We start from the raw sequence: 226,620 nt of genomic DNA on the forward strand, positions 1-226,620 counted from the left end.
GAGGGGCCACTCCTGCTACTAAGGCAATCCTAAGGGATCCCTTTGCAGGGCTCCACTCAGCGGATCCCTGTCAGCACCGCCGGATCCTTAGCCCGAATACAATTCACCATCCGCCCTTCCGACACCATCGGAGGTGGCAAGGGTTGCTTGCAGACTTCTGTGGCAAAGCTACAACGGGGGGCAAAAGCACATTCTCGAATTGGGCGATACAGCCTGGGCGGGGATCCGGGAATGGCCAGCAACCGTTCCTGCCGATCCATGCCTGGATAGACCGTGGCCGAGAGTAACCCTTGCGTATAGGGATGCCAGGGATCCGCCAATACTTCATCAATCGGGCCTTGTTCGATAATACGCCCGCTGTACATCACCGCCGTTTTATTGGCCACTTCAATGGCTACTCCTACATCGTGAGTGACGAAGACGATGCTCATGCCCAATTCTTTTTGCAATTCCTTCAGCAGCAGCAACACTTGAATTTGCACCGTGGCATCCAAAGCTGTGGTCGGTTCATCCGCCAGCAACACCTTGGGTCGGCAGGAGAGGGCTAGCGCGATCATGGCCCGTTGCCGCATACCCCCACTCATTTCGTGGGAATAGGCATCCAACCGTTTGCGAGCCGAAGGGATTCGAACCCGTTCCATCATTTCCAAAGCCTGTTGCCGAGCCGCCCCGTAGCTACACCCCTCATGGCGGATCACCGCTTCGGCAATCTGATCCCCGATCGTAAACACCGGATCAAAAGCCAGCATCGGCTCCTGAAACACCATCGACACCAGCTTGCCCCGCATCTGTGCCAAGGCCGCCCCATCCATGGACAGCACCTCCTGCCCCGCCACCCATACCTGCCCGGTAAGGGTAGTTTTGTGAGCCGGATGCAGACGCATCAAGGATTTGAGGGTGACGCTTTTGCCACTGCCGGACTCCCCCAACAAAGCCAGGGTTTCCCCTTCCGCCAGATCAAAACTCACCCCGGTCACGGCGTAGATCGAGCCTTCCTCCCCCTTGAAGGTGACGTTTAGATCCCACACCTCTATAACATTCTTAGCAACACGGGTCATACCGTCACCTCCAGAGGCTGCACATTGGAATAGCCGGATCCCGGGATCCGCATATGACACGCCACAAATCGCCCGGATCCCACATCCGAGAGGGGGGGGTCCACCTGAGCACACACCGCTTCTGCCACCGGACAACGGGGGTGAAACCGGCAACCTGAGGGAGGCGAGATCGGGTTGGGGGGATCCCCTTGCAGAACGATATGGGTTTTCCGTTCGCTTGGGCGTTGGGCGGGCAAAGCCGACAACAAAGCACGGGTGTAGGGGTGAGCGGGGTAGGCGTAGAGCTTCTCCACTGGGCCAGATTCCACCACCTGTCCCAAGTACATGACCAGCACCTCATCGCTGACGTACTGCACCACATTTAGGTCATGGGAGATGAACAGGTAGGTGAGGTGAAATTCCGCCTTCAAATCCGCCAACAAATTCAACACCTGAGCCTGCACCGATTTGTCCAACGCCGAGACCGCCTCATCCAAAATCACGATCTCCGGCTCAATTGCTAAGGCGCGGGCAATGTTTACCCGTTGCCGTTGTCCACCCGACAGTTCGTGGGGGTAGCGGCGAATGAAGTTATCCGGATCCAACCCGACACGAGCCAAAAGATCGCGGGCTTTGCGACGGGACTGATCTTCGCTGGCCCTATTGATACGCGGGCCAAAGGCAATGCTGTCTTCAATGGTTAAGCGCGGGTTCAAGGAGGCGTAGGAGTCTTGAAAGACCATCTGCATCCGCCGCCGCAACTCGTTCACAGGCCGCTGCCCCTCGCCAAATTCTTGACCGTCAATAGCAATCCGTCCAGAATCCGGTTGGATCAGGTGCATCAACAACCGGGCCGTGGTGGATTTGCCGCAACCCGACTCCCCTACAATGCCCAGGGTTTTGCCACGCTCCACTGCAAAGCTGACATTTTCTACCGCCTTGACCACCTGGGTTGGCTTGCCCCGCAGGGTTTTACCCACCGGATAATATTTTTTTAAGCCTTCAATTTCCAACAGAGCTGTCATCGCTTTACTCCTTACCGCTTCAGATCCATTGCGCCGCGCAAGCCATCGGAGAGCAAATTAAAACAGAGAGAGGTGGTGAAGATCATCACCCCCGGTAAGACCGTCACCCAGGGCTGGATGTAAATGGACTGGCGCAAGGTGTTGAGCATTAAGCCCCATTCGGCGGTGGGAGGTCGTACCCCCATGCCCAAGAAGCTCAAGCCGGCTGAGAGAATCATGCACACTGACACCAAGCTAGTGGCATAGATAAACACCACCCCCAAGACATTGCCCAGTACATGAACCCGAATGATGGTCAGGGCATCGGCCCCAGAAGCTCGCGCCGCATCGACAAAATCCAGATGGCGCACACGGGTCGTGGCACTTTCTGCCACCCGGGTAATCGGCGGGATAAACACCAACGTCAGAGCGATCAGGGCATTCACCGGGCCAGTGCCCAATGCCCCAGAGATGGCGATGGCCAGCAACACCGCCGGAAAAGCAAAAAACACATCGGTGGTGCGCATAATCAAGCTGTTGATGAAGCCCCCAAAAAAGCCAGCCACCATACCCAAGCTAGTGCCGATGATAAAAGCCAGCAGCACCGGCGTCAGGCCCATGACCAAGCTGACCCGCCCCCCATACATGAGGCGGCTGAGAATATCCCGCCCCAGCTCATCGGTGCCCAGCAGGTGCCCATCTGCGCCAATTGGGGCAAGGCGAATCGTCATGGATCCCTGGGCGGGGTCGTAGGGGGCGAGCAGGGGGGCAAATACCGCCATCAAGATCAAAAAAGCCAGGGTGAGTGCACAAACCACCGAGAGGGGATCCCGCCGCAGGCGCATCCAGACGGTGGCCCAGTAGCCGCGGGACTTAGCGGAAAGGGATCCCGCCTCGGCTGCCGCGGTAGATACCGCAGAGGTTGTTGCTTCGCTCATGGGTTAACCTCGCTTAATGCGTGGATCCAACAGGGTTTGCAGCACATCCACCGCTAGGTTGAGCACCACAAAAAACATCGCCAGGGTGAGAATAATGCCCTGCAACAAAGGAATATCCCGCTGAAAGATGGCGGTATTCAGGAGATAACCCGTTCCTGGCCAGGAAAAGACCGTTTCCACCAAAATTGAGCCCCCTAGCAAATAGCCAAACTGTAGGCCCATCACCGCCAACACCGTCGGAGCAGCATTTTTGGCCACATGCTTGGCAATTAAGAGGCCCCGTAGCCCGCGTGCCTGTAGAGCCGTGACGAACTCGGATCCTAAAATCTCACCCACGGTGGATCGCACCGTGCGGGTGATGATCCCCATCGGGATGAAGCTCATGGTGATGGCAGGCAAAACCAGGTGGCGCAGCCTGGTGCCGAGATCGCCGGATCCAGCCCCCAGCGAGGGCAGCCAATCCATCTGCACCGAGAAAATCACCACCAGCAGCAGCCCCAGCCAGTAGTGGGGCACCGATACCCCGATCACCGCCAAGGCGGTGGAGAGCTTATCCATCCAACGCCCCTGAAAAAAAGCCGCCAAGGTACCAAACAGCGTGCCGAAGAAGAAACCGAGAAAGGCCCCCGCCAACGCCAGCACAAAGGTATTACCCAAGGCCAGGCCAATCTCGGAGGTGACAGAACGACCATTGGAGACAGAAATGCCTAGATCCCCGCGAATCGCCCGCCCAATCCAGCTCAGAAACTGCAGAATTAAGGGCCGATCCATGCCATAGGCGCGGGTGATCGCCTCCACCACCTCCGCCGGGGCATCGGCAGGGATAATCGCCGACAAGGGATCCCCGGGAGCCAAATGCACCAACGAGAAACAAACTGCCGCCACCGCCAGGGCAATCGGAATGGTATAGACCACTCGTCTGAGAATAAAAGAAACCACCGGGATCCCTCCTGATGAGTTGGCCTAACCCTCTAGCACAGAGAATCCATACCAAAGAGTTGGGATTGAACATTTTTGAGATATCTTGAGCCTCTAGTTACTCAGAGAAACGGGGGTGAGATCCTGGAACCAGCTCTTGGCCTGAGCAAAGCCCTGCACCTCCTTGCGCATGGCCCGTGGCCCAACATCATGACCGACAAACAGGAAAGGAGCATCCTCCACCAAGGTTTCGTGCAGTTGTCGGTAGACTGCTAGGTTCTCTTGCGCATCGAAAGTGGTTTGCAGCTTTTCGATTAGGGCATCCACTTCTGGATTGCTGTAGTGGCCCCAGTTCAAAGAAGCGGGAGGCTTGCTGCTGGTGGCCACAAACCGCACCATCGCCGCAAAGGGGTCATGGGTGGCAAAGGTAATATTGGTGGCATGGGCTCCCAACGAGGCCGGATCCGCCGCCCCTTGTCGCCAGTTGTTGAACAGGGTTTCCCAGATCAGCACCTCGTACTCCACCTGGATCCCGACTGCCGCCAACTGCTGCTGGATTAACTCATTCATGGTCAGGGGCTGCATCTGCCCAGAGCCCGAAGCAGAGATCAACACCTTGGCCTTCACGGGGTTGTCAGGGCCAAAGCCCGCTTCGGCCAGCAGGGCTTTGGCGGCTTCTGGGTCGTAACGCACCTCAAAAGCCGGGGATCCAAAGGCAGGGTCATCGGGCAGGAGAATGCCACGGGCAGGCACCATGTTGCCTCCCAACAGGGCCTGGATGGCTTCGCGGTCGATCGCCAAGTTGGCCGCCTGCCGCACCCGCACATCCAACCACGGGGATCCCTCTAAAAAGCTGAATTGCCAGGGCCAGAGATGCGGATAGCCATTGCTGGTAACCGTAAAGCCCCGGTTTTGCAACATGGGCAGCGTATCGGCGGGGGGAGCCTCGATCCAGTCCACCTGACCCGAAAGCAAGGCATTGGAGCGGGTGGTGCCCTCCGGAATGGGGATCAACACAATGCGTTCCGCCTGGGCACGACGATTTTCGTCCCAGTAGTTGGGGTTGGGGATCAATTCTGCCCGTTCACGAGGCACCAATTTGTCCAGCATAAAGGGGCCAGTCCCCGAGGGATCCGCCTCAAAAGCAGCCCAATCTTTCCCCAGGGCTTCCCAGTGGGCGGGGCTGGAGAAGAACATGAAGGGCAACTGGTAGATCAGTAGCGAGTTGGGGGTTTTGGTGGTGATTTCAACGGTGTAATCGTCGATTTTGCGAATGCTTTCGAAAGCTGGGATCCGAGCCACCACTTGTGCCGCCTGACGAGCATCGTAATGGGGGGCAGATTCGTCAAAAATCTTCTCGAAATTAAACACCACTGCATCGGCATTGAAATCAGAGCCGTCGTGAAACTTCACCCCCTGCCGCAGATTAAAGATCCAAACCCGGGGATTTTCCGGATCCACCGACCAAGAGGTGGCCAAGTGGGGTACCAACGGCGCGGGCTTGTCCGTTACCGACAGATCCCAGGTCACCAAAGCATCGTAGAGGGTCATGCCTGTAAAGCGCACCCCTTCAAACCCAGAGTTGGGAGCACCAGAAGTGATGGGAATATCCGAGGCCGTCATACCAATGCGAATCGTGCCACCGGAGGGGTTGGCATAGGAAAAGGGAGTTGCCATCACCGCCAACACAGCTCCCATCCCAGTGGCCATTTGCAACAAGGGACGACGACCCAACTTCAGTCGAGAGTTTTTCAAAGCTTTCATGGAACACTCCAGTAGATGAGCAAAAGGTAAACTGGGGCAAAATGCTGAACCGAAACGCCCGAGCAGGATGCGCTTCCAAAAACTTATTGTATGCAGCATACAATTCTGTCATCAGACTTCTGTAGTGAGAGATACGGTTTTCAAAATTGCGGGTCAGATCTGATCCCACCCATGCTGAGGAGGCTGCCCCTAGGGCTTTCAAATCCGGTAGATCACAGCTTCTGAAGAACCAACAGGGATCCCTAAACCCGATCAGAACCGACAACCTCAGGATGGGATCCCAGCTTTTCTCGCATCCATTGAAAGCCCACCCAATTAAGACCCAATCCGAACAGGAACAACATCAGCATCAGGGCAATTTGGGACCAAACCACCGGAACGACCATCAGATCCGCCAGCAGATGGAAAAAATTGAGCACAGAATACAGCACAGTCATCGCAAAATGGGTTCTGCGGAATGGGAGTGAATCATTAAAGGCTGTGAACACCATCAGCCACAATGGCAAGGCGAAGAAGGCCAACATCAGCCAAAAGATTAACCCCACATCAGCCGTTGCCTGATGGGGATCCGAATGGGCCACATTCAACCCATGAAAAAGCGGCATCAAGCCCAAGTCGGTGTGAAAAAGTAACCCCAGCAAAAAGACATTCCACAAAACCAGGATTTTGATCTGAAAATGGCTCATAACCCATGCCCTCCTGTGCCTCAGCACTCCAGCGGAACTCAAGGTAGTCAAAGCCGAAAAAGGAGGTCGTTACTTCTAGTGTACTCAGAGGGATCCCTGCCCAGTGATCTTCCGCCAGTGGTGGGCAATATCCACTCGCCGACAGAGCCAAACCTGCTTATGGGCTTGGACATAATCCAAAAACTTAGCCAAGGCCAAAGCCCGACCGGGACGCCCCACCAACCGACAGTGCAAGCCCACACTCATCATTTTCGGTGCAGTTTCCCCCTCCTGGTAGAGCATGTCAAACGTATCCCGCAAATGGGCATAGAACTGATCCCCAGCATTGAATCCTTGTGCTGTAGCAAAACGCATATCGTTGACATCGAGAGTGTATGGGATCACCAAATGGGGTTGTCCGGATTCGGTGACCCAATAAGGCAAATCATCGGCATAGCTGTCGGCATCGTAGAGAAATCCTCCCGCTTCCACCACAAGGCGGCGGGTGTTGGGGCTAGTACGCCCCTGATAAAACCCCAACGGCCGGGAGCCTGTGGCTTGAGTGTGTAGTTCAATTGCCCTGTGAATGTGTTCTCGCTCCACCTCAATGGCTACATATTGATAGTCAATCCACCGATAACCATGGCTGGCTATTTCCCAATCAGCCTCTTGCATAGCGGCCACTGCTTCGGGGTTACGCGCCAACGCCATGGCCACCCCAAACACCGTTACCGGGATCCCACGCTGAGTAAACAACCGATGCAGCCGCCAAAACCCGGCCCGACTACCGTACTCATACAGCGATTCCATATTCATGTGGCGCACCCCCGACAACGGCACCGCCCCGACAATCTCCGATAAAAACGCCTCAGAAGCCGGATCCCCGTGCAGAATACAGTTCTCACCGCCCTCTTCGTAGTTGACCACAAATTGCACAGCGACCCGCGCCTGATGGGGCCAATGGGGGTGAGGCGGAGTACGGCCATAGCCAACCAGATCGCGCGGATAAGGCTCAGACATGGAGAGATCAACTCAGTGGGCGGGATTCAGAAAACCACCACATCATAAACCTGAACCGAGCTGATGCAGTCCGTGGACGGGCGGATCCCTGGTTATTCCCTGTCTTGTCAGGGATCCCATCCCAAAAACAGCTCTTACCAAACCCTTAACAACTCCTCAAGATGACCAGATTTTTTGAATCGGCAAGATGAATCCGGGCAATACCTCCTCTCCCGAGAGCGTCTGCGGATCCTCGAGCAGCTTTGGCGCTTGGCCAGCACAGTAGATCATGGCTCGCTTCGCCTTCGGATCCAACAACCACCCCAACCGACAGCCATTGTCCATATACTCCTGCATCTTGGCCTGAGTTTGGATCCAAGAATCCGTCGGTGACAAAATTTCCAAAACAAAATCGGGACATAGGGGTAAAAATCCCTGCCGCACATTTGGGTTCAAAGCCTCCCACTTTTCAATCGGGATCCAGGCCAAATCGGGAGAGCGGTCGCTGCCAAGAGGTAGGGAAAACCCTGTGGATGAATCAAAACTCTTGCCAAGGCCAGTCTGCCGGTTCCAAACATAGAGTTCCCCGCTGATTTCAAAATTTAGGTTGCCAGTTTCACCTCCAGTTGGGGCCATGATGATCAACTCTCCTTGGGCAGTGCGTTCTAGCTTCAGCTCAGGATTGGCTCCACAGAGCCGGATGAAATCCTCCCGCGTCAGGGTCATCAATGGGGTTAAATCAAGCGTTAAGGCTGTCATGGCAAGCGGATTGGACGGGTTCATAAGGCCAGTCTACTCAGGCCCCAGGATTCACCCGCAAGGTATCTTCACCAAGAAGTCCATATTCTAAAGTTTTGGTACTCACTAAGCCGGGATCCCAGCCGACTCACACCAAAGGGCAGACTGCAACAGAGACTCATTCATCCTCCCCCAACCGACCCAAAAGCTGAGTTCCCAAGGGTAAGCCAGCTTCAGGCTTAAAAATTCTGGCTGGCGCAGCTTTAACTGTGAGGGCTGTAGAGTTAGCAAAGGAAAATCCACCATTAATTTCACAACGGAGATGTTGCTTAAATTAAGCAAATTTTGTATTCTAGCCTCGGGATAAATTCTCCCGCACTACTGCCAGACATTAGCAGGATTGAGACAAGCCCAATAGATTGCCCAAACTGGATTTCAGAATTTTTCTTCTGAATCAAATATCTTAAGATTAGCAATCATATCTTCACAAGAGTTTATGTTCTCGATCTTTGAAACTAGTCTTAAGAGAATCCTTAGAATCTAGCAAAGTCTGATGATGTCTACTCTTCAGAAATAGTGTTCATGGTGACCCATTTAATCAGGGACACAGTTTCTGGAAGTCAAGCTAGATTGGATTTTAGTGAACACTTAGTGAACACTTTAGAGATTGAGCTAGATCTAAACTCCAATCCAACCTCAGAACAGCCCAGGAGTCTTTAAGAGCTTTTTAGGACTAGGTCTTAGATTCTAGTGCAGATCTCACTACAGCTTGTCACAGGAGATTTTCCCATGATTCGTTTGCTAGTGGCCATCCTTGCCTTCGTGATTAACGTTCTCTATCGTAATCGTCCCTATCCCAGGTTTTATGTGCTAGAGACGGTAGCTCGGGTTCCTTATTTTTCCTATCTTTCGGTCTTACACCTCTACGAAACTTTGGGCTGGTGGCGCAAAGCAGACTGGCTCAAGGTACATTTTGCCGAGTCTTGGAATGAACTGCATCACCTGTTGATCATGGAAGAGTTGGGAGGTAACAACGTTTGGTTCGACCGGTTTCTCTCCCGTCATGCGGCCTTGGTCTATTACTGGATCATCACCCTCATTTACTTAGTTCATCCTCGCGCTGCCTATCACTTTATGGAATTGGTGGAACAACACGCCTACAAGAGCTACGATGCTTTTCTCAATAGCCACGAAGCTGAGCTAAAAGCCCAACCGGCAACCGACGTGGCCATTCGCTATTACCAGGATGGCGATCTGTATATGTTCGACGAGTTTCAAACAGCTCAGGTACCGGCAGAGCGTCGCCCCCAGATGAATACTCTGTATGATGTTTTTGTGGCCATCCGGGATGATGAAATGGAGCATGTAAAAACCATGCAAGCCTGCCAAAAACCCGAAGCCAGAGAAACTTTCAAAAGCCCCCACACCGTTGCTCAGACCAGTTGATCAGAAGAATCCTATCCTCTCTCTTCTCATCTTCATCTGTTGATTGCTAAGCGTCAGCTTCTGGCGCTTTTCTCGTGTCAGGCAATCTCAGGAAGCCCGCCCCATTCCGGGGTGGTCATGCCAGTTGGTATGTGGCATGTGCTGGATCAACGGATGGATCAATGGATCGATCCTTTCAATATCCTGAGCATTATCCTGAATTTCTCCTACTCACTCGCTCAGCTCATCCACCAGAGCGGCCAATAGCTGCCAACCCAAGGCAAAATCCGCTATATCCATCGCCTCATCGGCATTGTGACTGCCATTTTCATTGCGCACAAACACCATTGCCGTCGGGATCCCTTGGTTGGCAAACACGGCACAATCATGTCCCGCCCCACTGGCCATGGCCAAGGTCGGGATCCCTTGCTGTTGGGCCAAGGTTTTCAATCTCTGGCGCAGGTTGACATCCATCAATCCTGGCAGAGCATGGGTACATTCCCCCAAGTCGATCGTGCCCCCCCGGCGCTGGCCAATGTCGGCGGCAATCTCTCTCAAGTAAACGTCTGTTGCCAACAAAGCTGGGTGATCTTCGCTGCGAATATCCATCGTGAACTGGACTTCACCGGGTACTTTTGTCAGAGTATGGTGCTCTGGATTGGTGCTAAATTCTCCCACCGTGGCCACAAAATCGATCCCATCTGCTTCCCGCTGTAGCCAGTGTTGCTCTAGTGCCTGGACAAACTCTACCCCCGCCAACACCGCATCCTGACGCAGATGACGAGGCACTGCCCCCGCGTGGGCGTAGCGGCCCTGAATCCGACAGTGACGGTAGCGCAAGCTGCCTCGGATCCCGGTCACGATCCCCACCGGGATCCCGGCATCCACCAGTGCTGGCCCTTGCTCGATGTGCAATTCCAGATAGCAGTGGATGTGCTCAGGACGCAGATAGACTTCCCCCTGCCGCAGGCGCTCCGGCTGAAAACCGGACGTCGCCATGTGTTCGGCCAAGCTCAGGCCCGTATCCGCACGCTTCAAGCCATCTAGCAAAGCTGGAGGAAGCAAGCCAAAAGCAGCTCGACTGCCGATGTAAGGAGCCGGGAACCAGCACAATTCTTCCGCCCGACACCCCATCACCGTGACACTGCGCTGTGGGATCCGACCCAACCGTTTTAGGCGCGCTAACACCATCAAACCCGCCACCACACCGGCAGCCCCATCGTAATTGCCTCCATGGGGTACCGAGTCCAAATGGGATCCCATTATAATCTGGGGGGCTGAGGGATCCCGTCCAGGCAAGGTCATGTAGAGGTTTCCAGCCGCATCGGCTGTCACCTCGAGGCCCAAGTCGCGGGCGGTTGCAGCCATCAGATCATGGGCCACGTTTTCCCCCGCGCCATAGGTATCGCGGGTAATGCCGGGAACATCTGTAGTGTGGTGGCGAAGGCTAGCAAACAACTGCTCTGCCTGCTCCATTTCCAGAACAGCAAGGGACGTTAGGGTGGGCATCATGGAAAAACCCGTTCAGAATAGGCCAAGGCGAAGGATCCCATCGGCTGTTCTTAGTGTATACCGTATGCTGATTGGTGATAAGCTAATAACTACCGCCCGTTTTAATTGATGAGAGGTTCCCTTGAGTGCTGCCTTGCGTTCTCTGCCCCGCAAAGAGTCTCTCTACGAGCAAACCTATCAAGCATTACGGGAAGCAGTTCTTTCCGGTCGTTTAGCGCCAGGAGAACGGCTGGTGGAGACCGTTTTGGCGGAGCAACTGCAGGTGAGCCGCACCCCGATTCGGGAAGCCCTACGCCAACTGCAACGGGAGGAGCTGCTCATCCTCGGCCCCAGTGGGGGCTTGCATGTGCCCATCTTTTCCGAGCAAGATGCTGCTCAGCTATACGACTGCCGTTTGGCCCTAGAGCACCTTTCGGTGATGGGATCCTGCCAACAGGCCAGTTCCAGCCAACTGAAAAAAATGCAGGAGCTGGTGCAGCAGGCGGAGCAGCTTACGAGCATCCCCCTAGCAGAGCAGGATCCGCAGGCGCTCTTGGATGTGGACTACCGCTTTCATCACCTATTGGCGGAGAGTTCCGGCAACCGCTGGTTGGTCTCTCTGCTGGATCAGGTGTTCGACAAGATGGTGCTCCTACGTCTACAAACCACCTACCACAATCCGGGCGTGCTGGAGGTGCGGGTGGAGCATCGGCGCATCTATGAGGCGATTGCGCAACGGGATCCGATTCTGGCCACCCAGTCCATGAGCGAACATCTCGTCGCCAGCAAAGCCAGGGTGATTCGGGAAGTTCAGCATATGCGGGGCACACGGGTCTAACCTGCCTAGAGGAGGAAAGGTTGATTTGATGATTTAATCTGAACATCCTTGCCCAATCTGAGCCGTTTCAGCGTCTACCCAGTTTTTGTTTTTTGATTTTGAGGAGTGCACTATGCAGCGCATCTTTATCTGTGGCTCTGCCCTCACCGGCCAGCCGGATCATGCCAATGTGGAAAGTGCCCGTTTCGTCGGCCCAGTGCGTACCCAACCCCGCTACCGTATGCATGCGGTGGAATCCGGTTGGCATCCTGGCGTATATGAGGTGGAATCAGGGGGTGTAGCTCTGGCGGGAGAACTCTACGAAATGACCTCCGAGCAGTACGAAGCGCTGTTGGCCTCTGAACCTCCCCATCTTTATCCGGGCCAAGTTCACTTAGAAGACGGTAGCTTGGCTATCGCCATGATTTACCCCAAATCTTTGGTGGAAAAGCACCAGTGGCCGGATATTTCTCACTTCGGCGGTTGGGCAGCCTACAAAGCTGGTCAACTGTCTCTGGCCTCGGCTTAGTCTAATGCGCCTGCTGATTATCAACTCCAACACCTCGGACAACGTCACGCGTGCTGTTGAGACGGCAGCTCGTCACTATGACCACCCAGAGACGATCCGCTGCCGCTTGGATCCCGATGTCCCTACTCTTGGCGCAGACGGGCCATCATCGACACATCCACATACTCCCCTTGCCGAAAAGCCAAGCCTTGCAAACGTCCTTCGCTCACAAAGCCAAACTTCTCGTAAAGGGCAATGGCTGCCGAATTATCGGAATAAACCATCAATTCCAAACGGCGTCCATTCAACCACTGATCTGCCAATTCTAGAGCTGCTCGCATCCGGGCAGAACCGGCCCCTTTACCTTGTTCAGCAGGATGAACCGCAATGGATCCCAATTTGGCCACATGCCGCATGCGAGGCAGTGTTTATGCCGTCAAGGACAAAGTGCCAATCAGCCTCGGGCCATCACACGCCACAAGGAGATAGTTGGAATCACAAGATTGGGCAATGCGCTGCTGAACAGAGGCCAAACTAGCAAAGGGCATTTCACAGGCTCAGTAAAGAGAGCTTGTAGTGCCTCAACATCTCCCAATTCCGCACGGCGAATGGTCAGAGTAGGCCGACTTAGGGGCGAAGGGGCGCTGTGCAGAGTGACTAGGGAAAGGGTTGTAATCCGAAATTAATAAGTCGCTTGCAGGCGGCCCAGCACATAGTCTTGGGTGAGAATCGGCGGATAAAGGGGATCCCGGTGATGACGACCGACACAGGTAATTTCGGCATCAAAATTGGGGTAGACCACAAAGGCTGTGGAGTAGCGGGAATACTGAGCTTGTGGCCCCGTCGGCAGGACAACACGGTGGGGGGTAGAACAAAATTCATGGTTGGTCCAGCGCTGCATCAAATCGCCGGTATTCACCAAAATTGCCCCTGGGATCCAAGGAGCCGGGATCCATTCTCCCTGTTGGTTGCAGACTTCTAAACCACCAACCGAGTCTTGAAACAGCAGGGTAATACTGCCGTAATCAGTGTGGGCTGCGGCACGGGTTTGCCCCGTTTGTAGGTGTTCTGGCAAGGGTGGGTAGTGCAACAGGCGCAGAATAAAATGCTGTCGATCATGACGACGGGCAAAGTAATCTATCGGCAACTGCAAAGCTAAGGCAAAAGCCCGCAAAATATGCTGGGCTGCTGTACTGGCAGCTTCAAAGAAAGATAATACCCTCTCCCGGAAGAGCTCCGCTTCTGGGGGCCAGAGGTTAGGGTGGTCGTAGGCGGTAGCAGGGTGTACAATCGGGCCTTCTTTGCCAACATTGAAGCCCTCTTTAAGATCGCCGGGCAAGCTCGGATCCAACCGCTCACTTTCCAAAGGAGAGTAACCTCGATTGCTGCCATGATCTTTCCAGGAAAGGCTATTTTTTACGTCTAGGGGTAGAGCAAAAAACCAGCGCGCCTGTTCAAAGAATCTATCGATTTCACTTTGTTCAATACCAAATTTGGTGAGATACAAAAAACCAATTTTATGACAGGCTTGATAAATCTGTTGGGCCACTTGTTCCTGTTGGCTGAGATCCCCGTGAATAAAAGGATGCATATCCACCATCGGGATCTTTTCGGTAACGGTAACAACTTGATTTTGCACAGTGGCGGAACTCATGACGGGGATCTCCAGACTAGAAAAGATTAGAAAAGGGGTCATTAGGAGCCAGAAAACAATTGAGCCAGTTGTCGACGCATCAGGATCCCGGGTTTATCGGAGGCCATGTGTTGCTCTTGGGCCAAATCCAGCGGTGTGTCGTAGTCGGTGGTTTCTAAAATGCCGCGATCCTCGGCAGCGATGGCCCGTTCCCAGGCGGTGATATCGGCTTCTGGCACCTCTGCTTCTGTGTCGTTGCTGAGGCAGAACTGGATCACCTGTGAGGTGGCATCGTCGATGGGAGTGGCAAAGGTGCAGATGATACGGACAACGCCATTGCAATAGGTGAGGGTGAGCTTACGACCAAAGGGTATATACCACACCATGTCGTTGTTTTGGATCGTCTTAGGGTCGGCCATTTGCAAATTTTGCTGCTGCTCGGGCGGGTTGACGACGGGCACCCAAGTACGCACCTGCAAGCCATACTCGAATACTTCCGTTTCCAGACGGGGAGGAATGGGTTGCTCGGCATCCCCAAAGCTGCTGCTGTGCACAAAGGCCAAGTGGGCCATATCAAAGGAGTTTTCCATCAGGCGCAAGCCGCTACAGCGCCACGGCTCACACAGTTGGTGCATCAGACGAAACGCTGGATCAAAGGCTTCGGCAATGGTTGGGATCCCGATCAGAGGCTCCTCTAAGGCTACCCACACGTAGCCATAAGCTACCTGAGCAGCATAGGCAGGTACCCGATAGGATTCCGGGATCCCTCCTCCGATCTGGGGTACCCTCACACAACGGCCCCTACCATCAAATCGCCAACCGTGATAGGGGCACCGAAGGGATCCCTCGATAACCCGTCCCTGGGACAAACGAGCCGTGCGATGACAGCAGCGATCCGCCAGGGCAAACACACCCCCCAAGCCATCCGACCAGAGCACCAGCGGGGATCCCAGCAAAACAAAGCGCAATGGCCCTGCCTCCAGCTCCCCAATCCGACAGATGGGATACCAAAAGTGCTGCAGTTGAGGCTGTTGAGTGACCAGCATCAGTTAATCATGCAATGGATCTCTTCTCACGCTAATTGGGACGGGATCCGAAAATCGGTAGCCTAGAGTACGGGATCCCGAAGCAGGAGTTCCCCAGCACCTCCTGAAAGAACCAGAGAACCAATGCCCTAACCGGCGTGAGGGGTTGGGTTCGTCAAACCAATCACTTGGGTATGAGCACCACGAGCCTGGGTCACGCCAATGGTGCGCTCTGCCTTTTCGATCATGGGGCGACGCAAACTTACCACCAAAAACTGCGCCTGACGGGATTGCTGCCAAATCATGCTGGCCAACTTTTCCACATTGGCCCCATCCAAAAACATATCCACCTCATCAAAGGCATAAAAACTGGAGGGCCGGAACCGCTGCAGAGCAAAAATGAAGCTGAGAGCCGTCAGGGATTTTTCCCCTCCCGACATGGAGCTAAGACGACGCACCGGCTTGCCTTTCGGGTGGGCCACTAGGGTCAGACCACCCGCCAAGGGATCCTCTGGATTTTCCAATTCCAAATGGCCATCACCATCCGAAAGCTGGGCAAAAATGGTCTGAAAATGACCATCAACAGCGTTAAAGGCATCCAGAAAGGCTTGGCGACGTAGAGTGGCAAAATTTTCGATGCGCAACAACAATTCTGTGCGTTCTTGGTTTAGGGTCTCCAACTTAGCACTCAAATCCGTGAGGCGTACCTGGGTTTCTTCATACTCAGTGATCGCCAGCATATTGACAGGTTCAAGGGAGCGCAGTTTGTCTTCGGTTTTGCGTTTTTGCCGTTGTAGCTCATCCAAAGTCCAGTTAGTAGGTAAATCAGGAAGCGAGTCGGGCAGATCTTGGGCAGCCGCTTGCAATTGTGTTTGCAGTTGAGCCAGCAGGGCTTCTTTTTCCTGTTGTTGGGTGAGGGCGTTGTAGCGTTCCCAATCGAGGCGTTGGATCTGCTGTTGTTGGGCCCGCACTTGAAATTCCTGTTGATCCCGTTCTTGGCGCAGGTGGGCAAGGCGGGCTTCGATCTCACTCATGTGTTGCCGTTGGTTGGCGATGTGCTCTTGGGTTTGGCGAATACTTTCTTGCTGTTGAGCCATCTGCGCCTGGAGGTGGGCTTGACGCTGCTCGCTCTCCTGTAGGCGCTCCTGTTGCTGCTGCACCTTGGCCCGATTCAGTTGTTGCTGGGTGGAGTTTTCCTGCCGTTGCCGCTCCAGTTGGGTCAGCTGCTGCTGAAGTTCTGCTAGGTGACTTTCCTGCTGTTGAACCTTCTGCTGAGTTTGCTGCCAATGCTGGTTCACCGGGGATCCCTCCAGTTGGCTGAGTTTGAGGGTGAGATCCGCCAGGCGCTGTTCGAGAGGAACAAGGTAAAGCTGAATCTGGTCGAGCCGCTGCTGAACCTGCTGGCTTTCGGTGTGCAATTGCGCCAGGGATCCCTGCAGTTGCTTAAGGCGGGCCTGCTGGTTTTGGCAATCGGATTGGTGGCGTTCTAAGTATTGCTGGGCTTGCAGGGTGTCTTGGCGGGCAGACAGCAGGGCTTGGGTCAGTTGTTTCTCGCGGGCTTGGCCAGCTTGCAAACGTGGGATAAGGGCTTTGAGTAATTCTTCAATATCTTCTAGGCGGACGCGCAATTCGTCCACTTCCGAGTGTTCGCTGGCCGAAAAGTGGATCCCTTGTCGGTGCTGGCTGGTGCCACCGGTGATCGCCCCGGAGGTTTCTAGAAGCTCTCCTTCTAGGGTGACGATGCGGTGCTTGCCGATGTGGGGCTGAGCCAGTTCTAGGCTCTCAAACACCAGGGTAGAGCCGAGCACAAATCCAAACACATCTCGGTAACGATCTTCAAAACGCACTAGGCGAATGGCATAATCAATCAGGCCATTCAATTTCAAGGGGTTGGGAGGGCGGGTAGTTTGTAGTTTATTCAAGGGTAAAAAGGTAGCCCGCCCTGCTTTTTCTCGTTTCAAAAAGTTCACAGCACTGACGGCAACGGTATCATCTTCTACCACCACAAACTGCAACCGACTGCCGGCAGCGATCTCCAGAGCCAGTTGATACTGCGGATCCACCTGCCCCAACTGGGCCACCAACCCCAATACCCCCGGCAGGCGAGCACCCAACACTGCTTGGGTGGCACGGGATCCCTGGGATTCTTGCAGCACTTGACGGCGGGTTTCCAATTTGTCCAGTTGCCGCTGTTTGCTGTGTAGCTCGGCGGTGAGGCGTTCGTGGGTGGCTCGATCCAATTCCAAACTGGCCTGCAGCTGCGATAACTCTTGCGCCAGGGTTTGCACCTGAGCTTCCGACTGGCGGCAAGACTGTTCCAAGCCAGCGGTGAGAGCGAGATGGGATCCCAGCCAGTTCTCAATCTGGGCGATCTCTGTTTGGGTGTCTTGGCCCTGCCGTTCCAGTTGTCGTTGCCGTTCTTGCAAGCGAATTTGCTCCTGCTGTAGAGGTTCCTGTTCGGCGCGGATCTCCTCCACATGGCGGGTGAGATAGCGCTGTTGTTTCACCCAAGCATCCGAGGATTGGGCCAAGGCTCGCAGTTGTTCTCGGCTTTGCTCGAGGTTGGCTTGGGCTTTCTGATGCTGGGTTTGCAGGGATCCCTGGGCTTGGGTGAGTTGCTCCTGTTCGGTTTGTAGGTGTTCCAGTTCCGCATCCAAACGGAGCAGATGCTCTTGGCAGTGCTGTCGCAGGCGCTGCTCCTGCTCGATCTCCTGCTGCCAAGTTTCAATCTGTTGGCTGGCCTGCTGCAGTTGTGCCTCAGCAGTGGCGATCTGGGCTTGCAGGTGCAGGTATTCTTCTTCCCCTAGGGCGTGGATGCGGCTTTGCAACTTCGTCAGGGTGGCTTCTGCTTGTTGCAAATGCTCGTTCAAAGTCTCTAGCTCAGTAGTGGCCCGCGCCTGGGCGCTGAGAAGCTGCTGAATGGAGTCCTGAGTTTGCTCCACTTGGGTTTGCAAATGCCGCCAAAGCAGCACCTGTTGTTGCTGTTCCAGGGTTTCTAGGTGCAGCCGCAGTTGCTGGTATTGTTGGGCCTTTTCACTTTCTTTGAGCAACCGCTCTCCTTGAGCTTGCAGTTCCTGCTCGATCAACCGGAACCGCTCAATTTGCTCTCGTACCGCCTCCAACTTGTTGTTGGCCTGGGCAATTTTGCGATCAAAGGTGGCTACCCCCGCCAATTCGTCGATGATCTGCCGCCGCTCTTTGGCGTTCATAGAAATAATGCTGGTGACATCCCCCTGCAAAACGACGTTGTAGCCGTTCGGGTAAATGTGCATCGCCTCCAGTTGTTCGTGCAGCTCGCTCAGGGTACAGGGCACATCGTTGATATAAAAGGTGCTGGTGTAGGCAGGGGAATCGGGATCCTCTCCCCGGCCAGGGCTGACCCGCAGGCGACGGCTCACTTTCCATTCCGTGGGATGGGCTGCTCCATTTCCAGCTCCATGGGTATCTCCATACCCAATAGGAGGGGATCCCTGACCCAGATCAAAGGTCACCGAAACATGGGTCTCTACTCGGCGATGACTGTTGAGACTGCCCGAATGTACCAGATCCAGCAGCTTTTCCGCCCGCATCCCCCGCGAGGAAGACAGCCCCAGCGCAAACAAGATCGCATCAAGAATATTGGATTTGCCAGAGCCATTAGGGCCAGAAATGACGGTAAACCCTGGCAACAACGGCATCGAGGTCGTGCTACCAAAAGACTTGAATCGGGTCAACTCGATCTGCTTGACGTACATGACACCGCACATCTAGTGTGGCCACCACCAGATGATGGCAACAGGCTAGCATGGGTAGCAAAACTTGCGTAGCTAACCTGCAAACCCAATTCCACGCAGCCTCACTCGGGATCCCTGGGCTGCACCTCCAGTAAATCCGCCTTTTGCAACAGCCGCTGGACTTCTGCCCGCAACTGCTTCCAACTACAGCTCAACAAACTGGCTTTGGGAATCAACAGCAGCCGGTATCCGGGTTTCAGGTTTGGGCACAGAGACCGTAAGATTTCCCGCAACTGGCGACGCAACCGATTTCGACGTACTGCCGATTGGCTCACTTTTTTGCTGATCACCAACCCCACCTGGCTGGGGAGCCCTGACTCTACTGGGCGAAACAGTACCGTTAGACCCCCACTGGAGCGGCGCTGCCCCTCCTGATACAAAGCTTGAAAGGCTCGACGATCGCGCAATCGATGACGAGCAGGCAACATCAACAGGCAAAGACTAGGAAAAACAGTTCAGCAGAATGGGATCGCTGCTTAGGATTTAAACTTGGCAAACTTGACCCACACACTAAGAAGCAGCCAGACGATGCCGCCCTTTGGCTCGCCGCCGCCGCAAAACTTGCCGCCCAGTTGCGGTTTGCATTCTGGCGCGGAACCCAGAGACTCGGATGCGTCTGCGATTGGTGCCGCGAAGGGTACGCTTGGTCATGGTGAGGAATCCGTGAGGTCAATATGAGGTCAATATGAGGTCAATATGAGGTCAAAACAATGTTGGTTGAATCTGTTGCATCCGTGTTGACGATGCTGACGAGACTAAAGCTCACCAACGCAAGCCAAAGTCCAGTCCACTTGCAGCTAGTCACGGATTTAGGATCGTAGCAGACTCACTTAGAAATTGCTAGATTGGCCACCCTGCGCGAAGCAGCTAAATTGGGATATCCTGAGTCCCTGCCGAGGGATCCCAGTAGCGGATCCGCTGGGTCATTGACTTATCGCGTTGGGTGTGTTGCGTGGATATCTCCCTGGATCAACTCTGGGATGAGGCTTTGGGGCACTTGCAGGTGCAACTGAGCCGTCCAACCTTCGAGGCCTGGATCAAAACGGCTCGGGCCGAATCTTTGGTGGATAACCGCCTCACCATCTGTACCCCCAGCGAATGGGCACGGGGCTGGCTGCAGAAACACTATGCCCCCACCATCACCGAAGTGGTGCAACGGGTAGCAGGGATCCCGTTGCAGGTGGAGTTTTCCGTTTCTCCCCATGCCCTAGCCGCAGAAGAACCCCACTCAGCTGCCCTTTATGGGCCAGGTTCTGGCTCACTTTCCCCAACATCCCGCGATGGCAGCAGTTTGCCTGCTTCCGCCACCCTCGGACTGGAAGTGAATGGCGGCCTGCCAATGCGCGCGCCGGATCTCAACCCCAAGTACTCCTTTTCCCGCTTTGTGGTCGGCTCCAACAATCGCATGGCCCATGCCGCGGCCCTGGCGGTGGCGGATAAGCCCGGGCGCGCCTACAACCCTCTTTTTCTCTGTGGTGGGGTCGGGCTGGGCAAAACCCACCTGATGCAGGCGATTGGCCACTACCAACTGGAGGCGGATCGGCGGGCCAAAATTTTTTACGTGTCTACCGAGCGCTTCACCAACGATTTGATTGATGCGATCCGGCGGGACGGTATGCAATCATTTCGGGAGCATTACCGGGATGTGGATGTCTTATTGGTAGATGATATCCAGTTCATCGAAGGTAAAGAATACACCCAGGAAGAGTTTTTTCATACTTTCAATACCCTGCATGAATCCGGCAAACAAATCATCCTGGCCGCCGATCGCTCCCCCCATCTGATCCCCCGTCTTCAGGAACGGTTGTGTTCCCGCTTTTCCATGGGCTTGATCGCCGAGATTCAATCACCGGATATCGAAACCCGCATGGCTATTCTCAAGAAAAAAGCCGAGTACGAGGGGATGAACCTACCCGCCGGGGTGATCGAGTACATCGCCACCACCTACACCAACAACATTCGGGAGTTAGAAGGAGCTTTGATTCGAGCTGTGGCCTATGTCTCCATCTCCGGCCTGCCGATGAGTGTGGACACCATTCAGCCGATCCTCAACCCCCCCACCGAACCGAAAGAGATCACCGCCGACATTGTCATTGGCGTGGTTTGTGAAGAATTCGGCATCGACCGCGACAGTCTTCTCGGCTCCTCCCGCAAACGGGATATCAGCCAAGCACGGCAAGTAGCAATGTTTTTGATGCGCCACCACACCAACCTCAGTCTGCCCAAAATCGGGGATTATTTTGGAGGAAAAGATCACACCACGGTTATCTATAGCTGCGAAAAGGTCACTCAGTTACAGCGGGAAAATCTGCAATTTGAGCGACAACTGCAAAACCTGGCGGAGCGACTACGGGTCACCGCCAACAACCGAGACACCTAAAGGGAAGCCAATCCCTATTTCAGTCAGCAAAGCTCTTTACAGCCTTTTCCCACTTCACACAGGCCCTTGAGCGCGGTAGCTAGTTTCCACAAACAAGTCGGAAATGTAGGCAGAGTCTCCACGGGGATCATTGGGAACAGGTCATCCACTGCCATCACTTGTCCCGATAACAGATGGGGATCGAACGCCCGTTCGTGATCCTGGAGTTGAGCAATGGCTTCTAGGAGCGCTCCACGATGAAGACTCTCCTCGTACTCAACCACCCGAATGGCTATCTCTTTGACCAAGGGATCCCTTCAACCCAGCAATGGAAAAAAGGGCAGCGAAAGCTTCCTTTCACAGCCTGTGGAAAAACTGTGGAAAACCGCCATGGCCCGCCCAAGCCACGATGGAATGCCCAACCACATCTAGAGGGAGGATTCACCACATTAAGGGATCTCACACTGACTGTGTGTTAAGTTTTGTAACTTTGTCAGGAAATAGCAACATTTCTGCCCCATCAGCCTGTGGAAAACCTGTGGAAAACTCTAAAAACCTGTGGAAAACCTGTGGAAAAACCCCCCAAGTTATTAACAGGTATAAATACTCTGTGGAAAACTTGGCTAGTTTTCCACATTTTTTCCACAGGTGGGGAATAGGGTCAAAAGGTTGTGGTACAAGGTGTTGGGGATCACTTTCCACAGTTTCCACAGCCCCTACTACTACTAGATCAAAATATTAGATAAAGCAGGGATCGAGATCTTAAACTTCTCGCACGCAAGATCTGCGTTTTGGCAAAGTTGCTGCAAGGGGCAGGGATCCAACTCGGGCAGTCAGTGTAGGATGTGCGTGTTCAGCCCTCAAGTGCCCCTCATGGTGCAAGCCCAAAGTCCCACCGACAACGCGGAGCGTCAACGTGTCAACGAGACGGAGTCCTGGTCTCAGAGCCGCTTTGGCAGAGGTTCAGAAGGGGATCCCTCCCCCTCCATGGCCCTGAACCTGACCTGCGAGCAAGCGGATCTCAGTCATCACCTCGCGTCAGTCGGTCGAGCCGTAGCCAGTCGTCCCACCCTGCCGATTTTGGCCAATGTGTTGCTGGAGGCAGACGCGGAAACTCAACGGGTTGCCCTCACCGCCTTTGACCTGAACCTGGGTATTCGCAGCGAGTTTGACGCCCAGGTGGAGCATTCTGCCCGGACAACCTTGCCCGCCAAGCTCTTCAGCGATATTGTCAGTCGCCTACCCAGTGGCAAGATCACCTTGAGCCAGCCGCAAGAAGGTGCTCCCGTGACCCTGACTTCTGCTGCGGGTCAGTACCAGGTGCGAGGCTTATCGGCTGAGGACTACCCCACCTTGCCGGAAGTGGGCGCCGGTGATGGAGGTGAAGCGGCACAAGCTTTGGAACTGCACATTGAGAGCCTGCTGCAGGGGATCGGTCACACCCTCTTTGCTGCTTCTGGAGATGAAACCAAACAGGTGTTGACGGGGGTGCATGTCAAGCTGCTGGCTGGGGAGGGGGATCCGCCGTTGTTAGAGTTTGCCGCCACCGATGGGCATCGTCTGGCGACCGTGCAGACTGAGCTGATAACCTTCCCGGTTGTGCGCGGCACGAGCAGTGCCGGGATCCCGAGTGAATTGGCGGGGCAGGATCTGGGGGGAGTTAGGCTGGATTTCACCATTCCTGCCCGCACCCTGCGGGAGTTGGAGCGGATTCTGAGTAACCAAGCTGCCGATACGGTGCAGTTGCGTTTTGATCGGGCACAGGTGCAATTCGGCCTCGAGCGCCATTTGATCACCAGCCGCCTTTTGGATGGCCAATACCCCGACTACAACCGTCTGATTCCCACCCAATTTGAGCGGCAAGTGACCCTAGAGCGGCGGCCTTTAATCGAATCCCTGGAGCGGGTTGGGGTGTTTGCCGCTCAAAAGAACGACATCATCAAGTTCAATCTTTCCTCAGCAACCCAAACCCTACAGATCAGCACCGAAGCTCCCGATGTGGGCAGCGGCCAAGAATCTCTGCCGGTACAGATGTCTGGGCCGGATTTGGAGTTGGCCTTTAATGTGCGCTACTTGCTCGATGCCCTCAAGGTGTTTCATACCCAGCAGGTGAGCCTAGACCTTAACGGTGCCACACAACCCGCCATCTGGAAGCCCATCGGGGCAATGCGCTTGTGCTATCTGGTCATGCCGGTGCAATTGCGAGCCACCTAGAGCTTGAGATAAGTGGCCAAGCTGGCGCGGCGAGTGGGGGCAAATCGGGCGCAGGTGTATAAAATCGGCTCCAAGGCTTGGGCATGACTTTTCTGAAACTGCCGCAACAGGGTTTCGGGATCCAAGTGATGGGCAAACATTCGGTGAACGGTTCTATGCCAGGTTCGGGTTGCTTCGGTGCCTAGGTGATGGTAAAGGAAAGCCGCTAGAGGAGAGCGGGTTAAGTCGTGGCTGGTGGTGCTGGGTCGGCCCTTGTGCAGCAGTTCCAAAACCACGGGGTCGTGGGGTAGTCTTGGGCAGATTGTTTCCGTCATCTGCTGCTCCCAAAAGGTTTGATGGGGATCCTCACCGCTTTCGCTGGAGGTGCGGTAGCCCAAAAATAAAGAGATGGGGCCATCTCCACCACTGCTGAGGGCCACCGCCTCTAATAAGCCAATCGCCACCAGTTTCACCCCGATGTACTCTTTCCCAATGCGGATATTCTGGGTAGCCTGCTCGGTCATAGCCTGCCAGGTTTCTGAGTTAGGGTAGCCGCGGTGATAACGGAACACCAGCTGCGGATCCAAATTGAGAAAAAACTGCTCCATCCGCTGCAACACCCGGCGATACTCCACCACCGAGTAGAGATTAAACTCCAGCAGGCGTGGGTTCATTTCCGGCAGCAGCGCCCAGGTGTGATCCAAAAAGGCCCCGGCATCGGCAAAGGCGAAATTTTCTACATCGCGGTTGGCTAGCTCCACTGCATCCCGCAACATTTGCCCAATTTGTTCAGGGCTCAGCCCCAACTGCAGCTCGTGGTTGAGTTGTTCAATCCGACGTTCCAACTGCTCCAGGCTGGAACAGCCCTCGGCATCGCGGGGACGAAAGGGAATGGTGGATTCGATGCTGGCCACGATCGCCACTTGATCTTGAAGGGAGAGCCACGGCCCCACTTGGTCCAAGGCCATACAAGCGCTTAAAAATTCATTGATGCCATCGGCATGGCTGTAGTGCTGCCCTGGCTGAAAGTTAAACAGACGCAAACAGATTTGCAACGGCAGAGAAGGCTGAATTGCGGCAATGCGGATCCCGCTGGGGGTGGGAATGATGGCACCCTCCAGATGCTGTACCAGCCTTTTAGGAAACCCGTAGGGGCCGGAATCGGGGGCGTGTTGATCCAGTTGTAGGTAGATAATGTCGTGAAACAGGCCCGCCAAAATCTGAATCGGAGAGTGAGCTCTGCTAACTTTTAGGGTGTGGTGGGTGGTGTGAAAACGGCGGGATCCCCGTTCCATGCGGGTAAAGATGAGCACCGCCATCCGCTCTATTTCCAGAGGAGGAACCTTTATCCTGAGTTGTCTAAAGGCTTGCTCCAGCAGGTCGATAACTTGGATCAGCGGCGATTCCTGCATCTCAATCTCGAATTCTGCTCCGGGGTTCTAGCGGATGGCCGGATGCACAGACGACAGCTTTTTCCGACTTCATAGAGGATGACGACTGGGAATCGTTGTCAGACAAGGCATGAGCCCTGTAGTGGGTACCCTTGGGAAAAGCTGTAATTTCAGCTTTTCCCATGCCCAGGGAGCAGGTCGTTAAAAACAGTTGCAAGGGGTTGTGAATTGGGAGTTGTCTCTAGGCTAGAAAAATCAGCCTTGTAGACTTGTGATTGAAATCACAGCCTAAACGTAGCAATGGGTGAATTCCTGTATCAAATCTACCCGTCCTTTGCGCAACACCGCTGGATCTAGGCGTTCGGTGGTATTGCAGGTCATCAACACTACTAGCTTCTGTTCGTAGTGGGGGTGTTCTTCATCCAGCACACTCTGATGCAGCGTGCCATCTAAGAGGCTGAGGATGCGCTCAGTTTTGCTGTTCTGTTGGGCCACTTCGCTGGCGCGGTCTTGGGCGAGGTTGTCGGCTTCATTGACGATCAGACAGACCCGTTCCAGATAGGGAGGGGGAATAAATTCTTGTATCGCTTCGTGGTCCAAAATAAACACCACATAACCCAGCGGCATCAGCAGTTCCTGGGCCACTGCTTGCGTCCAAGCGGTTTTGCCAGTACCCGGGATCCCGTGCACCAAGACCGCCAATCGCTCCTGCTGCAAAATCCGCTGTTGCACCTGATCCGTGAAGGTTTGAATCTCAGCCGGAAAAGAACTGATCGGATAGGGGCTTTGGATTTGCCCGATCCGACTTTGGTAACCACTCAGCATTACCGCCAGATTGTAGGTGACCTTACGAATCAAGGGTTTGAGGTCGATACCCATTAAAGTGTAACGGCGGCGAGATTGATAGGTGGTTTCTATTTGCAGCCAGATTTGATGCTCTGGCCAAAAGGCATAGACAGTGCCCAGACTGCGGATCTGCTCCCAACTGCTAAAGCGTTCGATTGGGTAGTAGAAGTAGCGATCCATGAACACTTGTACGATCTGGGCTGGCCGTTCCAGATGTGCCAAGATTTTCAAAACGGTGACCTCTTGGAGGCGGGTCAGAACATAATCGATAGGAATTTGATCTCGGCTCACCTGTTGCTGAATTGGGGTTTCGGTGGAAAGCGAGTTTTGAAAGGTGTAGTCGGGGGTGGGGTGACGCTGTTCCAGAATTCGTCGATTTCGTAACGGGTGTTTTCCGAGAAAAGATTGAGCAAATTGGCCAGCGGGCTAAATTCATTGCATCCGACAGCATTGGCGATATCGCTGCACACATCCAGGGCTTTTTGGGCCAGAGCCCAGGGATCCTGCATCGCCAGTTGCCAGAAATACTGCGCGTCAAAATGCCGATGCAGCGGTCTCCACCCATATCCCAAAAGGTTCTGGCGGTCAGGCTGTTGGTAGCTGGAGTAATAGTTGTCGTAATCCATGTAAGAGCGGGGGCTGAGCTGAAAGAGGGAAATAAAAGATGGTGAAAGTGTATGTTAGCTCGAACTAACCCAGCCGTGGCACGGACAGAACAGCAACAGGCATGGGTCGGGTGGGGATCCCAAGGGTTATATGGTCTGCACCCAGCCTGAAGCAGTGCTTCTAATTGCTTCTAGGTGATGTTTTTATCAAAGTCTTTTTGAGTTAATTTGAATTAAAATTAAAACTTTTCTGATCTTTGTTTGAAATAAATTAATCTTGAGATTTCCCACTAAAATATCTTACCACAGCACATTAGCATTTACCTGATAACTATTCAAGATCTGATTGATACTGGGCTTCAGTTCTTGAAATTGGTCGCTGGGCACCACGATGTAGATTAAAGACAGATAGCCGTCATTCTGCTGAATGAAGCTGTTCCCCTGCATAACGACTGTGCCCTCATCGTACTGAAAGCTAACTCTGACACTATTATCATTTTGTAAAGTCGGCTCTAGATCCATGATAAAGTTAGGGCGATCTCTGAAAACATTTTTTAAATCTTTTTGTAACCGAAAGCCCAGCTCCTGAGCCGATAAGGGGGCTTCGTCGCTCTTGAAAATGGCGATCCCTATCCAACTCGGCCCATCCGGATCAACAAAGAACGCCCGCGAAACCTGGTCATCTCCCAAATTTTCCTGTTCCCAAGTGCGCGGAACTTCTACAGTAAAAAGACCGCCAGCGTGGCTGTAGGTAACCCGTTCTCCGAGATCGGGAGCGGTTGCTTCTCTCTGAGCGATCCAGATACGATCCGGAGTTTGGGCAATGGCCTGCGGACTCAGCCACACCTGAGCAGTTATCAAGAGGGCAACCAAAGCGATCCCATCGCTCTTCATAACCCACCTACTTTGGGGAATACCGAAGGCAACTGCTGGCAAAGATCGAGCCATCCAACTGGAGTAATCGGATCATAACGCAAATTCAAAAATCTTCCTCCGTGTTTTGATCTCAGGGCTTTTCAGAACATTCTAAACCCTGTGCTCCAGAATTTGAAACACTCTGTAGAGCTGCCTGGGCATTGCGTCGCAGCCGTTTGGCTTTCAGTCTGCGTAGGGTTGAGGCGGGAAATTTTTGGTGGAATTCCCTATCGCTAATCTGGGCCAAATCCTGGAGGTTGGGGGCTACATTCCAGGCATAAGGTTGAAAATCCGGGATCCCGCTCGGTTGGGCAAAGCGTTGGTTCCAGGGGCAAACATCTTGGCAAATGTCGCATCCGGCAACCCAATTGTTGAGGTTCTGGGCGATTTCAGATGGGATCCCTTCCGCGTGGCTTTCTAGGGTGTGGTAAGCAATACAAAGACGGGAATCGACAACGCCCGGGCTGACAATTGCTTGGGTGGGACAGGCTACTAAGCAACGGGTACAGGTGCCGCAGTGGAAAGGATGCGGGCGATCCGGCATTAACTTCAAGGTGGTGAGTAGCACCCCCAAGAAGATCCAGGAGCCATACTCGCGGGTGAGCAAGAGGCCATTTTTGCCAATCCATCCCAAGCCCGCCTGCATAGCCCACGGTTTTTCCGCGATCGGGCCGGTATCCACGTAGAAGCGGTTTTGGCAGTCGGGGAATGCTGTCTGCATCCACAGGTGCAGCTGCTTCAGCCGTCGCCCCAGCACCCGGTGATAGTCGCGGCCCCAAGCATACCGAGAGATTTTGCCCTGGCTCGGATCGCAGCTGTGCTGAATAGGGGTGTAATAATTAAGGGCCACACACACCACCGATTGGGTTCCTGGCAGAACCAACCCCACATCCCCTCGACGGGGATCCCTCATCCAGTCCATATCCGCAGCCATGCCCTGCGCCAGCCAAGTGCGCCAGCCCTGTAAATCTGGGGGATCCGCCACGCTAGCAATGCCGACTTTATCGAAGCCAAGGGCCAGCGCCTGTTGCTTAATCTGCTCTGTGGCTCTGGCGCGATCTGCTTCCTCCAACACGGGATCCCAACGGCAACGCTGCTAAGGCTATTCTGGCAACCCCATGACACGGCGGTAGCGGGCCTCCAGTTGTTCCGCCTGCGCCGACTTACGGAAGGGATCCCAGTTGCTGTGGGCAAACAGATCCTGTCGTAGCTTCTCTACATTCAGGGTGGTTACGGTTCCCGCTGACACCACCTGCTTCCCTTTCACCCAGACACTATCCACCACTTGCGTGGGGCGGCCCAAAATCAAAAGTCCAATCGGGTCGGTGCGGGGCAGAATTGACAGTTGGGTTAGGTCGTAGAGCACCAAATCCGCTTGCATCCCCACCGCCAGGGATCCGAACTGATCCGCCATGCCTAGGCCAGTAGCCCCACCCCGTGCTGCTATTTCCACACTTTCGCGGGGGGTAATCCAGTGGCGGTAGTCGAAATCGGTGACATTGTGCAGGATGCTGCCGATCTTGATGGCTTCCAACAGATCCTGGGAATCGTTGCTGGCAGATCCATCGCAGCCAAAAGAAACATTCACCCCTGCCTGCCGATATTTCAGCATGGGGGCAATACCGCTGCCCAGGCGCAGGTTGCTCAAGGGGTTGTGGACGACTGTGGATCCTGTCTGAGCCAGGATCTCGATATCCGCATCTGTCAGCCAAACGCAGTGGGCCAAAGAAGTTTTCTGGTCCAGATAACCAATCCGTTGCAAATGTTCGACGGCGCTGCAGCCATATTTTTCTTGGGCCAACATTTGCTGGGCGCGGGTTTCCAGCAGATGGGCATGACGGGGCAGGTTGTACTTTTGGCTCAGCTCCACGCAGCCCTTAAAGAGATCATCCGAACACAGTTGGATCCCGGTCGGGGCCACCATCAAAGTTACCCCTTCTTCCGGTCGATGGAATTGCCGCACGGCTTCTTCCACAATCCCTAGCACTTCGGCGGTGGTGAGGGGGTAAGCCTCGTGCTCCAAATCGGTGAATTCCCCGGTTGGTAACCCTGTTGACAGGGCTTGATCCTGGATCAGGGGGCCAATAAAGGCGCGGATCCCGCTTTGTCGGTAGGCTTGTACGGCTGCTTCAATGGTGGCTAGCTCTTGCCCGGGGATCAGTACCAAGTGATCCACCACCGAGGTACCCCCCGTGAGCAGGGTTTCCACGGCAGTGCCCAAAGCACTCAGATAGATTTTCTCGGAATCCAGTGGCGCATACTCGTGCAGTTGCGCAATCCACAGCTCCAGCGGGTAGGGAGGAATGATCCCCCGTTGCCACATTTCAGAAGAATGGGTGTGGGCATTAACAAAACCTGGCAAAAGCAATTTATCGCGGGCATCTAGTTCTGTGCCGGTTACCGATAAGCCTGAGCCAATCGCCGCAATTTTCCCCCCTTCGATATGTACATCTGTGGTTTCGTAGCCCGTGTGGGTGGGAATCAATGCATTGCGTAGGACGTAGCTCATGCCAGGGATCCAAAAAGGCCGCCTGTTACCTTAGCGTGTTCGAGTTAACACTGCCAAGGCAGACACTAGGAAAGTCCCTCAAGCGGACAGACGGGCGTGGGCTACTTTCAGGGCATCCAGCAGATCCAGGCTCAGGCCCATCATGTTTAGATGAAACCCCGCTTGATTCGGCCCGTGATAATCGCTTCCTCCGGTCACTACCAGATTGTGTTTCTGGGCCAGTTTCAACAGTTGCCGCTTCTCCCGCACGCTGTGATCCGGGTGGTAAACCTCCAGGCCTGTCAAGCCTGCCTCCAACAGTGCCGTAAAGGTATTTTCTAAAGTATCTCCCCGAAACAGGGCTGGATGGGCCCATACCGGCACCGCCCCACAGGATCGCAACAGTTGGATCCCTTCCAGGGCGCTGAACTTTTCGTAAGGAACAAAGGCTGGTCTATCATCTCCTAGAAAGCGTTCAAAGGCTTCGCGGGCATTGCGCACATGGCCTGCTCTCACCAAAGCTTGCGCTAGATGGGGCCGACCGGGGGCAATAGGGGTATCGGGCATGGGGATCGGGTAACCCAGTGCTGCTAAGCGTCTCACCATGGCCTCGGCGCGTCGGATCCGCCCTTGGCGACGTTCTTCTAAGGGAGGGGTGAGTTGCTCTGGCCGGGGATAAAAACCCAACAGGTGCAAAGACCGCCCCTGCCAAACGGTACTCAACTCCACTGCCGGGACAATCTCAATTCCCCAAAGGGATCCGGCCTCTAACGCTTCATCCCAACCCGCTAGGGTGTCGTGATCGGAAATAGCTAAGGCTTTCACACCAGCACGAGCAGCAGCCTCCACCAATTGCGATGGACTCAGGGATCCATCAGAGCAGGTGGTATGGCAGTGCAGCTCTAGCATCGGTTTATTTTATTTTTTCTTTTTGGTGGATCCCTTTTTGGCCGGTTTGCTCTCGGCAGTGGGAGCAGGGGTAGGTGCTTCTGCAAGGGGCGGAGGAGGTGCTTCTTCCACTTTCGGGGGCTCTGCTGGTTTGAGACCGGCCTGGGCAGCCACCTCAGCGGCAAAATCCACCTCTTCTTTTTCGATCCCTTCTCCTAGCACAAAGCGGACGAAGCGCCGCACCTGGATGTTTTCCCCCAGTTTGGCGATGTGCTGCTTCACCAATTCCTCTACGGTGATCGAGGAATCTTTAATGAAGGGTTGATCCAACAGTGACAACTCTTTCAGCCGCTTTTCGATACGACCCTGCACAATCTTTTCCCGCACATTTTCAGGCTTACTGGCCAGGTCGTCTTTGCCCATTTCGATGATTTTTTCTCGTTCCACCACTTCGGGGGGGATCTGGGCAACGCTGACGTATTCCACGTTTTGACAGGCAGCAATTTGCTTGGCGATATCCTGCACCAACTTCTTGAAATCTTCGCTACGCCCAACGAAATCGGTTTCGCAGTTCACCTCCACCAGCACGCCAATCCGGTTGCCAAAGTGGATATAGCTATCTACAGCCCCCTCTGCCGCGACGCGGCTGGCTTTTTTAGCAGCCCCTGCCAACCCCTTCTGCCGCAGCCAAGTGATGGCTTTTTCCATATCGCCATCCGATTCTACGAGGGCTTTTTTGCAGTCCATCATGCCTGCGCCCGTCTTCTCGCGCAGTTCTTTGACCAATTTGGCATCAATACTCATGAGGGTTCCTCGAGTCTCACATCGTACAAATAAGGGGTGACAAAAAAGTGTGGCCGGATCAGAGGATGGGCAGGCTCAGGGGTAAATTGTGAACCTATATGTCAAGGATACAAGTTTCTGGGTCGGGAGCAGGCAGGGAAATCCACAGCTGGGTAGGGGGGGATCCCTGCCTTTGACCTAGGGGTTACTCGCCTTCGTCAGCGTCTCCTTCTTCTTCGTCCTCCAGGTCCTCTAGACCTTCATCATCTAGATCCATGGCCCCCTCGTAGTCGAACTCATCCTCTTCGCTGCTGTCGAGCTGTCCGTGCCGCCCTTCGTAAATGGCATCTGCCAGCTTGCCTACGATCAGCTTGATGGCTCGAATCGCGTCGTCATTGGAAGGAATGAACACATCGCTCAGATCCGGATCACAGTTGGTATCCAACAGAGAGATGATCGGGATGTTGAGTTTGACACATTCTTGGATGGCGTTGGCTTCCCGCCGTTGATCCACGATGATCACGGCATCCGGGGGCTTGCGCATGGTTTTGATGCCGCCCAAGTATTTCTCCAGCTTGGCCAGTTCCCGCTTCAGCCGAGCGGATTCTTGTTTGGGCAAGCGATCCATTATGCCGCTGCTCTGCATTTCCTCGATTTCTTTGAGGCGGTCGATGCGGGTTTTGATGGTGATCCAGTTGGTCAGCATACCCCCCAACCAGCGCTGGTTGACAAAGTGGCTGCCACAGCGACGGGCTTCTTGGGCGATGATCCCGGCGGCTTGCCGTTTGGTACCGATGAACAGAAACCGCCGCCCTTTGTCGGCAGCATCCCGCACATACTCGTAGGCTTCGTTGAGGTAACGGGCCGTCTGCACCAAATCGATGATGTGGATGCCGTTCCGCTCTGTAAAGATGTAGGGCCGCATTTTCGGGTTCCAACGGCTGGCTTTGTGGCCAAAGTGAACCCCTGCCTCCAGCAATTGAGGCAAACTGACTACGCTCATGAATGTGTGATCTCCTGCGGGTTAGCCTCCGCCCGAACGGATCCCATAAGGACACCCGATGGTTCAGGCGTGTGATTTTTTAACAGCTTAACTAAGCTAGCATGTCTCTTACGGGATCCCGCAATCTGGGGTTAACGCCTGTTGGGATCTGGTGCTAGACTAGCGAAGCACTTCTAGAGTTTTTTCTCCTGTAGGTGCATCGGGGCGTAGCGCAGCTTGGTAGCGCACCACTTTGGGGTAGTGGGGGTCGAAGGTTCAAATCCTTTCGCTCCGATAGTAAAAAAATCCCCTAAAACCTGCTCAGTGAGCGGGTTTTTGCTTTTCTGGATCCCTACCCCAGAGAATGTAGTTGACTTGCTTGACTAGCACCGCCACCGTAGAAAGGTCAGGACGGGATAAGCAACACGCTCGAAGGTTGGATAAGTTGGCTGAGCAACCAGAGGAAGGGATCCATTCTCCAAGGCCATCGAGTGGTGTTTCGAAAGGTGCGGCTAGAAGACTTGGTGTTTACTGCAAGGCAAGGCTGACCAGCCTATGGAGAACAGCCCCAGCGGGGGAAAAACGTGTCTGTGGTGGTGGGGTTAAGCTTGGCCGGGGTGGTGCTTCGGCGGTGATTTTAGGTTCTGTTCGACCGGAGCCTCAGATTCGACGCAGCCGCTGAAGCAGCTCTTCCCCCAAACGCATAAAATTTTCAATAGCTTCCGGTTGTACCCGCTGGTTACTGCGCCAGAGAATCAAATAGGATCCGGATCCCGCGACAGCATAGTTGAGATGATCCTCCAGAAAACTCAAGACACCAGGGTGAAAACGCATCCGAATTTGATCTTCATCCTGTCCTCGTAAGAGGTAGCTCCGAGAAAACTTGGGGTGACTCTCGAAGTTGATGTCTTTCATGCCGAAGGCTTTGGCGATGCCATGGAAAAAAGCATTTTCGGGGTGCAGGCGAAAGCTGGGCAAGCGTAGGTCTTTTTGGTAGGCTGAAAAGACCGTCATCCGGTAGGTACCGCGATCTCTGGTGTGGCCAATGGTGTATTCGTAATCAAACAGCGTGATTTCGGTGTCATCGATCAACCGCTTACTCAGAAGATTGAAGGAACAGCGACTGTGGCCCCGCTGAAACAGCTCAAAACCGGATTGATCCAAACCGGATGGGATCCCCTCAACTGACCAGGCAGCAAACCGCATTCCCAAACGAGCAGCCACCTGCTCTAGGGCTTCCCGACGTTTCTTTTTCTGGTAAAAGTTGAGGACAATCAGCCCAACAACCCCAACAAACAGAGCGGCAAACAGGATCAAAATCAGCCAAAACGGATCCATCATCCTTCTCCTCCTGGACTCAGCCCTACCCCCAGAATACCCAGAAGCAGGCCTAAAAAAGGATCCCCTCACAGCCAAGAGAAGGGATCCAGATCCAGTGCGATAGCTGAGATAGTTGCGATTCTCCAGGCCTAATGCCGAAGATCAAGCATCCGATCACGCATCGTAATAGAGGGCGAACTCATAGGGATGAGGCCGCAGGTTGATCGGGTTGATCTCGTTGTCGATCTTGTACTCGATGTAGGTCTCGATCAGGTCTTCGGTAAAGACACCCCCTTCCAGCAAAAAGGCATGATCCTTTTGCAGGTTTTCCAAAGCATCCAACAGGGATCCGGGGGTGGAGGGAATCTTGGCCAGCTCTTCCGGCTCCAGATCGTAGATATCTTTGTCGAGGGGCTCGCCGGGGTGGATCTTGTTCTTGATCCCATCCAAACCGGCCATCAACATGGCGGAGAAGGCAATGTAAGGGTTGCAGGTGGCATCGGGACAGCGGAATTCCAGACGCTTGGCTTTTGGGCTGGTGCCGGTCACCGGAATGCGAATGGAAGCGGAGCGGTTGCCTTGGGAGTAAGCCAAGTTTACCGGAGCCTCAAACCCGGGTACCAGGCGCTTGTAGGAGTTGGTGGTCGGGTTGGTGAAGGCCAGGATGGCGGGGGCATGCTTGAGGAGGCCACCAATGTAATAGAGGGCGGTTTCGCTCAGGTTGGCATAGGTGCCCTCCCCATAGAAGAGGGGCTGGCCATCTTTCCAGAGGGACTGGTGGGTGTGCATGCCGGTGCCGTTGTCGTTGAACAGAGGCTTGGGCATGAAGGTGACGGTTTTGCCGTGCTTGCGGGCCACATTGCGAATCACATACTTATAAATCAGCATGTAGTCGGCAGCCGAGATCAGATCGGCGAAGCGGTAGCCCAGCTCCCCTTGTCCGCCGGTGGCCACCTCATGGTGATGCTTCTCGATCGGCACCCCTAATTTGGCCATGGTTAGCAACATCTCGGTGCGGATGTCTTGGTGCGAGTCGGTGGGAGGAACGGGGAAATAGCCCTCTTTGTAGCGGGGTTTGTAGGCCAGGTTGCCGCCCATTTCTTCGCGGCCAGAGTTCCAACGGCCTTCGATGGAATCGACAAAGTAGTAGCCAGAATTTTGGGTTTGGTCAAAGCGGACATCTTCAAAGATGAAAAATTCCGCTTCTGGGCCGAAGTAGGCGGTATCGGCAATACCAGTGGATTGCAAATAGGCCACGGCGCGGGTAGCCAAACTGCGGGGGCAACGGGAGTAAAGCTGCCCCGTGCGGGGCTCAACAATGCTACAGGTGAGGCTAAGGGTGGGAACTTCCAGGAAGGGATCGATCCAGGCGGTCTTGGGATCCGGCACCATGAACATGTCGGACTCGTTGATTGCTTTCCAGCCCCGGATACTGGATCCATCGAAGGCTAACCCCTCGCTGAAGGTTTCTTCTCCAATCATCGAGGTGTGAAAGGAGACGTGCTGCCAGGTGCCGAAGATATCCACAAACTTGAGATCCACCATCTGGACGTTGTTGTCCTGGATCATCTGAAGCACTTCTTGGGGCGTGGATGCCATTACTCTCTCCTTATTGGATTTGCGGTTAGGACTGGGGTGAACTACGGTGGGTTCGGGTGAGTTTATACGGGATCCCAGCGATCGATCCCCGCGTTTTGACCCAAGTACGGCCAGAAACGCTCACTCATCCTAAAAAGGCCGACACCGGCATTTTGTTGTTTCTGATACAAAATTTGCCAGAACTGCTCTTTGCTGACAACTTCGTGGCTTTTCTTTCAGGGAAGTCTATGCCCTTCTAGGGATTCCCGTCTGCATCGGCATCTCACATCGTGGGGGTGAGTCCTTTAGGTTTAGGATCGAGGTTTGTTTGGGATCCCTGACATGCTGCTTCTGGAAACTGAAATGGGATCCCTAGTGTTGCAGGTGGGGTTTGAACAGTTGGGGTTAGCAGAGATCGGCTGCTGGACTTTAGCCCAGAACTGCGCCTCCCAACGGGTGATGGAAAAGTTGGGGTTTGTCTTTCAGCGCCCCATCACCCATGCCGGGTTGCCCCATCTGTATTACCAACTTTCTGTGGCGGATTTTGCCCGCACCCGCAGCTAAAACCCTACAGCCTCAGCTCTCTAAGAATTCTCCAAGAGAAAAATGTGGGCGGGCATCGTCCAGGGATCCAATTTGATGTAGTTGCTGGATCCCTGCCACGAGTAGTGGCGACCATCCAACAGATCCGTCAGCTTAAAGGTTTGCCAATGCTCCAAGTCCAAAGCCGCCAGGTTTAGGTTGACCCAACCGGATTGAATGTGAAAGGGATCCAAATTGACGGCCACCAAAATGCGATTGGAACCATCAAAGGTGCGTTTGGAGTAGCAAATGAGGGCATCATTGTTGGTGGGGTGAAACACCAGGCTCCAGTCACTTTGTAGAGCTAGATTTTGCCGGCGAATGTGGTTAACTGTGGTGATTAAGGGCCGCAAGTTATCCGGCGCATCCAGATCCCAGTGACGGATTTGGTATTTCTCGGAATCCAGGTATTCTTCGCTGCCTTGGCGAACCGGACGCCCTTCACACAGCTCAAAAGCCGGGCCGTAAATACCGTAGTTGGATCCCAGTGTGGCGGCCAAAATAAAGCGCAACATAAAGGCCGGGCGACCCCCCGTTTGCAGAAACTCGTGCAGAATATCGGGGGTATTGGGCCAGGGATTGGGACGGTAATACTCCCGCATCGGAGTTTGGGTCAGTTCGGTGAAATACTCCGTCAGGCCCCACTTGTCGTTGCGCCAAGTGAAGTAAGTATAAGACTGGGTAAAGCCTAACTTGGCCAAAGATTTCATCAATTTTGGACGGGTAAAAGCCTCTGCTAAAAAGATTGCCTCGGGGTGTTTGGCTTTGATCTCACCAATGCACCATTCCCAGAAGCCAAAAGCCTTGGTATGAGGATTATCCACCCGAAAGATGGTCACCCCCTGGTCGATCCAGTATTGGATCACACTTTTCAACTCTTCCCAGAGGGTCTGCCAATTTTCGGTTTCAAAGTTAATGGGATAGATATCCTGATACTTTTTGGGCGGATTCTCCGCATACTGAATGGTGCCATCGGGGCGCTTTTTGAACCACTCGGGATGCTCTTTGACATAGGGGTGATCCGGAGAGCATTGAAAGGCAATATCCAGGGCAATATCGATGTTGAAGGTTTTGGCTTGGGCCACCAACTCATGAAAGTCTGACAGGGATCCCAGTTGGGGGTGAATGGCTTTGTGTCCCCCTTCCGGCCCGCCAATCGCCCAGGGGGATCCCGTATCGCCCGGTTCTGGAGTCATGGAGTTGTTTTTGCCCTTGCGGAAGGCCAACCCAATCGGGTGGATTGGCGGCAGATAGAGAATATCGAAGCCCATCTCCGCGATCAGGGGCAGGCGGGCGATCACATCTCGGAAGGTGCCGTGGGTGTGTTCGTCGGGGCCGCAGGAGCGGGGAAACAGCTCATACCAGGCGCTAAATTGGGCTTTCACCGGATCCACCCAGATCCGCCGTTCCGGATAGGTACTGGTAAAAGGGCGCTCACCGTACACCTGCATCAGATCTCCCAAGTTGTCGGATAGGGCCGTTTCGATGGCGGGATCCCTGTGGGCCGGATCCGGGGCTGCTCCCCCTTGGCGGAGGCTTTGGGCATAGTTGCGCAGCTTGTCCTGGATATCGCCGCTGTGCAGTTGGGCGGCCCTCTCGATCAACTCCGCCCCGATCAGCAGCTCCACCGAGACATCCTGTCCGGCCTCAACCCGCTTGTGCAGATCCTGCTGCCAAGTTTTGAAGTGATCCACCCAGGCCCGAATCGTATAGTAGGCCTGCCCCAGTTGGTTCAGTTGAAATTGCCCCCGCCAGCGATCGTTGCCGACCGGTTCCATAAACAGCTCTTGCCAGATCTCTGAGCCCGCCTCCCGAAAACAAAGTACCGCCGACAGTTGGTCGTGGCCATCCCCGAAAATATCCGCTTCCACCACCACGTATTCGCCGACGGTGCGTTTAATGGCATAGCGTCCGCCGTCTATTTCCGGTGCAACCGACTCGATGATGGCGCGTTGCCGCCCTTCCGCTGGCCACATGGTCGCGTAAGCGTTGCTGAGCAACATGGATCCCTCTACTGTCAAGTACATGTTCACGGACTGTCTGCCCTAGGGTTGCAGCCTCCTCCGTCGCCCCCATGATATCCAGGCGAAACCCCTCAGCCCCTTGGCCTAGGGATCGTGGCCGGTCGAGATGGGCTACTTTGTTACAGTTTTGGGCGAAAAGAATTAGGGACTAAACGAGGGTTGAAACGGGCTTTAGCCCGCAGTCACCGAAACATCTTCTATGCGCAAAGCCGGAAAAGCAGTGCTGCCATTAAAAATGGTCACTTCTTGTGAAATTGCCGAGATATTCCGCAAACAGTCATAGAGGTTGCCGGCGATCGTGGTTTCCAAAATCGGACGTTTTTCCCCGCCTTTCACCAAAAACCCCCCTTTCACCACCCCAGAAAAATCGCCGGTGATCGGGTTGCTGCTGCCGGAGAGGCGCGTGACGATGATGCCCCGCTCCACAGCATACAGCTCAGATAAGGGGGTTTTGCCCGCAGCCACACTCAAACAGGCCGGCCCTACCCCTGGTAAGCTCCCTGCCCCTCCCGTGGCATGACCATTGGAGGGGATCCCAGCGGCGCGAGATTCGTAGCTGTTGTAGAGGAAGTTACAGAGGATGCCCTCATTCACCAGGGGGGTAATTTGGCGCGGGATACCTTCCCGGTCAAACGGCTCGATCCGGTAACCGGGTAGCCCCAAGCCCTCCGAGACCACTGTCAGCAACGGGCTGGCGATCAGGGATCCCATTTTTTGGGCCAGGGGGCTTTTGCCTTTGCGCACCGCATCTGCCCCCAACACTGCGATCAAATCCCCCAGCAGCTCATCCACCGAATCGGGCGGGAGCAAAATGGTGCCGCGAAAACTCTCCCCCTGAGTGGCCCCCAGCGCCCCGATACACTTGTTGACAAACCGATCGAAGGCCCGCTCCAGAGCCGGGATCAGATCCGCCCGTGTCTGCACGCTGTCGCCATCGTAGGCAAAGCTTCCCACCTCCTCCCCATCAATGGCCATACCAAACAGGGATCCCCCCCCTTCGACGCTGTGGTAGTTGGCGCGGATCCCGGTGGAGGAGGCAATGGCCAGAGTATCTTCTTCAACGCTGATAGAGCCACTGTCGATGTTGATGCGGCTATCTTGGGCGCGGACTCGCTCTAGGAGTTCGGATCCCAGTTGAGTAAGGGTGGCAGCATCCAGATCCAGCAAACCGGCATCAAGCGGAAAAGGAACCGATGGCAGAGGCTGGGGATCCGGCAACCCATTCAGGGGATCCGCCGGGGAGGCTTTGGCCAGAGCCACCGCTTCTGCGGCGATATCCGCCAATTCCTCCGGGCGATTGGAGGTGGCAAAGCCCAGCCTACCTCCGCAAAAAACCCGCACACCGAATAGGGTTTCGCTGCTGGTACGGGCTAGGTTCAGGTCATTTTTCTCGAAGGTGACTTCTGTTTCCCGGCCTGAGTTGGCAAACACTTCCGCTTGGTCGGCCCCAGCAGCCAAGGCCTTTTGTACACCCTGCTCACAGAGATCCAGCAGGTTTTCGGGGGAGACGAGAGCACTGGCCATAGGAGCACCGCATCCAGAAGAGCATCTCCTATTATCGGCTATGCCTTCGCTGAAGCCGGGATCCTCACAGTTGGACATGTATGAGCTATGCCACTATTCTCTTAGCTTTAAAAAAGCGCTTACAGCCTTTTCTGACTTCATGAACGACACAAGGTCAAGAAGAAATTCTTGTCGGACAAAGGGTGGGCCTGTATCGGCTGTAGGATGTATCGCTGGAAAAGGCTGTACCTAGATTCAGTCCCCCAACACCAACTGAGTACGCACCGTTCCAGCTCGCTCCGCTCGGGCAACAATTTCTAGGCAACTGCCCTCAGGCGCTTGGATCACCCATTCCACCTTGCGGCGATAGTCAATGCCCGTACTAGCAGACATAATCTCCCCGTAGGCTTTGTTGGAGCGGCCCTCCAGATGCCCGATCTCCTGTTGCTGGGATCCCATCACTAATCTGGATCCCTCGGGCAACTCAAGACTGACTTGAATCGGGCGAACGGCTTTGCGTTCCAGCGCTTTTTGGCTGGTATAGGTGGGCAAGAATCCTTGATTTTCGCATTGCACCACCACCCGAAATAAAGACTGGGATGCGTCGGCAGTTTTTCCGAGGGGGTGAACTTCGCTGCGAGCTAGTGCTAACCGCGGCGACATGAGCGCATGGGCAATGGCAAAACGACAGTGCTTATCACATAGCTCCGGCAACAATTCTGGGGGCACATTTTGCCAAACCGCTTTGTAATCCCAACCGCCAATTTCCACCAAGCCCAACTGTGGGTGTTCAAACGGCTGCCAATCGATGAAGCCTCGTCCCCCCAAAACCTGATCATTCCACTTCAACATCTTCAAATCATCTGCTTCCGGGTGCCAGCGAAACCACTGGATGAAATCTTTCTTCTCCACCCCCGCTTCGGTGGGCAGATCCCACAGTTCTGTGGTGAAGCCATACCAACCAAAGGCATCGTAGGCATAGCTATTGAAGTTACCGTGGCTAACTTTTTTCGGATGATAGCGGAAGTGATGGTAACCGGAAATGGTGGGGTAGCCGGTGATCTCGGTGGCTTTTTCGCCAATCAGCTTGTGAATATCCAGATCTTCGGGCGGGTAATGCTCATCTGGATGGGTGGCGTAGGCGCGAATGTGAACGGCAGAAGAAGTGTGATAGGTAACAAAGCCGTTGATATTGCGGTGGGTACGTAGAAATTCCCCGATGGCCCGGGTTTCCGGCTCGGAATAGGGAAAGTCCCCCGCTCCCACCTGCTCATTTTCCGGGGCCCATTCGTGCGGGTAATTGCGGTTGAAATCCAACCCTTCAAGGGTCGGAGCCATCGGTAGATCGTAGCCATCAAACTCCCGAATCAGCCCTTCGGTCATCAAATGGTAGTAGGTGCCGCCGAATTCCTCCGGATCCCGCCGTACCAAAATCCTGGGATCCAACGACGAAACCTTCCAGGCCCCGCAGGGATCCACTTTGCGCATTTGCAAAATCTTGCCATCCCCATTCACATCCTCCGGGTAAAGACCGGGTTGCGGATCCGGCTGTGGATAGGCACGGGTGCCCGAACGCAACCGATAGGGGGTAGTTAGATATTTTTCCGAGCCATCGACGGCGATACGAGGCAGCACATAGATGGTATAGCCATCCAAGAGGCGGGTTGCCCGTTCATCTTGACCGTAGTGGGTGAGTAGATAGTAGATGTCGTAAAGGGCAACCGCGGATCCCGTCACTTCTCCGGCATGAGTGTTGGCATCGAGCCAATAGGCGGGTTTTTCCAGGGCTGATCCCGTATTCTGTTGGGTCAGGGTAGCCAAAACGATATCCCGCCCCTCGTAGCTCCGCCCGATCACCTCCCATTGCATCAAATCGGGATAGGCTGCCACCATTTGCTGAAGAAAGTCAAGGATCTCAGCATGGGTGAAAAAATGGCTGAAGTCAAAAGGGGCAACAGACATGCGAGGGATCCCGTATCCACAAGGGACATTCTGCACCACTTTACAGCCTTTTCCAGCGTTATCTGATACAGCAGATTAGGTCAATCCCTTGCTCCATAGGGTTTTTTGCCTAGCTCAAGGGCCTGTGTAAAGTCGGAAAAGGCTGTATCGCCAGACTCCCAACCAACTGAGTAGGCAGAAGCACATTCCAGAGTTCTGTCCCCCCTTGAAGTAGATGTTGATGCGAAGTCCTCAAGGGGTCGGGCTGGGGAACCCATTGGGAGAAGGGCTGGGGAAGGGACTGGGGCTGGGGGATCCTGTCGGAGAGGGGCTGGGACTGGGCGTTGGCAGAGGCGTGGCCACAATGCGGATCACCCGTTCTCCGGCAGAATGAGGAAACTGAGTCGGGTTCACCAACAGCAGGGATCCAAACCCAGAAATTTGGTTATCTTCCTGGCGGGTACCCCCCGGATCAATGCGGATGCGATCCCCAATTTGGAAACCGACAATGCTGGAAGTGGGCAGACGATTGACTCCAGCGGGGATGGACTGATTAATAAACGTTTCGCCAGGGGAAGAAGGAGGAACCGTGACGGAGCGGCTGCTACTACCACACCCCACCGTAATCGCAGGTAGCAACATCAGAAGTGCTCCCAGCACAAAGCTCACTGTCCAGGTCAACCAAGACCGACGATGTTGACGATTCATAACCACCCCACCAAAACAACACACGCGAAATCAAATACAAAAAGCACCTCGAGGAGAGGAGCCCAAGGCCCTACCTACCTATTTTGTTCAGACTAACTGCCATCTCCTTCCTGGACAATGCCCAGAAGCCTGCCGAGGGTTGAGTGAGATGGTACTCGTTTTCTCGGGTGCAGGCTGTTAAGGTTGCGGGGATCCCTAATTTTCCCCCTCAGTTAGAGGATTTGCACAGAGGATCCCCAACCAAAGACAATCTGATGGGATCCCTGAGTATGGATGGGATGAAGGGGGGGTCAACTAGACCCCATAATCTCCTGAGCAGCCCGGAGTCCGGACAGGTAAGCCCCGTGAGCCGTACCAAAGGCGTGACGTTCTGTTGCCTCTCCAGCAAAAAAGACCTTTCCACTGAGATTTTCGGCTAAGTGCTCCCGCATTTGGGGTGTGCTACCCACAGCATTAAATGAATAAGAGCCGCGAGCAAAAGGATCCGCAAGCCAACGGGTAATTTGATATCCCACAGGATCCATGACATCCTCCCCGAAAAGGCGAGTCAAGCTTTGTAGGGCGCTATCTACAATCTCTCTATCGGTTTGAGATTCCAGGGCGCGACCATAAGCGGCAGCATTAAACCCCAGCAGGATCGGCAACCCCAAAGATGGCACCAAACTGACCCAACTTGTCCAGGCTCCCCGTTGTGGCGACACTTGTTCTATCCAATCCACGCTTTCAGGCCAAAACACCTTTGGAAACCGCAGGTAACATTTGTTCAACACCCCCATCCCCAATCCTTGAATGGCTCTCCGCTTAGATTCGGGTAATTCAGGTTCAAAGGTTACTGAATGGGCCTTAAGCACACCTAGGGGCAAAGTCACAATCAACTTGTCGGCTTGGTAGCTGGTTTGAGGGGTACTTACCACCACCTCGGAGCCAGCCCAACGAATGGCTTTAGCCTCCTCCCCCAACCGGATGGTCAAGCCTGCCGCTAAGTGCTCCACAATCGTTCGATATCCCTGCACAAACAGGGCATCATTCCCATCGTAAGCTTCGGCATCGTCATACCAATGGGTGGAAAGCTCCTCGGCGCTACCTGCATATTGGTGTTCAATCGTACTGGTGAGGACGAAGTTTAACCACTGTTGCTCTTGGGAAGATAGGGCTGAGCCATTGAGGGCGGCTAGCACCGTCGCATGGACGGACTGATCGGGATCCCGACTTTGACCTCGACGCAGCGCATTCTCCACTTGCTCGATCCAATCTTCAAGCTCGGATTCTTCCGCTTCATCCAATGCATTGCCCGCTGGGCCATAGACCCAAGCATTTTCATAATCGGTGGTCACCAAGTCTGCCGAGATAGACTGCGCCAGGGTTGTCAAGGGATTGCCGTCCATGCCATGAATCCAGGACGCACCCATATCCACCGGAGCATCTGCCCAGGTTTGACTGGTCCAAGTGCGGCCACCGAGACGATCCCTCGCTTCTAGCACCTGTACGCCGTATCCCGCTTGGGTCAGGCTTTTCGCGGCAGCTAACCCAGCTAGCCCAGCTCCAATGATCAAAACCGTCGGCTTTTGGGTGGCATGACTGTTCCGAGTGCCCAGGTTGGATCCCAGGCTCAAAAGGGATCCCGCCAGCACCATCTGACTGAGCTTAAGAAGCTTACGACGCTTGATCGTCTTCCCCACAACCCAAGAGGGCATTGTCATGCAGCAGCCCTAATCCATCAGCTCATTCTAGTCATTCTAGTCAGAAGACTCAAAAGAATTGGAGTGCAACAGGGATACCCCACCCCACGGCTGCCTTCAATCTGTTGAGATCAACTGCTTGACCTAATCGCTGCAGGGACAAACCCTCTAGGATAGATATAGTGAATACCGCTGACCCGACGTGAAGGAGGATCTTCAGCATGAACCCAAACGAAACTCCGGATCCCAACATCTCCAGCGAGGATAAAGAGACTTTCCCAGCCCCAATCGAGTACGACGTGGAGGAGTTTAAGATCAGCGGAGATGATTTGCTAGCCAAAATTCGAGAGCTAATCGAAGAAGCCAACGTTCGCCGCATTCTCATCAAAAATGCCGAAGGGCACACCCTGATCGAAATTCCCCTAGGGGTTGGTGTGGCGGCGGGTGTTTTGGGGGCAACTTTGTTCCCTGTTTTGGCGGCTGTCGGGGCGATCGGGGCTCTGGTTGCCAAATTAACAATTGTGGTGGAGCGCACCATTCGAGATGAGGATCCCTAGAGGGGCTGGGGAGGCAAAAGCTTGTCTGTCTGGCCAAGGGATCCGGTTAAAACGGGCCGAATCCATTCCGAACCCAAGAAAGGATTGAGCGATTGCGGCGCTTCTGGGCAGCCCTAACTTTTTACACCACCTTGCCCTTGGGAAGGTCGGAAAACTTGGAGTTCACGGGCATTGCCGCCTGGTTACCAGCGGTGGGCTTGGTCATTGGCGGGATCCTCTGCCTGATCGGGATCCCGTTGCGGGTCTTTCCGGATCCGGTACGGGCGGCTTTGCTGTTGGCGGTATGGGTACTGCTGACAGGCGGGCTGCATTTGGATGGGGTGGCAGATACTGCCGATGGCCTTGCGATCAATATCCATCAAGAAACTCTCCCAAGCGAGGCAGAACCCGGAGTACAAGGATCCCGTCGTCGCTTAGAGGTGATGCAGGATAGCCACACGGGGGCCTACGGGGTGATGGCCCTGATTCTGCTCCTACTGCTGAAATTTGCTGCCCTCACCCATTTGCGAGTTGGGCCATGGTTGCTGTTGGTACCTGCTTGGGGCCGTTGGGGTCAGTTGCTAGCCGTTGCCCTCTACCCTTATCTACGCCAACAGGGATCCGGGCGCTTCTTAAAAGAGTCCACCCCTTTTCCCGCTGCTCTCTGGCCGGGTACAGCCCTGCTGCTAGGTTTGACGGCTGGATTGGCTTGGGCGGGGATCCTGAACGGGCAACTTGTATGGCTCTGGACGATGGGGGCCGCTACCGGGGCCGTTGGAGTTGGGTACTGGATCAACCGTCAGTTAGGGGGACACACGGGCGATACCTACGGAGCCACCTTGGAATGGTCGGAAGCGATAGCATTGCTGTGGGGATCCCTCTTCTGGTCTGGGTCATGACTGCCTTGCCAATGACTGCTCTGCAAACCTCCTTTCAGATTACGCTGGCTCCACTGTCTATCGAGCAAGTGCACGAAAAAGCAGCTCATCCTGGCAATGGTGCTGTGGTGGTCATGAGTGGGACGGTGCGGGACACCACCGACGGTCGCCCTGTGGATCACCTGGAGTATCAAGCCTATGAGCCGATGGCCCTTAAGGTTTTTGCCGATATTGCCCAACACATTCAGTCCCGCTGGCCGGAAAGTAACAGTGTGGTCATTCATCATCGGGTGGGCAAGCTGCACATTGGCGAGATCAGTGTGTTGGTGGCAGTGGGAATGCCCCATCGAGCCGAAGCCTTCGCCGCCTGTCAATTGGCTATCGATACCCTCAAGCATAAGGCCCCAATTTGGAAAAAAGAGCATTGGCGGGATGGATCGAGCGGATGGGTGAGCATTGGCGCTTGTGATGTTGAGCACTAGAGGTTAGGGATCCCCAATGGCCCGACTGATTCAGAGACTGATTCAGAAGCTCAGGAATGCTCCAAAAGCTGCCGTTGCCGTTCCCCCAACCTTTCGGAAGGGAACCTGACAGAGCCAGTTTCAATGCGGATCTGGGGTAAACATTCGGGGTAATGGGTTTGCACGAACTTCAGCATCTGTTCTCGCACATCACAGCGGAGATCCCAGGCCTTGGGCGAATCAACCGCACTGAGCAAGACTCGCAACTCTACGGTTCGCTCCTTCAGTTCCGTCACCTGGAGGCAATAGACTCGCCCATCCCAGAGTGGATGACGCCGCACGATTTCTTCAAACTTTTCCCGCAACACCTCGACCGGGATGGTGTAATCGACGTCCATAAAAATGGTGCCGATGATTGAAGCGGAGGTACGTGTCCAGTTTTGAAAAGGTCGTTCGATAAAATAGCTAATCGGCAGTACCAAGCGCCGCCAATCCCAAATTTTGACCACCACATAGGTGAGGGTAATTTCTTCAATCCAACCCCATTCGTTTTCTACAATCACCACATCATCCAGTCGAATGGGTTGGGTAAAGGCAATTTGGATCCCGGCAAACAGATTCCCCAGGGCCTTCTGCATAGCAAAACCGATGATAATCCCGGCTACACCGGCTGAAGCGATGATCGCCTGTCCGAACTGCCGAACGGCGGGAAAAAACAACAGCACAGCGGCGATGGTGAATAACCCCAGCAAAAATAGACCGATGCGCTGAATCACATGCACCTGGGTGTAGATGGTGCGTGCCCTCAGGTTGTCGGCGGCGGAAATGTCGAACTTGCGCAGGATAATGTCGTCCAAGTTGAGGAAAAACTGGGCGGCCACCCAACCCAGGCTGAGAATGCTCATCACCCAGGACAAAGCTGTGATGTTCTCTTGAAAGGCGGCAGGGACGGGCACCAACTGAAAAAACACCAACACCGCCAACAACGGGGTGATCACCTCTAGGGAACGGGCAGCCGTCGGGATCCAAATGGCGTGCAAAAAGGAGGCTGGTTTGGCCTTGCGAGCCGCGGCTTTGGCCCGATTGCGCACCTGCTCTAGTACCAGCAACATGAACCATACCCCGCCTGCCACCGAAGACCCGACGATCAGGTAGTGCAGCATCCTAAACATTTGCCGCCCTGAGATGCGGTCGTAGCCCTCTAGGTAGCTGAGTAGAGGAGCCATGGCTAGAAAGCCCCCATAAACCCAAATTTGGAAGCTGAGGGGGCGAATCAGACTGATTAACAGGGTGCGGGTGAGAAAGTGGCGGATCCGTCGTCGCCGTTGCGGATGCAGTTCATGTCGAATGCGGCGGCGTACCCCTACCACCAAGCTGCCGATCAGCGCTATTAACACCCCTGTGGCCACCAAGCTCTGCAGTTCCAACGGGATCCCGCTCGGATCGATCCCCATCAGCTGGAGTAGCCCCCGCAGCCCCTGCAAACTGAAGCGGGTGGTGAAATCGGCCACTTGGTTGAGAAATTCCCCTGTGAAGCGGGCGGGCAAAGATTCGGTGGCCTCCTCAGGGGTCAGGATCCCATCCAACAGGGTTTCGCCAGTCTCTTGAACCAGCAGCATCCCTAACGGCCCACGGAGAAGCAACTCCAGCATCAGCAATAGAACCTGTCAAAATCGACCCTACCCTAGCAAGGGATCCGGTTCTCTCCAAAGGGAGGATGCTCTACCCCGGCAGGGCGGGACCAGTTTCAGCCAAAAAGCTCAAAGCCACTGACAAAAACGCCGACGGCGCTTCGATATGGGGGAAAGCGGCTCCTGGCAGTCGATAGATCGGCACTTCAGGTCGCAGGGCCCGATACTGATCTGCTTGTTCTGGGGTTGTGAGACGGTTGCGCTCCCCCCACACTAGGGCCATGGATTTGGACACCACCTGAAAATCTTCTCGAATGGGCAGATTCAGCTTACCCGTCAAAAAGGAACGGGGGGCGAAGTTGGCACCTGCCTGGTGAGCGGCTTGGTAGTAGTAATCCACCACCGCCGCATCCAGAGCATAGTCCGGCGAGAACAGACTTTGTTCTGTGAATAGGCGTACACTCCAGGGAGCGGTGATGCCGTTGTAAAGAGCTAAACCCAGTACCGGCAGGCTCAACAATCCGTAGGCAACTTGAGCCAAAGGGATCCCGACACTGTCTGGCACCAAGCTGTTGTCGCCTAGAGGAGCGATCAGCAGCAACTTGCGCCAGTGCTGAGGGCGCAGCCGGGCCGAGCGCAGGACAAACCCTGCTGAGAGAGAGTTGGCGATGGCGTGGGTGGGTCGCCCGATCACCTGCTCAACAAAATCCTGGATTATCTGGACGTAGAGGTCGCCGGTATATTCCAAATCCGGGCGCTCGGAGTTGCCCCAACCTAGTAAATCTGGGGCATAAACCTGGTGGTGCTGACCCAGCTCTGCCATAATGGCATGAAATTCATAGCTGGAGGATCCGGCCCCGATCCCATGCAATAACAACAGTGGCTGGCCGGATCCCGTGACTTTGTAAAATAGGCGATGACCGCGCCAAAAGTAAACCTTTTCCTCTCCTGGCAACAGACTTTGCAGAGGCTGGGTCTGAGCTGAGATCCAGGCATTGAGGATGGCCAAGATACTGACACCGGCAGCAGTGACCCAGAAGCCAGTTTTGAGAACTTGACTCAGCTCCTTCATACTTCCTTCATACTCAGTGGCCCCAGAACAAAGAGGGGAGATTCATTTTTTCTTGAGGCGGTAGGTGATGCGCCCCTTGTTTAGATCGTAGGGGCTCAGCTCCACCTTGACCCGATCGCCGGGCAGGATCTTGATGTAGTTGCGGCGAATTTTGCCAGAGATGTGGGCGAGTACGTTAAAGCCGTTGTCCAGATCCACCCGGAACATGGCGTTGGGCAGAGATTCCGTCACCACCCCTTCCATTTCAATGGCATCTTCTTTAGACAATGAGCCCTCCTAAAAACGACACAACAGTGGCCCTCAGCCACAGCGACACATTCTGAGCGATACACTCTGCCAGAATGCTTGACCTCTCCATCCTAACTTTTACGGGGGATCCCTCAGGATTGGAAGGGAGTGCGATCCGTCAGGATTTCCGCCCCAGATTCGGTGATTAAAACGGTGTGCTCAAACTGGGCCGACCAAGCGCCATCTACTGTCACCACCGTCCACTGATCCCCCAAGACTCGGGTTGCCTCTCCCCCGGCATTCACCATCGGTTCAATGGCAACGGTCATACCGGAGCGCAGCTTGGGGTTGGGCAAATCGCGGGTGCGGTAGTTGGGAAATTGCGGCTCTTCATGCAGGTTGCGCCCCACCCCATGGCCGACATATTGCTTGACCACCGAGTAGCCCCGCCCCTCGATGTAGTCCTCGATAGCCGCCGAGACATCCTGGAGTAAAATGCCGTGACGTACATGGTCGATGCCTGTTTGCAAGGCTTGGGCGGCGGTATCAATCAAATCCCGGGAAGCCTCACTCAAAGGCTCTAGCCCAATGGTCAGGCAGGAGTCAGCATGCCACCCCTCGACAATGGCGCCAAAATCAACCTTCACCACATCTCCCCCCTGGATCAGCTTGCGTCGGCTCGGGATCCCGTGTACCACTTCATGATTGACACTGACGCACACACAGGCAGGAAAGCCGTAGTAGCCCTTAAAGCTGGGCAAAGCATTCAGTTGGGCCACCCGTTTTTCGGCGTAGGCATCGATATCAGCCGTTGTCCAGCCAGGTTGCAAGCGCTCCGAGATCTCCTGCAGCACTTGAGCCACCACTCGACCGGCCCGCCGCATTTTTTCCACTTCCCGCCGAGATTTGATCTCGATCAGTTGCATACCCCGCCGCTGGGATCCCATTTGGGAGGGGTTTCCGGTTCCTGTCTTAATCATGCTGTCCTCCCGGATCCTGGCTTGCTCGCCTCTGACAAGCCCCGCACTAGCGCCTGAAGATGTTCCTGCACCGATTCCATGGACTGATCGCCGTTCACCCGTTGCAAACGTCCCTTAGCCTCGTAAAAAGCGATCAGAGGGGCGGTTTGTTGCCGATACACCTCTAGGCGCTTCAGGATCACCGCTTCATCTGCATCGTCGCTGCGCCCCTGTTCCTGTCCACGCGCCAGCAGCCGCGCCACCAACACCTGATCCGGCACATCCAGGTTGAGGACGTGATCGTAGTCTTGCCCAAGTTCCTTCAGAAGAGCCTCCAGGGCTTCTGCTTGAGGCAAGGTGCGGGGAAATCCGTCCAAGATCCAACCCTGCTCTGGAGACTGCTGCAACTGCCCTTTCACCATCCCCACCAGCACCGCATCCGGCACCAGTTCTCCCGCATCCATATACACTTTGGCCTGGGATCCCAGGGGAGTTTGGGCTTTCACTTCCGCCCGCAACAGATCCCCCGTGGAGATTTTGGGCATATGGTAAGCAGCCGCTAACCGCTCAGCCTGCGTCCCCTTACCCGCTCCCGGCGGCCCCAAAAAAATTAACCGTGGCACTATTGCTTCACCATCCCTTCGTAGCGTTGCGAGATCACATAGGTTTGGATCTGCTTGGAGGTTTCAATCGCCACCCCCACCAAAATCAGCAGCGAAGTGGCTCCCAACCCTTGAAAGGTGGTAATCCCAGTCGCCCGTTCTACTGCGGTTGGAATGATGGCCACGGCACACAAGAACAGCGCCCCCAACAGGGTGAGTCGATTCAGGATCCCTTCGATGTACTCTGCTGTGGCTTTGCCAGGTCGCACCCCCGGAATGCTGGATCCCATCTTTTTCAGGTTTTGAGAGAGATCCACCGGGTTGATGATCAAAGAGGCGTAGAAATAGCTGAAGAAGAGGATGAGAACAAAGTAGACGGGAATATAAAACCAAGAGGTGGGGGCCAAAAGATTCGCCACCTGCACCAAGGTCAGGTTCTGGGTGTATTGGGCCAGAGCCAAGGGCAGAGACATCACTGAGTAGGCGAAGATGATCGGCATCACGCCCCCTTGATTCAGGCGCAACGGCAGGTAGCTTTTCTGTTCACGGAATAGTTTGTTCCCCACTTGACGTTTGGCGTAGACAATCGGGATCTTGCGGCTGCCCTCCTGGACAAAGACAATGCCGACGATGGTGACAAGAAAAATGACCGTCAGCAAAAGGATGCCCCCAATGCTGCTGCTATCGGCACGGGCCAGGCTAATGGTTTGCCCTAGGGCACGGGGCAAGCTGGCGACGATGTTCACAAAAATCAACAGCGAAGGGCCACTTCCTACCCCTCTTTCGGTAATCAGTTCCCCCAGCCAAACCACGAACATAGATCCCGCTGCCAGGGCCAAGGTGGTGGAGGCGATGAACGCCAATTCGTTGGTGGTGCTAGCAAACTCCCTCACCCAGAAGGAGATACCGATGCCCTGAATGATGGCCCAGCCCAAGGTAACGTAACGGGTGTACTGAGAAATTTGTCGTCGTCCCTGCTCCCCTTCATTTTTCTGCAGGTTCTCCAGAGCCGGAATGGCTGAGGTGAGTAACTGCATGATGATCGAGGCGTTGATAAAGGGCAGGATCCCCAAGGCAAAGATGCCCAGTGCGGAAATCCCCCCACCCGAGAACACGTCCAGCAGCCCAAATACAGGACTGTTGGCGGCTTCTGCCGCAAATCGGGCTCGGTCAATACTGGGGATCGGAATATAAATACCGAGTCGTACCAGCAGTAACAAACCCAGTGTCAGAAATAGACGACCACGCAGCCCAGATGCTTGAGCCATCTGCATAAAAGTCTCTTGGGCAGAGGGGGTAGAGCCTCGTGTATCAACCATAGGAAGGAGAACCTCGCGGGAGCAAAAAAGCAAGGTGAGCTATTTACCACTCTACGCCTCGGGTGGGGCAGTCGGCAAAAACCAGCCGTTTGGGATGAACGTCATCGGGCATTGAGGATCTGTACTTGACCTCCCGCCGCCTCGATCTTGGCTTGGGCGGAGGGGGTGATGGCTGCGGCACTAACCGTCAGAGGGACGCTCACCTCTCCGTGACCGAGAATTTTCAGGGGGCCATCGTTGGTAGTGACGATCCCCAGCTCGATCAAGCTTTCAAGGGTGACTTGGCTACCAGAGGGCAGCTCTGCCAGAGAGCGCAAGTTAATCAGAGTATAAGCCGGGCGCGGCGCGTAGCGAGAGAAATGCTTGAGTTTGGGCACACGCCGATAGAGGGGGGTTTGGCCGCCTTCAAAACCGGGTCGCGTACTGCCCCCCTTGCGAGCCTTTTGTCCACGCATGCCTTTGCCACAGGAGGCGCCCTGCCCGGCGGAGATGCCACGACCCAACCGCCGCCGCCGCCGCGTGGATCCCGCTTGGGGTTGAATGTCTTCCAGTCGCATGGTCACCTCTGCTTCACTGATACACTTTATTGGTTCTTCACTGACTTTCACTTGCTAAACAGACGGCGCACATCGATGTCTCGATCTTGGGCCACCTGCTCAAAGGTTCGCATCCGCCGCAAAGCATCGACGGTGGCACGGGCATTGTTGAGGGGGTTACTGGATCCCAGTTGCTTGGCCAAGCTGTTGCGCACTCCCGCCAGTTCCAGAACGGTGCGTACCGCTCCCCCCGCGATCACGCCAGTACCGGGGGCAGCAGGCATGACCAGTACAGTAGCACCGCCCCCACCCCCGCGCATGGGATGTGGGACAGACAGGCCGTTGGTGAGGGGCACATCGATCAGGTGTTTCTTGCCATCCACAACTCCTTTACGCACCGCCCCGATCACGTCATTGGCTTTGCCCACGCCAACTCCGACTTGGCCGCGCTCATTGCCGACCACCACCACAGCCCGGAAGCTCAGCTTTTTGCCGCCTTTGACCACTTTGGTGACTCGGCGGATCTGGATGACCCGCTCTTGCCACTCGCTTGGTTGCTCTTCGCGGCTTTTCTTGTTTCTACGACGCTCTCTCTGCTCAGCCATGTGCGATTATCCTCAGTGACGCTTGGGATCCCTTGGGTTGTGTATCTGCAATCTGTACCCTGCTCTGTCAACGGAATCTGGATTGCTCCGATCCCTATTGCTGAAGTGTTGAAGCTGCCTTTAAAACTGTAACCCTGCCTCTCGAGCGGCTTCGGCCAAGGCTTGAATGCGCCCGTGATAGAGCTTGCCCCCCCGGTCGAAGACCACCTGGGAAATGCCCGCCTGCAAGGCCCGTTTGGCGACCGATCGGCCGATTAGGGTGGCAGCCTCTTGCGTGGCGGCCCCGATTTCCCCCAACTCCTCCCGCAGCTCGGTGTCGAGGGTGGAAGCAGAGGCCAAGGTATGCTGGGCTACATCGTCGATCACCTGGGCATAGATGTGCTGATGGGAACGAAACACAGCCAAGCGGGGTCGCTCGGGGGTGCCAAAGACTTTGCGGCGAATGCGCCGATGGCGATGTTGGGTGGTGGTTTTGCGGTTGGTTTTCATGGCTATTTCTTCGCTTTTCCAGATTTACCTGCCTTGCGGCGAACTTGCTCCCCTTGATAGCGGATCCCTTTGCCCTTGTAGGGCTCCGGTGGGCGGGTGGCCCGAATGCGTGCGGCGGTATTCCCCACTAGCTCTTTATCAATGCCGGAAACCACAATGGTGGTATTGCCCTCAACGGCGATTTGGATCCCTGGGGGAAAAGGGATCTCCACCGGGTTGCTGTAACCGACGTTCAAAATTAACTGGGTGCCCTGGATAGAGGCCCGGTAGCCCACACCCACCAGCTCCAGCTTACGCTCAAACCCCTTGGATACCCCATCCACCATATTGGCGACCAAAGTGCGGCAGAGGCCGTGCAGTTGGCGGGCCGGACGAGACTCATTCACCCGGCTGACCGTGAGCACCTGTGCCTCCTGATCCACGGAAATCAAGGGAGGCAAGCTACGGGACAGTTGTCCTTTCGGACCTTTCACTGAGATCTGCCGACCTTCAATTTGGATCTCAACCTTGGCAGGAAGGGTGATGGGACGTCTACCGATACGGGACATGGGAATACTCCTGACCAGACAATGATTCAATACACAAAGCAGAGCACTTCACCACCAATGCCGTTCTTACGGGCTTCCCGGTCGGTCATGATGCCGCTGGAGGTGGAAATAATGGCGATGCCAATGCCCCCCAACACACGGGGCAATTCTTTGTGGTTGCGATACACCCGCAGCCCTGGGCGGCTCACCCGCTTCAGACCATTGATGATCGGTTTACGACCTTTGCCCTTATACTTCAACTGCAGCACCAGCTGAGCCTGGATCCCTTCTCCCTCTTCCTTCCATTCGCTCACAAAGCCCTCCTCATGAAGGACGCGAGCGATGTTGCGAGTCATGCGAGTTGCCGGGATCGCCACCGACTCGTGCCGAGCCATTGTGGCGTTGCGAATGCGGGTGAGCATATCGGCGATCGTGTCGTTGGTGTGGGCCATGGGTGGGTCGGTGCTCCTCGGGAGATCGATCAATCAATGCGGGTGTAAACAGTTAAACAATGAGACTAGGAGGTAAAGGGCATGCCAAACTCTTTAAGCAGGGCGCGACCTTCCTCATCGGTTTTGGCGGTGGTCACAATCGAAATATCCATACCCCGCAGCTGGTCAACAGAGTCGTAGCTAATCTCGGGGAAAATGAGCTGCTCTCGAATGCCCAGAGTGTAGTTGCCACGTCCATCGAACGCTTTGGGGCTGATGCCGCGAAAATCCCGGATCCGGGGTAGAGCAACATTGATCAAGCGGTCGAGAAAAGCGTACATGCGTTCCCGCCGCAGGGTCACCATCAACCCCACTGGCATCCCCTGACGAATCTTGAAGCTGGCGATTGCCTTTTTAGCCCGGGTGATCACGGGCCGCTGACCTGTAATGGTACTGAGCTCTGCGATTGAGGATTCCAGGGCTTTGGCGTTCTGAGAGGCATCTCCCAACCCACGATTAACCACGATCTTCTCGATACGCGGCACCTGATGGATGTTGGCGTACCCCAGATCCTTCTGCAGCTTGGGGAGGATAACTTTTGTGTAGTGGGTCTGAAGACGTTGTGGCATGGGGGTTTCTCCTTGCGGCTCTGGGCTGGGTCAGAGCCAAACCAATTTTGAGAAGGAATCGGGTTAGTCGAGGATCTCGCCGGTTTTCTTGAGAACACGGACTTTGCGACCGTCAGCGGTGACTTGATAGCCAATACGGCTGGCTACTTCCTGTTTTTTGGAGTAAGCCATCACCTTACAAACGGGAATGGGGGCTTCTTTGGTTTCAATCGTGCCGCTTTCCCCTTCCCGTTGTGGCTTGCGGTGGTAGGTGACGATATTTACACCTTCTACCAAAACCATATTGCGCTCGGGAAAGGCACGTAGCACCTCGCCAATTTTGCCTTTGTCATCCCCGGAGATGACTTGGACAGTATCCCCTTGCTTGATGCGCATCTTGTATCGCAGCCCATTGCGGTGCTTGCGAATGCCAGGGCGCTCGGTCAATCGCCGAATTTGGCTGGGTTTAAGGGGACGAGCCATTACAGTACCTCCGGAGCGAGTGAGACGATCTTGGTATAGTTTTTCTCGCGCAGTTCACGAGCCACGGGGCCAAAGACCCGTGTGCCACGTGGGTTGCCTTCGTTGTTGATGATCACGACGGCGTTGTCATCGAAGCGGATGCTCATGCCATCAGGGCGACGGATTGTATCAACGGTACGAATGACGACGGCTTTGACAACATCAGATTTTTTGACAGGCATGTTGGGCAGGGCATCTTTGACGACCCCGATGATCACATCTCCCAGGCTGGCGTAGCGGTGGCCACTGCTGCCCAAGACGCGGATGCACATCATCTTGCGTGCCCCGGTGTTATCGGCTACCGTCAACATCGTTTGCTGCTGAATCATAGTTTCTTCACCTCCCGCAGGACTTCGGCTACTTGCCAACGCTTGGTTCGGCTGAGGGGACGAGTTTCGGTAATGCGCACCAAATCCCCCTCTTGACAGCGGCCTTCCTCGTCGTGGGCTTTGAACCGCTTGGTTTTGACGACGATTTTGCCGTACTTGCTGTGGGCAACCCGATCTTCAACGGCAACGACCACAGTCTTTTGCATCTTGTTGCTGACGACGACGCCAACCTTTTCCCGAACAGCCATTATTCCTCCTTGCCTGGGCGCTCGCCCCGCTTGCGTTCCCCTTCAACTGTCAACAGCTGTGCCAATTTGTGTTTGCGTAAACGAATCAAATGGGGTTGGTTCAATTGTCGTGTGGCCAACTGTAGGCGCAGCTCAAACAGTTCTTTCTTAACCGTGTAGATCTCGTTGCTCAACTCTTCGTCAGAGAGGGCACGGGCATCGGCAATTTTGGGCATCGGCATAACGTTACTCTCCTTGGGCAGTGGCGGCGAGTTCTGTAGCAGCGCCTTTGCTGGATTCTTCTTCCGCAAAATCAGCCTTGGTGACAAACTTGACTTTGATCGGCATCTTTTGGGCGGCGAGGCGCATCGCTTCTCGAGCAATGGGTTCTGTGACTCCCCCCATCTCGAAGAGGATACGACCCGGCTTGACGACACAGACCCAAAATTCGGGGTTACCTTTACCGGATCCCATCCGGGTTTCGGCGGCACGCTGGGTGACGGGCTTGTCGGGAAAGATGCGAATCCAGATTTGGCCGCCCCGGCGGATGTAGCGGTTCATGGCACGACGGCTGGCCTCGATTTGTCGAGCGGTGATCCAACAGGGTTCGGTGGCCACCAAGGCGTATTCCCCGAAGTTGATGCGATTGCCTCGGGTGGCTTTGCCTTTCATGCGCCCGCGCTGTTGTTTGCGGTATTTGGTACGTTTGGGGCTTAACATGGCCGTTCCTCAACTGTGAACCGATAGGGATCCCTGGCAAACCCTCAGGCATCTGCTGCTGAGCGGTCTTCAAAGGTGGGCTTGCGCCGTTGCTGCCGACGTTTGGGCTGCTGTAGGGGCGCCTTTTGTTCGGGGCGCTCCTGTCCAGGTAGAACTTCGCCTTTGAAGATCCAAACCTTGACCCCGATGATGCCAAAGGTGGTGCGGGCGACGTGCTCGGCATAGTCGATATCCGCTCGTAAGGTATGTAGAGGGATCCGTCCTTCCCGAGTCCATTCGCTGCGAGCGATCTCGGCTCCATTCAATCGACCGGCAATTTGGATCTTGATCCCTTGCACGCTCGCCCGCTGGGCCCGCTGAATCACTTGACGTACGATGCGACGAAAGGCAATCCGCCGTTCCAACTGCTGGGCAATGTTTTCTGCTAGTAAGGCCGCTTCTGCATCGGCGCGGGTCACCTCCACCACATTGATGCGAATCGCTCGCTCGGTGCCATTCTGGAGGCTGAGTTCTTTCTGCAAGCCCTGGCGTAGAGCTTCCAAGCCGGATCCACCCCGACCGACTATCACCCCAGGACGGGAGGCACGAACCTCCAGATCAATTTGATCGGCTTTGCGCTCGATTTGAATATCCGCCAGGCCGGCACTACTTAGTTGTTTACTCAAGTAGGTGCGAATGCGCTCGTCCTCCTGCAACAGGGCCGGATAGCGAACTGGATCGGCAAACCAGCGGCTGCGATGTTCTTTAATCACGCCGAGGCGGAAACCGTTGGGGTGGATCTTTTGTCCCATGGTGGTGTTGGTTGAAAAGGTAGAGGGCTAGAAGTAGAAAAGTTTAGGATGCTGTTGCCGCTTCGGTTTCCATGGGCCGGACAGCAATGGTGATGTGACAGGTTCGCTTGCGAATTTGGTAAGCACGACCTTGGGCACGGGGACGGAATCGTTTTAGTACCGGCCCTTGATCGGCATAGGCTTGGCTCACCACCAAATCACGGGGATCGAGGCCGTTGTTGTGTTCTGCATTAGCCACCGCTGAGCGCAGCACCTTGCGGATGGGTTCACAGGCGGCATAGGGCATAAACTCCAACAGGATCAGGGCATCGGCATAGGTGCGCCCACGGATTTGATCTAACACCCGACGCACTTTGAAGGGCGATATACGAATGTAGCGAGCTACCGCTTTGATGTCAGATGAAGAATCAGCCATGATGCTCTCCTGTTGGATCACTCTCCGATAGACCGCCTAGTTCAGCGGCGAGACGCTTTTTTATCGCTGCCTGCATGACCTCGGAAGGTACGAGTCGGGACAAACTCCCCCAGCTTGTGGCCAACCATTTGATCGGTGATAAAGAGGGGTACATGTTGCTTGCCGTTGTGAACGGCGATGGTATGGCCGATCATCAGGGGCAGGATGGTGCTGGCCCGCGACCAGGTTTTCAGCATTTGCTTCTCATTGCGCTCATTCATCCGCTCCACTTTGAGAAGCAGTTTGGCATCGACAAAAGGGCCTTTTTTTAGTGAACGTCCCATGAGAACCTCGATAGTCTGGCAAGCGAAAAAGATCGAAAAAGCTCAAAGAGTAGACAGATAGGCTTCTCAAATGGGCTTCTATTGAGCCGCCCGTCCGCCCTTGTTACGACGGCCACCGCGACGACGCCCTCGCACCACCAGCTTGTTGCTGGCTTTGTTGCGTTTGCGCGTTTTGTATCCCAGGGTGGGTTTACCCCAAGGAGTGACAGGGCCACTGCGGCCAATCGGGGCCCGCCCTTCCCCGCCTCCATGGGGGTGATCCACGGGGTTCATCACCGAACCACGTACTTTCGGGCGGCGACCCAACCAACGGCTGCGACCGGCTTTTCCAAGACTGAGGTTGCTGTGGTCAACGTTGCCCACCTGTCCAATGGTGGCGTAGCACTCAGCCCGGATCATGCGCACCTCGCCGGAGGGTAGCTTCAGAGAAACATACTTGCCCTCTTTGGCCACCACTTGAGCCCCAGCCCCGGCAGCACGGACAATTTGTCCACCACGACCGGGATATAGCTCAACGTTGTGTACCACGGTTCCCAATGGGATCCGCTCTAAGGCCATGGCGTTGCCGATCTCAAAGGGGGCCTCGGGCCCAGCCACGATGGTGGATCCCACTTCTAAGTAGCGAGGGGCGAGAATGTAGCGCTTCTCACCATCTTCGTACTGCACTAAAGAAATGCGAGCGTTGCGGTTGGGATCGTATTCGACGGTTTTGACGAGGGCGGGGATCCCTCGCTTATCGCGGCGAAAATCAATCAGTCGATACAGTTGCTTGTGGCCGCCGCCCCGCCGCCGACTGGTGATGATACCGCGGTTATTGCGTCCCTTCTTGCGATGGATAAATTGCAACAGCGATTTTTCCGGTCTGTGGCGCTTACCGTTCTCGTCCCGAGACAGCTCCTCAAAACTGGAAACCGTCATTTGACGGGTACTGGGGGTGTAAGGTCGGAAGGTACGAATGCCCATGGTTGCAGCGGGGGTGGAGGACTGAGTGCAGTTAGCTCAAGGAGGGGAAGGATTCTTGCAAGGATTTTTTAGGTATCTGGGAAGAGGGTAATGGAATCTCCTTCGGCCAAGGTCACCACGGCCCGCTTAGGACGGGTGCGATAGCCGACGAAACGACCGACTCGCCGCTGCTTGCGTGCAGGTTGCAGGGTGTTCACAGCAGTGACCCGCACCCCGAACATTTCTTCGACGGCAGCCCGGATTAAGGGCTTGGTGGCGGTGGGCATGACCTCAAAGGTGTATTTCCTCTGCTCCATCAGTACCGTTGCTTTTTCCGTGATGATCGGGCGTAACAATACATCCGCCAGAATCCGCTTGCTCTCAGTCATCGCTTTGCTCCTCTGCTTCCGCTTCTGCTGCTGCCATTTCCACCGCTTCTGCAGGTGGTGGGTCTAATTTGGCTGCTACGGGAGTAGAAAGGGAATCCACAACTCCGGCTGCGCTAGATTCGGCTCCCCAACGGGCCTTGAATTGTTCCAAGGCAGAGGTGGTGATCAGCACCCAATCCACGTTGAGCAGATCAAACACATTGATCTGATCTAGACCCACCAATTTGACTCGAGCAATGTTGCGGACGACTCGTTCTAAGGTTTCTGTCCGCTCCGCCACGATCAATAAAGCCGACTGATCTTCCATGACCCCCCACCGCAGCAGAGCTTGAGCCACCTCGCGGGTTTTGGGCGGATCCAGCTGCGCTAGGAAATCTTGCACCACGATTAGATCTTCTACCCGGCTTTGCAAAGCAGTACGCAGGGCTAGTTGCCGTTCCTTGCGATTCATAGCCAGGTTGTACTCCCGCTTGCGGGGGCCGAAAATGACCCCCCCCTTCCGCCACAGAGGAGAACGAATCGAACCAGCACGCGCCCGTCCCGTCCCTTTCTGCTTCCAGGGTTTGCGACCGCCACCGCGCACCTCAGAACGGGTTTTGGTGTGGGCGTTGCCTTGGCGGGCGTTGGTCATCTGCCGACGTACGGCGAGGTGGAGGATGTGGGCAGCTGTTTCGGGGCGAGCCACTTTCAGGCTCAGCTCCGCATTGCCCACTGTTCCCCCTTGCCAATCTTTAACCACACAACTTGCCATTGTTCCCTCGTCTTTGCGGATGCTTAGCGGCTTCAGTCTCTACAGGGATCGGGATCCCTTCTACCTAGCGCTTGTTACCTACTTGCTTGGCGGGAGTGATTTCTAACAATCCACCCTCAACACCGGGCACGCAGCCTTTGATCAACAGCAGATCCCGCTCCACATCCACCTGCACCAACTGCAACTTGCGGGTGGTAACCCGGGTGGCTCCCAGTCGCCCTGCCATCCGTAACCCCGGAAAGACGCGACCAGGGGTCGTACCGGCACCGATAGAACCTGGTTCGCGGTGGTTTTTGGAACCATGAGACATGGGGCCACGACCGAAGTGGTGACGCTTTTGGTTGCCGGCAAATCCTCGCCCAATAGAGGTGCCCGCCACATCCAGCAACTGGCCAGGGGTAAACATCTCTACCGTCAGGGACTGACCTAGCTGGTAGCTTTCCGGTTGCTCGATGCGAAACTCGCGCAAATGACGCAACGGCTGCGACACACCCGCCTTGCTAAGGTGACCCCGCTGGGGTTGGGTGAGGTGCTTTTCGGTGGTAGGCAGGTAGCCCACCTGCAGAGCGTTGTAGCCATCTGTGGCTTGGGTTTTGATCTGCGTGACGGTACAAGGCCCCGCCTGCACCACCGTGACAGGAATGGCCAAACCTTCCGGAGAGAAGATCTGGGTCATGCCGACTTTTCTTCCAAGGATGCCAAGCACCACGAGAGCCTCCCATCGAGCCACAGGACTCGCCTTGATCAATTTGCAATTGGCTCAACGAGCCGGAGTTGTGTAGAGATAGTCACAGCAGCACCATCAGGTCAAACCCAACGCTGCTCGAAAGCTTCAAGGTAAGCAAATCACACTGGATGCTTATTGAGAGAAGACAAACAAGCACAACCGCCGCTGAGCTTTTTGCTTCACCTACCCCTGAATCACACGCTAAACTGCTCTCTCAGACTGCTCGGACTTGCCTGCTCAAGGAGGCAGTATCCGGGATAGCAGTATTCCACAGGTCGCCATAGACTCTTCGCCGAAAGGGGGCGGATTCAATTGGCAACAGTAGTACATCATAGTGAAGCGAAGACCTCTTTGTCCAGATCTTGAGGGGAAAAATCTGCTCGTGTTGGGAGGCCAGTAACGGTGATGATAGCTCCAGCCCAGGGAGAGCAACACCCTGAGGGGAAATCCTCTCGGTTTCAGAGTGTGATCGGATGGGCAGGCAGTGGCTTGACTCAGGCGTGCATTGAGCGCTATCGGCATTTACTGAAAACAGGATCCGATCCGGGGCGGATTTTGTTTTTGGTGCGTAGCCAACGACAAGCCCGTGAGATTCTGGAACGCCTACAACAGGACAATTCGGGTTTGGTGGGGCCGTGGCGGGTGGAGACCTTTTTACAACGGGTCGGGCGATCCTTGGCAGACCATTGGCCGCAGGTGCGAGCCGGGATCCCGCAGTTGCCCGCCCAGTTTGAGCCGGTACCTTTGGCCAAAGATTTGACCCAATTTCTCTGTGCACGGGTTTGTGCCCTCTGCCCTCGCCATGGAGAAGCCTTTGCCAATATCGGCCTGAAGGACTTTCAGGTTTGGGATCAAATCAGTAGTGCTGCCTATATTGCCGGGGCCTCGGGGTTGCTTGCCGAAGCGGTGGGATCCCGTTTGGCACAGGCCTGGCCGGAAGATAACGATCCCGCTCGGGCAGAGGCTTTACGGGCTATGGGCTGTTGTGTGGGTCGGCTGTGGGAGGCGGCACTGGAGTTGGGATCCCTGGACTTTGGTCTGCAAATTCGTCTATTTCGGGAACACGTCTTACCTTTGGCGGACTTTTGGGCGGAGTGGGATCACCTGATTGTGGATCAGGCGGAGGACAGTTGTGGGGTGGCACTGGAGTTTTATCGACAGGGACAATCTCATCTGCAAAGCCAATGGTTTAGCTACACAATTGGCGGTGGAGCCTCGTTCACGGGAGTCCCAGAAGGGGTGGCCCGTTTTTTGATGGAACAGACCCAATTCCAGTTTCTTGAGGATAGCCATCGAGCCTCGACCGGAATGATTCGGCTGGGGCTACAAATTGCGCAGGTGCTGGATCCACGGTTTTCTCATCCTCTGTCTGCACCGGACGCTAAAGATTTGCCTTCTATACAGGTTTTGGAAGGAGAAACCCAGTTTGCGGCGGTGGAAGTGATGGTGGCCCAGATCAAACGCCTGCTGGCGGCTGGCATTCAGGCCTCTCGCATCGCCATTCTGTTGCCCCGTATGGATGCGGGTGTCAGCCTCAGCCTACAGGAACAGTTGCCTGAGGTATGGCCGATTGCTCCGTTTCCGGCCTTGATTCGCTATCCTCTGGTGCGGGCGGTGTTGACGGTGGCGGAATTAGCCCATCCAGAGTGGGGTGCTTTTCCCACTTTGTCGGAGTGGCGGCTGATGCTCGGTTTGGTGCTGGGGCTGGATCCGATCCGGGCGGCTTTGCTAGCAGAAGATACGTTGGATCCGGTGGGACGTTCTTGGCGTCCACAAACGGCGGTACGGCAACCGGAACGGGTCGGGTTTTCCAACCTAGAGCGCTACCAAAAGCTGTTGACCTGGTTGCAAGGGTATCGCTCCGGCTCCCCGCTGGCCCACTTCTTCCAACAGTTTTTTGCTGATCATTTGGTTAATGGAGTGACTTCTGCGCAGGAGCAGGAATTGCTGCGATTGTTGATCGAGGCAGCCCAGCGATTTCGGCAAGCATTTCCCACAGAGACGGATCCCTCTTTTGTGGCCATGATTCGCTCGGGACAGACCCCCAGCAGCAGTCGCTATGAGCCTCACTATGCCCAGCATTTGGTTGTAGCTACCCCTGTGGCCTATATCAATCGGGGCTTGGAGGCGGATTACCAGTTTTGGTTTGATATCACTAATCCCAGCTGGTCTCGCTCCCTCTGGCACACCCTCTACAATGACCGGGTACTCACCCCAGATTGGGACGGGGCGGTTTTTGATCCGGTGCAAGATCTACAAGCTCGGCAGCAGATTCTAGCCCGTACCCTACTCAATCTCTGCTGTCGGAATCGTCACGGTTTATGGCTGGTACGCTCGACCTTTAATTATCGGGGCGAGGAGAATACTGGCATTTTGGATCATCTGATTTTGAAAGGATTTCGGGCGATGGAGCCTATCTAGACACCTAAGTGCTTCCTAGTTTCTGTTACAGAAATTTTCCTAAATCTATTTGTCAGTTCTTTAATTAGAACTGACAAATCAACCGTTGATAAATCAACTGGTAAATTCATGGTTATTCCTCCCCAAATATTTGAGTCATCTGTTCCTTAAATTTTTGCAATATTCTTAGTTCTTGCTCATCGGTTGACTCGCGGCAAATCATTGCTTTAAGCAACCCTTCAGCATGGAACCTATCCCTTCTTGCCAAAACCTTTTGCCATAGTTTCTCTATCCGCTCTGGCTCTGACGGTAAAATTATCATCAAATCTAATCCAATGGCATCTCTTAAAAAGAGTCACTTGAAACTGTCCTCAGGAGAACCATTCTCTTTCAAAAGATTCAGAATCGATAATATCTCCTCTGCAACTTTTATACACCCTTGGCATAAACCAAGGATAATTTTCTCTATTTTCATTTTTTTTACCCCATCCCCTAAAATAAATTTGACAACCTCCAATTATTTACTGAATAAGTAAATAATTGAAACTTAGGGATCCCTGTCAAAAGGGATCCCATCCAAAAATTAGAGATCAGACGCAGGATCCTTGATCTGAATGATTAAATAACAGCCGACCTACCACCCGTAGAGATAGGGATCCCCTGTAGAAGGATAGCGCTGGGGATCCCGTCTTTCAATTGCTGTTGCCATTCAAAATCACATTCACAGTCAATGGAATCCGCTATTTCCCCTGCTGCTCAGTAGCTTGGCGCAGTTCACTGGCCATTTCCATGAACTCTCGAGGATTGCCCGCAGTGCCATAGGAAGCGCGGTCTTGCACCTTCTTGCCGCTGCCTTGACGAGTGCGGATATTCAACAGGGAACTGGCCATTTCCATGAACTTAGCAGGATTTCCCTCACTGCTGGCCCGCATTGAGGAGCCCCGTCCGCCACGAGTGATTGCCATAAATACCCCAATTCTCAGAAATGAAATGCTTGTTCATATCTTCCCACAAGGGATCCGGGATCAACCAGGCCCAATGCTGCATCTTGTGAAGCGGCTTCGAGGTGGGGTTAGCGAGTTGTGGTCTTCTCTTGGGCGAAGCGATGGGTTAGCCAGATGGGCAGCACGGTCAAGCTGATGACCCCCAAAGCCACCACATTGATCACCGGGCGCTGTCGGGGCTTGGTCAGTTGACTCAACACCCAGATCGGCAAGGTTTGTTGCTGTCCGGCGGTGAAGGTGGTGACGATGATCTCATCAAAAGATAGGGCGAAGGCCAGCAAGGATCCCGCCAGTAGTGCCGTGGCCAGTTCAGGTAAAAGGATATGTCGAAAGGTTTGCAGAGGATTGGCCCCTAGATCGGCAGAGGCTTCCAGTTGCGAGCGCCCCATGCGGCGAAACCGGGCCAGCACGTTGTTGTACACCACCACCAAACAAAAGGTGGCATGACCGATGACAATCGTCCAAAAGCTAAAGGGAATGTGCAGTAAATTGATTGCTGAGCGCAGAGCAATTCCAGAGACAATGCCCGGCAAAGCAATTGGCAGCAGCACCAAAAAAGAAATGGTCTCACGGCCAAAAAATCGGCTGCGATAGACTGCCGCTGCCGCCAGGGATCCCAGCACCACTGCTACCCCTGTAGCCACTAGCGCCACCCGCAAAGATAAAAATAGAGCCCGCCAAATATCCGCCCGCCCCCACGCCACCGCAAACCAATGCCACGTCAGCCCCGGCAACGGAAAGCGCAAGGTGGCCTCATCAGGGGTAAACGCATAAAGAACGATCACCAGCAGGGGTAGATGGAGAAAGAGCAACACTGCCACTGACAGAATCAGCCAAGGCCATTGGGAGAGGGACAAACCAGTGCGATTAAGGGATGTCATGTTAAGGTTTCGTCTTCCTCCCTTTGGTCTTAAGGTTCTCTCCAGGAGCGGTAGACCCACTTTCTCAGTCCAAGTGAGCCAGACCCTAGCTCACCAATATCCGCAAGTCTTTATCTCTGACGTTGATTCTGACATTGATGGCTGCATACATAACCCTGTTGTGCTGTTGTCTGCCGTGAGGACAACCCAAAGAATCGACACCACCGTTTATCGTGGTAGAGGGATCTTTCCAAGGTTGAGCTGTCAGCAGGCGAGAGGAGCGATTGTGGTCTATCGGGTTGGGCTACTGGGGCTAGGCACCGTGGGCACGGGCGTGGTGCAAATTTTGCAGCGTCCAGGCCATTTTCTCTTGCAGGCAGTGGATATCGGCGCGGTGGGGGTGCGCTCGCTGAATAAACCTCGGGAAGTGCAAATCCCCCCTGAGCGCTTGACCACCGATCTGGAGCGCATCGTGTCCGATCCGGAGATCGATGTGGTGATCGAGCTGATGGGGGGCCTTGAACCGGCTCGCAGCCTCATCCTGAAGGCCATCGACCATGGCAAACAGGTGATTACTGCCAACAAGGCTGTGATCGCTCGTCATGGGGCAGAGATCTTTCAGGCAGCCGCCCAAGCCAAAGTCTCTGTGCTCCTAGAAGCTGCCGTCGCGGGTGGGATCCCGATTCTACAACCCTTACAACAATCTTTGCGGGCCAACCAAATCCGGGCAGTTTGGGGCATCATCAATGGCACCACCAATTTCATCCTCAGCCAGATGACCCAGGAGGACAGCTCGTTTGAGGAAGCCCTAGCGGTTGCCCAAGCCCGCGGCTACGCAGAAGCGGATCCCAGTGCGGATGTGGAAGGTTGGGATGCCGCCGATAAGATCGCCATTTTGGCTAGCCTCGCTTTTGGGGTGCCGGTACAGCGGGAAGCCATCCCCTGCGAAGGGATCCGCGACATTAGTGCCACCGATATTCGCTACGCGCGGGAGTGGGGCTTTACCTTTAAACTCCTGGCCATTGCCCAACGCTCGCCGCTCGCGGCAAGTTCTGCCAGCCCCTCCCAGTTGGATATTCGGGTTCACCCCACCCTTTTGCCCTTGACCCATCCTTTGGCCAGTATCAACGGTGTGGAGAATGCTGTCTTGGTGCAAGGGGATCCCCTCGGGCAGGTGGTGTTGTCGGGGCCAGGGGCAGGGCGGGGGCCAACGGCCAGTGCGGTGGTTGGGGATCTGCTCACCCTAATCGCCCATCTGCAAACCGGTGCCCAGGCTCCCAATCCTTTGCTGGGGTTCTCCCCCTTGCTGACCTTTCCCGTAGGCGATGCGGAGCAACCGGGGCTGAAAGCCGGGATCCCGTTGGCAGAATTGGAGGCAGAGTTTTACGTGCGGGTATTGGCTCAGGATCAGCCAGGGGTGATCGGGGCGATTGGCACCTGCTTTGGTAACCACCGGGTCAGTCTGGAGAGCATCACCCAAAAAGAATGCCATCGGGAGCAAGCGGAGATCGTCATTCTCACCCATACCGTCCGCGAGGCCGACTGCCAACAGGCGATTGCTGAGATCCGTCAACTGCCCCAGGTGGCCGGGATCCCTGGTCTGTTCCGGGTTCTGCGCTGAGTAGAGAGGAAGTTAAGAATGAGTGTTTCTGCGCCTGAACAAGGGTATGAAGGGGATCTCACCCTCATCCCCAAAAAGGTGGTGGTGATCGGGGCGGGTATTACGGGCCTGACCCTGGCGCTGCGACTGCAGCAGGGGTTACAAAGCTCTGCTGGCCAAGGATCCCAGCCGGTGCTTTTGGCCGAGTCCAGCGACCGGGTGGGCGGGTGTATTTCCAGCCAAAGCAAAGATGGTTATCGCTGGGAGGAAGGCCCCAACAGCTTTACCCCCGTTCCGGCTTTGCTGAACCTGATTGCAGAGGTGGGGTTGACAGATCAACTGCTGCTGGCGGATGGCAAACTGCCTCGCTATGTCTACTGGGAGAAAGAACTGCTGCCGGTGCCCATGAGTCCTGCTGCGGCGATCGGATCGCGGTTGTTGAGCGTTGGTGGTAAACTGCGGGCTCTGGGAGGGTTGTTGGGGTTTGTCGCCCCGCCCCCGGGTCGAGAGGAAACGGTACGGCAGTTTTTCCAGCGACAACTGGGCTCGGAGGTGGTGGAGCGGCTGGTTGTACCTTTCACCTCTGGAGTTTTTGCTGGGGATGCGGATCAGCTGAGTGCCCTAGCCGCCTTTTATCGGGTTGCCAGCTTAGAGGAACGCTATGGTAGCCTTTTTGCCGGTGCTTTTCTTCGTGCTCCCCGTAGCCAACCCGACCCTCTCTCGCCCCAAATTCAACCGGTGCCCAAGCGGGGTCAGTTGGGCAACCTGCGGCAAGGGCTCAAACAACTCCCGGAAGCCATCGCCGAAAAACTGGGAGATACCCTGCACCTGGGCTGGCAGGCTACGCATCTCAAGCAGAATGAAGCCGGTTATTGGGTGGGGTTTAAGACTCCAGAGGGATCCCGTTGGGTTGTCGCTCAGCGCGTGGTGCTCACTCTGCCCGCTTATGCAGCTGCTGCCCTCCTGCGAGAGCTCAACCCCCAGGCCAGCCAGTTGCTCTCGGGCATTCTCTACCCGCCAGTGGCCGTGGTCACTTTGGCTTACCCAGAAGAGGCCTTGCCACAACCGCTAAGGGGTTTTGGTCATTTGATCCCACGCTCACAGGGCTTCCGCACGCTCGGCACCATCTGGGCTTCCTGCCTGTTCCCGGAGCGAGCCCCGCAAGGCTACCACTGCTTCCTCAACTTCGTGGGGGGGGCTACCGATGTTGCCTATGCCCGCCAGAAAGGGATCCCGCCAATTTCGGCCCTCTCTCCCGAAGAACGCGCCCAAGTTGTGCACGAAGAGCTGAGCCAAATCCTTCTGACCCGCCCCGTAGAACCCATCCGATTGGGAGAACGACTGTGGCCACAAGCGATCCCACAGTATACCCTCGGTCACCGGCAGCGGATTGCCCAGCTACAGGAGAGTCTCGCCAACCAAACCCCAGGACTATCGGTCTGTGCTAATTATTTGGATGGGGTGGCCCTAGGAGATTGTGTGCGACGTGCTGAAGCGATGGCACAGGAGATCCTGAACGGCTGGGATAGCTAACGAGTAGGTTCGGCCTTGCCCACTTGCGTGTGGAGAACCCTGCCCTGAATCGGTTTCCCCAGCCAGGGGGTGGCCAGGGATCCTGACTTCAAGGTGGAAGCGGAGACGATCCAGGTGGGGTTGGGATCAAAAAGCACCCAGTCGGCTGCGGAGCCTGGTTCGAGAGGAAGGAGCTCCCGATCTAAACAACGGGCTGGATCCAGGCTGAGGGCTGACCACAGTTGCAAGGCAGTCAGGGATCCGCTGTCTACCAGATTGTGCCAGAGCAGGGGCAGGGCCAGTTCCAGGCCAATCGCACCAACAGGAGCATCGGCAAAAGGTACGGTTTTTTCTTCGTAGGTGTAGGGGCGGTGGTCAGTTGCAATGACGAGGCTGCCAGAGCGGATCCCGTCGATCAAGGCTTGGCGATCAGACGCCGTAGGTAAAGGGGGCAGCAGGTGCAGGTTGGGGTTGTAATCCTGCTCCAGTACCGCTTGTTCGTCTAGGAGCAGGTGCATCCAGGTGGTACTGGCGGTGACCGGCAATCCTTGCTGTTGAGCTTGCTGGATCAACCTGAGGCTGCGGGTCTGGCTAATGCGCATGAAATGAACCGGGGTTGTAGTGGGTTCACTCCTGATCACCTCCAAAATCCGGGCCAAAGCAGAGGTTTCGGCACTGGGAGGGATCCCTTTTAACCCCAGTCTCAAGGCCCAAACCCCTTCATACAAGCTGCCCGACCCGGCCAAATTGGGATCCCAAGGCCAAAGCATCAGGGGCTTATTCCACATCCGCAAATACTCGAAAGCCCGCCGCAGCAGTACCAAAGAACGCAACGGCTGATCTTCCGTCAAACCGATTGCCCCAGTCTGGAGCAGTTCTGCCCATTCACTGGGTTGTTCTCCTTTTGCCCCTATCGTGAGGGCTGCCCAAGGTAACCAATGGGGATCCCCAGCTTGGCGGGTGTAGCGCCCTAGTTGCTCGGCACTGTCCAAAACCGGAGTGGTGGTGGGCAGAATCCCCACTTGAGTAAAGCCCCCGGCTAAGGCTGCTGCAGCCAAAGAGGCTAGGGTTTCACGGCTTTCATGCCCGGGCTCGCCACTGTAGGCATACAGATCCACCAGCCCCGGCCCCAGAACCCAACCTGAGCCATCCCATACCGGTACATCCTCAGGGATCCCTGGGCCAACAGCACGGATGCAGCCCTCCTGTAGCCACACGTCGGTCACCTGATCCCGGTTGTGCAGCGGATCCAGTAGGCGCACCCCTTGCAATCGCACCCGCGAGGGGAATGACAGCGTCATCTGTTTTATAGTGCCCCTGCCGCTGTACAGTCCAAAATTTGGCCGGATAGGTGGGTGGTGAGGTTCAACACCTTCAAGACTGGAGCTCCATCCTTGCCTTCTGGGTAATCGATCACCGTAACCGCGCCATTCCCCTGCTTGAACGTCCAAAAAGCCTGGGGCGACAGATCGAACAACTGACAGATGGCTGCTTTATTAATGGCATCGTGAGCGACAACAACCGCCGTCCCCTGCGGAAACTGAGCTTCAGTGGTGGCCAGAATATCTTGCCAAGCCATCCGAGTCCGTTCCCATACTTGGTTTAGGTTTTCCCCATTCGGCATTTGCACACTGGCGGGATCCCGTTGCCATTGTTCCAGTTCCCCCGGATATTCCGCTTCGATTTCACTTTGCAGTTTGCCCTCCCAATCTCCGTGGCTGATCTCCTGGAGGGCGGGAATGGGGCGCAAAATCAGGTTGCTATGGTTATTACAAATGGCATCGGCAGTGGCCCAAGGGCGTTTGAGAGGGCTAGAGAAGGCCAGTTGCAGAGGTTGAGTTGCCAAAAAATCTGCGACCTTGGTGGCTTGTTCTTCTCCCGTGGCATTGAGGGGAATATCCCGCTGCCCCTGAAAGCGTTGTTCCCGATTCCACTGGGTTTCACCGTGTCGCACCAGCAAAATACGCATCCCCTGCTTGCGTTTCGGCATTGCTTGGCCGAGGTGGGCAGTGATGTTAAGGGATTCTAGTTGCGGCGAAAAGGGGATCCCCTGGGGAAAATTGAGAACGCTGATGGCGCAGTTGTCTTGCCCGAGGCGATGGTAGTAGTGAGGTTCTAGACCAATGGCGGTGCTAATCAGGGCGCGATTGATGCCGCTGTGCCCCACCAAAAGGATATTGATCAGTTCTTCTGGGTCAGGGATCCCTTGCGCTAAGGTTTGCCAAAAGTCTTGCGCCTGCTGCCAAAGATCCCGCACCGGAAAGCACCCCTCCAGTTCCAGATTCTCGGGGTGGTGCCGCCAGAGGTGATGGTCATCGGGGTATTTCTCTTTCACCTCCGCAAAGGTCAGCCCTTCCCAAGCAGTGAGGTCGATTTCCCGCAGTTGCTCCGTCACCGTTAGAGGGATCCCTTCCCGATCTTTGAGAATGATGCGGGCCGTATCGTAAGCACGGGTCAGGGGGCTGCAAAAGGCTTGGTTAAAGGGGATCCCGGCTAGAGACTTGGCCACACACTGCGCCTGTGATTCTCCTGTTGGGGTAAGACGAGATAGATCCGAGCGGCCTTGAATGCGACTTTCCAAGTTGAAAGTGCTCTCACCATGACGCACGAGCACAACACGCAGGGCAGGCTGAGCCATCGCTTGCACTAACTCACTCAAGAACACCTTCTAGGGTACAGCCCTTTACGCCAAAGGCACGTTAGCGCGCAGGCTTGTTACCTCGCGCCACAGAACTTGTCCAGCTCTTGAAGGGGATCTCGGGTTGGATTCGACCGGATGGGATGTGTAACGGGAGGGGCAGTCCGATCCCGGAGTCCGATGCTCAACCCAAGCGGCTTTTGACCACCGCCCAAATGCGCCGGGCCACCTCTTCAGGGGATCCCTGGGCATCAATGCGTACTATCCGCTGCGGTTCTGTGGCTGCTAGCTCTTGAAAACCCTGGTACAGCCGTTGGTGGAAAGGCCATTGGGCTTGCTCCATGCGGTCAACAGGGCTGAACTTCTTCGCCCCGCTGAGATGAGCGGTCTGTCGGGAACGGGCCCGCTCTAAACCCACCTGCAGGGGTAAATCCAGCCAGAGAGTGAGGTGAGGCTGCAAGTTGCCGGTAGCCAGTTGGTTCAACTGCCGAATCAGATCCAAATCGAGGCCGCGCCCATAGCCCTGATAGGCCAGTGTCGAGTCGGTGAAGCGGTCACAAATCACCACCTGCCCTGCCGCCAAAGCCGGACGAATACGGGTTTGCACATGCTCCGCTCGATCTGCCGCATACAGGAGCAACTCCGCCAACGGTGAGATCGGATCCCCATGCAGCAGTAGAGCCCGCAGTTCTTGACCTAGAGCAGTACCTCCCGGCTCACGGGTACACAAACAGGCATATCCCTCCTGCTGCAGCCGCTCTGCCAAGAGAGCTTGTTGCGTGGTTTTGCCTGCTCCTTCTCCCCCCTCTAGGGTGATGAACACACCAGACCGCATCTGTGCATCAAGGTGGTTCAACGCAGGTTGAGCTGAGGCTGCAAGTTAAAAGAGTGTCCCGGCACCATGACGTACACATCCGGGATGTTGGTGACCTCCAGGCTTTGCAGAGCCAACCCTTCCACATTGGAGCGGAGAGCGTTGTTGATCGTCGTTTCCAGTTGCGACAACACCTGCGCTTCGTTTCCTTGGTTGGCTAAGCCAGGGAACTGGTTGTAGACGGCTCGTGCCAAACTGCTGGCCAGCGGGATCTGAATCAAAGTCAGGTTCGAACCGCCCAATTGGGGGCCAAGGGTACTTGCTCGTCCCTGAATGCCGAGGGCTTGCAGCGCATTAGCGGTTTGGCTGACAGGAATCGTACAGGTGTCCATTTTATAGATCGGCACCGAAGCCATGGTTAGGGCCGAAACACTGGTCAGCTCCACCACGGTAAAAGAAGCTGTGCCGTTGTAGGCAAAACAAAACTCTCGAAATGCTTCCGGCACATTGGCGGCCCGGATCGGGCGTTCATCGTCAAAGCCCCCACTCTCGGAAAAGATGTTGCGAATCACAAAGCCGCCAAAAAAGGCCAGCAGCGCCACCAAGGCGACCACCGTCAGGCTGGAGGGAGAGAGCCCTCCCCGGGAGCCACCAGTGCCTGCCCCTATGCCAGCTCCGCCCCCGCCGACATAGCTGGAGGTATATCCCGAAGCGGCAGAACGGTTGTAGTCGCTGCGGTAGGGGCTGGTGTAGGCCGAACGATCGGATCCGGATCCCTCATAGCCACGGCTGCTAGGAGCAGGGCGGCGAGGTACCAGGGCTTGCCCGGAACGCCTGGGGCTAGAGCGTTCGGTGGATCGAGGGGATCCGGATCCCATTGCAGCTTCTCGGGGCTCGCGGCTAGGGCGGGCAGAGCGGGGGGGAAAGGACTCCGTCCCGCTGACGCGACCAGAATCAAGCCAATCGTCAGAACGATTGCTGGCGGATCCAGTCCGGCGACCTTCAGAGAGTGGATCTTGATCCGGTAAAGGGGGCGGGGTGCGACGGCCCTCTCCGGGAGTCAAGCCACCAGCACTGGGATAGGAAGGGGGACGCATCGCTCCCTCTCGTGTGGAATCGGAATTTTGTCCCTCTTCACGATTGCCTGGCGGCATGTTCGGATCCCGAGTGGAATCTTGATCCCCAGCAAAGGTCATCCTCTAAGCTCCCAACGCAAAACTGGCATCTATACAAACCCTGCCTACAACCTAGCCCAGACTGGTGCCTAAAATAAGCAACTGCTCCTTCAAAGCCCGTAAGGCTTGTCCGCGGTGGCCAAGCTCCTCTTTTTGGGCCGGGCTCATTTCCGCGAAGGTCAACCCCAACTCAGGCACCCAAAACAGTGGGTCGTAGCCAAACCCCCCCCGGCCCTGCGGCTGGGTCAAGATCTGTCCCTGGCACACTCCCTCCGCCAAAGCCCGCACCTGCCCCTGCGGATCCACTAGCGCCAGTGCACAGTGGAAGGTGGCCTCTCGAGGGTGCTCCGCACCTCGCGTAGCAAGATTAGGGATCCCGTCCATTTCCCTGAGCAATCGCTCGATCCGGGCAGCATCGGTAGGGGCATAACGAGCCGAATGGATCCCGGGGGCACCGTTAAGAGCCCGTACCGATAACCCTGAGTCATCAGCAAGTGTCCACTCTCCCAAGGCTTTCGCCACTGTTGTCGCTTTCAGCAGGGCATTTTCTGCAAAGGTGGCCCCAGTCTCTTCCACCTCCAACTCTGCAGGCTTTAAACGCAGCCTCCAGCCAGGGATATGATCCCGAAAAAAGGACTCGAACTCCCGCAATTTCCCGGGGCTGCTGCTGGCCAGAATCAGAGGACGAGGCATGGGGTTAGGATCCAAACCAAGAGCTGCACCTGGGGTATCTTAGCGAAGTTTGTCAATGGATCTCGAGCACCATATTGTGCAAGGCGGCATTGACCACAAGGGTAGAGCCACAACGCTCAACTTTACCGCCATCCCAATGCATGTGTCCGCACAGATAATAACGAGGTTGGAGCTGATCCAAGAGTGGGCGCAGAGTTGGCATACGGCGGTGATACCACTTACCTGCTTCATCCAAAAGACCCCGTGGTGGAGCATGGGTAATCAGCAGGTCAATCGGGTGGGGAGGTTGTTCAAAAAGGGTCAGCAGTTCTTGTAAATGGCTGGAGGTGAGTTGCCAGCCCCAACCGCAGGGAGGGGTCCAGGGTACAGCCAGAACCCGTAACCCCATCCATTCAAAACAGCAGGACTCCGTGATGGCCCGCCCACAAATTCCAGCCAGAGGCGCCAGAACGGGAGCTGTCGGATCATGGTTGCCCGGCAGAAAAAGCCAGGGCTTCTTAAATCGATCCACAGTCTTTAGAAAGGATTGCAGATGCTCAACTTCCGCTCCGGCTGCTGGATGAAACCCCTGAGTTGCTTTGCGAGAGGGTTTTCCAGCCTTCGAACAAAAATCGCCACAATTAATGTAAGCATCTACCTGGGGCAAATGAGCCAGTGCCTGCTGGATCAGCTTGGGGCTGCCGTGGTAGTCGGATCCCAGAAGAAGTTTGATCCCCATGTTACTAAACTGAGTGCAACCAACTTGTGATATGAGCACTGGGAAATAGCCCACGCACACCGCAGTGTAACCTACAGCTCTTTTGCGAGTTTGCTACAACAGCGCTTGTGCCCCTAACTGAGTGCAACAGAGCTCTCGGAATTAACAGGTTTGGGTTTGGCTGTTTTGGTGACTCTTGCGGGCGGCTGGTTCTGGGAAGTCATGAGATTGTGCTCATCACCAGACTGGATGTACAGGCAACCGATTCCGACAGGGATCCCCTATAAAATCCATCAACCAGCCCTACGACGGCAAACTCCCTTCCCGCTCAGCCAACACTGGAGGACGATCCTGTCCGGTCGCAAACCAGTTCTGTAACCTATCCCATTCGATCTGGTTATAGCCATCCACCACCCAGTTGGCCCGCCGCTGCAACATATGCAAAGGAAGGAGGGTGGCCACGGCCAGCGTCGGGATCCCTGCCGAACGGGCCGCTCGGATGCCAGGATAGGTGGCTTCAATGCTCAAGCACTCACCAGCCTGCAACCCCATTCGCTCCAAAAGCAGCCGATGTAAATACCCAGGAGACTCCAGCGGATCCCCTTCATCCCCTGTGACCACAGAGGAGAAATAGTGCTCTAAGGGGCAGCGTCCCAGCACATAGTTGACCTCTGCCGCAGATTGCCCACATATCAACCCAACAGGCAACTGCAGCCGTCCCAGTTTCTCCAGGGTCTCCACCAACCGTGGGATCAGGGGCAATTGCGTTTGCGTCTCCAAGGCCTGCTGATAGTAAAGGACCTTGCGCTCCACCAGATCTTTCAGTTGCTTGGGGTTGAGCACCCGTCCTTGATCACCCCAAAGGCTGCGCAGGCGTTCTCGATCCGGTTGACCCAGATATTGCAGCCGGTAGAGCTCTTTCTGATTCAGATCCCAGGGGCGCAGGTTCTCTTCCACCAACAATCGGTTGATCGCCTCTAGGTGTAGCCCCTCATCGTCGGCCACAACCCCACTCCAGCTCAGTATCACCCCTTGCAGTGCCATATTGGCGACGACTACTCCAATGCCTCCCCGATTGCCAGCGCTCCCTCAGTCTCGCTAAGCGAGGTGCGTAGCACCATCAAAACAGATCCTAGCGGTATCAGCAGGGGCTTGAGGGGCAAGAGGTTAGGCGGCGCGTATAGGTGGGGCCATGAAACTGGGGGGGATCGACTCGGGAATGCAGGTTTGCAGAATCCTGTCGATGGTTGCCATCGCCGCGGCATCCAACGACCAGCCCCACAGCCCGGACACCGCATCCAGATGATAGGGTTTGCGCGCCCCCCACAAGGCCACACTCACCCCTGGACGATCCAACATCCAGCGCACCGCCAGCTGAGGTAGGGTCTTGCCGTAGTGGTTCTGAGCAAACTGAGTTAGCTCTGCTGCTGCCTTCAGGTACTGAGAATAACGGGGTTCAGTGAATTTTGGATCGATCCCGGAGCGCATATCCTCCGCAGCAAAGGTGGTCTCTTTACTCATCCGCCCACTCAGCAGACCCCGACACAGGGAGCTATACATCAGCGTGTGAATGCCATTTTGCTGACAGTAGGGCAAGACATCCGCCTCGATATCCCGTTCAAACAGGTTGTAGGGCGGTTGAGCGGTGTGCAGGGGGGCCACCTGACGGAAGCGAGCCATTTGTGCAGGCGAAAAATTGCTCACCCCAATAGCGCGGATTTTCCCCTGCTTGAGCAACTGCTCCAGAAAAGCGGCGGTTTCCTCAATCGGCTCCACCGGATCCGGCCAGTGAATTTGGTAGAGATCGATGACATCGGTTTGCAAGCGACGTAGAGAGTCTTCCAGCTCCTGGGCAAGGCGAGGCAGGCTGGAGTTGCGCACCACTTTGTTATTGAACCAATCCAACCCAGCTTTGGTGGCGATGATCACCTGATCGCGGCGACCGGAGTCTTTGATCGCTTGCCCAACCACTTCTTCCGAAAGGCCAAGTCCGTAAATAGGGGCAGTGTCAAGGGTGGTAATGTCCAGGTCAATCGCTTTGCGAACCGTGGTGTAAGAATCCTGTCGGTCGGAAGGCCCCCACCAACCGCCGCCAATCGCCCAAGTACCCAACCCGACGCGGCTCAACCGGAGCCCCGTATCCGCAAGCGTCACAAACTCCATCCCTGCACCTCTCCAAATACCTGATCGAACCTACCTCCCGAGACTCTCCCAGCGTTAGGACACGAAAAGCTTGCAATTATTTGCCCCTTACTGTGGCAGGGGATCCCCTGGAAAAATTGTAGCATATGCTACTTTTTCTTGGTTACGGCAAAGAGGGTTGCGCAAATACTCCAGACAGTTGGCCTTGGCTGGAAGGAGATGACAGGCTTTTTACTCTGCTTCTGAGGGGAACTGGGTCGATAGGATCAGATTCAAGATGTATAACTGACCACTTCAAGGAATTGCCCGATGAAGTCCTCTTCTATCTGTGTTCTTTTCGGTTGCGTGGGTGTGCTGTTGCTCACGGGATCTGTTGCTCAGGCGCAGGTGATCACCCCTATTTTCCCTGAAACTTCACCAGCACCTATACCTGCTGAACCCTTGCTCCCCAGCCAGGATATTCCCACTTTGCCAATTGTGCCGGATGCTCAACCCTTGCCCGTCACGCCGGGCAGCACCCGTCCTTTACCTAGAGGTAGCTTTGAAGAGATCAGCCGATACTTTCGGGATCTGAACCGGGCCAAAAACCTGGCTCGCCAGACTGCCGAGATCGCTAATGGGGGCTTGCAAAATTATCGTGCCGAAGCCTCGATGCACGGGGCAGCCATAGATTCCCCTTTTGAAGAGTTTGAGGACTATTGGATCTTCACCTTTCGAGGTGGGGAACCCGGCTTTGTGCAGCCCAGCATTGAAAGTCAGGTGCGGGTAGAGAGAGGTAGCTTCCAAACCACCCTGCTCTACAACGGCCCTTTGCGCTAGGCCCTTCGTGGTGGGGATCCCTGTCATAATCGAGGGGGCGAGAGGGAGGGGATCCAGGCTATGACCAAGTTTGTCTTCGTCACGGGTGGAGTGGTGTCCAGCATTGGCAAAGGCATTGTGGCCGCCAGTTTGGGCCGCTTGCTCAAATCCCGGGATTACACGGTGTCGATTTTGAAGCTGGATCCTTATATCAACGTGGATCCCGGCACCATGAGCCCCTACCAACATGGAGAAGTGTTTGTTACCGACGATGGCGCCGAGACGGATCTGGACTTGGGCCACTACGAGCGCTTCACCGACACCAACATGTCGAAGCTGAACAACGTCACCACCGGCTCCATCTATCAGGCAGTCATTCACAAAGAACGCCGCGGTGATTACCAGGGGGGTACGGTGCAGGTGATCCCGCATGTGACGCAGGAGATTAAGGAGCGGATCCGGCGAGTGGCCCGCGAGACCAACCCCGATGTGGTGCTGGTGGAAGTGGGCGGTACGGTGGGGGATATCGAGTCTCTCCCTTTTCTGGAGGCGATCCGCCAATTTCGTAAAGATGTCGGTCGTGGCAATGCTGTTTACATTCACGTCACCTTGGTACCCCTGATCAAGGCGGCAGGGGAAATGAAGACTAAGCCTACCCAACATTCGGTCAAGGAACTGCGCTCGATCGGGATCCAGCCGGATGTATTGGTGTGTCGCTGTGAGCAGGCTTTGCCCCGCGGCCTCAAGGAAAAAATTTCCGAGTTTTGTGATGTGCCTGTGGAGTGTGTCATTCAGGCGCAGGATGCTCCCAGCATTTACGATGTGCCCCTAGTTCTGGAACAGGAGGGCTTGGCCCAACAGGTGCTGGAAATTTTGAACTTGGATCCGCGACGGCCAGATCTGCGGGGGTGGGAGGTGCTGGTGGAGCGACTGCATCATCCCCAAGAGCGGGTGGAAATTGCCATTGTCGGCAAGTATGTGCGCCTGACGGATGCCTATCTTTCGGTGGCAGAAGCCCTGCGCCATGCCGGATTGGCCTTGAATGCGGGGGTGAGCCTGCACTGGATTTCTTCGGAAGAGATCGAGGAACGAGGGCCGGAGGCGCTGCTCTGCCGAGTGGATGGGGTGGTGGTGCCGGGGGGGTTCGGCAACCGCGGTATTGAAGGCAAGATTAACACCGTTCAATATGTGCGGGAACGGCGCATCCCTTTCTTGGGGTTGTGCTTGGGCATGCAGTGTGCGGTGATCGACTGGGGATCCCATATTGCCCATTTGGAGCGGGCCAATAGTTCCGAGTTTGAGCCGGATACGCCCAATCCGGTGATCAGCCTCTTGCCGGAACAAAAAGATGTGGAAGATTTGGGGGGAACTCTGCGGTTGGGTCTTTACCCCTGTCGCATTGTGCCCGATACCTTAGCAGCCAAACTCTACGGCGACCCGATCATTTATGAGCGCCATCGCCATCGGTATGAGTTTAACAATGCCTACCGCAATCTGTTACTGGATTCGGGCTACGTGGTCAGTGGTGTTTCGCCGGATAACCGCTTGGTGGAAATCATTGAGCTGCCCAGCCATCCTTTTTTCATCGCCACCCAGTTTCACCCCGAGTTTCGCTCTCGTCCGAACCGGCCTCATCCCCTGTTTCTGGGCTTGATCGAAGCAGCCCTACGTAGCCGTTCCCAAGCTCAGCCGTTGCAATTGCAAAACATTAGCTAAACCATCAGCTAAGCAACTACTAGACGAACATAGGGATCCTTATGCCGGCCAGAGCTTCCATCAGGGCCCGCACCTGAGCCACCATGGCCACTTCGTCCTGAAGTTGGTTGATCGCCTTACCCACACCCACACCAGAGGCACCTGCCCCAATCGCCATCGGCACAGTTACCGTCGAGAGGCCGGAAGCACAAATCACAGGGATGGAAACCACACGGCTAATTTCGTAGGCGGCAGCCAGAGTGGGGGCAGCTTTTTCGATCAAGCCCAGGGAGCCACCGTGCAGTGGTTCAGCACTGGTTCCCCCCTCGGTTTGGATCAGGTCTGCCCCTAGGTCTTCCAATTTCTCGGCCAACTCTGCCTGCTGATCGAGGGGCAGCGTATGGGGAACCGTGACTGACAGGAGGGTACGAGGCAGGAGAGCACGGGTTTGTCGGGTCAACTCCAGCACCTCTTCAGGGGAGAAGACGCGTCCGGAGTCATAAAAACTGTCGTAGTTGCCGATCTCTGCCGCTGTCGCTCCGGCGTGAACGGCTGCGGCCAACTGTTGCGGATCCACTGCTGAAACACAAATGGGTAGCTCAACCTGAGCTCGTACCTGCTGAACCAATTCAGGACTGGCGGCAATATCCACCCAAGTGGCCCTTCCCTCTTGGGCAGCACGAGTAATTTTCAAGACTGAAGGCAGGTGAAAATTTTGCAGGCCACTGATCACCTTGAGTGCCCGTCGTTGGGCCAGGGCATCGAAGAGGGCAGAGTTTGGGGCGGTGGTCATGGGTCGTCAGCTCTTTATGAGTATTCTTTGTAGGTATTGCCTAGGGGCACACAGCACTCTGCTCAGTCTAAAAGTTTTGCCAGAATCCCACAAGGGATCCTTATTAAAATAGGGATCCCATCTGGAATGCCACCATGTATCGTTCCCCCGTCCCGTTTCTGGGCTTGCCTGAACTGGATCCTGAGGCTGCCCAAGCGATTCTGCTGCCTGTCCCCTACGAGGCCACCACCTCCTATGGCAAGGGTACGGCCAAAGGCCCACAAGCGCTCTTGGAGGCTTCTGCTTATGTGGAAATCTACGACGAGGTGCGGGATCGAGAGCCGGCTCTGCATCCTGACTCGCCGACGGAGATCTCCCGCTACTGGACTGCCCCTGCTGTAGAGTTTACGGATCCCCATGAACCGGCAATGGCGGAAATTCAGCGGCGGGCAGCTGAGTGGGTCAAGCCGGGTCAATTCTTGCTGTCTATAGGGGGGGAACACTCTATCACCGGCCCCCTGATTGCTGCGCATGTGCCCCATTACCCGGAGCTGCACGTGTTGCAAATCGATGCCCACTGCGACCTGAGAAACAGCTATGAGGGATCCCGCTATTCCCATGCTTCCGCCATGGCCCGTGTGGTGGAGCAGGTGGATAACCGCCTTACCCAGGTGGGGATCCGCTCCATTTGTGCCGAAGATCGCCAAGCGATACGCGAGCGCCGTCTCCACACCTTTTTTGCCCACAGTTTGCAGAGCAAGCCCCCGCACCAATGGATTCAGGAGGTAATCGCTACCCTCGGCCCGCAGGTGTACCTGACGGTGGATGTGGATGGGTTGGATCCCGCGGTGGTTCCAGCTACCGGTACGCCGGAACCCGGTGGCTTGGGTTGGTGGGAAACCCTAGAGCTGATCCGCGCTTTGGGTCAACAACGGCAGATTGTCGGGGCGGATGTGGTGGAGCTATCGGTAACCGGGGAGCAAGAAACCGATCGGCGCAGTGCCTTCACCGTAGCCAAGCTCACCTATCAGATCCTGGCAGCAGCGCTGGGATGAACCCTCTGCCTGGGTTAAGCTCAAAAAGGTTTCGGCGAGGGATCCAACCTTGGATCCCAATTCCTGACCCTTCTGTTCCGTGTGTTGTCTTGGTGGCACTCCTGTGAAATCGGCTCATCCCCGTCGTCCCAATTTTGATCCTTCCACCCTGTCCTGGATCCCGTTGGTGGGCGGGGCACTGGTGTTAATCCTTTTGGCTACTGTGCTGCAGTGCCTGCTGGTGGTACCTGCTGGTGCGCGGGCTGTGGTGTTCAACTCGCTGACGGGCCTCAAACTACAACCTTTGGGGGAAGGGCTGCACCTGTTGCTGCCGGTGATAGAAACGCCGATCCTTTACGATGTGCGTACCCAAACCTACACCATGGCCTCTCAACGCTCTGAGAGCCAATCTTTGGGAGATGATGCCCTGAAGGTGCTGAGTGCCGACGGCCAGCAGATTACTCTCGATGTGTCGGTGCGCTTCCGGCTGGATCCGGCCAAGGTTTCCCACCTGCACCAAACCATCGGCCCCTCCTATGTGGACAAAGTGATCCGTCCGGAGGTGCGTACCGTGATGCGCAACGAACTGGCCCTGCACCGAGCCATCGCCGTCTTTTCAGAAGAGCGAGAAGAGATCCAAGAGAATGTCGAGCAGCAACTCTCCAGCATCTTTGCCGAGAACGACCTGATCCTACAAAACGTGCTCCTGCGCAATGTCCGTTTTTCTGACCAGTTCCAAACCGCCATTGAACAAAAGCAAATCGCTGAGCAAGAAAAAGAGCGGGAACGCTTCTTGGTGGAAAAAGCTGAGCTAGAAAAGCAACGGGTAGTGGTGCTCGCGGAAGGAGAAGCCCAGTCCATTCAATTGCAAGGGGAAGCCCTGAAGCAAAACCCAGAGGTGGTGCAATTGGACTACGTGCGCAAATTGGCTCCTGGTACCCGCGCCATCATTTCCCGGCCGGAAGTGCTCACGGATCCGTTGAAGCGGTAACCCCAGTTTTTCTCTCCCCCTTTTTGGCGGGAATCCCTATGGTTTCGATGCCACTGCCCACCTCCTCGGTCAATGAGCCCCTGATTCACAGCCGCATCCAGACGGTACGGGAGCGGATCCCTGCTCATGTGGAGATCATGGCGGTGAGCAAAGGCTACAGTGCCGACCACATTCGCGCTGCCTATCAAGCCGGGATCCGACACTTTGGGGAAAGCCGTGTCCAGGAGGCCAGGCAAAAACAAGCGGAACTCCAAGACCTGTCGGATATCATCTGGCACTTGATCGGGCATTTGCAAACCAACAAGGTCAAACCCGCTCTCAAACAATTTGCCTGGATTGACAGCGTCGATAGCCTGCGCCTAGCCAAGTTGCTCAACCAAAAAGCCTGGGAACTGCAGCTCTCCCCCAAGCTGTGCCTACAGGTGAAGCTGGCCCCCGATCCTAACAAATCCGGCTGGTCGATTGCGGAGCTGCTGCAAAGCCTGCCCCAACTGGATCAGCTGCTGCAGGTGCAAATATCCGGCCTAATGACCATTCTGCCCCTAGGGCTCGACTCAGAAGCCGCCCTAGAGCTGTTTCGCAAACTAGTGGAGCTGGCGGATCACATTCAGCGTAGTGGCTACGAGCACCTTAACCTGCAAACCCTCTCCATGGGCATGTCGGATGATTACCCTCTGGCGGTGGAGGCAGGATCTAACTTGATTCGGCTAGGGCGCTCTTTGTTTGCAGATGCTGACCTAAAATAGACAAGCTTCCATAAAGACGTTAAACTGCTGTTAAATTTATGTTAAGCTTCGTCACCCTGGAACGGCCTTTTCGGGGTATTTTCAGGGCTAGCCTGGGGCTTGACCCGGCCCAAGGCTAGCAAAAATGGGGGGATCCCGCCTGAATTTCGATCTCTTGGGAGAATTTCAGGGGAATTTGCAATCATTTGCGGCACTTCCGTTAATATGTGTTCAACCTGGGTAAAGTTAGGAGACTGCTTCTTAAGAGCACCTTGTTGGCCGATAGGATGACATTTTCGTTTCTCCTGGGTACACTCTATTCGTTAAAGCCAATGGGATGCCGTTAACAGACGTTAGCCCCCAGCTGCGGCGATTTTTTAAACAAACCCTGTCTCAAACTCTTGAAATACTTTATTTAGGATCTGCCTGCGGGCCAAGAGATCTGTTGCTCAAGAGCTTGAACCATGTGCCTGGCGTGAACCATAACCTGTAGTGAGGATGTGTGTGATGACTGTGAATGGAATCTGGAGCAGGGTAAGAGATTTTGTGGGTCTGACGGATCCCGTGGATGGCTTGGAAGAGTACTCTGATATGGAAGGTCGGGATGATTTCCGGCAGCTCTATGAGGGGCATCATTCCGCGCCAGTTACTCCAGTCGAAGAAGAGGAAGCAGATTCTTTCCCCCGCGGACGGCGGCAACGGGCAGTAGAAACGTCAGACAGTTCTCTCAGTCGGGAAGAGTCTCGTGGGCATCGGCGCAGTCAACATCGGGAGCGGGGATTAGGGGGCAGTATGGGCAGCAATGTGATCGGATTGCCGAGTGTAAGCCAACCCACCAGTGAGGTGGTGGTGATCGAGCCGCGCAGCTTTGACGAAATGGCCCAGGTGGTGCAACACCTGCGGGATCGCAAGACGGTGATCATGAATCTGACCCTGATGGATCCCGCCGATGCTCAGCGTTCTGTGGATTTTGTAGCCGGTGGCACTTATGCTATCGATGGCCATCAGGAGCGTATTGGCGAAAACATTTTTTTGTTCACCCCTAGCACCGTGACGGTTTCGACCCCCGGTAGCCAGATGGGACAACCCCTACAGCGGCCCCTGCAAAGCCCCGCTCCCCTCTGGTCCAGCAGCTATGACAATTTGCAGGCGGTCGGCCAACACTAAGTCGGGTTGAGAACCGGATCGGTGAAGTTTATATAGTCCCCTTTCTACTCCGGTTCAGGCATGGAGCAACCTTTCCTTAGTGTCATCGGCGGTGGTGCCATGGGATCTGCTCTGTTGCGCCGCTGGGTGGGTTCAGGCGTTTGCCCTCCAGACCAGATTGGCTTGCGAGAGCCGGATTCGGTGCGGGCCTCCGCGTTGCAAAAGGAATTGGGCATCCGTCTTCTCTCGGATCTTGCCCAAGCGGGGGAGGCCAAGATTTTATTTTTGGCGGTTAAACCGCAGGTTTTTGCCACGGTTGTGGCGGAGATGGGCCAACTGACCACCCCGGAGCTGGTGATCTCGATCATGGCCGGGATCCCTTTGGAGCAGTTGCAGCAGGCTTTCCCCAAGCAGATGGTGGTGCGCACGATGCCCAACACTCCCGCTTTGGTGGGGGCTGGCATGACGGCGATCAGCTATGGAACGGGCATTACGCCTACCCAAGTGGAGCAGGTGGAGAAGCTGTTTCGGGCTGTGGGAGAGGTGGTTACGGTTTCTGAGAACCACATGGATGCGGTGACTGCCCTTTCCGGTTCCGGGCCAGGGTATGTGGCGGTGATCTTGGAAGCCTTGATCGACGGCGGAGTACGCGTCGGCTTGCCCCGCCCGATTGCCACCCAACTGGCTCTGCAGACGTTGTCCGGTACGGCGGCTCTATTGCAGCAGGAACAACTCCACCCCGCCCTTTTGAAAGATCGCGTCACCAGCCCGGGTGGCACCACCATTGCCGGGATCGATGCCCTTGAACAGGCGGGTGTGCGTGGGGCGTTGATGCAAGCGGTTCAGGCTGCCTATGAGCGCTCCTGCCAGTTGCGGGGATCCTAACGGGGCAACAGCCCTTCCCACAGGGGGCGGCTGATCCAGTTCCATCCCACCTTGAGTTGATGCTCCAGGGTAGGCATACGCACCAGATAAGCGGCTCGCCGGGCCAGGTAGCCGAGCGGGCCCGTCAAGGTAAAGCCCCCCAATGCAGACAGCACCGCCGTATCCACCCCCAAACTGAGCATCTCCCCCAGCGACCAGTAGCGAAAGGGCAAAAGAGGCCGCTCCTGGGTGAGCGCAGCCCAGAGGTTCCAGGCGCAGTAGCTGGCCTGTTGAAAAGCCGCTTGAGCTGTGGCTGGCACACTTTGCCCGTCGGCATCCACCACCGCGGCCACATCCCCCAGGGCAAACACCGTCGGGAACGAGGGAATCTGGAGAGTGGGAAACACCTGCAGTCGTCCCTGCTCCGTTTTGGGTAAGTCTAGGGCACGGATCACCCCGGACATTTGCGTGCCCACTGTCCACAGCACTGCATCGACGGGATCCGAAGCCATTGCTTCGCTATCGATTCGCCGCACGTGCAGGGCTAGGTCATTCTTCCTCTTCTCGTCAACGGCCTCTATCCGCAACACTTGGGTACGCAGCTCCACCTGGATCCCGCGCTCCTGCAGAGCCTGTTGGGCGGCTCCTCGGCTGGACTCGGCAAAGCCAGACAAAATATGGGATCCCAACTCGATCAGCCGGATCTGGCCACGGGATCCCAGCCGATCCGCCAATTTGCAGGCCAACTCCACACCACTGGCTCCGGCCCCGGCGATGGCCAGCCGAATGGGTTGGGCCGGCTCTCGAGCCTCTAGGTGCTTCAAGTGAGTGCGCAGCCGTTGGGCATCTGCCAAAGTGCGAAAGGGAAAAGCATACTCCGCTGCTCCCGGCACCCGGTCCAAGGGGGTTTCTCCACCCAAAGCCAGCACCAGGCCGTCGTAGTCTAGGCTCTGTCCCTCTCCCAATGTGACTCGGCGTGCCTTTGGATCGATGGCTGTGACGGATCCCTGCACAAACTGTACCGACTCAGGTGACAACAAATTCTGAAAGCGGGGGGCCACTTCCCAATCCTCCATTTCCCCCGTTAGCAGTTCGTAAAGAAGCGGGGCGAAGACAAATCGTTCCTGCCGATCGACCAGAGTAATCTGCGGCGGTTCTGGCCAGGGTTGTCGGCTGAGTTCGAGGGCGGTGTACAGCCCGCCAAACCCACCCCCAAGAATGCAAATGCGGCTCATGCTCAAATGGTTGAGAGTGCTCCTACCCTAACAAACGGTAACAAACGGTGGGCGCGGAAACGGGAGCCCGTGGGTTGAGTGCATGGGTTACGTGCTCACTTGTGCTCGGCACTGCCTAGGGAAACTGGTTCTTTCTGGTGTAGAGACTGGCGTGGAGAGGTAGCCGCATTCACTTTGCCAGGCAAAATTTGGTTTAGCCAGCTCAAAATCCCCCACACCACGGCCACCGTGGCTACCCACAAAACCCACAGGCCTCCGACCCAAGGTTGCGGCAGATCCAAGGCCACCCCGCCAATCATCGGGCCAGCGGCGAACCCCACCGCCCAACAGAGGGAATTGATGGACAGATACACCCCCCGCAGATGCTCCGGGGCCAAATCCGCCACTAAAGCAGATGCAGAAGGGTTGTAGCTCACCAAGGCCAGAGACAACACCATTAGGGCCACCGTAGCCAAAGCCAAAGCTGGTACAGCCCCCAACTCCGCTGAAAGACCGGTCAGCAACACGAGGGCAAAGCCAATTCCCCAAATCAAGGCGGATCCCTGTAGCCCTTGAATGCGGGTAAAGCGATTCAGCCAACGGGCTACCGGCATCTGTAGCAGGCCAATGAAGGCTCCATGTAGAGCAAACAAAGCGCCAATTTGCACCTCAGGGATCCCGACAAAATTGCGGAAGTAAAGGGGCATGCTGCTGCTCAACTGAGCCACATAAGTGGTGAAGAGGATGTTGGATAATCCAAACACCAACAACGAGTGATCCGTCAGGGCTGTTTTCCAACCTGCCAGCATCGGCCCTGCTGCCAAATTGGATTCACGGGCTTCCCGAATGAAGAACCAGAGCACTGCCAAAAAGATCAAAAAGGTGAGGCCATCGATCACAAACAAGAGCCGATAGGCCCCAGTCAGCGCCACCAACGTGCTGGCCATCGCTACCCCAATGCTGTGGCCCAAATTATCCCCAAGGCGGTTCAGGGCATAGGCTTCGTTGCGCTGTTCGCGGGTGGTGAGATCGGCCACAATCGCTTCGGCGGGTGGCCAGTACAACCCTTGGCCTAAACCCGCCGCCACATTGGCCAAGGCAAAAGCCCAAAAGTTGTAGGAGAGGGCCAACCCAAAGGAGCCAAGGGTGGAAATAACCAAAGACAAAATCAAGGTGGCTTTGCGCCCCCAAGCCCCATCCGCCATCGAGCCGCCGAAAATGCGGCCAAACACCCCGGCAAAGGCCATGATGCCCAGACCCAACCCCACCTGGGTTGCCGTCAACCCCACTTGATTGACGAAAAAAATGGTGGCGTAAAAGAGTGTAAAGCCTGTCCCGGTTTGGGACAGCAGCCGACCGATAAAGATCAGCCAAACCTGCAAGCTCAACTTCGGCCACCAGGAAGGAATGCCCATAGTCTGTGCCAGGGGGATAGCCTACTTAGCCTAGGGGATCCCTGTCGCTTGCGCTCGGGAAAGTTCTCGGAAACCCACTAAGATTCAGCGGATTCGGCAGATTAAGCCGAAATGCTCCAGATCAAGGCGGGTTCGGTTGGGGCAGCAGCCTCTGTTGCCTCGGTTTCGTTGAGGGATCCCGCGGAAACAGACACCAGCCCACTCAGCTCCAGATGCTCACTCAGCAGCCGCGCCAGCCGATAGACTCGATAATCCAACCGCACCAAAGAATTTTCCATGGGTCGGAAGTACCCTAACCGTCTCTATTGAGATTATAAACAAATATTAAGTAAACGGAAAGCCTTTCTCCGCCTGGGAACCTGTCCGCCATAGGGACAGAAGACTGTACCCATCGGATCCCTCTGCCCACAGCTTGACCCGGTATCGCAGCATTCCTCGAAAGCAGTACTCCCAAACAGGCGAATCGGTTGCACTATTGCACTCAAGAAGCCCCACTCAAGCTGGCTCCCACCAAGTTGGCATAGCTGAGAAAAGCCTGAGCCAGGCAAATGCCCTCCAGATCTTCAGCTCTTGATGGCTCAGAGCCTCCCCGACCAGCACGGCATCGGGAAAGTCTCCTTCTCCTCAGGCATATCGACGCAGTAAGCTAGCAACGGTGAGATCCCGCTGCTCCAGAACCTATGCTGGGCTCTACTGATAAAGTTTCTCAGGTGAGTTCCAAAGTAGTTTAGCTGACAGACTGTAACCCAAACATTGAAACCGCGTCCATTTCCGCCTAGCTGACAGCCACTTGCGGCGCAGCAGTGGAGGATACTGAATTTTTCTCTTCCTCAGGGGGAACTACCGCAAACTCGATGTGGTTGAGCAAGGTGGTGACAAACGCAAAAAGCAGAAAAGGCAAAGAAACCACCAAAATCAGCCCAATGGTGAGGAAAGCGTAGAGGGGGCTATTCATCAGGGAAAGGGCCGCCGCCAAACTAGCAAAGATCACGATCAACCAAATGATGATCTGCCCATAGATATCCCCAAAGGAGAGCGTGCAGGTGAAGCGATAACGGTCGTGGGTGTTCATAGGGTTCCTCCTGAATGTGGTTTTCTTCTGAAATTCACTAAAATCAACAAAATGAGATTGACAAAACGTGCTTTCTTTAGGGTTTTGTTAGGGTTTTGCAGATGTGCTGAAAGACAAGCAGTAGTCCCAGAAGCCACTCAACCGTGGGATCCCCGTCCCCAGCTCACTAAAAAAGGTTAGCCTGATCCTAGTCGAGATCAAGCTGCCAGTAGAAGAAGTATGTCGAGATTTTAGACAAGTCCCAACGGGATGCCCATCTTTGCAAAGAAATGTCTCAAGTAAGGTTTACAAGGTTTACAGAGTTAGGGATCCCCAACCTCCCAGAAATGTTATCGTCAAAGTCTTGCACTGTATCATGAAGACGGCAGCCATGTGTATTTGTATTCACTGCCACTACGTGGATCGTTGCACCACTTATCACGCGGTTGAAGCTCAGCACCAACAGGCTCACCTAACCTTAGCCCCCGATTTTGAGCCTCAAGGGCCGCAGATCAATGTGAATATTCGCAACGGCGGCACGGAGATGGAATGGGATGTGGTGGGCTGCCAAAGCTTTTGGGAAGAACGTAACAAATGGGCACGGCTGCGTCCTTATGAGGCGGTTCCCACCTAGAATGGCTCTGGTTACCGCAATACTCTGTCGAGGCACCTTGCCGATGGAAGCGGGTGACGGAGTCCTTTTTCCAATCAACTTTCCCATCACCGATCTGTAATTCTGTAATGACAATGCTGACCTCAAGCCCCGTAGGTCTGCCGGTGGATGCCCGCCAACAGGTGGGTCAATGGATGCGGCAGCTCCAGGATGACATCTGTGCCCGTTTGGAAGCTGTGGATGGTGAAGCCCAGTTCCGCGAGGATAGTTGGGAACGTCCGGGGGGCGGGGGCGGGCGCTCACGGGTGATTCAGCAGGGGCGGGTGTTTGAACAGGGAGGCGTTAACTTTTCCGAGGTGTTTGGATCCCATTTGCCGCCCTCGATCTTGAAACAACGCCCGGAAGCAGAAGGGCATTCCTTCTATGCCACGGGTACCTCGATGGTGTTGCATCCACGCAACCCTTATGTGCCGACGGTGCACCTGAACTATCGCTATTTTGAAGCGGGGCCAGTGTGGTGGTTTGGCGGAGGTATGGATCTCACTCCCTACTACCTGTTCGAGGAGGATGCCGTTCACTTTCACCGGACGATTCAGGCTGCCTGTGATGCGTTGGATCCCGTCTACTATCCTGTTTTCAAAACATGGTGTGATCAGTACTTTTTCTTGCCCCATCGGGGTGAGGCCCGTGGCATTGGGGGTATTTTCTTCGATTATCAGGACGAACGTCCCGGTTTGTTGTACCGACCTGATGGTCAGGTGGACGGGGCTCCCCAACCCCAATCTTTACAAGTCCGGGTGGGATCCCGCAGTTGGGAGCATCTTTTTCAGTTGGTTCAGGCTTGTGGGAAGTCCTTTTTACCCGCCTATGTGCCGATTGTGGAGCGGCGGCAGGAGATGGACTGGGGGGAGCGAGAGCGGCAGTTTCAGCTGTATCGTCGCGGGCGCTATGTGGAATTCAACTTGGTGTACGACCGGGGGACGATCTTTGGCTTGCAAACCCAGGGGCGGACGGAATCGATTTTGATGTCCTTGCCCCCCTTGGTGCGCTGGGAATACGGCTATGAACCGGAACCCGAAACTTGGGAAGCAAAGCTCTACGATGTGCTGCGCCATCCCCGCAATTGGGGCGTGTAGTCGCGAAGAATAGGCTAAATAGGCTACTTACTTGCTTGTACCTATCTACTTGTACCTATTGAGGGGGCTACTGCCGCTGTTAGGGGGATTTCACCTCAAAGTCTAGATCCGGCATTGGCAGATTTGCCTGGGGGTTGCTCTGCCCCGTCAGCATGGCCAAACGGCGCGATACTTCATCATCCATTGCCATGTTGTCTAGTTGAGCGGCGATCTGTTCGCTGCGATCCTCCGAGAGTTCGCTCATGGCACGAGTTTTGAACTGGCGGGCCTGGACTGCGTTTTTGGCCGCTTCGAATTGGGACTTGGCGGAGTCGATACTGTAGGCATTGTTCACTCGGGTCATCTGCTCGAGGGCTTGGTTCACCTCGTTGATGTCCTTCATGTTGCTCAGTTCATTTTTGTAGGTGGTGAGCCTTTCTTTTTCGCGGGCCAGTTTTTGCTTGGCGGCGGTAACGTAGCGATCGGCAGTTTCGACGTTTTCTTTGAGGGGGCCGAGGATCGCCTCAATTTGAAGGGCTTGTGCCATAGCCATGCGGGCGGCCTCTTGATCTCCCCGTTGAGCGGCTAGGCGGGCTTTGTTCTCGAGAGACTGGTATTCGCGCACCTTTTGCATGTATTTCTGCTCGGCCCGCTGGTAGGAGGCCACCTGGGTGGCCACAGCTTCGGTGAGGCGCTGGACAGATTCTTGCATGGTGCGTAGGGATTCTTCCGCCACCATCACCGCCCCGGTGCCGCCCTTATCCACAGGGATCCCCCACAACCAGTTCCAGGTGCCGACGATAACGCTGCCCGCCCGTTGCCCAAAAATGCCGTAGATGACTTTGCGTGCGCCCATGGCCTTGCTCCCATGCCTGTGCCTGACTTTACTGTATTCAATTTCTCGCGCAACCGGAATAGTTCTCAGGGATCCGAGAGGCGAACAAATTGAAAGCCCCGTTCCCGCAACCTTGGGATCAACTGCTGCGTGATGGTTGCAACCTGGGATCCCCCATGGACTCCATCATGAAGCACGATCAGAGATCCAGACCGCGCTTGGGTGAGGATGCGCTCCAGCACCACCGAGACAGGCGGGGTGAGCCAGTCTTCTGGAACCACGCTCCACATGACCACTCGCAGTCCCCAATCGCGTAGATCCGCAAGGGTGTGCGGCCAAAATAGACCATTGGGTGGGCGCACATCCCGATAATCACGAGGGATCCCACCACAGGCCTCGGCCAAAGCGGCTTGGTTGCGGCTTAGGCTGTGGTGTATTTCCTCTCGCGTCAGTTGGGTGAACGAGCGATGTTGCCAACCGTGGAGGCCGATGTGATGACCTTGCCGGACGATCTCTTGGGCCAGCTGAGGCCAGCGCTGCACCCGTTCGCCGAGGACAAAAAAGTTGCCCGGCACCTGAAAGTGGGCCAAAACCTCCAGTAGAGCCGGGGTGTGATCCGGATGCGGGCCATCGTCGAAGGTGAGGGCAATGGGTTGAGTGTTCGGGTTGGCCTGTAATTCCCACAAACAGTCTGGGAAAAGGGTTTTCAACCCCCAGTGCAGAGGGGAGTAAAGGAATGGGGGCAGAATTTGAGGAGAAGCAACCACGATGCTTGATTCTTGATGCTTTACTCTTCAAGATTCACTAGATTCACTGCTGAGGATCCACTAGAGATCTTCCTATATCCTCTGTTGCGCCTGGCAAATCCACTCCACAACTTGGGCAAAACTCAGTTGATGCCCCCGTTATCCTAGGGATCTCACTTGGAGACGGCAAAGGTTGCGATGCAGCACTTGCGGGGATCCCTTTGCCAACTGCTCTACCGACAAAATGCCTGCATGTAACAACAGCCCACACCCTTCTGGCCCCACTGCGGGTATCTGGGCCAAGGCCACGAGTGCCACCCATTTGTGGATAAAGCGCAAAGGGATTTTCAGTTGGGTGGAAAGGGCCTGCTGCTGCGCCGCAGTGGAACAATAATCCAGCAAGTGTTGGGTCGATTCAATGCCCAACTTCTTCAGGGCAGATCGATCGGCAGCGCTCATCCCTGGGATCCGACTCAGGGGCCAATTTGGTGAGGCCGGAACAGATTCTACAGAGTTGCTCGGAAGGGGCACAGCTTTATCCTAGGCATTTGTTTGATTCTAGCCAGGCCTTTTCTTCCCCCCGCTTGGCCCACAAAGTCAACAAAATAAACAAAATAAGTCAACAAAATAAAAGGTCGAGGCCAGCCCCGACCTAGGAATCCATGTTGTTACTGTTTATCCTCCACAACAGCGACGGATCCCGTCAAAAGACAGCCTGTCGTGCTGGTTAGGGTTCTGGCCACAGGGATCTGGAGGGAATCAGGTACATGCATGAGTATGATGAGACTGCCTCAACTCCTGTAACGTCTGCTGTGCTGACCACCCCTTCTTCTGCTAATGTCCTGACCCTGTCTCCTGTCACGGGTCTACGTGGCCAAGTGAGCATTCCCGGCGATAAGTCCATTTCCCATCGGGCTTTGATGCTGGGATCCCTGGCGGAGGGAGAAACCACGATTCAGGGGCTACTGCTAGGGGAAGATCCCCGCAGTACAGCTGCATGCTTTCGGGCGATGGGAGCGGAGATCTCTGAGCTGAATACCACATGGGTGCGCATCAAGGGAATCGGCTTGGGCCAGTTGCAAGAACCGGCGGATGTATTGGATGCGGGCAATTCTGGGACGACAATGCGGCTGATGTTGGGGATCCTGGCCAGCCATGCTGGGCGCTTTTTTGCCGTGACGGGGGATGGATCCCTGCGTTCCCGACCGATGCGACGAGTGGTGGATCCCTTGCGACAGATGGGGGCACAAATTTGGGGTCGGGCCGGGGGCAATCTTGCCCCTTTGGCTATACAAGGGGGATCCCTAAAAGGCATTCACTATCACTCTCCGGTCGCCTCAGCCCAAGTGAAATCTTGCCTTTTGCTGGCGGGTCTGTTGGCGGAAGGCACCACGCAGGTGACGGAACCGGCTCTTTCGCGGGATCATTCCGAGCGGATGTTGCGGGCCTTTGGGGCCGAGATCAACGCGGATCCGGAGGAGAAAACGGTGGCAGTTGTGGGGGGATCCCGGTTGCGGGGACAGGCGGTGACTGTTCCGGGGGATATCAGTTCGGCAGCCTTTTGGTTGGTGGCAGGCTCAATTGTGCTCGAGAGCGAATTGCTCCTGGAAAACGTCGGCTTGAACCCCACCCGCACCGGGGTATTGGAGGTGCTAAGGGAAATGGGAGCAGATATTCAAATCGAGAATCCGCGGGAGATTGCGGGCGAGCCCCTAGGAGATTTGCGGGTGCGTTCTGCTCCGTTGCGGGGCTGCACCATCGCTGGAGACCGGATCCCGACCTTGATCGATGAGATCCCGGTGTTGGCGGTAGCGGCGGCTTTTGCAGATGGGGTAACGGTGATTCGAGATGCGGCAGAACTGCGGGTGAAAGAAAGTGATCGGTTGGCCGCCATGGCACAGGAGCTGGGCCGTATGGGGGCTCAGGTGTGTGAACATCCAGATGGCTTGGAGATCCAAGGAGGGATCCCGCTTCAGGGGACGGAGGTAGACAGCCATGAAGATCACCGCATTGCCATGAGCCTGATGGTGGCAGCTTTGGGCGCCCAGGGATCCACAACTTTGGTCGGAGCAGATTGTGCCCGCATTTCTTACCCAGATTTCATTCCCACTTTGCAGCGATTAACGGATCTGTGAAGTACCCGACGCTGTAGCTTGCTTCCCGCAGGGTTGCTCTGCATACAGGATGGGCTTCTCTAATCAACCGCGACAGCCTCGGAGAGGGTAGACTTACGCCTTGGGTCTTACATCGCGTCCTAGAGCAGCAGCCCCACTTCCTGAGGCCAAAATCCGCAAGCCTTCATTTCTGATATTAATCGCTGCGTTGATGTCTGGGTCGTGGCGTTTCTGGCAGTGAGGACTTACAAACGAGCGAACCGAGAGATCCATCTTCTCTAGCGGGAGAAAGGTGTTGGAACAAAGGTGAGAAGACGGAAAGAGAAGATTCAGGTTTCTCCATACCGTCCTCTACCAGCAACGATGTAAAGTACTTTCCATCTGGCATCTTGGACACAGTGACCGTCTTCAGTTGTCCCTCAATTGGTCTGTGAATTTTGGCTGCAACCGTTCCCAACAAACCAGGAAACTTAATTGCAGATTCAGAAATCACTTTGACGTTTTGGGGAAACTGGACGGACTGACGATGATGCTTCGACTTGAACCTGGGATACTTTGCCCTGCCCTCAAAGAAGTTCTGGAACGCTTGAGACAGATTCAACACCGATTGCTGTAAGCATTGCGAATAGCACTCTTTCAACCATTCATGCTCCGCCTTCAGTCTAGGAATCTATTTCTTCATGTTGAATGCAGAAATTCCCTTGCCATTGGAGACAGCCCCTTCAGCGGATCTGGACAGCAGTTCCGGTGGCAGTGATCAAAAGGAGCACGCCGGTTTGGTCAACGTTTATGGTGCTGGTGTTGAGGTTGATGCCGATCACCCCATCCGCTCCTAGACGTTTGGCCCGCCGTTCTAACTCGGCAACTGCTTCTTTCTGACCCTGTTCAAAAACCCGCTCGTAAGCTCCTGTGCGCCCGCCGATAATATCGCGGATCCCTGCAAAAAAGTCCCGTAAGGCGTTGCTCCCATAAACCACCTCGGCAGTGACAATGCCCAGATAGCTTTCAATTTCTACACCCTGCAACACATCTGTGGTAGACAGCAACATTCTTCAACCTCTGGGTTGGCACCCCTCCAGGCTAGCTGAGATGCTCTATAGACAACCTCTATAGACACCCAAAGTGTTGCAACCCCTCTAGGATCCCGCCTGCACAGGCGGCGGAAGCCAAAATACAGTGGGGAGTAGGGTTCTTGCGGTACCAATCCAGCAATTCTGGTTGGGCATTGCCCACCACAATGCCGTAGCCCCCTGACTCGATCGCCGCCTGGAGCAGCAGTTGATCGTTGCCAGAATCTCCACAAGCCAGGATCTGTTCCCCAGGGATCCCCCATTCTTGTTGTAAGTAGCGCAGCGCGGATCCCTTATTTCCCGCTAGAGGGAGCAAGTCCAGATCTCGACCGCTGCTATACACCAGGTTCACCGCCAGTCCCCGTTGCGCCAATTCCCGGCTCAGTTGTGCGCTCACCCATTCAGCTCGTCCGGCATCCAGCCAATAGCTGAGCTTGAAGGCTCCCTGTTCAGAGACAGGTTGGGGGCGCAGTTCGGGAAATTGAGCCGCCACCTCGGCAACTGCCTCCCGATTCCATCCCTGGGCAAGATGACTTGTCCAACCCGGATCCGGCTCAGGGAGTCCTTGATGATGGACAGCAGTGCCCACCGAGAGGATCAAAGCATCAGGGGGCAAGAGCGGGTATTCCCGGAGCAGTTCTTGGTACAGATACCAGGATCGACCGGTGGCATAGACGAGCTTTAGGCCTGTTTGGGCACGTAACTGTTCCAGTCTGGGATTCAAATCCTGCAACGCTGAGGGATCCCCCACCAAGGTGTAATCCAAATCGGTGATCAACAATTGCAAGTTCACAGGCACCTTCACTCACCTCTTTGGGATCGGGTTGAGAGATCCTTGTCTCCACAGAGTATCAGCTTCAGTGCTCTTGCCGTGGCATGATGAAACTTCATCCTGCTGAGGACAATTTCTCCTCCCATTGAATCTTGTCAAGGATCCTGATGCCGAAGCCAATCCGCGTGGTAGGTAGCTTGAATATGGATTTGGTGGTGCAGGTGCCCCATCAGCCCATCTCTGGCGAAACAGTGCTGGGATCCGACTACGCCACCTACCCCGGCGGCAAAGGAGCCAATCAAGCGGTGGCGGCGGCCCGGGCGGGCGCGGAGGTGCAGATGTGGGGAGCGGTGGGATCCGATGCCTTCGGAGCTATTCTCAAAGAAAACCTCGAGCAAAACGGAATTGATACCCGCCAACTGACAGAACTGCCAGGCCCAAGTGGTATCGCCCTGATCACGGTGGATCCCAGCGGACAGAACCGGATCGTGGTCAGCCCAGGAGCCAATGGACGCTATACGCCAGAGGGCTTGCCCCTCTTCACCCCTGCTGCCTTACTCCTGCTGCAACTGGAAATTCCGATGCCGACGGTATTGGCGGTGGCTGAGCAAGCCTTTGCCCAAGGGATCCCGATTTTGCTCAATCCCGCCCCGATTCAACCTTTGCCTGGATCTTTGTTGCCGCAAATTCGCTACCTGGTGCTCAACGAAACCGAAGCCACCAGCCTTACCCAATCCCCTATTGAAACCCCTGAGCAGGCCCAAACGGTGGCTCAACGGCTACAAAAGCAAGGGATCCCGACGGTGATCCTCACGTTGGGAGGGGCGGGTTTGGTCTGGGTGGATGGAGAAGAAAGGGGCTACCTGCCGGCTCATTCGGTGAAAGTGGTGGATACCACTGCCGCTGGAGATGGGTTTTGTGGGGCTTTGGCTGCTTGCTTGGCCGCCGGGGGATCTCTGAAGGAAGCCTTGCGGTTTGCCAATGCGGCGGCAGCACTCGCGGTCACTCGGGCGGGAGCCCAGCCCAGCCTAGCTTATCGAGCTGAGATCGAGGCTTTTGGGGCAGGCCAGAGGGATCCCAGCGTCTAGTTTTGGGTGAGAGCCAAAAATGGAAATCGAGGTGCCCTAGGAGAGTCATTCAGGACTACTCGGTAGTGCTCTCTAGGGTTTGAGTGGCCGATGAGAGGGTTTTGTGTCGCCAAGTGTCTTGTTCTAGCATCTGCTGCCGCAAAGTTTCTACCCTCGGGGAAAGGGATCCCGGCTGACAATCAGAGCGGAAAGAGATCTTCAATGATCTTCAATGGTCTGTAGCAGTTGTTGTCGTTGTTCTGGGCTTAGGACTTGGCGCATTTCCAAAATGGCCTCGAAGCGGCTGGCATTCACCTCTTGAGCTAGCCGTTGTACCCGCTGAAATTGGGCTGCCACTTCCGAGTCGGGGGCATCGCTGACCAATAGCTCCCGCAGTTGACGACGGGCGGCTCTTAACTCCAGGGTGCGATTCAGGAGCTCCTCCTGTTTGCGGTGGCGAATTTGTTGCAGTTGGCGCAATTGCTCGGCAGAGAGATTCAGATCCCGCAGGTTGCGACCCCGGCGCAGTTCTGTGGCCCGCGGGCGCCCAGGCTGGGCTACTGTGGGTTCACTCACAGATCCTAGGCAGAGCAGGCTTAAGCCCAGAATGGGGATCCACAACAAAGTTCTTTTCATCGTTCTCCTGGCAGGGTCTCAACAGTCTGATGGGTTAAGGGTGCAAGTATAAGTAGCATCTGTCGGGCCACAACCCGGTCGATTAGGATCCCTCGAGGCCTAGTTCTATCCACCAGGTTTCGGCCTCTACCCCGTCTTGGCCAAGCAATCCTCCCCAGGTGTTGATCAAGAAGCTTTCTAGGGCTTCGGTTTCCTGCACCACCACCTGGGCCTGCCAACGTTGATACCCGGCCCAACCCAGCAATGTCCCCACCAAAATCGGGATCCCAACCCAGCCCCAACCCAGCCGTGAACGCTGTCGCAGTGGATGGGCAGTGACACTACGCAAGATCCGATCTTCCAAATCAGAGGAAGGGGGAGGAGTGCGGAATTGGCGTAAAAACTGCCGTAGCTGCTCCTCTTCAAAGGGGTTTTGGTTCACGGGGTAATTCCCTCCTGAAGTAGATATTTGCGGATGGTGGCGCGGGCATGAAACAGTCGGGATTTCACGGTTCCCACCGGGATCCCCAGAATGTGGGCAATTTCTTTCTGGGGCAGATCCTCTAGGTCATGCAAGACCAACACCAGGCGCTGCTCGGGATTCAGCTGGGCCATGCCCCGTTGTAGAGCCTGCTGATGGTGCAACTGCATCACATCTGGGCCAGAATGGGCCGCCTCTCCAGACAACACCAGCTCTTGGGTTTCGGATCGCTGACGGGCATAGCGCCGCCGTTGATCCAAGGCCACATTCCAGCAGATGCGATAGAGCCAGGTGGAAAATTGGGCTGACCCCCGGAAGCGGGGTAATCCCTTCCAAGCCCGCAGAAACACCTCCTGCACCAGATCGTCTAAAGAATCCGCCCCACACAAGGGATAGAGAATGTTGCGCACCGACTGCTGGTATTTGCGGTAAAGTTGGCGAAAGCTTTGGCTATCCCCGCTCAGGCAACGTTGGATCAGCTCTGCATCATCTGCATTGGATGTATCCTTTGCTGTCTGCACAGCTTTGCTCCCTCTCGACCCTGCCTAACTCGCTTAATCTGACTGTTCATGGCCCCAAAAGGTTTAACCGGATCCCCGCTTGCGATCACAGGCACTTTCCTGGATGAAATCAGCCATGATATTCCTTCTGCCAACTGGGGAGCGACAGATTGGGCCAAGGACTTCGCCGCCATGCGCCAAGACGGCATCGATACGGTGATCTTGATTCGGGCTGGCTACCGGGATCGGGCCACCTTCTCTTCAAAGGTGCTGGCCAAACTCCACCCAAATTTAATCGTGGATGAGGATTTGGTGGCGCTCTTTTTGAACTTGGCGGAACAGGAGGGCATGACCTTTTTCCTGGGCACTTATGATTCCGGTGATTATTGGTTACAGGGAAACTATCAAGCGGAGATCGACCTGAATCTGGCGTTTGCCGATGAAGTTTGGGGGCGTTATGGTTCTAGCCCGGCTTTTGGGGGTTGGTACATCAGCCATGAAATCAACACCTTCAATCCAGGCATGATGCAAGTGTATGAGCAGCTTTCTCAACATCTTCGCCACCTCAAGCCATTGCCGATTTTAATCTCTCCCTATATTCGGGGCTGCAAACAATTTGCACAGGCTATTTCCTTAGAAGAACATGAACGAGAATGGGATCAAGTCTTTGCCCGCTTACAAGGCAAAGTGGATTATGTCGCCTTTCAAGATGGGCAGGTGAATTTTGCAGAGTTGCCGGATTACTTGGCAGTTAATGCTGCTCTGGCCAGACGATATGGCATCACCTGCTGGTCAAATATCGAGAGTTTTGATCGGGATGTGCACATCAAGTTTCCACCGATTGCTTGGCCGAAGTTGCGGTTTAAGCTGGAAGCCGCTCAAGCAGCCGGTGTAGACAAGTTGATCACCTTCGAATATTCTCACTTTCTCAGCCCTAATTCTATTTATCCAGCGGCTCAAAACCTCAATCGATGCTACCGAAATTGGCTACATAATTTATCTGTAAAAGGATCCAAAGATGTCAAAAATGACCCATAAAATTGATGTATTTGGTCTTCTTTATCGCCGCACTATTCTCACCCTCATCATCCTGTTAGGGCCACCTTTAATTTGGCTGTTAGTCCTGTATTTAGGGCCGCTGTTCACCCTGCTGCTACAGAGTTTTTATCACTTGGATCCCTTTACGGGCCTGGTGCTGCGTCAACTAACCTTTGCCACCTATCAAGACTTACTCACGCCTGCCAATCTGGATATTTTTGCCCGCAGTTTTGTCATGGCTTTGGGGGTTACTGTGGCGGCGATTGTGCTGGCTTTGCCTCTGGCCTATACGATGGTACGGCTAGCTTCTCCCCGTTGGAAAGGTTTTTTGTACCTATTGGTGCTGTTGCCTCTCTGGTCTAGCTATTTGATTCGGGTCTACGCCTGGAAGTTGATCCTGGCCAAAGAAGGGATCCTCACCTATCTGTTTACTCATTTAGGGCTACAAGGTTGGGTGGAGAAGATTTTACATCTGCCTGGGATTGGTGGGCCATCGCTGGCAGTATCCAATTTGGGCATTTTTTTGGTGTTTCTCTACGTTTGGTTGCCCTATATGATCCTTCCGATTCAGGCGGCTCTGGAGCGGGTGCCCGATAGCTTGATTGAGGCTTCTGGAGATTTGGGGGCTAGGGGATGGCAAACCTTTCGTCATGTGATTTTTCCCCTCATCTTGCCGGGTATTCTAGCAGGATCTGTCTTTACTTTTTCTCTAACTCTAGGGGATTTTGTGGTGCCCTATTCCCTTGGTAATTCCAGCTACTTTATTGGACAAGCGGTTTTGGCCTTTCAAGGCACCTCTGGCAATATTCCCTTGGCGGCGGCCTTCACGGTGGTGCCGATGGGGATCATGATTGTCTATTTGTTGGTGGCTAAGCGATTGGGGGCATTTGAACAAGTCTCCTGAACAATTACCTGAACAATTAGCAGATGCGAGCCTAGCTGGTTAAGAGGGCTGTGCGGGAGTTGACCCATCCCACAGCAAATCAGCCCAACTTTTGCAACCGAGACTCCAGCAAGGTGATCTGTGCCTCCAGCTCCGCCAACTGATCCCGATGGGTTTGTACCACCTCTGGGTTAGCCCGACTGAGGAAATTGGGGTTCTCGAGGCGGGAGCGGATCCCTTGAGCTTCTTTTTCAAGTTTGGCGATGTCTTTTTGCAGCTTGGCTCGCAGTGCCTCCACATCCACCAGACCCGCCAGTGGCATCAAGACCTGAATAGTACCCACCACCCCAGCCGCTACTTGTTTGGGTTCGCAAGCTAGGGATCCCGTGATCTCCAGCGACTCGGCCTTGGTCAGCTCCTGGATATAGGGTCGTGCCTCGGCGAGAATCCTCTGCTCTGTGGGATCCGTGGTCAGCAAAAGGGCCGCGATGCTCTGGTTGGGCTTGAGACCAGCTTCTGCTCGCAGGTTGCGCAGGCTGCTGATGACCTGAATCACCAGGGTAAAGTCCTGCTCCAGACCGGGATCCACCCAGGTGGGATCCGACTCGGGATAGGGCTGCACCGCAATAGAGGTAGTCTGCTCTGTCTGGGTCAAGATCTGCCAGATCTCTTCGGTGATGTGAGGCATCCAGGGGTGGAGCAACTTGAGGATGCTTTCTAGCACCGTGGCCAGCACCTGCTGGGCTGTCCGTTTGGAAGTGACATCCTCTCCCCGCAGACGAGGCTTGACCAGCTCGATATACCAATCGCAAAAGTCATCCCAAATCAACGAGTAGAGCAGACGTGCTCCTTCCCCGAGGCCATAGGTTTCCAGCTCCTGGATCACTTGGGCGGTGGTGGAATGCAGTCGGGAGAGGATCCAGCGATCCGCCAATTCCAGGTGCTCTGGGGATGAGGTTCCCAGTTGGGCAGGGGGTTGCCCGTCCAAGTTCATCAACACAAAGCGCGAGGCATTCCAGATCTTGTTGGCAAAATTGCGGGCTGCTTCGACGCTGGCACTTTCTCTGGTTTTGCGGTCGTAGGCCAGGCGCACATCCTGCCCTGCCCCTACCACTTCTTTGACCAGGGCATAGCGCAGGGCATCGGTGCCATATTTATCCAGCAGCTCCAGCGGGTCGATACCGTTCCCCTTGGATTTGGACATTTTTGCCCCATGCTCATCCCGCACTAGGCCGTTGATATACACGTCCTTGAAGGGGATCTGGCCCGTAAATTGGGATCCCATCATGGTCATGCGGGCCACCCAGAAAAAGATGATGTCGAAGCCGGTAGACATCAACGAGTTGGGGTAATAGCGCTTCAGATCCTCGGTTTCATCCGGCCAGCCTAGGGTGGAGAAAGGCCACAACCCGGAGCTAAACCAAGTATCCAACACATCCGGATCCTGCTGCACCGCCTCCACCTGGGATCCGAACCGCTCCCGGGCCTTGGCCAGGGCCTCCTCAGGGTTACGGGCCACCACAAATGCCTGCGGATCTTCGGGAATCTGGCCTTCGATCACCGGATACCAAGCCGGGATCTGATGGCCCCACCACAGTTGCCGCGAGATGCACCAGGGGCGCAGCTTTTCCAACCAGCCGGTATAAACTTTTGTCCAGCGCTCCGGCACAAAGTGGGGGCTGGTGTTGAGGTGAGCTTCCTCCAGACAACGGGCCGCCATCTCCGATACATCACAAAACCACTGAATCGACAGCAACGGCTCAATCGGCACGCCCCCCCGGTCGCTGTGGGGCACCGTGTGAGTATAGTCCTCCACTTTGTCTAGCAGGCCGTGCTCCTCAAACCACTGCACCACTTTCTGGCGGGCCACGAAGCGATCTAAGCCGGTAAAGGGATCCCCGTTCTCGTTGAGGGTACCGTCTTTGTTGAGAATGTTGATGAAAGGCAGGTGGTGACGCTGGCCGATCTCAAAATCGTTGGGGTCGTGAGCCGGGGTGATCTTGACGGAGCCGGAGCCAAAGCTGGCGTCCACATACTCGTCGCCGATGATTGGGATGAGGCGATTTTTAATGGGCAGTTTGATCTGCTGGCCGATCAGGTGCTTGTAGCGCTCGTCGGTCGGGTTCACCGCCACGGCGGTATCCCCCAGCATGGTCTCGGGTCGGGTGGTGGCCACCACCAAATAGCGTTCTGGATCTGCCGCCAAGGGGTAGCGAAAATGCCACAGGTGCCCCTTCACTTCTTTGTCATCCAGTTCGATATCCGACACCGCTGACTGGGTGGCCGGGCACCAGTTGACCAGGTATTCCCCCCGGTAGATCAGCCCTGCCTCATGTAGCCGCACAAATGCCTCGATCACCGCCCGGTTCAGGCCCTCATCCATGGTGAAGCGATCCCGGCTCCAGTCCAGGGAGAGGCCCAACCGCCGCAGTTGACCCTTGATGGTGCCCTGAGACTGCTCCTTCCAGGCCCAGGCCCGTTCTAAAAAGGCATCTCGGCCCAGATCAAAGCGGCTCTTACCCTCCTGGCGCAGTTGATTTTCCAGGATGGTGTGCACCGCGATGCTGGCATGATCCGTACCCGGCACCCAGAGGACGTTGTAGCCCCGCATCCGCTTGTAGCGGGTCACCACATCCGGCAGCGTAAAGGCGAAGGCATGCCCCATGTGCAAATTGCCCGTCACATTGGGGGGTGGCAGCACCATGCTAAAGGGATCCCCTGGTGCCTTTGGATCCGCCACATAGAAGCCCTGCTCCTCCCAAAAGGTCTGCCACTTCGGCTCGGTTTCAAAGGGGTTGTATTGGCTGGGCAGGTGAGTGGCCTGGGGGATCGCGGCGGTCATGAGCAGAGGAGGTAAAGGGTTGTAAAGCGTGCAGAATCACCCTATAGGGTAACAGGCCAGACCCTTCCCGGCGGCTGTCTACAAGCCCAGAAGCAAACTTACAGCCTTTTCCAGCGTTATCTGATACAGCAGATTCAGGTCACTTCCCTGTCCAATAAGGGTTTTTGCCTAGTTCAAGGGCCTGCGTAAAGTCAGAAAAGGCTGTAATCACGGATAAGGTTCACCCAGTTGGAGGTTGATGAGGCAGCCGAGCTGAACCTGGAGAGATTGGTAACCTTGTTGGGGCCTTCTGCTCTGGGGTCAACCCCGACAATGGCAATATAGAAAGGCTGCCCCAACTCAGGGGTGCCGATTATTCTATCCCAATCTACTGAAGGAGAAATCCAAGATGTCTGCCAAGGATGAGGGTTCCTCAAAACGGTTTCTGGGCGGGCGCAAGATCGACCCTCAGCCGATTCAAGCTGGGATCCCTCTCACCGACCTGATCGACCAAACCTTTCTCTCCTACAACTCTGGGCGCCTGCGAGAAGCCTGTCAACTCTTGGTGGAGCGGATGTTGCAGCCGGGGGTAACGGTGGGGCTGAGCTTGACGGGGGCACTCACTCCGGCAGGGTTAGGCATTGCAGCCGTGATCCCCTTGATGCAGGCAGGCTTTGTCGATTGGATTGTCTCGACAGGGGCAAATCTCTACCACGATACCCACTTTGGCCTGGGCCTGGATTTGCACCGGGGCCGCCCCGATATTGGCGATGTGGTGCTGCGGGAAGAGGGGGTGGTGCGTATTTACGATATTTTCTTTGACTATGATGTGCTCCTTTCCACCGATGCCTTCTTTCGCCAGATAATGCAGGCACCAGAGTTTGACAGACGTATGGGATCCGCCGAATTTCATTATCTTTGTGGCAAGTACATCGCCGCCCGGGAAGAGGCCCTGGGATTGAAGGATGGTGCTGCGAACCAAGAACGATCTCTCTTGGCTGCCGCCTACCGCTATGGGGTACCTGTCTATACCTCCAGTCCGGGGGATAGCTCCATTGGCATGAATGTGGCGGCTCTGGCGTTGCAGGGAAGGGGGCCGGTGATCGATGTCTCGCTGGATGTGAACGAGACAGCGGCGATTGTATTGGAGGCAAAGCGCAGCGGCGGGGCCAGTGCCGTGTGGATCTTGGGGGGGGGATCCCCGAAGAACTTCATGTTGCAAACGGAACCACAAATTCAAGAGGTACTGGGCATTGAAGAAAAGGGACATGACTTTTTCTTACAGGTGACCGATGCACGACCGGATACCGGCGGATTGTCGGGGGCTACTCCTTCTGAGGCAGTGTCTTGGGGCAAAGTCGATCCGGATAAATTACCCGGCACAATTGTGATCTACAGCGATTCCACCATTGCGATGCCGCTGCTGACGGCTTATGCCCTCTCCAAACGGGATCCCCGCCCTTTGAAGCGCTTGTACGACCGACGCTCGGAGTTGGTGGAGCGCTTGCGGCAGGCCCACCTGGAGGCTCAGGCGAAAAAAGAAACGGTGGCTGCAGTGTAATTTTTCTCTCCTTCTCAGAGAATTCTCATCCGCTCTTCAGGCAGGGATCCCGTTGCCCTTGATAGCCTGAATACACAGCGCTCCCTGTCATCTGTTTTGGTTATGAGCCATCTGGTTCTTCGTCATCTCAGCAAACGTTTCGGCAACCAGAGGCTCTCTGCCCTCAAGGATTTGTCGCTAACGGTGGCGGCAGGGGAGATCTTTGCATTGCTGGGGCCGTCGGGCTGTGGCAAGTCTACGACGCTCAACTTAATCGCCGGGCTGCTGCAACCGGATCCGGTTCCTTATCCTGGGGAAATTTGGCTAGAAGGGATCCGGCTCAATCCCTTACCCCCGGAACGGCGCGGTGTGACATTGCTTTCCCAGCACAGCCGGCTGTTTCCGCATTTGAGTGTAGGGGAGAATGTTGCCTTTGGCCTAAAGATGCGCCGCATCCCCAGAGCAGAACGAGAAGCCCAGGCATTACGCATGTTGGAGCGGGTGCAACTGGCCGGATTGGCCCACCGTCGTCCGGCCCAACTTTCTGGAGGACAAGCCCAGCGGGTGGCTCTGGCACGAGCCTTGGTGATTCAGCCCAAGCTGTTGCTTTTGGATGAGCCGTTGTCGGCTTTGGATGCCAACCTGCGCCAGGAGATGCAAGAGCTTATTTTAAGTTTGCAGGCCGAATCGGGTGTGACGACGGTGTGGGTGACCCACGACCAAGCCGAAGCCACCACCGTGGCCCAGCGCATTGGGTTGATGTTTGAGGGGCAACTGCACCAGTTGGGATCCCCAGCGGAATTTTACCAGCAACCCCAATCCGAACGGATTGCCCGCTTTTTTGGCGGGGTAAATTTTTGGGATGCCCAAGCAGATCAGCATCAGCTATGGGTGGGGGAAGGGATCCATCTTTACGGTGCTGTGCCCCAGCAGGGAAAGGTGCGGCTGATGATACGACCGGAACAGATCCAGGTATTTGCTCACCCTCCTACGAGTCTCCACAATGTCTGGAGGGCGGAAGTGATCTCAGAACGCTTTACGGGTACCCAGCGGCGACTGAAGGTGCAAACGGTCTTGGGATTGCTGCAGGCTTGGGTAGCTCCCCATCAGAGGTTCAGGGTAGGACAAGCAGTGTGGGTTTACCTGCCTCCGGAGGCTTTGTGGTGTGTGGAGGGATCCCCTTCTGTGGCTGCACTCCCCTTACTGGTTTGAAAATAACGTTTTAATTTGGAGTTTTTGGAGATCCCTTCATGTGGCAAAACAACTTCTTTGTGACCCGGATCCTGGGTCACTTTTGGAAACGGCGACAGGTGCTGGCCTCCCTGGGGCTTGGCTCGGTGGGGACTTGGCTCTTGGGGCAAAGCTCTCTTTTTGCACAAAGCCCTGCCGACTTGGGATCCCTGACTTGGGCTGACATTCTGGAGCAAGCACGGGGTACCCAGGTGAATTGGGCGATGTGGAGCGGTAGCGAAGCGATCAACGGCTTTGTAGATGGCTGGGTAAAAACGCAGCTGCAAGAGCGCTACGGCATTCGTCTGAATCGGATCCCACTGACCGACACTGTAGAGGCCGTCAACAAAATCATTGGGGAAGTACAGGCCGGATTGCGCAGTGGCGGCAGCATCGATTTAATTTGGATCAACGGCAACAACTTCCGCACCCTCAAGCAGGGAAATTTGCTCTATGGCCCCTTTACCCAAAAATTACCTAGCCTTCAATTTTACAATCCTGCCGATATTGAAACGGATTTTGGTCTACCCATCGAAGGCTACTCTGCACCCTATACGGGCAACTATTTCCTGATAGCCTATCATGCTGAGCGCGTCCCCAATCCGCCGCGTAGCTATGCCGAATTGTTGAGCTGGGCAGAAGCCAATCCAGGCCGTTTTACCTACGTGGCCCCACCGGATTTTCATGGCAGCCGCTTCTTGTTAGGAACACTGTATGGGGTGACCGGCGGCTATGCCCAGTACAGTGGGCCTGAGTTTAATGCGGATCTGTGGGCCAAGCAATCGCCTGCGGTGGTGGACTACCTGAAAAAATTGGATCCCTTTTTGTGGCGGCAAGGGCAAACCTATCCTCCCACCTTTGCCCGCTTGGCAGAGCTATTTGCCAATGGTGAAATTTGGCTCATGCCCACTTTCATCGATCAGGTGATTCTGCGCAAAAGCAATGGACAATTTCCGGACAGTACCACTCCCTACGGGATCCCGGGTACCAGTTTGATTGATCCCTCCTTTACTGCTATTCCTGTAAATGCAGCGAATCCCTTTGGAGCGATGATTTTGGCAGAAGTGTTGGCTAGCCCTGAAGGTCAACTGGAAAAGTTTAAGCCAGATGTCTGGGGAGATTTGCCCCTGATCGATGTTAGCCGTTTGTCTGCCGAGTTCCAGGCCAACTTTACTCAGTTGGAAGTTGCCTCCGGGATCCCAATTCAAGAGGCAATTGCAGGAGCGGTGCCGATTGTGAATGCGGAATATACTGTGCAACTGGAAGAGCTTTGGCAGCGACAGGTGTTACCAGGCTGAGGTTGAAAGTTGGGCTCAAGATGCAGGATGGGCTGTAGCTGCGGCTAAATTTTGGGGCAGCCAAACTTGAAAATGGGTCCATCCTTCTGAACTTTTGACGGAGATATCACCCCCCATTCGCATCACCAATTGCTTCACCAAAGCTAAGCCTAAACCTGTTCCCCCATGTTTCCAGCGATCCGACTGTGGGATGCGGTAAAACTTGTCAAAAATCCGTGCCAACTCTGATTGTGAAATCTCTGCACTGTTGCTAATCATGAAAAGAAACCCATCTTGATCCGAAGTAAGCCGGATGTGAATGGCTCCTTCCGGAGCAGTATATTTGATGGCATTGTGAACCAATTCACGCAAAACGCGGCTGAGACAAGCCGAGTCTGTCTCTAGGATTGGGATCCCTTGGCTGAGATGCAGTTGTAACAACTGTTGTTTAGATTGGGCGAGCGGTTGGAGCCCACTGAGAAGTTCTTGCAGGTAGTAAACCAAATTGATCTCTTCTGCCTTGAGTGAATACCCTTCCGCTTCTAGCCGCTGTATATCCAGCAAATCATTGATTAGGGCAATCTGCCGCTCACACTCTTGAAGGGCAGTCATAAAATAGTTCTGTCGTTTTTGTGGGTCAGTGGTAATCTGCATCATGCGTAGAGCCATGCGCACATTGGTCATCGGAGTCCGTAGCTCGTGCGAAACGGTGCTAACAAAGTCATCTTTCAGCAAATTGAGCTGTTCCAATTCAGTGACTTGAGCCTGTGCGGCTTCGTACAAGCGAGCCTGACGAATGGCCAAAGCACACAAATTAGCCACCTGTTGCACCATCTGAATCTCTGGTTCTACAAAGAATTGTTCTGGCAGGCGCTCCAAATTTAATAAACCCATTAACCGCTGATCTTCATCCAAAATGGGACAGTTGAGAAGGGTCGCCCAAAGTCTATTTGTGGGGTTATAAAAACAGTGATGGATTACTTTTCCCTGTTGTAAAGAGCTCAAAAAAGAAGCATCAACTATTTCTTGAAGATCATAGCTCTGACCAACCAGATTTGGGGAGTAAGCATAGTACAGTTTAAGGGTAGAACAGTCTTTTGAGAAGAAACCAAAACTACAGTCTAACAAGCCCAGAATTTTTACCAGCTCTTGCACAACAGTATTCAGAATCTCTGCCTCATCTAAGCTGGCCACAACTTTGCTGCTAATGGAGTGCAATACCGCCTCAAAATCCAATGCCTGCTGTAGCCTAGCTGTGCGCAACTCTGCGAGTGCTTCCAAATGATTGTTCAGGTTTTGCACCTGCTGGTACAGCTCGGCTTGTTGTAGAGCAACAGACAGTTGTTCTGATAACTGCACTAGAATAGATTTTTCCCAATCTTGCCACTGATACACTCCCCGGCATTGATGAGCAATTAAAATTCCCTGTATATCGCTTTTAGAAGGAGATTCCAATTGTGGGTGATTATCTCCACAAATCGCCACTACTAAGCTGGCATGCACTTGTAAGCTTCTTAGGAGGTCAACATGATAAGGTTGAATAGGGGCATCTTCAATATCTGAGATGGAGTGCACTTGGTTACAGGGAAAATAGTCTTTTCTCAAACTGAAAAAATAGGAATCCAAAATGGTTTGATTCACTATAGAAAACTCTGCCTGACTGACAGACTCTGCCTGAATAGAGCTGCTCCCATCGGGCTGTAGGAGGTAGATCACCACGCGATCGGTTTGTAGCAGTTGCCGGACTTCTGTAGCTGCGATTTGCAGAATCTCCATCAAATCTAGAGAGCGGCGAATACGCTCGGTGATCCGCCCCAACAACCGTTCTCGCTCTGCCTGAAGATGTAGGGTCTGTTGGGTTTGTTTTAGAGCTTCTTCTGCTTGTATGCGCAGAGTGATATCGGTAAAGGTACAAATAACCTGATAGACTTGCCCCTGTTCATCTAGCCTTGGCTTCGCATTCACCAGCAACCAAACCCGATCCTGCAAACGGGGTCGATACACCCCCATCACCACATTTCGTACAGGCTGACCCGTCACAATGGCTTTGGGCACAGGATGCTCTGTCCCTGGAAAACTGGATCCATCCTCATGAATGACATTCCAGGCCGGATCAAAAGAAGTTCGTCCCAACAATTGATCTTCCGTTAAGTCCAACAATTCCAGGGCTTTGGGGTTACACAACAACATTTCCGCCTGTCTGCCCTGCAGGAGAACCCCGACATTGAGGTCTTCAACTAGGGTGCGGAAGCGCTCTTCGCTTTCTTCTAAGGCCCGTTCCATCAATTTTTGCTGGGTGATCTCCCGCCCAACCGAGAGAATTTCTACCAACTGGCCCTGGTCGTCGAAAAGGCCTTGATCCACCCAATGCACATATCGTGTCTTCCCTTCTGGGTCGGAGTAGATGCGTTCGCTGGTGCGGGTGGGCTGGGTGGGGTTAAGGGCAATCAATTCTGCCAGGAGGGGATCCCGTTCGGTTTCCGGTATGGTGTCGCTCCAGCGGGTACCCAAACACTCTTCTCGGGTTTGCCCAAAAAAACGCAGATAGGCTTCATTCACAAGTCTCAAGCGAGTATCGAGGCTATAGCGACAGATCAGCTCCGATTGTTGCTCCACCACTTCTCGGTAGTCTTGCTCCTGTTGCCGCAACTGGTTCAGCATTGCCTGTTGGGCTGCCACCATCCGTTCCCAGGCAGAATTCAGCGTTTGCACTTCCTGAATTGGGCCGGGATCCAACTTGGGCCAGGGATGGGATCCATCGGGGATAAACCCCTTGACAGTTTGCGTGAGACGGCGAATCGGGCGGGCGAAACATTCGGTTAGACCCATTCCTATCCCCAACAAACCCAATAAGATCCCACCCCCAAGCAGCCCAGCCTGTTGGGCAGAGCGGTTGACTGCTCCCAAAATCTCTGATTCCGGGATCCCGCGCACAAGGTAAAAATCCAGCCCCCACTCATCTTGAATAGAATCTATCTCAATTAGATGCGGCTCTCCCCCGACGGGTAAGCGGAAGAAAACCTCGGAAGTCACTGCCGACAACGACCCAAATTGCTCCGCAAGGGCTGGAACAACCGCCCGTAGAATCGGGTGGCTGCTTTCTGGATCCTCATGTTCAGAAATCAAGCGGGCTCCATAGCCCGCCACCACCTGCCCTTGGGAGTCCAGCAGAAAACTTATGCCGGGATTGGTTTGATCCAGAGTATCCAGAAGAGCTTGCACATTGTGAATGGAAATGGCGGCCGCCAAGCTCCCGTATGAGGTTCCGTTTTTGCTGGTTAAGGGTAACCCCGTTAGAACCAAAAGCTGTGGCTCAGAAAAAATACTACTGATGGTCTGGCTGCGACTGATCCCCTCTGTCTGGACAGTCTCTGCAAACCAAGGCTGCTCTCTTACATCCATAAAACCCAACTGGCGAGTTTCACCCGTGGGATCCCCGGTTTTGGGATCCAATTCCCGTCCGCGCACCTCTCCAGGCAAAGGGCCACCGGTGTTGTAAACCCATATCGACCCCTCCATGCGCTGCGCCATGACAAAGCCACCGTCAGCCGAAACAAAACCGATATAATCAGCTTCAGGGAAGCGCTGCAATTGTCGGGCAAAATAGCCTTCCAAAAAGACCAGATCAGTGGGCTTCAGGGTTACGAGATCGGGTAAAAATCCCCAATCCACCGCATCTTGATTGACATCGTTGATTTGAATAGGTACCTGCAGATAGCTTTTCAGGGTGTCTTCAATATGGTCATTGACCTTGCGGTTGATCTTTTGGGCTAACCGTAGCGCTGTTTCTCGTCCAGACTGCTGGAGGAGATATCCTACACTGCCTACACCCACCCCCACCGCCAGCAGCATCAGCAGGAGCAGAGCAATTTGCAAGGGAATGCGTCTAGATGAGGAAGCAGAGGACTGGGGTGAGGACTTCATCGTCACATCGTCAGCAGGTGCAGAAAAACTAGGCTTGTGGGGGCTGTAAAGCGCGTTGCAAAGAGCTAAGGCTAACCTCTGCCAAAATTGCCAACAGGGCTACCGGAATTGCCCCCACCAGTAAGATAGCGTTGTCGTAGAGGGCAAACCCTAGTGTGATAAAAGTTCCTAACCCTCCGGCCCCAATAAAAGCCGCTAACGTAGCACTGGCGATGACCTCAATGGTGGCGGTTTTAATGCCAGCCAAGACCACGGGCAATGCAAGGGGAATTTCGATTTGCCGCAAGACTTGACTGGATGTCATTCCCATGCCAAAAGCAGCTTCTCGAATGGCTGGCTCAATACTCCGAAACGCGACATCGGTGCTGATCAAAATGGGAGGCATGACCAAAGCAGTTAGGGCGATCACAGCGGAACGAAAACTGAGGCCGAAATAGGGGATCGCTAAAAATAAAATCGCCAAGCTAGGGATCACTCTAAGGCCATTAAAGCCATTGATAACCACTAGCGAAAATGCCTGTGACCGAGAACTCAAAAAGCCCAAAGGCAACCCAAAAATCAGGCCAATTCCCAAAGGTACAGTCACCAGTTGTAGGTGTTGAAGGAGAGCTTGAAACAGCATATCGCTGTTGTTTTGCGCATAGCTTAGGGAACGGGTCAGGATGGTCATTGAGCGTTACAGCCTTTTCCAGCGATACATACTACAGCCGATGCAGGCCAACCCTTTGTCCGACGAGAATTTCTTCTTTACCTTGTGTCGTACATGAAGTCGGAAAAAGCTGTATCGACCCAACAAGGGCAAGATAGCCCCAGTGTAGCGTTTGCAGTTGAACTGGGCAGCGCCCAAAACCTGCTTAGAATGGAAACGCTTTCTTGTCATAGGCATGGCACCACGCGGTTTCAAACCTAGGGATCCCTCCTGTAGTGGAGGAGCGGAGCGCCCAAAATTGGAGGCCATCAGCTTGGCCCCCTATGTGCGAACCCTGCCTTTGGTGATCGATGCCATGTTGGATCTGGCTCGGGTGGGCGCTGAAGACACCCTCTACGATCTGGGCTGTGGGGATGGCCGGGTTCTGATCCGGGCGGCCCAGCGGTTCGGTACGCGGGGGGTGGGAGTGGATATCGACCCTGAGCGGATTCTCGAGGCCCAGCAACGGGCTCAAGAAGCCCAAGTTCAAGATCGCGTGCAGTTTCTTGAACAGGATCTGCTTACGGTAGACCTGTCCCCCGCGACGGTGGTGAGTTGTTATCTGTTGCCCCGCTCCCACCTATTGATTCGAGACAAGCTGCGCTCAGAAGTACAGGCCGGTGCGCGTCTGATTACCCATTCGTTTGACATGGGGGATTGGATCCCGACCACCACCACCACTGTATCGGATGTGATCAACACCTACACGATCTATCTCTGGCAACTTTAATTCGAGACAAGCTTTTCTTAAGAGGCTTCTCAGTTAGGATACAGCCTTTTCCAGCGTTACCTGATACAGCAGATTTAGGTCAATTCCTTGCTCCATAAGGTTTTTTGCCTAGCTCAAGGGCCTGCGTAAAGTCGGAAAAGGCTGTGAGTAACCTCAAGGTTAGAGGGTACCGGAACCCATCCGATTGTTAAGACTCTTCCGTATATCTGCTGGGGAGCGACAGGATCAGTTTAGAATCAAAGCCATTTTCCCTACTGCCTCAACCCCTATTGAAGAGGAATCCCATGCTGAATCAGCTCAGAATAGGTGCAAAGTTTAACCTGCTCCTTGTGGCTGTGTTTCTACTAGGTAGCATTGCCGGTGGTTTCGCCCTCTCCAAGGTTCTTCAAGAAAAATCTGAAGCCAAGGTGGTCTCTGAGGCTTTGGTCATGCTCAACACGATCAATGCCCAAAGAATTTATACGGATCAACAGGTTCGTCCCCTTTTGGAAAATGCTTTTGGAACCGAGCAATTTATCGCAGAAACTGTTCCCTCCTATGGGGCACGTCGGGTTTTTGAGAACTTGCAGCGATTAGGGTTTGAGTTTAAGCAGAAAATTTATAAAGAAGCCGTTCTGGATCCCACTAATCCGGACGACAGAGCTGATGAATTTGAAACAGAGCTGACCGCTCGATTTGCCGCCGATGAATCCTTAGAGGAAATCTCGGGGTTTCGTCAAGTGCGCAATGTTGGCCCTATTTTTTATATCGCCCATCCCATTCGCATCCGCAGAGAAAGCTGCCTGGCTTGTCACAGCACCCCCGATGTTGCACCCCGAGGGATGGTGGAGGTTTACGGGCCCAACAACGGGTTTAATTGGGAACTGGGATCCACTATTGGCGCTCAGATGGTTTATGTACCAGCTCAGCAAATTTTCTCGCAAGCACGGCAATCCTTCTTGGTGATCATGAGCATTTTCTTGCTTGTGTTTGCGGCGGCAATGTTGGTGCTTAACCGTGTCTTGAACTCTACTGTGCTGAGACCAGTTCAGATCCTCGCTCAAGCCTCACAACTGATGGGTGCTGGGAAAATCAAGTCTGAAGAAGATGTTGAGAACATGGAGTTCCGCAGACTGTCCAACGTGATGAAGCAAGAAGATGAGATAGGGCAGCTTAGCCGTATCTTTCAAACCATGATCAATAAAATCGTTGAGCGTGAGCAAAAACTACGTCAACAAATCCGTCAACTCACGATTGAGATTGACCAAAGCCGCAAGGCCAAAGAAGTATCGGAAATCGTAGAAAGTGATTTCTTTAAGAATCTACAGCATAAAGCCAAGTCCATTCGCCAGCGGGATCCCAACTTAGAAACCCCTGAAGATGAAGAGATCTAGTGTGTTGTGACCGCAAACTTACTGAATCTTTTGAATCTTTACTGAATTGAAAGGGGCATCGAAAGAGATCGCTTGCCCGGGGTGATTTGACCCAAAACAACAGCCCGACAGGCTCCGGTTGCCTCTGGCAAATTGTTCACCTGGCCCTGCCAAGTCTGATAGGCCAAGATAGCAAAGGCTAGGGCTTCTTTGGCTGCCGCCGGGATCCCCATTTGTGCGCTGGTGAGTAGGGTTACTTCTGGTAGCTGGATCTGCAACATCTTCATCAAAGTCGGGTTTTGAGTGCCACCACCACTGATAATGACTTGATCAGGCAGATGGGGCAAAAAGGTTCTGTAGGCATGGGCGATGGAACAAGCCGTCAATGCGGTTAGGGTGGCGATGCAATCTGCGGCTGAAGTAAAGTGTGGCCAAATCTGTTGTAAGTAGGGCGCTCCAAAATAGTCTCTTCCAGTGGTTTTGGGTGGGGGCGCATGGAAATAGGGATCCCGCATCCATTCTGTGACCTTTTCCCAGTGGATCTGGCCTCGAGCTGCCCATTCTCCATCTCGATCAAAAGTGTGTTGTCCTTGAGTGGCTCGCATCACTGCCAAATCAATCAAAATGTTGCCAGGGCCAGTATCGAAAGCCAAAGGGGATCGCTGGCTGGAGGTGTTGGGCAAATAGGTCAGATTGGCAATGCCGCCGATGTTTTGGGCCACCCGATTCAGGTGAGAGTCGCTGAACAACAGCCTATCTACAAAGGCTACCAAAGGTGCCCCCTGACCACCAGCCGCTATATCTCGGGCCCGAAAATGGTTGATGACCGGGATCCCGGTTAATTCTGCGATTACAGCCGCTTCACCGATTTGCAAGGTAGAGGCCTTGGGGCCGGTGGGGGTATGCCAGAGGGTTTGACCATGGCTCCCGATCAAGTCAATCTGTTCCGGGGTTAGGTTGGCAGATTGGATCCCTTGTAGAGCTGCCTCGGCAAAAGCCTTGCCCAACCGAAAATTCAACGCACAGATCTGATCAACCCCGCTGGTTTGAGGATCCGAAGCCCGCAGGATCTCTTCTCTGAGCTGATGGGCATAGGGGATTATTTCATGATGGAGAAGATCCCAGGTCAAGGGATCCCTGCCCTCAATTTGCACAATCGCCACATCGATCCCATCCACAGAAGTCCCTGACATTAAGCCAATGACAATCATCTTGTTGAAGATAGTGAACTACTTTCGCCGAAAGACCCCAGACAGATTATTGGCTGGCATAGGGATGACCTCTTGAAGAATGAGCCCCCTTGGATCAGCCACCTCAGCAACTTTTTCTAAATCCCTGACTCCCCATTCCGGGTTCTCCGCTCTTAGGCTGGCATCAAACTGAGCATTACTGGGGGCCGTGTGTTCTCCTTGGCGACGGAAAGGGCCATACAAATAGAGGATCCCATCGGGTGGCAAAATTCGACCGGCTCCGGCCATCAACCCCAAACAACTGGCCCAAGGGCTGATGTGAATCATATTGATGCTGACAATAGCCGTAATGGGCGGATCCAGGCTTGGCGTCTCGACAGGCCAGATTGGATCCCGAACATCGAGTGCGATAGGGGGGCGTAGGTTTGCTGCCGGAAATTCCTTTTGCCAGGCTTGGATGCTACGACGCAGCTCTGGATCCGGCTCACTGGGTTGCCAAATCCAATTGGGCAGACGCGGGGCAAAGTAAATGGCGTGTTCTCCCGTACCACTGCCAATCTCCAATACCCTGCCGCTGCTGGGTAGAACCTGCTCAAGCACCCTCAGAATCGGATCCCGGTTGCGCAGCGTTGCTGGAGCATAGCGACGATGATCTTGTTCCACCCCCATCTCTTGTGCCATCGACTTTACACCTGATCCCAACCCAAACGTTTCTCAATCCCAACATCACTGGCCAGAGAGGCTCCCAAGAGGCTTTAGAAGGTATGAAGGTTCTGCCCTTTCTGCAACAGCCCTCATTAGCATACAAGCATCGCACCCAAAGCTTTCGAGTGGGAATTTTGTCTGATGAGTGAAGCCATCTGCTACAACCTTTTGCTGGTGGGAGGGAGTTCCTCCAACCTGATCCTGGCCCATCGCCTTTTGGATCTGGCCAAACTATCCGGCCTGGAGATCTCCATCGCCATTCTGGAAAAAGCACGGCAATTCGGTGGGCATATCGTCAGCGGCGCCATCTGCAATCCACAGGTCATCTGCAAACTCTTTCCCGACTTCGAGAGCCAAGGGTTCCCAACCGAGGGGCGGGTGGAAGTCAATCATCTGAGTGTGCTGGGATCCGAACAGCGCTGGGATTTGCCTGAAGCAGTTATTCCACAGGGGTTTCGCAAACAGGGGCAAGTTATCCTCACCTTGAGCCACGTCATTCGTTGGTTGGCAGAACAGCTGCAGGAGAAAGCCAAAGGGATCCCCAATGTCACCCTCGATCTATTCCCGGGTTTTGCCGCCCATGAAATTCTCTACGACGGGGAACGGGTGATAGGGGTGCGGGCCAGCGATTCCGGCCAAATTTATGAAGACTGTATCTTCGCTGATCTCACCTGCTTTGGTGATAAAGGTTTTATCTCCAAAGATCTGATCGAGAAGTTCCAGTTGCGGCCCAATCCGCAACTGTGGTCTGTCGGGGTAAAAGAAATCTGGCAAATTCCCGGATCCCTGCAAGGGCAAGTGTGGCACACCCTGGGCTACCCAATTTTGGACGGCAGCTTCAGTGGTGGCTTCGTCTATGGCCTCAAAGAAAATCGCCTGGCTCTGGGCTTGATCATTGGCCTGGATAGCAAAAACCCCAATCTCAACCCACAACAGCGTCTGCAGGAGTTCAAAGGCCATCCTTGGATTCAATCTCTACTGGAAGGGGGCAAGTTGCTCAAGTACGGGGCTGCTGTGATTCCTGAGGGAGGCTACTACAGCTTGCCCACCCGGTTTGGTGTGGAGGGATCCCTGCTGTTGGGGGATGCGCTCGGGGTACTGGATGTGGGCAGCTTGGCCGGTGTGGATAAAGCCATGGAAACCGGCTACGTGGCGGCGGGCTTAGTTCACGATGGCTTTTTGAAAGGGAATCTGCACATTCAAGCGGACTACCAAAAAGAAGTGATGCAAAGCTCAGTCGGGCAAGATCTATACCGCAGCCGCTACTTCCGCGAGGCCTTCCTAGAAAACTCCCGCCTATTGGAAGAGTATTTGCCCAAAGTGTGCAGCAGTGTGGATGCTGGTCATCCCTGGTTGGGATCCCTGCAATTGGGCCTGCAAGACCCGGTTCGCCGGGGGCGAGAAACCCTACGCGCCTACACCCTCCTCACCGGACGTGTTAGCACTAGCGCCCCTGCGCCTCAGGGATATGTTGCGCCCCATGCAGCCATTCAAGCGGATTTTGTCTCCCCCACACCCGTTTCTGTACCTCAACCAGAGTCTTTGCGGGGCTATTTCTCTCGACCCGATGCGGTCTTTTTTGCCGAACCCCGTTACCACGAAGGCAACCATCATATTCTCGAGTTCAGCGCCGAAACCTGTCGCCAGTGCATCGCGACCTACGACAAACTGAATCGCCCTACCCCCTGCATTTCCGACTGCACCGCAGAAGTTCACCACACCCAAGAGCATCAGGGGCTCCGTTCCCACGCCATGTCCTTAGAAAATTGCATTCAGTGCCGCACCTGCGAGATCATCTGTCCCCAACTCAATTTGCGGGTCAACCCCAGCTATGAGGGATCCGGCCCCGATTTCTTTGGGTTGTAGATGGGTTGTAGATCTGAGCATAGAACTCCACAAATAGGAGCAGGGATCCCGTGAAGGTATTCCGTGAATGGTGTACTGAATAACAATCCAGGAGGCGTTGGTTTGCTTAAATAGCAGAGCCATGGATTTTTTGCCGCCTAAATGTTACCTGCTAGGCGTTACTTGTCCCTCAGTTTGGAACCTCTGTCATGACCAGCATCATCCCCGAACGGACTGCGGATCCCCGTGAGGCTTGGGATCTGGTGCAGCAAGATGGAGCAGCGATTCTCCGTTGGGAAGACCTGACCGAAGCGGGTACCACAGCGGCTGGCTATGCCTTTATGGGAGAGCACCTACGCGGCATCGGGCAAGTACACCGGGTTACCAGCGAGCCTCCCAAAAAAATTAAAGCCGTTCCTCCCACCGAAACCCTACTCGCTCACACCGATGGCTTTGCCTACGGCCCCCGCAACCCCGACTACCTGACGTTGCATTGCGTTGTGCAAGCCCAAGAGGGGGGAGAGTCGTTCTTGATCGATGGCTATGGGTTGTTGCAGCGAATGGCAGCCGATCCCCACAACGAGTTCACCATTGCCGGTCAGCGGGCCAACGCCGTCCATTGGTTACACACAGAAGTGATAGAACAAACGGAGATCTCAGAAAAAGGCTTTGCCATGGAGGAGCGCTACTTTGCCTCGATCGTGCAAACTTGCCCGAATGGCCGTCGCTGGATCCGCAATCACCCCTACCATCGGCCTCACCCCCAGTCGCCGGATCCCGCTGGACAACAGGCCCTTATCGACTATTGGATGCGCACTCTACGGGCGGAAGCTGCTTCAGTCCAACGATTCAAACTCTATCCTGGCGATGCGTTGTTTGTGGATAACTACCGCGTTTTGCACGGACGGGATCCCTACTTGGCCAAGTCGATTGGGGAGCGGATCTTGCACCGCTTGTGGATGTGGTCTCCCGATGCAGCAGGGATCCCTGAGGGCATTCAATACTCGGATCCCGATGATGTGCTCGTGGCAGCTTCGTAAATTCAGGAAGCTTCAAAATGTGTGAACAGGCCGGAGCAGATGAACTGACAAGAGCATCTTTAGGATAGCCTAATGGACAGACTAGGGTATCTAAAAATACTGTGTCTTAATTCTGAAACTGAAACAGTGGCTCTTATTGGCTTTAGAAGTAACGGCAGCTGAGGGTCAGCACATCGGTTTATCCCGGAATCAGCACTTTTAACGAGCGAGTTACGATAATTGACGAATGGGATAGCCGTAAGTATCAGGTAAGAATAGATATAGATACATAAATAGATAATAAGTTAGATACATAAGTCTAGTTAGGTGCTGAATTTCAGTCTTCTTGATAGACTAACTGAGGTTGTTGCGTTGGCTAGAGCGGCTTTGGGGCTCTGAGAGCTGAGACTTTTCTCGGATTCAAAGCACTTCCCTTCGCCAGGTTCAATCTCATTGACTGCTCACTGCAGACATGAACTGAAGACATAAGACGTATGAAGATACAAAGCAACGATCGCTTCGATCAGATTGACTTCCGACTGGATCGCCTAGTGGGTGCCGTGCTGACCTTAACGGAGACCATCAGCTTGGTCAAAGATGATCTGACCAACCTGAAAGAAACTGTTCAACAACAGCTGATGGTTGCCCAAGAGCACAGCAATTGGTTGAGCGAGTTGAAACAAGTTTGTTATCAGCAGGCCGAGACAGCTCGCCAGCAGGCCGAGACAGCTCGCCAGCAGGCCGAGACAGCTCGCCAGCAGGCCGAGACAGCTCGCCAGCAGGCCGAGACAGTTGATCGCATTGTGTTACCTATCTCCTCAATGTCTCAACTCTCAGCTAGAGCAGCAGAAGCCTCCTGCTCTCCCGTAGAGGAGCGGTGGGAGGAATACAAGCTCGACTCTGATGACTATTTCTTACTTTAGGGCATCTGAAACCACGGGTGAACCGGATCCCGACTCCGGCTTTCCGAAACCGCTTTAAGATCGTTCCTAGCCCCGCCGCCCATCGTCTCAAGAAACGGGGGCTTAGCGTTGTGCAGTAAGGAAAACCTGGATGAGTCAGTACAAGCCGGAAAACCCTGCTACAGAAGAAGAGGAGCCCGACACATTGTTAATGCAGCTGCGCCGCAAAGAGGGCAGTTGGCTGGATTGGGCACAAGCCTGCCAAACCTTGTTGCAACGACAGAAAATGACCCCACAGGTGATCTTTGAAGCAACGGGGTTTGAGCCCATTCACCAAAACCAAATCGTCGTCGGATCCCAGGTTTATGAGGGGATGGCTAAAGCCGGAGCCAGCCCCGCAGTCTTGGAGTACTTTGGCCGCAAAGGCAGCGATATTCTCTACGAACTGCGCATTCTTTCCCCCAAAGACCGGGTACAAGTGGCGGAACTAATCCTCAATCGCAACTTAAATGCCGACGATGCTCACGAGATCGCCCGCGCCGTGAAAAATTATGCCCAACTGCGGGAGCGACCGGAAGGGTTTGGGGATCACCCCGGCGATGCGGTGGCCTATCAAGCTTGGAAAACCGCCCAACAAACCAGCGACCTGCAAGAGCGTACCCGCGCCATTGGTCGAGCCTTTCAGTACGTGCATAGCGACGGAGCCCGGCAACAGATTGAGCGGCTCTTGTCCACGGTTGCCGCCAGTTCCTCCGGTGGCTCCCAACGAAAGATCTTGCCCAAGCTATCTGTGTTTCGGCTGGAAGAAGATCTGCCCCGCCTGCTGCCGGTGGTGGGATCCCTCCCCCTGTCCACTGCGGCATGGGAACAACAGATCACCCCTGAACCCGAGGGGCCTTATCACTTGATCCACAGTCAGGGCCAGCAGACTTGGGTGGCATTGCCAGCGTGGTCGGTGATCCAATCGGCCAGGGATCCGGTGGCTATTCCCATTGAGAATCGGCTCCTGGGCACACTTCTCAATCAGCAGATACCCCCAGAAGAAGCACAGGATCCGGTGCTGTTGGTGGTTGATCGGGCGGTGCGTCAGTGGCAGTCAGAAGGCTTTTTCTTGATTGATCGAGCAGGATCTCTGGAGGTGGAGTGGCGGGAAGACTCAGGGTCAGTTTCCCTCTTCGGTCGGGTGCTGATGGCGGTGCGACCTCCCCGAATTTTGGATGAAGTCGTGGCTCAGGATCCCTGGCAGTTGGATGAATAGGAGCCTTCAACGGGTCAGCTGTGGCGGCAACTCCCCCGGAGCAACTTGTATCCACTCTTGGGTGTCTGGGTGGCGAACATACACCGGATGATTCCTGATCTGCTGCTGGAGAAAGTATTGTGCCTGTTTGAGGAGTGGCTTGAGGCCGGAGGGAGGCTTTTGGGCCATAACTCCACTCCGGTCAGAACCAGATCCGGGACGGCTTGTGAGGGAAGGACTGGGGCTAGGGTTCAATACCTGGCGGGCCAAGATCCAGTGCAAGCTGTAGGGGCTCGTGGTCTGTTTCGACATCGGGATCCCTCCAAATCATGATCCCAGCTTAAGGTCTGAATAGGGCATAATCAGCCCTAATTAGAATTCTAATTAGAAAGCCAATTAGCTTTGCTTTGCTCTCATCGAGATCATCCTGTTTCTGCCCGAGACTTGAGGGCTTGGTTCATCGCTTCAAACCCTTGGCGAACCGTTGTATCCAAACTCTTAGACAGTAGCGGTAAGAGCAACCCCGAGAAGCGCTCACTGTGGGTTAGCCGCACCCGGTGCTCTCCTAGGGTTTCCAATTGGAAGCGATGTTCTCCATCAAATAATCCCGGCAGAATGAAATGGCCCAGCCAGCCAAACTCACGTTCAGGTAGAACTGCCACAACTGTGGGTTTGAATGCCATCCTCTGCCCCCCTGGTGGTTGAATTTGCACTTGCAACTGGGATCCCTCCCTTGCCTGGCCCTCAATCGAGCGAATAAACGGGTTCCACTGCTCGTAGGCAGAAAAGTCCATCAAAATCTGCCACACCTTTTGCACAGAGGCATTGATGTCAATGCTGGTGGAGATCTCTTTCATGACACCTTGCTGAACAGGAACACTGCTCTGTACAGTCTAGAGACTGCCTGTGGGTGAGATGTGGCGATTCTCTACCTTTCCTGATCCGGTTGGCAGGACTAGCCACAGTGTGAAAATGAAGGCCATGCTGGGGAGAAATAGCCGATCCTGAAGCTGGGCAAGATTTAAGTTCAAAGAACTCCCTAGCCATTCTCTGCGGCCAAAAACATCTGGGCTCGCCAAAAACAGGTAATGGATTTACTATCCAGATCTATGCCAAAACGGGCGATCTCTGTTAGCTCGGCAGGGGAAAATTCTACTACTGTAATATCTTCATCCTCATCTTTGTCGGGGGGGGAGTCCAGCACTTCCAGGTCTCGCGCCAAATAGGCGTACATGATCTCATCGGAGTAGCCAGGACACAGATAAAACTGCCCCAAAGAATCCCAGCGATGGGCACGCAACCCTGTTTCTTCTTCGAGCTCCCGCCGAATCGTTGCATCGGGATGTTCGCCCGGTTCGAGGGTGCCTGCCGGAAACTCATAAATGTAGGAGGCAACCGCAAAGCGATATTGACGGATACAGACAAATTTCCCCGCCGCCGTCATCGGTACCACCACTGCCCCACCGGGATGGATGAGGTATTCTCGCTCCCCCTCTTTGCCATTGGGAAAGCGCATCCTCTGGCTGACAAAGGTGTATTTGTAGCCTTGGAAGCGCAGACGCTCACGAATAACCTGCGAGGGATTTGACATGGCAAGAGTCCAGGAGAGTGGGGCCGCACCCAGCTTAATCGCTTCTGGTGTGGGGGAGAGCTCCGACCGCAGCCGCTAGCTCTGTTGTTGTGGGATCCCTGGATTGGGATAGAGTCAGGAGACGGTGTTGCACAAGATGCTGAGGGTTATGATTCATCCGCCCCTGAAGGACTTTCTGGCCCTGACAGAACAAGGCAATTTCATCCCGGTATACCAGGAATGGGTGGCGGATCTGGAAACCCCTGTTTCCGCCTGGTATCGGGTCTGTGCTGGTCAGCCCTACAATTTTTTGCTGGAATCGGTGGAGGGAGGGGATCAAATTGCCCGCTACAGCTTTTTGGGGTGTGACCCCCTCTGGACCCTAGAAGTGCGTGGGGATCAAGCGCTACAAGTTCATCGGAATGGCCAGCAAGAACAGCACCAAGGGGATCCCTTCGATATTTTGGCCCAGTGCTTGCAGCCCTATCAGCCGGTGCATTTGCCCGAGTTGCCCAGTAGCATTGGGGGTTTGTTCGGCTACTGGGGCTATGAACTGATCCATTGGATCGAGCCAAAAGTGCCGATCTACCCGGCCCAAACAGGGGATCCGCCGGATGCCATTTTCATGCAGGTGGATAGCATTCTCCTGTTTGACCAGGTGAAGCGCAAAATTTGGGTGGTGGCCTTTGCCGATACCCGCCAACACTCTGCCGAGCAAGCCTACGAACAAGCCTGCCAACGGGTGGAACGGCTGGTACAACAATTAAGCGCCCCGGTTTCCACCGCCAACCTCAGCCTCAATTGGAAACCGCAACTTCCCACTGGTATCCCCCCCAGTAACATGAGCTCGCAGGCCTATCAACAGGCCGTCCAACAAGCGAAAGACCATATCCGGGCTGGGGATATTTTTCAGGTGGTGCTCTCGCAGCGGTTTACCACTTCTTTCTACGGGGATCCCTTTCATCTCTATCGCTCTCTGCGCCTGATCAACCCTTCCCCCTACATGGCCTTTATGCAGTTCGGGGATCTGTACCTGATCGGCTCTAGCCCGGAGGTGATGGTGAAGCTGAGTCAGGTTGGCGGGGAACCCATAGCCACCGTGCGACCGATTGCCGGCACCCGCCCACGGGGGGGCACGCCAGCGGAGGATCGGGAGCTGGAGCAAGATCTGCTGGCGGATCCCAAAGAACGGGCCGAACATGTGATGCTGGTGGATCTGGGCCGTAATGATCTGGGACGCGTGTGCAAGCTGGGATCCGTACAGGTGGATGACCTGATGCAGATCGAACGCTACAGCCATGTCATGCACATCGTTAGCAACGTCGTCGGGCAACTGGATCCCAAACACAGTGCCTGGGATCTCTTGCGAGCCACGTTTCCTGCCGGAACGGTTACGGGTGCTCCGAAAATCCGCGCCATGCAGATTATCCATGAGCTGGAGGGATCCCGACGGGGGCCCTATTCTGGTGCCTATGGGTACTATGATTTTTCTGGCCAACTGAACACGGCGATTACGATCCGTACCCTAATGATGCAAAACGGCCAGGTAACACTCCAAGTTGGGGCAGGCATTGTCGCTGATTCGGATCCCGAGCAAGAATATCAGGAATGCTTAAACAAAGCCCGGGGCATGTTAATGGCGTTGGCCAGCCTACAGGAGTGACGAGGGAAATGCTAGCCCAGTTGCAGTTCAGCCCTGAGGAAAAAGCGGCCCAGACTCCACAACCGACAACTGTGGAGCAGGCTTTTCAATTGTTTGCCTCTGAGGGATATCTTCTGTTGCAAGAGGTATTTGAGCCGGAAGCTATTGATATCCTGCACGGGGCGTTTCTGGAAACCTACAGCCAGTACTGCGCCAGTGCCACCCACGCCGATGCTTTGTTGGTAGGTAATAGACGGGTGATGGTGACCGTCCGCTTAGAGCCACCTTTTAACGATCCCCTCTTTTACGCCCACCCCTTGCTCTTGCCCATCCTGAAGCGAATTTTGGGGCCGGAGCTGCTCTTAAGTGGGTTCGGGGCAGTGGTTTCTTTGCCGGGATCCGCCGATCAACAGGTGCACCGGGATTTGTCTCATCTGTTTGGGGATGAGATGTTGGATGCGCTTATCCCCTGCTATGCCCTCAATTTACTCATTCCTTTGGTGGATGTGAACGAAGAAAATGGCATGACCCGCCTTTGGCCAGGTAGCCATGCGGTCTATGATGCTCATTACACAGAACTGGCCAAGCAGATGCTCTATGTGGATCCGCCGATAGCCAAGGGATCCTGTCTCATTTTCGATTACCGCCTCATTCACCTGGGTCGAGCCAATCGTTCTGCCGCCCCACGCCCTCTGCTCTATAACACCTACAGCCGCGCTTGGTTTCGGGATCCCGTCAATTACAACCAACAATCTCCTCTCGTGATCCCCACTGCCGAACGAGAACGGATCCCTGCTGAGCACCAACGCCTGTTTCTCGCTGCTGAGATTCTGTAAACTACCCGACGCTGACCCTAGCGGGTACAGATCGGGCTTTTCAGTAGCCCTCCACTGAAGATACTCTTGAACAGGCCAACATCTGCCCAAGGCGATGGTGCAACTGTTCCACCTCCCGCCACAGTTCTTGGGGATGCACAACCTGCCAGGGAAAACCCATCTCCAACATCACACAGGTAAACCAACGCAGGCAGTGTACCGAACCTCGCAGACGGATCCCGGCCTCTTCTGTTTCTTGCAAATCTCCCAAGGTGTAGGGCAAGCGCTGCCTGATCTCTTCCAGGGATCCCTGAATGAGCACTTCCACCTCGTACTGGCCCGTCACCTGGGCCAAGCTCTGTTCTAAAAACCGCAGTGCATTGAAGTTTTGGGGTTGGGTAAAGGTACTACTCAGAAGTTGACAAGACTGCACCCGATCCAAACGAAAACTGCGTAAATCCTGCCGCAGATGACAATAGCCCACCGCATACCAACGGCGACTGTGCAGCACCAACCCATAGGGATCCAATACCCGCTCCGTCAGCCTAGGGCTAGCGATGGGATCCCGAGCGGGGGTTTTGTACCTGAGCTGCACCTGCTGTCCGCGGTGAATGGCAAGACTAAGCTGAGCGATCACCCTTTGATCCACCGCCCCCACTTGCGGGGTTGAGCCGGAGATCATCAGGGCCATCTGCAGGGCTTCCGCTCGTTCCCGTAGATCGGGAGGCATGACCCGCAGCAGCTTGGCCAGGGATCCCTCGACCATTCGTTCCGCGCTATCCACCCCCGCCTGCTTGGCCAGGAGCAGGCCCAACATCAGCACGATCGCCTCATCGTTGGAAAACATTAGCGGTGGCAGTTTATACCCTGGGCGCAGGCGGTAGGCCCCATAACGGCCTCTTTCCCCTTCCACCGGGATCCCGAGCTCCTGGAGTTGCTCGATGTAGCGGCGGATGGTGCGTCGATCCACTTCTAGGCGTTCTGCCAATTCCGGCCCGCCGATCTGGGCTTGCGATTGCAGCAGTTCCAATAGGGTTAAGACGCGACTGGTGGGGTGATACATGACCTCAAGCCACGGGGCGGTTTTCTGATGCTTGGTGACAGACTCCCGCGCTATGCCTACGGCAGGCTACGCCAACATTGCTGACGCATAGAGTACGGGCTTCTCAGTGACTCCTGCTATCACATTCTCCTTTAGAGACGCTTTGTGAACGAACGTTACCTGAGCTTGACTGACGGAATGCCCTACCGCCAGATACTCGATATTAATTGCTGCATTAGGGTCGCGGTCAATCGTTAGCTTTGATGGAATCCCATCGACACTCTTGGGGAGTCCATGTATCCCGACGCTGACTCTACCCTTTGGGAAGCAAGCTACAGGTACAGTGCGGGGCTTATAGCTCCCTCAACCCCCCATTAGCTAAGCCCCACAGGGATCCCTATTCCCCCTTCTCGTTAGCGATCCCCAGCGATCCCAGCCCTTGACCCAGGGGTTGAAATGCTGGACGATAGGTAGCAATCACAGTCTTAACCTTCTCTACAGATTTACTGAGAGTGACTGGATGGGGAGGTTGAGGTTTATCCGTTCGTCTGAGGATCCCTGGCTGATATGGGTTATCTCGCGTTGGTACTCCATGCTCACCTGCCGTTTGTGCGCCACCCCGAGCAAGATTTTGTGCTGGAAGAGGAGTGGCTCTACGAAGCCATCACGGAGACCTACGTCCCCCTGCTGCATATGTTTGAGGGGCTACAGCGAGATGGGATCGATTTTCGCTTCACCATGTCCTTGACGCCGCCTTTGGTGTCGATGCTGCGGGATCCCTTGCTGCAGGAGCGCTACGACGAATACTTGACCAAGCTGGAAGAATTGGCCCAACTGGAATACGACAAAAACGTTACCAATGGTCACATTCGCTATCTGGCGGAGAACTACGTCAAGGAGTTTTCTAGAGTCCGGGATTTGTGGGAACGCTACGATCGGGACTTGGTCAAGGCGTTTAAGGGCTTTCAAGACAGCGGCAACCTGGAGATCATCACCTGTGGGGCTACCCACGGCTACCTGCCTTTGATGCAAATGTATCCCCAGGCGGTATGGTCGCAGTTGCTCACCGCTTGTGAACACTACAACGAACATTTTGGTCAGTGGCCGCGAGGCATTTGGCTGCCGGAATGTGCCTACTACCAGGGCCTAGAGCGGATGATCGCTGATGTGGGCCTGCGCTACATGATCACCGATGGCCACGGCATTCTCTATGCCAAACCCCGGCCCCGTCATGGCATTTACGCCCCCATTTTTACCGAGACAGGAGTTGCGGTTTTCGGGCGCGATCACGAATCCTCTCAGCAGGTATGGTCGGCGGAAGTGGGCTACCCCGGGGATCCCGTCTACCGCGAGTTTTACAAAGATCTGGGCTATGAGGCCGACTATGAGTACATCAAGCCCTACATCATGCCCAATGGCCAACGGAAAAATACGGGCATCAAGTACCACCGCATCACCGGACGCAACCTCGATTTAGGCCAAAAGCAACTGTACGACCCCTACTGGGCGCGGGAAAAAGCGGCAGAGCATGCAGGCAACTTCATGTTCAATCGCCAACGACAGATTGAGCACCTCTACGGGGTGATGGGCCGTCCGCCGCTGGTGGTTGCCCCCTACGATGCCGAACTGTTCGGCCATTGGTGGTACGAAGGGCCTTGGTTCATCGACTACCTGATTCGCAAGAGCTATTTCGACCAATCCACCTACCGCATGACCCATCTGGCGGAATATCTGCGGGAAAACCCAACCCAACAGGTGTGTAAACCGGCTCAATCCAGTTGGGGGGCGCGCGGGTTTCACGAGTATTGGCTCAACCCAACCAATGCCTGGATCTACCCCCATTTGCATAAGGCAACGGAGCGGATGATCGAGTTAAGCTACCGCGAACCTGCTGATGATCTGGAGTGGCGGGCGTTGAATCAGGCAGCCCGAGAACTGCTTTTGGCACAGTCTTCCGATTGGGCTTTCATTATGCGCACGGGTACGATGGTGCCTTACGCGGTACGCCGTACCAAATCTCATCTGCTGCGCTTTAACCACCTCTACGAAAAAATTAAAGAAGGCCAGTTTCGGCGGGAGAAGGCCAGGCCAGAAGAGGAAGAATGGCTTTCTAAGGTGGAGTACATGGACAATATTTTCCCGAATATTAACTACCGCACCTACCGACCGTTGTAGGAGTAGAAGCGGGATCCCTATCAGGCGGAAACTAGGGATCCCAATATCCGTTGGTGGCGAGTTGGACAGCGCGGGACTGATAGCTCCCCGAACCCCTTAAAAGTTAGCTGGGTTGATGGATCCCGGCCCATAGACTCTACAGTTTTGTGCCACATTCGGTGCAGAACTTGTGCAGGGTAGGATTTTTGGTGCCACAGTTGGGGCAGTAGATCAACTCCGCCGCCTGCTCCAATTGCCGTTTATCCGGGATCCCAATCATCTGATGGTTGGCTTTGCCGGAGGGCACCATTGGATAGCAGTTTTCATCCCGCTTGACAACAAAATCCGCCAGCACCGGCCCCTCATGCTTGAGGATCTCCTGAACGGCATCCTCCAGTTGATCGGGGTGATCGACGCGGATCCCTTTTACCCCAAAAGCCTCCGCCAACTTGACAAAATCCGGCATACCGGGGGCCATATCGGAGTGGGAATAGCGCTCCCCATGAAAGGCTTGCTGCCACTGGCGCACCATCCCCTGCCAGCCGTTGTTGATGATGGCAACTTTGGTGGCAATCCCATACTGGGCAACCGTGCCTAGCTCCTGCAGATTCATCTGGAAGCTGGCATCGCCGCTAATGCAGATCACCTCATGCTCCGGCAGCGCCACTTTGGCCCCCATCGCTGCCGGGAACCCATAGCCCATGGTGCCTAGCCCGGAACTGGAAATCCACTGGCGCGGCCCGTTGCGCAGGAACTGGGCCGCCCACATTTGGTGCTGACCGACATCGGTGGTGTAGTAGGCGTGAGGTGCATGACGACGGAAGGCATCGATCACCTGTTGGGGGGCAATCACCCCTTCGTAACTGGGCACTTGCAGGGGGTAATCCCGTTTCCATCGCTCCACCCGATCCAACCAAGCTTGGGTAAGGCCAGGGGTAGAGGGCATTTTGCTCAGTTGGGCCAGCATCTCCACCAAAACGGTGCGTACATCCCCCACAATCGGCACATCTGGTCCACGATTTTTGCCCACCTCGGCTGGGTCAATATCGATGTGGATCACCTTGGCGTGCTTGGCAAACTCGTCTAGCTTACCCGTCACCCGGTCATCGAAACGGGCCCCCACGGCAATCAGCAGGTCACACTCGGTCACGGCAAAGTTGGCATAGGCGGTGCCGTGCATGCCCAACATCCCCACCGACAGAGGATCGTTCTCGTCAAAGGCCCCTTTGCCCATCAGGGTGGTGGTGACCGGGATCCGATAGGTCTGGGCCAACTCGGCAATTTCCGCGTGAGCACCGGAGATGATCGCCCCGCCCCCCACGTAGAGCAGGGGCTGTTTAGCCTGCAGAATCAGCTTGGCGGCAGCATGAATTTGCCGGGGGTTGCCCCGCACGGTGGGCTTGTAGCCGGGGATATTGATCTCGCTGACGGGTTGATAGTCAAACTCTTCAAGGCCCACATCCTTGGGAATATCCACCAACACTGGCCCCGGTCGCCCCGTACCGGCGATGTGAAAGGCTTCCGCCACAACCCGGGACATCTCGCGCGGATCCCGTACCACGTAGGAGTGCTTGACAATGGGCAGGGTAATGCCAAAAATATCGGTCTCTTGAAAGCCATCAGTGCCGATTAAATGGCGGGGCACCTGACCCGTGATCACCACCATGCCCACCGAATCCATCATGGCGTTGGCAATACCCGTGACCAGGTTGGTAGCCCCCGGCCCAGAGGTTGCAAAACACACCCCAACTTTGCCGGTGGCACGGGCATACCCATCGGCAGCGTGGACAGCCCCTTGTTCGTGGCGTACTAGATAGTGCTTGAGGAGCCCTTGCGACTCAGCTTTGTACAGCTCGTCGTAGATGGGCAGGATCGCCCCACCGGGATAGCCAAAAATGTGCTGCACCCCATGCCGATGCAGGCTATCCACCAACGCATATCCACCAGTCGCCACGATGTCTTCTCCCCGCTGAGATGACCGAATGCCAAAAACGCTCCCCCAGGGGAGCCAGCACGGACAAGGTACTGGCCGAAAATGGGCCAACTTTGTATTTGATTCTACAGTCTAGCAGCGGTTTGCTCCGAAGTTGAGACTTTCACGGTCGGGATCCCAGCTATCCATTCTCCGTAGTGTTGCACACAATTTTCTGGGGTTTAACCGGCTTAGATAAGGCTGCGGGCTTAGGCTCGTCCTCCACGGAGGCTTGCAAATTTTTTGCCAGAGAGGTCTTGCTTATGGGTTATCTGCAGTTTGGGGTCTTTATTCCCATCGCCAACAACGGCTGGATCATCTCTGTCAATTCACCCCAGTATATGCCCACCTTTGAGCTAAACAAGCAGATCACCCTGCTGGCGGAGCAGTACGGTTTCGAGTTTGTCCTCTCCATGATCAAGTGGCGGGGCTTTAAGGGGGAAACCCAGTTTTGGGATCATGCCCTGGAGTCTTTTACCTTGATGGCGGGCTTGGCGGCGGTGACAGAAAAGATCCATCTCTACGCGTCGGTGGCCCTGCCCACTCTTCACCCTGCCGTGGCCGCTCGCATGTGCGTAACCTTGGACGATATCAGTCATGGGCGGTTTGGCCTGAATATCGTGACTGGCTGGAACAAGTTGGAATATGCGCAAATGGGCCTGTGGCCAGGGGATGAATACTACAGCTATCGCTACGACTACGCCACCGAGTATGTGCGGGTGATGAAGCTGCTCTGGGAGCAGGGGCGCGTCACCTATCAGGGTAAGTATTTTCAGTTGGAAGATTGCCTTTGTCAGCCTCGGCCCTCCCGAGAGATTCCGATTGTTTGTGCGGGACACTCAGAGCGGGGCATGCGCTTTACGGCGGAAATGGGTAACCACAATTTCATCTTGGCTCCCTTTGAAGAAGCAGCTCGCATCAGTGATCGGTTGAAGGAGTTTGGCCAACAGGTGGGGCGCCAGGTGGGTACCTATGCTTTGTTTACGGTGGTGATGGGAGAAACCGATGCAGAAGCCCAAGCCACTGCCGAGCACTACATGGAAGGGGGAGACATCGAAGCCTTGCTGGGTTGGAAAGGGGCGGCCAATACCGATCCGGTGGGGGTGAATGTGAAACGCTATCAGGCGGAAGCGTTTATGGGGATCCCTACTATCATTGGCTCCTATGAAACCGTGGCCCAAGAGCTGGATCGCATTGCCAGCCAAACCAGCATCGACGGGATCCTCTTCACCTTCCCGGATTTCATCGCCGATGTGCAGCGGTTTGGGGAACGGGTGATACCTTTGGTCAATTGCCGCCAAGTATTGCAACCGGCTTATATCTAAAGATTAGTTGGATCAGAAGATTAGATCGTAATCGGGGCATCCACATAAATGGTGGGATCCTGAATTTCAAAGACAATCCCGTATTCCTTCAGCTTTTGGGTGATGGTTTCGTTGGCTAAATCCAGCAGTTGTCGGCGTAAATCCATCGAAACTTCTCCGGATCCCAGAATGAAAAAGGTCAGTTGAGCCTGACTACGAGCGGGCTGGGATCCCTGGGCTGCCAGCTCCCGGAAGGTAAGGTCGGTATTGCGAGAATCAATGCCAAAAATATCGCGGGTGCTTTCTAAAATCACCTGCCGAATCAGGGCTTTTTCTTCCTCGGGCAAGAGGCGCTGAAAGGTCAGATAAATCAGCGACATCACCTTCTTTGCCCCGGTGAAGTTCTCGATACTCACCTGTGTGAGGGCGCTATTGGGCACAATCACCAATGTGCCTTTTCCCGAGGTGCGAATGCGGGTCGAGCGCAAGCCAATCGACTCCACACGACCAAAGGTGCCATCCGGCAGACCAATGTAGTCATCCACCACAAAAGGCCGATCCACATAGATAACAATGCCCCCCAGCAGTTGCTCCAGGGTTTTTTGGGCCGCAAAAGCCACCGCCAACCCCCCAATGCCCAAGCTGGCAAACAGGCCTACCACATTGATCTGATGGCTTTGGGCAAAGAGCAATAGCGCCAAAAAGCCGATCGCCAGATTGGCACTGATCCGCCCGACGATCAGCAATTCACTATTGACCTTGCGCCCCCCCTTGAGGGCCGTATCCCGCAGATAAACATCGGCAAAGCCTTTCACCAACCGGGTCAACAGCCAAGCCAGAGCTATTGTCAGGGCCAGGCTCACCCCCAGCTCCGTCAGGTGCAACCACAAGCCCCGCGGCAACACCAGCAAGGCCACTTCTGCCAGCAGCAGCGTCACCACCAACCCGATCAATCCCGCGTAGGGATCCACCGTGCGCTCGTACACTTCCGCCACATCCGGGCTGGCCCATCGCTTCACCGTCGGCTTCAGCCATTTCGGGATCCAACGGCCCAATCCGAAGGCCAGCATCCCCACCAGGGTGATCACCCCCACCTGGGCCCACCCTCGGCTCATCTCCAGCCCTTGCAACCACTCCATAGGCAAACTCCGTCCAGGTGGCTTACCGCCTCAACCTGCCAGTTCCTAGCGGATTCAACGGATTCAATTCAATTGTTCATCTCCCGTTCCAACTTGGCCATCGAGATTTGGCTTTCAACGCGGGAAATGCCCTCCCGAAGGGTTACCACTTGCGCTTCCACTTCATCCAGAGATTTGCGTACCGCTTCAGCCGCACTCATGTGTTGATTCCGCTGTACCAAAGCATCTCGGGCCAGGCTGTCGTTGTGGTGTTGGGTGGCCTGCTCCGCCCGGACATACCAATCCTCTGCCTTTTGCAAAATCTCGTCGTACTGCCGTTCCAGTTGTTTGCGGCTGGCCAGGGTCGTGGTCAAGCTGCGCTGTAACTGTTTGAGATCCCGCTCCATTTGCCGGATGCTCACTTTCTTCTGGCTGGGCTTTTTCCAGAGCAACTTGCTCAGACCCACCATCACCACCACTGTGGCGATGCCCACACCCGCAGCCGCCGTCGGGTTTTCGCGGATGAAGGAGCCATTCAAAACATTCGCCCCGGCAAAGGCAGAGGTTTGCATCCCCGCCTCCCGAAACTCCCAGGGCATTACCGGGTTGCGTTGCTGCCAAAATCCCAGCCGAGCTGTCTGTGCCCCCTCTTGGGCTTCCAAATAGCGCTGACGATTGGCCCCGTGCAAAAAGCGCTCATAAACCACCGCATGTCCCTGGCGCAACATCTCCAAATTCACCAGGCCGTCGGAGTTGTAGACCTGGGCGATGTGCAGTCCCTCGGGGGTGACATAGAGGGTATCCACCTGCACCAGGGATCCCGTCGGGATAATGTTTTGTAAAGCCTCCTGAGACAGCCGCCCCCACCGCCCCTGGGTCAGCTCCGGCGCATCCACGTAGGAGAGTCGAAACCGGGTAGGCCTGCCGTTCAGATCCGCCCAAAAGGTATCTCCATCCACCACTGAGCGTACTCGCGCTGTACCCGAAGATTGCGCCTGTGCCGCCACCGGAAGGGCAAACCCAGCGCCTGCAAGGGCAGCCACAGTCACCAGGGAAGAAGTTCTTGAGGTCATGGGGGTCACTCCTATCGTGCAGATCAAGAACAAAAATTAAGAAATAAAAAGTCCGGGAACTTCGGGAACCCAAGGCAAACCCAGAGCGTCACAGAAGCTTGCAGTAGAGCCTAACCACAAGCCCCTCTCACAAAGGTATTGGGACTAACATTTTTCTGTGTCAAAAAAGTAAACTTTCTTGACAAAAAGGGTACGGCTCTTAACGAGTCGGCTCATGGGCTTAGCATGATTTGGGTTAGAGCTTAGCTCACATCGTTTGCCAACGTCACAACCCTAAGGCGCAATTTTCACCAATGCACTGTAGATGCATTTATTAAGCACAAACTTATAGGCGCAAAAGGTAAGGCTCCTCGTCCGGGAACTCTGGCAGGGGTGGGGCCAAGATCTCAATCTCGCCAGTAGGCAAGATCTGCAGGACGGTACCCAACTGGGCCAGTTGTTCTAGGACAAAAATGCGAGTATCCCGGTCGGTGGTGGAGTTGAACACGCTCATCCAAGCATCAAACCGGGCTCGACGACTGAGGGGGCTACGGGCGATGTTGTCCCCCAATTGGCGAAAATCATCCCCTGGCAAGCCCACCTGTTCCCGCCAAGCGGCAGCTTGGTAGTAGTCGTCTCGGCCTGCTTCCGCATCGCCCAAGAAGAGAAAGTTCAGCAAGGCTCGATCCACGTAAAGTCGCCATGCGTCAGGGTTGGTCTCGGGCGTAAATTGCTGAATGCCGCGATCTAGAATTTCAATCGCTTGCTGCGGTTGTCCGGCCCGGTAGGCCAAGACCAGGCTGGACAGCCGATAGCCCAAGAAAAAATTGGGATCCAGCCGGGTCATATGGTCGAAGTAGTCGTAGGCCAAGCCATAGCCGGTCAGGGTGCGCCCGGGGCCATCCCCGTAGTACTGGATCAGCTCCAGCCATAGCCAAGAGGCTCCCAAGTTGCGGTAGCCCAGCCATCCCAAAGCATTGGCCAGGGCGATGTTGCGATCTTTGCGGGCTTCGGCATTTTCCAATTCCCCCAGGTTGATCCGCTCCAACATGGGCAACTGCATCTGTACCAGGATGCCACCACAGATCAGCAGCCCCAAAACGGCGGGCAAGGTGCTCTTCAGGGAGAAGCGGAGGTGGCGACGGGACAGTGAAGCGGTGGTCATAGGTGGCTATCAGGGGATCCGAACAATTTCTTGAGGCAGTTTCACCCTGTAGGACAATCAGGGATCCTGAATAAGACCGCGGCGGCTACACTCATCTTAAATTCTGCTCTACCCCCCCTTCATGGCCAGTAGCACCCTTTCTGCCTCGGAACGGGCTCTCACCCTTTACGAAGCACTGCCCTACCCCAATGTTCCCCTCTCGCAAACGGCCCGCAATGCCCTGCCAGAGATGTTCAAAATGAGCTACACCACGGCTCAGTACGTGCGTACCCATGCAGTGATCGAGCCAGAAGGCAAGGTTTTGTTGAATGCGGGCTGTGGCTCCGGTTGGGAGACTTTGATGATGGCGGAGGCCAATCCTGGGGCCAAAATTGTTGCTTTTGATCTGTCACCAGCCTCCGTCAAGCTCACCGAAGAACGGCTGCGCTATCACGGCTTCACAGATATCGAGTTTTATGTGCTCAATCTGCTGGAACTGGATCGCCTCGGGATCCAGTTCGATTTCATTAGTTTGAATGATGTGTTGTATTTGCTCGAGGATCCCACCGATGGTCTGCGGGCGATGAAAAGTGTCTTAAAGCCGGAGGGCATCATCCGCGCCAATCTCCACCATCGCTACCAACGGCAGGTGTACTTCCGCATGCAAGAAGCCTTTCAAATGGTAGGACAATTTGATGTTGCTCCAGCCACAGGGGCGAAACATGTACGGGAGTTCATGGGATCCCTGCACGAGGAGATTGCCAAAGGAGTGCTCTGGAATCCCGCCAACTACACCGAGGATCCCGCCATAATGAACAACTACCTGCTATCCAACGACAAAGGCTTTACGATCCCTGACTTGTTTCACATGTTGCGGCAGGCCGAGCTAGGCTTTTTGGGCTTAGTGGATATGCCCGATTGGTCGGTGGAGTCTTTGTTTAAAGAAGTGCCGGAGTTTGTGCGGCGCAAACTGGAAGACCTAAGCCCCATGGAGCGCCTACACCTGTACGAGCTGATCTGCCCTGCCCATCGCCTCATCGACTTTTGGGTGGATCACGCCGGATCCTCTTTGGTGTTTCCCTGGAGCGAGGCCGATTGGTTGGAGGGATCCGTACAATTCAACCCCATTTTGCTAGACAGCTCTCGCTTTCATCAGGAATACAACAAAGCCTTGAAAGACAACCAGCCCTATGAAATGCAATGGACAGGTGCTACCCACGGCAAGTTGAGCATTCCGCCTGACAAACTGAAGTGGCTAGCTCCATTGCTGCAAGGGCTAACCCCAGTTCGGGAATTGATTCAAGGGGGCATTGGGTTGGGATCCCTGGATGAGGAAAAAGCAACCGATCAGGTGCTGGCCTACCTGACGGCTTTGGAAGACTTTCTTTTTGTGATGTTGCAACCTAGCCTGTAAGGGAACCAAACTGCTCACAGTCTCGGGTTGGTTTGGCTCTAATGGCGCTTAGCAGGGATCCTATGGGTCAGTGTGGAGATCCGCCTGGGATCCGACCCCAATGTTGGGCGATGATGGAGAAGGAGGGGGATAATTTTCCCTACAGGCGATATCGGGGGCTAGGGCTATGGGTCGTTCCTACCAACAATCGGAAGTGGAAGAGATTTTGACCCGGGCGATGGCTCTGCATGCTCAACGCTCAGAAACCTTTTCCCACCAGCAAATCTTGGAAATGGCAACAGAATTGGGGATCCCTGCGGCAGATCTGGAAGCCGCCATGCAAGATTGGGAAAAAGACCGCCCGGCTAACACCTCTTCAGCTCCTGGAAAAACAGAATCCTCCGACAAAGCCAAGCCTGTGGGGGATCCCTTCTGGCGCAAAGCTGCTCCTCCCGCCGTGATTGTGGGTGGACTGCTAGTGATGGGCCCAATCAGCCTGTTAGCCACAATTCCCATTGCCCATCATCTGAACAAACGCAACAAAGCCCAGCAACATCCGCAACCTTCCAGTTAATCGACCTGTTGAGCTGCAGATGGGCCGGATCATCGAGTGTAGAAGGTTTCAAGACTGTTACGATCCCCCACAAAACGCCAGTGCCAAGGCTCGTAGCTCACCCCCTGCGGGTTTCCACGCGGGAAAGACAGCTCAAAGCCAAAACGGGCAGCATTGCTCTCTAACCATCGGAAGGCGGGAGTGGTTTCAAATCCTTCTTCCGTATCGAATTGTGGAAACCCTGCATCACCAATATCGATGGCATAGCCAGTGTGGTGCTCACTGTAGCCGGGGGGAGCGCTGACAGCAGCCCGTTCTTCCGGTCGCAAGGCGCGGGACTGGGCCAGTTGAAAAAACAAGAATTCTTGATCCGCAATCGAGCGAAACCCCGAAATCGGGACAAGACGGATCCCGGCGGCTTGAGCGGCTTCATTCATACGCCGATAACTTTCAGCCGCCGCCTGGCGCAAGCGGATCTCGCGGCCATGGTAACTCCCCACCGCCTGCAGACTGTCCAGTGGGGCTTCCGAAAAGGCAAAATGCCCCAATACAGACACTCGACCATCCTGAAGGGTTGGCGGTGGCAAAGAAAAAGACGACTGGCTGGATTCTTCCACCGCTACAGGAGCTGCTACCTCGGGGGAATCTGATAAACCCAACAGCCCCCAATCGACCCAGAACAGGAGCCCAAGCAAGATTAAACCTAGTCCTAGGCTCAGCCATAACCGCGATGAAATCACCAGACCTTGTTTTCTCCCCACCCGAGTGGGTTGGCGACGCGCGACCGGAATGTCGTCGTTCATGTGCAAAGGCAGAGAATCCAGCTAGGAGAACTCAAGGGATGCAGCCCTATTTACAATCCCAAATCCGCCAAAATATCGCGGGCATGGGTTTCGGTATTGATGTTTTGGTAAACCTTAGCAATTTTGCCTTCGCCATCGATCACATAGGTAACCCGCTTGGAATAGCCGCCCCCATCCACATCGTAGGCACGGGTGATTACCCCACTGCTATCCACCAATAGCGGAAAAGGCAGGTTGTACTTCTCGGTGAACTTTTGGTGCGAGGCTTGATCATCCATGCTCACTCCCAAAACCACTACATCTTTGCCCTGATAATCGGCATAGGCATCGCGGAATCCACAGGCTTCTTTGGTACAACCGGGGGTATCGTCTTTGGGGTAGAAATAAAGGATGACGGTTTTACCCGCCAAACTGGCCAGAGAAACCTGATTGCCTTGGGTATCGGTGGTGTTGAACCCAGGTGCAGCAGTGCCAACGGTGAGAGCCATAGAGGAAGTTACCTTGAAAGGCGCAATGGATAGACAGTACCCCTAGGGGCCTGCCCTCAGCATTCTCTTCAGCCATACTTGCCTCTGTCAAGCCATTGCCAAGCTAGCCAGGGATCCCACTCTTGTCAAAACCATGTATCGGTTCATTCCACCCGCGGCAGCAGCAGTGTGAACGTCGAGCCCAAGCCGACCTCCGACACAAAAGTAATCTGCCCCCCGTGCAGGCGTGCACAGGTTTGTGCCACCGTCAGCCCCAATCCTGTACCCACCCTCTCCCCGACATTGCTACCTCGATAAAACGTATCGAACAGATGGGCTTGAGCTGGGATAGGGATCCCGATGCCCCAATCCCGAACTTCGATCTGAAAGACAGAGCCACAGCAGACGCGGATGCGAACCAGCTGATGATGGGGGGAGTATTTGAGGGCGTTGTGGGCAAAGGTAATCCAGGTTCCAGAAAGAAGAGGTCGATTGATCTGGATTGACACACACGGTTTGGGTGCTGGAGTCGTAGAAGCCCAAAAAATGCTCCGATGCCGGCACTGTGTGATCGTAAAGATCAAAATCAATGTCTGAGTTGAGATCGTTAAAGGCCTCCTCTACCACATCAGAAATCCGAAATATCCCCAATAAATAATCCGGTGCTTTATCTCGTTGTATTAAAGGTAAAAATACCAAAAAACCAAATTGCTCTTCCCTTCCGGTTCTTGCACCAGTCGTATTCGCGCAGTGGCAACCAAAGACTGGGCTTTTCGAGCAGTTTCAATCACCAGTTTGCGCGTCTGATCAGAAGCCAAATCAAATCCAACAGCCACTTCATTGCTGACCAACGGCTGTACATAAGTAACAGGTACATAATAGGCTCTCGAGGCGGCTGGAACCAATTTCCCCTGTTCGGTGTGATCGGTAATGCGGAACTCAGGGATCCCGAGAGCCTTCATCCTCAGCTCAAAGGCTTCCCGTTCTGTGTGCAGGACAAAGGGGGCCCATTCCAAGGCCCCACAAAGGTTTTGATGCCTTGAAGCCGATTTTGGGCAGCCTACCGGATTTGTGTTCGGCCCTGCTGCCTCCCTGTCGATTTAGCCAACGCTGTGAATTCTTTAGCTCCGCTTGCAATCAGACCCCGTTACCGCGCACCCAAATTGAGCCGGAGCATAGGGTGGCCTGCTGGCACCCCCTTAATTCAGCCCATTCCGAACCTCCCACTTCAGCAGTCAGGATCCCTGGTTAACTGTTTTGTTTTTGCCCATGAGAATACTAGAGGATACTATGAATGCTTTGATTGGATCCCCTGTTGTCGCTCTAAGTTGGTCGGGTTCTGCTCCGGCGGGATTGCTAAGTGTATCGGGATTACGCAAACAGCTTCCGGTCGGTGGTGGCAACCACCTTTATGCGGTGGATCACCTCAATTTTGCGATGGATGCCGGGGAAAGTGTGGGATTGGTAGGGCGGCAAATCCACATTGATCCGGCTGATCAGCCGTCTCCTGGATCCGAGTGAGGGAGACATTTGGTTCAATGGCCAGCGGATTAGTGATATCCCCTTACAACATTTCGTTCAGCATCCAGCGCGGGCACAACTGCAAATGGTGTTTCAGGATCCCACCGATAGCTTGAATCCTCGCTTTTCTGCCTTTGATACGATTACCGATCTCATTGAACGCCTGGGGCGAATGCTACCGGGAAGCTTCTACAGGGATCCCCAACAATTGCAACGGCGGGCGGAAGAACTAGTGGATTGGGTAGGCTTGCCAACGGCTTTGTTGAGGCGCTATCCTCACCAACTGTCGGGTGGACAAAAGGCACGGGTAGGTATTGCGCGGGTGATTGCCTTGGATCCTAAGTTATTGATTTTGGATGAGCCGACCTCGGCGCTGGATGTCTCGGTTCAGGCGATTATTTTGCATTTGTTGGCAGATCTGAAAAATCGTTTGGGCATGAGCTATCTGTTCGTTTCCCATGATCTGAATGTGGTGCACCTGTTGTGCGACCGGATTATGGTCATGTACTTGGGCAAAATTGTCGAGACTGGCCCTGCTGAGGAGATCTTTAACCGCCCACAACACCCCTATACTCAAGCTTTGATCACCGCTATTCCTAGCTTTGAAAGCAAACCAAAAGTAATCCCTCTTGCTGGAGAACCCTGTAGCCCCATCAATCCGAACCCTAAAATTTGCCGATTATACGGATATACGGACGCTGTGAATACTCTACAGAGTGGTGCAGCTAAGAAATGCCCCCATTACAGGTGACCCGTCCTGATCATGCCGTAATCATGCCGTAGCTTGCCATTATCCGCTCACTCCATCTTGAAGCCATTTTTTGGTTCGTCGTTGCCATTTCTCAACTGCTCCGGCCCAAGCCAAAAAAAGGGATCCACAGCTGCGGATCCCTTGGCAATTGACTTAAACGGTTGACTGAACGGGTTGACCTCGTCAGCACCCGTGCCTGTTTCTCACGCCATCAGCTCATGCTGACATGGCTACGGTCGTAGTTGAGCCGAAACGTGGGGTGAACCTTGCCCTGAATGCGATTCCAAAATCCCCGCACATTTGCGTGAAGGCCAATATGTTCCACACCGCGAACCAGCATGGCTTGCTGACGGATCCGAATCGCCCGTTGATGGCTCATCATCAAGCTGCGGGACAGTTCATCCAACGCATGGGTATGGCTGGGAACCGCCACTGAAGCGGGTTCTGCCACCGGTTGAGCGGGTTGAGCCGCCCCTTCAGGAGCTTCTGTGTGATAGGCCACACCCCGATAGAGCATATCCAAATTGGTGGGCAACACCACCGGCTTGGTCAGATGACGGAACCGCCAGTCTAAACCCCGATAGCGGCCCCCCACTTTGCCCGGAGAGACCTCCACTGTAGCGGGAGTGTAATTGTAGTCAACGCCACGGTAAGAGAGTTCCATGATTCTCGCCTCCAAATGTTGAATTGTGACTGGTAAACATCCTGTGAACGGTCACAAGGGTTGAGGCGCGTTCCTTCGGGATAGCTCCCTACTTCCGTCCTCCGCCGGTGATGTCGCTTCTCAATCAGCCGCCCAAAACCAGAGAGGATGAACGATTTCTATCTACATTCTGTATTATAAGCTACGATTTTGTGGTATTGTCAGCAACCTTTAACAAAAATTTCCAGTTGGATCCTTTTGGGGCTTGTGCTGAGTGAGCTGGGATCCCTGAACGCTGCATCCTCTTGCCGCGCCAGGCCCCGTCGTGAACTCTGTCCGGGATGTCAAGGAAGAGATTATGGTGGAAGGAATCCTCAGGATTGACTACAAAAGTTCACATTCCCGTGTGGGTGGCCTCGGTGCAGGAAGACTTTCGCCTGATTTTAGACATCGTGACGGTACTGGCGGCAGCTTCGGCTGGGGGGTTTTTGGCCTCGGTGTTACGGCAGCCGGTGCTGCTGGGCTATTTGCTGGCCGGGATCCTGGTGGGACCGGCGGGGTTGGGCTGGATTAAAGAAATTGTGCAGGTGGAAACCCTGGCCCAATTTGGGGTGACCTTCTTGCTGTTTACCCTAGGGGTGGAGTTTTCTCTCAAAGAACTGCGCAAGGTGCGGGGGATCGCTATTGGCGGCGGCATCTTACAAATTAGCCTAACGATTTTGATCACGGCGGTTCTGGCGGTCGCCAGCGGCTGGTTAACGCCAGTGCAGGGGATTTTCCTGGGAGCGGTGCTCTCCTTATCCTCCACTGCAGTGGTGCTGAAAAGTCTGACCGAGACCAACCAGATGGGCACTCCCCAGGCACAGGCCATGTTGGGGATCCTGATCGTGCAGGATTTGGCGGTGGGGTTGATGCTGGCGGTCTTGCCCGCGCTGGATTATCCCTTGCCGGAACTGGCGGGATCCGTGGGCAAAGCCTTGCTGGAAATTGGGTTGGTGGGGCTGGGGGCAGTGGTGGCCGGCATTTGGTTGGTGCCCGGTTTTTTGCGCCTCCTGGCCCAACGGGAAAACAAAGAGGTGTTCTTGCTGGGGGTAATCAGCCTCTGTGTAGGCATTGCCCTGCTGACGGATCGGATTGGCATTTCCAGCGAGATTGGGGCTTTCATCGCTGGGCTGATGATCTCGGAGGTGGAATACGCCGATCAAACCCTGGACTATGTAGAGCCGTTGCGGGATGTTTTCGCCGCCCTGTTTTTTGCCGCCATCGGCATGTTAATTGACCCCAGCTTTATTGCCAGTCACCTGTTGCTGATCCTGACGCTGGTGGGGTTGGTGATGGTGGGCAAGCTTTTGATCATTGCCCCCTTGGTGCGGCTGTTTCGTTACTCTCTGTCGGCGGCGGTGTTGGTGGGGTTGGGCCTGTCCCAAATTGGTGAGTTCTCGTTTGTGCTGGCTAGTGAGGGGCAATCTTTGGGGTTGGTGTCGCGGCAAACCTATTTGCTCATCGTCAGCACCACGGCGGTTACCCTGCTCATCACCCCTTTTCTGTTGAAGTTGGCGCCCCGCCTTTTTGCCTGGCTGGAGGGGATCCCTGCTTTTGCCCGTTGGCTGGAATCGGGCGAGCGGCCCCGAGCTGTTGCCCCCGACACCCCCGCACGTGGGCATGTGGTGGTATGTGGGTATGGACAGGTGGGGCAAGATATTGTGCGGCTATTGGAGGCCCGTCACCATGAGCTGTTGGTGATCGACCAATCGGAGCGGGTTATTCAGCAATTGCGCTCCCGGGGGATCCCTTACGTGTATGGCAATGCCGCCAGTGCGCTGGTGCTGGAAAAAGCCAACCTCCCCCAAGCGCGTACCCTGGTGATCGCCCTGCCGGATCGTATGAGCATACGCCTTTGCTTGAAACGAGCCCTGGAATTGGCTCCTCAGTTGGATGTGGTGGTGCGAGCCACTCACAAAGAAGACATCGAGCAACTCTATCAGTTGGGAGCCCGCGAGGTTGTACACCCCGAGTTCGAGGCCAGCCTGGGGCTGTGCAGCCATGTGCTGCTGGAGTTGGGAGAACCTCTAGCCATCATTCAGCAGGAGATCCTGACGATTCGCAACAGCCATTACCGCGATCTTCGTCCTTTGCATCCCAGTTGTTTGATCCCCACCCCCCTCAGTTGGTTGACAGAGCAAACCGCCCTCTCGACAGCCCTGGATCCTACCCATAACGGCACGGGCAACCTCAGCAACGGTAAGTCGGGATCCCATTTGGCTTGGTGGGAACATTGGCAACGCCCGGTCCAGTACCACTAAGGGAACCTCCGCTTTCTGGGGATCGGATCCCTGGTAGGATACGGAAGAAAAAGTGAAGACTCTCCTCAGTTCAAGGACGGGACAATTATGGCCAAACAAACACTGGGATCCCTGCTGTCATCCGGCTTCGATTTGACAGGCAAACGAGTGCTAGTGCGGGCCGATTTTAATGTCCCTTTGGATCCCGAACGCAACATCACCGATGACACCCGCATTCGCGCTGCCCTACCCACCATCCAAGCCCTGACCGGAGCCGGAGCGAGAGTGATCCTCACCAGCCATTTGGGCCGCCCCATCAAGAAAGACAAAGAGACAGGAGCCATCAAAATTACCCGTGAGGGCAATAGCCTCACCCCCGTGGCCGGTCGCCTCTCCGAACTGCTGGGCCAACCTGTGGCGTTTGCCCCCGATTGCGTTGGCCCCGATGCCGAAGCGGTGGTGAAGGGCCTGGAAAACGGGCAAGTGGCCTTGCTAGAAAACGTCCGGTTTTATCCCGAAGAAGAAGAAAACAACCCCGAATTTGCCAAGAAATTGGCCTCTCTGGCAGACTTGTTCGTCAACGATGCCTTCGGTACAGCCCACCGTGCCCACGCCTCCACCGCAGGGGTAACCGCCCATCTGCAACCTTCTGTAGCGGGCTATTTGGTGGAAAAAGAATTGCAATTTCTCTCGGGGGCCATCGACAACCCCCAGCGGCCCCTGGCGGCGATCATCGGCGGCTCCAAAGTCTCGAGCAAAATTGGCGTCATCGAAGCCCTATTGGAAAAGGTGGATAAACTCCTCCTCGGCGGTGGCATGATCTTCACCTTTTACCAAGCCCAAGGGCTCAAAACCGGGAAATCTTTGGTAGAAACCGACAAGTTGGATTTGGCCAAAGCCCTGATGCAGAAAGCCAAAGAGCACGGCGTAGAGCTGTTGCTGCCGGTGGACGTGGTGGTGGCCGACAAGTTCGACAAAGATGCTGAGGCCCAAACCGTTGCCATTGATGGCATCCCCGATGAGTGGATGGGGTTGGACATTGGCCCAGAATCGGTGAGTGCCTTTCAATCTGCCCTGCAGGGATGCAAAACTGTGATCTGGAACGGGCCAATGGGTGTGTTTGAATTTGACCGCTTTGCCGTGGGTACAGAAGCGATTGCCCGCAGCTTGGCTACCCTCACCCAAACCGGGGCGATCACCATTATCGGCGGCGGGGATTCTGTAGCTGCTGTCGAGAAAGTTGGCCTTGCAGAAAAAATGACCCACATCTCGACTGGCGGTGGGGCCAGCCTGGAACTGCTAGAGGGCAAGGTACTACCCGGGATTGCTGCCCTAACGGAATCCTAAAAAAATAGGGGCTGATTCAGCCCCTTTTGGAAACCCTCGCCGTAGCGACACTAAGACGGGATCCGGCTTAGTGCATCACCACTTTGACGTTGGCATTGTTCAGACCAGGACGCTTCACTTCCGCCAAGGTTTTGTTGACGGCGTACTTCTGGTTGATGGAGTTGATTAACTCGGTTTGGTTGTGCTTCTTGGCCACACCCCAGAGATCGGCGATCAGGTCAAAGGAACCGTCGGGGTTCTTGGACCAGCCCAGATCGTAGTCGCCTTCCAATTGAGCCACGATGTCGGCACGAACGCGCTGGCCGTTGTAGCCACGCACATCGGCGCCGAGCTTGACGCTGTAGCCGAGATCGCGCAGGGAGCTTTGCAGGATTTGGGCATCCGTGATCTTGGTGCGCAAGGTGCTAAAATGAGACATGGTGTTTCTCTCCTGTGTTTAGGGTTTGGAACATCGACATACAACAACGAGCAACGCTCTGGCAGGGATAAGGTAACCTGTGCCTTTTTGCCTGTGGCTAGGCAATTTTGGCCGTATTCACCTCCCTGCTAGAACTCCAGTCGCTGGTACTCGGCCACAGAGGCTGCTGCTGGCCGAGCCCGCTGCTGGGCCCATTCCCTCAACGCTACCACCTGCTCCATCATGGTGCGGGATAGCGGCTGAGTTGCTTTCGTTGCTGCCAAAATGTCCAGCTGCGTAAACTCGCGGTTCTGGGCAAATGATTCGTACATGGCAGCAATCAAAACTTGTTCGATCTCGGCGCCAGAGAAGCCCTCACAGGCCATTGCCAGTTGGCGCAGATCAAAGCGGCTAATGTCGCGTCGCCGCTTCTTCAGATGAATCTCTAGGATCTCCATCCGCTCAGTGGTGTTGGGTAGATCCACGAAGAAGATTTCATCAAAGCGGCCCTTACGCAGGAATTCGCCCGGCAGACGATCCACACGGTTGGCGGTGGCCATCACAAACACCGGGGAGCGTTTTTCCTGCATCCAGGTCAAGAAAGAGCCGAAAATGCGGCTGGAGGTGCCCCCATCGGAATCGCTCGAGCCTGCGGATCCGGCAAAGGCTTTGTCCAGTTCATCGATGAATAGAATAGCTGGGGCTAACGATTCAGCAGTTCGCAGGGCGCTGCGCAGGTTGGCTTCCGATTTGCCCACCGTGGAGCCATCGTAGACACGGCCCATATCCAACCGCAGTAGAGGCAAGCCCCAAAGGCGGGAGGTGGTCTTGGCAATCAGGGACTTACCACAGCCGGGTACGCCCAAAATCAACATCCCTTTCGGCTGGGGCAGTCCGTAGGCCCGAGCCCGCTCGGTAAAGGCTCCAGACCGTTGGGAGAGCCAGCGCTTCAGCTCTTCTAGGCCGCCGACAGCATCAATGGTTTCGTCCTCTTCGATAAATTCGAGAATACCATTGCGCCGGATCAGCTGTTTTTTCTCGGAGAGGACGATCTCGACTTCTGCTTCGCTGAGGCGACCGTGCATTACTACGGCCTTGCGATACACTTTTTCGGCTTCGTCTTGGGTGAGGCCGAGGGCGGCTTTGACCAGCTTTTCGCGGGTGTCAGGGGTCAGGGATCCCGAGCGAGGTGTTTGTTCCAGCTGCCGATTCAGGGTGCGCTCTAGGGCGGGCATATCCGGCAGAGGGAAGTCCACCACAGAGATATCTTTCTCCAGCTCCACCGGCACCACTTGCACCGGCGACATGAGAAGAATGGTTTTGTGGGATCCCTTAAGGCTAGAAATGGCATCTCGGATCCAGCGCTTCACCTCGGTGTTATCCAGGAAGTCGTGCAGATCCTTAAAGACACAGATGGCGGGATCCTTTTGCTCCATCACCCACTGAATGGCAGGCTGGGGGGACTGGGTATTGTGCTGGGTGAGGCTGCGGGGGTTACCGTATTCGACAATGCCGTGGGTGACCGTCCAGATGAACAAGCGCCGCTGAGGTTTGAGGGTGCGAGCAATCGCCGCCAGAGCCGCTTCCGCCCGTTCCTCCTCGGGGGTGAGCAGGTAAAGCAGTGGGTATTGAGCTTGAATAAGGATGTCTAGCTCTTGCATGGGAGGCACCAACTGCACAGGGAGAGAATCTGGACTTAAACCGGGTAGAGGGAGGCGATGAGAGTGGGTTTTAGTTTGGCTGACTCCTGAGATCGCTTCTGTGTCCTGGACTGCTCTTGTTCACCTAAAGTTTGCAAAAAGGTTATTCCTTGAGGGACTTGAGGTATTCGAGAAGAGCCTTAACAGGGCACCAGAGCATCCTGACGCTGCTCTTCCGAGCTTGAAGCAGCTCCCCAGTATTCCGGCTCCACCTCCTCAAGGATGGCTTCAGCAGCAGATGGCTTGTGGAGGGAAGTCACTTCTCCATCGCGGATAACAAAAGGGTGGCTACACTCCGGGCACTGATGAACGCGGTAAGCACTGCCCTGAACCCCCTCGATGACCTCAGGGTAAAGCAAATAAAAGCTGAGGGCTTTCTCCGCCACTGCTGACATCGGTTCCCGCTCAACGGCTGCTCGAATCTTCAGATCCCGATGCAGATCCGGTGAAAGATACAAAGTCACCTTCTGCTTGGCATCTACGCTTTCCACAACCTCTGGCCGATGATTCATGGCTAACCGCTTTTTCTTGTCATGTGCCGGACTTGCGCCCCATCATAGCCAGCCTGCCAGCTTGACGGCAAGCTTGTAACAATCGTTAATAATTGACGATTGCTTGCTTGCCCCTCTTGACGACAGCAGCGGCAGGGTAGGCTGATAGAGGATAGGGGGTGGCTGATTTGTTGTGAGCGGTGCCACCTCTTCTCATGGGATCCGGTTGGATCGGTTGGCCGCCAATGGCTCTGTGCTTACCCTTGATGAGTGTGCAATCCTATGGAACGTGTAATCAACACCCTCAGCAAAAATCTCTCCGTCTGGGGCCGTCGTGCCCTTGTACAAACATCGGATGGCTTGGCCAGCTTGAAAGATGTGGTGCTGGACAATGGCAATGTGTTGCTCAGTAGGGCTCGGATTGCCTTTTCGGATGCCAGCTCTACAACCCTGCGGGCGATTCAGTCTCGCTTTGGCTCTCGTCGATAACGCCAGAGTTCAGACTAAGGGTAGGGATCCCTTCCCACCACTCCAAAAACTACCCGCCTAGGTCTTGCAGGCGATAGAGGTTGGCATAGATGCCGTTGAGGGCCATTAGCTCAGCGTGGGATCCCTGTTCTTTGAGTTCCCCTCGTTGCAGAACCAAAATCCGATCCACATCGCGGATGGTGGAGAGGCGGTGGGCGATAATGATGGCAGTGCGATCCTGGAGCAGGGTTTCTAGAGCCGACTGGATCAGGGCTTCTGTGCCCACGTCCAAACTGGCGGTGGCTTCATCCAAGACCAAAATTTTGGGATCCCGCCACATAGCCCGCACAAAGCTGATCAACTGTTTTTGGCCGCTAGACAAGTTACTGCCCCGCTCGCGCACTGGGGTGGCATAGCCCTGCGGTAAATCGCGGATGAACTCGTGCAGGTTGAGCTGGCGGGCTGCCCGTTCTATGTCGGCCAGCTCTCCCCCTTCCCCGAGGGTGATGTTTTGTTGGATATCCCCGGAGAAAAGAAACCCATCCTGCAGGATCACCCCAAGCCGTCGGTGCAGTTCTGCCTGGGTAATCTCCCGGATATCGACACCGTCGATGCGAATGGATCCCTGACTAACATCGTAAAGACGACACAGCAGGCGGATAATTGAGCTTTTCCCGGCTCCGGTCGGCCCCACCAGGGCTACTTTTTCCCCAGGGCGAATCGTAAAGTTGAGGTTTTTGAGCACCCACTCATCGGCGGTGTATCCAAAAGATACATTCTCGAATCGCACCTCCCCCCCTGCAGAAGTGGGCAGATGGCGGGGCTGAGCGGGATCCCGAATGGCAATTGGCAGGCTGAGAATGTTATCGATCCGTTCGACGGCGGTAAACCCCGACTGTAGGGCAGTGAATTTTTCCGACAACTGACGCAGAGGGTTGAAAAACCGCTGAGAAAAGAGAATAAAGGCATACAAACTGCCAAAGGTCAGCGGTTCACTCGGTACCGGCAGAAATCCCCCTAATCCTTCTCGGACTGCCCCTGTACCGGCAGAGATCACCTGCTGTCCCCCCACCCAGAGCAGGGCTGCCACCGCCAGCCAGGATACCCACTCCAAAATGGCGGACAGGGCGGAATCGTACAGAATAGTTTGATTGACTTCGTGAATGTAGCGCTGGTTGATGGTCTGAAAAATTTGACCGTTCAGCCGTTCGCGCCGAAACAGTTGCACAACTGTGATGCCCAGAATATTCTCCTGAATCCAGGAGTTGAGCTTGGAGAGTTCCTCCCGTACCCGAAAGTTGGCATCTCGGAAGCGGCGCTGCAGCCAAACCACAACGGCACCGACAGGAATGACGATCAGAATCAGCAGCAGGCCCAAATCCCAACGCTGACTGAGCATCACCACCGCGATCACCCCTAGGGTAAAAAGGTCGCTGACAATCCCCACCGCCCCGGTGGAAAAGACATCTCCCAAGGCCTCCACATCGCTGGTGATGCGGGTGATCAACTTGCCCACTGGGGTGCGATCAAAAAACTGGGCCGGCAAAGCGAGGATATGGGCGAACAGATCATTGCGAATATCCCGTGTCATCAACTGGCCCAACTTCTGGCTGCTATAGCCCTCCAAAGATTGAAACCCCCAGCGCACCAATACTGTCAGAATCAACAATGCCACATAAGGCCAAAGGCCGGAGAGGATCCCGTCCCCTCGTTCCACTGCTTGGGCAATCGGGCCATCCAAGGCACGCTGCAAGATCAAGGGCTGCACCGCATCCGCCAAAGCCAGAGGAGGTAGAAAGGCCAAAGCGGTCAGCAACAGCTTCAGGTGCCGCCGGGCATAGGGCCAGAGAATCCGTAGCAGTCGCCAATCACTCTCCTGTTGGGGTTGGGGAGCTGAACCCAAGGCAGCATCTGGAGGAGTCGCAGCAGTCACAGGGCACATCCAAAACAAAAGGACTGGCACACTGATCCACTCTACGCTCCTGCCCTTCAGGAATCACTGCCAACTCAAGCAGAGGACAAAACTCCTGCTGGGATGGGAGTCCTTTTGCTATCTGACTTAGTTTGCTAGCTGACTTAGATAGAAAGAAGAGAGAAGTCTTTTAGGGAGTGGGGTGGCCGTGGCCATGACTGTGCCCATGGGACTCGGATCCGCTTGTTAACTTCAGCAAAGGAGCGGGCTCGGGCAAATCATGGGGATCCTCACCGGGTTGAGCCACCTGGATCCAGCGAGAGATACCCTTTTCACACTCTTGCACCACTGGGATTGGGATCGTCTCACCGGGTCGATCCGGCAATTTCAGGCTAATGCTGAACTCGTCCATAAACTCGTCTGGCAGTACTCCCCCTGACCAAATCACTTCGGCGACGGTTTCGGTAATCATCCGCCCATGAGACTCATAGGGGGTTGCGAGGGGTTTTTTCACCGTCTCAATTTCCCAGAGAGGATGCACCATCGGCTTCACAGAAGTTGCGCCCTCCGGGATCTGCACCCGCAGGCGGATGGTTGGGGATCCCTCACAACCATGCGGAACGCGCAAGGTTAATTTGGCATAGCTGCCTGCGGGCGCTTCCTTGGGGTTGACCGTGACGTGGGCAGAAGCAGGCGAAAGGGCCAGCAGAGCCGAACCCAACGTTAAGGTGACCTTCGCCCCCCAAGCACCAAAAGGCAAACTGTTGTGCAACTTCAACATATCAATACCTCTCAAGGGCTGTATTTGGTTCAAATCTTGATTTGCCGGATCTATCTATTCGGGCTATTCGGGCTGTTCGGGAGCTCGGGGTGATGGTGATGACCGGATCCCTCTGACTCGATCACGCTCATACTGTGCTGACCCCAACTGGACAGGCCCATAGACACCAAGCCCGCGCTCACCAAACCCATGGACACCAACCCAAAGGACAAGGCCCCCATAGCTACTAAGCCAATTGAGACAATGCCGTGGGTGACTACTCCAATGGCCACCACTCCATGGGCGGAAATGCCAACTGCCACCAAACCATGGGCTCCCACGCCGACCGATAAAATTTTTCTGGAATGACCGCAATCTGGGGCCTCAGATGGTTTTGGAGAGGAAGTTCCCGGCTGCGCATCCGTCAACATCAGGCTTTACCCCAGTTGCGCTCAGCTTGTTGCAACACATAGGCCGCCACCGACTCGATCTCTTCTGGTTTCAGTTGCTTGCCAAAGGCGGGCATGGCTCCTTTCCCCTGAGCCACCTGGTTTTGAATCAACTCCGGGGTATCCACGTGGTATTCCTGTAAGGCGGCCAAGGTTAGGGTTTTTGCCGCCACCAACGAGTTTCGTCCCCCCAGATGGCAACCGATGCATTTACCCTGGAAAACTTTTGCCCCCAGACTCAAATCAGGCTCGGCTGTGGCTGGATGGGCAATCCCCAATCCAAGTAGGCCGACCAGGAGGGCCATTCCCAAGGCTTTGAAAATCCATTCGTTGAACATACTGCCAGCACTCACGTGAAGCTTCGACCCTGACATCTTTTCAGCCCTTGCTTTCCCCGTCAAAAGACAGCCTGTCAACTCCACCCCGGATACCATGGGGGCAGGATCTCGATCGAGTCCATGAGCGGTCTGCCCCCCGACACGATCCATCTGGTGCGTCAAAAGGCCGATCTCGTCGAGGTGGTGGCCGAGAAGGTGGTGCTGCGCAAGCAGGGCAAGAATTTCGTCGGGCTTTGTCCCTTCCACAACGACCGTAAGCCCAGTTTTCAGGTTAGCCCCAGCAAACAGATCTATAAGTGTTTCTCCTGCGGTGCCGGGGGGGATGTGCTGCGCTTTGTCAGCCAGATGGAGCATCTCTCCTTTGCTGAGTCGGTGCGTAAGCTAGCTCAGCGTTATCATGTGCCCCTTCCTGAAGGATCCCTGCAGGAGCGGCAAGCCTATGAACGCAAGCTCTCTCACCAAGAAAAGCTGCTGGAGATCCTGGCCTTAGCCGCCGACTTTTATCAGCACGCCCTCAGATCTCATGTTGGCTCTGCTGCCCGCCAATACCTGTATAGTCGCCACTTGAGCGAAGAAACCCTGCAGAAATTTCAGCTTGGCTTTGCTCCGCCCGGCTGGCAATCTCTGCATGAATACTTAGCTAACCAAAAGCGCCAACCCGTCAAGTTGCTCGAAGAAGCCGGCTTGTTGGTAGCCCGTCAACAGGGATCCGGTTATTACGACCGCTTTCGGCACCGGATCATGCTGCCCATTTTTGATGTGCAGGGGCGGGTCATCGGCTTTGCTGGCCGTGCCCTTGGCGATGAGCAACCCAAGTATCTCAACTCCCCCGAGACGGAGCTGTTTAGCAAAAGCCAGGTGGTGTATGGCCTTAATTTCGCTCGTGATGCCATTATCAAGGCAGACCAAGTATTGATTGTCGAGGGCTATTTTGATGTGATGGCCCTGCATCAGGCCGGGATCCCACAGGCGGTGGCGGCTATGGGTACGGCCCTGACGCCACAACAGGTGAAAACCCTCCTGCGCTATACCGAGTCGAAGCGACTCATTTTTAATTTTGATGCGGATCGAGCGGGATTGAACGCAGCAACTCGGGCAATCGAGTCGATTGAAGACCAGGCGCGGCGCGGCGAAGTGGAACTGCGGATTCTCACCATTCCCGAGGGCAAAGATGCCGACGAATTTCTGCGGGATCATCCGGTTGGTGAGTTTCAAGCTCTGCTAAATCAAGCTCCCCTTTGGCTGGATTGGCAAATTGAACAGGTGCTATCGGGTCGAGATCTGAGCCGAGCCAGCGACTTTCAGCAGGCCCATCAAGCCTTTGTCCAATTGCTCGCTGGGTTGGGGGGGCAGTGGCGCTCCTTGTATTTGCATAAAGTGGCGGAATTGCTCAGCCGGGGCAATGGTCGCCTCAGTCGAGATTTGGAAGAAGAACTGCGCCGGGGGGTACGGCAATATCGTTGGGCCAAACCGGAGCAACTTTCTCCGGCTAAAGGATCCAAGTTATTGCAATCGGAATCCCACTTACTCCAAATTTTTCTCCATTTTTGCGAGTACCGCTGCGAAATTCGTGAGGCTTTGTTGGAGCGGGAATTGCAGTTTAGCTTTCGTCCCCATCGGGATCTGTGGCAGCGGATTTTGGAGCTGGTGTATGGTCAGCCGCAGCTAGAAACCCAGGAAGAACCTTTGCTCACGGCCCTGCGCACCATCTGTGCCCATGATGAACAGCTCAACGAGCGCCTCAGCCACCTGCTCTGGTTGGATGAGAATACCCGCGTGGCTCTGATGCGTCCCCGGATCGTGGTGCGGGCGGCCATCGCCAATATGGAGCTGGAAATTCGCCAGAAACGCTACCGCTACTGGACACAACTGTGGGATCAGGCCTTTTCCGAAGGCAACACGGCTCTAGCCGCCCAGTATCAAGCTAGCATTCAGCAGGAATACCAGGCGATTCAGTCTTTGCAACGGGATGTGCAACTGAGCATGGAAGATCTGTTGGAAACCCCGCTGGCTGAAGATTTGATTTGAACACTACCGCGTCAGTCCACCACCTCTAGCAGGTGTGGGAAGTAGATCGAGTGGTGTTTGAGCTTCACCTTTTGCGGGTGAGCGATAACACTACTCATCAGCTTGACTGCGAAAATTGAGCTATACCGCAAAGCAGACACGGTGATCCTGAAATGATGAGCTGACGATGGGCTGGTACAGGGGATCCCTCCTGTGTGATGCTACAGACAGAGCTCCACAGACTGACTCGTTCTAGCCACTCATGGGAGGAAACAGACATTGCGGGTGGGGATCATAGGCACGGGCTACGCGGCTCGCTCACGAGCTGAAGCGGTGCGAAAAGATGGGCAAGCGCAAATTGTGGCCATCGTCGGTCGCAATCCCGATCGAACAAGCCCCTTTGCCACAGAATTTGGGGCAACTGCCTGTCCAGATTGGTCAACCCTGCTGCACGATCATCAGCCAGACTTGGTGTTTGTCAGCACTGTCAACCGGGATCATGCTGCCATTGCCCGCGCTGCCCTGGGGTTAGGGATCCACACCGTTGTGGAGTATCCCCTTGCTCTTAATGTTGCCGAAGCCCGTTCCCTGGTGAAATTGGCAGCGGAGCGAAAGTTACTGTTGCACGTCGAGCATATCGAGCTGATCAGCGGCGTGCACCTGTTGCTGAAACGGGAACTGGAAGGATTGGGCAAGCTATTTGCTGTCCGCTACATTACCCTCACCGCCACCCACCCCGCCCCCGATCGCTGGACCTACCGGCCCGAGTTGTTTGGCTTTCCCCTCATGGGGGCTGTTTCCCGCATTCACCGCCTGGTGGATTTGCTGGGCAATGTAGAACAGGTGAGCTGTCAATTGCGCTACGATGGCCCGGATTTGCCCCACCGCTACAACAGTTGCTACTGCACCGCTCAACTCAGTTTTGCCGATGGCTTGGTGGCGGTGCTGGCCTATGGCAAAGGGGACTCTCTGTGGTGTTCGCAGCGGCTGCTGGAACTGCACGGCCAACGAGGGGGCTTACTGATCAATGGGGAAGAGGCGATGTTGTTACGCCCCGGCAGTGCCCATCCGCTAGAGACGGGATCCCGGCATGGGCTGTTTGAGCAGGATACCCATATGGTGCTCGAACATCTGCGCTACGGTAGCCCCCTCTATGTGAATACTGAGAAGATGCTGCACGCTCTGGCGGTTGCCGAGGCCGCTGAGCGGTCTGCCCAAACCCAACAGGTGATTCGTATCCACGAGTGATATGCCCGGACGAAGAACGACCTCCGCTCTAGGAGCTAACGAAGTCTGCTCACAGGTTTGGCCTTGAGGTTGTAAATAAAGCTGGTGCGGTATTGCGAAAGCAGATTGCGCAGGTAAAGGGGCAAATTGCGCCGGTAGAGCAAGTGAGTTTTGTGGTGGATAGGCTTGCTGCGTCGGTTAATCGCTTGGCTGCGCTGCTGCAACGAGGTTTGGAGTGCGCGTTGGGGTGCCAGGGATCCCAGCATATGAACAGGTTTTGGCTGTGGCATACTACACCTCTAGAGTAATATCGAAAATTATTAGAAATTATTGGATCTACTCTAGGGGATCTTTAGAGAAACAACTGCCAACGGGTCAAAAGGTTTTGCAAGTGATCTGCCCAGCTTGCCGGGATCCCGCCATGCGTTTCCCCCTTTTCTAAATCTTGCAACAATTGCCGACCCAGGGGTGCCAGACGATAGCTATCGGTAATACCCTGCCCATCTACTTCTCGGCGCAACAGCCCCACCTGAATCAACCACATCAGCTCTTGATCCGCCCGCATCTCCGGCAGAGGACGCTGCGTATACCCCACCTGCACACCCGACAGCCCCGAGATTTTTCCCAGAGGGATCCCTTGTGCGCTCATCGCCCGTAACAGAGGCAGCCGAAAAGGACTGCAAGCCCAAGCGCGCCGCGCCCGTCGATACACCGAGTCGTTGAGCATAAGCCATTAAGCGTAAGCAACAAGAAGATTCCGGTAATTCTTTGGATAGATGATCCTGATGATTCTTTAGATTCAGATCCGCCTCTGGCCGTGGCAGTTGGACAATAGGCTTGTTACAATAATTTAAGATATGTTGATGACATGTTATTTATCCTTACCATTGTCATTCTACTGGGTTTCTGGGCTCTGCGTCTGATGGAGCAGGCTTTCCAGAGTCAGGAGTTCTCGCGCATGTTGGCGGGAACGCTGGTGGCCGTGGCTGCGGGTGGCGTTTTAACCTGCTACTTTCTCATGAGCGACACCCTACAGATGTTGTTTCATCTGCAAGCCCAGGCACCTCCTCCCGATGCGTACCATGTTCGGGATTTAATTTCTGACCTCAGTTGGATCGATTAGGCTGGGCTTTTTGAGCTTGGCTAGCTCTGCCATAAGCCAAGCCTGAATATGGCGGATCATCCTCTGGTTAGGTGTCAGTAGGGTTTGATAAACTAACTGTCCCAAAGCATCGATAGGGCTAAACTCAGCTCCGGGTCGGAAGGGATAGCTGAAGCCCAGTGGGGTGAGATGATCCCCCTCTAGATGTTGCCATTCCGTATGACCAGGAAACCTGCGGCATAACTGTTGATAGAGCAGCGGAATATCGTCAATATCATCCTGCCGGAACTCCAGCAGCAGGTTGTTTCTGACAGGATACTGCTCCTCAATCAGACGGTTGGTTTCCGTCGGGGAAGGCTCAAACTCCACCCACAAATTCATCGGCGGCGAGGAGGATCCCATCCACATCCGCCACAAGTCCGTCATCTGTTGTTGGGGCCAGGTTTGAAACAGTAGCCGCAGTAAGGGTAGGGCTTGATCGAGTCCGGCATTGCTGTAGGCCAGAAGGATATTGCCCTGCCGCTGTGCTCCCACAGAGGGATCCGTCAAGCAAGAAAGAATTTGCAACTTACATCCTAGGCTATGGCTCAGGCCAAACACGGGCAGATGCTCGAGTGCCTTACGGTGGAGGCTGCTTCGCAACGATTGAACAGCCGTGAGGGCCAGTTGGGCATGGTCAATATCCGTACTGTAGGGAGTGGCAATGATCGCCATACCCATGCGGGCCAGTTCCTCCAAAAGGCGGTTGTAAAACAGCTGTGGTGCCACCCCCACAAAGGCTCCACCTAAAAAATGAACGACAGCACGAGGTTGAGAAGGCAGGAGAAACCAGGTTTGTCCGTCGGTTTGCCAAGTGGGTGACATAGCCTTGCAACCTCGCCTGCGATTTCATCCGGGATCCACATACAACTTGTTACCCAGCAGATCCCACCCCATCCTAAGTCAGAGACAAACTGGGGATCCCTAAATCCAAGAGCTCAGGAGGTACAGTTTTTCCCGAATTTAGGAAATAGAGGATCTGAGGCAGCCTGGAATCTTGCCTAGATAAGGAACTAGCCCATATGGACTGGAGAGGATAAAGGATCTAGAGAGGATCTAGAGCCCTTGCCCTGACCGGGTTTCCCTCATTTTATAGTTTCCCTAAGGGCGGACGATGGGAATCGAACCCACGAATGGAGGAACCACAATCCTCTGCCTTAACCGCTTGGCTACGCCCGCCATTATTTCGGTTATCTAGCTTAGCATGGGATAAACAGTACAGACTCAAAATGCTACCCAGAGCTGATTTATTGCAAGGTGCAGAGTACCGAGAAACCCTGGCGCGAATCTTGGATTTGGGAGAACAAGCCCTCAAAACCTGGCAAGTGGTCTGTAGCGATTTTCTCTCCCCACCGGAAATGGCTGAAGTGCAGGCCCGCCTGCAAAAGTTGACCGAGCTACAGATAGCAGCATCAGGAGGCTATCCACAAGCAGAACGGCAACGCCTAGCCCTATCCCGCTCGGAAGTCAGTATTGAGCCAGCAGGGATCCCGCTGGCCGCCATTCAGATTCAAGGGAACTTTCTGTTCGACCCAGCCACCCACCGTGATTTTTTGGGGGCACTATTGGGATCCGGCATTACCCGCGATAAAGTGGGCGATGTCATTGTGTTGGAAGACTCAGGTGCTCAGGCGATCGTTGTGCCAGAAATGGAGGAGTACCTCAAGGCAAACCTCACTCAAGTCCGTACAGTGCCTGTTAAGGTGAGCGGAATCCCTTTTGAACAGCTCAAAATTCAACCTCCCCGCACCAAATCCATCACCAGTGTGGAAGCTTCCCTACGGTTGGATGCTGTGGCATCAGCAGGATTTAGCATGTCCCGCAGCAAGATGGTAGAGGAAATTCAACGGGGGGAAGTGCGTGTGAATTGGAAGCCGATCACCCAAGCTAGCTATACTGTTGGCCCTCAAGATCTAATTGCCATTCGCGGGCGTGGTCGCCTACACATTGAGGAGGTTGTCAAGACTCAAAAGGGCCGCTTCCGGGTGCAAATGACTCGCTATCTCTAGAGCCTGAAATACGCTCCCGATGGCCGATTAGAGGCGGGTTGAGCGTTATTCACCGCAAGGGATCCCCAGGCTCATCTTGATCTCGGAGAGTACGCACAAAGTGATAGGGGGGTAAAGGGGTGCTCCAGTCTAGTTGCCAATTGGGGTGCTGGGCTAGCCAAGTTTGACTAATGGAGTCGGCCTGCTGCTTTTCGGCGGGTGTGAGTAAAAAATAAAGCCGTAGGGCTTCTTCAGACTGGGGATCCACCGCTTGGATCGGCCAAGTGGGGGGCCAAAGCTGTTGCAATTCTGCCAACTCTTGTTCTTGGCGTACTTGTACCTGTTGTTGCTGAAGGTAGGCTTGTTTGCGGGCCAAAAGATAGGCCGTTCCGCTCAGGGAAGACTGTGGATCGGGTTGCGGCTGAGGTTGAACCATGCCCTTGAGGCAATACTCAGCGCGTCCCCCAATGGCAGTGAGGGTTTGTTCATACTCCACTTGCCGGGCCAACAGATGGGATCCGAGTTTTTCGGCCGAGAGGAAACAGGTGCCGAAACGCAGCGGCAGCACCGGGATCTGGGCAAAGAGCCGACAGATCACCTGATCATGGCGCAGGGCGGATCGCACCAATACTTCATCGGAGGCTTGCAGGGACTCGGGATTCTGCATCGGCTCCACAGCCGCGGCAATGCGACTGCCCACAGGAGAAACCACCTGTATAGACTGCTGGATTCCTTCTGTTTGCTGAATGAACTGCAATAGCTTGGGATCCGGCTGCGGCAGAAAAGCATAGGTGTAGAGGGGGCTAGCTTCCTTTTGAGGGATCCGATCCGGCTGAGTGGGAACTGTCATTGCGGCAGATTCAAGGGGTTGCATACTCTCCCTCCTCAGTCTACGAAACCTGGCTCGGCCCTTTCGAGGAGTTCCACAGGCAGCTTGGGGATAAGGTAAACTAACTTCGCACAGGTTTGGCCCCAAAATAACTAAAGGCTGGAAATCCTGTTTTCTGAGATCCCCCTCTGAATCTTCTATTCTGAATCTCCCCAGCAGGTGAGGCTATGACCAGCCGCTCAGACTTCAAGCCCTTTGAACAAGCAGAAACCGAACGGTTACGGGATCTACTGCCGGCTTCTCTCCGACCGCTGATTAGCATTGTTCCCAACTTTGCTGGGGATGCATTGCTACTCTCCCGCCGCAAAGCCCCTTGGCAGCCTCAGGGCACGATTGCTATTGATTTTCGCCGCTGGCAAGGGATCCCTCAACCACAACGAGATCTGCTGTTTTTGCGGGAGGTGGGCTGGTTTGACAATCGCAACTGGTTACAGCCAGGGTTTTACCAATCTCTGGCTCTGATTGGCGGCATCACCACCTTGGCGGAACTCTCGTTGCAGCATCCCTTTTCTGCTCTTTTGGCAGGGGGGATTACCGCGCTTTCCGCTCGCCAGATTTGGCAGAATCTGAACCGCGAAAGTGCTCATTTTGATGCGGATGAATTTGCTTTGCGTCGTGCCCAATACCGTGGATACTCCCGCCAAGAGGCTGCTCAACATCTAGTGGATGGTCTAGAACACACCCTCAAGCTGGATCCCACTGATATCCTCACGGCACTGCGTTTGCAGCGACTGAAAGCAATTGCTCTGAATCTTCATCAATCCTGAGAAATTCCAGGCAGGGACTTTATCCTCATAACCCCACTTGATCTGAAACTATCTGGCAGGAGTTTTCCGGGATCCGCACCTCTACAGGGATCCCGTCAGGAGAACCCAAATCATTGGGATCCAGCTTCTTACAGGGATCAGCCTGGATCCCTGGAAATTGGGAAGCTCTAGCAAAGTCGAGTCAATCAGGATCCCTGTGAGGCTTCGTTCTTTTCCGACTTTGCGAAGGCCCTTGAGTTAAGCAAAAAACCTTATGAAGTAAGAGATTAACCTGAATCTACTGTATCAGATAACGTTAGAAAAGGCTCTACTTAGATAAGCTATGGGTTTCGGATCACCCCAGAGCCGCTAATGGGAACTGCAGTAATAATTCCCTCACCGTCCGACTCTATAACTACTCCAGTTGTCACTCCATCAACAACAGGTAGGGATCCGTCTGAGTTCATGACAAGATACCTTACTGGAGCTTCTGCATTAGTAAATCTTGGGCCGGAAGGTGATGTGTGAATAGTGCCTTGTCCTGGTTCATTCTGTTGTAACCAGCCTAATCCTGACCTTGTAGCAAGGTCTGCTGCTGTTTCTGGGATCTTTTGAGGTGTCCAACTGGGGGGAAACTCCGTCTTTCCAGGATTACCAACTCCAGATAGGTGTCTCCCACCACTAGCATCACTGTAGAGAATATGTTTTTCTCTTTGGGGGCTAATAATCCCCTCGTAGAAAGGGGATCCCATGGTCACACTCAGATGAGGGTCGGACTGCCGGATTGTCCAAATCTCGGCAACCCGGGATGGCTCTGCTGGAAAGGATTCCGTTTCTGAGATGCCTACTTCCTCAGGATCAAGGATTGTCGTCTCCGGCAAGGTGGGAGGTGCTTCTGGCAGAGGGAAGCTAGGTAGAGGGAGGGCCACAGGGATCCTGTTTTGGAACGCATCGGTGAGTTCATATTCTGGTAAGGGCAAAAACAACGGCTCATCCGGCGGAACCGCCAAGCGGGTGGTGACCAGCCCAACATTCAACTCCACTCCCTGCCGAGCGGCCTGCACATTCAATTCCCGAATCGAATCCGTGTAGATGTACACCACCGTCACCCCAGCTGTCGCCAGCGCTACCACCCCTACCCCTGGCAATAAGGACAGCAAGAGCGGCACAAACTTAGCTGAAATAGCAACAACTGCTCCAGAAGCCAGCAAAAGGTCAATTTCACTTGCCGGTAGAGCTGGAATGTCAACACCTGCAACCACCACCACAGAAGTTCGAACCTCTATAGGAGGCGGAGCCATCTCATTCAAATTGGGCTCTGGGGGTTCTGGAACGGGAATAGAAGGGGGAGGGGTGAACCAAGCTGGGAGCCAAAGACTCAGAAGCGCTGCCACAGCTTGCCAAAACAACCCCCAAAGCGGGGACAAACAGCTTCCATTGCCGCCAGGGATGATTTTCACGTCGGCATCTTCATAGGATCTGGACAATATGAAATTCAAATCAAGTTGGAAGAGAGCTTAATAGCTCGGGATGAAGATTGGGTTAAGGTCGACAAAATATTTCATTAAATTTTGAGAGCCTCCGTTGATATCCGGAAGCTGTCGGAAGGTGCGGAGCCAATTTTCAATGCAGGCTTTCAAAAAGGGAGGTAGGGTTATCTTGGGCGCTGTACTGGACGGGCTGCTAGGGTAGTGGGATGACTGCTCTGCCGCTGACTTATCGCTTTCAGTCTCCCCGCCAAGCTAGCCTGGGATCCACGCCGCTGCTGCTGATGTTGCATGGGATCGGTAGCCACGAAGGGGATCTGATCCAACTGGCTCCCTACTTGGATCCGCGCTTTGCTGTGCTCAGTTTGAGGGCACCGATTCCCCTCAGTATGGGAGGATTTGCCTGGTTTGAGATGACCTGGACAGAAGAGGGGCCGGTGGGGAATATCCCTCAAGCTCGCACCAGCCTGCGGCTGCTAAGTTCCTTCCTAGATCAGGTTCTGCAGGAAGGGATCCCGGATACAGCTCTCGATTCCGCTCGAATATATTTGATGGGGTTTAGCCAGGGGGCAATCATGAGCCTCTATTTAGCCCTTATCCAGCCAGAAAAACTAGCTGGGATCGTCGCCATGAGTGGGCGTTTGCCCGAAGAAGTTGTGGCCGAAGCGGTGGAGCCTGAGCGGATGAAAAACCTGGCCATCTTGGCGGTGCATGGAACTGAAGATGCCGTTCTGCCCATACCCTTTGGCCGCGAGATCCGCGACTATTTTACCCGACTGCCTCTGGACTTTACCTACCGAGAGTACGACATGGGCCATGAGGTTTCCCCCCAGAGCCTTTTGGATATTCAGGACTGGCTACGGGGACGATTGAATTGAGTGGAGGAGAAGGGTCCTAGGTCAGGGATCCCTGCCCTGCCCCCCCTTGCTAGACCGACACCGCGCCCACTTTGGCCATCAAGTCATCCAGCTCGCTATAGTCGGGCAAAGTGGTATCGATCGCCTTCCCCTGGCGCAGCACCACGCGGTCATGCTGAGGGCGAGAGAGCAACTCGTCAAAGCCTCGCCCCTTGAACAACACCAAATCGGCCATCAAACCCACCCCAATTTGTCCCCGATCCGACAGGCCCATGACACGGGCTGGGGTTGTGGTAATCGCCTGGGGCCAGTCTCCGTAGGGAGTATCCAGGTGCAGAATGCGAGTTGCCTCCCGGAACACCTCTAGGCCATCGTGATCCCCGAAGCCATAAAAGGGATCCCGGCAGTTGTCACTGGCCACCATCACCGGCACCCCTAGGGCCTTGAGTTCGTGCAGCAGGGTCACCCCCCGCCAATAGGGGGTATGACCAGGGTTGCGATCTTGCAAATACAAGTTGCACATGGGCAAGCTGACCACGGCAATTCCAGCTTCTCGCACCATATCCATGGTTTTGTGAGCCACTTCCGGCGGTTGCACCGCCAAACTACAACAATGGCCACAGACCACTGAGTTGGGAAAATTGCTGCGCAAGGCTGCTGCCGCCACATGTTGCAGGGTGATCGCCTCCGGATCATGGGTTTCGTCAGTGTGAAAGTCCAGATCCAAGCCTCGCTCCTTGGCCAAGGCAAACACCCGATCCAACTGCCGATCCAAGTCTGGACCCATCGCTGTGACGCCACCAAGGATCCCGCCTACGTCCGCCACTTTGTCCGCCAGCTTTTCCCCCTCTGGGGTGAGGAAATACTCCAGGGCCAAGATCGTGACTGCCTGGAGCTCTAGCTTGCCGGCCCATTCCTGACGTAACTGAGCAAATACATCCAGGTTAGCAATGGTTTGGGGACTGGTACAGGAGATGTGGGTGCGTACCGCCTGGGATCCATGAGCATAGCTGCAGCGCAGGCCAAAATTGAAACGGCAGTAGACATCCTCCCGGAATTGCTCCGGATCACTGGCATAGACCTGTCCCATCTTTTCCCAATCGTCACGGGCGGCCTGGGCAGCACTGGCAAAGGTGCCATCGGGGTTGCGGGTGCGGGTCCACACATGCCCTTTATCGAGATGGGTGTGAATATCCAAAAAGCAAGGCCACACCTGTCCCCGTTTGAGATCCAGGCTCAGGATCCCTTCTGGAGCAGTGCTGTTGGCCGGTTGGATCTGAGTGATCACCCCCGCCTGAATCTCCAGATCCAGCAAGACCAGATTGTCTGGGTTGAGGGTGGCCCCAGGTACCAGATCTCTGAGAACCGAGAGGGGCACTTGGGCATTGAGCAACCGGTAGTGGTCAACGCTGGGGATCTGCATGGTGGGCATCAAAAAAGTGACTCCCAATTTTAAGGGGATCCCAGCCCGTCAGGATGGAGCAAATGCTACGGCACAAACAGTTCCGAAGGCTCCCCCTTCAGAGGGATCCCTGTCTCTGATCAACCCAGAAGGAGCTCTCTACTAACTCGTTCTAGGCAAACTGGCCCACCACCTGCATGGCAAAACTGAGCAAAATAAATGCCAACCACGGGGAGAAATCGAGGCCGCCAATCGGGGGGATAATGCCGCGAAACAGGTTCAGATAGGGATCCGTCAGTTGGCTGAGCACCGACAGAATCGGGTTCGACCAGTTCAGTTGTGGGAACCAGCTCAGCAAAATGCGCACGATGAGCAGCACGTTGTAAATGACGATGAACTGGTAAATCGAGCGAAACAGCAACGACCCGGCGGTGGTGTAGACCAACCCAAAAGAGAGGCTATCCATCGAGATCAGAGGGGACAAAAGGTGGCTGAGCATCATGGTTGGGAAAAGCGGGAGGACAGTAAATACAATCGGTTGATAAAAGCAAGCATCCGGTCAGGCTTGGAACCAGATGCACCAGACCGACACCGCTTCTAGTTTGGCATGGACGGAGAAAAAACTGGGCCATACAGGGATTCCTTCTGGCTTATCCTCCCATCTTCTCCTGGGGAGCTGAGGCCACATCCTTGACGATTAACTGGGCGCGGGTGGCCTGAATAGCCTCATTTAACTCCGCGATCTTGGCTTCTAGAGTACGTCGGGCCTGGGTAATGCGCTCTGCTTCGGTCTCCCAGGCGTTCCAGTCGTTGGGGTTAACAATAGCCGAGGTTGAAGAAGCGCTGATGCGCGGCCGTCCCGTGGTCATGGGCATAGATTGGGTACCATTCAGCCGCTCCGGATCCCGGCGTTGGCCCTCAGGGGATCCCTTAGCGATCTTGGGGGCGAGCACAAACCCGATCACCCCACCCAGGATCCCTCCCAACACAGCTCCCGTTACCACACCCGCAATGAAATCACCCTGTTGATCTGCCACGTTTTCGTCCAGGTAAGGAACTCAGTTTATCTTCTTCCGTTCTACCTTTCCTGACCCATTCCCGCCAGCAAGTCCGGCCAAGCTTGCGGCAGTCGCCAGCGGCTAAGCTGTTTCAGATGAGCCTGCACCTGTTCCCCCAGTTCGGCAAAGGTGTCTTGCAAAACAAAGGGATTGGGCAGGGATCCCATTGTGGCTTGCCAGAGGTGGGTTGGGGAAATTTCGGGGCTGAGCAAATGCCACAGGCGCTGCAACTCTTCAAAGTGAATGCGGTCATCTTCCGTAAGGGAAAGCACCAACTGGCGGCGCAGGGTACGAGCCTCCTCCGACATCAAGTAGCGCAGGCCCATCCGGGCGGTGGGCACCAGATCCAGCCCCCCATCGCTACGAGCAATTTGGATCAGGTTCTCCAGACGGTTCCAGCGGAATTTGCCCTCCTTAATCAGCACCTGCAGCAGGCGCTCCCGAATGCGCGGGGATTCATCCGTCAACAGGCGCTTGGCTACATAAGGGTAGGCCACCCCGACAATGCGAAACTGCGGATAGAGGCTGAGAGCTACCCCTTCTTGGGTCACCAAAGAGCGGATCACCAAGGCAAAATGCGGCGGCACCTGAAAGGGATAGCGATACATCAAATCCGAAAACTGATCGGTGGCGGTTTTGAAGTTAAAATTACCCACCTCCTGAGTCAGTACATCCGCCAACACCGTTTCCAAGGCTGGGATCAGCTCTTGACGGTTGACATTGGGCTGCAAAAAACCAAGATGAATAAAATCATCGATGAGGGTGTTGTAATCTCGATCCACCAAATGTACCAGCGCATCCACCAGGTATTCCTTCATCTCCTGGGTGAGCTGATCCATCATGCCGAAATCGATATAGGCCATGCGGCCATCGGCGAGGGCAAACAGGTTGCCAGGATGGGGATCCGCGTGGAAAAACCCGTATTCCAGCAGTTGCTTGAGGGCCGAGACCACGCCAATGCGTACCAGTTGCTTCACCTCCAGATTGGCCGCTTGAATGCGCTCGATATCCGTTAGCTTGATGCCGTCGATCCACTCCAGCGTCAGCACCCGGCGGGTGCTGTAGGCCCAGAAGATGCGGGGCACGTACACGTCCGGATCCCCGCGAAAGTAGCCAGCAAAGCGTTCGCAGTTGCGCCCTTCGTTCAGGTAATCGATCTCTTCGTAGAGCTTGCGGCCAAACTCATCTACCACCGCCGTCAGGGTATTGCCCAGGTTCAAGGGCAGCCAAGGGGCCAACCACGTCGAAGCCCAGCGAATCAGGTACAGATCCAAACTCAGCCGTTCTCGCAAATGGGGCCGCTGCACCTTCACCGCCACCCACTCGCCACTGTGCAATTGGGCTTTGTACACTTGGCCCAAACTGGCAGCAGCCACTGGCTCAGGAGAAATCTGAGCGTAGATCTCGGCAATCGGACGGCCCAACTCCGACTCAATCCGGGCGTAAGCTTGTAAGGACGGGAACCCGGGCAACTGATCCTGCAATTGGGTCAGTTCTTCTAGAAAATCTTTGCGAACCAGATCCGGTCGGGTGGAAAGGGCCTGTCCCACTTTGATAAAAGTTGGCCCCAAATGGGTGAGCAGCTTACGTAACTGCACTGAGCGCTGACCGACATTGCGATCCGTATGGCCCCAGAGCTGATCCCAACGCAAGCAAAGCACAAACCAAAAGAGGGGCCAGAGGATTGCTAGAGAACGCCCGATCACCTGAGGCAGTCGCCAACGGTAATAACGGGAGATGTATTGAGGATCGTAGGCTTCTAGCGAGGCGATGGACTGGGGCTGGGCAGGCACGCTTGGATCAGCTCACAACACTAAAAGTCACTTTATCTATCGTAATCCCAGTCGAAACCAATGGGATCCGCCCAATACCGTTAAATCACCTAAATAACCGTATTGTCGGGGATAACCGAGTCTTTGATGATCGTGACAATGCCATTGCTGATCCAGATCCCTTCGTCTTCTCGTTCGGCTTCCGTGATGTGATCTTTGTTGAGAATGCGCACGTTACGCCCGATACGAGCGTTTTTATCCACAATCGCGTTGACGACATGGGAGTTGGCCCCAATGCCCACCGGTGGGATCCCTTCGTTTAGCTTGGCCTGCCGCTCCTCCGCTGACTCGTAATAATCTGCCCCCATCACCAGCGTATTTTCCACAATGGTGTTTGCCTCTAGGCGGCTGCGAATGCCGATGATCGAGTTGCGAATTTGCGCGTTTTTGATGATGCAACCATCGGCAATAATGGAATCCGCAATGTGGGCGTCAAGGATCTTATTGGGGGGCAAGAAACGCGGGCGGGTGTAGATGGGCATCTCGCTGTTAAAGAAGCTGAAGGGAGGGTTGGGCTGCTTTACCAGTGAGAGATTGGCTCGGTAGAACGCTTCGATGGTACCGATATCTTCCCAGTAGCCGTTGAAGAGATAGGCTTGTACATGGTACTTACCGATAGCGGCAGGCAACACCTCTTTGCCGAAATCGGTGTGTTCCTTCACCTTCAGCATCTCGATCAGGGCTTCCCGCTTGAACACGTAAATGCCCATGGAGGCGATGTAGGGCTTGGCTTGTGCTTCTTCGGGGCTGAGGCCGAGGGCTTGGGTATCCACTTGGCAGGTTTTTAGTAGCTCCCCTTTCGGTTTTTCTTTGAAATCAATAATGCGCCCGTTCTCGCCAATCTTAAGTAGGCCGAAGCTAGAGGCGACATTCTCTGCACAGGGCAACACCGCCAACGTTACATCTGCCCCCGTCTGCCGGTGATGTTCGATGAAGGGGCGATAGTCCATGCAGTAGAGGTGATCGCCGGAGAGGATCAGATACTCCTTTGGTTTCCAAGACTCCATCAGCCAGAGATATTGCCGCACCGCATCGGCTGTGCCCTGGAACCACTCCGGGTTCTCTGGGGTTTGCTGGGCTGCCAACACATCCACAAAGCCACCGCTAAAGGGGGAAAAGCGGTAGGTATTGACGATGTGACGGTTCAAGGAGGCGGAGTTGAACTGCGTCAGGACGTAGATCTTTTCAATGTGAGAATTGATACAGTTGCTGACCGGAATATCGATCAGGCGATATTTCCCTGCCAAGGGTACAGCGGGTTTGGCACGGCGTTTGGTGAGGGGGTAAAGACGGGTGCCACGCCCGCCTCCTAAGATGATCGCCAATACCTCGCGCATGGTTTTCCTCCAGCTTACGGCCAGGCTACAACCACTAGCATAGACCGCCGTGGGGCCACCTGAACCGCCTGCCTGGATGGATCCCAAAAGAGGGAATGGGGGAAGATCCTGAAGAGGCACAGCCAGCACAGGGAGAGTTCATGGCACGGATCTTGGCGTTTACCAACAATAAAGGGGGCACTGGCAAGTCCACCCTCTGCGTACATGCGGCACAATTGATGGCGCAACGAGGGGAACGGGTGTTGCTCATCGATCTCACTTCCCAAGCCACCGCCAGCAGCCTTTACCTAGAAGAGGCTGGATCCCTGCTGGAGTCGGAAACGGTTTGGGCCAGTCTACACCCGCAGCAACAACGCCCCTTGCAGGAGGTTGTGTATAGCACTGACAAGGGGGTGGATGTGGTGCCCTCCCACAGCACCATGGCGGAGGTTGCCGCACAACTGGCGGCGGCTGGATCTTTGGGGCAGGATCTGTTGCAGCAGCAGCTTGGCCCCCTCGTAGGCGACTACGACTTTATCTTTCTGGATACGCCGGGGGAGCTGAATGCCCTCACGGCCAATGCCCTTTGGGTGGCTCAGCGGGTGGTGATTCCCACGCGGCTCAACCGAGCCGATTTTTCGTGTACGGAGGTGACGTTGCGCTACATCGGCGCTCTCAAAGGTGAGCTTACCCAGGCCCGCACTGTGTTAACCATGTTGGATGATCGCTATTTGCCAGGAGGCATTTGGTCGGGATCCCATACGGGCCAGTTGTATGTGCAAGCGCAACAGATTTTTGCGGATGTGCTTTCACCCGTTACTATTCCAGATAGCAGTGATTTGCGTACAGCCTTCGACTATGGCCTGACGGTGATGGAATATCGGCCTGGGGCAGTGGTGTGTCAGCGGTTGCTGCAGTTTGTTGAGCATGAGGTGCTCTTGTGACTGGATCTGACCGTAGCCTATTTTCTTCTTCGGGGGGCTCTTCCCACCGCTCCAGCGGAGCTCGACGCAAGGCGAGCGCAAGCGCTAAGTTCGGGTCAGAACCCACTTCTGAATCCAGCTCTTCTCAGGAGGAACCCTCAATGTCTTCAGCAGAAGTGGAAGCCCTCAAAAGCCAACTGGCGGAAAGTCAGCAGCACCTGCAGGACTACCAAAACAAAGTCTCCAGTTTGCAAGCCCAGTTGCAGCAGGTGAGTGCCCATCGGGATGAGCTGCAGAAGGCACTGGCACAGTTGCAAATTGTTGCGGACGAGCGGGCCAAAACCATCCAAGAGTTGCAGAATCGCAAAGGACAAACCCCAGTTCAGCCAAAATCTCAGCCCCAAGCTTCTCCACTTCCTCCCCTGCACACGCAAAAGAAGATTATGAATCGGCCCATTTTCGACAATGTATCGGCTACAGACGAGAAGATGCCCCCTTATTTGTTGGATTGAGGACAGGTCGGGTTTTCTGCACTGATCTAGGGGATTGCTCTACACCAGGGATCCCTGGGAGCGTTAATCTGGATCGGGTTCGGAATTGAACGGATTCTCAGTGCGTTGGGGTTCCGTTCCTATTTTGTGTCGGATCCCTGTCTGCTGATCAGCCTTGTCGTTATTCCCACTATCCTTACTCATGAGCCAATCTCAGCCCACTCCCTCCCCTCGTGATGCCATTCCTCCCCACGGCGGCACCCTGATCAACCGCATTGCCCCCGCCGAGCAGGTGGAGGAGCTGCGCTCGAAAGCCGAACATTGTCCTACGATTGACCTCAGCGAACGGGCCCAATCGGATTTGGAGATGATTGCCATCGGGGGCTTCAGCCCGCTGATAGGGTTCATGGGTCGGGCAGATTACCAAGCGGTGGTGGAAACCATGCACTTGGCCAACGGCTTGGCTTGGTCTTTGCCGGTGACTTTGCCGGTTGCACCCGCAGTAGCGGCAGATCTGAAAGAGGGGCAACTGCTCGCTTTGGCTTCTGGGTCAGGAAGGGTGATCGGCCTCATGGAACTGGCGGAGAAATTCACCTACGACAAAACCCGCGAAGCCCAACAAGTTTACCGCACCACTGACGACAAGCATCCGGGGGTGAAGGTGCTCTACGAGCAGGGATCCGTCTACTTGGCTGGCCCGGTCACCCTCTTGCAGCGGGATCCCCACCCCCTGTTTCCGGCTTATCAAATTGATCCTGCCCAATCTCGTCAGCTCTTCCGGGAAAAAGGCTGGAAAACCATTGTTGGCTTTCAAACCCGCAACCCAATCCACCGTGCCCATGAGTACATTCAAAAGTGTGCTTTGGAAATTGTGGATGGCTTGTTTTTGCATCCTTTGGTGGGGGCAACCAAAAGTGACGATATCCCTGCTGATGTGCGGATGCGCTGCTACGAGGTATTGATCGAGAAATACTATCCTCAAGATCGGGTAATCCTAGCAATCAATCCTTCTGCTATGCGCTACGCTGGCCCGCGTGAGGCGATCTTCCATGCGCTGATCCGCAAGAACTACGGCTGCACCCACTTCATTGTTGGGCGTGACCATGCAGGAGTCGGGGATTACTACGGTACCTACGATGCCCAGCACATTTTTGATGAGTTTCAGCCACAGGAACTGGGTATTGTCCCCCTGAAGTTTGAACACGCTTTCTACTGCACCGTCACAGGTACAATGGCCACGGCCAAGAGCAGCCCCAGCCAACCCCATGAGCGCATTCACCTTTCCGGTACCAAAGTGCGGGAGATGTTACGGCGGGGCGAAGTACCTCCACCGGAGTTTTCTCGACCAGAAGTGGCTCAACTGTTGGCACAGGCCATGCAAGAGCGCGGGTAACCCCAGTCGGGATCCCCAATTAAACACAATTAAACAAATTATAAAGAATAAAAAAGGGCCTGGAAACCTCCAGGCCCCCTTATTTCAAGCTCTTGCTCTCCAACTTCAGGCAGGTTCTGCCAAGTTAATGGTCGGGTTACGGTCGAAGAAGCCCCAGGGCATAAGCTTAAAGCCCGTCCGATGCACCGGCATCACCGGCCAGTCTTCTGGGCGCGGCACATGGGAAACCCCCAAGGAGTACCAGATTACGAGATCTTCCCCTTCTAGAGGTTGGTCATTGCTCACCCATTCGGGTAACCCTTCGCCCGGCTTGCTGTGGTTGGGGTAAAGACCGGCAGCATACAGTTCACCGGGTTGGTAGTGGGTGGCCCAGAAGTGGTGGGTGGCAAATCCAGCCCGATCCCGCACGTTGGATCCCTCTACCGGCAAGAACATAGCATTGTGGCCGGGCATGAGGACATAGCCCGTATGGGCACCGATGGCATTGGTTTTGCTGGTGGAGACGATGGCCCACTTGCGGTTGCTCATCATGTTCATATCCCGCATCGCCTCTTTTTCGCTCATCAAATGGACATCTTCCATGATGAAGGCGTTGCCCGCTGGGTTATCGGGGCCTTGGGGCAGGGGCTTGAGGTTCATCTCTACCACGCCATTGTCGGTGCCATCCACATCCATATCCAGCCGGAAGCTGAAGTAATGCTGGTGATTGGTACCGCCCACATGGGGAGCCATCAAGGGCGAGAAGGGATCCGCCTCGGCAGCAGTAACCGCATCGATTCCCTTGGCCAAGACGATCCCGGTCAAATCCGCCTGCACTTCAAAGGTGCCATCTTGGTGAAACACCCAGCTAATGCCGTAGTCGTAGTTGCCGATGGCAGCGGTCATGGTCATGACCAGTTCGCGGCTGCGGCGTACATCGTTGCGTTCGGTGTTGTAGTCGTAGTGCTTCCAGAGCATGCCGTTATCCCGCTCGTAGAGGCCGATGACCCCAGGCATCACATAGGGCTCGCCATCGTTATCAGCAAAAACGGCATCTAACAGCAGGCCATTTTCTGGCACTTCCTTGCCCAGCTCCATGGTGTTGGCCAGCAGGCCAAAGTTGTATTCCCCAACATCAAAGGCGTTGCGGAAATACCAGGTTTCGTCGGGATCCCCGTAGGGTACCACCATTTCCGAGAGGCTGACCCGGTAGAGCACCGGTCGTTCTTCATCGCCCTCTTGGTAGCGGATGGTGTAGAGCACCAGTCCCTCGCGCGGGTGCATCAGGTAGCGGAATTTCCAGCCCTGCCAGGTAATCTCGTTGCCGTTGATCTCGTAGCTGGCTCCGTCAGGGTGGGTGAGTCTCAGGGGTTTGGGGGCGGGGCGAACCGTGCCCAGCGAGGCGAGGTCATAATCAAAGCTCTCCTTGGAGAAGGCCACGATGGTGTCGTCATCAATGAGTTTTGAGACTTTGCCAGTGTTGAGGTTGACGGTGGCCAGCACCCCTTCAATAGGCGCGCTGTAGTAGTTCCAGTTGTCGCCCTTGTAGTAGGAAATGCCGCGACAGAAGCGATCTCCAGAGGCTTCCTCCTCTGGGCTTAGGTTGCCCGGTGCCCAGCAATCCACGGCCACGCGGTCAAAATCGGTGATCCCCCGTTTGCGCATCGCCTCCTGCCAGCCGGGATCCGCCTTTACTACCTCGGCGGCCAGACCAAATTCGCTGCCCACCATCGCCGGCTGCACATCGGGCACTTCCGTCCAAGCGATCAGCTTGTTTTCCATCAAATCCACAATCGCTTCGTAGGTGCGGTTGGCCTTCGGTTCGTAGACGATGGTAAAGGCTTCGCGGCGGAAGGGATCCCCTGGCTGAAAGCTGAGCACCTCGGCTTTGTCCGGCTCCTGCAGGTCGATGATCACAAAGGTGGCATCTTCCGCCAAACTTTCGGCTGCGCGGATCACACTGGCGGTGGTTTCGATTTCCTCAGCTGTGAGGGGATCCAGAGGGTGAGATACCTTAGGGGATCCCAGCGAACTGGTGATCGTCAGCGCCACAATGCTGAGGCCAAAGGCAATTGTAATACCCAATGCTTGCAACCAACGCGGCCACTGCCGCCCCATGCGCAACATAGACAAGCTCCCATTTGTAATGTATGAACGAGGCGAGGATCCCTGACCAAACCCTCCCGTCTGAAGTGGCCCTATTCAATCATGCCCGTGGCCGTACAAGTGCATCTGACGCTACGAGTTCAAGGTTTCTTTGGGGTCGATGGCAGGGATGATAGATAACCATGCCAAGGGCAGGGATCCATGCAAGCAATGAGTGGCGGGAGTATGTCGCTTGACCAACAGAGGGAATGGTTCGGTCAATAAAAAAATCAATAAAAAAATAATAAAAAAGGGATCCTACGCAAGTGTGGGATCCCCAAATATCCTTCCTCCAGTGTTTCGATCCTCAACACACCTGTGTGAGTTGAGCTGATTGTAGAAGCCCAGTTGTGAAAAAGCCGTGAAATCGGGGGGTTAGGGTGGGCATATCAGGTTACAGCCTTTTCCAGCGATACATACTACAGCCGATGCAGGCCAACCTTTTGTCCGACAAAAATTTCTTCTTGACCTTGTGTCGTCTGTGAAGTCGGAAAAGGCTGTAAGCCTTTCTTAAGTCGTTGGGAAAGCCGGCTGAGCGATGAGCGCCAATTCCACTTGGTTCTCTTGGGGTTGCGCCAATTGCACCTCCACATCCCGGCCAAAGAAACCCTGCATTTTTTTCTGGTGGCTTTCCTGCCATTGCTCAAAAGGAACCGCAGGGGAGTCGAACAGAAGCACGAGCGCATAACGCCCATTCCGCAGTTCTTCCTGGTAGCCTTTCACCTTGGGCAGATCTGCTTCCAGGGGGCCGCGCAGGCCGAGAAATTCCAGGGCATCTTCTAGGTGCGCATTGGCTCCGTAGCTGTATTTGGTAATGTCGGCGCGGACTTGCTTTTGAATCTCTGTGGCTTGTTGGGCGCGAGCTTGCATGACCTCAGCAGAGGCAACAGCTAGGGCTGGCACCGGCTTGAGCTCCACCACCTTCATGGTCACCCCTCCTAGCAACAAAGGGATCCCGGCGAAGATGCCGATCAAGTTCAGGGTGGGATCGTTGTAGTAGATAAAGCCCCAAACGGTGGTGGCGACTCCGGCAAACAAAACGAGGGTGCTGATCGGTAGGGGCAATTTTTCAAACATAACAAGCAAGGCCGTAGAAAGGGATGAAAGGTAACCTGAAAACCCAGGCTAGCAGGAAAAACGCTCCTTTCTGCGACAGCGCCTCCAACGGTAGACTTCACCCCACTTGGGATGGATAATGGCTTCACATTGCCTTTTTGTGTGTAGGGGTGGCCTGTGGTTCTGTCAAAAGCATTTCGTCGCTTACGCTCGCTCGACCGTAAGACCCAAGAACGTGCGCCGCTCTTTGAGGCCATCCGTCACTATTGCAGCCTGGATAAAGCCCCTTTTCACACACCTGGTCATAAACAGGGGCGCGGGATCCCGTCGGATTTGCTGACGTTGCTAGGGGAAAACGTCTTCCGGGCCGATTTAACCGAATTGCCGGAGGTAGACAACCTGCACGACCCGGATGGGGTGATCCTGGAAGCCCAAATCTTGGCCGCGGAAGCCTATGGGGCAGACCGCAGTTGGTTTTTGGTGAATGGCTCCACCTGCGGTGTGGAAACGCTGGTGATGTCGGTGTGCGATCCGGGGGACAAAATCCTGTTGCCGCGCAATTGCCACAAATCTGCCATCGCGGGGGTGATCCTTTCGGGCGCGGTGCCTGCTTATATCGAGCCCGATTTCGACCTAGAATTGGGCATTGCCCACGGCATTACCCCCATCGGGCTAGAACAAGCACTCCAGGAACACCCCGATGCTAAGGGGGTTTTGGTGGTTAGCCCCACCTACTACGGGGTGTGCTGTGATCTAGAATCCTTGGTTGCGATTGCTCATGCCCATGGCTTGCCCCTGTTGGTGGATGAGGCCCATGGCCCCCATTTTGCCTTTCACCCGCAGTTGCCCCTTTCGGCCTTAGAAGCGGGGGCAGATTTGGTGGTGCAGTCTACCCACAAGGTGATCTCTGGCATGACCCAAGCCTCGCTGCTGCACCTCAAGGGATCCCGTATCGACCCCAACCGGGTGCGCAACATTCTGCAACTGTTGCAATCCACAAGCCCCAACTATGTGTTGATGATGTCGTTGGATGTGGCACGGCGGCAGATGGCTCTAGAGGGAGAAACTCTGCTCAGCCAAACCCTGGCTTTGGCGGATCAAGCCCGCACTCGCCTGAATCAGATTCCCGGCATTCGCTGTTTTGGCCCAGAACGGATTGGCTCTACGCCGGGGTTCTGCGAGTTTGACCGTACCCGCCTCACGGTGACTGTGTCGGAGCTGGGGCAGTTTGGGTTTGATGCCCACGACTGGGTGAATGACCACTTCCATGTGCAGCCGGAGATGTCGACTCTGCACAATGTTGTCTTTATCTTCAGCATTGGCAATACCCAACGGGATATCGACCGTCTGGTGGAGAGCTTCACGGCTCTGTCCGAGCATTCTCAGGGATCCCCTCAATCCCAAGTGATGGCGGACAAAATGCAGCGATTGGCTCTGTTGCAGCGCCCCCCCCTTGCTCCCCGACGACTTTCCCCCCGCGAAGCCTTTTTTGCGCCGATTCACCGCATTCCGTTCCAACAAGCGGTTGGGCACATTTGTGCGGAGATCATTTCCCCCTATCCGCCTGGGATCCCGATTTTGGTGCCAGGAGAGGAAGTTACCCAAGAGGCGGTGGACTATCTGTTGTTGGTCCACGAGGCGGGTGGCTTTATCAATGGCCCGGAGGATGTGCGCTTGCAAACCCTGAAGGTGGTGAAGGCTAGCTAACTACTGACTTTTCATGTCATGAGCGGGCTCTCGCCGTTTGCGGTTGGGGTAGGGCAGGCAAGGAGCCTTCCATGGGGCTAGGGTGACGGACTACCTTCACCCGATCCACCCGTGGTCCTTCCATACGCACCACCTGAAACTCCAGGTCTTGGTAGGTGAACTTTTCGCCGGTACGCGGGATCTTCTGCAGGTGATAGATCAAAAACCCCCCAAGGGTCTGGTAATCCTCGTGGAGGGGCAGGTTGAGACCCCGGCGCTCGTTGATTTCTTCTACATCCAACTGGGCTTGAATCAAAAGGGTGAATTCGTCAATGTCTTGAATATCTGGTTCTTTCTCGTCTGGATCCGGGCCATCCGAGAGTTTGCCGACGATCTCTTCCACCAAGTCCTGGATCGTGATCAGCCCAGCTGTCCCGCCAAATTCGTCCACTACCACCACCATCGCCCAGTGCTGCTGCTTCATCTGGGGCAACAACTCCGCGATCAGTTTGTTCTCGGGCTCAAAGTGGGCTTCGCGAACGAAGCTGGTGATCGGACTTTGTAGTTCCAGGGATCCCTTGGCTAGGTGGCTCACCACTTCTTTGACGTGGATCAACCCCCGGATATCGTCTAAGGATTCGCCAAAGACAGGGTAACGGGAATGCCCTGATTCCGCCACCTCCGCCAATACCTCTTGAACGGTTGCGGTTTCAGGTACAGCATCGATGCTGGTACGGGGGATCATCACCTCACTGGCAACGGTCTCGCCGAACTCGAAGATGTTGCTCAGGAGTTCCCGTTCTTCGGCTTCAATGTTGCCCGACTCCACCGACGAGGCGATCAACAGTTGTAGCTCCTCCACCGTCATGGTGCTGTAGAAAGAGCTGTCCTCTGGGATCCGTGCCCCTAAGAATCGCAACACGCAACGGGAGGAAAACCGTGGCAGTTCCACAAAGGGTTGCAACAGACGACTCACCAAGCGATTCAGCCAGGCCAAGCGCAGGGCGATCGGCTCAGAATAGAGAATGGCCAGAGTTTTGGGGATCAGCTCCCCCATCACGATCTGAAAATAGGTGAGCAGCGAAAACACCACCACCACCGACAGCCCCTGCATGACGACTGCATCCACACTCTGAAACCAAGCCAATTGGCTCAAAGCCAGGAACAGCGTCGGTGCAACCTTGGTGGCTCCAATCCAGCCCAGCAACACACTGGCCAGGGTAATGCCCAGCTGAGTAGTGGAGAGCGAATATTCCAGCTGCTCCTGCGCTTTTTGTACCAGAGCTGCCTGACGGTTCCCTTCACTGGCCAACTGCACCATGCGCGAGCGCCGCGCCGACACCAGTGAGAACTCGACCGCAACAAAAAAGGCATTGATGGCTAAAAGACCGATGACCCAGAGGAGGCTAAGGGACGCATCTCCCCACGAAAGTTCAGAGTTGGGGAAGGCAGCCGCAGCCGCCAAGGCTAAAGGAGGGTCGTCCATCAGGGGGGCAGCGAGACGGATAGAGAGCATTCTAGCTTAGGGTGACTGCGCTACTTGCTTCCAGCCGGGAACGTCTGCCCCATCCGAGTTTCAATTGGTCATCTCAACAATTGGTCATCTCAAGTAGTCATCATTAGTCATCAATATCGAGGATCTCGCCAGTAGTGGCATCAATTTTGACCTCAATATCGTTGGTAAATTCCACTTCCCAAACCAAGCGTCCCCCTTCGCGGTCTAACTCCACTTCTTTGATCACGGCGTTGGGGACAGCGGATCGGGCGATTTGAACAGCTTCTTCGATGCGGATAGTGGGTGCTGAAGATTGGGCCAGGGCTGGTTCTTGAGCACCTCCCACCAGCAGCATTGGGCCGCTGACCCCTACAACACCGAGCAACAACAAAGAAGCGATAGAAAGTTTCATTCTTAAGTATCCGAATAGCTAAACAATGTTCATCTTAGGATCGGGGAAAGCTTGTCACAAGGGGCGTTGCCGTCTTACTACGGGGGTCAAAGGGAACTCAATCGGTGATCAAACTCCTCATTGGATTGCTGCTAATGAGCATGGTCGGGGTGTTCCTGTTCTGGCCCCAACGAGTGATCCTGCGGTACCGTAAGCCCTGGCAAGGCCACCTAGCTTGGATCTGGCAGTGGCATCTGCTGGGGGGGCTGGTTTTGCAGGGCACTCATCGTGGCTGGCAATGGCGCTGGGGATCCCTTTGTTGGCGCGGAGGTTGGCCCAAAGCTAGGAAATGGAGTCTCGCTTGGGCAGACTTGCCCCGTTTCGGCCCCGAGCTCCTCCGCCTCGGTAGACAGCTTCACCTGCAAGCTTGGCAAGGGGGCCTAGAAATTGGCTTCGCGGATCCCGCTCTCACCGGGCCAGGGATTGGCTTGATCGCAGCATTGCCTCCCCAGTTGGCACAGCACCTTCGCCTCACCTTTACGCAGGTGGGTTGGCAGGGCCAGGGATCCCTGTTGATACAGTTCCGGGGTTGGCGGGTGCTAGGGCCGAGCCTAAGGCTAGGGTGGCAACTTTTGCAAGCCAGCCATCCGCCCAGAAAGAGACTTTAGCAATAGTTCAACATCTCAACATCAAGGCTAACCAAAATAGGTGGGTTCGTTGCCAGGCTTCCACTTGATGTTGCAGCCCAGACTGGGCTTTTGCTCGGGATCGATGGGTTTGCCCGCCAAAAGATTATCTAAGGCGGCGCGTAGGTCTTTGCCAGTCACCGGAATATCCGTCAGGCTAGGGCGGCTGTCATCCAGTTGGCCCCGGTACACCAACTTGCGATCGGAATTGAACAGGAAGAAATCTGGGGTACAGGCAGCGGTGTAAGCTTTGGCCACCTCTTGGGTTTCGTCGTAGCAAAACGGAAAGGTAAAGCCCAAAGTTTCAGCCATTTTCTTTAGGTTTTCTGGGCGATCATCCGGGTATTTCTCGGCGTCATTGGCGCTGATGGCAACAATACCCACGCCACGATTTCCATAGTCTTTGCCGAGACGGGCCAATTCTTCCTGGACATGCTTCACATAAGGACAATGCTCGCAGATGAACATCACCAAGAGAGCAGGTTTATCGTCAAAGCTAGCCAGAGAAATGGTTTTACCAGTTACGACATCCGGCAGGCTGAAGTCAGGAGCTTGGGTCTGCAAGGCCAGCATGGTAGAGGGAGTGCGAGCCATACGGGGTCTCCAACTGTAAGATTTCTTTTCATCATGCTCCCAGATGAAGACAAAAATTGGCAAACCGGATCCCTGTGGCTGCTCTTACCCCAGCTTGAAGGGATCCAGGCTGGCTGGCTAAGGTAGGGATGGATTCACAATTCGTAATCCCCTTTTTGTTTTGTCAGCCTTGTCATGCCCTTTGCCCGGAGCTGTGCTTTGAGCCCCATCCTGTTCGATACGCCCTCTGCCGGACTGCCTGCTGGGTTGGTGGATACCCACGTTCACCTGAATTACCCCAATTTTGCCGAGGATCTACCCGAGGTTGCCCAACGCTGGCGAGAAGCCGGGATCCGGCAGTTGGTACACTCCTGTGTCACGCCGGATGAATTTCCGCAGTTACAGGCAATCGCCGACCAGTACCCGGAAGTGTCTTTATCGGTGGGTTTACACCCCCTAGAGGCACGCCAGTGGCAGCCGGAGATGGCGGCTCAGATTGCCCAGTTGGCGGCTAGCGATGAACGAGTGGTGGCGATCGGGGAGACAGGGCTGGACTTTTACAAGTCGGATCCGGCAGATATTGAGCTGCAAAAGCAAGCCTTTCAAGCCCAGATTGCCATTGCTCAAAGCCAAGATTTGGCCCTGATCATCCATTGCCGGGATGCCGCAGAGGCCACCCACCAGATTCTGTCCCAGGCGATCGCCGAAGGGGGGCCGGTGCGGACAGTGATGCATTGCTGGAGTGGATCCCCAGCGGAAACCCGCGAATTTGTTGCCCTCGGCTGCTTTGTCAGCTTTAGCGGCATTATCACCTTTAAGAATGCAAAGGCGGTGCGGGATTCTGCTTTGGAAGTGCCCCTGACCCAACTGCTGGTGGAAACCGACTGCCCCTTTCTGGCCCCTACCCCTTTTCGCGGCAAACGCAACGAGCCTGCCTATGTGGAGCAGGTCGCCCATACCTTAGCGGATTTGTTACATATTTCCTCCGAGAAACTGGCGGAACAGACCAGCCACAATGCCGCTCACTTGTTTCGCTTGCCCATATTGGCCTAGTTAATTTCCATCAATATCCGTATTCATACGTAAAGCATCTCTCCATTCGATATAATTTTTAACCCCGCTGGAGGGGTTGACATTCTATGCTAGAAAAAAGGGAAAAAATTTGGATCCCTCTCGACAGCCTTTCTCCCTTTACACAGGCTTGCGATTATGAGCGTTGAAATCCTAGCTTCTGATGTCCGGCCCAATCGAGATGCCCTGATCAATCGCATTACCAATCAAATCCGGCAATCTCTAGAGCTCAGCCAAATTTTGACCGCCACGGTGGCAGAATTAAGTTCCTTTCTAGGCACCGATCGGGTCAAGTTATACCGCTTTGATCCCGAGGGCCACGGCCAGGTGATCGCAGAGTCCATTCGCGAGGGCCGCCTCCCTTCGCTGTTGGGCTTGACGTTTCCGGCCAGCGATATTCCCCCTGAGGCCCGCCAACTGTTTCGCCACTCTCAGGTGCAGGTGATTGTGGATGTTGAGGCCCAGAGTCGCTCCATCAGCCAGCCTGAATATTTGACTTTATCCGCCAAGGTTCAGCCCTTACCGGATCACGAGGTACCTCAGCGACCTGTGGATCCCTGTCATGTTCATTACTTGAAATGTATGGGGGTAGCCTCCTCTTTGGCGATTCCCCTGATGCATCATCAGAACCTCTGGGGGTTATTGGTCTCCCATCATGCCGAACCGCGAGCTTACTCGAATGAGGAACTGCAGATTGTGCAGTTGGTGGCGGATCAGGTTTCCATTGCCATTGCTCAGGCAGAATTGCTGAAGCAAGCCCAACAAAAGGCCCAACAGGAGAGTTTGATCAATCAGATCGCGGCTCTTTTGCATTCTCCGGTTCACCCCAGTTCTACCTTGACGACCGTGCTAGAGCAGCTGACCGCGGGGTTACACGGGATTGGGGCTCGGTTACACCTATTCACCCCAGAGGGATCCACCCATAGTCACGGCCTACAGCCCCCAACAGGCTATGACGATTGGCTGCGAGAACAGCTTCAGAAACAGAGCTTTCTGCCTGTACAGCAGGATCAGTCAGGACTGGCCAAAGTTTGGACCTTGTCGAACCTGAAGTCATGGCCCCACTTTTTGGAGTCAATCAATCAAACACCTATTCGTGGCTTGATCGTACTGCAGCTCAGTTGGAATGGCCGACAGATGGGTTGTCTGAGCGTATTTCGTGGGGCCGTGTATGTGGAAACCCAGTGGGCTGGGTATCGGGGCTCGGAGAGCTTTCAGTCAGGGGATCCCCGACAACGATTGCCCTGCATTTCTTTTGAGGCTTGGCGGGAGTTGAAAATTAATGAGTCTCTCTCTTGGTCGCCAGCGGATGTGGAATTGCTGAGTCGGGTTGGGGTTCATTTGGCCATGTCCATTGCCCAAAACCACCTCTATCAACAGATTCAAACCCTGAACATTCACCTCGAACAACAGGTGCAAGAACGGACGGCAGCCCTACAGCGCTCTTTGGAAATGGAAGCTCTCATTAAGCGGGTGACCGACCAAGTGCGGGATAGCTTGGATGAAGCACAGATTTTGCGGGCAGTGGTTCGGGAACTGGCCTTGGGATTGCCGATTGAGGGTTGTGATCTTTGCCTGTATGACCCAGTTGTAAGAGAAGCCACAGTTCGCTACGAGTACACCGCCTCGTTGCCTGCCGCAGGGGGGCTGACAATCTCAATGGCTGAGCATCCAGCCCTTTACCAGCAACTGCAAGCGGGACAGATGACCCAGTTTTGTGATCTGCCAGGACAAGGCTTGATCCCTTCTCGGCAGGGGCTGGCGCTGTTGTTGTGTCCGTTGCGGGATGATCAGGGGGTGTTGGGGGATCTGTGGTTGGTGAAGGGTGCGCAGGGATCCGAACACAGCTTCGATGAGTTAGAAATGCAGTTGGTGCAGCAGGTGGCCAACCATTGCGCAATCGCCATTCGTCAGGCCCGCCTCTACCAAACCTCTCTAGAACAGGTGGAGGAGCTGGAGCGTCTTAACCAGCTTAAGGATGATTTCTTGAGCACCGTCTCGCATGAGCTGCGCACCCCGATCACCAACATGAAGATGGCCATTCACCTGCTCAAAAACACCAAAAATCCTCAGAAGCGCTCCAATTATTTAATCGTTTTGGAAACCGAATGTGAGCGGGAAGCCGCGCTGGTGAACGATTTGTTAGATTTGCAGCGGCTGGAGCTAGGATCCAAGGCCTTAACTTTGGAAGAGCTGTCTTTGGCGGGGTGGTTACCCTCTTTGCTCTATCCCTTTTTGGAGCGGGCAGAGGCGGATCAGCAAGACCTACAGTGGCAAATCGATCCGGAGGTGGGCAAGGTGATCACGGATCAGGCCAGTCTGGCACGGGTGGTGCAAGAGCTGGTGAACAATGCCTGCAAATATACCCCTCCCGGACATCGCATTCAGGTGAAGGCGAAGCGTCTTGCCTCCAACCAAGTGCAAATTCAGGTGATCAACGAGGGGATCGAGATTCCCCTCAAGGAACAGGAGCACATTTTCGATAAGTTTTACCGGGTACCGAATGGGGATCCCTGGAAACGGGGGGGCACCGGGCTGGGCCTAGCTTTGGTGAAACAGTTGATGGAACGACTTAAGGGCAGTGTATCGGTGGAAAGTGGTCGTGGCAAAACCTGCTTTACGTTGGTGCTGCCCCAGGGATCCCTACCTGGGCAGACCCCACTTCCACCCCTGACCCGCAGTTATGTCCTGCCTGTGCGAGCCCGCCCATGATGGAGCCCAGCCCAGATCAACAAGATCGAGAGGATGTAGCGTTGCGATTGGCTGCCGAGCAGTTTAATCGGGGCGAATTTTACGCCTGCCACGACAGCCTAGAAGCCCTGTGGATGGAGGCTATTGAACCGGAGCGGCGCTTTTATCAAGGGCTATTGCAGACGGCTGTGGCTTACTATCACTTCAACAAGGGCAACCGGCGCGGCTGCATGATCCTGCTGGGAGAAGCCAATGGCAAACTGGCGGATTATTTGCCCACCTACGCCGGATGGGATGTGCTCTCTCTCTGGCGAGCCAACCAAAATAGTCTACGGCACCTGTCGCAACTGCCTGAGGGGGCTCCCTTGCCTTGTCTGGCTATCCCTACTCTGGGTTTACTCGAAAACAAGACTGGGAACCCTTAACGCTTAGGACGCCGGGTTTTACGCTCCACCTCATTGCGCCGCCGCCGATCCCGCCAATCGATAAAAGTGATATAGCCAACACCCAAGGTCACCGCGGCCAACAGCAAAAAGACGCTGCCGTAGGCGATTTGGGTGACGAGGGGAAGCTCGGTTTCCATGTCACTCTCAAGGGGTATCCCTACTGATTACCAGATCGATTACATGATCGATTACATGCCGTTGCGGCCCCAGACTACGAGGGCAATCGAGAGAACGAAGAAGGAGGGAATCGCAATCCAGCCGAGGGTGATGATGTCCATGGGTTAGCTGAGCACAAGTACAAAGTGGTCTTAAGGTGATCTCATTGTACGGGATGGGATCCCTTGCCGATCACGTCAGAGGGATGGAGTCCTTTGTGCATCGACGAGCACCTTTCAGCGGCTCCGGCTGGCTAAAGTGGGGGTAGGCCAAAAACTCCAGAGCTGAACGAGGTGGGCTCCCGATGGTACTGGAAATGTTGCCGCTGATCGCCGCTGTCATTATTGCTGCCTTTCTGCTGTTTTTTTGGGTCCGGGTGATTCGAGATGCCATCTGGACGACGGTAGGGATCGTGATCATCCTGGCGGTGCTGTTTGTGGTCTTCAATATCGGCCCACGGCAGGTGCTCCAGGAGTTACGGGATCCCTTTGCTTTTCTAGAACGGGTGTGGGATGTGATCATCGGCTGGTTTAAAGCCCTCTTCCGGACGGTATCATAAGGCCAGCTTTCACGACCTTGCCCATGCCCTCTGACCCCGAATGGCTCGCCCCTAGTCCGCCAATGGATCCCGAAGGAGAAGACCCTGGGCCGGAAGAGGGGATCCCGATTCCTGAAGATATTCAGATTCAGGTGGTGGATTTGGGGGAGCGTCGCCGCCAGCTTCAGGGCAGCGTCCACATTCCTGTCGAGCGAGAACGCATTTGGCAGGTTCTGACCGATTACAACCGTCTGGCAGAATTTATTCCCAATTTGGTGGAAAGTCGGGTCATTGGCAATGACAATGGCCGCAAGTTGGTACGCCAAGTGGGATCCCAAAAGGTCTTATTTGCGCAGTTTTCCGCCACAGTGGTACTGGCCATTGAGGAGGTTTTTCCCCACCAGGTACGCTTTCAAAAAACACAGGGAGACTTTCTCATTTTCGAGGGATTCTGGGATCTCGCCGATTTGATGACCCAACAAACGTTGCTTACCTATCACTTGCAGGTCAAACCTCCACGTAGGATGCCCATTGGCATGGTGGAACGGCGTATCCGTCAAGATTTGGCCGTTAACCTGCAAGCCATTCGAGAGCGATCCCTGAGTTTGTGAATCCCGTTGTGGCTGTAGCCCTTTTCCCACACAACTTCTGATAGAGGGTTTGGCGGGGCTACCCCAGAGGTGCCTAGCAATAGGGATCCCTTGGGCTCAAATCCACAAATCTTTCCATTCCAAATTGGGGTGAAGTGCCAGAGTGGAGAAAGAGGCGGTTAGGGAGAGGGATGATGGGGCAAGGTAGTCAGTCGGGACAACTGGTCAGCCTTAACCCCGCGACAGGGGAGGTCTTGGGCCGTTACCCAGTTTTGAACTCCCAGCAGATTCAAACCTGCATCGCGAAAGCTCATGAGCAGTTTCAGAGTTATCGCCGGATCCCGTTTGCCCAGCGGGCTGCCTGGATGGGGCGAGTGGCGGAGATCTTGCTGGAGCGCAAAGCCGAGTTTGGCCGCCTGATCACCCTAGAAATGGGCAAAACCCTAGCCTCGGCCATCGCTGAAGTGGAGAAGTCTGCCTGGGTTTGCCGGTACTATGCCGAAACAGCAGAAGGATTTCTGGCGGAGCAACCGATCCCCAGTGATGCCAGCCGCAGCGGGATCCGCTACCAACCCTTGGGGGTGATCTTGGCGGTGATGCCCTGGAACTTCCCCTTTTGGCAGGTGTTTCGCTGTGCGGCTCCAGCACTGATGGCGGGTAATACGCTCTTGCTCAAACATGCTTCCAATGTGCCCCAATCGGCTTTGAGCCTGGAGGCGATCTTCCAGGAAGCAGGATTTCCGCAAGGGGCCTTCCAAACTCTGTTGATTGGGGCGGCCCAGGTGGCGGAAGTGGTGGCGGATGAACGGGTGCGGGGGGCCGCCCTCACGGGTAGCGAAGCCGCCGGATCCAGTTTGGCCCGTTTGGCTGGTCAACACTTGAAAAAGACTGTGCTGGAATTGGGGGGGAGCGATCCCTTCATTGTTTTGCCCAGTGCCGATCTACAAGCGGCAGTCTCCACAGCCGTGGCCGCTCGTTTGATTAGCAATGGCCAATCCTGCATCGCCGCCAAACGATTTATTTTGCACAGCGCCATCGCGGAATCCTTTGCCTCCGCCATGACCGAGCGATTTCGCCAGCTTAAGGTGGGGGATCCCCTCGATCCTGCAACCGAAGTAGGGCCTTTGGCCACCCCGAGCATTGTGCAGGAAGTGGAGGAGCAGGTGCAGGCTTTGGTGCAGGCGGGGGCTCAAGTACGGGTTGGCGGATCCCCGCTGGGGGGCAATTTCTATCCACCGACCGTCTTGAGCGAGATCCCTGTAGAGCATCCGGTGGCCCAGCAGGAGGTGTTTGGCCCGGTGGCGCTGCTGTTTGAAGTGCCGGATGTGGAGGCGGCGATACGCTTAGCCAATAGCACCCCGTTTGGGCTGGGAGCTAGCGCTTGGACCACCGACCCAGCCGAGCAGGAGCGCTTGCTGGCGGAGATCGAGGCGGGATCCGTCTTTATTAACGGCCTGGTCAAGTCCGACCCGCGCTTGCCCTTTGGGGGCATCAAACGCTCCGGCTATGGACGGGAACTCAGCCGAGAAGGGATCCTGGAATTTGTTAATATCAAAACTTTTTGGATGCAGTAATGGCAGAGCGGACGGAACCTGCGGACTCCACCCCGGCGGGTCCCTCTGGTGCACCCTTTATCAAGCTGGATCAGTTCCTGAAGCTAGCGGGAGTCGTCTCCACAGGCGGGCAGGCGAAACAGTTGATCCTGGCGGGGCAGGTACGGGTGAACGGCCAAGTGGAAACCCGAAGAGGGCGCAAGTTGCGCTTTGGGGACGAAGTGGTAGTGCTGGGGCAACTTTGGCAGGTGCGCCGGGATCAGGAGGGGGATCCGGTGAACTAGAGGCATCAAGAAGGCAACCCACTCAATCTCAATGCAATCTCACTCAATGCAATCTCAATGGAACGGGATCAACAACAGCATGGCCAAGGCCCCGACTCCTCCCGCGGCCAAAAATTGCCACTCCAACCCCCACACCAGGCAAACGATACCGGCCAAAATCTGGATCCCAGCGGTGATCCAATAGGGGCGGCGGGGCGGATCCACTGTGCCATTGAGCCAATGGCCCAGGCCCATTTGAAACAGCCAAAACACCCCCAAATACTGGCCGAGGGACACCAGAGCAGTACGACCAACAAACGGCAACACCGAGAAAACCATGCCCAGGGCGATCACCAGCGTCCAGACCAAGCCGACAAAATAAAGATGGGCCAATCCGGCGGCCCGAAACTCCGGCAAACTCGTCTGCCGCACCATGTAGCCCAACCCCAGCAAGGAAATGACCAACCACAGCCAGTTGATGCTGGCCTCCTGGTGAAACTGGGTGGCCGCGAACCCAATCAACAACAAAACTGCCCAAACCAGGTACACCCGCCGACAGATGTTCCAAAAGGGGGCAGGGGATGCCAGTGTTTCCGTTTGCATGGCTAATACCTCATTCCACAACGACAATACGACCCACCATGCTGGGGTGGATATCGCAGAAGTACTCCTGGATCCCAGCCACCTCGAACATCACCTCTTTACTCTCGTTCCGCCGCAACCGCCCTGTCCCCTGAAATTGCGCCCCTTCTAAGGGGGTGGCGGTATGGGGGGTAGAGTCCTCATTGGTAAAGGTGACGGTGCCGCCTCGCTTCAGGGTGACCTCCGGGGGCAGGTATTGAAACCCGCGAATGATCACCTCTGCCTCCGAGACTGCCGCTGTTGCTTCAACAGGATCCCCCCCTGCCAGCGAACTTATCTGTCGCCAGCGATCCACTGCCAAGATTGCCCCCACATTGAGCAGGGATCCCACTCCGGTCAGCAGCAGCAAACGCCGCGTCATGGGCATAGTGTCTTCTCCGCACAAGTAAAGAAGAGAACAATTGGGTCAATGGCCCAAGTCAACAACGACGGTGACCCTCCGGGTTGTCCGGTTCTCGCAGGGTGACCATAGGACAATCCCCAAGATCCAAAGCTCAACGGAAGACTTGGGGATCCTCGCCGATACCAACCTTAAACCTTCAAAATCCAGCGTTCCCGGGTGTCGGCACTGACGAAGGGAGAGGGCACCACCAAAATGCTGGAGTCGAGGCTGTTAAAGACGGCCCGGATTGCTGTAGCATGGGCAACTTCATTGGGGCCAATGGTGCTGGCGGCAGCCACCAAGTCTTTGTTGGACAGTTGGCTGAAGGCATCGTTGTAGGCCAGAGCCGCATCAAATTCTAGAGCTAGGGCCAGCTTGGCGATATTGGCATCGGAATCGAGATTGCCTTCTTGGTCATCAATATAGGTGGAGAGGTCGTAGCTATCGCGGGCTGGGGCCGGGGTTCCGCCCAACTGCCGAACAGCGCCCACTAGGAGATCGCGGTGTTGCTCGTGATCTTTGAGGCTCTTGGTGGCCACATCCAACACCACCTTACCGACATCGGTGCTGCTCAACTTGCCGGCGGCAGTTTTGTAGGCCCAGATGGCCTGTTGTTCCAGGTCAATGGCAGCGTTGAGAATAGCAATATCGGCATTGGATTGGGCAGCGCTGGGCAGGCTACGCAACCCAATTGCTCCCCCCACGCCTGCAAGCAATCCGGTTAGCAAGAGGTTGCGGCGGGAGGTGCTGGGATGATCCCAAAAGGATCCCATCCCGCTGACGCGATCGGCAACAAGGCGGGGCAAGGCCAATGAGGGTTTTGAAGGCTTCATCATCGAAAGTCTCCTGTCTTGAAGAATGGCATTGGAACAACCGTGGGGGCCTGTGCAATCCCCCCTCTGAGCCCGGTCTGATGAGAATACGCCGTTCTTGCTACTTCGGATGCCTAGGGATCCCTTTGAATCTCAACTTGCCACGCTTGCTGCGCTATTTTGAGAGCGATGCTGGTTTGAGATCTATGCTCGGTAAGGGGTGAGGGGTGGTGCCGTTAGCAACCTATGAGATTTTGGGGGTGAACCTACACCTTGTCCTGCCAGAGGCCAACCTAGAGGGATACAGAACCTGGATTGAGGCGCGGCTGGCAGCGGGGCAGGGGGCGCAGGTGGTGACCTGCAATCCGGAAATGATCATGCTGGCTCATCAGAATCCAACCTTTGCCCAAGTGCTACAAATGGCGGAATTGGTGATCCCAGATGGAACCGGGGTGGTGTGGGCTTTGCGGCGGCAACGGATCCCGGTGCGACGGGTGCCTGGCATTGAGTTGGCGGAATCCTTGATTCAAACCTCGGCACAGCGGGGGTGGCGCTTGGCCTTGGTGGGGGGAAAGCCTGATGTCAATCAAGCAGCACTTCAACGCTGGCAGGCGCAGTGCCCGCAGTTATCCCTCTGGGGTTACCACGGCTACTTCTCGCCACAACAAGAGGTAGAGCTTTTACAAGCCCTGCAGGAATTTCAGCCGCAGGTGGTGTTGGTGGGTTTGGGATCCCCGCGTCAGGAGCTTTGGATTCAGGCTCGGCGGGGCCTTTCGCCTGGGGCGATCTGGATTGGCGTAGGGGGCAGCTTCGATATTTGGGCGGGCAAAAAAGAGCGTGCCCCCCGCTGGTGGCGTGACCATCACTTGGAATGGTTGTATCGTCTCTATCAGGAACCCTGGCGCTGGCGACGGATGTTAGCTTTGCCCAGGTTTGTCTGGCGGGTGCTGCGGGATCCCTCTTCCCGGAAGGGTTTGGGTTCTTAGTCTCGGCACCGAGTCTTCTCCTTCTCTAGGCTCTTTTCACCATGATCGGTCAACACGTCGGCTATAACCCTCGTTCCCGCAGTTCCTGGGCCAGCACCGCCCCCACACCCACCTGTCCCACCCAAGCCGACCCAGAGGCCACCTTGGGGTTTTACGGCAGCCCTCAGCCCTCAGCCCTGCGAGCCATGAATAGCATGGTGTCGTTGCGGGGGGTGAGTAAAGTATTTCCCAACGGCAATCTGGTGTTGCGGGATGTGGATTTGGAAGTGCGCCCCGGCGAGTTTGTGTTTGTGACAGGGGTATCGGGTGCAGGCAAGTCTACTCTGTTACGGCTGCTCTACGGCGCCGACCAAGCCACTCAAGGTACGGTCATGGTGGATCAAGTATGTCTGTTTTCTTCCGAGGGCCATCGCCCCTATCGGATCCCCACCCGTCCTCTGGCAATGTTGCGGCGGCGGCTGGGGGTAGTGTTTCAAGACTATCGCCTCCTGGCCAACCGCACGTTGGGAGAAAATGTTGCTTTTGTGCTGCGAGCGCAGGGGCTGTCTCCTGCCGAAATTCGCCGCCGCATCGGGCCGACCCTGAAGATGGTGGGACTGACGGAAAAACGAGATCGCTTTCCCCACGAGCTTTCCGGGGGTGAGCAACAGCGCCTCAGCTTGGCCCGCGCTATTGTCAATATGCCTGTATTGTTGCTAGCGGATGAGCCGACGGGAAACCTGGATCCGGAAAACTCCCTGCTGGTTTTACAGATTTTGGAACGGCTCAATTCCTTTGGGGTGACGATCATGATGACCAGCCATGACCCTTATTTGGTGGAGCGGGCTGGGCATCGGGTGGTGCGAGTGGAGGGAGGACGTCTGTATGATATGCGCTGAAGGGCCGCTGGGATCCGGCAGTCGGAATCGCCATTTTGCTCTACGGGATCCCTGGGGTTGGATGAGTGTTGGGCGCATAGTGGGGCGGTGAATGATGATGCAATCTCTCTCCCGATTTCTGAATAAGACCCGATATCTGCTGCAGGAGACCTTTTTGGGGTTACGGCGGGGTGGCTGGCTAAACTGGGCTGCTGTGAGTACCCTGTTGGTGCTGCTGTTCCTGGTGGGGATTAGCGTCGAGCTGTCGTGGGGGGTCGATGCGACGGTGCAGTCCCTGGGAGGACAGTTGGAGATCTCCGCCTATCTGGAGCCGGAACGGCGAGCGGTGGATTTGCAGCCCCAAGTCACCCAATTGCCTCATGTGGCGGAAGTGAACGTGATCACCAAAGATCAAGCATGGCGTACCCTGCTGCTGGAGATGGGCATTCAGGATGAGGCGGCTATCGAGACGCAATTGGGGGATAACCCCCTCGTGGATGCGATGCGGGTGAAGGCGGATTCTGCCGAGGCCCTTGGGGAGGTGGCCGCTCAGATTCGCCAACTGGAGGGGGTGGATGAAGTCTATTACGGCGACCGGGTGGTGGAGCAACTGGGACAGATCCAGGAAATGCTGCGCCTGGGATCCCTGGGGATAACCGGGGTGTTGGCCCTGACGGCGGTGGCGGTGATCACCACGACGATTCGCCTGATCGTCATGGCCCGTCGGCGCGAGATCGAGGTGATGCAACTGGTGGGGGCGACGGCGGCGTGGATTTATCTGCCCTTTATTTTACAGGGCTGCCTGTTTGGGGTGGTCAGTGCGGTGGGGGCCTGGGGATTGGTGTTGGGATCCCAGCAATTGCTGCAGGAGCTGTTGGAGAAGTTGATCGCCTTCCCATTCTTGAAAGTGGTGCAGGCGGATGCGAATCGGTTGGAGTTTTGGTTTTTGCCCCTGATGCTTTTGGGAATGGGGGTTTTTCTGGGCACCACCAGCAGTTTGATCGCGGTGCGCAAGTCCGCAGGCCGCTGATTTGGGTTACTCAGCCCCATGTCTGATATAACATTTTCTGCCGAAGCCCCAACCCTCTGTAGAACTGTAAAGCCATCAGAATAGGAAAGTGTGCTTGCGGTTGGCATCAAGAAGATGTCAGTCTAGGGAATCGAAGGGATCCCTTATAACCGTACTCTGCCAGGGCTCATGAATTTTTTTGGTGTTGGACTGCCGGAAATGTTGGTCATCTTTACGGTGGCTCTGCTGGTCTTTGGGCCACGAAAACTGCCCGAGATCGGTCGTACCTTGGCCAAAACCCTGCGCAGCTTGCAGGATGCCTCCAAGGAGTTTGAGACCCAACTGAACAAAGAGGCTCGGGAGCTGGAAAAAGCCACCCGCACTGCAACAACCGCTGCTGCTCCCCCTAAGGTTGCCACAACGGCAGCTAAGGCTCAGCCCAAAACCGAATCGGTAGCTACAGCAGATACGCCTGCAGGGCCTCTGGCCGAGATGGAACCCACCCCCGAACCCGAACCGGTGGCCGCCGCCACCCCTGAAGCCGACCACCCTCAAACAGCAGACGCTGCCTAATTTTCTCCCATGGATCGCTTCAACCCGCTTTGCTTTGGCATGGAAATTACGCGCATGTTCGAGCAGGGGCAGTCCTACTTTGCTCCTGCGAAGGTGGAAACTTGGCTGCGGCAGCACAATCAAAACCCCTCCGACTACGAGATCTCCTTTCATCAGGAGTTGCCCCCGGTCGGCTCCTCGGCAGTGATGTGGATTCGTATTGACCTGAAGCGCCTGGATGGACAGCCAGTGGATCCCTGGTTGTTGGAGGAGATCAACCGCGTCGACTGAGCGCCAGTGGATAGAGTTCCTCTAGTTTTTTCCTGCTATCTACAGCCCTATCCACAGCCCATTAACCTAGCAAGCCCCACTCCATGCCCTATGACAACCTCTGCAAAGCCCTAGTGGAGTTGAACCCTTTGCCCTTTGTCCATTGGTTGATTGGGCAAGACCCCCGTACTCATTCAGATTCTCAAAACCGAATTGTCCGTCGGGCCGATTTGGTCAGTTTCTTACAAGTTGGAACACAAGTTCTGCATTTGGAATTTCAGACGGATCCCGACCCTGAGATGCCCTTGCGGATGTTGGACTACTTTGTGCGCCTACGCCGGCAATATCGCTGTGAAGTGCTGCAGATAGTGTGCTGTTTTTACGTTAGAGCGGCTCCAGACTGGTGCAGATTGACCGCTTAGACGGTTGTTCTTCAAAACAGGCCTCGATACCGCAGGTTGGCAGAGACAAATCTAAAGATTGGCAGATTAGCTCAGTGTGTTGCAGTGCACTTGCAGTCAGAGTACTATTCCTGTGCCCTTTGCCGGGTGGATCCCTCGGATGGGTAGGGGTAAGTGGGCCTAGAGCCTAACCCACAAAGACCCGCATGCGGGATCCCGATTCGCCAGATTATATCCTAGGAATGCTTGCTCCAGACCAAATCCAGGCCGTAGGGTGAAAAGGTTGAGCGTTTTTGCCCCTGCCTATGCCCAGTGCCACCCTGTTGGTGTCTTGCCCCGATCAAAAAGGGTTGGTAGCCAAGCTCTCCGCTTTCATCCACAGCTACGACGGCAACATCATCCACGCCGATCACCATACGGATCCTGAAGCGGGGTTGTTCTTGAGCCGCATCGAGTGGGATCTACAGGGCTTCCAACTGGAACGGGCGGAAATGATTCCGGCTTTTTCGGGCATTGCCCGTGGCATCCAGGCCAACTGGGAACTGCACTTTTCCGATGCCTGCCCCCGCATTGCCCTCTGGGCTAGCAAACAAACCCACTGCCTGCTGGATCTGATCTGGCGGCAACGGGCCGGGGAGTTACCCGCCGAGATCCCCCTGATCATCAGCAATCACCCGGATTTGGAGTCGGTGGCCCGTTCCTTTGGCATCGACTACCACTACATCCCCGTCTCGGCTCCCCAGAAAGCAGAAGCCGAGGCACGACAACTGGCCCTCTTAAAGGAGTATCACATTGACTTGGTGGTGCTGGCCAAATACATGCAGGTTTTGAGCGGATCCCTGCTCCGCCACTCCCCGCCAGTGATCAACATTCACCACTCGACGCTACCCGCCTTTGCCGGGGCCAACCCTTACCACCGCGCCCATCAACGGGGGGTGAAAATCATCGGTGCGACGGCCCACTACGCCACGGAAGATCTGGATGAAGGGCCGATCATCGAGCAGGATGTGGTACGGGTGAGCCACCGCGACACTGTGGCCGATCTCATCCGCAAGGGTCGAGATATGGAGCGGGTGGTACTGGCACGGGCCGTGCGCTATCACCTGGAAAATCGGGTGCTGGTCTACCAGAATAAAACGGTGGTCTTTGCTTGAGAAACAGACCAGACTTCTTCAGGACGTAGCGCTGCTCAAAGGGATCCCTTGCCGTTCTCTCAAGAGGGTCATGATCTCATCTTTCACGTCTTGGAAAGCTGGGGTGCGCTTGAGGCCGTAGTTCCGTTGGCTGGGCAAGTTCACCAACATCTCCCGCTTCACCCGACCGGGATGGGAGGTAAGCACGTAAATGCGCTGCGACAGAAACACCGCCTCTTCCACATCGTGGGTGATCATCAAAATTGAAGTGCGGGTTCGTTGCCAGAGATCCAGCAAAAACTCCTGCATCGTCTCTTTGGTTTGCACATCCAAAGCGCCAAAAGGCTCATCCAGAAGCAAAATCTTCGGTTGGGCCGCCAGCGCACGGGCAATCGCCACCCGCTGTTTCATGCCACCAGAGAGTTGCTTGGGCAGGGCTTTGGCAAAGCGCTCTAGGCCGACGATCTCGAGGAAATAGTCCACCTGTGCCACTCGTTCCTGCCGCTTCACCCCCTGAAGCTTCAGGCCAAAACCGACATTTTCCGCCACGTTCATCCATGGGTAGAGGGTATAGGACTGGAACACCACCCCCCGATCTGCCCCCGGCCCGATTACCGGCTCGCCATCAACGCTAATGGAGCCCTGGCTGGGCTGATCCAACCCAGCGATCAGGCGCAGCAGGGTAGTCTTACCAGAGCCAGAAGCCCCCACCACACAGACAAACTCCCCCGACTCCACATGCAAATTCACCCCATCCAAAGCCAAGATGGAGCCTTGTCGGGTAGGAAAGGATTTACTCAGGCCGACCACTTCCAGATGCACAGCACCACCTCCTCACAAGAAGGCCCAACGGCAGGTCAAACGCACCAAACGCCGCAACAGCAAATCCAGCAGAAAACCGATCAGACCCAAGACGATTAAGCAGGCAAAAATCTCGTCGGTTCTAAAAAAGCGTTGGGCCAACTGGATCCGCTTGCCTAGCCCCTCGTTGGCTGCCACCAATTCCGCCACAACTACCAAGTTCCAGGAGGCGGCCATATTGATGCGAAAGGCATCCAGGATGTTGGGGGTGATATAGGGCGTGATCACCTGCAACAACATCTGCCAACGCCGTCCCCCCAAGGTGTAGGTGGCCTCGATCAGCTCTTTGGGGATGAACTTCACGGCATCCATGATCATCAGCATGTTAAAAAAAACGGTGCCGATGAAAATCAAGCCAATTTTGGGGGCTTCATCCAACCCCAGGTAGATGATCAACAGCGGGATAAAAGCCGGGGCCGGCATATAGCGAAAAATGCCGCTAATCGGCTCAATCAGGGCGCGGATGCTGGCAAAAGTGCCCATGGCAATCCCAAGCGGGGTCGCCACCACTGCTGCCAGCAGAAAACCACTGCTGACCCTCCCAAAGCTGGCCAGGATGTCAGTCCACAGCAATCCATCTCGCCACAGGCGCATTAGGGCTGCCCACACCAACGGCGGCGAAGGCAAAAAACGCGGTGGCACCCACCCTGACACCGATAGACCCCACCACAAAGCAAAGGGTACCAACACCGACAACACCGACAACACCAGAGCCAGTGGGCGTGGGATCCCTTCCGCGATGCGCCAAAACACCGTCGGGGGCAGACTAGGGCGGACGGGGGGAGATTCAACCGGGGCCGTTAGCATCCTACCTTCTCACCTCCTGAAGGGATCCCTGCAGTCTCAACACTGACCGGAATCACTGTCCAACTCCAACCGACTCGGCATAGGTGCGGATGAAGCGGTCATCGAACAACGCATCCAGATCTTCAGGCCCTGCCGGAATAAAGCCTACCCCTACCATGAACTCCGTCATCTGCACCGCTGCGTAGCGCATATGTTGCATTCCCTCGCCAGGGCTAAAGGCTTCTAGATTGTCTTCAATCGTGAAGAAACGGGTACCATCCTTGAACAGTTGCAGTTGTTCGGGGGTGACCCCGGCCCGCCTGGCCATAATTTCGTCCGCGCGTTCCGGGTTTTCCTCCATAAATTTCAAGATATCGAACCAACTGTTCACCAAAGCTTGCACCTGATCTGGCTGCTCGTCGATCAGCTTTTGGCTTACCACCAGCAAATCCGGAATCGCCCCAGGAAACTCCGCCGAAGAAAACAGCTCTTTGCTGCCGGGGCGCTCTAGGGCCGTCAACCAGAAAGGTGGGAAAGCGCCGACGGCATCCACTTGTCCAGCGGCAAAAGCGGCGGCAGCAGCCCCGGTTTCTAGCGGCACAATCGTCACGTCATCCCGAGAAAACCCCTCCCGTTCTAGGCCGAGCGTCAGGAGAAAGTCATCCACTACCCCCTCTTCTACGGCCACCCGCTTCCCGACGAGATCGGCAATGGTGTTGATCTCTTCACTGACGATGATCTTGTCGTTGCCTGCCGAGTTGTCGTTCACCAGCACCACCACCTGGCCATTCACAGATTCCGGCGCAAAGGAGATGGTGTCGTTCAGGGTCTGAGTGTTGGCATCCAATTGCCCGGCGGCGAAGGCTTCCATCGACTCTATATAGCCATCAAACCAGCGCAACTGCACATTGGCCCCGTTTTTTTCGAAGATACCCTCTTCCTCGCCAATCGCCCACGGCCACCATCCGGCCCAGTTGCTATAGCCCATTTGAATCGGGGTTTGTGCAAAAGCTGGGATTGCCCCCCCGAACAAGAGGGTTGGCAGCAGTCCCAGCATCCAAGATAGGAACTGACGGCGACGCGGGATCCGTGGCGAAGAAGTCATAAGCCCTAGAGGGTAAACAGCAATGTAACCAGCCTGAGAATAAACCGTTCACAGGGGTTGATTCCAGAGTCTGCTGAAGAAGATCATCAGATTGTTGAATTGGCTACGGATTTTCTCTCTGCTAACGCTCGATTAGTAGTCAAAAGTCATGGGGGAAAAGCGGGAGGATTGGGGTTTGCCCGGCCCAGAGGTAGGCTCCGCTTCGGGATCTGCGAAGGTTTCTGCGTCTTGCTTCAGTTTCTGCATGGCTTGGTCGATTTCCTGGAGCCGGGTGTGAATTTGCCCTTGTCGTTCCTGAATTGATTCCAATTCTTGGTTGAGCCGTTGCTTTTCCACCGTCAACTGTTGCATCTCGGCGTAGAGGGCGGATTCGGTTTTGCGGCGGGGGATCGAGCGTAGCTTCGGGCGAGGGCGGGAGCGGGGCACACGGGGCAAACTCATGATCAAGATCCCAGTCAGAAGTTGTGGGCATATCCTAGCAGGGAGCCTTACCCAGATAGGGATCGTCCTCGGATGGGATCGATCCAGTTCCCTACAGTGATGAAGATCTCCTGCTTCCGAATGAAAGATTAAGATATGCGGATGCCCCAGCAGAAAGGATCCGTTTGTCCATGGGTATGCTACTGGAGTTCGACTTTAGTCACTACTTCACCTACGCCGAAATCGTCGATTTTTTGCAGGCGGCAGTGGCCGCTTATCCCCACCTGATCACCCTAGAAACTCTCGGCACCAGCCGCCAAGGTCGCCAGATCTGGCTGGCCACCCTCACCCATCAAGCCAGCGGCCCTGCCCTGGACAAGCCCGCCTACTGGATCGATGCCAACACCCACGCGGGGGAAGTGACCGGCTCGGCGGTAGCGCTCTACACCATTTACCACTTGCTCAGCCAGTATGGTGCGGATCCGCAGGCAACCCGACTGCTGGATGGCTATACCCTCTACGTGTTGCCTCGCATCGCTGTGGATGGGGCGGAACAGTACCTCACCACCCCCGACGATCTGCGCTCTAGCCCCCATGCCTACCCGGATCCCGACAAGCGAGATGGGCTACACCGGCAAGATATCAATGGCGATGGGCTAATTTTGCAGATGCGCCTCAAGGATGACTGCGGGGCCTGGAAAATTTCAGAGAAGGATCCCCGCTTAATGGTGCGCCGGGATCCCGATGAGTTCGGCGGCAGCTACTACACTCTGTTGCCGGAGGGGTTGATCCACAACTTCGATGGCTACGACGTGCGGGTGGCTCCTCCTTTGGCGGGTATGGACTTCAACCGCAACTATCCCTTCGAGTGGGCGCCGGAATCCGAACAGAAAGGGGCAGGAGCCTATCCCTTTAGCGAGCCAGAAACCCGTGCCGAAGCGGAATTTTGGCGTACCCATCGCAACATCAATGGTTTTGTTACTTACCACACCTTCTCGGCGGTAATCCTGCGACCCTATTCCACCCATCCCGATGAGCATTTCCCGGTAGAGGATCTGGAAACTTTTCAACTGATCGGGGAGAAGGGCACCCAACTGACTGGCTACGAGTGTGTCTCGGTCTATCACAAGTTTCGCTACCACCCCAAACAAATTCTGCACGGCGGTATGGATGACTATGGCTACGACCATTGGGGCTGGTTTGGTTTTACCACTGAGCTTTGGGATCTGCCCACGGCTGCTGGGGTGCAGAAGGGAGACTACATCCAATGGTTCCGTCGCCATCCGGAAGACGATGATCTGAAAATTTTGCGATGGAACGACGAACACCTCGGGGGTGAAGGATTTGTGGAGTGGCACCTCTTTGAGCATCCGCAACTGGGGCCGGTGGAAATCGGCGGCTGGAAAGAAAAAGTGACTTGGGAGAATGCACCGCCGCTGCTGCTGCCCGAGCTATGCCATCGCCACTGTCAGTTCACCCTGGCCCATGCCCTGATGAGCCCCAAGCTGGCCATTGCCAAAGCAGAGGTTCACCCGCAGGGATCCAGCCTTTACAAAGTCATCCTGCAACTGGAGAACCAAGGGTTCTTGCCCACCTACACCAGCCAAAAGGCTCTGGAACGGCAGATCGTGCGGCCAATTCAGATGTCTGTGGAATTGCCCGCAACCGCTTCGTTGGTCATGGGCCAAGCCAAGCAAATGCTGGGCCATCTGGAGGGACGTTCCAACAAAGCCTATGTCAAAGCCTTTACCGATGCGGGAGAGGTGGATTTTCGGCGCAAGCTGGAATGGGTGATCCGGGCTCCGGCGGGAACCCGCCTAGAGATCGTAGCCAGGGCAGAACGAGCCGGAACGGTACGAACGGAACTGCTGTTGCCCTAGTTGAACGGGATCCCTAGGGGGTAGACTCCGGGACTGAAGACACTGGGGGTCGTGGTCTATAATCCTGCCAATCCTCCTCCTGTTGCTCTGGTTACCATGACTGATTCAGCCTCTGGTTCTGCCCATTCTGATCTGCTCAGTGTGGAGGAGTTGCGGGTTCTTTTGCCCAGCCGCACTGTTGGGGTTGCCAGCGGCACGGAGTTCTTCGGATCCCGGCAGGCGGTGGTGGATGGGCTGTCCTTTCGGCTGCAGGCTGGCCAAACCTTGGGCATTGTCGGGGAATCGGGCTCCGGCAAAACCATGACCGCCCTAGCTCTGATCGGCCTTTTGCCCAGCCAGGCGGAGGTTACCGGCCAAATCCGCTTCCAAGGCCAGCAGGGAATGGTGGATTGGCTGGCCTTGGATCCCCGCCAACGGCGTCGCTATCGCGGATCCCAGATCGCCATGATCTTCCAGGAGCCGAGCACCGCCCTTAATCCCCTCTATACCTGTGGCCAACAATTGCGGGAAACCCTGCAGGCCAATACACCCCTGACCCTGGAGGCAATTTGTGCTCAAGCTGTTCGCCTTTTTGAGGAAGTTCAACTCTCCCCCCAACTGCTGGAGCGCTACCCCCATCAACTCTCGGGCGGCCAAATTCAGCGGGTGGCCATCGCCTGCGCTATCGCCTCTAACCCCAAATTGCTGATCGCGGACGAGCCGACCACTGCCCTGGATGTAACGGTGCAAGCGGAAATTTTGCGCCTGATCGGGAAGCTGCAACAGCAGCGACAAATGGCGATCCTGTTCATTACCCATGACCTCAGCTTGGTGGCGGAACTGGCGGATCAGGTGGTGGTGATGCACCGGGGCAAAGCGGTGGAACAGGCAAGCGTAGAGCAGGTGTTTCGGGATCCCCAGCATCCCTATACCCGTGGTTTGTTGGCTTGTCGCCCGGTGTTGGAGCGGCGGTTGCGGCGGCTGCCGACTTTGCAGGATTTTCAGGAAGAGAGCCAGCAGGGATCCCTGTCCATTGAGCAACGGTGGCGGCAGGTGGAAATTACAGCGGCAGAAGAGGAAGAGCGACTGCAGAGATTACAACGTCAACCTCCCCTCCTGCAGGTACGCGAGCTGCGCACCCACTACGCTGTGCGTCAAGGGCTGTTGCGTCGCCAAGTGGGGGAACTGCGGGCGGTGGATGGGATCAGCTTTGAGCTCTATCCTGGCGAAACCCTGGGGCTGGTGGGGGAATCCGGCTGTGGCAAAACCACCCTTGGGCGTACCCTTTTGCGCTTGATCCGCGCCAGCTCTGGCCAGGTGCTCTACGACGGGGATGAGTTGCTCCGCTTGCCGCCCCAACACTTACGCCGGTTACGCCGGGAGATTCAACTGATTTTTCAAGACCCGGTGGCCTCCCTGGATCCGCGCATGACGGTGGGAGAAAGCGTCATGGAGCCGATGTGGCTACACCGAATTGGGGAGAACTCCTCAGCTCGGCGGGAACGGGCCAAACAGTTGTTCCAACGGGTCGGGTTGGATCCCGAGTCGCTGGATCGCATGCCCCATCAGTTCTCCGGTGGGCAACGGCAGCGCATCTGTATTGCGCGGGCCTTAGCTTCCGAGCCGCGCTTGATCGTCTGTGATGAAGCTGTTTCCTCTTTGGATGTTTCGGTGCAGGCGCAGGTATTGAATTTGCTCAAAGATCTACAGGAGGAACTGGGGCTCACCTACCTGTTCATTTCTCACGATCTGAGCGTGGTCAAGTTCATGAGCGACCGCATCATGGTCATGAACCGGGGCCGGATCGAAGAAATTGGCCCAGCCAGCCAGATCTACCTGCATCCACAGCAAGACTATACTCGCCGCCTCATTGCCGCCATTCCCAAAGGGGATCCCCAAAAGCGTACCCACTTACCCCAAACCGGATGAAGACTTTCCCATGCACTTTGAAACCCTGGCCATCCACGCCGGACGGCACCTTGACCTCGGCACCGGCGCGGTGATTCCGCCGATTCACCTCTCTACCACCTTCTGGCGGGATCCCTTGCAAACCCTGGCAGGCGCACCCTTGCCCGACTACACCTACACCCGAGAAGGCAACCCCACCCGCGGCGCTCTCGAACAGGCCCTGGCTCAGTTGGAAGGGGGATCCGCAGCGGCTTTATTTGCCTCCGGCTCGGCAGCCACATTGGCCATCCTGCAAACCTTGTCTACTGGCGATCACCTGTTGCTGCCACAGGATGTCTACTACGGCACCTTCAAGATTGCCCAGGGGATCCTGGCCCGTTGGGGATTACAGGTGGAGCAGGTGGATATGACCGATCTAGAACAGGTGGCCGCCGCCCTACGCCCCCAGACGCGCCTGGTGTGGATCGAAACCCCCTCCAACCCGATGCTGACCCTCACCGATATCGCCGCCATCGCTGAACTGGCTCATCGTCACGCAGCCCGCTGTGTGTGCGACAACACCTGGGCCACCCCTTTGTTGCAGCGCCCACTCGAGCTGGGGGCTGATTGGGTGGTTCACTCCACAACCAAGTATCTGAATGGCCACAGCGATGTTCTGGGTGGGGCGGTAATCACCGCTGCCCCCGATCCAGAATCGGATCCCGACTGGCAAACTCTGCGGCACATTCAAGCGAATGGCGGAGGCGTGCCCTCCCCTTTTGAGTGCTGGTTAACCTTGCGCGGCCTGCAAACCCTGCCCTATCGAATGCGCGGCCATTGTCAAAACGCTCAGACATTGGCCCACTTTTTGCACTCTCACCCCGCGGTGGAAAGGGTTCACTATCCGGGCTTACTCAGCCATCCTGCCCATGCCTTGGCCCAACAGCAGATGCCAGAATTTGGCGGCATGTTGTCCTTTCAGGTGCGCGGCGGGCGACAGGAAGCTCTGCAGGTGGCGGCTCAGTTGCAGCTCTTTACCCATGCCACCAGCTTGGGAGGGCCAGAAAGCTTAATCGAGCACCGTGCCTCCATCGAAGGCCCTAACTCTACCACGCCAGAGAATTTACTGCGGGTTTCGGTGGGCTTAGAACACCCGCAGGATCTGATGGCCGATTTGAAGCAGGCGCTCCAGCAAACTTACCAGCAAACTGACAAGAAATGACTCCCTACCGAGATTCGTCCCAGTGCTCCAACTAGAGCTAAGCCCCTTGGTCAGGAGTGCTAAGCACTATAGTTGTTGCTGCCCAGCCTCTCAGCATTACCTGGGAAAAGCTACTCTTGTCTCCCCAAGCTAACGGGCGTTATCCCATCCCACCTCTGTAACTGGAATTGGGGGTTTGGCAAGGTAGCAAAGAAGGCCGGGACGACTATTGGCTGCGGTGATGGAGCCCTGAAGGTGAACTGCTGTTGTGGGGTGCAGAAAGGTTGGAACAAGAACGCCAAAAAGTGGAGCAAGAGCGTCAACGGGCAGAACGATTGGCTGAGTATCTGCGTCGACAGGGAGTTGATCCCGATACGGTGCTGTGATTTGTGATGGGTTTTAGCTGGGATCCCTGAGTTGCATCGATTGATCTGATTGATCTCATGATCTCAGCGAATTTTGCCCTCGATGAACGGTACTTCCAAGACTTTTTCATGATGGATGGGACCATGACCAAAGTAGCCCCCTTCGCCAAAGAGTTCGCCGTGATCTGCCGTAACCGTGATGTAGGTGTTTTCGGGAACCAAATCAAACAGTTGCTCGAAGATCCCATCCAGATAGCGCACCGCCTCGATTTGTTGTTGTCGTAGCGCTTCCAATTGGGCCGGATCAAAAAAGGGGATCCCTTCGTCTCCAGATTCATCCAAACGCTTCAACACCCCATTCACCCCAGAAATGCGTGGCCAAAGGCTGGGATCCTGATCCGGCAGGGCGTAGGGATAGTGGGTTTCCCCCACATTCAGCAAGTAAAAACTGGGCCGCTCTGGATCAAAGTGCAACTGCTCCACCATGGCCGCCATATCGTTGTGCTGAGGCATGAGGCGGTAAGAATCAAAGTCTCGATTGAGCAAGGTGTTAGGGTTCAGGACGGGCAAAGACACCATGGCGTGGGTGTTGTAGCCCAGTTGGTGTTTGAGCAGGGTCGGGAGATAGAGGTGGGGCAACAAATGCCTGAACTCGATGGGCTGCTGGGTACCGAGGCGTTCGTTGTAACGTAAATAATCCTGTTTATAGTGCTCGGAAGCAAAAACCTGGGTAGGGCTGGTATGGGGCAGCAAACCCATGAGCAAGTTGTAATGGGAGGGAGCCGTCCACGAGGCATAGCTCCAGCGCCTTTCTAGGGATCCCAATTTGAGCAGGTGCTTGGGATGGGCTGCCAGCAGGCTATCAAAGCGGCAACTGTCCAGAATGATCAAAAGATAGTTATTCTGGCCTTGGGGTTTGGGCAAAGGTGTCGGTTCAGGAAGAGGCTTAGGAAGCTCAGTAGGTTCGGTAGCTACTTCTGGAGGAGCTTTCAGCCAGTTCAAGAGTCCCATTCTTCCTCCTCCTCAGGATAGGGACGATTGGCCACCCGCCAGTCAGGAACAGAAGGCCCGTTTTCCTCTTGCTCATAGCGAGTTTCATCCTCGGCAGGTTCGGGCCGAATCCGCTCTGGAGGACGATTGGCATAGGAATATCGACCTGCGTAGGGATCCGAGGTGTACTCCGGTTCAGGCAAATCCTGGGGTAAATAGTAGCTAGGGGGAGCCGTTTGCGATTCCAGAAAGCTGATGCGATCTATCAACTGATTTAACTTGCGGATCGCCTGCCGTTGCAAGGCCCGATCGTGAAACCGCCAGGAACCCACGTACAAAAATCCCAACCCAATCCCCACCCCGTAGGAAACCAGCAAGACCCAAGACAAAGGGAGCGGGGATCCCGATTGCCCAGCCAGCACCACCGTCACCGGGGATCCCCAGTTTTGGATGAGCAGAATCAGTAAAATCAGCGCCCATAGGCCCAGTAGTGCCAGGCGGATGTTTTTGAGCATAGCCTTACCCTCCCATCCCCTTAGGTTATCATCCAGCTCACCTACACGAGTGGACATAACGACCCTTACGAGATACGGATCCGTCGGGTGCCATGTGTTTGCTACTTCACCATAAAGGCAAGAAAAGAACCGTATTCTCTAAATCTACTGGCTCCGCTGCTTTGACTATGGTTTCTAACTCTCGGATGAATTGTTAACGCATATTTTCACAACAGAAGCCTATCTGATATCTGGGTGCTCGCTGCCCTTTGGCCTGTCTTTGTCAGCAGTGGCTAGCCCCGCAGGAATTACTGTTGCAGAAGCGTTAACACCGGAACTTCTTCAGTACCTTGCAGTTGAATTTGAGGAAGACTACATAAACCAATCTGATAACTCAATCTGAACGTTGAGATCTGTTATTCGCTCAGTTAAATGTTCCAAAAGTATTGTAGGCTATGCCTAATGATAAGCTGCTTGGTGTGACAATATGAGATCTTCGGTTGCCAAGGTTCATTTGCCCAGTCCCGTTAGACCTGGCTGGAGTCGCCCCGGCTCTACGGTATGTAAGGTTGCGGCACTAGTCACCCTAACCGGGTGTGGTGCGGCTGTCGGCTTGGCTCCGATTCTTTTCCCGGCTCCACTGGTGGGCTTGCGGTTTTTCGATGATGCGAATCAGCCTATTATTCAGCCAGAAGCACCAGGATCCCTTGGGTTTTCCAACATCGGGGATCCCGTGCGGTTGACGGTGCCGGAAACCCGGCCTTCCCAGCGGGTGGTGTTTACTCTCCTTAATGAAGATGAACTGCTCAACCAAGGGCGCATTACGGAACAAACGGCAGAACGGAGTGTTCCCATCACCTTTCAAGTGGATCCTGCTTCCACCGCAGTCCCCGGTAGAGATTACGTCCCCTTTAATACGGAACTCACGGTTCCTGCAGGACAGAGTCGGGCCACTTTGGTCATTGAGCTGATCAACAACCTGAACCCGGTGGGGGATCGGACGCTGATTTTGAACTTGCTTGAGCCTCCGGGAGGGGATCCCTATGCGGGTGCTCCCTGCTGTACAACGGCTATTCTCACCATCCGGGATGCGAACTAGGGGATCCCTCAGGTAATCTCCTAATCAGGATCCATTATCAGTATCCATTGGTGAGTCTACCCACCCCGGCCAGCGCCTCAGGATAGCCAGGACGCAGCTCAACAGCCCGTTTGTAGGAGTTCACGGCCTCCTCTTTGCGGCCCAGTTGCTCGAGGATTAAGCCCCGGCCATACCAAGCATCCGCCAAACTCGGGCGCAATTCTACTGCTTTGTCAGCAGCACGGAGGGCCTCATCGAAGCGCCGCAAAGCAGACAAAGATAGGGCTTGATTGAACCAGGCCTGATAGAGGTTGCTGTTGAGTTGAGTGGCTCTCTGGCTGGCCTCGGCTGCCTTGGCGAAGTCTTGAGCCCAGATCAAGTAAGCCCCCTGATTCAACCACGAGTAGGCATTGTCGGCATCCAATTGCACGGCTCGGTTACACACAGGTCCTGCTTCCGATTGACGCCCCAATCCTACCAAAGCGGCACACCGTCCGGTAGAAGCCTCGGGGTGATCGGCGGCAATTTGCTGGGAACGCTCACAGGCAGAAAGTGCCTCTGGGAATTGTCCTAACAACACGGCTGCCATACATTTACCACTCCAAGCGGCGGCAGAATTTGGATTGGCTTCAGTGGCCCGCTCAAAGGTGACCAACGCATCCAACCCACGTCCTGTGCCAATTAAGCTGCGACCCTGATCCAAAAGGGCAACCACATCCACACCTTGTGGAGTGCTGGGAACTTGAAGCTCAGAAACTGAAGGCGGAGTCACTAGAGGCCGAACCCCTTGCAGCAGGGGGGTAAATTGTGGCACAGGTGTCGGCGAGGGTGTTGCAGATGTGGGCGTTGGAGCGGGGGTAAGTGTTGGTGTGGGAACAGGAGTGGGCGTTGGAGTAAGAGCTGGGGTTAGAGTCGGCGTTGGGGTAGGAACCGGAATCGGAGTTAGAGTGGGTTCAGGGGTCGGTGTGGGCGTTGGTGTTGCTGTTGGGGTCGGTTCAGGAGTGGGTGTTGGGGTGGGGGTAGCTTCTACCGTTGGGGTCACTTCTGGTGTAGGTGAGGGTGCTGCTGCTATCGGTTCCAAGGTCGGAGTCGGCTCGGGGGTAGCTTCTGGCGAGGGATCCGGTTCTGGTTCAGGAGTTGCGGCTACCACAAGCGGAGTGGGGGAGGGATCCGGTTCTGGGGTTTCAGGCCCAAAAACTGTCTGCATGGAGAAATACCACAGTCCTGCTCCAGCAGACCCCAAGAGCACCAAGAGCAGGCCAAACAACCAAGCTCCTTTTCCGGTGGCTGGTTTGGTTACGGCAGGAGTGGGAGAAGAGGGCGCCTTCTGAGCAGAGCTTGCTGGGGATCCTGTGGGGGATGTACGTTTTGCCTGTGTAGTGGGGATTCCGGTCTTCTGCTGTTGAGTGGGTTGGTTTGGCTTAGCTACCGGTGTTGGAGGAATGACCGATATAGAAGAATATTGAATGGTAGCAGGGATCCCTTCTGAGGGCGTAGGGCTGTCTTTTGGGTCAACACCTGGGTCAACATCGCTGCCCCCTTGAACCGGAGCTGGCTCGGAAGGTTCAGAGGAGAGGATCTCAGATGGCTGCTGCAAGGCATCTTCTAGCAGCGAAGGACTCTCTTCTCGAGCAGCAAACAAGGGAGTACCAGGGGTAACAGGCCGTGCAGGGTTAGAAGCCAGGGATCCGGAAATAGGCCCACCAGAACCATCGGAACGGGATCCCCCAGACGCAGCCTGAGAACGGAGGGGTTGATTGGGTGTACTCACCTTGCCACTGGGGGCAGAGCCAGGCACTCCTTTTGGGGGAAGTTCAACCGTGGGGTCAGAGCGGGTGGCTGGCACAGAAGGTGGTGCTGTGTGTTTCAAAATGCGCGTGATCCAGGTGGTGATATCCGCAGCAGTTGCCCCTTCTGGCGGAGGTTGCAGTACAGCCTCTAGGGCATTGCTTAGGGCTTGCATACTAACGGGACGTTCCTCCCGATCCTTTTCCAGACAGGCAAAGACGATCTGTTGCAAGGTCGATGGAATGGAATGAGGCAATCGCTCTAGGGGAAGGGGCTTAGGGGGCTGATGGTTGTGGGCATCGATCCAGGCCCAAAAAGAGTCGGTTTCTGGCTCAAGCGGAGATTGCCCCGCCAACATCTCGTAAAGCACTAACCCCAGCGAGTAAATATCGGAACGGGCATCCAATACCTTGCCGCGCAGTTGTTCGGGGGAAGCGTACTGGGCCGTGCCCAAAAATCCCAAAGCCTCCGTACCCAAGCTCAGGGTCATGTCGCTTAAGACTTTGGCAATACCAAAATCCAGCAGTTTAACGGTTTCTCCCCCCTGGCCGGAGGTGGGATCCCGGACAATGTAAATATTGCTGGGTTTGATGTCGCGGTGGATCACCCCTTTGATGGCAATGCCATCCAGCTCCCGCTCAAAACAGTGGGCATGGTGTAATCCCGCACAAATCTGACGGGCCAAGCGCACCACCCGCTCGGGAGCCATCGGCCCCTCTTGCTTCAACATTTGGCTCAGGCTCTGTCCGACTAGGGGTGCTTCCCCTAAAAATTCCATCACCAAAAAGGGTTGATCCCCTTCTAGTCCGTAGTCCATGACCTTGATGATGTTGGGATGATTGCCCAAGAGAATACTGACCTTGGCTTCAGTGGCAAATCGTTGCAGCAATTGATCGTGAAGATGAGATTTAACCAGCAGCCTTTGGTGCAGCAATTTCACCGCCACGGTTGCATCAAAACGTTGGGTGTCCACCGCCTGGTAGACCGCTCCCATCCCCCCTTCGCTGATTAAATGCTGCAGGCGGTAACGCTGATTGAGGATGTGGTTCTCCAGATTCAGTTGCATGGTCTTGACCTGATTGGATCCGATGAGGGCGGGTTGCCTTGTGAGCAGTTTCTCGCAGGCTCGCTTTCAAGAGGGGATGGCGAGATCTTGTTTTCACTTACCCGCAAGCATAATGCTGTCTTATTAACTGGAACAGTGATCAAGGTCGCATTTCAAAACTTTGTATTTCCTACGTTTTTGTGCATGGAGGGATCCCTGCCAGCATCGTCCCACAGGATCCCCACAAGTTACCAATGATTCTCCTTCGTCCGTAAAGATGCTGATTAGTAGTTTTATTTGCTACTTTTATGGAGAGCCTGGATCCCAGTTCCTGCCTACCCACTAGCCTATGGATACCCGCCTGATTAACATTGGCTTTGGCAACATTGTTGCTGCCGGACGTGTGATTGCCATTGTCAGCCCCGAGTCTGCTCCCATCAAACGCATCATCAGCGATGCCCGCGAGCGAGGTCAGTTGGTGGATGCCACCTATGGTCGCCGTACCCGTGCTGTGATCATCACTGATTCCGGGCACATCATCCTGTCTGCGATCCAACCGGAAACCGTGGCCAACCGCTTCCTGACCGCCAAGCTCGGATTGCCAGAGGAGCCCGATTAAATGGCGTCAGTGCTGGCTTTTGAGGGATCCTTGGCAAACCATTCAAGCCTGAAGAGCAACAATAACCGGCGTATGATCGCTGGGTTTTTCCGCCCGTCGTGGCTCAACATCTATCCAACAGGCGTTGGCTTTCTCGTACAAGTCCGCAGTGAGATAATGATGATCAATTCGCCAACCTCGATTGCGCTGAAACCCGCCGGAACGATAGTCCCACCAGCTAAAGTAACCGGAATCCCCCGTAAACTTACGGAACGCATCTTGAAACCCCAAAGCCAGGATCTCTCGTAGGGCTTGTCGCTCTGGCTCTGAAGCCATGATTTCTCCGGCTTTCTTGGGATCATAGATATCTCGATCTTCGAGGGCAATGTTGAAATCTCCGCAGATCAGCATCGGCTCCCCTCGGTTAAGGGCAACGGTGAGGTAATTCTTGAGCCGTGCTAGCCACCGTAATTTGTAGGTATACTTATCGGATCCCACCTCGGAACCATTGGGCACATACAAGTTAAGAATGCGGATCCCGTGATGGATAGCGCCGATCACCCGCTTTTGCTCGTCTAAATGGTCAACAGAAGGGAGCAGCGAGACAAACCCCCGCTCCACCTTTTCCAAGGGATCCCGGCTGATCAAAGCCACGCCGTTGTAGGATTTTTGCCCATACACCTCCACATGAAAGCCCCGCTCCTCAAAGGCTGCTCGGGGAAAGTCTTCATCCACCACCTTGGTTTCCTGCAAGCAGAGCACATCCAGGGATCCCTGACGGTCCAACCAAGCCAAGACTTGTTCTAGCCGAGTGCGAATGGAGTTCACGTTCCAGGTGGCAATTTGCATGGATCCTGCTCACTCCACCAAGGCTCGTCCTTTGGTTTGGGCCAGTCGCTCTGCATCCGGCACCTCGCCTTCGGTATAGTAACCAGCAGCTTTTTTGGCCTCGATCTCCACGCGAGCATCCGCCGGGATCAATTCTTCTGGGATGGGCACCCGCTTTACCACCTCAATGCCGGAGCTAGTGATAGCCCGATACTTCAGGTCGCTCATGGAAATCAGGCGGTCGATGCGGGTGATGCCCAGCCAATGGAGCACATCCGGCATCAACTCCTGAAAGCGCATATCCTGCACCCCTGCCACACATTCGGTACGGGTGAAGTAGGCATCGGCCCGATCCCCTCCCTCCTGACGTTTGCGAGCGTTGTAGACCAGAAACTTAGTCACTTCTCCTAGAGCACGGCCCTCTTTGCGCAGGTACACAATTACCCCAGCTCCACCTGCTTGTGCCGTTTTAATGCATTCCTCGATGCCATGCACTAGATAGGGACGGCAGGTACAAATATCCGAACCAAACACATCCGATCCATTGCATTCATCGTGAACCCGCACGGTGAGGGGTAGAGCCGAATCAGTGATAGCGGCCACTTGCCCAACGATGTACACCGTCTGACCTCCGATGGGGGGCAAAAAGACCGACAGATCCGAGCGGGTCACCAATTCTGGGAACATCCCCCCGGTTTGTTCGAAGAGAGTACGTCGCAGCAGGCTTTCGCTCACCTGAAGCCGTTTGGCCATGCCTGGCAAATACCAGACCGGTTCAATCGCCGCTTTGGTCACCACTAGGTCGCCATTTTCTTTCAAGATCTGGCCATCCACCTGTAACCGCCCCTTGACCACCGCCTCCTGCAGCTCCGGCATGTTGATGTGGGCCTGGGTGATGGCAATGGTGGGGCGAATATCGTAGCCCTGGGCATAAAAGGGGGCAAAGGCTTCTCCCACAGTCGCTCCCCAGGGATCCAAAGACACGATCCGATCCGGATCCCCCCAGCTGGCATAGGGGCCAATGGATACCACCGGGGCGGTATTGGTCAAATCGGCGCGGTGATCCGCCTGTAAGGCTCCACTGGCCACTGCCAAGGCCCGATAAAGCGCATAGGCCCCCGAATGGGTTCCAATCACATTGCGATGGGCAGGGTTAGTCAGGCTACCCACCACTGGGCCACGCTGTAGCGGATCAAGGGATCCCCAGCGGATCGGCTGGGTTTGCGCCCCATAGGGGGAGGGATGGGAGGTGAGGACGATGTGACGGGGACGGGAGGAAGGTTCGACCATAGCCCAAATGTTGGGGAAAACAGCATTTTAGGCGATCCCCAGCCGTTTCGAGACAGCACCAGTCGCCGTTTCGGCAGCCTAATCCACCATTTTGGCCAACCCCAGGGGGCGGATCCCTTCCGGTGAAATCTCGAAGCGGTAAGGCAACATTTCCACCCCCGCCTGTACTGCCTGCCGAAACAACTGAGCGTAGCGGGGATCCCGGTCTTCGCCAGGGGAAAATTCTGTGCAGTCACCGCGGTTGATCAAGTAGAGCAACAGGGCCCGGTGCCCCTGTTGGCGCACCTGCATTAACTCCTCCAGGTGTTTTTGGCCGCGGGTGGTCACCGTATCCGGGAATAGAGCCTGGGATCCCCTAGCCCAGGTGGTATTTTTAATCTCCAGATAGGCTGAGCCAGATTCTCCGGCCAGCAGAAAGTCAATTTTGCTCTTGCCATAGGCCACCTCCCGTTGCCAGCGAGAAAAGCCAGTTAATTGCGGGAACCACCCCTGTTCCAATCCCCACGCCACCAGCCGGTTAGGTAAACTCGTATTGATCCCGACCCATACCCCATCGACGTGGATCATTTCCCAGGTGTAGGCCAGCTTCCGCTTCGGATCGCTGTGGTGGGAAAGGTACACCGGTGCACCCACCTGACACACCCCACTCATCGGCCCCGTGTTCGGACAATGGGCTGTGACCCGTTCACCGTTCGCCAGCTCCACATCAGCAAAAAATCGTTTGTAGCGGCTTAGCAACACCCCTGGATGCAACGGGGTCGGGAAGCGGTAGGGGGCTTGTGGATTCCTGGACTGCATCGGTAAAGGTCATCCTCATAAAATAGGTTATCCAATAGGTATTTTTTCTATAGGATTTTGGAAATCTTCTCTCGGATCCCTCTTCCTGCGCTAGGGTGAAGGACGTGTCTCAGGGTCTGAGGCCCGCTGTATTTGCCCTCTATCCTCATTTAATAACCCTTAATAACCCTTTTTTTTCTGCCCCTTTGTTAAAACCTGGAGAAGAAACCCCGAATGCTGCGTCTTGAGCCTGATCCCGGCTTTCAGTCTGCGGATCCCTTGCAGGACAACCGTGGACGTGTAGCCATATTCATCGATGGATCCAACCTTTTCTATGCGGCCCTGCAACTTGGCATTGAGATCGACTACACCCGCCTACTCAAGACTTTGAGTGGCCGTTCTCCCCTCTTACGTTCATTTTTTTACACAGGCGTAGACCGCAACAATGAAAAGCAGCAGGGCTTTTTGCTCTGGATGCGCCGCAATGGCTATCGCGTGGTCACCAAAGACCTGACTCAACTGCCCGATGGCTCCAAAAAGGCCAATCTGGATGTAGAAATTGCCGTGGATATGCTGTCTTTGGTGCGTTGGTATGAGACCGCCGTGCTGGTGAGCGGCGATGGGGATTTGGCCTATGCGGTCAACGCCGTCAGCTACCAGGGGGTACGGGTGGAAGTGGTTAGCTTACGCTCTATGACCAGCGATCAACTGATCAACCTGGCGGATCGCTACATCGATCTAGAATCGCTCAAAGACCAAATCAAGAAAACCAATCGCCCTTCTTATCTATACCGACCAGGGTTCACCACCGACGAGGAGGACGAAGGATGAACTCCTACCTCTGGTTGTCAGCTTCTTCTTCACGGCCTTGTCCGATTTTACACAGGCCCTTGAGCTAGGCAAAAAATCTTATGGGGCAAGGGATTGACCTGAATTTGCTGTATTAGATAACGCTGGAAAAGGCTGTCAATTCTGGTTTCCTTTCTAGATCAGGGATCGCAATGCCTCGATAGAGGTAGCCGATAAACTTCGGCTGATTGGGCATGTAAAACTGCTCTAGCTCCTCAAACTGGAACCCTGCCCCTCGAATCAACTGGGCCATATCCCGATTCAGGTTGCAGCCATCTGCGATCACCTTCTGAATGGGGTTAAGGCGATGTTGCCATCTTTGAATCTGGGGATCCCTGCTGAGGCCGTGTTCGAGAAAAAACAACTTGCCCCCCACCCGCAGCACCCGCTGAATTTCCTGCAAAGCCCTGGCCAAATCGGGAATGCTACACAGCGTCCAGGTACTGACCACACTGTCAAAGCTTTGATTCGGAAAAGGTAGTTGTTGTGCATCCACCACTTGCCAATCGACTGCAATGGAGGAACAAGCCATACGTCGGCGAGCCAGGGATCCCATGCCGGGGTTGGGATCCACCACCGTGATGGTCTGGATGTGCTCTGGGTAATGGGAGAGGTTGAGACCGGTGCCAAACCCAATCTCTAGAACGATCCCCCGCACATTAGCCAGAAGCTCCCGCCGATAGCGCCCTACCAGCTCTCCAGAGAGGGATAGATCCAATAGACGCGGAAAGATCACCCGACGGTAGATATTCATGCCGAAGCGGTTTGAGGTTGAGTTGTTGCCCCAAGGGAATGGCAGCCGTGGCAGGCCAGCAACCAATTGAGCAGGCGGGCCACAGCACGAGCGGTTTGTCGTGTTGAGGATCCCACCGCCACCCCTCCCAGCGAAAGGCCGACCACATTGCGGGCGGCAAAGACAGCCTCACAAGTTTGCAACAGTTGGAACCAACTCAAGCCTCCTGGCTCCGGGTGATGCACCGCCTCCACCAAGGAAGGATCCAACACATTGCAGTCCAGCACCCAAAAAACCGGCTGATCCGGCAGTGCCTCCACCACCTGTTGCGGCTCCCAGCTATCTTGTGCCCAGAATATCGGGCTGTGATGGTTTTTCAGCCATTCATAGGCGCGGGCACTGCCACTGCGTAGCCCCACATGCACCACCGGCATTTTGTGCTGGTAGAGCAACTCCACCCAGGCCGCACTGCCATAGCCCATATCTTGATCCGGCTGGGTCATTTCCGGAGAGGGCATCAGGTTGGCATGGGCACTGCAATGCACCACACTCAAGTTGGGGTGATGCTTCCAGAGAGCCCGAATCGCTCCCCAACTGGCGGAGAGTACCGAAGGCAAAAGCACCGGCCATTGTTGTCGTCGCCAAGCCTGAGTGACCGCTGCCTCACACATGCTGTAGGGAGGTTCATCCACCAGCCCCGACAATTGCGCCACCGCCAAGCTATCCACATCGATCCCCAGTCTGGGCTCAAAGGCACACAGGTCTGAACCGGCATTGAGAATCGCCATCGGTGCCTGAGTATCATTGCCGAAAGCAGTCGGAATCAGAACGATTCTGGCATTGGATTGGGAGCTGGGATGGAGTGACCACCGGGCCATAGGCGTTGATCCTTTACCAGAACATCACTTGTTTCTGTCACCTGTTTCTATTTCTATAGTGACTCACTGGGCGGGCCGGGAGCCCTCTCGAAGCAGGATGGATCTGCTACGAAAGATTACAGTTCCCAAGTGGGTCTGGGGTCAAAAATCGGGTCGGTGGTAGATTCAAAGTGCTCCGCGCCGCAACCACAAACGCGGCCTGGACAACGCAAACAACAACGAGAAGGTAGGCTATGGCTGTGATGGAAGGCGATCCCCGTCAGGGGGCTACGTTGCCCCTATTTGGGGGATCCACCGGAGGGCTGTTGAGCGCAGCCGAAACCGAAGAAAAATACGTGATCACTTGGACAGGCAAGCCAGGGCAAGTGTTTGAAATGCCCACAGGCGGCGCTGCCGAAATGGTGGAGGGCAAAAATTTCCTCACCTTGGCTCGCAAAGAACAATGCCTGGCTCTAGGGGCTCAGTTGATCTCTGACTACAAGATCAAGGACCACCAAATCTTCCGCATTCCCGCAGGTGGGGATCCGGTGCTGGTGCATCCCAAGGATGGCGTTTTCCCTGAGAAGGCCAACGAAGGCCGAGACACTGTTGGCAAAGTCGATCACAACATCGGCAAAAACAAAGAGCCAATCAGCTACAAATTCACCCCTCAGAAACCCTGGGACTAGTCTCCACCCTAGCTGGATTAGGCTTTGGTTACTACGTTTGCTGTAGATCCCCTGGCTCAGCCAGGGGATTTTTCGTGGCAGCAGGAGGTACAAACAAACAAAAAGCTCCAACCCAAACAGAGCTGGAGCTGAACCCAAAAGCGGTGGGGATCCGGCTGGGTGTGCAGGGATCCCTCAATCCAAAATCAGGCAAAAATCAGACTCAAACGGCAGCGAAGAACTCCTTAGATTTCACCGGGTCGGGATTCATGGTTTTTTGGCCGGGCTGCCAGTTGGCCGGGCAGACTTCATCCGGATGGGTTTGCACATACTGGATGGCTTGCAGGATGCGCAAGGTTTCATCTACGCTCCGACCAAAGGCGAGGTTGTTGATGGTGGAGTACTGGATAATGCCTTCTTTATCAATGATGAACAGGCCACGCAGGGCGACGCCCGCCTCCGGATCTAAGACATTGTACGCAGCGCTGATCTCTTTTTTCAGGTCAGACACTAAAGGATATTTCAGCTCACCCACACCCCCGGCTTTGCGGTCGGTTTGAGTCCAAGCCAAGTGAGAGTATTCGCTATCCACAGAAACACCCAGGATTTCGGTATCCAGGTTGGCAAAGTCGGCGTAGCGATCGCTAAAGGCCGTGATCTCAGTGGGGCAGACAAAGGTGAAGTCCAAAGGATAGAAGAACAGCACCACATACTTTTTGCCCTTGTAGTCCGAGAGCTTGACCGTCTTGAATTCCATGTCGTAGACGGCAGTGGCAGAAAAATCTGGGGCGGACTGGCCGACGCGCAGACATCCTTCCTGAGACATAAGTCAAGGCTCCTTATAGTAGAGTGACGTGGGAGTGTAAACCAAACTTAATATACCATACTCATAACGAGTTTGTCTTACTGAGGATGAGGGAGGATCCCTGGGGGGATAAGCCCCAGGGGATGTCAATGATCCTCTATTGATACAGCAGCCCGACAGGTTCATCTTTTCCCGTTTGTAGCCCAGGGATCCCGTCGTCATGAGGGTGGCTCTAGAGTTCCTCTATCACTTCTGTTGCGATCACTGTCAGCGTTGGTGGAGCCAGGCGGATGTGGAGCCGCAGCCAGGGGATCAACTGTATTGCCCCCACTGTGGCTTTCAAAACCGCATCGAACGCATCGACACCTTCCGCAATGCCCTGCGGGGAAGCTGCCTGATCCGTCCCCCTGATGGAGTCTCGGTAGAATCTGGTAAGCAAAGCACCTAGATATCGGTGAACAGCCCCTAGAGGACGGGGATCAAGCTCAGGACAAGCGATCCCCAGGTTTATCAGGATTTAGATCCAGGTTCTCAACCCAACCCTTCACCCATTCACCGCGTCCGCCAGGATCCCTAGCTCAGGGGGTAACCATTGGTAGCGAGTGGGTTCAACCTCAGGCATTGCCGAATCCAACAAGCAGCGGCAAGGCCGCCGTTCCTCCAACATGGTGGTGGAACATGAGCAGCTGTAGATCTCCAGATAGTCGTCGGGATCCGCCTCAAAAATGGCATGCTGGCCAGGGAAGAGGGTGCGCTCCCAATGACCGGGGATCGTTCGGATCACCTGAACCTGACCGGAACCATTGATGAAGGCGTATCTTTTCATTGCGCTTTTTTTAATGGGGTTAAGAAAAACTTATTGCCTTTAAGCCAGGGTATCACCCCCTATCCCCGAGCGACAATAGCAAGCTGCCAAGACGGGGATCGCTCTTGCTGCTTGACTTTGGGCGATTTGTTCTTTCAGATTATTCCAGACAAGAAAATCGGATCCCGAGAAGAAGCCTGCCCTGGTAAACTAAGAAGAACAATCTGAAGACATCCTTAAGTTGGTCTTAATCATTCCGACATCACCAAGGGAGCACGCCGTGGACAATAAGTTGGGACTGGAAATTATCGAAGTTGTGGAACAGGCCGCTATTGCCTCCGCCCGTTGGATGGGAAAAGGGGACAACAAGACTGCCGACCAGGTAGCCGTGGAAGCGATGCGGGAAAAGATGAACCAGATCCTGATGCGCGGACGGATCGTGATTGGTGAAGGCACCCGTGACGAAGCCCCCATGCTCTATATCGGCGAAGAGGTGGGCATTTGCACCCGCCCAGATGCGGATCAATTCTGCCGCCTCGAGGAGTTGGTGGAAATTGATATTGCGGTGGATCCCTGCGAGGGGACCAACTTGGTGGCCAAGGGGCAGAACGGCTCTATGGCGGTGCTGGCCATTTCCGAAAAAGGCGGCCTCCTCAATGCCCCGGACATCTACATGCAAAAGCTGGCGGCTCCCCCCCAAGCCAAGGGCAAAGTCCACATCGACTATCCCCCCGAAAAGAACCTACAAATCATCGCCGAAAGCTTGGATCGGGAGATCTCCGACCTGACGGTGATCGTTATGGATCGCAAGCGCCACGCTCAACTCATCCAACAAATCCGCAACACTGGGGCACGGGTGAAGCTGATCACCGATGGGGATATCTCGGCAGCCCTCTCGGCGGGCTTTAACGGCTCCGGTATCCATGCCCTGATGGGGATCGGGGCTGCTCCAGAGGGGGTCATTTCCGCGGCAGCCTTGCGCTGCTTAGGAGCCCATTTCCAAGGGCGGCTGATCTACGACCCTGAAGTGGTGCAGGCGGGTACCTATTTGCCCCCGATCGAAGAAACCCGGCGGGAACTCAAAGAGAAGGGCATTGAGGATCCAGACAAGGTTTGGGAATGTGAAGAGCTAGCTAGCGGTCAGGAAGTCCTCTTTGCAGCCACAGGAATCACCGATGGCGACCTAATGAAGGGGGTACGTTTCTTCGGCGGTGGGGCCCGTACTGAGTCTTTGATCATCTCCAGCCAATCCCGCACCGTCCGCTTCGTGGATACCATCCACATGAAAGATGGCCAGCCACGCGGCTTACAACTGCGCTGAGGGATCCCGTTGCACAGACGGACTGCATGGGCGGCTTTCCGATGGCGAAGGTCGCCTCTGTTTTCTGTATCTCATTGGGAAGATTACGAAATCTATCGAATTTGGCCCGCAAAAAACGTAATAACTCTTCAGCAAAATCCTGCAAAACCCGCTCGATACTGGTTCTAGGGTTTAGGTAGGCTGAGAAAAGTTGCCTAACCTTGCTGGACTCAGGCGAAGGGAGTTCCTCCGCATCGGTCACGGCTTTCCGGTTCTCTCTGAAACAAAATTTGCTTTTGTTCAGGGTTGCTGTTTTTAATAACTTTCTGTGTAGAGACGACGGAGAGGCATGTTTATCGCGGTTGTCGGTCTTAGCCATCGCACGGCTCCTGTGGAAATTCGGGAGCAACTCAGCATTCCTGAGATGGAGGTGGGGGATACGATCCAGCAGCTTTGCGCCTACCCTCACATCGAGGAAGCTGCGATCCTCAGCACCTGTAATCGGCTAGAAGTCTATATCGTCACCCCAGAAATGGAGAGTGGCGTACGGCAGACGATGCAGTTTTTGGCCGAATCCAAAGGGATCCCGTTGGCCCAACTGCGTCCCCATTTGTTCACCCTCATCTACCAAGACGCCGCTATGCACCTGATCCGGGTGGCCGCCGGTCTGGATAGCTTGGTGCTAGGGGAAGGGCAAATCCTCTCGCAGGTGAAGAAAGCCCAGCAACTGGGTCAAGCCTGCAATGGCATGGATCGCATTCTCAATCGCCTCTTCAAGGCGGCCATCACCGCCGGTAAGCGCATCCGCACCGAAACGGAGATCGGCACTGGGGCCATGTCCATCAGCTCCGCTGCAGTGGAGCTGGCTTTGCAAGAACAGGGATCCCTCTCTCAAGGCAAGATCACCGTCGTTGGGGCCGGGAAAATGTCCCGTCTGCTGGTGCAGCACCTGTTGGCCAAAGGTGCGGTGGATATTACGGTGGTGAACCGTTCCCTGGAGCGAGCTGAGGAACTGGTTAAGCAATTCGAGCAACCGATCCAAGTGCTGCCCTGGGATGCCCTATTGAGCAGTGTGGCGGAGTCAAACTTGGTCTTCACCAGCACTGCGGCCACCCAACCCATCTTGACTTACCAGCAACTGGAAGGAGTGCTACAGCCGGATCAGCCCATCCTGTTGGTGGATATTTCCGTGCCCCGCAACATTGCTCCAGAAGTGGAGAAACTGAAGGGGGTACAGGTGTTCAATGTGGATCACCTCTCCCGCATTGTGGAGGAAAACCGGGCCCAGCGGCAAAAGCTGGCCCTGGCCGCCGAAGCTTTAGTGGAGGAAGAAGTGGATCAGTTCATGGAGTGGTGGCGCTCCCTGGAGACCGTACCCACCATCTCCAGCCTGCGCCACAAGGTGGAATCGATTCGTGAGCAGGAGATGGAAAAAGCCCTCTCCCGCCTGGGCAAAGACTTCGCCGAAAAGCATCTGGAAGTCATTGACGCCCTGACACGGGGCATCGTCAACAAAATCCTGCATGACCCGATGGTGCAACTGCGGGCCAAGCGGGATATCGAGGCGCGGCGAGCCGCCATGCACACCCTTCAGGAGCTGTTTAACCTAGATCCGATGCTGTTTCAGGCGCAGCAGGAACGCTAGGGATCCCTTGACGGGGAAGTACCCGCAAGACTTAAAGAATTGTAACAGCTCTCTCATTCTAGGTGGGGGGCTGCCCTTAGGATACAAAACGTAAGCCATGGGACTTGGGGTTATGTTCGGACAATACGAAGTGTTTGTGCAGTTGGCGCTGTTGGCCTTGATCGTCTTGGCTGGCCCGGTAGTGATCTTTTTGCTCTACCTGCGCGGCGCCGATATGTGAGGTTTGGAGAGTCCGGCAGTTGTCTCTACGAGTTAGCAGCTACAGCCCTTTCTCTAGTCGCCCAGTCAGCCTTTTCCAGCGTTATCGACTGCAGCGAGTCCAAATCAATCTTTGCCTGACAAGGATGTAGCTTTATCGAAGGCTCCTCGTAAAGTCGGGAAAGGCTATAGACTTGCCCATCCGTTGCTCATCGCGCCAGCGGGCCGGAGGCCTTGCAGGGGACGCAAGTACAGGCATCGTCACAGGAAACCCGTGAAAGGTCTGTAATCTGTGATAGGAAGTACCTGCAGTGGGGTGGCTTTCTCTCAACCAGCTCTTTCGGGAGGAGTGAGGAGAGAAAGTGGCCTACAATAATGTTTGCAAGTATTTGGTGGAAATGTTTCCCAACGCCTTTGCGGAGTGGCTGTTGGGATATCCGGTGGTCGCAGCTCAGATGCAGCCGACCGAGCTTTCTAGCCAACCTTTGCGGGCTGATTCTTTGATTCTCCTGGAAGCAGGAGAGCTGCTTCTACATTTAGAATTTCAAACGGATCCGGATCCAGAAATTCCTTTTCGTATGGCCGATTACTGTCTGCGCTTGTATCGACGCTATCCCCACAAGCAAGTGCGACAGATCGTGATCTACCTTAGAAAAACCCAGTCTGAGCGGGTGTATCAAACCTATTTTCAAAGAGGATCCCTGTTTCATCAATTCCAGGTCTTGCGCCTGTGGGAGTAGGATCCAAGGGGTCTGTTGGCTCATCCAGTGCTCCTCCCCTTTCTTGTCCTTACACAGCCGGAAAATCCGAAGGCTTATCTGCGCCAGGTCGCTGAGTCCACTGCCTCCATACCTGATCTCAAGCTGCAACGAGAAGTGCAAGCCGCCACAGCCGTTTTGGCTGGATTAACATGGACACCAGAGGCAATCCGTAACCTGTTGGGAGGGGCAATAATGCGAGAATCCGTCATTTACCAAGAGTGGCGAGCAGAAGCTCTCCGGGAGGGGTTGGAACAGGGTTTACAGCAGGGCCTGCAGCAAGGTTTACAGCAGGAAGCCACTGTACTTACCCTTCGACAACTGCGACGAAAGTTGGGGCCATTGCAGGAGGGAGTAGCCGAAACCATTGGAGCGCTATCCACCCAACAACTAGAAGCTCTGGCAGAAGCGTTGTTAGAGTTTCAAACTCCGGCAGATCTCATGGCCTGGCTGAGGGATCCCTCCTTGGAGTCAATTTAGGGAGCCACCGGTAGAGGTGTAGGGCTAGCGAAGCTGTTTAGCAATGTAACGCTCCTTTGCGTTAGAGTTGTAAACAAATGCTTGCGGCAGCTTGCCTCAGGCGCTCTATCTCACCTGGCTTCATTTATGTCACTCCCCATCCGTAACGTCGCCATCATCGCCCACGTTGACCATGGTAAAACGACCCTCGTGGACGCGCTGTTGCGGCAGGCGGGTACCTTTCGCGAGGGGGAAGACATTCCCAGCTGTGTGATGGACTCCAATACCCTGGAGCGGGAACGGGGCATCACCATCCTGTCTAAAAATACGGCGGTTCGCTACGGCGAAACCCTGATTAATATCGTCGATACGCCCGGCCACGCCGACTTTGGTGGTGAGGTGGAACGGGTGCTGGGGATGGTGGAAGGGTGCCTGCTGATCGTGGATGCCAACGAAGGCCCGATGCCGCAAACCCGCTTTGTATTGCGCAAGGCTCTGGAAAAGGGCCTCCGCCCGATCGTGGTGGTGAACAAAATTGATCGGCCTCGCGCCGAGCCTTATAAAGCCATTGACAAAGTGCTGGATCTATTTTTGGAGCTAGGAGCGGACGAAGACCAGTGCGATTTTCCCTATCTGTTTGCCTCTGGACTGCAGGGCTTTGCCCTCGAAGAAGCCGACCTCAACGACTTTTTGGAGGGGAAATACAGCGGATCCCTGGATATGCAGCCCCTTTTTAACGGGATCCTCAAGCACGTTCCCCCCCCGATTGGAGATGCCAGCAAGCCGCTGCAGTTGCAAGTCACCACCCTGGAATACTCGGAGTATCTGGGCCGGATCGTCATCGGCAAGATCCACAACGGCACCATTCGTCTGGGGGAGCAACTGGCCCTAGTGAAGGAAGAGGGCAAGATCGTCAAAAACAAGGTGACTAAGCTGTTTGGCTTTCAGGGTTTGCAGCGGATCGAACTTACTGAAGCCACGGCTGGACAAATTGTGGCGGTGGCCGGATTTGCGGATGCCAACATTGGCCACACCCTCACCTCTCCTGAAAATCCCCAGGCCCTGCCCTTGATCAAGGTGGATGAGCCGACCCTGCAGATGGTGCTCTGCGTCAACGATTCCCCTTTTGCCGGTCAGGAGGGCACCTTTGTCACCTCCCGGCAACTGCGGGATCGACTGATGCGGGAGTTGGAAACCAACGTCGCCCTGCGGGTGGAAGAAACCGACTCTCCGGATCGCTTCTTGGTGTCGGGTCGGGGTGAACTGCACTTGGGCATTTTGCTCGAAACCATGCGGCGGGAAGGCTATGAGTTCCAGGTGGGACAGCCACGGGTGATCTTCCGCGAGGTGAATGGCCAACCCTACGAACCCTACGAGTGCTTAGTACTGGATGTGCCGGAATCGGCGATGGGATCCTGCATCGAACGGCTGGGACAGCGACGTGGCGAAATGCAGAACATGATGGTCGGCTCCGATGGCCGGGCACAGTTGGAATTTGTCATTCCGGCGCGAGGGTTGATTGGGTTTCGGGGTGAATTCATCCGCATGACCCGTGGCGAAGGGATCATGAGCCACAGCTTTTTGGAGTACCGCCCCCTGACCGCCGAAATGGAGATGCGTCGCAACGGGGTGCTGATCGCCTTTGAAGAAGGGGTGGCCACCAGCTACTCCCTCAAAAATGCCGAGGATCGGGGCGTGTTTTTCATCACTCCCGGTACCCGTGTTTACAAGGGCATGGTGGTGGGCGAGCACAATCGCCCGCAAGATCTGGAATTAAATATCTGCAAAACCAAGCAGTTGACCAATCACCGTGCCGCCGGCGGCGAAGAATTGGTGCATCTGCAAAGCCCTGTGGATATGAATCTAGAGCGGGCTCTGGAATATATCAGCGAGGATGAACTGGTGGAGATTACACCCCAGTCGGTGCGCCTGCGTAAAGCTCAGTTGACCACCTCTCGCCGTTAACCAAACAGATTCCTAACGGGAAATCAACGAGGCATTTTGGCCTAGAGATGGTATGAAATGTTTCCTTGATTAGTTGGGTGCCCTATCATGGGAAGGGTTACTGGCTCTGGATGAGCTCTGGCTCGACCTAAAAACAGCAGATCGGTAAGGCATTTCCTGCCAAGATGGCTGCTCACCCCATCGAAGTGCGCCGGCACCTTCAATCCCTGAGGCGTATGGAGAGCAAACCCAAGCACCCTGTCTCTGAACAGGGATCCCTCTCCGTACCAGGCAAGATCTGCGGTGTGGAGGCGAGCGATTCTGTCTCTTCTTCAACGTCGCACTATTTCCCCATGATCTTACAGGGCTTAGTCCTGGGGATAATCGTCTGGTCATTGTCTGATCCAAGGGATCCCAGCACCTTTCGCTTGATCTATGCCAACCCCGCTGCTTCCCAGTTGTTGGGTTTTGAGTTGACGACCCAATTGGGCCAGCGGATGGTGGATGTGTTCCCAGAGGTAGAGTCGCGGGGTATTTTGCGGCTGTACACGGACGTTCTATGGTCCGGCCAGCCATGGGAAGGCGAAGATTTAACCTACGGTGATGGACAAGTGGTCGAAAGTGTTTTCCAAGTTAAGGTTTTGCCTCTTGATGAATGCACTATCTGCACCATTTACGAAAATATAACGGCAAAGAAACGGCTGGAGCAAGAACCTATAGCCCTTTTTGAACAAGAACATTCGGCACGAAAACAGGCCCAAGCCGCTGAAGCCAAAATCACAGCAATTTTGGAAAGCATTACCGATGGTTTCTTCTTAGTAGATGCTGAGTGGAACTTTACATACTTAAACTCGCAAACAGAACCCCTTTTGGGTCGTAGCCGTGAGGAGTTGCTTTCATTGGTTTGTCTGGCCTACAACTGCTGCCCCTGAAAGAGCAAGCAAAATTTGAAGGGTTTCTAAAAGCCGTAGCCACAGGATCTCCATTTGAGTTGGAAAGTCAGCATCAACGCAAAGATGGCACCTTAATTCTGGTGATTATGAGTGGCCGTTGTTTTTCGTTGCAGGGGGAGACCTACTTTCTAATGGCGGTGCGGGATATTACTGAGAAAAAGCAACTCGTCGAAAATTTTTTTATTGATGAAAATTATGTGCGCGTTCACATCGACGCCAAGGTTGGGCCTTATGTGGCGATCTCCGTTAGCGACACTGGCAGCGGGATCCCTCCCGAAATGCAGCAGAAAATTTTTGAGCCGTTTTTCACCACTAAACCCCTAGGGCAAGGGACTGGCTTGGGGCTTTCCACCGTTTTGGGGATCATTCAAAGTCAAAGTCATGGTGGATTCATCAATGTCTACTCTGAGGTAGGGCAGGGCAGTCAATTCAAGGTTTACCTCCCCGCTGTCGAAAACGCCATTACCGTAGCCTATCGAGATCAGCAGAGGGAATTGCCCCGTGGACAGGAAGAACTGATTCTGTTAGTGGATGACGAACCAGACATTCGAGAATTGACCCGTTCGACTCTGGAGCATTTCGGCTACCGCGTACTTACAGCCAGTGAAGGAACGGAGGTGATTGTGCAGTTCGTCCAACATCAGAAAGAAGTCGCCCTAGCTTTAGTAGATATGATGATGCCGGTTATGGATGGAGCGCAAACTATTCGTGCTCTTTTACAATTGCAACCAGATTTGAAGGTAATTGCCATTAGCGGACTATTAACCAATGGACATAGTGCCGCCTTGGCCAGCAGCAATGTGAAGGCGTTTCTCAGCAAGCCTCATACCGCCGAAAAATTGTTGACAACCTTGCAGCGTGTGTTATGCCCAGGGGGATCCCGTTAGCCCAACCAAAATTGGGGTCGCCCCCGCTGCCGCAGATAAAAGGCCAAATTGGGGAAGTAAAATGCCCCCCAGATTCCAGTCGCAACCATACCCGCCCCAAACAGGATCAGCCACAGGCGCGGACGGCTGTGAATTTTTTCGTTGCCCACCTGCACATAGGCCAGATCCAACCAGGCGGTATTGCCCCGGCGAAACCAGCCCACCAGCTTGACCCGTTTGCCCATTAAAGCGCGGAGCCGTTTCAGACCAGAAAAAACATTGCCCACCGGCCCTAAAGGAGAGGTAAAACGCACCGGGATCAAGCCTGTTGCATCCTGTAGCTTCAGCTCTGCCCCTAGTTGATAACCGGAGCGCCCTAACCCCACTAATTCCCCTTCCAGTTCCACCCACTGGCCTCGACGGGGATCCGCATAGGGATCCGCAACCAAAGTCAGCACATCCGCTGGCCTGGCCTCTAAGGTGCGTGGATACATCAAGCCCGCCTTGGCCCACAGCCCCACCCCGTAGCCCGCCACCACCGCCGCCACGATCACCTTCGGATCCAACCGATTTTGCATGGCCAAGTATAGGATCAACCCCACCAGCCAGCCGATCAGGATCCCGACCACCTCGGCAGCATAAATGGCCAGATCCAGCCAAAATTTGCCTTTCAAGCGGGCACTATCCAACCTTTGCCCGTCTTTGCTGTTGAGTCCCAGCTCAATGGGCAAGCGCAAGCGTTCTCCGTAGCCAGCCAAGAGATTGAGTCGGTGCCCCATCAATGGGTGGCTGGAATTGACCTGCATCCACCGCGCCCAGGGGTTGTACTGATCCCAGAGAAACACTCGCCCGGCCTGCCCCGGATCCTCAACGCGATTGGCTGCCCCGGCAGCAGTGGTAGTCTTGAAATCCAGGAAGCTAAACAGGCGGGTGCAGTGCAACAGGGAGGAGGGTCGCTTGATCGTTTTGTGGGCTTCTTGGATCCCATCGGCACTTTTGAGCAGAGCGCTGATCAACCCGTTGGGATTGCCCGTTACCTCGATCGCAAAATGGTCGGCATGATAGGTACCCAAGCGACACAAGAAAAAAAGTGGGTAGGACAACAAAGTGTAAACCAGATAGAGCAGAGGGGCGACATGGCCGATCAAGTCTTTGCGCCGGCTCTGGCCCCGCCCTTCCCCCAGTTTGCTCACCTGCTCTAAAGCCAGGTAAATCAGTTGAATCGGGGATCCCAGCAGCGTCATGAACAGGGCATCCCCATTAACTATTCGCCCTAAAGCCTGAGCATACACAGCGGCGATTTCGTCCTCGGAAAGTTGCTCCAGCAGCCCTTGGGTGACTACAATTCGGCAGCCATCGGCCAGGGTGCCATAGACAAAAGCGAGCGGCCCAGCGTTCGGGATCACCCCGAGGCGAGGTTGTTTCACCTGTTTCTGGGCGCAGATCCGTTGCAGGAGGCGGGCGGTTTCGGGACTGTGGCGCTCGATCTCACTGAGACTGGCCCAGCGCAATTTGTGTAGCCGCTGGTGGAGCTGATCCATCAACCAAGGGGCAAAAAACAAAATGCCCACCCCAAAGTTGACCGCTAAGCTACCGGCTACCAACCCGCGCAAGCCATTGCGCAACCAGGGCAGCAAGCCCCGCAACCCAGACAGTTGCCGTGGAAACCCCAAACGGTTGAAATCCAATTGTCCGCCCACCAGCACAAAGCAAAGCCACCAGAGCAGGGCAATCGCCACCACAAGGGATCCCCACTTGGCCCAGCGCAAGGATCCGGCCCGATCCGGCAAGGGAATCTTCATGCCCAGTTGGGTAGCCCGTTGATGAGAAGACGGGGATCCCGCATCGGGTTGAGTCCGAGGGGCTGGCTCTACAGGGAGGGGGGGAGCAGAACGCTTTTCGGCAGCTTGAGCGGGTGAAGGATTTGAGAGCTTTTCTAGGACGGGCAGGCGGGGCAGGATTTTTTGGGCCCAGCTTTGCACTTGTGGGTTGGGGTGTTGTAGCAGTTCGAGGCAGAGGGAACGCGCCTTTTGCATTAGCCCCGATTGATGGTAGGCCCTGACCAGGTTCATTTTGGCTTCTAGGATTTCGCCCTCGGGTTGGGCTGCCGGGATCCCTTGGGCCAAGTAATCTTCAAAAAGTTGAATGGCTTCTTGAAAACGGCCCTGCCGCAGCGCCTCTTTGCCTGCCCGAACGGCATCGGAGATCATCAGCTTGCTCCTGTCGCGGATCTGCCTGCTACCCCAGCTTACCCAGGGATCCGACCTAGGGATGCCTTATCCCCCCGAAGAGGGTAGTTGAGAGACCAGCAAATCTATCTGGGTGGGGTAGCCCGTTCGGGATCCCAGATGAATTTTGTCTATCCATTTATCTATCCACTGTCTATCCACGCCGATGGCGGCACTCCCGTACCTTATGGCAGCCAGCAGAAAAAATACACTTGTTGGCTCAGTTAGGTTGCCAAAACTCAAGGCAACATCTGCAAATATTCCGAGAAAATGACTTAACCGAGCCATGCTCAAATCTTAAACTTATCTTGGTTGGCATCTCACTTTTTCTCGGTCAGGATTGTGGTCTGCGCAAAAAATCAAAGAACAAGAAGAGTACAATAGTACAATAGGAAGATTACAACAATGAGCCGCTACGTCAAACAGATAACTCTTAGATTAGGTCTTGTTGTCGTTTTTATAGCAGCTTTTTTCTTTTATACGCAATCCACTGGAGAGTCGGTCAAGTTTAGTGCTCCCTTTGACAGAGCTGTTGCCAGCTCTGGTACAGAAGTCTCGGTCTCGGGAGAGACGGTATCGGGGATTGTTTTTGAGGATTTGAATCAGGATGGCGAACATCAAGCAGATGAGCCTGGGATCCCGGAGATCATTGTCTCCAATGGGCGTGATGTGACCCTAACGGACTCGGAGGGAGCCTATAGCCTGCCCGTCTTCGATAACATGACCGTTATGGTCAGTAAGCCTTCTGGCTACAGAGTGCCCCTAAATGAAGACTATGTGCCGCAATTTTCCTACATCCACAAGCCAGAGGGTACACCCACACAACTTCGCTATGGTGGGATAGCCCCAACCGGGCCATTGCCAGACTCTGTTGATTTTCCCTTAACTCGCAGCGAGGAAACAAGCTCCTTCTCCTGTGTGGTGATGGGAGATACACAGCCCTACTCCAACACCGAGATAGGCTATGTCCGGGATACGATTGTCAAAGATCTTCTTGCCCAGGATCTCTCTTCCTCAAGGTGCATGATTTTGCTGGGGGATGTGATTGGGGATGACCTCAACCTATTGCCGAGATTTATGAATGTGATGGGAGCCGTTGGTTTGCCTCAGTATTACATCCACGGTAACCATGACTACGACTTTGATGCTAATTCCGATGAGGACTCGGCAGACAGTTGGCGCCGCATTTATGGCCCCAATTACTTTAGCTTTGAAATTGGCGACGTTTTCTTCGCTGTGCTGGATAATGTGGTTTACCCCTGTGGTGAGGCCGATAGCGGTACGGGTGGCCGTGAAGCTTGTACTCGGGCAGATGCGGATCCCACCTACAATGCCCGGGTTCCTGAGCAGCAGATGACTTGGTTGCAGAACACTTTGGAGTATGTGCCCAAGAATAAGTTGGTGGTGCTGATGCATCACATTCCGCTGGTGTCTTTTATCGACAGCAATACTGGGCGCCACCAAACCGATAATGCCAATGATCTCTATCAACTCCTGGAAGGGCGACCGGCTTTATCCCTTTCGGGACACACACACACCTACGAAATTCTTGCCACAGGAGAATCCTACAAGGGCTGGCAGGAGCAAGTGGAGGTTTCCCGCCTTCCTTTTGACCATATCGTGGGGGGCGCACCTTCCGGTAACTGGTGGCAGGGGGATTTTAGCTTCGACGGGATCCCGATGGCCTTCACCCGTGGGGGCACGCCTCCCGGCTACTTGATCCTCCAATTTGACGGTGCTGACTACCGCGTAGACTTCTATGCCTCTAATCAAGCTCAGGATCGGAAGATGGCTTTATCATTTAACACCCCAGCCTTCCGCTCCTGGTTTACCACCCTCTGGCAATGGCAAGACGAAAAAGGCCCAGGCACTGAGGAGATCCCTCCCCTGACGGTAAATGATCTGGAGGATCTGAAGCTCTTTACCCCGGATGAGCTAGCGGCAGGGGTTTACTTGACGGCCAATGTTTGGAGCGGGGAACGCAACACCGAGGTCATGGCCAGCATCGATGGGGGCGATCCCCAGGAGATGGTTCGGACTCAGGCGGGAGAAGGGGAAGATATTTTGTCGGGGGCAGAGTATGCGGATCCTTTCGCGGTACTCCGCCAGCTAACCATTGGGCGCTACGCCTATAAGAGTACCTCTGGAGATGAGCGGGCTCAGGGATTTGAGATTTGGCAGGGATCCCGTTTTGGGCCGGTAGCTCCTCAGGGTATGGCCAGTTGGGGTATTGCCAACAGTTCCACCCATCTCTGGCGGTTGCCATTGTCTGCCGATCTGCCAGTGGGATCCCATGTGGCCAGGGTTACGGTGAAGGATCGCTACGGGCGGGAATTTGTGGAGCAGATCCCCTTCGAAGTGCGAACAGAACGACCCTTCAAGTACTGGGATAATGCGCTTTGGGAGGGGTAGTAAGGATCCCTTCACCGCCTCAGTAGGCGCCGCCGTAGACGATCCAGGGCCGTTTGAGCGCTCCACCAGCGCACCCCTTCTCTACCGCGCAAGCTGCCGAACTGGTACTCCTGTACCTCTGTTTTCCCGTCGGGATCCGCTAAACCCAGATACACCAGACCCACCGGCTTGGTAGCGGTGCCTCCATCCGGCCCGGCAATACCCGTAATGCTCAAGGCCCAATCGGAGCCGAGGGTCTGCTTTGCTCCAAGAGCCATTTGGGCAGCGACGGGCTTGCTGACGGCTCCGTATCGTTCCAGAGTAGCTGGATCCACCCCCAATAGGTGCTCTTTGATGCGGTTGTCATAGGCCACCACCCCACCGAGGAAGTAACCCGAGCTGCCCGGGATCCCGGTGAGCAACTGCCCCAGCAACCCGCCCGTGCAAGACTCGGCCACTGCCAGGGTTTGTCCTTGTTTTAAGAGCAGCTCTCC

At 55.1% G+C, this 226,620-nt stretch carries 228 protein-coding genes, 2 tRNA genes, 2 pseudogenes and 1 riboswitch (1 of these 233 cut by a window edge); of the genes and pseudogenes, 90 read left to right on the forward strand and 142 right to left on the reverse strand.

The window, feature by feature from the left end:
• Positions 1-56 precede the first annotated feature (56 nt).
• From L1047_RS12085 to L1047_RS12125, 9 genes are all read right to left on the reverse strand, one after another.
• Positions 57-1,058, reverse strand: a complete 1,002-nt coding sequence (locus tag L1047_RS12085; protein WP_235279225.1) for an ABC transporter ATP-binding protein — start codon at positions 1,056-1,058, stop codon at positions 57-59.
• Entirely contained in the window at positions 1,055-2,062 is a 1,008-nt protein-coding gene (locus L1047_RS12090) for an ABC transporter ATP-binding protein (protein WP_235279226.1), read from the reverse strand. Before L1047_RS12090 ends, L1047_RS12085 begins: the two co-directional genes overlap by 4 nt.
• 11 nt (positions 2,063-2,073) lie before the next feature.
• Positions 2,074-2,979 carry an ABC transporter permease gene (locus L1047_RS12095; protein ID WP_235279227.1) on the reverse strand — a complete coding sequence of 302 codons (906 nt, stop codon included), beginning with the start codon at positions 2,977-2,979 and terminating at the stop codon, positions 2,074-2,076.
• 3 nt (positions 2,980-2,982) lie between these two features.
• Positions 2,983-3,918 carry an ABC transporter permease gene (locus tag L1047_RS12100; RefSeq protein WP_235279228.1) on the reverse strand — a complete coding sequence of 312 codons (936 nt, stop codon included), beginning with the start codon at positions 3,916-3,918 and terminating at the stop codon, positions 2,983-2,985.
• Positions 3,919-4,011: 93 nt separating this feature from the next.
• A complete protein-coding gene (locus L1047_RS12105) occupies positions 4,012-5,661 on the reverse strand; it encodes an ABC transporter substrate-binding protein (protein ID WP_235279229.1) in 1,650 nt (549 codons plus the stop codon).
• A gap of 242 nt (positions 5,662-5,903) precedes the next feature.
• Entirely contained in the window at positions 5,904-6,347 is a 444-nt protein-coding gene (locus L1047_RS12110; protein ID WP_235279230.1) for a hypothetical protein, read from the reverse strand.
• An 84-nt stretch (positions 6,348-6,431) separates the two neighbouring features.
• Complete coding sequence (gene puuE / locus L1047_RS12115) at positions 6,432-7,346, reverse strand: allantoinase PuuE (protein ID WP_235279231.1); 915 nt, start codon at positions 7,344-7,346, stop codon at positions 6,432-6,434.
• Positions 7,347-7,502: 156 nt separating this feature from the next.
• Positions 7,503-8,084, reverse strand: coding sequence for a Uma2 family endonuclease (locus tag L1047_RS12120; RefSeq protein WP_235279666.1), 582 nt, complete (start codon positions 8,082-8,084; stop codon positions 7,503-7,505).
• 105 nt (positions 8,085-8,189) lie between these two features.
• A complete protein-coding gene (locus tag L1047_RS12125) occupies positions 8,190-8,369 on the reverse strand; it encodes a hypothetical protein (protein ID WP_235279232.1) in 180 nt (59 codons plus the stop codon).
• 483 nt (positions 8,370-8,852) lie between these two features.
• On the opposite strand from L1047_RS12125, the gene L1047_RS12130 reads away from it, so the two are divergent.
• Positions 8,853-9,509 carry an alternative oxidase gene (locus L1047_RS12130; RefSeq protein ID WP_235279233.1) on the forward strand — a complete coding sequence of 219 codons (657 nt, stop codon included), beginning with the start codon at positions 8,853-8,855 and terminating at the stop codon, positions 9,507-9,509.
• Between the two features lie 210 nt (positions 9,510-9,719).
• Here L1047_RS12130 and L1047_RS12135 read toward each other — a convergent pair whose 3' ends face one another.
• Positions 9,720-11,000, reverse strand: coding sequence for a Zn-dependent hydrolase (locus tag L1047_RS12135; RefSeq protein ID WP_235279234.1), 1,281 nt, complete (start codon positions 10,998-11,000; stop codon positions 9,720-9,722).
• 121 nt (positions 11,001-11,121) lie between these two features.
• Between L1047_RS12135 and L1047_RS12140 the strand changes: the two genes are divergently transcribed.
• Positions 11,122-11,817 (forward strand): GntR family transcriptional regulator, encoded by a 696-nt coding sequence (locus L1047_RS12140; protein ID WP_235279235.1) that lies wholly within the window; start codon positions 11,122-11,124, stop codon positions 11,815-11,817.
• A gap of 112 nt (positions 11,818-11,929) precedes the next feature.
• Complete coding sequence (locus tag L1047_RS12145) at positions 11,930-12,325, forward strand: allophanate hydrolase-related protein (protein WP_235279236.1); 396 nt, start codon at positions 11,930-11,932, stop codon at positions 12,323-12,325.
• 122 nt (positions 12,326-12,447) lie between these two features.
• Here L1047_RS12145 and L1047_RS12150 read toward each other — a convergent pair whose 3' ends face one another.
• The 6 genes from L1047_RS12150 to rpmH all read right to left on the reverse strand — a co-directional run bounded on the left by L1047_RS12150 (position 12,448) and on the right by rpmH (position 19,386).
• Positions 12,448-12,720 carry a GNAT family N-acetyltransferase gene (locus L1047_RS12150; RefSeq protein ID WP_235279237.1) on the reverse strand — a complete coding sequence of 91 codons (273 nt, stop codon included), beginning with the start codon at positions 12,718-12,720 and terminating at the stop codon, positions 12,448-12,450.
• Between the two features lie 266 nt (positions 12,721-12,986).
• The gene (locus L1047_RS12155; RefSeq protein WP_235279238.1) at positions 12,987-13,958 is read right to left on the reverse strand and encodes an isopenicillin N synthase family dioxygenase; all 972 of its coding nucleotides are present in this window, start codon (positions 13,956-13,958) and stop codon (positions 12,987-12,989) included.
• Positions 13,959-13,999: 41 nt separating this feature from the next.
• The gene (locus L1047_RS12160; protein WP_235279239.1) at positions 14,000-14,983 is read right to left on the reverse strand and encodes an aromatic ring-hydroxylating oxygenase subunit alpha; all 984 of its coding nucleotides are present in this window, start codon (positions 14,981-14,983) and stop codon (positions 14,000-14,002) included.
• A 128-nt stretch (positions 14,984-15,111) separates the two neighbouring features.
• On the reverse strand, positions 15,112-18,696 hold the full coding sequence (gene smc, locus L1047_RS12165; protein ID WP_235279240.1) for a chromosome segregation protein SMC: 3,585 nt from the start codon (positions 18,694-18,696) through the stop codon (positions 15,112-15,114).
• Positions 18,697-18,797: 101 nt separating this feature from the next.
• A complete protein-coding gene (rnpA, locus tag L1047_RS12170) occupies positions 18,798-19,163 on the reverse strand; it encodes a ribonuclease P protein component (RefSeq protein WP_235279241.1) in 366 nt (121 codons plus the stop codon).
• Between the two features lie 82 nt (positions 19,164-19,245).
• Positions 19,246-19,386: a 50S ribosomal protein L34 gene (gene rpmH / locus L1047_RS12175; RefSeq protein ID WP_235279242.1), complete on the reverse strand. Its 141-nt coding sequence runs from the start codon at positions 19,384-19,386 to the stop codon at positions 19,246-19,248.
• 301 nt (positions 19,387-19,687) lie between these two features.
• Between rpmH and dnaA the strand changes: the two genes are divergently transcribed.
• The 3 genes from dnaA to dnaN all read left to right on the forward strand — a co-directional run bounded on the left by dnaA (position 19,688) and on the right by dnaN (position 23,308).
• The gene (gene dnaA, locus L1047_RS12180; protein WP_235279243.1) at positions 19,688-21,115 is read left to right on the forward strand and encodes a chromosomal replication initiator protein DnaA; all 1,428 of its coding nucleotides are present in this window, start codon (positions 19,688-19,690) and stop codon (positions 21,113-21,115) included.
• Positions 21,116-21,382: 267 nt separating this feature from the next.
• Positions 21,383-21,526, forward strand: a complete 144-nt coding sequence (locus L1047_RS12185; RefSeq protein ID WP_235279244.1) for a hypothetical protein — start codon at positions 21,383-21,385, stop codon at positions 21,524-21,526.
• A gap of 561 nt (positions 21,527-22,087) precedes the next feature.
• The gene (dnaN, locus tag L1047_RS12190; RefSeq protein ID WP_235279667.1) at positions 22,088-23,308 is read left to right on the forward strand and encodes a DNA polymerase III subunit beta; all 1,221 of its coding nucleotides are present in this window, start codon (positions 22,088-22,090) and stop codon (positions 23,306-23,308) included.
• Here dnaN and L1047_RS12195 read toward each other — a convergent pair.
• The 9 genes and pseudogenes from L1047_RS12195 to rpsB form a co-directional block, all read right to left on the reverse strand.
• Positions 23,305-24,699, reverse strand: a complete 1,395-nt coding sequence (locus L1047_RS12195) for a hypothetical protein (protein ID WP_235279245.1) — start codon at positions 24,697-24,699, stop codon at positions 23,305-23,307. The two genes, dnaN and L1047_RS12195, sit on opposite strands and share 4 nt — an antisense overlap.
• 267 nt (positions 24,700-24,966) lie before the next feature.
• Positions 24,967-25,815 (reverse strand): AAA family ATPase, encoded by an 849-nt coding sequence (locus L1047_RS16665; protein ID WP_235279246.1) that lies wholly within the window; start codon positions 25,813-25,815, stop codon positions 24,967-24,969.
• Positions 25,812-26,150 (reverse strand): hypothetical protein, encoded by a 339-nt coding sequence (locus tag L1047_RS12205; protein WP_235279247.1) that lies wholly within the window; start codon positions 26,148-26,150, stop codon positions 25,812-25,814. Before L1047_RS12205 ends, L1047_RS16665 begins: the two co-directional genes overlap by 4 nt.
• A gap of 279 nt (positions 26,151-26,429) precedes the next feature.
• Positions 26,430-27,023 carry a hypothetical protein gene (locus L1047_RS12210; RefSeq protein ID WP_235279248.1) on the reverse strand — a complete coding sequence of 198 codons (594 nt, stop codon included), beginning with the start codon at positions 27,021-27,023 and terminating at the stop codon, positions 26,430-26,432.
• Between the two features lie 112 nt (positions 27,024-27,135).
• Positions 27,136-28,080: a tRNA epoxyqueuosine(34) reductase QueG gene (gene queG / locus L1047_RS12215; RefSeq protein ID WP_235279668.1), complete on the reverse strand. Its 945-nt coding sequence runs from the start codon at positions 28,078-28,080 to the stop codon at positions 27,136-27,138.
• 66 nt (positions 28,081-28,146) lie between these two features.
• Positions 28,147-29,553 carry an amidohydrolase gene (locus tag L1047_RS12220; protein WP_235279249.1) on the reverse strand — a complete coding sequence of 469 codons (1,407 nt, stop codon included), beginning with the start codon at positions 29,551-29,553 and terminating at the stop codon, positions 28,147-28,149.
• A 78-nt stretch (positions 29,554-29,631) separates the two neighbouring features.
• A complete protein-coding gene (locus tag L1047_RS12225; protein WP_235279250.1) occupies positions 29,632-30,441 on the reverse strand; it encodes a PHP domain-containing protein in 810 nt (269 codons plus the stop codon).
• Positions 30,442-30,579: 138 nt separating this feature from the next.
• Positions 30,580-31,224, reverse strand: a pseudogene (tsf, locus tag L1047_RS12230) (translation elongation factor Ts); the annotation flags it as partial.
• 184 nt (positions 31,225-31,408) lie between these two features.
• A complete protein-coding gene (gene rpsB / locus L1047_RS12235; protein WP_235279252.1) occupies positions 31,409-32,206 on the reverse strand; it encodes a 30S ribosomal protein S2 in 798 nt (265 codons plus the stop codon).
• Between the two features lie 200 nt (positions 32,207-32,406).
• Between rpsB and L1047_RS12240 the strand changes: the two genes are divergently transcribed.
• Positions 32,407-32,480, forward strand: a tRNA-Pro gene (locus L1047_RS12240).
• A 365-nt stretch (positions 32,481-32,845) separates the two neighbouring features.
• Here the strand turns inward: L1047_RS12240 and L1047_RS12245 are convergent.
• Entirely contained in the window at positions 32,846-33,526 is a 681-nt protein-coding gene (locus L1047_RS12245) for a hypothetical protein (RefSeq protein WP_235279253.1), read from the reverse strand.
• 153 nt (positions 33,527-33,679) lie between these two features.
• A complete protein-coding gene (glnA, locus tag L1047_RS12250; RefSeq protein WP_235279254.1) occupies positions 33,680-35,104 on the reverse strand; it encodes a type I glutamate--ammonia ligase in 1,425 nt (474 codons plus the stop codon).
• 321 nt (positions 35,105-35,425) lie between these two features.
• Between glnA and L1047_RS12255 the strand changes: the two genes are divergently transcribed.
• Entirely contained in the window at positions 35,426-35,647 is a 222-nt protein-coding gene (locus tag L1047_RS12255; protein WP_235279255.1) for a GNAT family N-acetyltransferase, read from the forward strand.
• 20 nt (positions 35,648-35,667) lie between these two features.
• Here the strand turns inward: L1047_RS12255 and L1047_RS12260 are convergent, their stop codons facing one another.
• The 5 genes from L1047_RS12260 to L1047_RS12280 form a co-directional block, all read right to left on the reverse strand.
• Positions 35,668-37,692, reverse strand: coding sequence for an alpha-1,4-glucan--maltose-1-phosphate maltosyltransferase (locus L1047_RS12260; protein ID WP_235279669.1), 2,025 nt, complete (start codon positions 37,690-37,692; stop codon positions 35,668-35,670).
• A 168-nt stretch (positions 37,693-37,860) separates the two neighbouring features.
• The gene (locus L1047_RS12265) at positions 37,861-39,213 is read right to left on the reverse strand and encodes a TldD/PmbA family protein (RefSeq protein WP_235279256.1); all 1,353 of its coding nucleotides are present in this window, start codon (positions 39,211-39,213) and stop codon (positions 37,861-37,863) included.
• Positions 39,214-39,447: 234 nt separating this feature from the next.
• Positions 39,448-41,154 (reverse strand): M14 family metallopeptidase, encoded by a 1,707-nt coding sequence (locus L1047_RS12270; protein ID WP_235279257.1) that lies wholly within the window; start codon positions 41,152-41,154, stop codon positions 39,448-39,450.
• Positions 41,155-41,385: 231 nt separating this feature from the next.
• The gene (locus L1047_RS12275; RefSeq protein ID WP_235279258.1) at positions 41,386-41,841 is read right to left on the reverse strand and encodes a hypothetical protein; all 456 of its coding nucleotides are present in this window, start codon (positions 41,839-41,841) and stop codon (positions 41,386-41,388) included.
• A gap of 290 nt (positions 41,842-42,131) precedes the next feature.
• Positions 42,132-43,541 (reverse strand): flavin monoamine oxidase family protein, encoded by a 1,410-nt coding sequence (locus tag L1047_RS12280; RefSeq protein WP_235279259.1) that lies wholly within the window; start codon positions 43,539-43,541, stop codon positions 42,132-42,134.
• A gap of 200 nt (positions 43,542-43,741) precedes the next feature.
• On the opposite strand from L1047_RS12280, the gene L1047_RS12285 reads away from it, so the two are divergent.
• The 3 genes from L1047_RS12285 (at position 43,742) to L1047_RS12295 (ending at position 45,416) form a co-directional block, all read left to right on the forward strand.
• Positions 43,742-44,077: a DUF4342 domain-containing protein gene (locus L1047_RS12285; protein ID WP_235279260.1), complete on the forward strand. Its 336-nt coding sequence runs from the start codon at positions 43,742-43,744 to the stop codon at positions 44,075-44,077.
• A gap of 92 nt (positions 44,078-44,169) precedes the next feature.
• Positions 44,170-44,955, forward strand: coding sequence for an adenosylcobinamide-GDP ribazoletransferase (gene cobS, locus L1047_RS12290; protein WP_235279261.1), 786 nt, complete (start codon positions 44,170-44,172; stop codon positions 44,953-44,955).
• Positions 44,952-45,416: a molybdenum cofactor biosynthesis protein MoaE gene (locus L1047_RS12295; protein WP_235279262.1), complete on the forward strand. Its 465-nt coding sequence runs from the start codon at positions 44,952-44,954 to the stop codon at positions 45,414-45,416. The genes cobS and L1047_RS12295 overlap by 4 nt, the downstream gene beginning before the upstream one ends.
• A gap of 50 nt (positions 45,417-45,466) precedes the next feature.
• On the opposite strand, the gene L1047_RS12300 is transcribed toward L1047_RS12295, so the two are convergent.
• The 24 genes and pseudogenes from L1047_RS12300 to rplC form a co-directional block, all read right to left on the reverse strand.
• Positions 45,467-47,047, reverse strand: coding sequence for a mechanosensitive ion channel family protein (locus tag L1047_RS12300; RefSeq protein WP_235279263.1), 1,581 nt, complete (start codon positions 47,045-47,047; stop codon positions 45,467-45,469).
• 70 nt (positions 47,048-47,117) lie between these two features.
• Complete coding sequence (locus L1047_RS12305) at positions 47,118-48,098, reverse strand: alpha/beta fold hydrolase (RefSeq protein ID WP_235279264.1); 981 nt, start codon at positions 48,096-48,098, stop codon at positions 47,118-47,120.
• A gap of 42 nt (positions 48,099-48,140) precedes the next feature.
• Positions 48,141-48,365 carry a translation initiation factor IF-1 gene (gene infA / locus L1047_RS12310; RefSeq protein WP_011434173.1) on the reverse strand — a complete coding sequence of 75 codons (225 nt, stop codon included), beginning with the start codon at positions 48,363-48,365 and terminating at the stop codon, positions 48,141-48,143.
• A 113-nt stretch (positions 48,366-48,478) separates the two neighbouring features.
• Positions 48,479-49,252 carry a type I methionyl aminopeptidase gene (map, locus tag L1047_RS12315; RefSeq protein ID WP_235279670.1) on the reverse strand — a complete coding sequence of 258 codons (774 nt, stop codon included), beginning with the start codon at positions 49,250-49,252 and terminating at the stop codon, positions 48,479-48,481.
• Positions 49,253-49,302: 50 nt separating this feature from the next.
• Entirely contained in the window at positions 49,303-49,908 is a 606-nt protein-coding gene (locus tag L1047_RS12320; protein ID WP_235279265.1) for an adenylate kinase, read from the reverse strand.
• Positions 49,908-51,206 (reverse strand): preprotein translocase subunit SecY, encoded by a 1,299-nt coding sequence (gene secY, locus L1047_RS12325; RefSeq protein WP_235279266.1) that lies wholly within the window; start codon positions 51,204-51,206, stop codon positions 49,908-49,910. Before secY ends, L1047_RS12320 begins: the two co-directional genes overlap by 1 nt.
• Before the next feature lie 101 nt (positions 51,207-51,307).
• Positions 51,308-51,763, reverse strand: a complete 456-nt coding sequence (gene rplO / locus L1047_RS12330) for a 50S ribosomal protein L15 (protein WP_235279671.1) — start codon at positions 51,761-51,763, stop codon at positions 51,308-51,310.
• Positions 51,764-51,810: 47 nt separating this feature from the next.
• On the reverse strand, positions 51,811-52,347 hold the full coding sequence (rpsE, locus tag L1047_RS12335; protein WP_235279267.1) for a 30S ribosomal protein S5: 537 nt from the start codon (positions 52,345-52,347) through the stop codon (positions 51,811-51,813).
• 120 nt (positions 52,348-52,467) lie between these two features.
• On the reverse strand, positions 52,468-52,836 hold the full coding sequence (gene rplR / locus L1047_RS12340) for a 50S ribosomal protein L18 (protein WP_235279268.1): 369 nt from the start codon (positions 52,834-52,836) through the stop codon (positions 52,468-52,470).
• Positions 52,837-52,838: 2 nt separating this feature from the next.
• Entirely contained in the window at positions 52,839-53,384 is a 546-nt protein-coding gene (gene rplF, locus L1047_RS12345; protein ID WP_235279269.1) for a 50S ribosomal protein L6, read from the reverse strand.
• A gap of 26 nt (positions 53,385-53,410) precedes the next feature.
• Positions 53,411-53,815 (reverse strand): 30S ribosomal protein S8, encoded by a 405-nt coding sequence (gene rpsH / locus L1047_RS12350; protein ID WP_235279270.1) that lies wholly within the window; start codon positions 53,813-53,815, stop codon positions 53,411-53,413.
• A gap of 65 nt (positions 53,816-53,880) precedes the next feature.
• On the reverse strand, positions 53,881-54,423 hold the full coding sequence (gene rplE / locus L1047_RS12355) for a 50S ribosomal protein L5 (protein ID WP_235279271.1): 543 nt from the start codon (positions 54,421-54,423) through the stop codon (positions 53,881-53,883).
• A 63-nt stretch (positions 54,424-54,486) separates the two neighbouring features.
• Positions 54,487-54,885 (reverse strand): 50S ribosomal protein L24, encoded by a 399-nt coding sequence (gene rplX / locus L1047_RS12360; RefSeq protein ID WP_235279272.1) that lies wholly within the window; start codon positions 54,883-54,885, stop codon positions 54,487-54,489.
• A complete protein-coding gene (rplN, locus tag L1047_RS12365; RefSeq protein ID WP_235279273.1) occupies positions 54,885-55,253 on the reverse strand; it encodes a 50S ribosomal protein L14 in 369 nt (122 codons plus the stop codon). Before rplN ends, rplX begins: the two co-directional genes overlap by 1 nt.
• Positions 55,250-55,501, reverse strand: a complete 252-nt coding sequence (rpsQ, locus tag L1047_RS12370; protein WP_235279274.1) for a 30S ribosomal protein S17 — start codon at positions 55,499-55,501, stop codon at positions 55,250-55,252. Before rpsQ ends, rplN begins: the two co-directional genes overlap by 4 nt.
• Positions 55,501-55,722 (reverse strand): 50S ribosomal protein L29, encoded by a 222-nt coding sequence (gene rpmC / locus L1047_RS12375; RefSeq protein ID WP_235279275.1) that lies wholly within the window; start codon positions 55,720-55,722, stop codon positions 55,501-55,503. Before rpmC ends, rpsQ begins: the two co-directional genes overlap by 1 nt.
• A gap of 4 nt (positions 55,723-55,726) precedes the next feature.
• Entirely contained in the window at positions 55,727-56,200 is a 474-nt protein-coding gene (gene rplP, locus L1047_RS12380) for a 50S ribosomal protein L16 (RefSeq protein ID WP_235279276.1), read from the reverse strand.
• Between the two features lie 44 nt (positions 56,201-56,244).
• Entirely contained in the window at positions 56,245-56,991 is a 747-nt protein-coding gene (rpsC, locus tag L1047_RS12385; protein ID WP_235279277.1) for a 30S ribosomal protein S3, read from the reverse strand.
• A gap of 43 nt (positions 56,992-57,034) precedes the next feature.
• Positions 57,035-57,406: a 50S ribosomal protein L22 gene (gene rplV / locus L1047_RS12390; RefSeq protein ID WP_268836595.1), complete on the reverse strand. Its 372-nt coding sequence runs from the start codon at positions 57,404-57,406 to the stop codon at positions 57,035-57,037.
• A gap of 41 nt (positions 57,407-57,447) precedes the next feature.
• Positions 57,448-57,729 carry a 30S ribosomal protein S19 gene (rpsS, locus tag L1047_RS12395; protein ID WP_235279278.1) on the reverse strand — a complete coding sequence of 94 codons (282 nt, stop codon included), beginning with the start codon at positions 57,727-57,729 and terminating at the stop codon, positions 57,448-57,450.
• Positions 57,730-57,807: 78 nt separating this feature from the next.
• Positions 57,808-58,692, reverse strand: a complete 885-nt coding sequence (gene rplB, locus L1047_RS12400) for a 50S ribosomal protein L2 (RefSeq protein WP_235279279.1) — start codon at positions 58,690-58,692, stop codon at positions 57,808-57,810.
• A 68-nt stretch (positions 58,693-58,760) separates the two neighbouring features.
• Complete coding sequence (locus L1047_RS12405; protein ID WP_235279280.1) at positions 58,761-59,060, reverse strand: 50S ribosomal protein L23; 300 nt, start codon at positions 59,058-59,060, stop codon at positions 58,761-58,763.
• Between the two features lie 124 nt (positions 59,061-59,184).
• Positions 59,185-59,811, reverse strand: a pseudogene (rplD, locus tag L1047_RS12410) (50S ribosomal protein L4); the annotation flags it as partial.
• 64 nt (positions 59,812-59,875) lie between these two features.
• On the reverse strand, positions 59,876-60,520 hold the full coding sequence (gene rplC, locus L1047_RS12415; RefSeq protein WP_235279281.1) for a 50S ribosomal protein L3: 645 nt from the start codon (positions 60,518-60,520) through the stop codon (positions 59,876-59,878).
• A 423-nt stretch (positions 60,521-60,943) separates the two neighbouring features.
• Between rplC and L1047_RS12420 the strand changes: the two genes are divergently transcribed.
• Positions 60,944-62,959, forward strand: coding sequence for a hypothetical protein (locus L1047_RS12420; RefSeq protein ID WP_235279282.1), 2,016 nt, complete (start codon positions 60,944-60,946; stop codon positions 62,957-62,959).
• A 719-nt stretch (positions 62,960-63,678) separates the two neighbouring features.
• Here the strand turns inward: L1047_RS12420 and L1047_RS12425 are convergent.
• Positions 63,679-63,903 carry a hypothetical protein gene (locus L1047_RS12425; RefSeq protein WP_235279283.1) on the reverse strand — a complete coding sequence of 75 codons (225 nt, stop codon included), beginning with the start codon at positions 63,901-63,903 and terminating at the stop codon, positions 63,679-63,681.
• Between the two features lie 107 nt (positions 63,904-64,010).
• On the reverse strand, positions 64,011-64,823 hold the full coding sequence (locus tag L1047_RS12430) for an ABC transporter permease (RefSeq protein WP_235279284.1): 813 nt from the start codon (positions 64,821-64,823) through the stop codon (positions 64,011-64,013).
• Positions 64,824-65,088: 265 nt separating this feature from the next.
• Here L1047_RS12430 and L1047_RS12435 point away from each other — a divergent pair, with 265 nt between their 5' ends.
• Together L1047_RS12435 and hemG are read left to right on the forward strand one after the other, a co-directional pair.
• Entirely contained in the window at positions 65,089-66,423 is a 1,335-nt protein-coding gene (locus tag L1047_RS12435; protein WP_235279285.1) for a homoserine dehydrogenase, read from the forward strand.
• A gap of 18 nt (positions 66,424-66,441) precedes the next feature.
• The gene (hemG, locus tag L1047_RS12440) at positions 66,442-67,935 is read left to right on the forward strand and encodes a protoporphyrinogen oxidase (RefSeq protein ID WP_235279286.1); all 1,494 of its coding nucleotides are present in this window, start codon (positions 66,442-66,444) and stop codon (positions 67,933-67,935) included.
• Here hemG and L1047_RS12445 read toward each other — a convergent pair.
• From L1047_RS12445 to L1047_RS12480, 8 genes are all read right to left on the reverse strand, one after another.
• Positions 67,932-69,215, reverse strand: coding sequence for a dihydroorotase (locus tag L1047_RS12445; RefSeq protein WP_235279287.1), 1,284 nt, complete (start codon positions 69,213-69,215; stop codon positions 67,932-67,934). The genes hemG and L1047_RS12445 overlap by 4 nt on opposite strands.
• A 5-nt stretch (positions 69,216-69,220) precedes the next feature.
• Entirely contained in the window at positions 69,221-70,552 is a 1,332-nt protein-coding gene (locus L1047_RS12450) for a histidine phosphatase family protein (RefSeq protein WP_235279673.1), read from the reverse strand.
• Positions 70,553-70,736: 184 nt separating this feature from the next.
• Positions 70,737-71,387: a dTMP kinase gene (tmk, locus tag L1047_RS12455; protein ID WP_235279288.1), complete on the reverse strand. Its 651-nt coding sequence runs from the start codon at positions 71,385-71,387 to the stop codon at positions 70,737-70,739.
• A 17-nt stretch (positions 71,388-71,404) separates the two neighbouring features.
• A complete protein-coding gene (locus L1047_RS12460) occupies positions 71,405-72,562 on the reverse strand; it encodes a hypothetical protein (RefSeq protein ID WP_235279289.1) in 1,158 nt (385 codons plus the stop codon).
• A 51-nt stretch (positions 72,563-72,613) separates the two neighbouring features.
• Positions 72,614-73,234: an RdgB/HAM1 family non-canonical purine NTP pyrophosphatase gene (gene rdgB, locus L1047_RS12465; RefSeq protein WP_235279290.1), complete on the reverse strand. Its 621-nt coding sequence runs from the start codon at positions 73,232-73,234 to the stop codon at positions 72,614-72,616.
• Between the two features lie 52 nt (positions 73,235-73,286).
• Complete coding sequence (locus L1047_RS12470; RefSeq protein WP_235279291.1) at positions 73,287-73,952, reverse strand: metallophosphoesterase family protein; 666 nt, start codon at positions 73,950-73,952, stop codon at positions 73,287-73,289.
• Positions 73,953-74,234: 282 nt separating this feature from the next.
• Positions 74,235-74,975: an HAD family hydrolase gene (locus L1047_RS12475; RefSeq protein WP_235279292.1), complete on the reverse strand. Its 741-nt coding sequence runs from the start codon at positions 74,973-74,975 to the stop codon at positions 74,235-74,237.
• A 123-nt stretch (positions 74,976-75,098) separates the two neighbouring features.
• The gene (locus L1047_RS12480; protein WP_235279293.1) at positions 75,099-76,094 is read right to left on the reverse strand and encodes an aldo/keto reductase; all 996 of its coding nucleotides are present in this window, start codon (positions 76,092-76,094) and stop codon (positions 75,099-75,101) included.
• 288 nt (positions 76,095-76,382) lie between these two features.
• Between L1047_RS12480 and L1047_RS12485 the strand changes: the two genes are divergently transcribed.
• Both L1047_RS12485 and L1047_RS12490 read left to right on the forward strand, forming a co-directional pair.
• Positions 76,383-76,892, forward strand: a complete 510-nt coding sequence (locus L1047_RS12485; protein WP_235279294.1) for a hypothetical protein — start codon at positions 76,383-76,385, stop codon at positions 76,890-76,892.
• A 60-nt stretch (positions 76,893-76,952) separates the two neighbouring features.
• The gene (locus L1047_RS12490; protein ID WP_235279295.1) at positions 76,953-78,587 is read left to right on the forward strand and encodes a CTP synthase; all 1,635 of its coding nucleotides are present in this window, start codon (positions 76,953-76,955) and stop codon (positions 78,585-78,587) included.
• 19 nt (positions 78,588-78,606) lie between these two features.
• Here L1047_RS12490 and L1047_RS12495 read toward each other — a convergent pair whose 3' ends face one another.
• Positions 78,607-79,359, reverse strand: a complete 753-nt coding sequence (locus L1047_RS12495) for a DUF561 domain-containing protein (protein WP_235279296.1) — start codon at positions 79,357-79,359, stop codon at positions 78,607-78,609.
• Between the two features lie 134 nt (positions 79,360-79,493).
• Here L1047_RS12495 and speB point away from each other — a divergent pair, with 134 nt between their 5' ends.
• The 5 genes from speB (at position 79,494) to proC (ending at position 84,119) form a co-directional block, all read left to right on the forward strand.
• Positions 79,494-80,393: an agmatinase gene (gene speB, locus L1047_RS12500; protein WP_235279297.1), complete on the forward strand. Its 900-nt coding sequence runs from the start codon at positions 79,494-79,496 to the stop codon at positions 80,391-80,393.
• A 103-nt stretch (positions 80,394-80,496) separates the two neighbouring features.
• A complete protein-coding gene (locus tag L1047_RS12505) occupies positions 80,497-81,363 on the forward strand; it encodes a prohibitin family protein (protein WP_235279298.1) in 867 nt (288 codons plus the stop codon).
• 38 nt (positions 81,364-81,401) lie between these two features.
• Positions 81,402-82,109: a YggS family pyridoxal phosphate-dependent enzyme gene (locus L1047_RS12510; protein WP_443081715.1), complete on the forward strand. Its 708-nt coding sequence runs from the start codon at positions 81,402-81,404 to the stop codon at positions 82,107-82,109.
• A 570-nt stretch (positions 82,110-82,679) separates the two neighbouring features.
• A complete protein-coding gene (locus tag L1047_RS12515) occupies positions 82,680-83,255 on the forward strand; it encodes a cell division protein SepF (RefSeq protein ID WP_235279675.1) in 576 nt (191 codons plus the stop codon).
• A gap of 60 nt (positions 83,256-83,315) precedes the next feature.
• Positions 83,316-84,119 (forward strand): pyrroline-5-carboxylate reductase, encoded by an 804-nt coding sequence (gene proC, locus L1047_RS12520; protein WP_235279299.1) that lies wholly within the window; start codon positions 83,316-83,318, stop codon positions 84,117-84,119.
• Here proC and L1047_RS12525 read toward each other — a convergent pair.
• The 4 genes from L1047_RS12525 to L1047_RS12540 all read right to left on the reverse strand — a co-directional run bounded on the left by L1047_RS12525 (position 84,116) and on the right by L1047_RS12540 (position 87,799).
• Positions 84,116-85,333 carry an NAD(P)/FAD-dependent oxidoreductase gene (locus tag L1047_RS12525; RefSeq protein WP_235279676.1) on the reverse strand — a complete coding sequence of 406 codons (1,218 nt, stop codon included), beginning with the start codon at positions 85,331-85,333 and terminating at the stop codon, positions 84,116-84,118. The two genes, proC and L1047_RS12525, sit on opposite strands and share 4 nt — an antisense overlap.
• Positions 85,334-85,428: 95 nt before the next feature.
• Entirely contained in the window at positions 85,429-86,727 is a 1,299-nt protein-coding gene (locus tag L1047_RS12530; protein ID WP_235279300.1) for an MDR family MFS transporter, read from the reverse strand.
• A 101-nt stretch (positions 86,728-86,828) separates the two neighbouring features.
• Complete coding sequence (locus L1047_RS12535) at positions 86,829-87,005, reverse strand: hypothetical protein (RefSeq protein ID WP_235279301.1); 177 nt, start codon at positions 87,003-87,005, stop codon at positions 86,829-86,831.
• Between the two features lie 497 nt (positions 87,006-87,502).
• Complete coding sequence (locus tag L1047_RS12540) at positions 87,503-87,799, reverse strand: hypothetical protein (protein ID WP_235279302.1); 297 nt, start codon at positions 87,797-87,799, stop codon at positions 87,503-87,505.
• Between the two features lie 370 nt (positions 87,800-88,169).
• Here L1047_RS12540 and L1047_RS12545 point away from each other — a divergent pair, with 370 nt between their 5' ends.
• Together L1047_RS12545 and hemF are read left to right on the forward strand one after the other, a co-directional pair.
• Positions 88,170-88,412 (forward strand): Ycf34 family protein, encoded by a 243-nt coding sequence (locus L1047_RS12545; RefSeq protein ID WP_235279677.1) that lies wholly within the window; start codon positions 88,170-88,172, stop codon positions 88,410-88,412.
• A 113-nt stretch (positions 88,413-88,525) separates the two neighbouring features.
• Positions 88,526-89,527, forward strand: coding sequence for an oxygen-dependent coproporphyrinogen oxidase (gene hemF / locus L1047_RS12550; protein WP_235279303.1), 1,002 nt, complete (start codon positions 88,526-88,528; stop codon positions 89,525-89,527).
• Between the two features lie 79 nt (positions 89,528-89,606).
• On the opposite strand, the gene L1047_RS12555 is transcribed toward hemF, so the two are convergent.
• The 3 genes from L1047_RS12555 to L1047_RS12565 all read right to left on the reverse strand — a co-directional run bounded on the left by L1047_RS12555 (position 89,607) and on the right by L1047_RS12565 (position 91,546).
• Positions 89,607-90,362, reverse strand: coding sequence for a PspA/IM30 family protein (locus L1047_RS12555; RefSeq protein WP_235279304.1), 756 nt, complete (start codon positions 90,360-90,362; stop codon positions 89,607-89,609).
• A gap of 65 nt (positions 90,363-90,427) precedes the next feature.
• Positions 90,428-91,108, reverse strand: coding sequence for a polysaccharide deacetylase family protein (locus tag L1047_RS12560; RefSeq protein ID WP_235279305.1), 681 nt, complete (start codon positions 91,106-91,108; stop codon positions 90,428-90,430).
• Positions 91,109-91,246: 138 nt separating this feature from the next.
• Positions 91,247-91,546: a DUF4332 domain-containing protein gene (locus L1047_RS12565; protein ID WP_235279306.1), complete on the reverse strand. Its 300-nt coding sequence runs from the start codon at positions 91,544-91,546 to the stop codon at positions 91,247-91,249.
• 308 nt (positions 91,547-91,854) lie between these two features.
• Between L1047_RS12565 and aroA the strand changes: the two genes are divergently transcribed.
• On the forward strand, positions 91,855-93,222 hold the full coding sequence (gene aroA / locus L1047_RS12570) for a 3-phosphoshikimate 1-carboxyvinyltransferase (protein WP_268836608.1): 1,368 nt from the start codon (positions 91,855-91,857) through the stop codon (positions 93,220-93,222).
• A 93-nt stretch (positions 93,223-93,315) separates the two neighbouring features.
• Here aroA and L1047_RS16805 read toward each other — a convergent pair whose 3' ends face one another.
• The 3 genes from L1047_RS16805 to L1047_RS12580 all read right to left on the reverse strand — a co-directional run bounded on the left by L1047_RS16805 (position 93,316) and on the right by L1047_RS12580 (position 95,070).
• The gene (locus L1047_RS16805) at positions 93,316-93,534 is read right to left on the reverse strand and encodes a zinc ribbon domain-containing protein (RefSeq protein WP_443081725.1); all 219 of its coding nucleotides are present in this window, start codon (positions 93,532-93,534) and stop codon (positions 93,316-93,318) included.
• 389 nt (positions 93,535-93,923) lie between these two features.
• Entirely contained in the window at positions 93,924-94,250 is a 327-nt protein-coding gene (locus L1047_RS12575; RefSeq protein ID WP_235279307.1) for a YbjQ family protein, read from the reverse strand.
• Between the two features lie 58 nt (positions 94,251-94,308).
• On the reverse strand, positions 94,309-95,070 hold the full coding sequence (locus L1047_RS12580) for a sucrose-phosphate phosphatase (protein ID WP_235279308.1): 762 nt from the start codon (positions 95,068-95,070) through the stop codon (positions 94,309-94,311).
• 140 nt (positions 95,071-95,210) lie between these two features.
• On the opposite strand from L1047_RS12580, the gene rbsK reads away from it, so the two are divergent.
• Positions 95,211-96,131, forward strand: a complete 921-nt coding sequence (gene rbsK, locus L1047_RS12585) for a ribokinase (RefSeq protein WP_235279309.1) — start codon at positions 95,211-95,213, stop codon at positions 96,129-96,131.
• 198 nt (positions 96,132-96,329) lie between these two features.
• Here the strand turns inward: rbsK and L1047_RS12590 are convergent, their stop codons facing one another.
• The 3 genes from L1047_RS12590 to L1047_RS12600 all read right to left on the reverse strand — a co-directional run bounded on the left by L1047_RS12590 (position 96,330) and on the right by L1047_RS12600 (position 97,727).
• Positions 96,330-96,746, reverse strand: a complete 417-nt coding sequence (locus tag L1047_RS12590) for a Spy/CpxP family protein refolding chaperone (RefSeq protein ID WP_235279310.1) — start codon at positions 96,744-96,746, stop codon at positions 96,330-96,332.
• Between the two features lie 82 nt (positions 96,747-96,828).
• Positions 96,829-97,167 carry a hypothetical protein gene (locus L1047_RS12595; protein ID WP_235279311.1) on the reverse strand — a complete coding sequence of 113 codons (339 nt, stop codon included), beginning with the start codon at positions 97,165-97,167 and terminating at the stop codon, positions 96,829-96,831.
• Positions 97,164-97,727 carry a sigma-70 family RNA polymerase sigma factor gene (locus tag L1047_RS12600; RefSeq protein ID WP_235279312.1) on the reverse strand — a complete coding sequence of 188 codons (564 nt, stop codon included), beginning with the start codon at positions 97,725-97,727 and terminating at the stop codon, positions 97,164-97,166. Before L1047_RS12600 ends, L1047_RS12595 begins: the two co-directional genes overlap by 4 nt.
• 48 nt (positions 97,728-97,775) lie before the next feature.
• On the opposite strand from L1047_RS12600, the gene L1047_RS12605 reads away from it, so the two are divergent.
• A complete protein-coding gene (locus L1047_RS12605; RefSeq protein WP_235279313.1) occupies positions 97,776-98,744 on the forward strand; it encodes a DUF4434 domain-containing protein in 969 nt (322 codons plus the stop codon).
• Positions 98,734-99,648 carry an ABC transporter permease gene (locus L1047_RS12610; RefSeq protein WP_235279314.1) on the forward strand — a complete coding sequence of 305 codons (915 nt, stop codon included), beginning with the start codon at positions 98,734-98,736 and terminating at the stop codon, positions 99,646-99,648. The genes L1047_RS12605 and L1047_RS12610 overlap by 11 nt, the downstream gene beginning before the upstream one ends.
• 79 nt (positions 99,649-99,727) lie before the next feature.
• Here L1047_RS12610 and L1047_RS12615 read toward each other — a convergent pair whose 3' ends face one another.
• Positions 99,728-102,469, reverse strand: coding sequence for a valine--tRNA ligase (locus L1047_RS12615; protein WP_235279315.1), 2,742 nt, complete (start codon positions 102,467-102,469; stop codon positions 99,728-99,730).
• 388 nt (positions 102,470-102,857) lie between these two features.
• On the opposite strand from L1047_RS12615, the gene L1047_RS12620 reads away from it, so the two are divergent.
• From L1047_RS12620 to L1047_RS12630, 3 genes are all read left to right on the forward strand, one after another.
• The gene (locus L1047_RS12620; RefSeq protein ID WP_235279316.1) at positions 102,858-104,009 is read left to right on the forward strand and encodes a homospermidine biosynthesis protein; all 1,152 of its coding nucleotides are present in this window, start codon (positions 102,858-102,860) and stop codon (positions 104,007-104,009) included.
• 102 nt (positions 104,010-104,111) lie between these two features.
• A complete protein-coding gene (locus L1047_RS12625) occupies positions 104,112-105,200 on the forward strand; it encodes an ABC transporter ATP-binding protein (protein ID WP_235279317.1) in 1,089 nt (362 codons plus the stop codon).
• Between the two features lie 38 nt (positions 105,201-105,238).
• Complete coding sequence (locus L1047_RS12630) at positions 105,239-106,516, forward strand: ABC transporter substrate-binding protein (RefSeq protein ID WP_235279318.1); 1,278 nt, start codon at positions 105,239-105,241, stop codon at positions 106,514-106,516.
• Positions 106,517-106,531: 15 nt separating this feature from the next.
• Here the strand turns inward: L1047_RS12630 and L1047_RS12635 are convergent, their stop codons facing one another.
• Positions 106,532-110,419, reverse strand: a complete 3,888-nt coding sequence (locus L1047_RS12635) for a PAS domain S-box protein (RefSeq protein ID WP_235279319.1) — start codon at positions 110,417-110,419, stop codon at positions 106,532-106,534.
• A gap of 28 nt (positions 110,420-110,447) precedes the next feature.
• Complete coding sequence (locus L1047_RS12640; protein WP_235279320.1) at positions 110,448-111,089, reverse strand: ABC transporter permease; 642 nt, start codon at positions 111,087-111,089, stop codon at positions 110,448-110,450.
• A gap of 214 nt (positions 111,090-111,303) precedes the next feature.
• On the opposite strand from L1047_RS12640, the gene L1047_RS12645 reads away from it, so the two are divergent.
• Both L1047_RS12645 and L1047_RS12650 read left to right on the forward strand, forming a co-directional pair.
• Entirely contained in the window at positions 111,304-111,837 is a 534-nt protein-coding gene (locus L1047_RS12645; RefSeq protein ID WP_235279321.1) for an SAM-dependent methyltransferase, read from the forward strand.
• A 284-nt stretch (positions 111,838-112,121) separates the two neighbouring features.
• Entirely contained in the window at positions 112,122-113,210 is a 1,089-nt protein-coding gene (locus L1047_RS12650; protein WP_235279322.1) for a Tll0287-like domain-containing protein, read from the forward strand.
• Between the two features lie 38 nt (positions 113,211-113,248).
• Here the strand turns inward: L1047_RS12650 and L1047_RS12655 are convergent, their stop codons facing one another.
• Positions 113,249-114,400: an anhydro-N-acetylmuramic acid kinase gene (locus tag L1047_RS12655; RefSeq protein WP_268836614.1), complete on the reverse strand. Its 1,152-nt coding sequence runs from the start codon at positions 114,398-114,400 to the stop codon at positions 113,249-113,251.
• A gap of 18 nt (positions 114,401-114,418) precedes the next feature.
• Complete coding sequence (locus tag L1047_RS12660; protein WP_235279324.1) at positions 114,419-115,060, reverse strand: DUF938 domain-containing protein; 642 nt, start codon at positions 115,058-115,060, stop codon at positions 114,419-114,421.
• A 165-nt stretch (positions 115,061-115,225) separates the two neighbouring features.
• Here L1047_RS12660 and L1047_RS12665 point away from each other — a divergent pair, with 165 nt between their 5' ends.
• From L1047_RS12665 to raf1, 4 genes are all read left to right on the forward strand, one after another.
• Complete coding sequence (locus L1047_RS12665) at positions 115,226-116,950, forward strand: 4Fe-4S dicluster domain-containing protein (RefSeq protein WP_235279325.1); 1,725 nt, start codon at positions 115,226-115,228, stop codon at positions 116,948-116,950.
• Between the two features lie 188 nt (positions 116,951-117,138).
• Positions 117,139-117,969: a TauD/TfdA family dioxygenase gene (locus L1047_RS12670; RefSeq protein WP_235279326.1), complete on the forward strand. Its 831-nt coding sequence runs from the start codon at positions 117,139-117,141 to the stop codon at positions 117,967-117,969.
• Positions 117,970-118,442: 473 nt separating this feature from the next.
• Entirely contained in the window at positions 118,443-118,871 is a 429-nt protein-coding gene (locus L1047_RS12675; RefSeq protein ID WP_235279327.1) for a hypothetical protein, read from the forward strand.
• Between the two features lie 130 nt (positions 118,872-119,001).
• On the forward strand, positions 119,002-120,108 hold the full coding sequence (gene raf1, locus L1047_RS12680; protein ID WP_235279328.1) for a RuBisCO accumulation factor 1: 1,107 nt from the start codon (positions 119,002-119,004) through the stop codon (positions 120,106-120,108).
• Positions 120,109-120,114: 6 nt separating this feature from the next.
• Here the strand turns inward: raf1 and L1047_RS12685 are convergent, their stop codons facing one another.
• The 3 genes from L1047_RS12685 to L1047_RS12695 form a co-directional block, all read right to left on the reverse strand.
• The gene (locus tag L1047_RS12685) at positions 120,115-120,399 is read right to left on the reverse strand and encodes a hypothetical protein (RefSeq protein WP_235279329.1); all 285 of its coding nucleotides are present in this window, start codon (positions 120,397-120,399) and stop codon (positions 120,115-120,117) included.
• A gap of 110 nt (positions 120,400-120,509) precedes the next feature.
• Positions 120,510-120,944 carry an SRPBCC domain-containing protein gene (locus tag L1047_RS12690; protein ID WP_235279330.1) on the reverse strand — a complete coding sequence of 145 codons (435 nt, stop codon included), beginning with the start codon at positions 120,942-120,944 and terminating at the stop codon, positions 120,510-120,512.
• A 182-nt stretch (positions 120,945-121,126) separates the two neighbouring features.
• Complete coding sequence (locus L1047_RS12695; RefSeq protein WP_235279331.1) at positions 121,127-121,678, reverse strand: NUDIX hydrolase; 552 nt, start codon at positions 121,676-121,678, stop codon at positions 121,127-121,129.
• A gap of 148 nt (positions 121,679-121,826) precedes the next feature.
• Between L1047_RS12695 and trpE the strand changes: the two genes are divergently transcribed.
• Together trpE and L1047_RS12705 are read left to right on the forward strand one after the other, a co-directional pair.
• Positions 121,827-123,320: an anthranilate synthase component I gene (trpE, locus tag L1047_RS12700; RefSeq protein ID WP_235279332.1), complete on the forward strand. Its 1,494-nt coding sequence runs from the start codon at positions 121,827-121,829 to the stop codon at positions 123,318-123,320.
• Between the two features lie 8 nt (positions 123,321-123,328).
• Complete coding sequence (locus L1047_RS12705; protein WP_235279333.1) at positions 123,329-124,135, forward strand: phytanoyl-CoA dioxygenase family protein; 807 nt, start codon at positions 123,329-123,331, stop codon at positions 124,133-124,135.
• A gap of 40 nt (positions 124,136-124,175) precedes the next feature.
• Here L1047_RS12705 and L1047_RS12710 read toward each other — a convergent pair whose 3' ends face one another.
• The gene (locus tag L1047_RS12710) at positions 124,176-125,177 is read right to left on the reverse strand and encodes a helix-turn-helix transcriptional regulator (RefSeq protein WP_235279334.1); all 1,002 of its coding nucleotides are present in this window, start codon (positions 125,175-125,177) and stop codon (positions 124,176-124,178) included.
• A gap of 546 nt (positions 125,178-125,723) precedes the next feature.
• Between L1047_RS12710 and L1047_RS12715 the strand changes: the two genes are divergently transcribed.
• Positions 125,724-127,331, forward strand: a complete 1,608-nt coding sequence (locus L1047_RS12715) for a glycoside hydrolase family 57 protein (RefSeq protein WP_235279335.1) — start codon at positions 125,724-125,726, stop codon at positions 127,329-127,331.
• A gap of 136 nt (positions 127,332-127,467) precedes the next feature.
• On the opposite strand, the gene ilvB is transcribed toward L1047_RS12715, so the two are convergent.
• Positions 127,468-129,294: a biosynthetic-type acetolactate synthase large subunit gene (gene ilvB, locus L1047_RS12720; RefSeq protein ID WP_328286081.1), complete on the reverse strand. Its 1,827-nt coding sequence runs from the start codon at positions 129,292-129,294 to the stop codon at positions 127,468-127,470.
• 251 nt (positions 129,295-129,545) lie between these two features.
• On the opposite strand from ilvB, the gene L1047_RS12725 reads away from it, so the two are divergent.
• Positions 129,546-130,607 carry an LLM class flavin-dependent oxidoreductase gene (locus L1047_RS12725; protein WP_235279337.1) on the forward strand — a complete coding sequence of 354 codons (1,062 nt, stop codon included), beginning with the start codon at positions 129,546-129,548 and terminating at the stop codon, positions 130,605-130,607.
• Positions 130,608-130,627: 20 nt separating this feature from the next.
• Here the strand turns inward: L1047_RS12725 and L1047_RS12730 are convergent, their stop codons facing one another.
• From L1047_RS12730 to L1047_RS12740, 3 genes are all read right to left on the reverse strand, one after another.
• Positions 130,628-131,725, reverse strand: a complete 1,098-nt coding sequence (locus L1047_RS12730; protein WP_235279338.1) for a mechanosensitive ion channel family protein — start codon at positions 131,723-131,725, stop codon at positions 130,628-130,630.
• A gap of 68 nt (positions 131,726-131,793) precedes the next feature.
• Positions 131,794-132,777, reverse strand: coding sequence for a PspA/IM30 family protein (locus L1047_RS12735; protein WP_235279339.1), 984 nt, complete (start codon positions 132,775-132,777; stop codon positions 131,794-131,796).
• 325 nt (positions 132,778-133,102) lie between these two features.
• Entirely contained in the window at positions 133,103-133,921 is an 819-nt protein-coding gene (locus L1047_RS12740; protein WP_235279340.1) for a hypothetical protein, read from the reverse strand.
• A gap of 121 nt (positions 133,922-134,042) precedes the next feature.
• On the opposite strand from L1047_RS12740, the gene L1047_RS12745 reads away from it, so the two are divergent.
• Both L1047_RS12745 and L1047_RS12750 read left to right on the forward strand, forming a co-directional pair.
• On the forward strand, positions 134,043-135,314 hold the full coding sequence (locus tag L1047_RS12745; protein ID WP_235279341.1) for a class I SAM-dependent methyltransferase: 1,272 nt from the start codon (positions 134,043-134,045) through the stop codon (positions 135,312-135,314).
• Between the two features lie 166 nt (positions 135,315-135,480).
• Positions 135,481-135,867 carry a hypothetical protein gene (locus tag L1047_RS12750; RefSeq protein ID WP_235279342.1) on the forward strand — a complete coding sequence of 129 codons (387 nt, stop codon included), beginning with the start codon at positions 135,481-135,483 and terminating at the stop codon, positions 135,865-135,867.
• A 29-nt stretch (positions 135,868-135,896) separates the two neighbouring features.
• Here the strand turns inward: L1047_RS12750 and L1047_RS12755 are convergent, their stop codons facing one another.
• The 4 genes from L1047_RS12755 to L1047_RS12770 all read right to left on the reverse strand — a co-directional run bounded on the left by L1047_RS12755 (position 135,897) and on the right by L1047_RS12770 (position 138,216).
• Entirely contained in the window at positions 135,897-136,649 is a 753-nt protein-coding gene (locus L1047_RS12755; RefSeq protein WP_235279679.1) for a M15 family metallopeptidase, read from the reverse strand.
• 50 nt (positions 136,650-136,699) lie between these two features.
• Complete coding sequence (locus L1047_RS12760; protein ID WP_235279343.1) at positions 136,700-137,137, reverse strand: peroxiredoxin; 438 nt, start codon at positions 137,135-137,137, stop codon at positions 136,700-136,702.
• Positions 137,138-137,280: 143 nt separating this feature from the next.
• On the reverse strand, positions 137,281-137,625 hold the full coding sequence (locus L1047_RS12765; protein WP_235279344.1) for a sensor histidine kinase: 345 nt from the start codon (positions 137,623-137,625) through the stop codon (positions 137,281-137,283).
• A gap of 171 nt (positions 137,626-137,796) precedes the next feature.
• Positions 137,797-138,216, reverse strand: a complete 420-nt coding sequence (locus L1047_RS12770; protein ID WP_443081726.1) for a CHASE domain-containing protein — start codon at positions 138,214-138,216, stop codon at positions 137,797-137,799.
• A gap of 190 nt (positions 138,217-138,406) precedes the next feature.
• On the opposite strand from L1047_RS12770, the gene L1047_RS12775 reads away from it, so the two are divergent.
• Both L1047_RS12775 and L1047_RS12780 read left to right on the forward strand, forming a co-directional pair.
• The gene (locus L1047_RS12775; RefSeq protein ID WP_235279346.1) at positions 138,407-138,637 is read left to right on the forward strand and encodes a hypothetical protein; all 231 of its coding nucleotides are present in this window, start codon (positions 138,407-138,409) and stop codon (positions 138,635-138,637) included.
• The gene (locus tag L1047_RS12780) at positions 138,600-139,388 is read left to right on the forward strand and encodes an oligopeptide/dipeptide ABC transporter ATP-binding protein (RefSeq protein WP_235279347.1); all 789 of its coding nucleotides are present in this window, start codon (positions 138,600-138,602) and stop codon (positions 139,386-139,388) included. Before L1047_RS12775 ends, L1047_RS12780 begins: the two co-directional genes overlap by 38 nt.
• 211 nt (positions 139,389-139,599) lie before the next feature.
• Here L1047_RS12780 and L1047_RS12785 read toward each other — a convergent pair whose 3' ends face one another.
• Positions 139,600-140,052: a DUF4278 domain-containing protein gene (locus L1047_RS12785; protein WP_235279348.1), complete on the reverse strand. Its 453-nt coding sequence runs from the start codon at positions 140,050-140,052 to the stop codon at positions 139,600-139,602.
• 64 nt (positions 140,053-140,116) lie between these two features.
• A riboswitch (Glutamine riboswitch) is annotated at positions 140,117-140,208 on the reverse strand.
• 203 nt (positions 140,209-140,411) lie between these two features.
• Between L1047_RS12785 and L1047_RS12790 the strand changes: the two genes are divergently transcribed.
• Positions 140,412-142,334, forward strand: a complete 1,923-nt coding sequence (locus L1047_RS12790) for a cation:proton antiporter (RefSeq protein WP_268836617.1) — start codon at positions 140,412-140,414, stop codon at positions 142,332-142,334.
• Positions 142,335-142,421: 87 nt separating this feature from the next.
• Positions 142,422-143,660 (forward strand): phosphoglycerate kinase, encoded by a 1,239-nt coding sequence (locus L1047_RS12795; RefSeq protein ID WP_235279349.1) that lies wholly within the window; start codon positions 142,422-142,424, stop codon positions 143,658-143,660.
• A gap of 67 nt (positions 143,661-143,727) precedes the next feature.
• Here L1047_RS12795 and L1047_RS12800 read toward each other — a convergent pair whose 3' ends face one another.
• From L1047_RS12800 to L1047_RS12810, 3 genes are all read right to left on the reverse strand, one after another.
• Entirely contained in the window at positions 143,728-144,078 is a 351-nt protein-coding gene (locus tag L1047_RS12800) for a DUF1257 domain-containing protein (protein WP_235279350.1), read from the reverse strand.
• 128 nt (positions 144,079-144,206) lie between these two features.
• Complete coding sequence (ycf46, locus tag L1047_RS12805) at positions 144,207-145,718, reverse strand: stress-responsive protein Ycf46 (protein WP_235279351.1); 1,512 nt, start codon at positions 145,716-145,718, stop codon at positions 144,207-144,209.
• Positions 145,719-145,897: 179 nt separating this feature from the next.
• Positions 145,898-146,269, reverse strand: coding sequence for a hypothetical protein (locus tag L1047_RS12810; RefSeq protein ID WP_235279352.1), 372 nt, complete (start codon positions 146,267-146,269; stop codon positions 145,898-145,900).
• 261 nt (positions 146,270-146,530) lie between these two features.
• Here L1047_RS12810 and L1047_RS12815 point away from each other — a divergent pair, with 261 nt between their 5' ends.
• Positions 146,531-146,737, forward strand: coding sequence for a hypothetical protein (locus tag L1047_RS12815; RefSeq protein ID WP_235279353.1), 207 nt, complete (start codon positions 146,531-146,533; stop codon positions 146,735-146,737).
• 49 nt (positions 146,738-146,786) lie between these two features.
• Here the strand turns inward: L1047_RS12815 and L1047_RS12820 are convergent, their stop codons facing one another.
• From L1047_RS12820 to L1047_RS12835, 4 genes are all read right to left on the reverse strand, one after another.
• Positions 146,787-148,658: an ABC transporter ATP-binding protein gene (locus tag L1047_RS12820; protein WP_443081727.1), complete on the reverse strand. Its 1,872-nt coding sequence runs from the start codon at positions 148,656-148,658 to the stop codon at positions 146,787-146,789.
• A 160-nt stretch (positions 148,659-148,818) separates the two neighbouring features.
• Entirely contained in the window at positions 148,819-149,409 is a 591-nt protein-coding gene (locus tag L1047_RS12825) for a YcnI family copper-binding membrane protein (RefSeq protein WP_235279355.1), read from the reverse strand.
• Positions 149,410-149,459: 50 nt separating this feature from the next.
• Positions 149,460-149,714 carry a hypothetical protein gene (locus L1047_RS12830; protein ID WP_235279356.1) on the reverse strand — a complete coding sequence of 85 codons (255 nt, stop codon included), beginning with the start codon at positions 149,712-149,714 and terminating at the stop codon, positions 149,460-149,462.
• Positions 149,715-149,818: 104 nt separating this feature from the next.
• Positions 149,819-150,175, reverse strand: a complete 357-nt coding sequence (locus L1047_RS12835) for a c-type cytochrome (RefSeq protein ID WP_443081716.1) — start codon at positions 150,173-150,175, stop codon at positions 149,819-149,821.
• Positions 150,176-150,295: 120 nt separating this feature from the next.
• On the opposite strand from L1047_RS12835, the gene dnaG reads away from it, so the two are divergent.
• Positions 150,296-152,203: a DNA primase gene (gene dnaG / locus L1047_RS12840; RefSeq protein WP_235279358.1), complete on the forward strand. Its 1,908-nt coding sequence runs from the start codon at positions 150,296-150,298 to the stop codon at positions 152,201-152,203.
• 264 nt (positions 152,204-152,467) lie between these two features.
• Complete coding sequence (locus L1047_RS12845; RefSeq protein WP_235279361.1) at positions 152,468-153,430, forward strand: Gfo/Idh/MocA family protein; 963 nt, start codon at positions 152,468-152,470, stop codon at positions 153,428-153,430.
• Between the two features lie 35 nt (positions 153,431-153,465).
• Here L1047_RS12845 and L1047_RS12850 read toward each other — a convergent pair whose 3' ends face one another.
• On the reverse strand, positions 153,466-153,699 hold the full coding sequence (locus L1047_RS12850) for a hypothetical protein (RefSeq protein WP_235279362.1): 234 nt from the start codon (positions 153,697-153,699) through the stop codon (positions 153,466-153,468).
• A gap of 62 nt (positions 153,700-153,761) precedes the next feature.
• Complete coding sequence (locus L1047_RS12855) at positions 153,762-154,136, reverse strand: Npun_F0494 family protein (protein ID WP_235279365.1); 375 nt, start codon at positions 154,134-154,136, stop codon at positions 153,762-153,764.
• 141 nt (positions 154,137-154,277) lie between these two features.
• On the opposite strand from L1047_RS12855, the gene L1047_RS12860 reads away from it, so the two are divergent.
• Complete coding sequence (locus L1047_RS12860) at positions 154,278-154,532, forward strand: hypothetical protein (RefSeq protein WP_235279366.1); 255 nt, start codon at positions 154,278-154,280, stop codon at positions 154,530-154,532.
• Here the strand turns inward: L1047_RS12860 and L1047_RS12865 are convergent.
• Positions 154,503-155,375 (reverse strand): DUF1350 family protein, encoded by an 873-nt coding sequence (locus L1047_RS12865; protein ID WP_235279367.1) that lies wholly within the window; start codon positions 155,373-155,375, stop codon positions 154,503-154,505. The genes L1047_RS12860 and L1047_RS12865 overlap by 30 nt on opposite strands.
• 281 nt (positions 155,376-155,656) lie before the next feature.
• Positions 155,657-155,729, reverse strand: a tRNA-His gene (locus tag L1047_RS12870).
• A 50-nt stretch (positions 155,730-155,779) separates the two neighbouring features.
• Here L1047_RS12870 and L1047_RS12875 point away from each other — a divergent pair.
• Positions 155,780-156,559 (forward strand): photosystem II S4 domain protein, encoded by a 780-nt coding sequence (locus L1047_RS12875; protein WP_235279369.1) that lies wholly within the window; start codon positions 155,780-155,782, stop codon positions 156,557-156,559.
• Positions 156,560-156,608: 49 nt separating this feature from the next.
• On the opposite strand, the gene L1047_RS12880 is transcribed toward L1047_RS12875, so the two are convergent.
• On the reverse strand, positions 156,609-157,412 hold the full coding sequence (locus tag L1047_RS12880; RefSeq protein ID WP_235279371.1) for a GvpL/GvpF family gas vesicle protein: 804 nt from the start codon (positions 157,410-157,412) through the stop codon (positions 156,609-156,611).
• 182 nt (positions 157,413-157,594) lie between these two features.
• Between L1047_RS12880 and L1047_RS12885 the strand changes: the two genes are divergently transcribed.
• Positions 157,595-158,194 carry a DUF3318 domain-containing protein gene (locus L1047_RS12885; protein WP_235279372.1) on the forward strand — a complete coding sequence of 200 codons (600 nt, stop codon included), beginning with the start codon at positions 157,595-157,597 and terminating at the stop codon, positions 158,192-158,194.
• Between the two features lie 320 nt (positions 158,195-158,514).
• On the opposite strand, the gene L1047_RS12890 is transcribed toward L1047_RS12885, so the two are convergent.
• Positions 158,515-159,633, reverse strand: a complete 1,119-nt coding sequence (locus tag L1047_RS12890) for a hypothetical protein (protein ID WP_235279374.1) — start codon at positions 159,631-159,633, stop codon at positions 158,515-158,517.
• 236 nt (positions 159,634-159,869) lie between these two features.
• Between L1047_RS12890 and L1047_RS12895 the strand changes: the two genes are divergently transcribed.
• Positions 159,870-160,538 (forward strand): alpha/beta hydrolase, encoded by a 669-nt coding sequence (locus tag L1047_RS12895; protein WP_235279375.1) that lies wholly within the window; start codon positions 159,870-159,872, stop codon positions 160,536-160,538.
• Between the two features lie 49 nt (positions 160,539-160,587).
• On the opposite strand, the gene L1047_RS12900 is transcribed toward L1047_RS12895, so the two are convergent.
• The gene (locus L1047_RS12900; RefSeq protein WP_235279376.1) at positions 160,588-161,949 is read right to left on the reverse strand and encodes a cytosine deaminase; all 1,362 of its coding nucleotides are present in this window, start codon (positions 161,947-161,949) and stop codon (positions 160,588-160,590) included.
• Between L1047_RS12900 and L1047_RS12905 the strand changes: the two genes are divergently transcribed.
• Positions 161,939-162,085: a hypothetical protein gene (locus tag L1047_RS12905; protein ID WP_235279377.1), complete on the forward strand. Its 147-nt coding sequence runs from the start codon at positions 161,939-161,941 to the stop codon at positions 162,083-162,085. The two genes, L1047_RS12900 and L1047_RS12905, sit on opposite strands and share 11 nt — an antisense overlap.
• Before the next feature lie 6 nt (positions 162,086-162,091).
• On the opposite strand, the gene L1047_RS12910 is transcribed toward L1047_RS12905, so the two are convergent.
• The 4 genes from L1047_RS12910 to L1047_RS12925 all read right to left on the reverse strand — a co-directional run bounded on the left by L1047_RS12910 (position 162,092) and on the right by L1047_RS12925 (position 166,146).
• Positions 162,092-162,421 (reverse strand): YggT family protein, encoded by a 330-nt coding sequence (locus L1047_RS12910; RefSeq protein WP_235279378.1) that lies wholly within the window; start codon positions 162,419-162,421, stop codon positions 162,092-162,094.
• 148 nt (positions 162,422-162,569) lie between these two features.
• A complete protein-coding gene (locus tag L1047_RS12915) occupies positions 162,570-162,956 on the reverse strand; it encodes a hypothetical protein (RefSeq protein WP_235279379.1) in 387 nt (128 codons plus the stop codon).
• 41 nt (positions 162,957-162,997) lie between these two features.
• Entirely contained in the window at positions 162,998-164,716 is a 1,719-nt protein-coding gene (locus L1047_RS12920) for an ABC1 kinase family protein (protein WP_443081728.1), read from the reverse strand.
• A gap of 143 nt (positions 164,717-164,859) precedes the next feature.
• A complete protein-coding gene (locus tag L1047_RS12925) occupies positions 164,860-166,146 on the reverse strand; it encodes a glucose-1-phosphate adenylyltransferase (protein ID WP_235279381.1) in 1,287 nt (428 codons plus the stop codon).
• 140 nt (positions 166,147-166,286) lie between these two features.
• On the opposite strand from L1047_RS12925, the gene L1047_RS12930 reads away from it, so the two are divergent.
• The 3 genes from L1047_RS12930 (at position 166,287) to sat (ending at position 168,932) form a co-directional block, all read left to right on the forward strand.
• Entirely contained in the window at positions 166,287-167,069 is a 783-nt protein-coding gene (locus L1047_RS12930) for a ParA family protein (protein ID WP_235279382.1), read from the forward strand.
• Between the two features lie 140 nt (positions 167,070-167,209).
• On the forward strand, positions 167,210-167,560 hold the full coding sequence (locus L1047_RS12935) for a hypothetical protein (RefSeq protein ID WP_235279383.1): 351 nt from the start codon (positions 167,210-167,212) through the stop codon (positions 167,558-167,560).
• A gap of 181 nt (positions 167,561-167,741) precedes the next feature.
• Complete coding sequence (gene sat / locus L1047_RS12940; RefSeq protein WP_235279384.1) at positions 167,742-168,932, forward strand: sulfate adenylyltransferase; 1,191 nt, start codon at positions 167,742-167,744, stop codon at positions 168,930-168,932.
• Positions 168,933-169,037: 105 nt separating this feature from the next.
• On the opposite strand, the gene L1047_RS12945 is transcribed toward sat, so the two are convergent.
• Positions 169,038-171,038 (reverse strand): primary-amine oxidase, encoded by a 2,001-nt coding sequence (locus tag L1047_RS12945; protein WP_235279385.1) that lies wholly within the window; start codon positions 171,036-171,038, stop codon positions 169,038-169,040.
• A 528-nt stretch (positions 171,039-171,566) separates the two neighbouring features.
• The gene (locus L1047_RS12950; protein ID WP_235279386.1) at positions 171,567-172,133 is read right to left on the reverse strand and encodes a DUF2854 domain-containing protein; all 567 of its coding nucleotides are present in this window, start codon (positions 172,131-172,133) and stop codon (positions 171,567-171,569) included.
• A gap of 156 nt (positions 172,134-172,289) precedes the next feature.
• Here L1047_RS12950 and L1047_RS12955 point away from each other — a divergent pair, with 156 nt between their 5' ends.
• Positions 172,290-173,819: an aminotransferase class I/II-fold pyridoxal phosphate-dependent enzyme gene (locus L1047_RS12955; RefSeq protein WP_235279387.1), complete on the forward strand. Its 1,530-nt coding sequence runs from the start codon at positions 172,290-172,292 to the stop codon at positions 173,817-173,819.
• Between the two features lie 16 nt (positions 173,820-173,835).
• Here the strand turns inward: L1047_RS12955 and L1047_RS12960 are convergent, their stop codons facing one another.
• Together L1047_RS12960 and L1047_RS12965 are read right to left on the reverse strand one after the other, a co-directional pair.
• Complete coding sequence (locus L1047_RS12960; protein WP_235279388.1) at positions 173,836-175,284, reverse strand: hemolysin family protein; 1,449 nt, start codon at positions 175,282-175,284, stop codon at positions 173,836-173,838.
• Positions 175,285-175,417: 133 nt separating this feature from the next.
• Positions 175,418-175,705, reverse strand: coding sequence for a PepSY domain-containing protein (locus L1047_RS12965; protein ID WP_235279389.1), 288 nt, complete (start codon positions 175,703-175,705; stop codon positions 175,418-175,420).
• Positions 175,706-175,839: 134 nt separating this feature from the next.
• On the opposite strand from L1047_RS12965, the gene L1047_RS12970 reads away from it, so the two are divergent.
• Entirely contained in the window at positions 175,840-176,352 is a 513-nt protein-coding gene (locus L1047_RS12970) for a hypothetical protein (RefSeq protein ID WP_235279390.1), read from the forward strand.
• Between the two features lie 27 nt (positions 176,353-176,379).
• Here L1047_RS12970 and L1047_RS12975 read toward each other — a convergent pair whose 3' ends face one another.
• Positions 176,380-176,964 carry a thioredoxin family protein gene (locus L1047_RS12975; protein WP_235279391.1) on the reverse strand — a complete coding sequence of 195 codons (585 nt, stop codon included), beginning with the start codon at positions 176,962-176,964 and terminating at the stop codon, positions 176,380-176,382.
• Positions 176,965-177,162: 198 nt separating this feature from the next.
• Here L1047_RS12975 and L1047_RS12980 point away from each other — a divergent pair, with 198 nt between their 5' ends.
• The 3 genes from L1047_RS12980 (at position 177,163) to L1047_RS12990 (ending at position 181,130) form a co-directional block, all read left to right on the forward strand.
• Positions 177,163-177,996, forward strand: coding sequence for a TatD family hydrolase (locus tag L1047_RS12980; RefSeq protein ID WP_235279392.1), 834 nt, complete (start codon positions 177,163-177,165; stop codon positions 177,994-177,996).
• 156 nt (positions 177,997-178,152) lie between these two features.
• Positions 178,153-180,726, forward strand: coding sequence for a sensor histidine kinase (locus tag L1047_RS12985; RefSeq protein ID WP_235279393.1), 2,574 nt, complete (start codon positions 178,153-178,155; stop codon positions 180,724-180,726).
• Positions 180,723-181,130 (forward strand): DUF309 domain-containing protein, encoded by a 408-nt coding sequence (locus tag L1047_RS12990; protein WP_268836620.1) that lies wholly within the window; start codon positions 180,723-180,725, stop codon positions 181,128-181,130. The genes L1047_RS12985 and L1047_RS12990 overlap by 4 nt, the downstream gene beginning before the upstream one ends.
• Here the strand turns inward: L1047_RS12990 and L1047_RS12995 are convergent.
• Both L1047_RS12995 and L1047_RS16550 read right to left on the reverse strand, forming a co-directional pair.
• Positions 181,127-181,288 (reverse strand): hypothetical protein, encoded by a 162-nt coding sequence (locus L1047_RS12995; RefSeq protein WP_235279394.1) that lies wholly within the window; start codon positions 181,286-181,288, stop codon positions 181,127-181,129. The genes L1047_RS12990 and L1047_RS12995 overlap by 4 nt on opposite strands.
• A gap of 51 nt (positions 181,289-181,339) precedes the next feature.
• Entirely contained in the window at positions 181,340-181,429 is a 90-nt protein-coding gene (locus L1047_RS16550; RefSeq protein ID WP_268836621.1) for a cytochrome b6-f complex subunit PetN, read from the reverse strand.
• Positions 181,430-181,611: 182 nt separating this feature from the next.
• Here L1047_RS16550 and L1047_RS13000 point away from each other — a divergent pair, with 182 nt between their 5' ends.
• The 4 genes from L1047_RS13000 (at position 181,612) to L1047_RS13015 (ending at position 184,272) form a co-directional block, all read left to right on the forward strand.
• Positions 181,612-181,866, forward strand: a complete 255-nt coding sequence (locus L1047_RS13000; RefSeq protein ID WP_235279395.1) for a hypothetical protein — start codon at positions 181,612-181,614, stop codon at positions 181,864-181,866.
• Positions 181,867-181,889: 23 nt separating this feature from the next.
• Positions 181,890-182,456 carry an SRPBCC family protein gene (locus L1047_RS13005; RefSeq protein ID WP_235279683.1) on the forward strand — a complete coding sequence of 189 codons (567 nt, stop codon included), beginning with the start codon at positions 181,890-181,892 and terminating at the stop codon, positions 182,454-182,456.
• Positions 182,457-182,626: 170 nt separating this feature from the next.
• On the forward strand, positions 182,627-184,009 hold the full coding sequence (locus tag L1047_RS13010; RefSeq protein ID WP_235279396.1) for an NAD-dependent succinate-semialdehyde dehydrogenase: 1,383 nt from the start codon (positions 182,627-182,629) through the stop codon (positions 184,007-184,009).
• Positions 184,009-184,272 (forward strand): RNA-binding S4 domain-containing protein, encoded by a 264-nt coding sequence (locus L1047_RS13015; protein ID WP_235279397.1) that lies wholly within the window; start codon positions 184,009-184,011, stop codon positions 184,270-184,272. Before L1047_RS13010 ends, L1047_RS13015 begins: the two co-directional genes overlap by 1 nt.
• 54 nt (positions 184,273-184,326) lie before the next feature.
• Here the strand turns inward: L1047_RS13015 and L1047_RS13020 are convergent, their stop codons facing one another.
• From L1047_RS13020 to L1047_RS13030, 3 genes are all read right to left on the reverse strand, one after another.
• On the reverse strand, positions 184,327-184,854 hold the full coding sequence (locus L1047_RS13020) for a hypothetical protein (RefSeq protein WP_235279398.1): 528 nt from the start codon (positions 184,852-184,854) through the stop codon (positions 184,327-184,329).
• 10 nt (positions 184,855-184,864) lie between these two features.
• Positions 184,865-185,260 (reverse strand): plastocyanin/azurin family copper-binding protein, encoded by a 396-nt coding sequence (locus tag L1047_RS13025; protein ID WP_235279399.1) that lies wholly within the window; start codon positions 185,258-185,260, stop codon positions 184,865-184,867.
• 164 nt (positions 185,261-185,424) lie between these two features.
• Positions 185,425-186,111: a ferritin-like domain-containing protein gene (locus tag L1047_RS13030; RefSeq protein ID WP_235279400.1), complete on the reverse strand. Its 687-nt coding sequence runs from the start codon at positions 186,109-186,111 to the stop codon at positions 185,425-185,427.
• A gap of 206 nt (positions 186,112-186,317) precedes the next feature.
• Here L1047_RS13030 and L1047_RS13035 point away from each other — a divergent pair, with 206 nt between their 5' ends.
• The 7 genes from L1047_RS13035 to purU all read left to right on the forward strand — a co-directional run bounded on the left by L1047_RS13035 (position 186,318) and on the right by purU (position 191,316).
• Positions 186,318-187,073 carry a WecB/TagA/CpsF family glycosyltransferase gene (locus L1047_RS13035; protein ID WP_235279401.1) on the forward strand — a complete coding sequence of 252 codons (756 nt, stop codon included), beginning with the start codon at positions 186,318-186,320 and terminating at the stop codon, positions 187,071-187,073.
• 41 nt (positions 187,074-187,114) lie between these two features.
• A complete protein-coding gene (locus tag L1047_RS13040) occupies positions 187,115-187,951 on the forward strand; it encodes a cell division ATP-binding protein FtsE (protein WP_235279402.1) in 837 nt (278 codons plus the stop codon).
• A gap of 91 nt (positions 187,952-188,042) precedes the next feature.
• Positions 188,043-188,960 carry a cell division protein FtsX gene (locus tag L1047_RS13045; protein WP_235279403.1) on the forward strand — a complete coding sequence of 306 codons (918 nt, stop codon included), beginning with the start codon at positions 188,043-188,045 and terminating at the stop codon, positions 188,958-188,960.
• Between the two features lie 168 nt (positions 188,961-189,128).
• Complete coding sequence (locus L1047_RS13050) at positions 189,129-189,512, forward strand: TatA/E family twin arginine-targeting protein translocase (protein ID WP_235279404.1); 384 nt, start codon at positions 189,129-189,131, stop codon at positions 189,510-189,512.
• Positions 189,513-189,551: 39 nt separating this feature from the next.
• Complete coding sequence (locus tag L1047_RS13055) at positions 189,552-189,782, forward strand: hypothetical protein (RefSeq protein ID WP_235279405.1); 231 nt, start codon at positions 189,552-189,554, stop codon at positions 189,780-189,782.
• Positions 189,783-189,865: 83 nt separating this feature from the next.
• The gene (locus tag L1047_RS13060; protein WP_235279406.1) at positions 189,866-190,183 is read left to right on the forward strand and encodes a hypothetical protein; all 318 of its coding nucleotides are present in this window, start codon (positions 189,866-189,868) and stop codon (positions 190,181-190,183) included.
• A 284-nt stretch (positions 190,184-190,467) separates the two neighbouring features.
• Positions 190,468-191,316: a formyltetrahydrofolate deformylase gene (purU, locus tag L1047_RS13065; RefSeq protein ID WP_443081729.1), complete on the forward strand. Its 849-nt coding sequence runs from the start codon at positions 190,468-190,470 to the stop codon at positions 191,314-191,316.
• A gap of 18 nt (positions 191,317-191,334) precedes the next feature.
• Here purU and L1047_RS13070 read toward each other — a convergent pair whose 3' ends face one another.
• The 4 genes from L1047_RS13070 to L1047_RS13085 all read right to left on the reverse strand — a co-directional run bounded on the left by L1047_RS13070 (position 191,335) and on the right by L1047_RS13085 (position 194,488).
• Positions 191,335-192,117 carry an ABC transporter ATP-binding protein gene (locus L1047_RS13070; protein ID WP_235279407.1) on the reverse strand — a complete coding sequence of 261 codons (783 nt, stop codon included), beginning with the start codon at positions 192,115-192,117 and terminating at the stop codon, positions 191,335-191,337.
• Between the two features lie 12 nt (positions 192,118-192,129).
• Positions 192,130-192,963, reverse strand: coding sequence for an ABC transporter permease (locus L1047_RS13075; protein ID WP_235279408.1), 834 nt, complete (start codon positions 192,961-192,963; stop codon positions 192,130-192,132).
• A gap of 52 nt (positions 192,964-193,015) precedes the next feature.
• Positions 193,016-194,047, reverse strand: coding sequence for an ABC transporter substrate-binding protein (locus tag L1047_RS13080; protein WP_443081717.1), 1,032 nt, complete (start codon positions 194,045-194,047; stop codon positions 193,016-193,018).
• 132 nt (positions 194,048-194,179) lie between these two features.
• On the reverse strand, positions 194,180-194,488 hold the full coding sequence (locus L1047_RS13085) for a gas vesicle protein GvpV (RefSeq protein WP_235279409.1): 309 nt from the start codon (positions 194,486-194,488) through the stop codon (positions 194,180-194,182).
• A 170-nt stretch (positions 194,489-194,658) separates the two neighbouring features.
• Between L1047_RS13085 and L1047_RS13090 the strand changes: the two genes are divergently transcribed.
• The 3 genes from L1047_RS13090 to L1047_RS13100 all read left to right on the forward strand — a co-directional run bounded on the left by L1047_RS13090 (position 194,659) and on the right by L1047_RS13100 (position 199,435).
• A complete protein-coding gene (locus tag L1047_RS13090) occupies positions 194,659-196,347 on the forward strand; it encodes a M14 family metallopeptidase (RefSeq protein ID WP_235279410.1) in 1,689 nt (562 codons plus the stop codon).
• Positions 196,348-196,443: 96 nt separating this feature from the next.
• The gene (locus L1047_RS13095; protein ID WP_235279411.1) at positions 196,444-198,255 is read left to right on the forward strand and encodes an ABC transporter ATP-binding protein; all 1,812 of its coding nucleotides are present in this window, start codon (positions 196,444-196,446) and stop codon (positions 198,253-198,255) included.
• A gap of 10 nt (positions 198,256-198,265) precedes the next feature.
• Positions 198,266-199,435, forward strand: a complete 1,170-nt coding sequence (locus L1047_RS13100) for a trans-sulfuration enzyme family protein (protein ID WP_235279412.1) — start codon at positions 198,266-198,268, stop codon at positions 199,433-199,435.
• Between the two features lie 428 nt (positions 199,436-199,863).
• Here L1047_RS13100 and L1047_RS13105 read toward each other — a convergent pair whose 3' ends face one another.
• Positions 199,864-200,790: a sulfatase-like hydrolase/transferase gene (locus tag L1047_RS13105; RefSeq protein ID WP_235279413.1), complete on the reverse strand. Its 927-nt coding sequence runs from the start codon at positions 200,788-200,790 to the stop codon at positions 199,864-199,866.
• Positions 200,778-201,284 carry a LapA family protein gene (locus L1047_RS13110; RefSeq protein WP_235279414.1) on the reverse strand — a complete coding sequence of 169 codons (507 nt, stop codon included), beginning with the start codon at positions 201,282-201,284 and terminating at the stop codon, positions 200,778-200,780. The genes L1047_RS13105 and L1047_RS13110 overlap by 13 nt, the downstream gene beginning before the upstream one ends.
• 466 nt (positions 201,285-201,750) lie before the next feature.
• Between L1047_RS13110 and L1047_RS13115 the strand changes: the two genes are divergently transcribed.
• Positions 201,751-202,362 carry a hypothetical protein gene (locus L1047_RS13115; protein WP_235279415.1) on the forward strand — a complete coding sequence of 204 codons (612 nt, stop codon included), beginning with the start codon at positions 201,751-201,753 and terminating at the stop codon, positions 202,360-202,362.
• 37 nt (positions 202,363-202,399) lie between these two features.
• On the opposite strand, the gene L1047_RS16555 is transcribed toward L1047_RS13115, so the two are convergent.
• Positions 202,400-205,195: a protein kinase domain-containing protein gene (locus L1047_RS16555; protein ID WP_268836622.1), complete on the reverse strand. Its 2,796-nt coding sequence runs from the start codon at positions 205,193-205,195 to the stop codon at positions 202,400-202,402.
• 328 nt (positions 205,196-205,523) lie between these two features.
• Here L1047_RS16555 and remA point away from each other — a divergent pair, with 328 nt between their 5' ends.
• A complete protein-coding gene (gene remA / locus L1047_RS13130) occupies positions 205,524-205,793 on the forward strand; it encodes an extracellular matrix/biofilm regulator RemA (RefSeq protein WP_235279416.1) in 270 nt (89 codons plus the stop codon).
• Between the two features lie 42 nt (positions 205,794-205,835).
• Here the strand turns inward: remA and xth are convergent, their stop codons facing one another.
• From xth to sfsA, 3 genes are all read right to left on the reverse strand, one after another.
• Entirely contained in the window at positions 205,836-206,621 is a 786-nt protein-coding gene (gene xth / locus L1047_RS13135; RefSeq protein WP_235279417.1) for an exodeoxyribonuclease III, read from the reverse strand.
• Positions 206,622-206,630: 9 nt separating this feature from the next.
• The gene (locus L1047_RS13140) at positions 206,631-207,890 is read right to left on the reverse strand and encodes a GTP cyclohydrolase II (protein WP_235279418.1); all 1,260 of its coding nucleotides are present in this window, start codon (positions 207,888-207,890) and stop codon (positions 206,631-206,633) included.
• 78 nt (positions 207,891-207,968) lie between these two features.
• Positions 207,969-208,688, reverse strand: coding sequence for a DNA/RNA nuclease SfsA (gene sfsA / locus L1047_RS13145; protein ID WP_235279419.1), 720 nt, complete (start codon positions 208,686-208,688; stop codon positions 207,969-207,971).
• Positions 208,689-208,901: 213 nt separating this feature from the next.
• Between sfsA and L1047_RS13150 the strand changes: the two genes are divergently transcribed.
• Complete coding sequence (locus tag L1047_RS13150; RefSeq protein ID WP_235279420.1) at positions 208,902-209,498, forward strand: LabA-like NYN domain-containing protein; 597 nt, start codon at positions 208,902-208,904, stop codon at positions 209,496-209,498.
• Positions 209,499-209,610: 112 nt separating this feature from the next.
• On the opposite strand, the gene L1047_RS13155 is transcribed toward L1047_RS13150, so the two are convergent.
• Positions 209,611-210,270: a class I SAM-dependent methyltransferase gene (locus L1047_RS13155; RefSeq protein WP_235279421.1), complete on the reverse strand. Its 660-nt coding sequence runs from the start codon at positions 210,268-210,270 to the stop codon at positions 209,611-209,613.
• Complete coding sequence (locus L1047_RS13160; RefSeq protein ID WP_235279422.1) at positions 210,267-211,127, reverse strand: arginase family protein; 861 nt, start codon at positions 211,125-211,127, stop codon at positions 210,267-210,269. Before L1047_RS13160 ends, L1047_RS13155 begins: the two co-directional genes overlap by 4 nt.
• Positions 211,128-211,360: 233 nt before the next feature.
• Here L1047_RS13160 and L1047_RS13165 point away from each other — a divergent pair, with 233 nt between their 5' ends.
• Complete coding sequence (locus tag L1047_RS13165) at positions 211,361-211,795, forward strand: photosystem I reaction center subunit II PsaD (RefSeq protein ID WP_443081718.1); 435 nt, start codon at positions 211,361-211,363, stop codon at positions 211,793-211,795.
• Between the two features lie 202 nt (positions 211,796-211,997).
• Here the strand turns inward: L1047_RS13165 and L1047_RS13170 are convergent, their stop codons facing one another.
• Positions 211,998-212,600: a peroxiredoxin gene (locus tag L1047_RS13170; RefSeq protein WP_235279423.1), complete on the reverse strand. Its 603-nt coding sequence runs from the start codon at positions 212,598-212,600 to the stop codon at positions 211,998-212,000.
• Between the two features lie 199 nt (positions 212,601-212,799).
• Between L1047_RS13170 and L1047_RS13175 the strand changes: the two genes are divergently transcribed.
• Entirely contained in the window at positions 212,800-213,027 is a 228-nt protein-coding gene (locus L1047_RS13175; RefSeq protein WP_235279424.1) for a hypothetical protein, read from the forward strand.
• Between the two features lie 96 nt (positions 213,028-213,123).
• On the opposite strand, the gene L1047_RS13180 is transcribed toward L1047_RS13175, so the two are convergent.
• The gene (locus L1047_RS13180) at positions 213,124-213,405 is read right to left on the reverse strand and encodes a DUF1830 domain-containing protein (RefSeq protein ID WP_235279425.1); all 282 of its coding nucleotides are present in this window, start codon (positions 213,403-213,405) and stop codon (positions 213,124-213,126) included.
• Positions 213,406-213,664: 259 nt separating this feature from the next.
• Here L1047_RS13180 and glpX point away from each other — a divergent pair, with 259 nt between their 5' ends.
• The 8 genes from glpX to L1047_RS13220 all read left to right on the forward strand — a co-directional run bounded on the left by glpX (position 213,665) and on the right by L1047_RS13220 (position 221,528).
• Positions 213,665-214,705: a class II fructose-bisphosphatase gene (gene glpX, locus L1047_RS13185; RefSeq protein WP_235279426.1), complete on the forward strand. Its 1,041-nt coding sequence runs from the start codon at positions 213,665-213,667 to the stop codon at positions 214,703-214,705.
• Positions 214,706-215,033: 328 nt separating this feature from the next.
• Positions 215,034-216,329, forward strand: a complete 1,296-nt coding sequence (locus tag L1047_RS13190) for a glutamyl-tRNA reductase (protein WP_235279427.1) — start codon at positions 215,034-215,036, stop codon at positions 216,327-216,329.
• 112 nt (positions 216,330-216,441) lie between these two features.
• Positions 216,442-216,549 (forward strand): photosystem II reaction center protein Ycf12/Psb30, encoded by a 108-nt coding sequence (psb30, locus tag L1047_RS13195; protein WP_235279688.1) that lies wholly within the window; start codon positions 216,442-216,444, stop codon positions 216,547-216,549.
• 340 nt (positions 216,550-216,889) lie between these two features.
• Positions 216,890-217,267 carry a hypothetical protein gene (locus L1047_RS13200; protein ID WP_235279428.1) on the forward strand — a complete coding sequence of 126 codons (378 nt, stop codon included), beginning with the start codon at positions 216,890-216,892 and terminating at the stop codon, positions 217,265-217,267.
• Positions 217,268-217,282: 15 nt separating this feature from the next.
• Entirely contained in the window at positions 217,283-217,765 is a 483-nt protein-coding gene (locus tag L1047_RS13205; protein ID WP_235279429.1) for a DUF4351 domain-containing protein, read from the forward strand.
• Between the two features lie 126 nt (positions 217,766-217,891).
• Complete coding sequence (gene typA, locus L1047_RS13210) at positions 217,892-219,709, forward strand: translational GTPase TypA (protein ID WP_235279430.1); 1,818 nt, start codon at positions 217,892-217,894, stop codon at positions 219,707-219,709.
• A 164-nt stretch (positions 219,710-219,873) separates the two neighbouring features.
• Positions 219,874-220,620 (forward strand): PAS domain-containing protein, encoded by a 747-nt coding sequence (locus L1047_RS13215; RefSeq protein ID WP_235279431.1) that lies wholly within the window; start codon positions 219,874-219,876, stop codon positions 220,618-220,620.
• Positions 220,593-221,528, forward strand: a complete 936-nt coding sequence (locus L1047_RS13220; RefSeq protein ID WP_235279432.1) for a response regulator — start codon at positions 220,593-220,595, stop codon at positions 221,526-221,528. Before L1047_RS13215 ends, L1047_RS13220 begins: the two co-directional genes overlap by 28 nt.
• Here the strand turns inward: L1047_RS13220 and L1047_RS13225 are convergent.
• Positions 221,525-223,717: a M48 family metalloprotease gene (locus L1047_RS13225; protein ID WP_235279433.1), complete on the reverse strand. Its 2,193-nt coding sequence runs from the start codon at positions 223,715-223,717 to the stop codon at positions 221,525-221,527. The two genes, L1047_RS13220 and L1047_RS13225, sit on opposite strands and share 4 nt — an antisense overlap.
• A gap of 615 nt (positions 223,718-224,332) precedes the next feature.
• On the opposite strand from L1047_RS13225, the gene L1047_RS13230 reads away from it, so the two are divergent.
• Positions 224,333-226,147, forward strand: a complete 1,815-nt coding sequence (locus L1047_RS13230) for a calcineurin-like phosphoesterase C-terminal domain-containing protein (RefSeq protein WP_235279434.1) — start codon at positions 224,333-224,335, stop codon at positions 226,145-226,147.
• Positions 226,148-226,158: 11 nt separating this feature from the next.
• On the opposite strand, the gene L1047_RS13235 is transcribed toward L1047_RS13230, so the two are convergent.
• Positions 226,159-226,620, reverse strand: the 3' portion of a protein-coding gene (locus tag L1047_RS13235) for a competence/damage-inducible protein A (protein WP_235279435.1). It continues 816 nt past the right edge of the window; only the last 462 of its 1,278 coding nucleotides appear in the window; its start codon lies beyond the right edge, outside the window; it ends in the stop codon at positions 226,159-226,161.

The organism is Synechococcus sp. Nb3U1, from assembly GCF_021533835.1.
Lineage (GTDB): Bacteria > Cyanobacteriota > Cyanobacteriia > Thermostichales > Thermostichaceae > Thermostichus.

Bases quoted from the DNA above. Each gene is read 5' to 3' on its own strand.
- rpsC (WP_235279277.1), bottom strand. From the start codon at position 56,991: ATGGGACAAAAGATCCACCCCAACGGTTTCCGCCTCGGCGTGATTAAA.
- rplE (WP_235279271.1), bottom strand. From the start codon at position 54,423: ATGCCACAACGTCTTCAGACCCACTACACAAAAGTTATCCTCCCCAAG.
- L1047_RS12800 (WP_235279350.1), bottom strand. From the start codon at position 144,078: ATGTCTCATTTTAGCACCTTGCGCACCAAGATCACGGATGCCCAAATC.
- xth (WP_235279417.1), bottom strand. From the start codon at position 206,621: ATGCAAATTGCCACCTGGAACGTGAACTCCATTCGCACTCGGCTAGAA.
- L1047_RS12420 (WP_235279282.1), top strand. From the start codon at position 60,944: ATGATAGCTCCAGCCCAGGGAGAGCAACACCCTGAGGGGAAATCCTCT.
- L1047_RS12855 (WP_235279365.1), bottom strand. From the start codon at position 154,136: ATGCTCAACGACTCGGTGTATCGACGGGCGCGGCGCGCTTGGGCTTGC.
- L1047_RS13090 (WP_235279410.1), top strand. From the start codon at position 194,659: ATGGGTATGCTACTGGAGTTCGACTTTAGTCACTACTTCACCTACGCC.
- L1047_RS12730 (WP_235279338.1), bottom strand. From the start codon at position 131,725: ATGGAGTGGTTGCAAGGGCTGGAGATGAGCCGAGGGTGGGCCCAGGTG.
- L1047_RS12225 (WP_235279250.1), bottom strand. From the start codon at position 30,441: ATGCTAGAGCTGCACTGCCATACCACCTGCTCTGATGGATCCCTGAGT.
- L1047_RS12985 (WP_235279393.1), top strand. From the start codon at position 178,153: ATGAGCGTTGAAATCCTAGCTTCTGATGTCCGGCCCAATCGAGATGCC.
- L1047_RS12575 (WP_235279307.1), bottom strand. From the start codon at position 94,250: ATGTTGCTGTCTACCACAGATGTGTTGCAGGGTGTAGAAATTGAAAGC.
- L1047_RS12185 (WP_235279244.1), top strand. From the start codon at position 21,383: ATGGCTATCTCTTTGACCAAGGGATCCCTTCAACCCAGCAATGGAAAA.
- L1047_RS12295 (WP_235279262.1), top strand. From the start codon at position 44,952: ATGACTGCCTTGCCAATGACTGCTCTGCAAACCTCCTTTCAGATTACG.
- L1047_RS12635 (WP_235279319.1), bottom strand. From the start codon at position 110,419: ATGAAGTCCTCACCCCAGTCCTCTGCTTCCTCATCTAGACGCATTCCC.
- L1047_RS12945 (WP_235279385.1), bottom strand. From the start codon at position 171,038: ATGTTGCGCATGGGGCGGCAGTGGCCGCGTTGGTTGCAAGCATTGGGT.
- L1047_RS13060 (WP_235279406.1), top strand. From the start codon at position 189,866: ATGCCCTATGACAACCTCTGCAAAGCCCTAGTGGAGTTGAACCCTTTG.
- L1047_RS16550 (WP_268836621.1), bottom strand. From the start codon at position 181,429: ATGGACATCATCACCCTCGGCTGGATTGCGATTCCCTCCTTCTTCGTT.
- L1047_RS12135 (WP_235279234.1), bottom strand. From the start codon at position 11,000: ATGATGCCCACCCTAACGTCCCTTGCTGTTCTGGAAATGGAGCAGGCA.
- L1047_RS12810 (WP_235279352.1), bottom strand. From the start codon at position 146,269: ATGAATCATCGGCCAGAGGTTGTGGAAAGCGTAGATGCCAAGCAGAAG.
- L1047_RS13105 (WP_235279413.1), bottom strand. From the start codon at position 200,790: ATGGGACTCTTGAACTGGCTGAAAGCTCCTCCAGAAGTAGCTACCGAA.
- rpsS (WP_235279278.1), bottom strand. From the start codon at position 57,729: ATGGGACGTTCACTAAAAAAAGGCCCTTTTGTCGATGCCAAACTGCTT.
- L1047_RS12895 (WP_235279375.1), top strand. From the start codon at position 159,870: ATGACTGCTCTGCCGCTGACTTATCGCTTTCAGTCTCCCCGCCAAGCT.
- L1047_RS12490 (WP_235279295.1), top strand. From the start codon at position 76,953: ATGACCAAGTTTGTCTTCGTCACGGGTGGAGTGGTGTCCAGCATTGGC.
- L1047_RS12745 (WP_235279341.1), top strand. From the start codon at position 134,043: ATGGCCAGTAGCACCCTTTCTGCCTCGGAACGGGCTCTCACCCTTTAC.
- L1047_RS12775 (WP_235279346.1), top strand. From the start codon at position 138,407: ATGAATGCTTTGATTGGATCCCCTGTTGTCGCTCTAAGTTGGTCGGGT.
- L1047_RS12725 (WP_235279337.1), top strand. From the start codon at position 129,546: ATGGGTTATCTGCAGTTTGGGGTCTTTATTCCCATCGCCAACAACGGC.
- L1047_RS13225 (WP_235279433.1), bottom strand. From the start codon at position 223,717: ATGATCTCCGATGCCGTTCGGGCAGGCAAAGAGGCGCTGCGGCAGGGC.
- secY (WP_235279266.1), bottom strand. From the start codon at position 51,206: ATGGTTGATACACGAGGCTCTACCCCCTCTGCCCAAGAGACTTTTATG.
- L1047_RS12750 (WP_235279342.1), top strand. From the start codon at position 135,481: ATGGGTCGTTCCTACCAACAATCGGAAGTGGAAGAGATTTTGACCCGG.
- purU (WP_443081729.1), top strand. From the start codon at position 190,468: ATGCCCAGTGCCACCCTGTTGGTGTCTTGCCCCGATCAAAAAGGGTTG.
- L1047_RS13095 (WP_235279411.1), top strand. From the start codon at position 196,444: ATGACTGATTCAGCCTCTGGTTCTGCCCATTCTGATCTGCTCAGTGTG.
- L1047_RS13055 (WP_235279405.1), top strand. From the start codon at position 189,552: ATGGAAATTACGCGCATGTTCGAGCAGGGGCAGTCCTACTTTGCTCCT.
- L1047_RS13160 (WP_235279422.1), bottom strand. From the start codon at position 211,127: ATGGCCCGGTGGTCACTCCATCCCAGCTCCCAATCCAATGCCAGAATC.
- L1047_RS13175 (WP_235279424.1), top strand. From the start codon at position 212,800: ATGAGGGTGGCTCTAGAGTTCCTCTATCACTTCTGTTGCGATCACTGT.
- L1047_RS12965 (WP_235279389.1), bottom strand. From the start codon at position 175,705: ATGAAACTTTCTATCGCTTCTTTGTTGTTGCTCGGTGTTGTAGGGGTC.
- L1047_RS12615 (WP_235279315.1), bottom strand. From the start codon at position 102,469: ATGACCGCCGCGATCCCCCAGGCCACTCACCTGCCCAGCCAATACAAC.
- L1047_RS12645 (WP_235279321.1), top strand. From the start codon at position 111,304: ATGGCACCACGCGGTTTCAAACCTAGGGATCCCTCCTGTAGTGGAGGA.
- L1047_RS12900 (WP_235279376.1), bottom strand. From the start codon at position 161,949: ATGCCCACCATGCAGATCCCCAGCGTTGACCACTACCGGTTGCTCAAT.
- L1047_RS12160 (WP_235279239.1), bottom strand. From the start codon at position 14,983: ATGCTGGTCACTCAACAGCCTCAACTGCAGCACTTTTGGTATCCCATC.
- L1047_RS13150 (WP_235279420.1), top strand. From the start codon at position 208,902: ATGCTGCGTCTTGAGCCTGATCCCGGCTTTCAGTCTGCGGATCCCTTG.
- rpmC (WP_235279275.1), bottom strand. From the start codon at position 55,722: ATGCCGATGCCCAAAATTGCCGATGCCCGTGCCCTCTCTGACGAAGAG.
- L1047_RS12905 (WP_235279377.1), top strand. From the start codon at position 161,939: ATGGTGGGCATCAAAAAAGTGACTCCCAATTTTAAGGGGATCCCAGCC.
- smc (WP_235279240.1), bottom strand. From the start codon at position 18,696: ATGTACGTCAAGCAGATCGAGTTGACCCGATTCAAGTCTTTTGGTAGC.
- L1047_RS12285 (WP_235279260.1), top strand. From the start codon at position 43,742: ATGAACCCAAACGAAACTCCGGATCCCAACATCTCCAGCGAGGATAAA.
- L1047_RS12280 (WP_235279259.1), bottom strand. From the start codon at position 43,541: ATGACAATGCCCTCTTGGGTTGTGGGGAAGACGATCAAGCGTCGTAAG.
- L1047_RS12975 (WP_235279391.1), bottom strand. From the start codon at position 176,964: ATGGCTCGCACTCCCTCTACCATGCTGGCCTTGCAGACCCAAGCTCCT.
- L1047_RS12815 (WP_235279353.1), top strand. From the start codon at position 146,531: ATGGAACGTGTAATCAACACCCTCAGCAAAAATCTCTCCGTCTGGGGC.
- L1047_RS13100 (WP_235279412.1), top strand. From the start codon at position 198,266: ATGCACTTTGAAACCCTGGCCATCCACGCCGGACGGCACCTTGACCTC.
- L1047_RS12835 (WP_443081716.1), bottom strand. From the start codon at position 150,175: ATGTTCAACGAATGGATTTTCAAAGCCTTGGGAATGGCCCTCCTGGTC.
- L1047_RS13140 (WP_235279418.1), bottom strand. From the start codon at position 207,890: ATGGTCGAACCTTCCTCCCGTCCCCGTCACATCGTCCTCACCTCCCAT.
- rplO (WP_235279671.1), bottom strand. From the start codon at position 51,763: ATGCGACTGGAAGACATTCAACCCCAAGCGGGATCCACGCGGCGGCGG.
- L1047_RS12705 (WP_235279333.1), top strand. From the start codon at position 123,329: ATGCTAGCCCAGTTGCAGTTCAGCCCTGAGGAAAAAGCGGCCCAGACT.
- L1047_RS13165 (WP_443081718.1), top strand. From the start codon at position 211,361: ATGGCTGTGATGGAAGGCGATCCCCGTCAGGGGGCTACGTTGCCCCTA.
- L1047_RS12095 (WP_235279227.1), bottom strand. From the start codon at position 2,979: ATGAGCGAAGCAACAACCTCTGCGGTATCTACCGCGGCAGCCGAGGCG.
- L1047_RS13110 (WP_235279414.1), bottom strand. From the start codon at position 201,284: ATGCTCAAAAACATCCGCCTGGCACTACTGGGCCTATGGGCGCTGATT.
- L1047_RS12675 (WP_235279327.1), top strand. From the start codon at position 118,443: ATGAAGATACAAAGCAACGATCGCTTCGATCAGATTGACTTCCGACTG.
- tmk (WP_235279288.1), bottom strand. From the start codon at position 71,387: ATGCGGTCTGGTGTGTTCATCACCCTAGAGGGGGGAGAAGGAGCAGGC.
- rdgB (WP_235279290.1), bottom strand. From the start codon at position 73,234: ATGCCTCGTCCTCTGATTCTGGCCAGCAGCAGCCCCGGGAAATTGCGG.
- L1047_RS12605 (WP_235279313.1), top strand. From the start codon at position 97,776: ATGGCCCCAAAAGGTTTAACCGGATCCCCGCTTGCGATCACAGGCACT.
- rplP (WP_235279276.1), bottom strand. From the start codon at position 56,200: ATGTTAAGCCCCAAACGTACCAAATACCGCAAACAACAGCGCGGGCGC.
- L1047_RS12640 (WP_235279320.1), bottom strand. From the start codon at position 111,089: ATGACCATCCTGACCCGTTCCCTAAGCTATGCGCAAAACAACAGCGAT.
- L1047_RS12925 (WP_235279381.1), bottom strand. From the start codon at position 166,146: ATGCGCGAGGTATTGGCGATCATCTTAGGAGGCGGGCGTGGCACCCGT.
- L1047_RS12865 (WP_235279367.1), bottom strand. From the start codon at position 155,375: ATGTCACCCACTTGGCAAACCGACGGACAAACCTGGTTTCTCCTGCCT.
- L1047_RS12735 (WP_235279339.1), bottom strand. From the start codon at position 132,777: ATGACCTCAAGAACTTCTTCCCTGGTGACTGTGGCTGCCCTTGCAGGC.
- L1047_RS12650 (WP_235279322.1), top strand. From the start codon at position 112,122: ATGCTGAATCAGCTCAGAATAGGTGCAAAGTTTAACCTGCTCCTTGTG.
- L1047_RS12275 (WP_235279258.1), bottom strand. From the start codon at position 41,841: ATGAATCGTCAACATCGTCGGTCTTGGTTGACCTGGACAGTGAGCTTT.
- L1047_RS12970 (WP_235279390.1), top strand. From the start codon at position 175,840: ATGAGCATGGTCGGGGTGTTCCTGTTCTGGCCCCAACGAGTGATCCTG.
- L1047_RS13010 (WP_235279396.1), top strand. From the start codon at position 182,627: ATGATGGGGCAAGGTAGTCAGTCGGGACAACTGGTCAGCCTTAACCCC.
- L1047_RS12110 (WP_235279230.1), bottom strand. From the start codon at position 6,347: ATGAGCCATTTTCAGATCAAAATCCTGGTTTTGTGGAATGTCTTTTTG.
- L1047_RS12145 (WP_235279236.1), top strand. From the start codon at position 11,930: ATGCAGCGCATCTTTATCTGTGGCTCTGCCCTCACCGGCCAGCCGGAT.
- L1047_RS12565 (WP_235279306.1), bottom strand. From the start codon at position 91,546: ATGAGCGCTGCCGATCGATCTGCCCTGAAGAAGTTGGGCATTGAATCG.
- L1047_RS12740 (WP_235279340.1), bottom strand. From the start codon at position 133,921: ATGACCACCGCTTCACTGTCCCGTCGCCACCTCCGCTTCTCCCTGAAG.
- dnaG (WP_235279358.1), top strand. From the start codon at position 150,296: ATGAGCGGTCTGCCCCCCGACACGATCCATCTGGTGCGTCAAAAGGCC.
- L1047_RS12255 (WP_235279255.1), top strand. From the start codon at position 35,426: ATGCTGCTTCTGGAAACTGAAATGGGATCCCTAGTGTTGCAGGTGGGG.
- L1047_RS12960 (WP_235279388.1), bottom strand. From the start codon at position 175,284: ATGGACGACCCTCCTTTAGCCTTGGCGGCTGCGGCTGCCTTCCCCAAC.
- L1047_RS13215 (WP_235279431.1), top strand. From the start codon at position 219,874: ATGGCTGCTCACCCCATCGAAGTGCGCCGGCACCTTCAATCCCTGAGG.
- L1047_RS13050 (WP_235279404.1), top strand. From the start codon at position 189,129: ATGAATTTTTTTGGTGTTGGACTGCCGGAAATGTTGGTCATCTTTACG.
- L1047_RS12630 (WP_235279318.1), top strand. From the start codon at position 105,239: ATGTGGCAAAACAACTTCTTTGTGACCCGGATCCTGGGTCACTTTTGG.
- L1047_RS12690 (WP_235279330.1), bottom strand. From the start codon at position 120,944: ATGAAAGAGATCTCCACCAGCATTGACATCAATGCCTCTGTGCAAAAG.
- L1047_RS12245 (WP_235279253.1), bottom strand. From the start codon at position 33,526: ATGATGGATCCGTTTTGGCTGATTTTGATCCTGTTTGCCGCTCTGTTT.
- L1047_RS12305 (WP_235279264.1), bottom strand. From the start codon at position 48,098: ATGAAGGAGCTGAGTCAAGTTCTCAAAACTGGCTTCTGGGTCACTGCT.
- L1047_RS12795 (WP_235279349.1), top strand. From the start codon at position 142,422: ATGGCCAAACAAACACTGGGATCCCTGCTGTCATCCGGCTTCGATTTG.
- rbsK (WP_235279309.1), top strand. From the start codon at position 95,211: ATGCCGAAGCCAATCCGCGTGGTAGGTAGCTTGAATATGGATTTGGTG.
- L1047_RS13000 (WP_235279395.1), top strand. From the start codon at position 181,612: ATGGTACTGGAAATGTTGCCGCTGATCGCCGCTGTCATTATTGCTGCC.
- L1047_RS12995 (WP_235279394.1), bottom strand. From the start codon at position 181,288: ATGGAAACCGAGCTTCCCCTCGTCACCCAAATCGCCTACGGCAGCGTC.
- L1047_RS12085 (WP_235279225.1), bottom strand. From the start codon at position 1,058: ATGACCCGTGTTGCTAAGAATGTTATAGAGGTGTGGGATCTAAACGTC.
- L1047_RS12445 (WP_235279287.1), bottom strand. From the start codon at position 69,215: ATGACGCTGTCATTCCCCTCGCGGGTGCGATTGCAAGGGGTGCGCCTA.
- L1047_RS12665 (WP_235279325.1), top strand. From the start codon at position 115,226: ATGAGTGAAGCCATCTGCTACAACCTTTTGCTGGTGGGAGGGAGTTCC.
- L1047_RS12660 (WP_235279324.1), bottom strand. From the start codon at position 115,060: ATGGCACAAGAGATGGGGGTGGAACAAGATCATCGTCGCTATGCTCCA.
- L1047_RS12535 (WP_235279301.1), bottom strand. From the start codon at position 87,005: ATGGAAAATTCTTTGGTGCGGTTGGATTATCGAGTCTATCGGCTGGCG.
- L1047_RS12685 (WP_235279329.1), bottom strand. From the start codon at position 120,399: ATGTCGAAACAGACCACGAGCCCCTACAGCTTGCACTGGATCTTGGCC.
- L1047_RS12120 (WP_235279666.1), bottom strand. From the start codon at position 8,084: ATGACAGCCTTAACGCTTGATTTAACCCCATTGATGACCCTGACGCGG.
- rplN (WP_235279273.1), bottom strand. From the start codon at position 55,253: ATGATTCAGCAGCAAACGATGTTGACGGTAGCCGATAACACCGGGGCA.
- L1047_RS12485 (WP_235279294.1), top strand. From the start codon at position 76,383: ATGAAGTCCTCTTCTATCTGTGTTCTTTTCGGTTGCGTGGGTGTGCTG.
- L1047_RS13045 (WP_235279403.1), top strand. From the start codon at position 188,043: ATGATGATGCAATCTCTCTCCCGATTTCTGAATAAGACCCGATATCTG.
- L1047_RS12265 (WP_235279256.1), bottom strand. From the start codon at position 39,213: ATGGCCAGTGCTCTCGTCTCCCCCGAAAACCTGCTGGATCTCTGTGAG.
- L1047_RS12850 (WP_235279362.1), bottom strand. From the start codon at position 153,699: ATGCCACAGCCAAAACCTGTTCATATGCTGGGATCCCTGGCACCCCAA.
- psb30 (WP_235279688.1), top strand. From the start codon at position 216,442: ATGTTCGGACAATACGAAGTGTTTGTGCAGTTGGCGCTGTTGGCCTTG.
- L1047_RS12210 (WP_235279248.1), bottom strand. From the start codon at position 27,023: ATGAAGAGCGATGGGATCGCTTTGGTTGCCCTCTTGATAACTGCTCAG.
- L1047_RS12590 (WP_235279310.1), bottom strand. From the start codon at position 96,746: ATGAAAAGAACTTTGTTGTGGATCCCCATTCTGGGCTTAAGCCTGCTC.
- L1047_RS16555 (WP_268836622.1), bottom strand. From the start codon at position 205,195: ATGCAACTGAATCTGGAGAACCACATCCTCAATCAGCGTTACCGCCTG.
- L1047_RS12475 (WP_235279292.1), bottom strand. From the start codon at position 74,975: ATGGCACTGCAAGGGGTGATACTGAGCTGGAGTGGGGTTGTGGCCGAC.
- remA (WP_235279416.1), top strand. From the start codon at position 205,524: ATGGATACCCGCCTGATTAACATTGGCTTTGGCAACATTGTTGCTGCC.
- hemG (WP_235279286.1), top strand. From the start codon at position 66,442: ATGAGTGTTTCTGCGCCTGAACAAGGGTATGAAGGGGATCTCACCCTC.
- rpsH (WP_235279270.1), bottom strand. From the start codon at position 53,815: ATGGCCCACACCAACGACACGATCGCCGATATGCTCACCCGCATTCGC.
- rplR (WP_235279268.1), bottom strand. From the start codon at position 52,836: ATGAAAACCAACCGCAAAACCACCACCCAACATCGCCATCGGCGCATT.
- L1047_RS12470 (WP_235279291.1), bottom strand. From the start codon at position 73,952: ATGGGGATCAAACTTCTTCTGGGATCCGACTACCACGGCAGCCCCAAG.
- L1047_RS12990 (WP_268836620.1), top strand. From the start codon at position 180,723: ATGATGGAGCCCAGCCCAGATCAACAAGATCGAGAGGATGTAGCGTTG.
- L1047_RS13085 (WP_235279409.1), bottom strand. From the start codon at position 194,488: ATGAGTTTGCCCCGTGTGCCCCGCTCCCGCCCTCGCCCGAAGCTACGC.
- L1047_RS12670 (WP_235279326.1), top strand. From the start codon at position 117,139: ATGACCAGCATCATCCCCGAACGGACTGCGGATCCCCGTGAGGCTTGG.
- L1047_RS12935 (WP_235279383.1), top strand. From the start codon at position 167,210: ATGTCTTCAGCAGAAGTGGAAGCCCTCAAAAGCCAACTGGCGGAAAGT.
- L1047_RS12130 (WP_235279233.1), top strand. From the start codon at position 8,853: ATGATTCGTTTGCTAGTGGCCATCCTTGCCTTCGTGATTAACGTTCTC.
- L1047_RS12105 (WP_235279229.1), bottom strand. From the start codon at position 5,661: ATGAAAGCTTTGAAAAACTCTCGACTGAAGTTGGGTCGTCGTCCCTTG.
- L1047_RS13075 (WP_235279408.1), bottom strand. From the start codon at position 192,963: ATGCTAACGGCCCCGGTTGAATCTCCCCCCGTCCGCCCTAGTCTGCCC.
- L1047_RS12195 (WP_235279245.1), bottom strand. From the start codon at position 24,699: ATGCAGGAATCGCCGCTGATCCAAGTTATCGACCTGCTGGAGCAAGCC.
- aroA (WP_268836608.1), top strand. From the start codon at position 91,855: ATGCATGAGTATGATGAGACTGCCTCAACTCCTGTAACGTCTGCTGTG.
- L1047_RS12555 (WP_235279304.1), bottom strand. From the start codon at position 90,362: ATGGGCGCACGCAAAGTCATCTACGGCATTTTTGGGCAACGGGCGGGC.
- L1047_RS13180 (WP_235279425.1), bottom strand. From the start codon at position 213,405: ATGAAAAGATACGCCTTCATCAATGGTTCCGGTCAGGTTCAGGTGATC.
- L1047_RS12715 (WP_235279335.1), top strand. From the start codon at position 125,724: ATGGGTTATCTCGCGTTGGTACTCCATGCTCACCTGCCGTTTGTGCGC.
- L1047_RS12785 (WP_235279348.1), bottom strand. From the start codon at position 140,052: ATGGAACTCTCTTACCGTGGCGTTGACTACAATTACACTCCCGCTACA.
- L1047_RS12155 (WP_235279238.1), bottom strand. From the start codon at position 13,958: ATGAGTTCCGCCACTGTGCAAAATCAAGTTGTTACCGTTACCGAAAAG.
- L1047_RS13015 (WP_235279397.1), top strand. From the start codon at position 184,009: ATGGCAGAGCGGACGGAACCTGCGGACTCCACCCCGGCGGGTCCCTCT.
- L1047_RS12090 (WP_235279226.1), bottom strand. From the start codon at position 2,062: ATGACAGCTCTGTTGGAAATTGAAGGCTTAAAAAAATATTATCCGGTG.
- L1047_RS12405 (WP_235279280.1), bottom strand. From the start codon at position 59,060: ATGACTGAGAGCAAGCGGATTCTGGCGGATGTATTGTTACGCCCGATC.
- L1047_RS12625 (WP_235279317.1), top strand. From the start codon at position 104,112: ATGAGCCATCTGGTTCTTCGTCATCTCAGCAAACGTTTCGGCAACCAG.
- L1047_RS12460 (WP_235279289.1), bottom strand. From the start codon at position 72,562: ATGACCTTTGCTGGGGATCAAGATTCCACTCGGGATCCGAACATGCCG.
- L1047_RS12430 (WP_235279284.1), bottom strand. From the start codon at position 64,823: ATGACATCCCTTAATCGCACTGGTTTGTCCCTCTCCCAATGGCCTTGG.
- L1047_RS12880 (WP_235279371.1), bottom strand. From the start codon at position 157,412: ATGCAACCCCTTGAATCTGCCGCAATGACAGTTCCCACTCAGCCGGAT.
- L1047_RS12540 (WP_235279302.1), bottom strand. From the start codon at position 87,799: ATGAACACCCACGACCGTTATCGCTTCACCTGCACGCTCTCCTTTGGG.
- rpsQ (WP_235279274.1), bottom strand. From the start codon at position 55,501: ATGGCTGTTCGGGAAAAGGTTGGCGTCGTCGTCAGCAACAAGATGCAA.
- L1047_RS12270 (WP_235279257.1), bottom strand. From the start codon at position 41,154: ATGTCTGTTGCCCCTTTTGACTTCAGCCATTTTTTCACCCATGCTGAG.
- L1047_RS12875 (WP_235279369.1), top strand. From the start codon at position 155,780: ATGCTACCCAGAGCTGATTTATTGCAAGGTGCAGAGTACCGAGAAACC.
- puuE (WP_235279231.1), bottom strand. From the start codon at position 7,346: ATGTCTGAGCCTTATCCGCGCGATCTGGTTGGCTATGGCCGTACTCCG.
- proC (WP_235279299.1), top strand. From the start codon at position 83,316: ATGGAGCAACCTTTCCTTAGTGTCATCGGCGGTGGTGCCATGGGATCT.
- L1047_RS12260 (WP_235279669.1), bottom strand. From the start codon at position 37,692: ATGTACTTGACAGTAGAGGGATCCATGTTGCTCAGCAACGCTTACGCG.
- sfsA (WP_235279419.1), bottom strand. From the start codon at position 208,688: ATGCAGTCCAGGAATCCACAAGCCCCCTACCGCTTCCCGACCCCGTTG.
- speB (WP_235279297.1), top strand. From the start codon at position 79,494: ATGTATCGTTCCCCCGTCCCGTTTCTGGGCTTGCCTGAACTGGATCCT.
- rplX (WP_235279272.1), bottom strand. From the start codon at position 54,885: ATGGCTCGTCCCCTTAAACCCAGCCAAATTCGGCGATTGACCGAGCGC.
- rplB (WP_235279279.1), bottom strand. From the start codon at position 58,692: ATGGGCATTCGTACCTTCCGACCTTACACCCCCAGTACCCGTCAAATG.
- L1047_RS12450 (WP_235279673.1), bottom strand. From the start codon at position 70,552: ATGGCTCAGCCTGCCCTGCGTGTTGTGCTCGTGCGTCATGGTGAGAGC.
- rpsB (WP_235279252.1), bottom strand. From the start codon at position 32,206: ATGAGCGTAGTCAGTTTGCCTCAATTGCTGGAGGCAGGGGTTCACTTT.
- L1047_RS13170 (WP_235279423.1), bottom strand. From the start codon at position 212,600: ATGTCTCAGGAAGGATGTCTGCGCGTCGGCCAGTCCGCCCCAGATTTT.
- L1047_RS12910 (WP_235279378.1), bottom strand. From the start codon at position 162,421: ATGATGCTCAGCCACCTTTTGTCCCCTCTGATCTCGATGGATAGCCTC.
- L1047_RS12300 (WP_235279263.1), bottom strand. From the start codon at position 47,047: ATGCTGGAGTTGCTTCTCCGTGGGCCGTTAGGGATGCTGCTGGTTCAA.
- L1047_RS12620 (WP_235279316.1), top strand. From the start codon at position 102,858: ATGTCTGCCAAGGATGAGGGTTCCTCAAAACGGTTTCTGGGCGGGCGC.
- rpmH (WP_235279242.1), bottom strand. From the start codon at position 19,386: ATGACCAAGCGTACCCTTCGCGGCACCAATCGCAGACGCATCCGAGTC.
- L1047_RS12480 (WP_235279293.1), bottom strand. From the start codon at position 76,094: ATGGAGTTTGTGACGCTTGCGGATACGGGGCTCCGGTTGAGCCGCGTC.
- L1047_RS12205 (WP_235279247.1), bottom strand. From the start codon at position 26,150: ATGGATTACGACAACTATTACTCCAGCTACCAACAGCCTGACCGCCAG.
- trpE (WP_235279332.1), top strand. From the start codon at position 121,827: ATGATTCATCCGCCCCTGAAGGACTTTCTGGCCCTGACAGAACAAGGC.
- L1047_RS12510 (WP_443081715.1), top strand. From the start codon at position 81,402: ATGGTTTCGATGCCACTGCCCACCTCCTCGGTCAATGAGCCCCTGATT.
- L1047_RS13025 (WP_235279399.1), bottom strand. From the start codon at position 185,260: ATGCCCATGACGCGGCGTTTGCTGCTGCTGACCGGAGTGGGATCCCTG.
- L1047_RS12125 (WP_235279232.1), bottom strand. From the start codon at position 8,369: ATGGTGGATTTTCCTTTGCTAACTCTACAGCCCTCACAGTTAAAGCTG.
- L1047_RS13030 (WP_235279400.1), bottom strand. From the start codon at position 186,111: ATGATGAAGCCTTCAAAACCCTCATTGGCCTTGCCCCGCCTTGTTGCC.
- L1047_RS12820 (WP_443081727.1), bottom strand. From the start codon at position 148,658: ATGTGCCCTGTGACTGCTGCGACTCCTCCAGATGCTGCCTTGGGTTCA.
- L1047_RS13020 (WP_235279398.1), bottom strand. From the start codon at position 184,854: ATGCAAACGGAAACACTGGCATCCCCTGCCCCCTTTTGGAACATCTGT.
- L1047_RS12695 (WP_235279331.1), bottom strand. From the start codon at position 121,678: ATGTCAAATCCCTCGCAGGTTATTCGTGAGCGTCTGCGCTTCCAAGGC.
- hemF (WP_235279303.1), top strand. From the start codon at position 88,526: ATGCTGACCTCAAGCCCCGTAGGTCTGCCGGTGGATGCCCGCCAACAG.
- rnpA (WP_235279241.1), bottom strand. From the start codon at position 19,163: ATGTTGCCTGCTCGTCATCGATTGCGCGATCGTCGAGCCTTTCAAGCT.
- L1047_RS12760 (WP_235279343.1), bottom strand. From the start codon at position 137,137: ATGGCTCTCACCGTTGGCACTGCTGCACCTGGGTTCAACACCACCGAT.
- sat (WP_235279384.1), top strand. From the start codon at position 167,742: ATGAGCCAATCTCAGCCCACTCCCTCCCCTCGTGATGCCATTCCTCCC.
- L1047_RS13190 (WP_235279427.1), top strand. From the start codon at position 215,034: ATGTTTATCGCGGTTGTCGGTCTTAGCCATCGCACGGCTCCTGTGGAA.
- map (WP_235279670.1), bottom strand. From the start codon at position 49,252: ATGCAACTGATCGAGATCAAATCTCGGCGGGAAGTGGAAAAAATGCGG.
- L1047_RS13115 (WP_235279415.1), top strand. From the start codon at position 201,751: ATGAGATCTTCGGTTGCCAAGGTTCATTTGCCCAGTCCCGTTAGACCT.
- L1047_RS12655 (WP_268836614.1), bottom strand. From the start codon at position 114,400: ATGATTGTCATTGGCTTAATGTCAGGGACTTCTGTGGATGGGATCGAT.
- L1047_RS12950 (WP_235279386.1), bottom strand. From the start codon at position 172,133: ATGTTTGAAAAATTGCCCCTACCGATCAGCACCCTCGTTTTGTTTGCC.
- L1047_RS12755 (WP_235279679.1), bottom strand. From the start codon at position 136,649: ATGAACGACGACATTCCGGTCGCGCGTCGCCAACCCACTCGGGTGGGG.
- L1047_RS12930 (WP_235279382.1), top strand. From the start codon at position 166,287: ATGGCACGGATCTTGGCGTTTACCAACAATAAAGGGGGCACTGGCAAG.
- typA (WP_235279430.1), top strand. From the start codon at position 217,892: ATGTCACTCCCCATCCGTAACGTCGCCATCATCGCCCACGTTGACCAT.
- L1047_RS12515 (WP_235279675.1), top strand. From the start codon at position 82,680: ATGGAAGGTCGGGATGATTTCCGGCAGCTCTATGAGGGGCATCATTCC.
- L1047_RS12150 (WP_235279237.1), bottom strand. From the start codon at position 12,720: ATGCGGCATGTGGCCAAATTGGGATCCATTGCGGTTCATCCTGCTGAA.
- L1047_RS13040 (WP_235279402.1), top strand. From the start codon at position 187,115: ATGATCGGTCAACACGTCGGCTATAACCCTCGTTCCCGCAGTTCCTGG.
- L1047_RS12530 (WP_235279300.1), bottom strand. From the start codon at position 86,727: ATGGGCATTCCTTCCTGGTGGCCGAAGTTGAGCTTGCAGGTTTGGCTG.
- L1047_RS12545 (WP_235279677.1), top strand. From the start codon at position 88,170: ATGTGTATTTGTATTCACTGCCACTACGTGGATCGTTGCACCACTTAT.
- L1047_RS12610 (WP_235279314.1), top strand. From the start codon at position 98,734: ATGACCCATAAAATTGATGTATTTGGTCTTCTTTATCGCCGCACTATT.
- L1047_RS12825 (WP_235279355.1), bottom strand. From the start codon at position 149,409: ATGTTGAAGTTGCACAACAGTTTGCCTTTTGGTGCTTGGGGGGCGAAG.
- glnA (WP_235279254.1), bottom strand. From the start codon at position 35,104: ATGGCATCCACGCCCCAAGAAGTGCTTCAGATGATCCAGGACAACAAC.
- L1047_RS12525 (WP_235279676.1), bottom strand. From the start codon at position 85,333: ATGAGCCGCATTTGCATTCTTGGGGGTGGGTTTGGCGGGCTGTACACC.
- L1047_RS13155 (WP_235279421.1), bottom strand. From the start codon at position 210,270: ATGAATATCTACCGTCGGGTGATCTTTCCGCGTCTATTGGATCTATCC.
- L1047_RS12425 (WP_235279283.1), bottom strand. From the start codon at position 63,903: ATGGCAATCACTCGTGGCGGACGGGGCTCCTCAATGCGGGCCAGCAGT.
- L1047_RS13005 (WP_235279683.1), top strand. From the start codon at position 181,890: ATGCCCTCTGACCCCGAATGGCTCGCCCCTAGTCCGCCAATGGATCCC.
- rplF (WP_235279269.1), bottom strand. From the start codon at position 53,384: ATGTCCCGTATCGGTAGACGTCCCATCACCCTTCCTGCCAAGGTTGAG.
- raf1 (WP_235279328.1), top strand. From the start codon at position 119,002: ATGAGTCAGTACAAGCCGGAAAACCCTGCTACAGAAGAAGAGGAGCCC.
- ycf46 (WP_235279351.1), bottom strand. From the start codon at position 145,718: ATGCAAGAGCTAGACATCCTTATTCAAGCTCAATACCCACTGCTTTAC.
- L1047_RS12495 (WP_235279296.1), bottom strand. From the start codon at position 79,359: ATGACCACCGCCCCAAACTCTGCCCTCTTCGATGCCCTGGCCCAACGA.
- L1047_RS12710 (WP_235279334.1), bottom strand. From the start codon at position 125,177: ATGTATCACCCCACCAGTCGCGTCTTAACCCTATTGGAACTGCTGCAA.
- L1047_RS12220 (WP_235279249.1), bottom strand. From the start codon at position 29,553: ATGAGCTACGTCCTACGCAATGCATTGATTCCCACCCACACGGGCTAC.
- L1047_RS13080 (WP_443081717.1), bottom strand. From the start codon at position 194,047: ATGACTTCTTCGCCACGGATCCCGCGTCGCCGTCAGTTCCTATCTTGG.
- rplV (WP_268836595.1), bottom strand. From the start codon at position 57,406: ATGGCTGATTCTTCATCTGACATCAAAGCGGTAGCTCGCTACATTCGT.
- L1047_RS12860 (WP_235279366.1), top strand. From the start codon at position 154,278: ATGTTATTTATCCTTACCATTGTCATTCTACTGGGTTTCTGGGCTCTG.
- rpsE (WP_235279267.1), bottom strand. From the start codon at position 52,347: ATGGCTGAGCAGAGAGAGCGTCGTAGAAACAAGAAAAGCCGCGAAGAG.
- L1047_RS12885 (WP_235279372.1), top strand. From the start codon at position 157,595: ATGACCAGCCGCTCAGACTTCAAGCCCTTTGAACAAGCAGAAACCGAA.